The sequence below is a fragment of the Croceitalea sp. MTPC5 genome (assembly GCF_036985505.1).
Lineage (GTDB): Bacteria > Bacteroidota > Bacteroidia > Flavobacteriales > Flavobacteriaceae > Croceitalea.
Genome location: NZ_BTGQ01000002.1, coordinates 1 through 230,686, shown reverse-complemented (window position 1 = coordinate 230,686; position 230,686 = coordinate 1). Strand labels below are relative to the sequence as shown.

Sequence of the window (230,686 nt, the reverse complement as noted above, 5' to 3'; positions counted from 1 at the left end):
TTTGATACCAACTGAAACTAGAACAACAGCCTGTGTTTCAAGTCAAGTAGGTTGTAGTTTAGATTGTAAGTTCTGCGCTACGTCCAGACTTAAGCGAATGCGAAACCTAAATCCCGATGAGATTTATGATCAAGTTGTCGCAATCGATAATGAAAGTCGTCTGTATTTTGAAAGGCCATTGAGCAATATCGTTTTTATGGGTATGGGGGAACCTTTGATGAATTATAATAATGTTCTGAAATCCATAGAAAAGATTACTTCAAAAGAAGGATTGGGTATGTCCCCCAAAAGAATTACCGTTTCTACCTCAGGGGTCCCGAAGATGATAAAGAAGATGGCCGATGAACAGGTCAAATTCAATCTTGCGGTTTCATTACATTCCGCCATAGATGAGGTTCGAACCAGTATTATGCCCTTTAACGAACATTTTCCATTGAAGGATCTGAGGGATGCCTTGCAATATTGGTACGCGAAAACAAAAAATAGGATTACCTATGAATATGTAGTCTGGAATGGTATTAACGATACACAACAAGACGTTGATGCTTTGGTAAGGTTTTGCCGATTTGCACCATCAAAGGTTAACATCATCGAATACAACCCTATCGATGACGGTGAATTTCAGCAAGCCACTAGTAAGGCCATTGCCATGTATCAACAAGTTTTAGAGGCAAATGGAATAACGGTTACGGTTCGTAGATCCAGGGGGAAGGATATTGATGCGGCCTGTGGTCAATTGGCCAATAAATCGTAACAAAAAGTATTACTATTACTTTAAATCCGTGGTTTTATAACTTCTACCGAAAACTTTTGTACCACTATAATTAAGAACACCTTTTTACCTACTTTTGATATCCAAACTTAAAAAAGAAGGGTACTCTTAGTTGAAAGTTGCTGCACAAATACGCGAGCCTATTGAAAAAGAAATGGAACTTTTTGAAAATAAGTTCCGAGAATCGATGTCCTCAAAAGTGGCACTTTTCAATCGTATTACCTATTACATTGTAAATAGAAAGGGCAAACAAATGCGCCCGATGTTCGTTTTTTTAACGGCCAAGCTGTTGAATGGCGGTGAGATCAATGAGCGCACCTACACTGGTGCCTCGATAATTGAGCTCATCCATACCGCGAGTTTGGTACACGATGATGTCGTGGATGATAGTCATAAACGTCGCGGCTTTTTTTCGGTAAATGCCCTTTGGAAGAATAAGATTGCGGTCTTGGTTGGCGATTACCTTTTTTCAAAAGGACTTCTGGTTGCCTTGGAACGTGGTGATCATGATTTGCTTCAAATCATATCCGATTCCGTTAAATCAATGAGTGAAGGGGAGTTACTTCAGATAGAAAAGGCCAGAAAGCTTGATATTACCGAAGAAGTCTATTACGATATCATTAGACAAAAAACGGCTACGCTGATTGCTGCTTGTTGTGGCATGGGTGCGGCATCGGTAAAACCCGATTCTGAGGAAGTACGTATTTTCAAAAGATTTGGGGAGCTTTGCGGAATGGCCTTTCAAATTAAGGATGACCTTTTTGACTATGGTAGCGAACGTATCGGCAAACCAACAGGTATCGATATTAAAGAGCAAAAAATGACCCTACCTTTGATATACGCCCTGAATACCAGTTCAAAAGATAAAAAACGTTGGTTGATCAATTCCATTAAAAACCATAACAAAGATAAAAAGCGGGTCAAAGAGGTCATAGCCTATGTGAAGTCACAAGGCGGATTGACATATGCAGTAGATAAAATGTTAGCGTTTAAAGACGAGGCCCTTGGGTTGCTAAATACTTACCCTGATTCCCCTTATAAAGCTTCGCTTTCCCTTATGGTCAACTACGTTGTAGACCGCAAAAAATGATGTATTAGGGTGGTTTTTTGTTCGCGGATTGTATTTTCACGATAAAAAATCATGTGTGGGACAACCTTTTTGAAACTACCCTCGTCTATCTTTATAGAAGACAAACCAAAAACCATTGAAGATCATTTCGATATATCAGAATGAAAAGCAACTGCTGAAAAAGGCAATCGCGGGTAATCGACATGCGCAACGTGCAATTTATGACAGATTTGCACCTAAGATGTTAAGCGTATGCCGGCAATACATCAACGATCTGCAATTTGCCGAAGACGTTATGGTCAATGGGTTTGTGAAAGTATTCAAAAACCTGGACACTTTCGAACACAGGGGAAGTTTTGAAGGTTGGGTCCGTAGAATAATGATACGTGAAAGTATCTCATACCTGAGAAAAAAACAATTTGTCGTTTTTGATGATGAAGTCTTCGAGAAGAACGAATCAGTAGGTTCAGAAATCGAGTCGACACTTGATATTGAACATGTGCAAGAATTGATAGATAGTTTGCCAGAAGGGTATAAAATGGTTTTTGTGCTTTATGCCATTGAAGGATATAAACACCATGAAATTGCCGAGATGTTGAATATATCAGAGGGCACCTCAAAATCGCAGTTGTATAAGGCACGTAGAATGCTGCAAGCAAATTTAAAGTTGAAGGAGATGTTACCAAGAAGGGCATCTAAAGGAAATTGAGTGTTATGAATAAGTTAGAGAAATATATTAAAGAAAAGCTTCAAACGAGGGAAATACGCCCATCAGAAGAAGCTTGGAATAGAATTCAGGAAGAATTGGTTCCTACCTCAAAACCTAAGGTCATTAAATTCCATTGGCTTGCTATTGCAGCTGGTTTATTTGCGGCGTTGGTACTGTCAATTGCCTATTTTAATGAACAATCACCAAAAGAGCAATTACCGATTGATGTAGTAGAAACTAAAATTGACGAAACCTCAAAACCATTGGAAGTTGAAGGTGCATTACAGGACAAGATTTTGAAAGCGGCGGAATTGGCCGAAAAAAATGAAGAAGGAATGGCAAATACACCAATAGGCAGTCATGAAAATGACAGTAATCAAGTAGGGTCAATGGTTGCCATAGTTTTTGATAAGGAAGTCAAAAAGGAAATATCGGTACCCCAAAGTGAAAATAGACATGCAGCGAAAGAACTCATTGATAAAAAACTTAACGAAGTACTGACTGAAGTCGCTTTATTGGAAGAACGGAATATTGAGGTTACCAATACGGAAGTCGACTCCTTGCTTTTTGCTGCACAAAGGGAGTTGCTGACAAATAAGGTATTTCAAGAGAGCGGAGCTGTTGATGCTACTGCTTTATTGGCAGATGTCGAAGACGAATTAGATCGAACATTTAGAGGGCATCTGTTCGAAAAGTTAAAAGAAGGCTACTTTAAAGTGCGAACTGCGGTCGCAGATCGTAATAATTAATATTTCATCAATCAAAGTCTATTTTCATGGCTTTCCCCGTTTCGGGGAAAGCGGGAATAGGCGTAAAACCAAAATCATCATGAGAAGAATTACCAAAGTGCTTGTTGTCTTTTTATTGACGCTTTTAAGTCAAAATTTGATGGCACAAGAAGAAGTTGATTACCAGCGAAAAATAGAAAAATTAGAAAAGCAGAAAACACGTATTACCGCTCAAGAGAAGGATGCTTTGAAAATTGAGGTGAAAAGTATCAACGACAGGTTGGCGAAAGGGGCGATTACCGCAGAAGAAGCAAAAATCTTAAAAGAAGAAGCAGCCAAGAAGCGGGCCTTGAACATTGAAGACCGAATTGCCATAATTGACAATCGCATCGCCTTGCTAGAACGAAATGAAGGGCTGGTGATAAACGATTCTATGAATGATACAATTGTTGAAGATCAGATTCAAATAGGCATTGAAATCAATGGTGAACCGGCAGAGGAATTCATTTTTGGTACCAAAAGTTGGAAAAGGGAATTAAAGTATGATCGAAGAACCTATTCTGACTTTGTTTTGACCATTGGACTTAATAATGCAATTATAGAAGGAGAGTCCCTTAGTGACTCACCATACAGAATTGGAGGAAGTCGGTTTTTTGAATTAGGATGGCAATGGCGCACCCGTGTTTTCAAGAATTCCAATTTTATGAGGTTCAATTATGGCTTTTCTTTTCAGTTTAATGGATTGAAACCAGAGGGTAACCTATTTTTTGTTGAGAATGGAGATCAAACGGAACTTCAAGAATTTGCCTTTGACTTGAACAAATCAAAATTACGAATGGATAATCTGGTTTTCCCAATCCATTTTGAATTTGGGCCCTCAAGGTATCGAGAAACCGAAAAAACCTTTAGATACAACATTGATAAAAGTTTTAGGCTTGGTATTGGTGGCTATGGTGGATTCAATATTGGAACCCGTCAAAAATTAAAATATTCCGAAAATGGTAATCGCATCAAAGAAAAGTTGAAACGGGATTACAATACCGCAGATTTGATCTATGGATTAAGCGCATATGCCGGGATCGGTGGTGTTCAGTTGTATATGAAGTATGATCTAAATCCGATTTTTAGAAATGCGGCTATCGAACAACGAAATATTTCTTTGGGGCTGCGATTCGACTTGTGACCTTTTTTAAGGATGAAATGGAAATAACGATGGTCTTCGCCAAAGTAGTTGTGGTAGATACTAAGTTTTGCTTAATGCCTTTTTCATCTCAGTAGGGAATTCTTCTTTGGAATACACACGTTTACAATGGGAACATTCCGCATAGCGGGATGTTCCTATTTTGAATAAGGGTATCCAAAATAGGTGAAAATAATTCGGTTGCTCCCTGGCCGAAAGGGTATCTTGTTGATTGCAATAGCCACAACGGACACCATGCATTCTTTTCGTAATCGGTTTGCCGGGCTTTGTCCCAAAAAAAAGAATCATATTTATTGATACATTTGAAGTTCCAATTTAATTAAACTTTTCTGCAGACCAAGAAACGAAGCACATGATTTCAAAGACCACCATAGATCAAGTATATGAGGCTGCCCGTGTAGAGGAGGTCATTGGTGATTTTGTACAGCTCAAGAAATCAGGTTCCAATTTTAAGGGCTTGAGTCCTTTTTCTGATGAGCGTACCCCTAGTTTTATGGTCTCACCCGTAAAACAGATATGGAAAGATTTTAGTAGTGGTAAAGGGGGCAATGTGGTGGCCTTTTTGATGGAGCATGAGCACTTTGGCTACCCAGAGGCTATTCGATACTTAGCCAAGAAGTATAATATTGAAATTGAGGAGACCGAAAAGACCGATGAAGAAAAAGAACAGGCCAATGAGCGCGAAAGCATGTATTTGGTGTCAGAGTACGCCTCAAAATATTTTATAAAAACACTCTGGCAATCTGAGTTGGGCAAGGCCATTGGCCTTTCATATTTCAAAGAGCGTGGCTTTACCGATGAAATTATTAAAAAATTTGCTCTAGGGTATAACCCAGACCAGTGGACCGCCTTTACCGATACCGCGCTCGCTGATGGATATCAATTAGACTATTTGTCAAAGACAGGGTTGACCATTGTTAAAGAACAGAGTGGAGGTGAAGTTAGAAAATTCGACCGCTTTAAAGGTCGTGTTATGTTTCCTATACATTCCATGAGCGGTCGGGTTCTCGGTTTTGGCGGCCGAATTTTGAACAACGATAAAAAGGCGGCCAAATACCTTAACTCCCCCGAAAGCGATATTTACCATAAGAGTAAAGTACTCTATGGAATCTATTTTGCGAAACAGGCCATCGCCAAAGAAGACAATTGTTATTTGGTTGAAGGCTATACCGATGTAATTCAAATGCATCAGCGGGGTATACACAATGTAGTGGCATCGAGTGGCACGGCATTGACCCCCGAGCAGATTCGACTGATCAATAGGCTTACCAAGAACATTACCGTTCTATTCGATGGTGATGCGGCAGGGTTAAGGGCTTCACTTAGGGGTATTGATTTGATTTTGGAACAGGGAATGAACGTAAAAGTATGTTCCTTTCCTGAGGGTGATGATCCCGATAGTTTTGCGAAGAACAATACACTTGAAGATGTGGTGTCGTATTTGCAAGCGAACGCAAAAGATTTTATACAGTTCAAAACCTCACTTTTGGCCGAAGAAGCGGCCAATGACCCGATTAAAAGGGCAGATACGGTTCGAGATATCGTAAACAGTATCGCTAAAATACCAGACCGAATACAAAAAGAAATCTACATTCAAGAATGTGCAAAGATAATGCAGATTTCAGAAGAGGTCTTGTACAATACCTTGGCTCAGATAGATAAAAAAGAGGTTTACGAAGCAGCTAAAAAACAAAAGCAAGAACAGAAAGCCTTCGAAGTCGTTAAAAGCAACACCGTAATAGAAAAGGTTGATGTTCAATTCGAGCTTGAGCGAAAAATAATCGAATTGTTACTATTATACGGGAATAAAAAAGAAGAGTTCGAAGATTTGGTGTTGAAGGAAAATGAAGAAGGGGATTTGGTGCTGGAACCAGAGACCATAGAGATAAAGGTGTACGAGAAAATATACTTAGATCTTCAAGAAGATGAAGTGGAGTTGTCAAATGATGATTTTAAAACCATTTATTATAAGATCATTGAAAGATTGAATGCGTCTGATGATTTTTCCATCAATACTTTTATTGCCGACTTAGACCAAAACGTCGTACAACAAGTATCTTCGATCCTAATGGAGGAAGAACGATATATACTGCATGACTGGGAACGAAAAGATATCTACCCAAAGGATAAGGAGAATGGAATTGCGCAGCTGGTCGGTGAAACCATTTTAACCCTGCGATGTAACTTGATAAAGAACAGAATTTCATCCCTACAGGAAAAGACAAAAGAAAAAGAGGATAATTCAGAAGTGTTGGAAGAAATTGTAAACTACCTTCAATTGAACAAGCTATTGAATGCAAAATTGAACAGGGTCTTGTCTTAAATATAAAAACCCCATTATTTATGGGGTTTTTATAGTGTCTTGGGTAAAACCTTAATAAAGCTCCAATGCTTTTGCTTGTTGCAATAGGTCCACTAAGTTATCTACGTTCAATTTACGCATTAAACGCGCTTTGTACGTACTTACTGTTTTCTCGTTCAGGTTCAGGCCTTCTGCAACCTCTTTGTTTCGTTTGCCGCTCGCCAATAGCTTCAATACTTCCACCTCCCTAGTAGATAATTTTCTGAAAAACCTTCTTGGTTTTTGAGTGCCTTCATCAAAGGCAAGTCTTTGCGCTAATTCGTTCGTTATGAACATATTACCTTCAGCTACTTTGCGAATCGCAGAGATGATATAGTCAACATCGGCGGTTTTTGATAAATACCCATATGCACCGGCCCTTATCGTACTCAGTGCATATACATCTTCTGATTGCCCACTGTACATTAAAACCTTGGTGCTGGGAAAATCTTGCTTTATTTTACGGAGTGTGGCAATACCATTGATTTCTGGGATGTCCATCTCCAACATAACGACATCAGGAGAGACTTTTTCCAAAGCCTCAAAAAGCTCAGTAGTAGTTGATGCATCACCAATAACCTTAAAATCAGAGGTAGAGTCTAGAACTTGTTTGATTCCAAGCCTTACTATTGGATGACTGTCGGCAATAAAAACATTGATCATTGTGGTAGATTTTACTTTGTATTTGTTCTTTGAAATGGTTTTAGTAATTAAATGCTTACAATAGCTGCAAGGCAAGGTAACCAATTCATGGGACAAATGTGTAACTTTTTTCTTAAAACCACAGAATTTTTAGGGTTTTATTCGTTTTAACTGCTAAATTTAGCGTTGAGTGGTAACTTTTAGGTAATCAGGTATTTCACAAACGGGTATAGGAATCATCTTATGCATGTTGAGGGAATTTAGCCTTTTGTAAATTCGAAATACTTCTTTTTCTCTGTCAGAAAAATCTTCTAATGTCTTTCCTTCATCATCCATTGCCATGGCCCATTCCAATTCGGGATAACTAGCTCCGATTTGGTCTTCATCAGTTCTGCTATCACCCCATAACCCGTCTGTAGGCGCAGCTTCGATAATGTCTTGGTTGACACCCAGAACCTTGCCGATCTCATAGACTTCCGATTTCAATAGATCGGCTATCGGGCTTAAATCGACCCCTCCATCACCATATTTGGTATAGAAACCCACTCCAAAGTCTTCCACCTTGTTTCCTGTTCCTGCCACTAAATACCCCTTTAGGGCAGCAAAGTAATACAGCGTTGTCATACGAAGTCTTGCACGGGTATTGGCCAACGACATAAAACGATCTTCTTCGTTGTCGACTTTTGGCAGGGCATTCACCAAACTGTCAAATACCGGGGTGAGGTTTACAGGCTGTCTTTCCACATTCGAAAAATTGTTCTTAAGCCATGCAATGTGTCGATCGGCCCGGGTTACTTGATTTTTACCCTGGTGAATAGGCATCTCTAGGCACAATAGGTCTAGTCCAGTTCTCGCACAAAGGGTTGAGGTTACCGCAGAGTCTATTCCTCCTGAGACCCCAATCACAAATCCCTTGATGTTTGCGTTGGTCGCATAGTCTTTTAACCAGTTCACAATATGTTCAATTACCTTTTCAGTTTGCATAGCTTTCTTTTAAGTTCAAAAATTTACCTTTGTGCCTCGTAAAATTAATCCCTGTTTCATTAAAAATGAAGTTGAAGCTCAAATTCTTTTTACTTTTTGGCTTTATGGCGTTATTATTTTCATGCAATGAACAAGACGCCACGGAAAAAGCGGTTGCCAAGATACCTGTTGATTTGGATGTAATACGTTTTGATCAACTCTTCGTTAGGTCCAAAGCCGATGCGATACCCGATTTAAAGCAGAAATTTCCCTATTTGTTTCCTAGGCAATATGCCGATAGTGTTTGGATAGCCCGTTTGACAGACACCTTACAACTCGAGATATATTCTGAAATAGAACAGCGGTTCGGCGATTTTGGGGAGCAAGAGCAGCAGCTGGACTTACTTTTCAAGCACATCAAATATTATTTTCCGAAATATGTCTTGCCGAAAGTAGTTACCATCATCTCTGATGTACAATATGATAATAGGGTAGTACTTACGGATTCGCTATTACTTGTAGGCCTTGACAACTATCTCGGTAGGGAACATCGTTTTTATGCAGGGCTTCCGAACTACGTAGCAAAAAATCTGGATGCTAAATTTTTGATGTCAGATATTGCCAGTGCCTTCGCAAAGACCATAAACAGGTACCCTAGAAATCGTAGTTTTCTTTCACGAATGGTCTATTATGGTAAAGAACTATATATTAAGGAGTTGCTGATACCCTCAAATAGTGAAGCACAAAAAATTAATTACACCGAAGAGGAAATCGAATGGGCCAATACCAACGAAGAACAGATTTGGCGCTATTTTGTGGAACGTGAATTGCTTTTTAGCACGGATTCAAAACTGGACCGCAGGTTCTTAGACCCAGCTCCCTTCTCTAAATTTCAATTAGAACTGGACAGTGAATCCCCAGGGCGCCTGGGGAGGTTCATTGGTTGGAAAATCGTGAAGGCCTTCATGGAAAGAAACCCAAAAATCACCTTGATCGAACTATTGGATTTGCCTGCTGATATCATATTTAAAAAATCAAATTATAAACCTAAAAAATAATGGCGGTAGAACATACCTCAGAAATTACCCTAAGAGTTGGACTAGATGAAAATCGGGTACCCGAAGAATTGAATTGGTCGGCAGAAGATGGTGGAATCGATAATGAGGCGGCCAAAGCGATGATGCTTTCGGTATGGGACAGCAAAAACAAAGAGTCCTTAAAAATTGACTTATGGACCAAAGATATGCCCGTTGATGAAATGAAGATTTTTTTTCACCAAACCTTGGTCACCATGGCGGACACCTTTATGAAAGCCACACAAGACGAAAAGATGACCGCCACCATGAAAGATTTCTGTGACTACTTTGCCGAAAAATTAGAGTTAAAGCAATAGCAGGTTATATTCGAGGTAACCACATATCCATAGTAGCAGCAAATATGCCAGTGGCCATAATGAGGGTACAGAGCAAAAGACCAATGGCCATGGAGAGCTTGCCGAAGGTTTGTGCGTTTTTTGATTTCAGATAAAACTCATAGATCGTTAATGGAACAAGGTACTGTCCAAAGCCCAAGAATACCAAAAAAGGTCCTTGAAAGGTTTCTGGGTCGAAACCAACAGGACCGCCCATGACCATTAGCCAGAACATTAATCCTATTCTAAAGAACCAAACCCCGCTCGCCGCTAAAAATAAACGAAATGCCCATTGACCGTGTTCCACAAATTTTTTGGCGATTGCCTTGCGCCATGCCACCGTGGCAAAAATAAAGACGAGGAGTGCGTTGATGCTTATGCTGATATCACCCACAATACCACTGATAGTACCTTTGGTAATAACCATAAAAACACCGCTAAAGCTTACCAGTAGTACAGTAAAGAAATAAAGGCGTCCGTTAAAACGGTGAAATTTGCTGAATCGATTTCTAATCTTTGGGATGAACTGTAGTGGTCCACCGACTAAAATAGCAATGGCAAGGAATACGTGAATGCCCGAAGCTAAATTGCCCATGGTTTCACCTTCAACATAGCCATGGGGCAATACACGATTCCATTTCATAAAATCGCCCTGTATAGCTGCGCCGCCATAGAAAGCACCAACATAAATGGCAAAAATCCATTGACCGATTACGGCCATGATGAACCATAATATGGCCGTGTTCTTTAATAATTCGTTGAATGGGGATGTTAGGCCCGAAGCCGTTTCGATTACCTGTTTGTTTGAATTCATGATTGTTCGTTTTTTGATTGATGATTGATGACGTTCTTTAGCTATTGGTTTGCAGCTTGTTACCTTTCGAAAATCCTTTGGTCAAAAGCCAAAGCGTGAAAACCATCATATGCAGACCATTATGGAAAAAGGGATACATGCCCACATATTGTTCAAAAACGTTCAACCAACTTGCCGTGAAAACAATGACCATGGCGACCATGCCCCAAGCTGATAATAGACGCGGTACCATTTTTGTCTTGAAGAGATAATAGAAAAACAAAAAGGTTGAAGAACTATAAAGTATCAGTACCATAAAATGGGACCATAAATAGTCTTTCACTTTGGCCAAACCCAGTAATTGAAACTGTTCGATATTGTGGGTCGATGAATGCAATGCCTCTTTTGCCAATGATATCAGGGAAAGGTGACTTAGGTCTCCGAATAGGGCAATGGCAAAAGAGGTAATCCAAAATGCCAAAAAAGCCAAAGCCAATTTAGGGCTGAACTTTTTCAACAAGGGATACAATAGCCCTATGACTATGACCCAGATGACATGGGTGGTAAAGCTAAGTAGCACTACAAAACGCATTTCTAAAGCTCGTGTATTGATGGTCTGTAAAAATTCTGGTGTTCTTGCCAATGAAGATGATAGGCCTCGAAACATATTCGATGGAACCCCCGTTGCGATAATGACAAGAAAGAGAGCCCCGATAGTTCGCCCGATTTTACGGTTTGAATCCATAATTGTTCGTTTTTTGATTAACACGTAATGGTATTGGTTACGAAAGCTTAAAAAGTGTTTTTATATAGTTGCGGTACACATAGCCCCAAGGGATAACTATGATATCCAATAATGCTCCCATGCCATTGGCATTATAGAGTTCAAGGGCGGTATCGTTGAGGCTTCCTGCTGCTTTTAGCGGTAAATATGCAATAATCAACCACAGGGTTTTGTAAAACAGTTGCAACAAAAGCAGGGGTATCATCTTAAGGGGATAGCGAATACCAAACCCCATCAATGTAGCATAAGCTGCCCAAAAACTGTAAGCGACTGCTTCCAGGGGATCTAAAAGTTCGGTTTCAGTAATAATTGATGACCACATCTGATATCCGAATACTAAAAACACAAAAGCATAAAAGGTTTTCATCAGGTACCAACGCCATTTGGGCACACCCTTGAGGTCATAGAAAGATTGGGGCATAACCCCTGATTGTTCTGAATTCATGATTGTTCGTTTTTTGATTGATGCCGCCCCAACCTTGGTCAGGGCGGTGAATTGATGATTGATTGATAAATAATTACTCCAAGTTTGAAAAATCGATATTTTTTAGGGTTCCTTTAAATACTACTTCTGAATCTGGTGCTATTCTACAATGAATGCTGTCGTACGAGAGGTTCAGTTTTGCGATGCCTTTGTCTTGTACGGTCAATTGCAGGGCTTTACCTAAAAGGGTATCCATACTTTCAAAATAAGCCTCCGTACCTATCTCTAGGGTCTTAAGCTGATGGTTGTTGATATATAGAAGTATGGAGTCATTGCCAACGCGAGCCTCACCGATTGTTATGGTCAGTTCGTTATTTTCTACGTTTGTTTTTAGGGAATCCAAAAGGTGTTTGGGGGCTTCAACTTTTAGCTGTGTCAGTGTGTCTTGTGTATAATGTACCATAACCTCATCTCTCACCTTTAGTTTAGTGAACGATGTTAATGAGCGCTCTATAGAAACATATGTGCCGATTCCACTTGCCTCCCCTTTTTTTACATATGTATGAAAGGTAAGTTGAAAGGCCAAAAAGAACAGTGCCAAAACTGCGAAGGCAACAATAAGTATGCTATTACTCTTTTTCATGTTGGTCATATAGGTTTTTTACTTCTTCAAAGGTGACATCGAGCAAACGCATTTGTTTAAAAACATCGGGCAGTGTTTGTTCTTTGAATTCGTTTCTTTTAATGTCAAGTACTTTCGCATAACCATCTTTTGAGACAAAATAACCAATACCCCTTTTGTTGTAGATGACTTCCAACTCTTGCAAATGGTTAAAGGCTCGAATGGCGGTATTCGGATTTACCTCTACCATAACCGCTACTTCACGTACGGATGGAATCCGCTCTTCATCTTGCCATCTGCGCACCAGAATGTTCTCGTAGAAGAAATCCACAATCTGTAGGTAAATAGGTTTGCTATTGTCAAAATCCATTCGTTATACTTCCCTTTCCACGAGCTTAAAATAGGTTACTATTAATAGAATAGGTCCTGAGATAATCACAAACAATGATTTTCCTAGAATTGATAAATCGCTTTCGGTTTTTTCCATAGCCTGATTTCGTAAAGGGCCTCCGTCAAAAACATCATATCCGTAGTTGAGAAGACCATAGGTCATTATATTAAATAGGGCAAAACCTAAAACGGTCAAAACGATGAACAGTAAAGTTTTGCCGATACGGTTACTTTTAAATGTAAGGGCACCAAAAAGGGAAACTGGCTGTATGGTCAGGTACACTGCAACCGCTTGCCAATATCCCATTGAAAACAGTGCAGATAGGGTGAAATCAGCCCCAAAGAATAGACTGCCAAAAAAGATGGACATGCACCCAACAAGAATACCCATAATTGAAAATACAAATGTGTACAATACTGCAGTAGCCAACCATACAGCACTGATACGCTCAAATGAAGAAATGGGCAAGGTGAAATATAGCGAATTCGCCTTGGCATGATGGGCTTCCCGAAAAAATGAAAAGCTCAGCACCGAACCAGAAATAAAATAGATAAGACTAAACGCCCCCATGAATTCATCGCTGTCCAGTTTTTTATCCCATAATTGTGCAAGAACGCAGAGCATAAAGAGCAATCCTGCTGAAACCAACAAGGTCGTGCCAATGGTACTTTTGACCAATACCACATCTCTTTTGATGTGATTGATGACACGATGCATATCGAAGCCTTTAGTCATGATCGTTAGTTTTTAGTATAGTATTGATTGCCGTATTTTGCGTCAGAACTGCGCTGAAAAGCAGTTCAAGGTCTACTTCCGTCTCCTCTTTATTACCACGTGGTAAAATGCTCTTACCACCAAAACCGGCTTCGGTATATATTATGGAATCTTCGGTGCTTTTTCGTTTGCCAAACCAGAATTCGGTTGAAACCTTGGCCAAAGATGCATCAAAAACAACTTTGGCCTCATCAAGCACAAGTATATGGTTGATGAGACTATGAAGGTCACGTACCTGATGCGTTGAAATTATGATGCACTTGTTTTCGTCGGCAATGCTGGCCATAATTTTACGAAATTGACTTTTGGATGGAATATCGAGCCCGTTTGTCGGTTCGTCCATAAGCAAAATTGGCGTGTTAGTAGCGATACCAAAGGCTATCAATACTTTTTTCTTTTGACCAAAAGAGAGTCTGGCAATATGATGTTGAGGTGCTAATTTAAATTCCGCTATCAAATGGTAAAATTGCTTTTTTGAAAAGTTGGTATAGAACGGACCGTTTATTTTCTGATAGGTTGCTATGGTCACCGCGGGCAATTCAAAATCTTCGGGCACCAAGAACAACCGTTGAAGCGTGCGAGCGTTTCTGTGCAGCCCGCTTTTATGGTCAACGGTATATTCGCCAGATTTTGCGTATAGTAGCCCCGACATGATTTTGAGCAGCGTACTCTTGCCTTCACCATTTTTACCAAATAGCCCATAAATATTACCCCGTTCAAAATTGACTGAGATATCGTTCAGTACCATGCTGCTCTTCGGATAGTGATAATACAAGCTTTTTATCGATATCATATCTAGTGTATTAGATAACTAGTACACTGCAAATATAGAAAAGATTTTGAGTTCCCAAAATTTTTATGGATTTGTTGAGTGTTTTATAGTGTTCGGGTTGGCCTCTTAAGCGCGGTCATAGGCCTGTAAGCAAACATTAGACGCTTAAATTAGGGTTCATAGCGGTAGTGCCCTATGATCTTATAGTCAAAAAGGCAGTCTTGCAGTATCTGGCCGCCACCAATATTATGAATGATAAGGGGTCTTGTTCCTTGACGGTTTCTTAGTTTGGAAACCAAACCGATATGGGTGAGCCCTCCGCCCAAGCTCCAACATACGATATCACCTGCCCTGTAATCTTGGGCTTTTTGGCTGATGGGTAGGGTAGTGCCAAAGCGTTCAAAAAAAGTCATTAAATTGGGTACGCGCCGGTGATCTATGTTTTTATCCGTGCGCCGCAGACCCCATATTTTTGGATACAAATCAAAATTGCCCACCATATCTTCATGGACTTCTTTCTGTAAATCAATATTCACCTTTCGGTAGGCCCGTATGACTACATCGGTACACACGCCTTTGTTTTTGGGGACATCACCATTTGGGTAGCCGATTGAAAAATAGGCTGGGTCGTAAGTCACCTTGTCTTCGGTCAATGTAAGTGCGGAATCGGCCAATTGACGAAAAAAGTCATGTTGTGCCCGTACTTGCGAACAATGGATTAGAACTACGATAATGATAACACAGCTGAATTTACTTGACATAGATTGAAATGGTTTAGTCGAGCCTATCAAAAGCCCTTTTGTGTTCTCCTTTCAATTCGAGTTCATTTTCTATTTTGGATTTAGTGGGGCGTTGTACAAAAAGAAAGACAAGCAGCGTGCCCCCAACAGTCAAGAACAACAAGTTTCCGTTGGTGCTGAACCACATGATGTTCAATAAGGCAGGTCCTTCTAGCAATCCCCATTTTACGAATGAAGCTGTTTGATAACCTACCAATTTCTGCTGCAGGTCGTCATTCTTTTTTAAATTGTTCAATAAGATATTGTAGATATACTTGCTCGAAAAAATGCCGACCAATGCCATCAAGGGGAAAACGTACACGAAAATATCATCGCCTATGCTTCCATCCATTTTGATATCGGTATTGAGGTAAAGTATGGTACCGACCAAAAGTGGACCGGCGACCATCACGAGGTGGATTAGTGATAGGGTTTTAATCGGGTTTTTAACAAATGTTGTCATGATGGTCCTTACTGTTGAATTTTAGATTGAAAATACACTTTTATATAAAGAATATGCTAAAAAACTTTTATGCCTCGTGGTTCTTTTTTTTGGTAATACCTTTTGTGATTGCGAACATTTTTTGGGAAGCCATTGCTGTTTTTTGATGTTACCTATCGAAAAGACCTGAGGTGCCTTCAAAAATTTTAAATAATCAATCGCGGTAAGGGCATTATACTTAGATATTATTAAAAGCACCTAAATTGTTTTTGTTAGTACTGACTTCAACCGAGATAATGCTTAGTTGAAAGGGCTTTCATTATTTTGGCAGCCTGCTCTGCGGTGATATCGCGTTGGGGGTTAGCGAACATCTCGTACCCGACCATAAATTTTTTTACAGTTGCGGAACGTAAGAGTGGGGGATAGAAAGACATGTGAAAATGCCACTCTTTATGTTCCAGTCCATCGGTAGGGGATTGATGGATGCCTGCTGAATAGGGGAAAGAAACCTCAAATAGGTTATCATATTTGGTCGTTAGAACTTTGATAGCCTCTGCGAATGAGGTCTCTTCAACTTTGCTTAGCTGACCAATATGTTGGTAGTGTTTTCTGGGGATTATCATGGTTTCATAAGGCCAAGTGGCCCAAAATGGTACCAAGGCCACAAAATCATCATTTTCATAGACGATACGCTCTTTGGCTTTTAGCTCTTGGGCCAAATAAGCCTGTAAAAGACTTAGGCCCTGCTCTTCAAAATATATTTTTTGCTGGATTCCCTTTTTTCTTGGTTCTTCTGGAATAGTTGATTGCGCCCAAATCTGGCCATGCGGATGCGGATTGCTACAGCCCATTACCTCACCTTTGTTCTCAAAAATCTGTATATGGTTGATTTCCTCAAAGGCTCCCAATTCTGCGTACTCTTTTTTCCAGAGCTTGATCACTTTGACAATATCCGTTACTTTCATAAGCGGTAAGGTCAGACTGTGGTTCGGTGAAAAACAAATGACCTTACAAATACCCAATTCCGTTTCGCTCATCAACAGTCCATTTTTTTGGGTAGTTTTAGTACCATCCATTAAAATGGCCCCAAAATCATTTACAAAAGAATAGGTGTCCGTGTAGGTTTCATTGATTGCACCACCCGCACGGGTATTCCCGGGGCAGAGATAGCATTTTTCGTCATAGGTCGATTGTTTTAAAATGGTCTCGTTTTCCGTTTTACCCTGCCATGGTCTCTTGGTTCTATGCGGAGAAACCAAAATCCACTCTCCGGTCAGGATATTAAATCTTCTATGGGGTCGTTCGCCTAGTTCCATTTTACTCAAAAGTTGGATATTATTGCCGTTCCCTCACTGGGTTGGGTCTGAAAGTGGTTTAAATTGATATTAAAGCTTTTTTTGTATGCCTTGGCAGCTTTTTTTACGAAGTCATCAATTGCATCTTTGTGGATGAGGTTAAGGGTACAACCGCCAAAACCACCTCCCATCATTCGAGACCCCAATAGCTCAGGTTCGTTTTTCGAGAGTTCAACCAAAAAGTCAAGTTCATCACAACTTACCTCGTATTTTTTAGCAAGTCCTTCATGGGATTCGTACATCAGCATGCCTACGCTTTCAAGATTACCATTTTTGAGTTCCCTTGCGGCTTTTTGCACCCTTTTGATTTCTTCAATAACGTAAGAACAGCGATTGAAAAGTAACGGGCCAAGCTCGGTCTTGATGCTCAAAAGCATTTCTGAAGTTACCTTTCTGAAGGTTCTGTCAATATTAAAGCGCTTTACTAAAATATCCAATCCTTTTTCACATTGTTCCCTTCTAATATTGTATTCCCCGTCAGACAGGTTGTGCGACACATTGGTATTTAACAAAAGCATACGATAATCCCCCAGTTCCGTTGCGACATATTGGAACGCTAGGGACCTGCAATCTAAAAGCATGAAATGCCCCTCTTTGCCCATGACACTGGCAAATTGGTCCATGATTCCACATTTTGTTCCAACATAATCGTGTTCTGTTCGCTGCCCTATTTTTATCAAGTCCCATTTGGTAAGGCCCAATTTAAAAAGTTCGTTCAAACCAAAGGCTAGACCACAGGCCAATGCTGCTGATGAACTTACACCCGAACCGACCGGAACGGTACTACGCATGGTACAATCGAAGCCAGAGAGTTTATCGGTCAATTTTTGTAGTTCACCAATAACGCCGAGCACGTAGTTATGCCAACCTTCCGTGCCCTTTGCAAGATTATTTAAATCGGCGATCAGCACACTGGTAAACCCCTCACTCTTCACGGTACAGCGGTTAGAATGCCCATTAATGGTCAACCGCAGCAAAATACATTTGTCTATTGCTGCCGGTAAAACGAACCCATCGTTGTAATCGATATGTTCTCCAATCAAATTTATCCTTCCCGGTGACTTGATAATGATCTCATTTTTGGTCGTCATCTTTTAGCCCCTTTTAAATTTGATTAAAAGAAATGCCCTAGAATGGACTTTGATAGCAACAATATTAATTGCAGTATTCATATCAGCTATACTATTCGTTGTAGTTGCAATAACCCGCTTGCGGGCACATGGAATAGGTTGATGCCTTGAGTTACCTTTATAGTGTCTTTGGCTATGATGTTCCCCTTACAATCATAAATTGCATAGTCATATTCGCCAAAATCGGAAGTTGCGTCTACCAATACCTTTTCACTTGATTTGGCATTTAGCACGTCAATAGCATCCATAGTCGACTGAAGCGATATGATCTGGTCTGAGTGTAATCCAAAAATGATTTTGTCGTCTTTGGTCGCACTTTGTACAGGATAGTTCTCTAACGGAAGTTTTGGTGAAAACTCCCCGTGCAAGAGTATTTCTGAATTTTCCCTCCAGTACTTGGTGTAAAATGTTATCATGTTCAAATGGGACGTTTGGGCCTCTGATAACATAACGGAGATTTGGGGTACCCCAAAAAACGTATTGATATAGTGAAGGGCGGCGGCCTCAACGGTTTCATCAAAGTTCCATTTGACCATATCGGCATGTACTGCTGTATTGCCTGCCAACATTTTGATGTCGGCAATACGTACCCTATTCATGGTATAATCGCCGGGGCAATCAAAGGCCCGTAACATGTTACCATATTTTCGCATTGCCGGGCCGGTGTATTTTTGCCGAAATTCAATGAAGATTTCTGGATTGATTTTTTGAAGCTCGGCATGTACTTCAGTCAATAGTATGTCGACAGCTGCATTTATCGAGAGCAAGTCTTTGCCATCATTAAGATCAAAACTTGTTTCAGGATAACTCTTAAAATCATCAATAAAATCCAATTTAAAACCATCTAAGTTCCAATCCCTAGCTGCTTGCAGGTAGGTATTGACCAAGTACTCCCTAACTTCTGGGAATCTGGGGTCAAAGACCGGTGCCCAACGATGGTTTTCGGTAAGAAATTTCCCTTTGAACCTTTTGTAGGCCTCTGATTTGGTGCCACAGAAGGGTACCGAATACCAAACGCCCACTTTCAGCCCTATATCCTGTATGTTTCGTACTAACCGACCAAAGTCCTCAAAGTGTTCTGGCCGCCAATCACCGGTATAGTCGTATCCCCTATTATTATCTTTCGTCTGCCACCCATCATCAATGATAATCGCCTCAAACCCCATTTTTTTGGCAATACTGCATTCTTTGAGTAAAAGTTGCTCGTCTAAGTCTTGATGAAATTGATACCAGGTTGAATATAGGGGTTGTTTTGTGATATTGGGAACATAAGCGGGTTTCAAGAATTCATAAGATTCCCACCAAGTAGAAGTTTGTCTCAGCGCTTCAAAAAATGGCATTTTTCTAGAGTCTAATCGAATATCAATACTAAAATCCTTGATGGGATATTTGCATTCGGTAAATAGGATCACTTGGCAATAGAAGTTGTTGTCCTCTTCTCGGTATTTAGCACTCATCTCAATCCTATTGATGGCGTTGGAACAAGAAAAACAGAGTCCGTTTTCATCATTTGCACGAAAGAGGGCCAATACCGGGGCATCTATCGAAATTCGCGACTCGTGATTCCCCAACTCCCAGTCAGCCTCGATCCTTTTTGAAAAATCCGCCGTAGGCTTCCAAACCCCCAAAACACCAACTGCAGGAAACTTCCATTCTAAAATGATGGGTTTTGGAATAAATTCCGTTTCATGATGTAGGCTAAACCGATATATCGATAAACCTTCTTCGTCCAACAATCGATTCAGTCTATTCTCGACTGGATTTTGATTTTGTTTTATCGTAATATTTTGCGTTGTTTCAAACGAGTCAATCATTATTGGGTTTTGAAAGTAAATATTTTGAGCATCTATGATTGTTGATTTACGGCATCTAACTTACCTGATTTACATAAAAAAATAGGCTTTTTAGATCAACTTTGTTAAAAATATCTTAGGCGAATGCCTTTCAAGAACGTCTTTTTTATTTTGGGTTTACTAAAGCCCAATATTATTTTGAAGGCCCATACCCACATGGTCTAAGGAACCCATTTCAAATAGTCGTATTGTAGTTTTTTGAATACACCCGATGATCAAACCAAAACCGAAAAAGGAGAATAATATTCTATTCTTTTCATCAAAAGCAGTGTCATAAGTCAAAGGCCAAACAGTATCATAAATGCTCGGCCTTGACCTTCTTGAAATAAACTAACTCAAACTTAATAACCTGGATTTTGATCTAGATTGGGGTTGGCATTTAATTCTGGTACGGGAATCCAAAGTAACTCATCGCGACCAGGAGTGAAAAATGCGGATTCCCCAGCCAATGATTTAGGATGTCTACCACCAGCGATGGTGGAACCTTGTCCCATTACGTCGTCTGCTAAATTCCAACGGACCAGGTCAAGGTATCGATGACCTTCCCCTGTAAGCTCCATAATACGTTCGGCCACTATGGCATCAAAAGTTTCATCTTGCGATAGGCCTCCGACCAAATCGGCTATTTGTGCCCTTTGCCTCACTTGGTTGACCAAAGAAATGGCATCTGGGGTATTACCTAGTGCATTTTGGGCTTCCGCCAGCATCAGCAATACGTCAGCATAGCGTATTATCCTCCAATTTACACCTACGGTCTGTCCAAACCCTGGAAGTTCTTGCCGAGTGCCTGCAAAGAGCATCGCATATTTTCTCGTAAAAAGTGGGTCTACGCCAGCGACTTGGGCAGCTTCAATATCGGGTGCAAAATCTTCTAAGAACGGAACCCCTCCATACCCAGTGGCCCCTGGATAGTCAAATGCAATAGTGGCATTGCGCCTTACGGTATCTGCATTGTCTTCAAATGTTTGTAGAATATGGGGATTGATATAATGACTTCTGTCCAAGCTTACCGTTGGGGGGGAGTAATCAATATAGAAGTTGCTCTGAGAGCCGGTAAGTGGCACGTCAGATCCCCATACAAAATTGTCTTGAGGTGAAAATTGCAGCTCAAATACCGACTCTACGTTGTTTTCATTGACTACGGTGAAGTTCTCTTCATATTGCCCTGCTGGCAATAGACTGTAAATTCCACTATTCACAACAGCTTGAAAATCTGAGGCCGCCTCAGCATAATTCTGAAGGTAGAGCTGCGTTTTCCCTCGTAATGCTTGTGCAGCACCACTTGTCGGTCGCCCTAAGTCATTGTCGGACCATGTTGCCGGCAGCATGTTTATTGCCATTCCTAAATCGGCAATTACCGAATTGAAGACTTCAGTTTGTGTCGCCTGTGATGGAAAGAAATCTTCTTGGGTCTCTGGGGTATTTAAAACCAGGGGTACATTGCCCCAAAAGGCTGCCAAGTACCAGTTCGCGAAGGCACGCATGAAATAGGCCTGACCCAATATCTCATCCCTTGCACTCCCAGTGGGTAGATTTTCATCATTGGCCTCTTCGAGAATCGTATTGGCCCTAAATATCGTTTGATACAATTGTGGAAACATGTCCGTGGCCCATCTACTGACCCCAGGCACCCCTTGAAGGGTCGACATGGTGGTATTGTTCGCAAAAGGCACCACATTAAATGCGTCTGAACGTAAGAGTGGCCCCGTGTGAACCACACGCCCCCAAAAGAAGACGGCGGTGATGGGATGTACCATGCCATTTACGGCCACCCTGAAATCATCCTCGTTGTTGAAGAAGTCTAATTGCGAGACGGTATTCGGGTTCGAAATTTCGAGCTGATCTTCATTGCATCCATTAAAGGGAATCAATAAAGCGGAGAGCAAGGTCAAAATCAAAAGTTTATTCGTCCTGTTTTTCATTTTTATAATTTTCATTAATTCATAACCACTACTAAAAAGATACCTGAACCCCTAGAATAAAAGTACGGGGCCTAGGTTGCGCACGCAGGTCAATTCCCCTACCGAAAATTGGAGGGGTGTTATTGGGGTTACCAAAGAAACCACCACCCGTACCAGCCAAAGTGGAACCGATTTCAGGATCATATCCACTATAATCCGTAATGGTAAATACATTCTGCATGTTGTAAAATATTCGGGCATTGCTTACCCATTCGATATTGATAAAGTCGGTCAGGTCGTATCCCACTTCTAGGGTGCGGAGTCTTAAGTACGAACCGTCTTCAACATAAAAATCAGAGGGTAGTTGATTTCCAGCAGCATTGGGTAGGGACGCCCTCGGAATGTTAGTGTTTTCATTTTGCCCTAATACAAAGGCATCACGTACGTATCCGAATTTATTGCCATCCAAGAAAAATGTTCCTGTAAAACGGGTGGCGTTAAAGATTTCGTTTCCTTGTACCCCATTTAGGGTTAACCCAAAATCCCAATTTTTATAGGTTCCGTTGAAAGTCACACCATAGGTAAAATCGGCTACCGGTGAACCTAGGTTCACCCTATCATCATTATTGATAATACCGTTGCCATCAACATCTACCCTTCTAAAATCACCGGGTTGCAAAATGGCCCTTCGTTCAGGGTCGTTGGCAACACCTGGATCATTATCGATTTCAGCTTGACTTCTATAAATACCATCGTTTTCAAAACCAAAAAAGAAGCCCACTGGTTGCCCCACTTCGAATCGATTGGGGGTGTTGCCCTCTTCGTCAATGGATGGTCCGACCAAGGGGTTCGGAAGTTCCGTAAGCTCATTGCTTATAGTAGCAAAGGTCAACCCTACGTTGAAGTCAAAATCGCCTCCTGAATTGTGGTTGTAATTCGCTTGAAATTCAAAACCCCTATTTCGAATTGAGGCTGCATTTTGCGTTACGGCATTTGCGGATCCAGTAGTCGAGGGTACGGCCACCTGTGCCAATACGTCATTGTTGTTCCTGACAAAATAATCTGCCGCAAATGTGATGCTATTGTTCAATATGGCGCCATCAATACCGATACTGGTAGATTCGGCAGTTTCAAATGAGATATTTTCGTCTACCAATGAAGTGATCGCGAAACCACCTGCCGTAGTATTATTGAAACTGACGTTTGATGATGGGTTTAAGACGGATTGAAACAAAAAGTCACCAATATTCTGGGAAGCCAGCTCGCCATAACCAGCCCTTACTTTAAGTGTATTGAAAAGGGAATCTTCGGGCCACCAGTCTTCATTGCTAATTACCCAACCTGCCGAGAATGCCGGAAGCACGATATTATTGAAATCATCTTCAGGGGAAAACCTTGATGAGGCATCCCTACGTACAATGGCCGTGAATAGGTATTTGTTGTCAAACTTATAATTCACCCTTCCAAAAAGGGAAAACACCCGTGATAGGAACCTGCCGCCACCAGAGTTTACGATTTGGTCTGCAAAGGAAGCGATATTGGTGATGTTGTTAGATGGTAGGCCCTCTGCCAAAACTGCCAGGGAATTGTTGTCGGTCTGTTGGCGTGCACCCCCTAAGAGTACATCAATACCATGTTTTCCAAAAGTATTCTTATAATTAATGGTAGGTTCGATGTTGGTGGATAATATTTCACCTCGAACTTCGGTAAGGTCATTCAATTCATTTAGGTTCACTTGTTGGTCGGTCGGGCTTAGGTCAAATGTAGGTTGAAAGAAGTTGCCATAGGTGTTTCTATAATCCACCCCGATGTTCACCCCGATGTTAAGCCCTTCAAGTATCTTATATTTGACATTGAAATTACCTAATAGGTTTCTTTGGGTCACTTGGTCATCGACCAATTGTGCCAACGCGAAATTATTGGTTCCCCCTGAGCCATTGTATAAGTTCGAGTCAATGGCTTCGAACCCTCCCAATCTTTCAGGAGCGGATTCCCTGACTACAGGGGCGGTAAAGGTTCCATTACCAAAAAAGGTATTGTCATTGAGGTCTCTTTGATTGTAGGAGAACGATTCTTCAAACGTGAATTTACCGGTCTTGAACCTACTATTGAACCGAACGTTAAAACGTTGAAAATCAGTACTGGTTACGATACCTTCTTCATCATAATAATTGGCGGAGAAAAAATAGGAGGAATCTTCACCACCCCCAGAAATATTAAACCCATAATCTTGTATGAAACCTGAGTTGAGCGAGAGGTCTTGAAAATCGGTATTTATCCCGGGATCTGTAATATTCGCGGGTAATCCCTCATTTGCACTACGTTGGTTTAAGAATGCCACAAATTCGGGGCCGTCAAGAAAATCCAATGTTCTTCCAACGGAATTTGCCCCACTGCGAATATCAACTGAAACCTTGGGTGCCGAATCCATAGTGCCCCGGTTGGTCGATATAATGATTACCCCATTGGCGGCCCTGGTACCATAAATAGCTGCCGATGTAGCATCTTTGAGTACCTGAATATCAATGATATCCTTTGCGTTGAGAAAGGTAATGTCATCGACTATGGCGCCATCCACCACATAAAGGGGAAATGTATTGGTCAACGAACTGATACCCCGTACTATAACATTGGTCGGTGCACCTGGGCCACCACCACCACTTTCAACTTGCACACCAGCTAACCTACCTTGTAAAGCATTAGTCGGATCTGCATTGACGATTTGTTTGATTTCTTGTTGCTTGATTTGGGCAATGGCTCCGGTTACATCAACTTTTGCCTGTGAACCAAAACCGGTAATGACCACTTCATCCAAACTTTGTGCATCTACGATCATGGTTACATTTACGGTCGTTTGTCCGTTTACGGGAATTTCTTGGTTTTGATAGCCGATATAGCTAAACACCAATGTAGCTTCAGGGGCCACGGTGATACTATAGTTTCCATCAAAGTCGGTGGTCGTACCATTTACGGTACCTTTTTCTACAATATTGACCCCAGGGAGAGGTCCGGTATCATCTGAAACCGTACCGGTAATTGTAGTCTGCTGCGCAATAAGTGCACCAGAACACAAAAAGGCGAGCAAAATGGCAAACCTTTTAAAAGAGTAGTTGTTCATACGTTTTGTTTTAGGTTTTTATGCTATGATAGTCTATGCTATTGAACGAAAGTATAAAAAAAATGAATAACTATCATTTTTAATTAAAAAAAATGAGATTAATTAAATAATAGAATTGATTTTTTTATAATATTTTCTTTTTGAAGAAAACCCTTACATAGACTCACGTTCAATAAGGTCAGTAGAAATTATCCTTTTGGAAAAGCTCAATGCCCTGATGTTTTGGGCAGTTGTTACCGCCATTTGCTTAAAATCGGTTGAAATCGTAGTGATACCGCCTGAAATCAGTTCCTTTACGATATGATCGTTGAACGATAACACACCCACGTCCTTCCCTATTCTGAAATCGCGATCCTTACAGTCTTTTAAAAGCAACCATAAATCGGAATCGCTGATCACGAAATACATGACATCCTTGCTTAACGAGTTCGATTCATAATTCTTTGAGATATTCAGGGTCAATTGATTATGGGATGCAAAATTTTTTAATGATTCCAAAGTTCCCGTGGGATAGTCCATATCATCACGATAGAAAAGTACCAGACGCTTGTATTTTTTGATTTTAGGCATTAATTTTTCAAGTATGGCGTAGGTGCTTTCCTTGAATTCTTGCGTTACATAAGTGTAATCAGGGCCTAGATCTAGAAATCGATCTACGACAATCAGTTTTTCCGGACTAAGGGTCTTAAGGATTTTCTTTGACTTTTCGCCGATAATGGGTGCCACGATGTACATACCGTATTTTCCATTGATGTTGGAGAATATGGTCTCAAAGACCTCATCATTGTTATGGTGAAAGAAAACATCAATTTGTACTTTGTCTTCAAGCTCTTTTCTCAAAGCATTGTAAAACTCTTGTTGAAACCGCTGAAAGGAGTACATTATGAGCGCTATCTTTAAATAAACATCCGTTTTGTTGCTTATGACGAAATAACCCTTGGTTTTTTTAGACTCGACGAGTCCTTTATCCTTTAGCTCTTCATATGCCTTTACGATTGTTTTTCGAGCAAATCCGACCTCATCGACCATAACATTGATCGAGGGAAGTTGGGAACCGACCTTTAAGTGGCCCGAATTGATGGCATCCATGATTCCTAAAACGAGTTGTTCGTGTTTTGATAGGGCATTGACTCGTTCTAAATTCTTTATAAACTCAATTAGTCTCATAGATTGCCAAGAAGTAATTGGATACGGAATAATACGAAAAAAATTGATTGTTATCTAACCCTAACCCCATTTCATGCTTAAATGAAATCCAATATTTAGAAATCGGGACCCTAAGGTCGATGAAAGGATCAAAGACCTCAAATAGTCCATCTAGTAAGAGATCTGTTGTTGAAACAGTAGTATTTGAACGATTATGTAATGTGTAAATAGCTTTATGAATGCTTGATTTTTTAAGGCGAAATTAAAAAATCGATTTATGATTTCCCAAAAGGCCTACACGTTAAGTTTTTTATAGGTAGTGATGCAAATCATTTGATCGTCATTTCAAGTTCGCCCAACAGTTGTACTTTTAGGTCATGAAAAAGAAGACACCTCAAAAGTTGGTATTTGTCTATAATGCGAATTCAGGAAAAAGAAATGCCGTTATGGATAGTATGCATAAAGTGTTTAGCCCAACCACCTACGATTGTAAGCTCTGTGATATTACCTTTGGCGTGATTAGCGAAAATCGTACTTGGAAAAAGTTTCGAAAACAGAGTACGGATCAAATGATCTTTTTGCACAAAGATGAGTTTGCCAAGAAGTATGCCAGTAAGTTCGGTTATAAATTTGAGTTTCCGATTGTATTGATAGAAACGCATAATGGGTTGGAGGTGTTGGTGTCAACCCAAGAATTAAATGCAATGAAGACCGCACATGGGTTGGTCAGATTATTAAAGGAACGATTGTGAAAGCTTCCCAGTATAAATAATGCTGGGAAGCCGATTTTTAAACATGCCGTCAATTTACCTTTTCTGCAATCCAAACCGAAAGAAAGTTTCGGTTTAAGGCATGGGTCGTTCCGTAGAGTTTACCATTTTTAAAATAAAACGAAGTGTTGTATTCCCCAGAATTATCCCCAGAGGTCAATGCGGCATAAAGGATGCCTAGCTGGGTATTGATTTGTCCATTTTTTAGTTTGACCCCTTCTCGGTAAAACGTTCCTTGGATTTTCTTGTTTTCTACATTGGTAATACGCATCATGGCGAAATTGGTATCATTTTCGTCATCTGGGCTCATATCCAATTTCCACTCCCCTAAAAGAACGTTAGGGTCTACTTTTTCATTTTCTTGTGAAAAAGCCGAGGTCATGAACAAAGAAAAAATAAATAAGCTGAGTACTGTTTTTGTTTTCATGGAATATATTTTTTTGTTTGCCCAAACCTAAGGCATTGCCCAATTGTGGACGCTTCAATTTTAAAATTGAGACTATTTTAAAAGTCGGGGGTGGTGTCAAATTAAAAATCGGGACCTTAAAAAGAAGTTCTTAGCTCGCTGGGGGAGACCCCTAGGTGTTTTTTTACGGCCCTATTGAAAGATGATTTAGAATTGAAGCCCGCTTCAAAGGCCAAACTTAATAAGGTGTATTTTTTATTTTTGGGTTGTTGCAAAAGAGATTGTAATTCTTTTACCCGTAATTCATTGATGTAATCGGCAAACTTTTTTTGTATAACCGTGTTTAGGCACTTGGTCAATAGGTATGGTTTTATTTTCATGTTCGCTGCCAAACTGCCCAGAGTCAGCTCTGGATCTTTAAACCATTTGTTTTCTTCCATGGTTGCGTTCAAATCATTCGCAATCATCGTCAATTGTGCCAACTCATCATTAGGGATTTTTGCTCTTAAATATTTAGAGTCCTTTCTTCTATACCCTTCAATACCCAACCAATAAGTAAGACCCGAAATGCCGATGAAAAATGGATAGTAATAAAATTGTGTGAAGTAGAAATAAGAGGTAAATGCTGCCTTGTTAATGACGATTAAATCAACTATAAGAATACATAGTACGACAATAAAGTAGACTTTGAATGCAAGCAACACCTTTTTTAGCCAATTCAAACTGCCGTTCGAAATTGTTTCACCCCGATTTTTAACCTTAATTAGTCTTTGTGCCTTGGTAGCATATAGGATTATTAAAATACTGGCTACAAAATAGATGGTAGATAGGTTCATCCAAACCACATAGCCCCAATACCCCAACCAAGATAAACTTTCGCGGGTGCCTTCCCAATACAGGTTTTGCAATCGAACGAAAATGCTAAAGGCGACCTGTATGGCGAATGGAATCAAGTGCACTAGATCATTTCTTTTGAATTTAAAGTTGTTGGTCAAATGTGCCTTGACATAAAAGTAGAGCAGGGGACCGTGTATCCAACTAAAATCGAGCATAACATAGTACCAACCGTCATAACGCCCCAAGCCGAACAATCTAAGTATTTGCACTAATAAGCGATAAGAAAGAAAAAATAGGATAGTGGCCAGTATGCGGTTGGCCAATTTGTTGTTTTCTGAACTTCTTAAGAGGATACCACCATAAATCAGGCCTTGAACACAACCTACGGAAAGCAAAATGATAATGATGGTGCTTGAAACGCTCATTTGCCCCGTAAAATAAGGAATTCTAAAAAATTATAGAAGAAAAAAAAGCAATCCCAGACAAGGCGCAATATGCCTCTTTGGGATTGCTTAATTAATTTTGGGCTTTCTTTCGATTGATTTAAAGCGCCTGTAATTCCATAGGTACTTCCATCAGCAATACTTTACTATCGGTAGACGCCTTGAATTCAAAACTGTCGGTTTCCCAGATTCCATACCCATCGCGTTTGTTCAAAGTTTGCCCATTGATGGTTACTTCCCCTTCGAGAACAAAAGCATATACCCCGTCGCCCTCGTTTTTGAAATGATAGGTTTCTGTGGCATCGGCTTCAAATTTACCTAAGTGAAACCAAGCATTTTGATGCACCCATACCCCTTCATCTTCTGGGTTTGGTGAAAGCACTTGATAAAAACTGTTTTCCTTTTCAATATCCTTGGTAGAAATTTGATCATACCGAGGTGTTACGTTTCGCTTATTGGGAAATACCCAAATCTGCAAGAACCGGACTTCTTTATCGGGGTTCTTGTTGTACTCACTATGGAAAATACCCGTGCCGGCACTCATAACCTGCACATCACCTTCTTTGATAGTGGTCGTATTGCCCATGCTGTCTTTATGTTCTAGATCACCTTTCAATGGTATTGAGACGATTTCCATATTGTCATGGGGATGGGTGCCAAACCCCTTCGCCTCGGCTACCCTATCGTCATTGAGTACACGAAGTACGCCAAATTGGTTTCGTTCTGGATTATGATATCCCGCAAAACTGAACGTATGGTAACTTTCTAACCAACCATGGTCTGCATGGCCCCTTGTAGTTGCTTTATGTAATACACTTTTCATAATGTTGTTTTTTTTGTTCACTACAAAGTTGCCAAGAAACGCAGAACCTTGGAATATGTAAAAACGGCAAAGGCTTGTAAAAATCCGATATCAATGGGACGCCTTAAAAACGGATGGGGAGACCCCCGTACATTTCTTAAAGAAATTACTGAAGTTCGCTGGTTCGGAAAACCCCAAAGAATAAGCAATTTCCTTATTGGAGAGGTTGGTGAAAAAAAGCATGCGCTTGGCAGCGTTGGTAATGCGGCTCTGAAGGTGTTCTTTCGCTGTTTTGCCTGTTAACGACTTTACGACCCTATTGAGATGGTCTGGGGTTACATGCATGGCCTCGGCATAAGGTGAAGTGTGATGCCAACTCCTGTATTTTAAGTTGATAAGCGATTTGTATTTTTTAAGTAGGGTACCACCAGATTCCATAGTCTGGGTGTCCAATAGGCTTAAATCGCATAGATTATGACAGGTTATCAGCCATAATTTAAGTAAGGCCCCAATGGCCTCATATTTGAACCGTTTATTAGAATGGTAATATGTCAGCATTTGTTGTGCGTATTGGTCTACCGAAGTCAATGCTTTTTCGTCTAACTCCATTGGCGGACTTTCCCCAAATTCGTGAAATAGATTGATATCCGATATAAAGTCGACCGAAATATTATTCGCAATCAAAAACTGCTCAGAGAATAACAGCGAATATCCCTCGGGCCTTTGTTGCTCAGCCAGTTGGTGAACTTGACCGGGGCCTATGAAGTAAACCTGTTGCGGCGCTATGGTATAGCTGTTAAAATCGATTCGATGTTGCCCACTTCCTTTTTTGACCAGTAATATGGTATAGAAATCATGGCGATGGGGGGTGTCGGTCTCTCCTTTTCGCGTATCGTATATCGCTTCCATTTTGGCAATCCGAAAACTCAAATCGCTATCATCACGATCTACTTGGTGATAGGTTTTAAGGGAGTCCATATTCAATTTAGGGTACTATTGTTTTGGTTGACCTGGGTGTTGATTTTCTCGATATAGTCAAGTAACGCCTCTTTTCCTAAACGGTGGGTCGATGAGGTGATAAAGTAGGTTGGGGATTCTTCCCAGGCGGTATCGAGCAAAACCTGTATATAATTTTGCACTTGTCTGTCGGTTCCGCCAGGTTTTAGTTTATCGGCTTTGGTGAAGATAATGGCAAATGGCACACCGTTGGTACCCAACCATTCCATGAATTCTAAATCTATCGGTTGGGGTTCATGTCTTATATCGACCAATACAAAAGCACAGACCAATTGCTTTCGTTTTTGAAAATACTCGGTAATATACTTTTGAAAGGTCTTTTTGTCTTTTTTAGAAACGCGGGCGTAACCATAACCCGGTAAATCAACTAAAAACCAATTTTTATTGATTTTAAAGTGATTGATGAGTTGGGTTTTTCCAGGTCTACCTGAAGTTTTTGCCAAACTTTTTTGATTCACCAGCATATTGATTAAAGAAGATTTACCCACATTGGATCTGCCAATAAACGCATATTCGGGCAAGGCTTCTTTTGGGCATTTTGCCACACTTGAATTGCTCATCACAAATTCTGCCGAAGTGATCTTCATATGAATCGATGTTAGAATGTTAGGTGGTTGACATTAAAATTCCTTCTCATCACGATTTTTATCCTTAAAATAGAAAAATACACTATTTTCTGCTAACGTTTTGGATGTGCACTTTAATGCCGTTGTCTTAAGAAGAACTTCCTTCTAGCTATTGAAATCAAAAAAGGGCGGAATTTATTTTAGTCTACTGTCTACTGTCTATTGTCTACTGCAACTAAAACCCCCTTTTGGTCAACCAAGCATCAAGAATGGTATTGAACTCTTCAGGATGTTCCATCATTGGTGCGTGCCCACATTTTTTAATCCAAAACAATTCTGAATCGGGCAACAATTCATGAAACTCCTTCGCGACATTAGGTGGAGTGACCGAGTCGTTTTCTCCCCAAATAATGCAGGTAGGGGTATTCATATTAGGCAAATCTTTTGACATATTGTGACGAATAGCACTTTTCGCAATGGCCAATGTCTTTACCAATTTCATACGGTCGTTCACCGTAGCAAACACTTCGTCGACAATTTCTTTGGTGGCAACCTCTGGGTCATAAAAAACGTCTTGGGCCTTCTTTTTTATAAACTCATAATCGCCGCGTTTTGGGTATCCGTCGCCCATGGCACTTTCATAGAGGCCAGAACTTCCCGTAATTACCAGTGCCTTAACCAGCTCAGGGTAGAGTTTCGTGTGTAATAATCCAATATGTCCACCCAACGAGTTTCCCAAGAGAATAACATCCTCTAACCCTTTATATGCTATAAAATCAGCTAAAAACTTGGCGAAATTTTTCACCGTCGTTTTCAACATCGGCATATCATAAATGGGTAGTTCGGGTACTAAGACCTTATATCCTTTTTTCGGAAAGTGGTTCGTGACCCCCTGAAAATTACTTAAACCACCCATGAGACCATGTAATATGATGATTGGTTTTCCCTCACCTATCTCAATATACCGGTACTTTCCTTCCGTAATAACGTCCTCTCTCATTTAAGTTAGTTGGTCTAAAGTGCCAAATATAGGCATTTCAAATCATTCAAAATGACAAAATGGATGTGGTAAAAAAGTGGTGTTTTTGATTGCAATACGGCCTTTCAAGAATTGAAAAATTTGGGATTATCGGTTGAATTTGCAATTTTTGGTGGAGATTTGACGTTAAAAATATAGATTTTATTAACAATTGTGTCTTTAAGTGGAATTAAGTGGAAATAAAATCTCTATATTTGATATAAGATTCTAGAAACGAACCAATACGCTGTAGATGAACTTGATGGGTCAATTTGACTGTAAGGCCGATGCTAAGGGAAGGGTGACATTGCCCAACTCCCTGAAGAATCAGCTTATGCCCGTCATCAATCAAGATTTTGTCATTAAAAGGGCCGTGTTTCAAGATTGTCTAGAGTTATTCCCCAAAAGCGAGTTTGATGTGCTTATGAAGCAGGTCAGGGCTAAAAAGAATATTAGCAGGGATTACGATCTATTTTTCAGAAAGTTCACCGCCGGCATGAAGATAGATGTCAAGGTTGATTCAGAGACAGGTCGTTTGCAGGTACCAAAAAACCTCATCGAATTCGCGGGAATCAAAAAGGAGGTCGCACTCAATTGTGCGGATGATCGAATCGAGATTTGGGATAAGGAAAAGTATGAGGCGGTCTTGGATGAAAGTGATGCCGTTTATCCTGATGTTGCGGAAAAAATATTTACCGAAAATAGCGGAACGGTCAACGAGGGTGGTAATGGGTGAGGTGTATCATGTTCCCGTATTGCTCAAAGAATCGATTGACGGACTGCAAATTAAGAAGGATGGAGTGTATGTCGATGTCACGTTTGGTGGGGGCGGACACTCTAAAGAAATATTGAAACGACTAGGGCCTGAAGGCAAATTGTTCGCTTTTGATCAAGATGAGGATGCCTTGGCAAATGCCATTGACGATCCTCGATTTACTTTGATCAATGAGAACTTTAGGTTTTTGAGGCAGTTTTTAAAGTTCTATGGCATTTTAGAAGTTGATGGGATTTTGGCAGATTTCGGAGTCTCTTCACATCAATTCGATATGGCGGAACGTGGATTTTCGATTCGATTTGATGCTGATTTAGATATGAGGATGCGAAAGAGTGAACGGCTTTCGGCGTATCAGGTGGTCAATGCTTATTCGCAAGAAGATTTGGCAAAGGTATTATTTGAATATGGGGAACTGCGAAATGCAAATGCCATTGCCAAGGCACTAATAGATTCACGGGCAGACAAACCTATTAAGACGACCCATGACCTCAAAACGGTATTGCAGCGATTTTTGCCAAAAATGAAAGAGAATAAAATTTTGGCACAGATCTATCAGGCAATTCGTATTGAGGTGAATCAAGAGATTGCCGTTTTGAAGGCATTTTTAGAACAAGTTCCAGAAATTTTGAAAGTAGGGGGTAGGCTTAGTGTGATCAGTTATCACTCATTGGAAGATCGACTGGTGAAGCGATTTGTTCGTGCCGGAAGTTTTGAAAATGAGCCAGAGAAAGATTTTTACGGCAACATCAATGTCCCCCTTAAAAGAAAAGACAAGATGATTACCCCGTCTGCAAATGAAATAAAACAAAACAATAGGGCGCGTTCTGCAAAGCTTCGCATTGCAGAAAGAATATGATTTTCTAGACCAATAGAACGTTGCGATACTAAAATGAAAATGAAAAAAGGATTATTGGATATTTTGAAAGGTAAATTCTTAGTCAGCGGTGACGCTCCCAAGAACTGGCTTTTTTTATTGTTCGCCTCTTTTTTGGCTGCGATGATGATATCAAGTAGTCATCAAGCCGATAAAAAGGTGCATGAGATTGCAGGGCTGAATGAAGAAGTAAGGGCTCTCCGTAGTGAGTTTGTCGAAACGCGAAGGGCTTTACAGCAATTAAAACTGGAGTCCTCTTTAAAGAACGTCGTAGTTCAAAGGGGTTTGCAACCCTCTCAAGATCCCCCACAAAAAATAATCGTAAAAAAAGAACCATAAAGTGGCGATAAGTGAGAAAAATATCATGAATAGATTGTACCTGGTTGCTGGGGGGCTCTTGGTATTTGCAATCGCCGTGGTATTTCGGTTGGTCGATATTCAAATGGTGAAAGGAAGTGAATATAAGGAGCTGGCGATGCAGAAGACCGAAAGAATGTTTACCATTCAACCGAATCGTGGTAATATTTATGCAGACGATGGCAGTTTATTGGCCGCTTCGGTAGCCAAATATGAAATTCGTTTTGATGCCAATACGGTTACTGATGAAAATTGGCAAAAATATAGCGGCCCACTTTGTGACTCCTTAGGGTCCCTTTTCAACAAATCTTCATCGTATTATCGTCAAATGTTACGAAAGGCCAGGGCGAATAAGAATGGCTATAAGCTCATAGCCCGAAATGTGGGGTATTTAGAATATGTTAGAATGCGCCAGTTCCCGCTCTTTAGGCTTGGCCCCAATAAAGGGGGGTTCATAGAAAAACATCGGGTGGTGAGGGATTATCCGCTAGGTAAGATTGCGGCTAGAAGTATTGGGTATGAGCGTATTGATGAAGAAGGTCATTATACCCGGGTCGGGCTTGATGGGGCTTTCGGCACTAGCTACTTAAGAGGTAGGGAAGGAAAGCGTTTAAAACAGAAAAGTGCGGGGAGTCAGTGGAAACCCGTTGGCTTTGATAACATTATAGAGCCTCAAGATGGTCGTGACATCGTCACTACGATTAATACGAACATCCAAGATATTGCGCACCATGCACTTTTAAAACAATTGGAATATTATAAGGCGGATCACGGAACGGTAGTGGTCATGGAGACCAAAACGGGTGAAATCAAGGCAATCTCTAATCTGGGGCGCACTAAAGAAGGTAAATATTACGAAAAATTGAATTATGCCGTTGGCGAATCGCATGAACCCGGTTCTACTTTCAAGCTCATGTCTTTAATTGCAGCCCTTGAAGATAAGGTTATTGATACCAGCACCATTGTAGATACCGAAAAAGGAAGATGGCGAATCTATGATAGAACCGTTCGCGATTCAAAGTGGGGCGGTTACGGCAAGATTTCCATGGCGAAGGCGTTTGCGCTTTCCTCAAATACGGCCTTTGCCAAAACCATACATGAAAACTACAAAGAGAACCCTGAGAAATATGTAAATCGTTTGATGAACATGGGGCTCCATAAAAATTTGGACCTTCCAATAGTGGGTGAGGGGGATCCCGTATTAAGATACCCTGGTGATAAAGGTTGGTCAGGTATTTCTTTAGCTTGGATGTCTCACGGGTATGAGGTTGCGATGACCCCTATGCAAACATTGGCTTTTTATAACGCGATTGCCAATGACGGAGAGCTGGTGAGACCAAGGTTCATAAAAGAGGCAAGGGTTGGTGATAAAATCATCAAAGAATTTAAAAAAGAGGTTTTGAATCCCTCAATATGTTCTAAAGAGACCATTAAAAAAGCCCAACGCTTACTAAAAGATGTAGTTGAGAAAGATTATGGAACGGGCAACGGACTGTACTCAAAAAACTTTTCAATGGCTGGTAAAACGGGTACTTGTCAAAAGAATTATGTTGCTAAAGACCCTGATAAGTTAGCATATATCTCCTCTTTTGTGGGGTATTTTCCCGCTGATGACCCCCAATATTCTTGCATTGTAGTGATTCATGAACCTGACAAGAGTGTGGGTTACTATGGTGCTGATGTCTCGGGGCCGGTATTTAAATCCCTTGCGGAAAAAATTTACATCACTTCCCCTGTTGCGGATGAGGTTACTCCTGAGAACCCTGAGGTGGAAATGATAGAAAAATCGTATAAATCGTATTACGCCCACGCCCAAAAACAATACAAAACAGTACCCAACCTAAAGGGGATGTGCGGTATGGATGCGGTGTCCATCCTTGAGAACCTGGGGGTTCAAGTAGAAGTTCAAGGTAATGGCGGCAAAGTAGAACACCAGTCCGTTGCGGAAGGAACGAGTATCAAGGAAGTTGAAAAAATCATTTTACACCTTTCATGAAGTTATTGAAAGACATATTATATGGGGTCAGCCTTTCTGCGGTAAGTGGAGACACTTATGTTTTGGTCAACCAAATCCATTTTGACTCAAGAAAGGTGGGTATGGATGATGTTTTCGTGGCTATTAAGGGCTTACAGACCGATGGTCATAGCTACATTCAAACTGCTGTCGATGCCGGGGCCAAAGCTATTGTCTGTGAAGTCATGCCCGACTATCTCATCAATGGAATTACCTATTTGCAGGTGGATAATGGAAATCGGGCATTAGCTATAATGGCTTCCAATTTTTATGATAACCCTTCTAAAAACTTAAAACTTGTCGGTGTTACAGGTACCAATGGTAAGACTACCATTACATCCTTACTGTATAATCTTTTCAAAAATGCTGGTTATAAGGTAGGTTTGATCTCGACCATCAAGATTATGGTCGACACTAAAGAGTATCAAACAACCCACACGACACCTGATGCTTTGACCATCAATAGCAATTTGGCCTTAATGAACGAAGAAGGGGTAGAGTACTGTTTTATAGAGGTCAGTTCACATGGAATTCATCAAAAGAGGGCCGAGGGTCTCTATTTTGAAGGTGCCATATTTACCAATTTATCGCATGACCATCTAGATTATCACAAGACTTTTGCAGAGTATCGCGACACCAAGAAAAAGCTGTTCGATGGGTTGTCAAAATCTGCTTTCGCCCTTACCAATTTAGATGATAAAAATGGTATGGTCATGGTGCAAAATACCAAAGCCAGAAAGTATACCTATGCACTGAAGTCCTTTGCGGATTACCGAGGGCAAATATTGGAAAACCAGTTGAACGGACAACTACTGAAGATCGATGAGAATGAACTTTGGTCTAAACTGATAGGTGATTTCAATGCATACAATTTATTGGCCATATATGCGGCCGCGGATTTACTTGGTCTAGAAAAACTGGAGATTTTAAGGTTGATCAGTGAATTGGAAAATGTAGATGGCCGATTTCAATACTTCATTTCAAAAAATAAAATAACGGCAATAGTTGATTATGCCCATACACCGGATGCATTAAAAAATGTATTGATAACTATCAATGCATTGAGGACTGGAAATGAAAACGTCATCACCGTAGTGGGGTGTGGTGGTGACCGTGATAAGTCGAAGCGTCCGGTTATGGGTCATATCGCATCAGAAATGAGCGGTCAGGCCATATTTACCTCAGATAACCCAAGAACCGAAGATCCTGTTATCATTTTAGAAGAAATGGAAGCAGGTGTCGAACCTCAAAACAGTAAAAAAGTCTTGACCATAGAAAATAGAAAACAGGCCATAAAAACGGCCTGCAAGTTTGCTAAGGCCAATGATATCATACTCGTAGCGGGCAAAGGTCATGAGACCTACCAAGAGACTAATGGAAAACGTGTTGAATTTGATGACTTTAAAGAAGTCAAGTCGGCACTTGAACATTTAAATAAATAGGAATGCTGTACTACCTATTTGAATATTTAGAACAAGAATATCAATTTCCTGGGGCATCGTTGTTTCAATTCATAACGTTTCGTGCGGCTATGGCGGTGTTGTTGTCTTTGTTGATTGCCGTGGTCTATGGTAAACGTATCATTTTATTCTTACAGGCGAAACAAATAGGGGAAAGTGTTCGCGACCTTGGTCTTGAAGGGCAAAAACAAAAGGCCGGTACACCTACGATGGGGGGCATTATCATTATCCTTTCCACATTGATTCCAGTATTGTTGTTTTCTGAATTAAAGAATATCTACGTAATCCTTTTAATAATCACCATGCTTTGGATGGGTATTATTGGCTTCATAGATGACTATATAAAAATCTTCAAAAAAGATAAAAAAGGTCTTAAGGGCAGGTTCAAAGTGATGGGGCAGGTCGTGTTGGGGCTGTTGGTAGGTGTCGTGCTTTATTTCCACCCCGAAGTGACCATGAAAGAGAAAGATGGTACAAGAATCACCGAACAGTTCACGGTTGAACAGGTAGTTGGCAAAGAAAAAAAGGCCGTTCGCACCAATGTGCCCTTTTTCAAGAATAATGAACTTGACTATGCCGATTTTATCAAATGGGCCGGAGAAGGGATGGAAGAATATGCTTGGTTGATTTTTATACCCATCGTGATCTTGATCGTAACCGCGGTTTCAAACGGGGCAAATCTTACAGATGGTATTGATGGTCTCGCCGCAGGCTCTTCGGCAATCATCGTGCTCACCTTGGGTGTTTTTGCATGGGTTTCGGGTAATATCCAGTTTTCAGATTATCTAGATATATTCTATATCCCCAGAGTTGGTGAATTGGTGGTTTTCATAGCCGCATTTGTAGGTGGTTTGGTCGGGTTTCTCTGGTACAATGCATTTCCTGCACAAGTTTTTATGGGCGATACGGGCAGTCTCACTATTGGTGGGGTAATTGCGGTCATCGCGATCATCGTGCGAAAAGAACTGTTGATTCCCATCCTTTGCGGAATATTTTTCGCAGAATCCATTTCGGTAATGTTGCAAGTAGGGTATTTCAAACATACCAAGAAGAAGTATGGAGAGGGAAAAAGAATTTTTTTGATGGCGCCCTTGCACCATCATTACCAAAAAAAACTATACCACGAGAGTAAAATCGTCACGCGTTTTTGGATTATTGGGATTTTGCTTGCCGTGATAAGCATTGTCACCTTGAAAATACGCTGATATGAAGCGACTGGTTGTTCTTGGAGGTGGGGAGAGCGGGGTTGGAACCGCAATTTTAGGGAAGCAAAAGGGATTTGATGTTTTTGTTTCCGATAAAGGGGCGATTAAAGGGAAGTACATAAAAGTTCTTGAACATTTTGAGATTGAATGGGAACAGCACCAGCATACCGAAGCAAAGGTACTAAACGCCGATGTGGTCATGAAAAGCCCGGGTATACCTGAAAAGGTTGCATTGGTACAAATGCTTATCGCAAAACAAATTCCGGTGATTTCTGAAATTGAGTTTGCTTCGAAATACACCAATGCGACAATTATCGGTATCACGGGTAGCAATGGCAAGACTACTACAACGATGCTGACCAATCATTTGTTGAAAGAAGCTGGTTTCAACGTGGGCATGGCGGGTAATATCGGTGACAGCTATGCCAAAATGGTTGCCGGGAAGAATTTTGACCATTATGTATTGGAGATCAGTAGTTTTCAGTTGGACGGTATTGTTGATTTTAAGCCTAAAGTGGCCGTGATAACCAATATCACACCGGATCATTTGGATCGCTATGCGTATCAATTTGAGAACTATATCGCATCAAAGTTCCGTATCGCCATGAACCAAGATGAAAATGATTACCTCGTTTACGATTCAAACGATGAGGTTATTTCAGATTGGCTGCAAAAACATCCTGTTCAATCCAAATTAGTGCCCTTTTCACTTCATGAAAAATTGGAGTGGGGAGCATGGCTGAACGATAAAACAATTAATATAAACATAGAACCTAATACCTTGAAAATGAGCACAGATTTTTTATCCCTAGAGGGTCAACATAATGTAAAGAATGCCATGGCGGCAGGTATAGCCTCGCTTTTGGTCAAGGTTAGAAAAGAAACGATTTTCAATAGTATCCAATCTTTTCAAGGCGCACCACATCGACTCGAAAAAGTGTTGAAGATCAACCATGTAGAATATATCAACGATTCGAAAGCTACTAATATCAATGCAACTTACTATGCTTTGGACGGAATTAAAAAACCCATAGTATGGATTGTAGGTGGTGTGGATAAAGGCAATGACTATGGGCAATTGATGCCTATGGTGCGTGAAAAAGTGAAGGCGATTATTTGCTTAGGGGCCGACAATACCAAATTGGTCGAGGCTTTCGGCAACGTAGTGGAACCTTTGGTGGAGACTTATTCTATGGAGGAGGCAATTAAAGTCGCATATAAGGTTTCAGAAAGGGGTGACACCGTATTGTTGTCTCCAGCTTGTGCCAGTTTTGATCTTTTCGAAAATTATGAAGATCGCGGAAATCAATTTAAGGAAGCAGTTAAAAATTTATAGCTAAGAAATCATGTTGGCATTACTTAAAAACCTGAAGGGGGATAAAGCAATATGGGGTATTGTAGCCTTGTTGGCGCTATTTTCTTTTCTACCGGTGTATAGTGCCAGTACCAATTTAGTCTATGTGAAGGATACAGGTACCACAATCGGACACTTGGTAAAACATGGTGTACTTTTATTCTTGGGCTTTATGATAATCTATGCGGTACATCGCATACCCACACATTATTTCAAGGGTCTGGCACTTATCGCAATGCCGATTATTTTGATATTGTTGGGCTATACACTTACGGTTGAGACCAATATCGGCGGGGTAAACGCAAATCGATGGATAAAAATCCCCTTTGTTGGCATTCCATTTCAAACCTCAACATTGGCCTCGGTAGTCTTAATGATTTGGATAGCAAGATACCTTAGTAAAATTCGAGATGCCAAGATTACGTTTAAAGAAAGTATTTTACCGTTATGGCTCCCTGTTGGTTTGGTGGTTGGTTTGATACTACCGGCAAATTTTTCTACGGCAGCGATTGTTGGGGTGTTGGTTTTGATACTCTGTTTTTTAGGAGGATATCCATTGAAGTATTTATTGGCGATAACCGGCACGGGAATGGTGCTTGCAGGCATGTTCGTGTTTGTGCTATTCAAGGCACCAGAGGTATTGCCGGACAGGGCAGGAACCTGGAAATCGCGAATTGAGACCTTTATCCATCCTGAAAGTGCCAGTGCCGATGCTTCACGACAAGTGAATTATGCAAAGATGGCCGTTGCAGAAGGGGGGCTTTTTGGTAAAGGGGCTGGAAAAAGTGTCATGAAGAATATTTTGTCACAGAGTACCTCAGATTTCATCTTTGCCATTATCATTGAAGAATATGGATTGGTTGGTGGATTGGGGCTGTTGTTCTTTTACCTGCTACTCCTTTTTAGAATCGTGGTTGTGGCCAATTCGGCAAAAACGGTCTTTGCAAAATTGTTGGTCATTGGGGTCGGTTTGCCCATAGTTTTTCAGGCCTTTATCAATATCGGGGTAGTGGTGCAATTATTTCCGACCACGGGTCAACCCTTGCCATTGATAAGCATGGGGGGTACCGCGATATGGATGACCTGCTTGGCAATAGGGATTGTCTTAAGTGCCAGTGATAAAAAACAAGAAGAACCAAGTAGTTCGAACTTAGATGATACTAATCCTTTAGAAGTATTGAGTGGGCAACTATAGGTTCATCATATCTGGAGGAGGTACGGGCGGTCATATTTATCCGGCGATAGCCATAGCCAATGAACTGAAGCAAAGATTTGCGAATGCCGATTTTTTGTTCGTTGGGGCGAAGGATAAAATGGAGATGGAAAAAGTCCCTCAAGCAGGGTACGTCATTGAAGGCCTTTGGATAAGTGGTTTACAACGGAAACTGACATTGAAAAATCTGATGTTTCCGATAAAATTGATAAGTAGTTTGTTGAGGGCAAGAAAAATAGTGAAGAGGTTTAAACCCGATGTAGCCGTGGGTACGGGTGGCTTTGCAAGTGGTCCACTTTTGAGAATGGCTGCCAGTGCCGGGGTGCCTTGCGTGCTTCAAGAACAAAATTCATATGCGGGCATTACCAATAAACTACTCGCTGATAAAGCAGAAAAAATTTGTGTTGCCTATGATGGTATGGAGCAGTTTTTTCCTGAAGAAAAAATAGTAAAGACGGGTAACCCGGTCAGGGCAGATTTGGTCAATAATCAGATACCAAGAGAAGCCGCTTTAAAGTTCTTTGGGTTGGATATCACCAAACCGACCATACTTATTTTGGGTGGTAGCCTAGGTGCTAGAAGGATCAATCAACTTATAGAAAGTGAACTTGCCCTTTTCAAGAAAAGAGGGGTTCAACTGCTTTGGCAATGTGGTAAACTGTATTACGAAGAATACAAGAAATACGAAAGCGATGTCGTAAAAGTAAGAGCCTTCTTGAACAAAATGGATTTTGCATACAGTGCAGCCAATATCATTATCTCGAGGGCCGGGGCAGGTTCCGTTTCTGAATTGTGCCTGGTAGGCAAACCTACCATTTTTATTCCCTCGCCTAATGTTGCCGAAGACCATCAAACAAAGAATGCCCTGGCCTTGGTAAAGGAAAACGCGGCAATAATGATCAAAGAAAACGAACTCGATGAAAATTTCAAGACGGTATTCGAAGGGTTGCTGAATTCTGAAACACGGCAAGCGCAATTGTCGAACACCATTAAAAGTTTGGGGTTGCCAAAATCTACTGAATATATCGTAGACGAAATAGAAAAGTTGTTAAAATGAATTTGAAAGACGTACATAACATCTACTTTATTGGTATAGGTGGCATTGGTATGTCTGCACTTGCGCGGTATTTCAAGTTTGTCAATAAAAACGTATCTGGATATGATAAAACGGAAACCCCACTTGTCAACGAATTGATGGCATTGGGAATTCCGGTACATTTTGAAGATGATTTGAACTCAATTTCCAATGAATTCAAAAATGCGGAGCATACTTTGGTGGTCTATACACCAGCGGTACCAAAGGATTTTGGGGAGCTACGCTTTTTCTTGGATGGTGGTTTCGCTGTTAAGAAACGTTCTGAGGTTTTAGGCATGATCACCCAAGACACCTTTTGTTTTGCTGTTGCAGGTACCCATGGTAAGACCACAACGTCAAGCATTCTGGCACATTTGCTGAATGAGACCGATATGCCCTTGATTGCACTTCTTGGGGGGATATCTGAAGATCTTAATAGTAATTTTTTATTGAGGGGCACTGAATATTCCGTTGTAGAAGCTGACGAGTATGACCGCTCATTTTTACAGCTTGCGCCAGATGTGGCCTGCATAACCTCGATGGATGCCGACCATTTGGATATTTATGGCGATGCCGCCGAATTGACCAAGTCATTCAAGGCCTTTGCGGCTAAAATAAAACCCAATGGAAAGCTATTTGTGAGAAAGGGTTTGCCCTTGCTAGGAATCAGTTACGGTATAGAAGATGGTTCGGATTATTGCATCAACAACATTAGAATTGAACAGGGCAGTTACGTATTTGATTTGAAAACCCCCCAAGGGATAGTTGGTAATGTCCGCTTCAATAAACCGGGCAAGCATAATTTGCTCAATGGTTTGGCGGCTTTTGCAATGGCGGCGCAAATAGTTCCCAAACATTATCGTTTGGCAGAGGCCTTGGCATCTTTCAAAGGGGTGCAAAGAAGGTTTTCGTATCAGATCAAAGAAAAAGATTTCATTTTCATCGACGATTATGCACATCACCCAACCGAGATTGAAGCAGTATATCAGGCAGTGACCGAAATGCATCCCAACAAAAAGACCATGGTGGTTTTTCAACCTCATTTGTATTCAAGGACAAGGGATTTTATAAAAGGCTTTGCGTCGAGTCTGGCAAAGTTTGACCACATACTATTATTGGATATTTATCCCGCTAGGGAAACCCCTATCAAAGGTGTTGATTCTTCGTGGTTATTGGGAAAAATCGATAACCCTAATAAAAAATTGGTACAGCGGGAAAAAATAATCGACGAGATAAATAACTGTCAACCAGAGGTTTTGATAACTATGGGAGCAGGGGATATCGGATTGGAAGTTAAGAACCTGAAAAAACAATTGGCATATGCGGATTAATAGGAACCATATAAAATTTTCTTGCCTTTTCGTGGCAATTATAGCATTGTACGGCTTTGCCGATTATCGACACAAGGCTAAACCAGTGACGGATATTTCCATTAATTTTTTTGGGGAAAACAACTTATACCTGACCGAAGAGGCGGTTAATAAATTGTTAATACAAAATTACGGAAGCTTAAAAAACAGACCGAAAGAACAGGTAGTTTTGAATACCATAGAGCGGCTCATTGAGTCGAATGAAATGGTGAAAAATGCCCAGGTCTATCTCTCTATTAAAGGGGAGCTTATTTCTAAAATTGTTCAGAAAAAACCGATTGGAAGGGTTGAAGGCATCTCTAAGTTTTACTTGGACGATCAAGGAAAACGCATGCCTTTATCGCGCTATCATTCGGCTAGGGTGCCTATAATTACGGGTAAGATAACAGGTAAAAGCCTTGAGGACGCGTATATCATTTTGGACTATATAAATAAAGATGATTTTTTAAGAAAGAATGTAGTGGGTATTCATGTTGAGGACGAGGGTAAATATCAGTTGAAGTTGAGGATAGAAAATTTTGTAGTGAATTTGGGCGGTGTCGAGAATCTTGATGAAAAGTTTGAAAATTTCATGGCTTTTTATGTAAAGGCTTCAAAGGATAAAACTTTAGAAGATTACGTAGCAGTCAGTTTAGAATTTGATAATCAAGTCGTTTGCACCAAAATATAACATATGGAACAGGGTAATTATTCAGTCGGATTAGATATTGGAACTACTAAAATAGTAGCCATAATCGGCAGGGAAAATGAATACGGCAAGATTGAGATCTTGGGTATGGGTAAGTCAAAAAGTCTGGGTGTCCATAGAGGTGTGGTCAACAATATTACCCAAACGATATCTTCTATCCAACAGGCTGTTGAACAGGCCGAATTGGATTCAGGGCTTAAAATTGCCGATGTCGTAGTCGGTATAGCAGGGCAACATATTCGAAGTTTGCAACACAGCGATTACATCACTAGACCTGATGCCGAAGAGGTTATTCATGATGGGGATTTGGATAGGTTATGTAATCAGGTCTATAAATTGGTAATGCTTCCTGGTGAAGAGATCATCCATGTACTACCACAAGAATATAAGGTCGATGGTCAGTCAGAGATCAAACAACCGATGGGCATGTATGGTGGTCGATTAGAGGCCAATTTCCATGTGGTTGTGGGGCAGGTGCACTCCATTAAAAATATTGGCCGTTGCGTTAAAAGTGCGGGCCTTGATTTGGCAAATATCACTTTAGAACCATTGGCATCGGCCGAGGCAGTACTCAGTCAAGAAGAAAAAGAAGCTGGCGTAGCTTTAATCGATATCGGTGGTGGTACCACTGACCTTGCCATATTCAAAGACGGTATCATTCGCCATACCGCCGTTATTCCTTTTGGGGGTAATGTAATTACGGAAGATATCAAAGAAGGCTGTTCGATTATCGAGAAGCAGGCCGAGCTATTGAAAATAAAATTTGGTTCAACATGGCCAGGTGAAAACAGGGATAATGAGATAGTTTCCATCCCAGGTCTTAGAGGGCGTGAGCCTAAGGAGATTACGCTAAAGAACTTATCAAAGATCATTCATGCCAGGGTAGTTGAGATTGTAGAGCAAGTCTATGTTGAGATCAAAAACTATGGGCACGAAGAGCAAAAGAAGAAATTGATCGCCGGCATCGTATTGACCGGTGGCGGTAGTCAATTAAAACATCTAAAACAATTGGTGGAATACATCACAGGTATGGATACTCGAATAGGATATCCGAACGAACACTTGGCAGGCGATTCGGACGAGCAAATCGCCAGTCCATTATATGCCACTGCCGTAGGCCTTTTAATGAACGCCCTGAAGACCAGTTCAAAGCAAGTGACACCCGAACTAGTTGAAGAGCAGGTTCAAGAAGAGGTTTTGGTCGGTGAAGAACAAGTACAAAAACGAGCTGACGTAGGCAATCAGAAAGAACGAAAGTCCATTTTCGATAAATGGTCAGAAAAGTTGAAGGACTTTTTGGATAACGCAGAATAAAATACACCCACAATAAATAAAAGCATCATGAGTAAGAACACGGAATTTGATAATATCGCTTTTGACCTCCCGAAAAATAAGAGCAATGTCATAAAAGTCATTGGCGTTGGTGGTGGTGGAAGCAATGCCATAAACCATATGTTCCAATCTGGAATAAATGGTGTGGACTTTGTAATCTGTAATACGGATTCACAGGCTTTGGAAAATAGTTCGATCCCAAATAAAATTCAACTTGGGGTCTCGCTGACCGAAGGGCTTGGTGCAGGTGCCGATCCCTCGATAGGGGAACAGGCGGCCATGGAGAGTATGGAAGATATTAAAACGATGTTGGAACAAAATACCAAGATGGTTTTTATTACTGCTGGCATGGGTGGCGGCACAGGTACGGGAGCTGCGCCGATCATTGCCAAAACTGCAAAAGAATTGGGTGTTCTTACAGTGGGTATAGTGACTACCCCATTTCAATTTGAAGGGGCCCACCGTTGTAATCAAGCGCAACAGGGTATTTCAAAGTTGCGGGACAACGTTGATTCCTTGATTATCATCAATAACAATAAATTACGTGACATTTATGGAAACCTAGGCTATAAAGCCGGATTTTCAAAGGCTGATGAAGTATTGTCAACTGCGGCCAAAGGTATTGCAGAGGTTATTACACATCACTATACACAGAATATCGATTTACGTGATGCTAAAACGGTGTTGTCGAATAGTGGAACGGCCATAATGGGATCTTCAATCTCAGCGGGTTCAGCAAGGGCCAATGAGGCTATTACCAAAGCATTGGATTCCCCACTGCTTAATGACAATAAAATTACAGGTGCCAAGAACGTCTTGTTGTTGATCGTATCTGGCGGTCAAGAAATAACCATTGACGAAATAGGTGAGATCAATGATTTCATACAGACGGAAGCGGGACAGACCGCCAATATTATAATGGGTATTGGAGAAGACGAAAGCCTTGGTGATTCGATTGCGGTTACCGTGATTGCGACGGGGTTCAATTGTGAACAACAAGATGAGATCACCAATACCGAAACAAAGAAAATTATCCATACCCTTGAAGATGAGCAGCGAGCCGTACAGAATTTAGGGTCGCAAAACATGGCTAATACCGCTGAGGTAGAAAGACAGGTAATCGAAGTTGAGCCCGTAATCAAACACCAGTTAGAGGAAGATGATGAAATCGAGATGGTAGTATCAAATAAAAAACCAGAATCCGATTTAATTGAAACGACCAGTTATATCAGAAACTTCAATGTTTTCTATGAAGAAGTGGTTCCTGAAACAGTAAAGGAAACGATTGCTACAAATGTAGAAGAAGACTTTATTATTATTGAGGCAAAGAACATTCTTAATGATATTGAAGTCATCGATCCAGAGGTAGTATCAGCAAAACCAATTGAAGAGGATCAGTTCGCGCTTACCTTTGACATGCCCCTGAGTGATTTGAACCAAGAAGAGCCAAAGGGGAATACGATTACATTTGATTTGACCGACGAGGTTAAAGATATGGACGTAAATGAGTACGTAGAGGTGAGTCCCGTTCTAGAGTACAATAAAGAAGGGGAGACCCGATATGACCTTGAAGAATACATGGAGTTGGAGACCAAGTTGACCGGTGCTAGGTCCGTTGCGGAAACCCATGAACCAAAATTGGTCGAAGATGAATTGATTTTTGAGAAAAAAACGATTAAATCAGAGGCCGATACTTCAAATGAGGGTTCTTCGGGTAATGCAGATCCCTTCAATAGTTCCATAAATGATATATTGAAGGAAAGGGCAGATGAGAGACGTCAAAAACTGAAGAATTTCAACTATAAGTTTCAAAACAATCGAAACAGTATCGATGAAATTGAAAAACAGCCCGCTTATAAAAGACAGGGTGTTGATTTAAACGAAAAACCATTGGAACAAAAGGTGTCTAGAATGACTTTGGGCGAGGATAGTAATGACGAAATTCAATTGCGCTCAAATAATTCTTTTTTACATGACAATGTTGATTAGTAGCGTAAAGTACGTTTCTAAAGCATAGAAGCTTTTAAACCCGAAAGTGTAAACCATTTTTCGGGTTTATTTTTTATCTTCGCCAATCAAAATTTCATGGTTATGGGGTTACAAGAGAAAGTGATGACAGAGATGAAAGCGGCTATGAAAGCTAAGGACACCGTTGCCCTAGAATCATTACGTGCAATAAAATCCGCAATATTATTGGCCCAAACTGAAAAGGGCGGTGGTGATGGCCTTTCAGAAGAAGATGAGGTGAAACTAGTTCAAAAATTGGTCAAACAACGAAAAGATAGTGCGGCCATTTTCACTGAACAGGGAAGAAGTGATTTAGCAGAACCAGAGTTGGCCCAAGTTAAAGTGATATCCAAATTTTTGCCAGCGCAATTAACCGCAGAAGAAGTCGAGAAAGTTGTTGTACGAACCATTGCTGATGTTGGTGCATCTGGTATGAAAGATATGGGAAAAGTAATGGGATTGGTCTCTAAAGAATTGTCAGGACAAGCCGATGGTAAGACCATATCAACTATTGTGAAACAAAAGCTTGCCAAATAACTTATTTGGAAATATTGAAAAGATTCCGTTGCTTCGCGCGGAATACGGCCACGTAGCTCAGCTGAATAGAGCACTGGATTTCGGCTCCAGCGGTCGTAGGTTTGAATCCTACCGTGGTCACGAATAAACCAAAAAGCTGCACGTCAAATCAAGCTTGCTTGAATTTGTAAGTGCGGCTTTTTGGTTTTCAAAGCGGAGCTTTGTTAGGAAAGACGAAGTCAATCCCCTTTTTGTGGTATGTCGCTTCCCGGCATAATGGATTTGTAAGTGCGGCTTTTTGGTTTTCAAAGCGGAGCTTTGTTAGGAAAGACGAAGTCAATCCCCTTTTTGTGGAATGTCGCTTCCCGGCATAATGGATTTGTAAGTGCGGCTTTTTGGTTTTCAAAGCGGAGCTTTGTTAGGAAAGACGAAGTCAATCCCCTTTTTGTGGTATGTCGCTTCCCGGCATAATGGATTTGTAAGTGCGGCTTTTTGGTTTTCAAAGCGGAGCTTTGTTAGGAAAGACGAAGTCAATCCCCTTTTTGTGGTATGTCGCTTACCGGCATAATGGATTTGTAAGTGCGGCTTTTTGGTTTTCAAAGCGGAACTTTGTTAGGAAAGACGAAGCCAATCCCTTTTTTGTGGTATGTCGCTTACCGGCATAATGGATTTGTTAGTGTGCTTTTTGGTTTTCAAAGCGGAGCTTTGTTAGGAAAGACGAGGTCAAGACTACCGTAGTCGCTCTTTTTTAATTGGATTCAAAAATTCGTATATCAGCGATTTACGGAATTTTTCTTTTCATAAATACTTTTTAAGGCCTTTGAAGATAGTGCTCTGATATTTATTTTTTGGCGCCCTTAAGAACACCCAAACTTTATTTTGTCAAAGGGCATAATAATTTGTAAAGCATTACCGTATTTTCTTTTTGTACGTTTTCTATATGGGAAAAGAATAACCCTATCTGAATTCCCGTTTATTGTTTTACCAGGTTAAATCATCGTTTCTTCATCGTACTATCTCAAATTAAGGGTGTACCTACAAAAAAATATCGGAATAAGTAAAAAGCCGAAAAACTACCATACATAAATTCGGTATATGATGGAGGTCAAATTTTTTCAACACTTTTTGCAACTAAAAACCAGAAAAAACGACCTAATTCATTGAAACCCTAAATAGTAAAAAACTGGGGTGATACGGTCAAATTAGGGTTCGCCCCAGTTTGTTTGCTCGTGCCTGCTACATACTTGGGATTCGACCAACTAAAAACTAATTGCAACCAACAAGCGCTATTTCATTTAGATATACGAAACTTTTAAATGGATACGGTGAGTAACCTTAGCCAGGTAACTATAACGGCCATTTGACCAAAACAGATGAATTATCCTAAACCAACCACTATGAACAAAAACATCCTCCTCTACTTTGTTTTAAGTACTACATTTTGTATCGCACAGCTTAAAGACGGTCTACTGTTAAAAATTAAAAATAGTGGTGTTAGCGAGAGTACGGTCCAAGACCTTACATTTTTATCCATCAGGCATTACAAGTCGCAGCCAGACAGCGGTCTCTACTATGCGAAAAAAGCCCTTAAAATGAGTGAGGAATTAGACTATCGAGATGGGGAAATAGCCAGTAAATCGAGTATTGCCCTTGCCGATTATAGATTGGGCAATGATCTGGCCGCCGCAGATAGGATCTATGAACTATTGCGTAATAAACGATTAGGGCCTTATGCCAAGAAAACCGGTTTTTATGCCCTACATGGAATTTATTATCCGCAATACGAATTGGACTCCTGTTTAAAATACACCCGGGCGATTTTAAGGATATCCAAAGAGATAGACCCACCATATAAACAATACATATTCTACAACAAATTAGGGGTGGATTACTTGAAAAAGGGATATACCGATTTAGCAATAAAAGAAATGTTGGCATCCCTCCGTATAGCAAATACGATACCCGACAACGATTTTGATACTTATAATATTACTATGAATACCGCCATTGCATATGGTTATTTTAAAGATTATGAACAAGCGCTACATCATCAAGCCATTGCCAATGAATTGGCCAATAAAATGGAAAACCCGGCATCCATTATCTTTTCATCGCTTACAATGGCGGCAAGTTTATTGGAATTGGAGCGATACGATGAAGCAAAAGAGCGATTGGGCAAATTTGATAGGCACATGGAGAAATATCCGGATATCGCCAAGAATTTTTTAGTTACCTATCACATGAATAAGGCTAATTATAATGAATATACCGGTAATTACAAAGATGTTGTGTTGGACTATGAAAAAATATTGACCCTTTCAAAGGCCAGGGATGATATACACGGTATGATGATATTCCATTTGGATTTGGCCCATTTCTATATTGATCAAAATGAAATCGTGAATGCCCAGAATCAAATAGATAAGGCAACCAAAATTCAGTTAAAAATAAAGGATATGCTTTCAGAAAAGGATATCCATCAACTTCAGGCTAAGGTCGATTCCCTAAAAGGGGACCATGAATCTTATATCAAGAACCTTTGGGCCTATCTGAGGTTAAAAGACAGCATTGCCTCAGAGAACACCGCTAATACGATTGCCCAGTTGAACATAGCATATGAAACAGAGCGTAAAGACAATGAGATTGCCCTATTGAATACGGAAAACAGTGTTAAAGAGGCAAATAGGGCCAAAATGCGTCTAGTTCAGATAGGCTTGGGTATTCTTGCCCTATTGCTATTAGTGCTGGCCGTTGTCTATTATAAGGGTTATAAAAGTAAGAAAAAGTCGTTGGCCATAATTCAGAACAAGAATAACGAGAACAAACTTTTGGTGAAAGAGACGCATCATAGGGTAAAGAACAACCTTCAAATAATATCCAGTCTCTTGACTGCCCAAACCTCTAAATTTCCAGATGATAAAAAGGTGATGAAAGTGGTGAAAGAGAGTCAGAACCGTATTAAATCGCTTGCCATAATCCATGAGGAACTCTATCAAAACAATAAAATCACCAGCGTGAATGCACGCTATTATTTCAATAGACTTTTAGAAAATGTCAGAATATCTTATGATTCCCCAGCAAAAAATATAACGATTGACAAGAAACTACAAGACGTGGAGCTAAAGATGTCCATGGCAGTACCTTTGGGGCTGATATTGAACGAGCTATTGACCAATTCTTACAAATACGCATTTGAAAATAGAAAACAAGGACGCATACTGGTGACCTTTGAAAAAGCCGAAAATGCATATAGCCTATTTATTGCGGATAACGGAAATGGTTTTCCCGAGGTGCAAGAAGATAAATATTCTTTTGGCTTGAAATTGGTAGAGGGTTTGACGGAGCAGTTTGACGGGTACTTTTCCCGAACAGGTGATAATGGCAGTCAATTTAAGATAACCCTGCATGATGTTTACCAAAATATTGCATCGTAGTTTTCTTTGGTTTGCCAAGTCAGAAATTTTAAATGATCCTATTTAATAATTGACCTAAACCTATTTTGAAAACCTGAGTAAAGTCCATTAAGCAATGTCAGGTTAATGGTAATATGAACTCCTAAAAGATTTCATAGGGGTGCACTCATTTTTTTTTAAGGTTGATGCACACTTGGGCATTCCATGTCTTATTACTTAGTTTTTAACCCTAAACGTAATTCTTCTGTTGGTGATAACGGTACGTACCCGTACGTTTAGTATTGCTGCATCTGTTGTAATGGGTATTGCACATACATGATTCGTATTGGATATGGATACCCTATATAAATAGCTATCCATATCAGGTGCCGTTTGACTTATGACAAGGTCGGTGCTGTTGGTTCCTGAATAGATACCACCCTCGGCGATATCCGTAAAAGATCCACCACCATCGATACTCAGTTGCCATTGATAACTGTTCGCGTTGTTGGCGCTGACTGAAAACGTGGCGCTTTCACCAGCAAATACGGTACTATTGACTGGTTGTGATACAATGACCGGTGCGACGTATGCTTCTAAAAAATCAAAAGTACCATTCGAATCATTATCCACAGGGGTAGTGTAGGGAGCTCCTACTACCGACCCATCTGGGTTGGTGCTCGGGGTACCCGTGCCATAAATACCGTCATTATCAGGGTCCGCACTGGCAGAATTATAGGCCTCAATGGTATCGTTACAGGTATCGTCATCACTGTCGGGGTCAAGTCTGTTAACAATACCGTCGCCATCGGTATCACATCCGTCACCATCGGCATATAGGATTTCAAAAGGAAGTGGTGTTTTCGAAATGGTCGAACTTTGGTAACTTACGGAAAGAAATTCCCCCCCGGTACGTTCAAAAAATTCGACCGTAATGGCATGAAAGCCTATGCTCAAAGCGATGGATCCGTTTCGTTCGCGTACACTGTGCAGGCCATCATTGTCCACGACTTCAATACCATCTATGTAAAGTTTACTTCCGTCATCCGATGAGGTGAAAAACGTATACGTATCAGCGGCCTCAATCAGTATAAACCCTGAGTATCGAATGGAAAACCGTTCCCTATCCCCCGGATCCACCAGATTTTGTAAGGCATCAACATCAAAACTGGTAAAGGTTCCTGTTGAGAGGGCGCCCGTTGTCGGAATGTTGTCTACGGTATCACCTACAGGACTACTGTCATAAAACTCATAAGCTAACTGTCCGGCACATCTTGTTTCATCGGTATCCAATATACCATCGTTATCATCATCAACATCCACGGAGTCGATGACATTGTCCATGTCCGTATCCAGAGTTCGATCTCGATAATCCACTTCAGCTACCCCGGGGTTTTGTGTATTGGGCAGTGTAGATGGGGTGTCAATCGTACCATTGGCATCGTCATAATTGGGTTGCCCCCCTGGTAAGGTGCCATCGGTGGTGTCCGTAGCATCGTCCAAGCCATCCCCGTCGCTATCATTGCCCGTTAAACCCGTAGCGGCCTCATCTTGATCCAGCAAACCATCACCATCAGCGTCGAGGTTATTGAAATCAAAATTTGAAATGGGTTGGGTATTGACAGGGTATAGCCCTTCACCAGCACCTGGGGTAGATTCATAGGCGTCATCCAATCCGTTTCCATCAGAATCGATTAAAGAGGGAGCTACGTACCCAAATGTCGTTTGTGCTTCTACATTATCGGGAATGCCATCATTATCTGAATCGAGGTCCAAGTCATTGGTGAGTCCGTCACCGTCAAAATCACAAGTGGCTCCAGAAATCAATATCTGAAAAGGCAGGGCTTGTTTGGGTATCGATGCACTTTCATAGGCGACAGATAGGTTTTCCCCTCCTGTGCGTTCAAAAAACTCGACGGTAATGGCATGTATGCCTGGGTTTAACAGTATGCTGCCGCTTCTTTCGCGACTGCCATGGGCCCCGTCGTTATCGACAACCTCGATGCCATTGATATATAATTTACTTCCATCGTCAGAAGTGGTGTAAAAGGTATAGGTGTTTGATGCTACGATATTGATACTGCCCGTATAACGGATGGAAAACCTTTCGGTATCGCCCGGGTCAACCAACGCCTGCAATGCGTCCACATCAAAATCGGTTACCGTGCCGGTCGCCAGGGCGCCTGTGGTTGGAATATTATCGACCGTGTTACCGGTTGGCGAAAGATCATAGAATTCATAGCTTAAACTACCTGTACATCCCAGGATCTCATCAATATCCAATATACCATCGTTATCATCGTCAATATCACTGACATCAGGATAGGAATCATTGTCACTGTCTTGCCCTATGATCTGTTGTGAGGATAATACTAAAAAGAAAAGGCAGAATATGTAACGAATAGCAAAGCTTGGCTTCTTCACCCAGTTGAATTTAATCCTTTAAAACTATATATATTCAAAGGGATATTGAATTTTCTGTTGTGAAAAGCCTGTAATACGTTGTGTCTTCATGGTAAGGATGCGTTCTTTTTCTACATTGGAAATCCTTCTGCAACCTGGAGTCATTTTAGTAGGTTGCCTCCAAAGGAAATCTCAAGGATACGAGATGAAAAATACCTTATAGGTTCACGATATAGGGTCACCATTTTTTTAAAAAATTGGTCCTACGTTGAGGCCATGGCCATTGTGTTTTTATGGTATATCAGCAGTTGATTTCCTCAATCAGATTGGCGACTAAGGCGGTCCATCCTGTTTGATGTGCCGCGCCAACACCCCTACCATTATTCCCATCAAAATATTCAAAGAATAAAATAAGATCTTTGAAATTTTCATCGCGATACTTCTTTTGATATGGGTTATTGACAGGGCGGTCGCCGTGTTCGTCATTTTCAAAGATGCTTATCAATCGCCTGCTGATTTTATTGGCGATTTCTTTCAAATCTAGGCGGTCATTACCGTTTGATGGATAGGTGAATTTTAAATCATCCTTAAAATGGTTGTGGTATTCTTTTAACGTGTTGATGAACAGGTAGTTCATTGGCATCCAAATAGGCCCACGCCAGTTTGAGTTACCCCCGAACATATTTGTCGTTGATTCAGCGGGCTCATAATTGATACAATAGGTGGTTTCATTGATTTGTACATAATACGGATTTTCATGTCTTTTTGACAACGAACGAATACCGTAATCGCTCAAAAACTCCGATTCGTCCAATATGGTCTTGATTAAGGTATGCAGGCGTTTTCTAGGTACCAATGAAAGCAAGACATCTTTTTCTAGACTATATTCTTCAATCACGGTATACTTCAAGGTTTTGGCCCGGTATTTTCTAAACCACTCCATGCTACTTCGAAATCGAGGTAGTCTATCCAATTTTTCCTTTTTGATATTCAAAACGGCGGTTATCGATAAGAGACCTGAAATAGAGCGTACTTTTATGGGTATTGACCGACCATCAGGTAAAATGAGCGTATCATAGAAAAATCCTTCTTTCTCATCCCATGCGCTAGGGGCCCCTTCCTGTAATTTGTTCAGTGCCTCTGCAATAAAAACAAAATGACCGAAATATTTGATGGCCATATCTTCAAATGCCTCATCTTCTAAAGCGATTTCAAGGGCCATTTCAAGCATGTTCAAACAATAGAGTGCCATCCAGGAAGTTCCGTCGACCTGTTCTAAAATCCCACCACCGGGCACACCATTACTTCGATCAAAAACCCCAATATTGTCCAACCCTAAAAAACCGCCCTCAAAAATATTCTTATTGGAGCTGTCTTCCCGATTGACCCACCATGTGAAATTGAGTGCCAATTTATTGAACATCCGTTTCAAAAACTTCAGGTCCTTTTTGCCGGTCATTCGTTGTTCTATTTGATAGACTTGAATGGCGGCCCAAGCTTGAACAGGCGGGTTTACATCGCTAAAGTTCCATTCATAGGCAGGTATTTGGCCATTTGGGGCCATATACCATTCTTTGGTAAACAACAATAATTGTTGTTTGGCAAAATCAGGATCCAACATGGCGTAGGTTACACAGTGAAAAGCACTGTCCCATGCCGCAAACCACGGGTACTCCCAGGCATCGGGCATAAGCAGTATGTCATGATTACGTAAGGTGGTCCAGCCGCTATTACGCCCGTTTTTTCGGTTGCTTGGCGGAGTATGGCCATCATCTCCGTGCAACCATTGTTCCACATCATAATTATAGTATTGTTTCGACCAGAGTAAACCGGCAAAAGCTTGTCTTTGAATCTTTTGTTGTTCTTTGACTGATTTAGCCGTAATGGCCTCTAAAAATGCGTTCGATTCCTTCACTCTTTTAGAGAACAAGGTGTCAAAAGAATCATCAAATGGGGACTCTAAAATACTTTTCGCAAACCTTAGTTTAATGGTCTTGGTTTGCCCCGCGGGAATGTCCAATTCATAGAGTGGGGCGAATTTTGTTCCCTCTTTATTTTTTTCAGCCAATGAATAGTCATTGTTGATTACGGCATCGTGGAATAGGTCTTTTTTAAAGGGATGGTCATTACCAAAGTTAAATATGCGTTCGCTGTTGGTCTCATTCTCCGTAAAAAGTAGTTTGGATGGTTTTTCAAAATGAAGAAAATAGTTCCCTACATAAGTATGATCGATGGACACATATGGAGCATCGGTATCCCCATTTGATTTGATAACGGGTTTTTTGGGCATTCCCGTAAAGCTCCAAAAGTTCCGTATCCACATTGTTGGCAGTAGTACAACCGGTGCCGCTACCGAAGCGCGATTGCTTATCGTGATTTTTATTAGAAGGTCTTCAGCTTCGCCCTTGGCATATTCGGTATATACATCAAAGTATTCATTGGTATCGAAAATACCCGTATCAAGTAATTCGTATTCGCTGTCACGTTTCCCTCGTTTTCGACTTTCCTCCTCCAATTTCGTGTACGGAAATTCATTTTGTGGGTACTTGTATAAATGTTTCATATACGAGTGTGTTGGTGTATTTTCAAGATAATAGTAAAGCTCTTTAACGTCTTCACCGTGATTACCTTGGGGGCCGGTAAGCCCAAACAACCGCTCTTTTAAAATAGGATCTTTTCGGTTCCATAGTGCAATACCGAAACAAATATTACAGTAACGATCCGATATACCCGCTATTCCATCTTCACCCCATCGGTATGCACGACTTCTGGCGTGGTCGTGCGGTAAATAGTTCCACGCATCCCCATTTTCGCTATAGTCTTCCCGTACGGTTCCCCATTGACGTTCACTCAGGTAAGGGCCCCATTTTAGCCAATCTTTTTTGTTGGAATAGTGTTGTTGTAATCGGTTATGTTCTTCTGAAGGTAGGTTCATGATAGTAGTATGGAATAGCTTAAATTCTGATAGGTACTTAGTCTTTGTTTCTCGATAATCCTTTCCATGTTCAACGTATTTTACGACCTATATTTTCTTTGACTTCCTTTGATGGACATGATAAAATGAAAATAGAATCAAAGTAATTGGATTCCCATAAATTTAGACATCACGGGAATTTAGATGACCATTGCACTGATGTTACACCTTTAAATTATACTTTTCCCGTGCAATTAAAAAAAATAATTACCAGTAAGTTGGTGGCATTTATCGAAGCATCAACCTTTTCTGGTCCCTTGGGCTTAAAAATAAGTTTACCAGTGTTATTTACTATAGGTAACATTTACTTCTAGTAGAAATCAGTTTCTACTCTCGCAATAAATTGTAACTTTTGTTACTAAAACAGCGGGGGAAAACACGTTACTTTAAAAACTCAAAGACCTTATATCAAGAATGGAAAGAAGAAAGTTTATCAAAAAATCGACCTTGGCCGCTATGATAGGTATACTAGGTGCTGATATCGTTTTTGGTAATCTAATTCCGAAAGGATATCAACCACTGGCACTTCAAGACCCTGACCCTTTTAAAATGTTCGGTTTGGATGATGAAATGGCAGTGTTGAACGATAGGCCCTGGAATATTGAAGCCAAGGCCCATTTATTGGACGATAAGGTGACCACGAATAAGGCGATGTTCATTCGTAATAATGGCTTAATACCAGAAAATATTGATGCTGGAACATGGACGTTGCGCATAGATGGCGAGTCGGCAAAACAAGAAAAGACCTATACCCTTGCAGCACTGAAATCAAAGTTTCAGCAATATACCTATCAACTTACCTTAGAATGTGGTGGCAATGGTAGAAGTGAGTTCGACCCTCCGGCGAAAGGAAATCAATGGACCGTCGGGGCCGTTTCTTGTGCGACATGGACAGGTGTTCGATTGCGTGATGTCTTAGAAGATGCGGGTATTAAAGATGATGCGGTGTATATTGGGTATCACGCGGCCGATGTACACTTGAGCAGGGACCCAGAAAAGGAACCCATTTCAAGAGGGGTGCCCATGGCAAAAGCATTGCAGGATGAAACACTGTTGGCATTTCAAATGAACGGTACGGCCATTCCCCTTGCCCATGGTTACCCGTTACGGTTGGTGGCAGGGGGCTGGCCCGCTTCAGTCTCGGGTAAATGGGTGAACAGGATCAGTATTCGAAATAAGGTACATGATGGTACCAAAATGACAGGTACGGCGTATCGTGTGCCTTGTAACACCGTTGCACCCGGTGAAAAGGTAAGCGATGGGGATATGTGCATTATTGAATCCATGCCAGTAAAGTCCTTAATAACCTATCCGAAGTCTGGGGCAATACTGAAACAAGGTAGAAAACTGAATATAAGGGGACATGCCTGGGCTGGGGAATTGGAGGTCGCGCGAATGGAATACTCCATTGATTTTGGTGCTACTTGGAAAGAATGCCCAATTGAAAAGCCCGTAAATCGCCTAGCATGGCAGCATTTTTCGGCACGTATTGGTTTTCCTAAGAAAGGCTACTATGAGGTATGGGCCCGTGCCACGGATTCACAAGGGGTGGGTCAACCCATGGTATTACCGGGCTGGAATCCCAAGGGTTATTTGAATAATGCCTGTCATCGAATAGCGATAAAAGTGGTTTAGGGTTATGGACGAGCAACAAAAAATAAGACGGCAAATAAAAGCCATTCATAAGCTTTTGGTCATAGCATTCGCATTATTTGTAGTTATAGGTATTTTCATGGTATATGCGATTTACAATCATGAAACATTACTGTCAACAAAAACCTCAAGTGTAACGGAATATGCGATTATCGATAGCGAAGAAGATCTTGATAAGATTGAAAATGGAATACACGTCAGAACGGGGCTTGTGAATGCCGCAGGACTAATGGAAGTGGTCAATAATTGCACCAACTGTCATTCCGCACAATTGGTGACCCAGAATAGAATGGACAAAGAAAGTTGGCTAGCCACGATTCGGTGGATGCAAGAAACACAGAACCTATGGGATCTCGGTAAAAATGAAGAAATTATAATAGACTATTTGGTAACCAACTATCCACCCCGAAAAAAGGGGAGAAGGGCAGCATTGACCGATATTGATTGGTACGAACTAGAAGAATAAGTTATGGATAAGTATCTAAATGCCTTTGCCAATGCATTTATGGGTAGTTTGGAATGGACCTGGAAATCCATTCTGTTTGAAGTGCCTTGGTATACCAATTATTTTTGGGGCCTAACCATAATTTCATTGATTGTTTGGTTATTGGAAGTCATTTTTCCTTGGCGAAAAGAACAAGCGGTATTTAGAAAGGATTTTTGGTTGGATGCCGCTTATATGTATTTTAACTTTTTCTTGTTTTCCATTGCAATTAGTGGATTTTATAAACTGTTGGCCCTATTTTTCACAACCGTCGGCATTTCGATTGAAAGCCTCACTATTTTAGATTTATCGGCTATGCCGATGTGGGCGCAATTGGTAATCTTCTTCGTTATCTTGGATTTTGTACAATGGTTTACCCATATCATGCTGCATAAGTATAAATTTTTGTGGAACTTCCATAAAGTACATCATTCCGTAAAGGAAATGGGGTTCGCCGCCCATCTTCGTTACCATTGGATGGAGAACATTTTGTACAAACCCCTAAAGACCCTTGGTGTAATGCTTCTTGGTGGATTTGAACCTGAGCAGGCCTATATCGTACATTTCACTGCAATTACCATTGGTCACTTGAACCATGCGAATATTAAGATTACCTGGGGTCCCTTAAAGTATATATTCAACAATCCGGTAATGCACCTTTACCACCATGCGTATCAACTTCCCAAAGGTACTTATGGTGTTAATTTTGGTATTAGCTTAAGCATATGGGATTATATCTTTAAAACCAATTACATACCGGAAGATAGCGGCACGGTTGAAATTGGTTTTCCTGGGGACGATGCGTTTCCAAAAGATTTCCTGCATCAGAATAGTTACGGTTTTGGCCATTCGAAAAAGGTTAAAAGCCCATAAAAGTGCTTTTCGACCAAAAAATAATGGGTTGTCATTTAGAATAAAATGGGTATTGCGATTTGGTATTCGCTATTTTAGTAACCTTTTCATAGCAACATGATATGAAGTTCGTATTAGCACCGGATAAATACAAAGAGTCACTTTCAGGTGATGGGTTTTGCAACGCTGTGGAAAGTGGTCTGCGCAAGGTTTTTTCGAACGCTAAAATTATTAAGAAGCCCTTGGCCGATGGAGGTGACGGAACAATAGCGGTGGTCAAAGATTACTTGGACGCCTCGTTAAAAAAGCAGTTGGTAAAAAACCCACTGTTCAATACCATTGAGGCGGAATACCTTTATTCAAGAAAAAAGAAAACGGCATTCATTGAAATGTCAGAGGCATCTGGATACAAACTGTTATCCGATGATGAAAAAAATTGCAGGTTTACAACTTCGCAAGGTACCGGAGAGCTTATCGTAGCTGCTTTGGATGAAGGAGCGGAGACTATTGTTTTGGGTATTGGGGGCAGCGCCACCAATGATGGGGGAATGGGTATCGCCGTGGCTTTAGGATATCGGTTCTTGGATGAAAACGGCGAGGTGCTGAAACCAATTGGCGAAAACCTAATCAAGGTCAAGACCATACAAAGATCAAACGTACATAAACGTTTAAAAGGTACTAACTTCAAGGTGGCCTGTGACGTAAACAATCCTTTTTACGGTGAGCAAGGTGCGGCACATATTTATGCAGGCCAAAAAGGGGCCTCTAAAGAAGATATTGTCTTTTTAGATGATGGCTTGAAGCATTTTGCAGCAGTCTTAGTAAATGAATTCGGGGTTGATGTACAACGAATACCTGGTTCAGGTGCCGCGGGAGGTGTCGGGGGCGGTGCAGTTGTTTTTTTAAACGCAGTCTTAAATTCAGGCATTGATTTAATCAAGGAAATTGCCGATTTCGATTCAGCTATCAAAGGCGCGGATTGGATTATAACAGGAGAAGGAAAACTCGATAATCAAACCTTTTCAGGAAAAACAATTTCTGGGGTCGTGGCATCTGCCAAAAAGCAACGGATACCGGTTGCTGCATTTTGTGGAGCAATTGATTTGACCCCCGAAGAACAAGAGGCTATGGGGCTTACATACGCGACTTCCGTACTCAAAAATATAGGAACCTTAGACGACGCCCTTCGTTTGAGCTACGATAACCTTGAATTTGCGGCCTTTAACTTTGCCAAGATACTAGAGCGAAATATGCTATAGTTCAATAGTGATAATGGCCAATGTTAAGTTGTCTCGATTTACGATATGCTGGTTCACCATCATACACGGTTTAATGGGTATGCGAATACGTATATTGAATTATTTTGTCATTTCTGCAGATTGCTGCGTTTTCTTCTTTTTTTAAGTTAAATTACGGTGTAAAGTGGCTGGGATAATCCCGACCTAAATACAGTAACCACCAAAATAACCGACTTGATGACCCAAAAGCTGATTGAAATTGCCAAAATTTCAGAACTGCGTGAAAAAGAACCAGCGTATGCCCTGGTAAAAAATACTGATTTAGTCATTATTAAGCATGAATCGGGTATTTCAATACTTTATGGCCGGTGCCACCATCGAGGTGCGTTATTGGCCGATGGCCATATAGACGGTCAAAATTTAATCTGTGGCGTACACGGTTGGGACTACCGTTATGATACGGGAATAAGCGAGTATAACAATGACGAGCAACTTCATAAATTTCAAGAATACCTTGACGGGGATTCATTGAAAGTCGACGAAAATGAAGTGATTGCGTTTGAGACCCAACATCCACAGCCTTTCGATAGGGATGCCTATTTAGGGGCCTACCAAGATACCCATCCAGAAGACACGGAACCTTATACGGGATATATTAAGGAATTGGCGGTAAACGGATTGAAAAATCTGGGCCATCACGGCTTTTCAGATTCTATGGGGGTGGATAGAAATACCTTACCAAAATGGTCCGATATCCAATTTTTACCGGCACAACTTGCCTCACGTCCGTTATTGGATGAAGATGAGGTCGCAACAAAGGTGGTCATAGGCCCCAAAGCAAAGAAACCACTGGTATTGGACATTCCCCTTTTTGTGAGTGACATGAGTTTTGGAGCCTTATCACGTGAAGCTAAAATTGCCTTGTCAAAAGGTGCTGAGATGGTTGGTACTGGAATTTGTTCGGGGGAAGGTGGTATCTTACCAGAAGAGCAACAAAATAACTCAAAGTATTTCTACGAACTGGCATCAGCACAATTCGGATTTACATGGGATAAGTTAGACCATGTTCAAGCCTTTCATTTTAAAGGAGGTCAGGGGGCCAAGACAGGTACAGGAGGGCATTTGCCCGGAAATAAAGTGAGTAAGGAAATTGCTGAGGTTCGCGGATTGAACGAAGGGGAAACGGCCATTAGTCCGGCAACCTTTCCTGATTTTTACGGCGTAGGGGATTTTAAAGACTTTGCGGCCAAAGTTCGTGAACGTACAGGTGGTATTCCCATAGGTTTTAAAATTGCAGCAAGTCATATTGAAAAAGACATTCAATTTGCATTGGATGTAGGTGTTGACTACATCATATTGGATGGTAGGGGAGGGGGAACCGGTTCCGCACCAACAATTCTAAGGGATAACATCAATGTACCTACGATTCCAGCCTTGGCAAGGGCTCGAAAGTATTTGGATAGCGTCGGGGCAAGTGATGTTACTTTAGTCATTACCGGTGGCTTACGTATCGCGGAAGATTTTGCGAAGGCCATGATGATGGGTGCCGATGCCATTGCCGTTTCCAATGCTGCCATACAAGCGATTGGCTGTTTGGGGATGCGGGCCTGCGGTTCGAATAATTGCCCCGTAGGTATCGCAACACAAAAAGAGTCGTTGCGAAGTAGGTTGATCATCGATACCTCGGCAAAACAGTTGGCTAACTTTTTTAATGCAACCAATGATTTGATCAAGGTAATCGCTCGTTCTTGTGGGTATGATGATATTGCTAAATTCAATCATAATGACCTCTCCACTTTTAAGAAAGAAATGCATGAACTGGCAGGAATTCCTTTTGCTGGGGTAAACTAAACAACAAAAAATGAGTGAATCAAAAAAAATAGTTTGGCATAAGGTACTGGACCATAAAAAAGACTTGCCAGAAGGTAGGGTGAAAACAGTGACCGCCGCCCATAAGGGAATATGCCTGACCCATTTTGAAGGAAAATTTTCTGCCTTGGATAATAGATGCCCGCATCAAGGTGGTCCGTTGGGTGAGGGATCTATAGAAAATGGAATGCTTCGATGCCCTTGGCATGGTTGGGATTTTCATCCCTGTACCGGACTGCCCCCAGGTGGTTTCGATGATGGCATTGATACCTTTGCCGTAAAAGAGGAAGGTGATGCCGTCTATGTTGGCGTTGAAGAAGAAGAGGCACATCAAACCACCATTTCAGATATTATGGCTGAAACGATGGTCAACTGGGGCGTAACCAAGGTATTTGGAATGGTAGGGCATTCTAACCTCGGGTTTGCGGACGCTATGAAGCGTCAAGAGGAAAAAGGGAATTTGAATTTCTACGGAATTCGCCATGAAGGCGCTGCGGCCTTTGCTGCTTCCGCTTACGGCAAATTAACTGGAAAACCCGCCGCATGTTTTTCAATTGCAGGTCCGGGGGCGACCAATATGTATACCGGTATGTGGGATGCCAAAGTAGACCGAGCCCCCTTATTGGCACTGACCGGTCAAGTTGCGACACAGGTCGTAGGTACCGGAAATTTTCAAGAAGTGGATTTGGTTCGGGGGTTTAGTACTGTAGCTGAGTTCAATCAGCGCGTTCAAAGTGATAGTAAACATGCTGAATTGATGTCCTTAGCCGTGAAAACCGCCTTGTTAAAAAGGGATGTTTCACATTTGACGTTTCCTGATGAGGTGCAAGAGAAACCGGCCAAGCCCAATGAAAAAGCACAAACACCCGACAAGCGTATCACCCAAGTGGAGATTGCGCCACCACAGGAAGCAGTCAATGAGGCCATCGAACGTATTAAAAATGCCAAGCGCCCCGTTATTATTATGGGGCATGGGGCTAGGGCGCATAAAAAAGCCGTTGTCAAGTTTGCAGAAAGTTTGAATGCCGCGGTAGTGACAACATTTAAGGGAAAAGGTCTTATAGCAGACAATCACCGTTTAGGCGGGGGGGTCTTAGGCCGAAGTGGTACCCCGATTGCCTCTTGGTTCATGAATGAAGCCGACCTTTTGATCGTATTTGGGGCTTCCTTTTCGAATCATACCGGTATTACCCCTAAAAAACCGATTGTCCAGATAGATTTCGACCCAATGGCGCTGAGTAAATTCCATAAGGTGGAAGTGGCCGTTTGGGGAGAGATTTCAAGAACCTTGGGTATTTTTGAAAATGAACTTAAAGGAAAAATAAACACCGAAGATCAAACCCAAGAAATTGCGGAAAGATGGAAAATCTGGAAAGAAGAAAAAGCAAAGCGCCTTTTAGAAACTTCCGATAAAGGGGTTAGTTCCATAGCCGTTTTCGAAACCATGAACTCATTGACGCCTAAAGATGCAGTGATGTGCGTTGATGTTGGGAATAATGCCTATTCTTTTGGACGGTATTTTGAGCCGACCGATCAAGACTTTCTAATGTCAGGCTATCTAGGGTCAATTGGCTTTGCGTTACCCGCCGCAATCGGGGCATGGACTGCCGTTGGCGATTCAAGACCCGTGGTTGCCGTGGCCGGTGATGGCGGATTGTGCCAGTATTTGGCCGAAATCACAACCTTGGTAAAGTATCGAATGCCGGTTAAGTTGATTGTTTTGAATAATCATGAGCTAGGTAAAATCTCTAAAGAACAACGTGCTGGTGAGTTTGATGTTTGGAAAACTTCGCTATCCAATCCAAACTTTGCCGAATTTGCCATATCATGCGGGGCATGGGGCAAACGCGTTGAAAGCGAAGCTGCTCTAGAAGAGGGAATGAGAAATATGTTCGCTCAAGATGGCCCAGCGGTATTAGAGATTATGACAGATGTAAATCTTATATAATGGAAACAGTAATCAATATATTTATAATTGCCCTGGGGTCGTATTTTGGACTTGGGCTTTTGTTCGGGTTGTACTTTCTATTTGTGGGGGCCACTAAAATTGACCCCTTAATGAAAGAAAGTAAAAAAGTGGTACGACTCTTATTACTGCCAGGTACCATCGCCACTTGGCCTTTTCTGATAGGTAAACTTTTTCAATCAAATAAGATATGATAGCGACGCAACGAAAAGCACACAAGTTAGTTTGGTTGCTAATGGCAGTGGCGGTTCCAATTTTACTGTTCTTTGCCATAAAAGACCTTGATTTCATGGCTAATATCGAAGCAACTGAAATTGCGGAACAGTTTAAGGTGGAGTTGGCCAAAGACAGAACAGTATTGATTACATTAAGTAAGCCACTACCAAACTCCTCATCCGTATTGTATGAAATCGATGCTACCGGAAAATTGGGTAAGGTAATGGGCCAACTACAAGGCAAGGGATCCTATAAATTCCAGGTATCTGAAGCTGCCTCTGGAATTGCGATAGTGGACAAAATAAAGAATGAAAACATCTATACAACTACTTTTTAATGGGACTCGATTATAAACTGGTATTGTGGAATAAGCATAAAAAGAACTACGATAAGTTGATTGCCCTGGGCATGGTGTTATACCTAATCGTGTTTTTTGTGTTGAGTTTGGTCACCAATGCTGAGATGACCGCCGAAACGATTATTATCAGGGCCTTTGGTACATTGGCCATTATTCTGCTGCATATTATTTTGGTAATAGGTCCATTGACGAGGCTAAATACCAAGTATTTGCCCATTTTGTATAACCGCAGGCATTTAGGCGTCAGCATGTTTTTGGCCGCTTTGATTCATGGCGTTTTCTCCACTATTAATTTTCATACCCTTGGGAGTAAAAACCCGATTGAATCTATTTTTACTTCCAATATGGATTATGGGTCCTTGACCAATTTTCCTTTTCAAGTATTAGGCTTTTTGGCGTTGTTGATTCTATTTGCAATGGCTTCTACCAGTCACGATTTCTTTTTGAAAAACCTATCCCCAAAAACATGGAAAAGACTTCACATGCTAGTATACTTAGCCTATGCCCTTATTGTGTTACACGTTTTTTTGGGTGCTTTTCAACAAGAAACCTCGCCTTTCGCAATTGGTGTTTTGTGTTTGGGGTTTGTACTCATTACCGGTCTTCATTTAACGGCGGCATTTAAGGAAGGGAAAATAGATGGCTTCAAACCTTCTAAGGATGGTGATGGTTGGTTAGAAGTCTGTACTACTGGTGAAATCGAAGAAAGCAGGGCAAAGATTTTTACGGTAGAAGGAGAACGCATCGCTGTTTTTAAGAATGAAGGTAAATTATCGGCGATTCATAATGTTTGTAAGCACCAAGGTGGGCCTTTGGGAGAGGGTAAGATAGTGGATGGCTGTATCACCTGTCCGTGGCATGGATATCAGTACTTGCCGCATAATGGGCAATCACCCCCGCCTTTTACGGAGAAAGTGAAAACCTACCAACTTAAGGTAGTCAATGGTTTCGTTTATGTGAACCCCAATGCTTATGAAGAAGGCACTGAAGTAACCCCTATATCCTGTTAGACCATGAAAAAGAATGATGAATTTTATATTGGATATGTAGATGAGGTGGGTACCGAAACCAAGACCACGTTAAAGCGTTTTGTGCTGTATTCACTTATTACGTTAGTGGTAGTTGGATTTTTGTTTTCCTTCTTTCAAGAAACAGCGGTAAACAGTTCGTTTGATTTTAATGAGCCTACCAAGGTCTCGGGCATTTATCATGAAACGCCCTATCCTATGTTGCGCGTTCAATTGGCAGACGATATTTATAAGGATATACTGCTTTTAGGATTTGGCAAGTTTGGTCCCAATCAGTATCTGAATGCGATAAAAAGTGAAAACGGAAGCCTGGTCAATAAGGCATTGACCATTGAAGGCCAATTGATTTATTATAATGGGCAAACGCTTCTTGAAATCGACGATAGTCAAAAGATTACCTTGTCGGGTTCAGTAAACAGGAACGAAATCAAAAAACCTTCGTCAATTGGTCAAATTGAACTTGAGGGTGAAATCGTAGATCCCAAGTGTTATTTCGGGGTGATGAAACCCGGGTTTGGAAAAATCCACAGAAGTTGTGCGGCGCTCTGTATTTCAGGGGGTATACCCCCGGTACTGGTTGCCACCAATGAACAGGAAACGGATGACTATTTTTTGCTGACTAATTTGAAGGGGGAACCCATTCATCAAGACATACTGCCCTTTATTGGGCAACCGGCAAAGTTGTTAGGCGAGCTGAGTGAACTGGGCGATTGGAAAGTACTAAAAATTGATGTTGACCGAATAGAAAAATTAGGGAAAGCATCCTCAATCTATTGATTTACCTATTTCAAGTACTGTAAATGTTCGATTGAGAGCAGGGTTTTTAAAATGGAATCAAAAGAAAGACTTTCTGGGTTAACACCATTTGAATACCTTTACCTAGGTGCTTGGTGTGCCACATTACTTTTTTAAGACATAAAAATTGGTCCAGTATGAAAATCAAATTGGCATTTTTGATTACAGCCTTAAGTTTTATTGGGGTTTTTGCACAAAATGATAGCGATAACAGAACTGATTTAGGGCTTTCAATACAGGTTTACCCAGCAGGCCTTATACCTACACTAAATTTGGAAAAATACCTTAACGAAAACACTTCATTGCTTTTTAGGGCGGGACTCAATATTGTAGATCGGCAAGATTTTAGTGATTTTAACGATACCGAAGAGGGAACCGGTTATGGGGGCACCGTTGGGTATCGAAAACATTATCCTGCGGGTAAAGGAAAATTTATAGCCGGTCTGAACCTTGATGTTTGGAGTTTGAGTATTGATTGGACCGATACCGTTGGAGGAGATGCTTTTATTTCAGGAAGCACTTATACTTTAGTGGTTCAGCCATGGTTGGAAGGGGGCTATTTTTTGCCGATAAAAAACACAAAGTCACAAATCGGATTGACGTTGGGTTTTGGTCGCGAGATTAATGTGATCGTAAATGGTGATGAGGTTGAGCAAGGTTTTATTGCCAGTGCGTCATTGCAATGGCTATTCTCGTTGTAACAATAAGAAATGCTATCGTATGGTTACAATCGACTTAAAACCCCTTTAGTTATTCTTGATGAGGTTTCTTTTGTGGTTTTGATAGCAATACTATAGCACCTACTGTGAAGAATTCATCACTGAGTTGACTTACCACCCCTTTAAATTCAGCGAATAATAAGACCCGGTTGATACTGTAATGCGCACCAATACCATAGTTTATCCCAAGCGCATCTTCTTCTTCAATCTCTTCGGTATCTAGTAGTAGTCGTTCTTTTTCGTTGGTATAGTTGAACCCACTTAAGGGGTACACTCCGAATCGATGCGCCAATTCAAATACATAATGCGCGTTGAAATTGAGCTCGTAAAGACTTGTCTCACTTTCTTCAGTAGTACTTTGATACGGAAAAATAGAAACTTCGGGGCCAAAACAAAACGTAGGACTTGTACCCAGGTAAGCCCTGACATTACCACCTAGCAAAGAAGGGGCAGGAGCGGTTATTGGGCCCAAACCGACCATCCAGCCTTCTTGTGCATGGGTGCAAAGGCTGAAAAATAAAATGGAGGAAACAAATGCCAAGCGAATTTTAAACATATCCCAAGGTATTGAATTGTTTGCCTATTTGGTCGCCTTTGCCATAAAAAGTTGTCAGATTACCTGAATATACTGATTATTTGATGTTGTTTTGAAGAATAGCATTGATGATCATGGGTGCATGTATCCTTGAGTTTTCAATAAACCATTTATGCGTTTCCATTCCGCCACATATTACGCCAGCTAGGTAAAGTCCTTTTATATTTGACTCCATCGTTTCAGGGTTATAGGTAGGTAATAGTTTTTCATCCTTCGAAAGCGCGATACCTAGTTTTTCAAGAAATGCGAAATCGGGCATATACCCCGTAAGTGCTAAAACGAAGTCATTTTTAAGTACTCGTTCACCTTCGGGCGTATTGATAATGATATCGGTTTTAGTGATTTCCTTTACCGTTGAATTATAATAGGCTTTGATACTGCCTTCTTTGATGCGATTGATGATATCGGGTCTTACCCAATACTTAACACGTTGACCAACTTCTGGCCCTCGTATGATCAAAGTAACGGCTGACCCCTTTCGATAGCATTCAAGTGCGGCATCTATGGCCGAGTTACTGGCGCCCACTACTGCAAGTTTTTGACTGGCATAAAAATGGGGATCTTTGTAATAATGGGAAACTTTGGGTAGCTCTTCACCTAGACAACCTATTTTATTCGGAATGTCATAGAATCCGGTCGCAACAATCACATTTGACGTTTGGTAATTTGATTTGTCGGTTGCGATTGTGAAACTATTGTCAATTTTTTTTACGCTACTGACTTTTTCGAAAAGATGGACCTTAAGATTGTTTGAGGTAACTATCCTACGATAATATTCAAGGGCTTCGTTGCGTTTGGGTTTCGCTTCTTTACTTATAAATGGAATGTCATCAATCTCCAGTTTTTCTGAGGATGAAAAAAACTGCATGTTTGCAGGGTAATTGAAAAGGGAATTGACAATCGGGCCTTTTTCAATAATAAGATAAGAGAGGCCTTTCTTTTGTGCTTCCAATCCACAGGCGATGCCGATTGGGCCTCCACCAATAATAACAACATCCAATTTCTGCATTAATTGATGATTTGCTTCAAATTTTCAATGGTCTGTGTGGGGTGATCGCTTTTGAATACAAAACTACCGGCTACTAGTACGTCGGCACCTGCATTAGTAAGTTTTTTAGCATTAGCGGCATTGACGCCCCCATCAATCTCAATTAAGGTAGTTGCTTTTTTTGTCGTAATCAGGTTCTTTAATTTGGCGACCTTATCATATGTGTTTTCAATAAAGGATTGTCCGCCAAAACCAGGATTTACGCTCATGATACAGACTAGGTCAATATCTTGAATGGTGTTTTCCAATAAATCAACCGATGTGTGCGGATTCAAAGCCACACCAGCTTTCATTCCTTCTGCTTTAATGGCTTGTAATGTGCGGTGTAAATGGGTGCAAGCTTCATAGTGAACCGTGAGGGTGGCAGCTCCGAGTTCAGCAAAAGTGTTTATATAACGGTCAGGGTCAACGATCATTAGATGAACGTCCAAAGGTTTTGTTGCATGTTCTTGAATGGATTTTACCACGGGCATTCCAAATGAAATGTTAGGCACGAAAAGGCCATCCATAACATCAAGATGAAACCAATCGGCTTCACTGTTGTTGACCATTTCAATATCACGCTGTAAATTGGCAAAATCTGATGCCAAAAGGGACGGTGCCACTAGTTTTGTATTCATAAATGCAAAGGTAGTAATTACATTAAGGTCATAAAATGAAAAAACTCCGGTAATCAGCCGGAGTTTATTCATCAATCAAAAAACGAACAGTCATGATAACTGTTGTAGTATACTAAATTACAATATTCTTGCCAAAAATCAAATTTAAGCTTTATTTAACTGTAATTTTTTAGGGCTACCCTAAATAGGTCTTTAAAATCTTACTTCTAGAAGTGTGCTTTAACCTGCGAATTGCTTTTTCCTTAATTTGACGTACACGTTCCCTTGTCAAATCAAAAGTTTCACCAATTTCCTCCAAGGTCATGGAATGCTGGCCCGCAAGACCAAAATACAACCGTATGACATCTGCCTCTCGCGGGGTCAATGTCTCCAACGCGCGTTCTATTTCAGTTCGCAGAGATTCATGAAGTAGTTCCTTATCCGGATTTGGCGATTCACCACTACGCAATACATCATAAAGATTGGAATCTTCACCATCAATAAGTGGGGCATCCATAGATACGTGACGCCCTGAATTCTTTAGGGACTGTTTCACATCCTCAACGGTCATATCCAATTCTTTTGCGATTTCTTCAGCAGAAGGCATACGTTCGTGTGCCTGCTCTAAAAACGCAAAGGTCTTGTTGATTTTATTTATGGAACCAATCTTATTCAACGGCAAACGAACAATACGCGATTGTTCTGCCAAGGCCTGTAAAATAGACTGGCGAATCCACCATACGGCGTAAGAGATAAATTTAAAACCCCTTGTTTCGTCAAAACGTTGTGCGGCTTTAATCAAGCCAAGGTTGCCCTCATTGATTAAATCCGGTAAAGTGAGTCCTTGGTTTTGGTACTGTTTGGCTACGGATACCACGAATCGAAGATTGGCCTTTGTAAGTTTTTCAAGAGCGATCTGGTCGCCTGCCTTGATGCGTTGTGCCAATTCTACTTCTTCATCAGCGGTAATCAAGTCAACTTTTCCAATTTCTTGTAAGTACTTGTCCAAAGATGCGGTTTCCCTATTGGTAACCTGTTTTGTAATCTTTAACTGTCTCATCTAAATTTCTCCTTCAAATTAAGTTTACAAGCTTGCGCTCATGTACTTATACGTAAGAAAACGCAAAAAGTTACAATTTGGTAAAATTAATTTTGGGCATATGTCGGTAAAAATGCTTAAAACTTGATTGAAATACCTGAATAAACATTAAAATAATAGGGGTATGGATGTTCGATTCCATTTCTATATCCGCCTAATTGATATGTAAAAGTAGGCTCAAGTTGAATATAGATACTATTGGCAATGGGGTATTCTATACCGGCGCCAAGATGGGCTGCTAAGGACAATCGAGATAAATATGAGGCACTGCCTACTCTAAAATCATTGGAATTTGTGGTTGATAAAGTAATATCATCGTCTTGAAGGATGAAAAAATCAATTCCTGAAGTCACATATGGTGTTATTTTATTTGAATTAAGTTTGAAAACACCTTCAATGGGTAACTGAAGGTACCTGATGCGATGGTCTACTGTTATAGGATCGCCTATTTCAACGGTATTGGCAAGGTCATTGGACACCGGGTTAATCGGAGGATTTATGTTTGATGTGAGCAAACCTCCGAAAGAATTGCTATTGGATGATCGTGGTATGTAAGTGGCATTATACCTGAATTCTTGGTGACCTATTCCAAATCGTATCGCTATATTTTCATTTACGGGGGTTTTGAATAGAATTCTTAATGATGGGGAAACAACAAAATTTCCACTTTTTGAAATCATTTGTGGCAATAAGGGATTTTGTTTGGTCAGGTAGCCGCTTGTCGATACGCCCCCTTGTAAGGTGACAATCCATTTTGTCAGCGAATCTTTTTTTAGGATCTCAGGTTCTTTTGATGTGGCTTTTCTTTTGGGTCTCCTTATTTTCGTACTGTCGAGCAGTGTATCTTTGACATTGCTCGTTACACTGTCCAATTGTCTCTTTCCATTCCCTTGAATGGTCGTTGCAAGTTTTCTTTGGGTGTCATTGAATGGTTCATCAATTTGTTTTTCGTTTAGCCCCGATGGAACAGTCTCTTCGATGTAGTTTTTAGATACAGAAAAAAAATTGGAACTATTCGGGTATTTTTGGCTTTTTTGTGGAATTGTCCCTTCATTACCATTTTGCTTTTGCTTTTGCTTTTGATTTATGGTTTCATGGCCTATTGTACCTTCTTTAAAAACCTTTCTTGATTCTAGGGGTATATTTTTTTTATCTGTTCTTGAACCTTCAGGGTCATCATAAGGTGAAACGGATAGGTATATTGATGGAATTAGTAGGAATATAAATGCCAATAACCCGAAATAATACCAAAAGAACCTTCTTTTTTTTCTTTTTTGTAGTGTCTTGTTTATTTCTGTCCACAAATCGTTACGTGGCTCAAAATCAGATTTTTCAAGACCCTCTTTAAAAAAATCCCCAATTTTTTTCTTACTCGCCACGACGCTGTTTTTTTACAATAGTTATTCGATAAGCAGAAATACGCTTTTTTAAATTCACCTTGGCCCGAAAGAGATTCGATTTAGAGGTGTTTTCACTTATACCGACCTTTTTCGAAATTTCACGATGAGAATACCCATCAAGTTCATATAAATTGAAAATAAGACGGTATTGTTCGGGTAATTCTTGTATAAATACCATCAGTTTGTCAATTGGTACTTCAGGGTTCTCAAAATCTAGATAGACTTCTTCGGTCAAATTTTCTAGGGTATGATCAGCTAATCCGAATACTTTTTTCCTTTTATACTTATCTATAGCTTTATTAATTGCTATTCGTTTCATCCATCCCTCGAAAGAACCCTTGCCTTTATACTTTGATATTTTTTCAAATATTTCTATGAACGTATCATGTAAATGGTCTTCTGCTTCGGTTTCGCTAGAGGTATATTTTAAGCATATCAAGAATAGCTTTTTACGGTACTTATTGTAGAGCTCTTCTTGAGCCCTACCATCCTTCTCAATACACTTCTTAATGATTGGATCCAATAGCTATATTTGGATTTTGATTACCATACTGACCAGTTGAAATGAAAAAGTTAATTATAGTCATAAGTTGTATCGTATTTATAGGTGCGACCCATAAATAAATTCTCTTCGTAATATATTTTTCGTATTAATTTACCACTAGTATCGAATTCGTAGTCAATGGTAACGTTCTCCTTTATTTCCGTTTTTTCCGTATTCCAATAGGTATAACCGGTCAAATACTGATTGCTTAAGACTCCAAAAGTGGTATGGTATAGCACGGATCCATCATTGAGAACCATATTGTTTTTCCAATTCTCCCCAAACATCAATTTTGCTATCGGATAGACACCTACGTTAATATCCTCAGAATAGGAGTATTCTACTATTCCTTCAAAATCGGTACGCCAACCATAATATTCAAATAAGCGAGGTGATTCATTTTGATAGGTTATTTCGGCACCCCAAGGTTCTTGGAAATCATTCAATTTTTCACTTTTTGAGATTAATCCCACTGAATTTGTATTGAATGTGATGGTGTCTAAAATAACAAGATTATAATTTTGGTCGTAGAATTTTAGGTTACCTGTGATATGATCCTCGTCGTAAGAATAAGTTCTTTCAAAAGGAACGGTATTTTCAAAATCGGATATTGGTGTTGCCAATCTAGTGATCATTTTCCCTTGCGCATCATAAGTATACTCTATAATAGTCTGAAGTTCATCACCTTCTGCATAGTAATCAATTTTTTCTAGTCGACCACTATCTCCATAGGTGTAAAGGTGATAATCGCCGGAAGATGATTCAGATTTTGAAAGTTTGCCATCTACGAAGAACTGTTTTGTGGTGGTTTTCAAGATATCGTCTTGATAAAAAGTTATGGTTCTTGAGATAAGTTGTGCAACATCATCGTCAGTAATAGACTCTTCATCAATGGTATTGTCTTCTGAACAACCAGAAGCGATAAGTAGTATTAGTATGAAGTAAGTGCTTGTTTTCATAATGATATTCATTTTTAATTTGGGTCTGGATCAATACAAAATTGAATTAGATAATCAGGCTATAGTAATTTCAAGGCAAATGACCCGCCTTTCAATTTTTATACGATTTGCTTGAACACTAAGGGATTATGGAAACGTTTACTTCAAGGATATTTCAATTACTACGCTACAATCTTTCCCTGTGTCGCCATAACCTTTTACAGAACCTCCACTAAAGCCCTCTAAGACATCAAAAGTGGCCGTATTTGAATTTAGGATATTTACCAACGATAGTTCGCCAGAAACCACTTCCCAAGTGATGCTTGGGTTTTGTAAATTACTCGAATATTCAAGAGAGATGGTTTCATTGGGTGACGCTTCCAATGGTCCAGAAATACAACAAATAGTACCGGGGTGATTGTCTATTTCTTCTTGATCGCACTGATTGAAACTTACACCATTTACTTGTATTTCCGATGAAGTTGTAGATGGGGATGTTTCATTGTTTTCATCTTCACTGCAACCTAAGAGGCACAGTATGAACAAACAGATTAATTGTGTGAAATAAAATTTCAAATGGATTTTAAGCATGGTAATTGGATTGTTTATAGGGTAGTCTACCATTGCGCAGAAAAGTTGCGTTAAAAAATTCAGTTTATCGTAAGACACTCAAACATCCTGAAACAAAAGACCCAAGTATAGGACTAAAGTTTAAATCACTGATTGGAAAGAAATGTTTGATTCTTTCAGGTTTTTCAAATTCCTATAGCCTTCTTCTATCTAATTTTCTAAGGGGTTAACTGGATAATTCAGAAACTTTTTCATTTCCGATTTATAGGCTTGTTAATAGCCATTTTGTTTATTCCACCTTCAAATTTGTATGTATCAGCTTCCTATCAGTAATTTACCTTTACAGATATCATTAACTTCAAAGGTTAGCTCACCAGAGACAAAATCGCTCGCAAAACTTACTTCCACAATAGCAGTATCCTGACCACTGATAATTTCCATTCCATTGTTAGGTTGAACGGACCACACAATATTAAAGAGCTCTTGGTCTGAACTTATCGGCACTATTTCATAGGTGTAGATGTTGCCGGGCGAGGGATTTGTTTCGCCGCGATATGCAGGACAAATCGGTTCTTGATCAGTATCATTTGTTTCCAAGATTAATTCTTGTGTTTCCAAGGTCAATTCTTCAGGATCGCTTTCACAGGCTTGGAAAATCAGTAATAAAAACCCGAATAATAAAATTGAGCAAGTTCTTTTCATTTGATTTATTTTTAATTCTTTAAGTAGTCTGCGAAACTTGTAAAAGGTTGCGCATAATCGAAAATCCAGCTTGGATTTCGAAATCAGCTGTTTGATAAACCAAATGGAGCAGGGATAACTAAAAAACCCCTTCGGACTGTATGGTCACAAAGGGGTTTTCATTTTTAGTTAAAAAGGTTTAATCCCTTCTGGGCTTTCTGTCACGGTTTCCGCCACGACGGTCACCGCCCCTTCGATCACCCCTATCATTTCTTGGGGGTCGTTCTACATAACCCTCCGGTTTTGGCAATAAGGCCTTTCTCGAAACCTTTTCTTTTCTAGTCCTTGGGTCTAGTCCAAAGTACTTAACATCAAAAACATCGCCCATGTTGACTACATCGGAAACGTTTTCGGTACGTTCCCATGCCAATTCTGAAACATGTAACAATACTTCATTGCCCGGTGCCTCAACATATTCTACCACAGCACCAAAATCGAGCATTTTTATGACTTTTACCTCATAAACACTACCCACTTCAGGTTTGAACATCAGGGCGTCAATTTTGGCGATAACGGCATCGATACCCTCTTGGCCAGTACCTAAAATTTCAACAATACCTTCTTCAGTATCTGGGTCTTCATTGATAACTATGGTCGTATTGGTCTCTTTCTGTAATTCTTGGATCACCTTTCCACCAGAACCGATAACCGCACCAATATATTCACCAGGAATAATTTTGGTGACAATTTTAGGAGCATATGATTTGACATCTTCTCGAGGTGCTGCAATGGTATCAGTAAGTTTTTCAAGAATGTGCAATCTACCATCTTTGGCCTGCATTAAGGCTTTGACCAAGATTTCATAAGAAAGCCCTTTTACCTTGATATCCATTTGACAGGCAGTAATTCCATCAGCAGTACCGGTCACTTTAAAATCCATATCACCTAAGTGATCTTCATCTCCTAAAATATCAGAAAGTACGGCATACTTGCCTGATTCACCATCGGTAATCAAGCCCATTGCAATACCTGACACAGGTTTTTTCAATTGTACCCCTGCATCCATCAACGCCATCGTACCTGAGCAAACAGTGGCCATGGAAGAAGAACCATTTGATTCCAATACTTCAGATACTACTCTTACGGTATATGGACAATCTTCAGGAATCATTCCTTTTAGCGCACGTTGTGCTAGGTTACCGTGGCCTACCTCTCTACGTGAAGTACCTCGTATTGGTCTTGCTTCCCCTGTAGAAAAAGGAGGGAAGTTATAGTGCAAATAGAATGTTTCTTCTCCTTCATAAGATGGCATATCAATTTGATTCGCCTCCCTTGAGGTGCCTAAGGTTACTGTTGCTAAAGCTTGGGTTTCTCCTCTAGTAAAGATAGAGGAACCATGCACTGAGGGTAGATAATCAACCTCACACCAGATAGGTCGGATCTCATCGGTTTTTCTACCGTCTAAACGGAGTCCTTCATTTAAGGTCAGGTCCCTTACGGCAGCTTTTTCAGCTTTGTAGAAGTATTTGGAGACCAAATCCCCGAAGTCTTCCAATTCCTCTTCAGAGAACGTGGCTTTTACCTCTTCTTTGATTTCAGCAAACGCAGCACTGCGCTCATGTTTGGCAGAACCAGCTTTGGCAATGGCATAGACCTTGTCATAGGTCAAATCATGTACCTTTTTTGCTAAATCCTCATCTGCTCTTTCCGCTTCATATTCGCGTACTTCTTTCTTTCCGAAGGCTTCAGCTAACCTTAGTTGTGCGGCACATTGTACTTTAATGGCTTCGTGTGCAAATTTAATGGCCTCGGTCATTTCTTCTTCAGAAATCTCATTCATTTCCCCTTCTACCATCATGACGGAATCTGCAGAAGCACCGATCATCATGTCGATATCGGATTCTTTTAATTGTGCCCTGGTCGGATTAATGATAAATTCACCATTAATACGGCCAACCCTTGCTTCTGAGATAGCACATTCAAAAGGAAAGTCAGACAATTGAATGGCAGCAGATGCGGCAAGACCAGCCATAGCATCTGGCATAACATCTTCATCATGTGACATTAATTGGATCATCACCTGGGTTTCAGAATGATAGTCTTTTGGAAACAATGGACGTAAGACACGATCCACTAAACGCATCGTTAGTACTTCGCCATCACTTGGTCTCGCTTCCCTTTTGAAGAATCCGCCAGGGTAGCGCCCTGCAGCAGCAAATTTTTCGCGATAATCTACCGTAAGCGGCAGAAAATCCACATCTGCTTGTTTGTAATTTGAAACAACGGTGCATAAAAGCATGCACTTGCCCGATTGTACAACAACAGAACCATGGGCCTGTTTTGCCAATTTTCCGGTCTCGATAGAGATTTCCCTACCGTCACCAAGGTCTATGACCTCTTTAAAAGTTTTTGGAATCATAAAATTTTGTGTTGCCTTCCCATAAATTCAAGAAGGACTTGTTAAACATTTGGTCTACCGCCATCCGGACGGTCGGGTTGTGTTGTTGTGTAAGTGCTTGTCGCACTGGTGACCAATGAAAAACTAAAAGTAGCTTTTTGTGTTTGCCCAAAAATTACGACATATTGGGACTTTGGGTCCTTTACATATAAAAGGATAAAAATAATGGGAGCATTAATGCTCCCATTATATTATTTTCTAATACCTAATTCTTTGATCAATGAACGGTATTTTTCGATATCTTTTTTCTTCAAGTAATCTAAAAGTGATCGTCTTTTACCTACCAGACGCACTAATGAACGCTCGGTATTGTAGTCTTTGTGATTCTTTTTCAGATGGGTCGTTAGGTGGTTGATGCGATGTGTGAACAACGCTATCTGGCCCTCAGTAGAACCTGTGTTCCCTTCAGAACCGCCGTGCTTTTTGAAAATCTCGGCTTTTACTTCTTTGGTTAAATACATTCCAATATTGTTTTAAATGATTTTTATGTATCTGACTGTCTTTCAATCAGGGCGCAAAGATAATTCTTTTTTGTAAAGTAAAAAGTTTATACAAGAATTAAACCTTTTTGGTTGGTAACCGTCATAGCAATAAACGTTAAGGTTTTTTAGCGTTTGATGCATAAAGATACTACCGGTCAATGTCTTTATCATCGAATTGTCAACATTCTTGGCGTTGTATTTTATCCTAATTAACAAACATTAAAAATTACAAAGATGAAAAAGAGTCTCAAACAAGTGAACTTAAAAGTAGTATTGATTGGTCTAGTGCTTATGGTAATCTCATGTAGTAAAGAAGATGCCGAAACCGTTGAATTTGAATCAAGTGAAGCTGTGATTACGGCTACTGAATTGAAGGTCAGTGATGAATCGGAATTGATTTCAGAAGAAGTGACGGCAATTGCGGAAGACGTTTATGCCGCTGATGAAATTTCAACAACATCGAAGGCGGATTTTAGGTCTGATTATTTACCCGATTGTGTCACTATTACCACTGTAGTAACGGATACGACCAAAGAACGTACCCTTGATTTTGGTGAGGGTTGTGAGTTGCCCAATGGAAATACCTTAAGTGGAATTATCAAATTAAGTTATGTTAAGGATATGACCTTGGCCCAAAAAACGATTGCCCTAGTGCTTGAGAATTTCACGTTCAATGGCGTTAGCGTTGAGGGTGGAGCTGATATTCTTAGGGTGAGGTCCAATGAAAATGGTAATCCGCAAGGTACTGCAAACGCATCTTTCAATGCGACATGGCCTGAAGGGGAAACAGCTTCATTCACAGGTACAAGAACCCGCGAATGGATTGAAGGATATGGAAGTGGATTTTGGGGTGATAATGTGTTCTTGATCACAGGTAAAAGAACATTTGTGAATAAAGCGGGTAATACATTTGACAAAGAAGTGGTCTCACCATTGCGAAGGGAGCTTTCATGTAGATTTATCGTAAGTGGGGTTTTGGATATAACACGAAATGAAAATACCGTAAGTTTAGATTTTGGCGATGGCAGTTGTGATGCAAAAGGAATCTTGACGCTACCTGATGGTTCTAGTGAAGAAGTTTTTCTACGTAGGTTTTTAAAGAATTGAAAATAAAACTTGATTTAAAGAAAAAGAGTTGGCTAATCGGCCAACTCTTTTTCTTTTCTCACAGGTAGGTTTTGAATTAAATCGATATATAGATTCACTTTTTGCTTTAAGTCCCTACGATGGGTGATAAAGTCTAAAAACCCATGTTCTTTCACGAATTCAGAGGTTTGAAAACCTTCTGGCAGTTCTTTGCCCGTAGTATCTTTTACGACCCTAGGTCCGGCGAAGCCTATTAAAGCCCCAGGCTCTGAAATATTGATATCGCCCAACATGGCGTAAGACGCTGTCGTGCCACCTGTTGTAGGGTCGGTACATAATGATATGTATGGTATTTTTGCTTCTGCCAACTGTGCAAGCTTTGCTGAGGTCTTGGCCAATTGCATCAATGAAAGCGCAGCTTCCATCATACGGGCACCACCAGACTTTGAAATCATTAAAAATGGTGCTTTTTTCTTTTTGGCCACATCAATTGCCCGGGCTATTTTTTCACCGACTACACTTCCCATTGAACCGCCGATAAAACTAAAATCCATACAGGCTACTACGAGGTCTTTATTCATTGATTTTCCCACTGCGGTGCGCACCGCATCATTTAGCCCTGTCTTAGCTTTTGCAGCTTTCAAGCGATCTGAATACTTTTTGGTATCCTCGAACTTTAAAGGGTCTTTTGATGACAATTTCTCATCAAGTTCCTTGAATTTGTTGTCATCAAAAAGAATTTCAAAGTATTCTTTGCTTCCTATGCGAACATGATAGTCATCTTCAGGACTCACATAAAAATTCTTTGCTAAATCTTCTGATTCAACAATCTTACCTGTAGGGGATTTATACCAAAGCCCCCTAGGGGTGTCTTTTTTCTCTTCTGTAGCGGTTTGGATTCCCTTTTCTTTTCTTTTGAACCAAGCTGTCATAAAAGTGGGGGATTTTGATTAAAGTGTATTGACATTATTCAAATCTTCAAACGCTTTTTTCAAGCGTTCAATAAAGGTCTTTTCACCTTCCCTAAGCCAAACCCTGGGATCATAGAATTTCTTATTTGGGGAATCATCCCCATCAGGATTGCCGATCTGGGCTTGCAAATAGTCTTTTTTGCTTTGCATATAGTCACGAATACCTGACATAAATGCATACTGTAAATCAGTATCGATATTCATTTTAATCACTCCGTAGCCTATTGCTTCACGAATCTCTTCCAATGTAGAACCCGATCCACCGTGAAATACAAAGTCAATATGATTATTTTCAACTCCGTACTTTTTCGATACGAATTCTTGGGAGTTCTTCAATATTTTCGGGGTGAGGCTCACATTGCCAGGTTTGTATACCCCATGTACATTTCCGAAAGCAGCCGCAACGGTAAACCTAGGGCTTATTTTTGAAAGCTCTTCATAGGCATAGGCCACTTCTTCGGGTTGAGTGTATAGTTTAGAACTGTCTACATCGGTGTTGTCGACTCCATCTTCTTCACCACCAGTGACCCCTAATTCGATTTCTAGGGTCATGTCCATCTTGGCCATGCGCTCTAAATATTGTTTACATATTTCGATATTCTCTTCGATGGGTTCTTCAGAGAGGTCTATCATATGTGAACTGTAAAGCGATTTTCCGGTTGCTTTGTAATGTGCTTCACTTGCATCCAACAATCCATCAATCCAAGGTAATAGCTTTTTTGCACAGTGATCCGTATGTAAAATTACGGTAGCGCCATAAGCCTGCGCCATTTCATGAACATGCTTTGCGCCGGCAACGGCACCTAAAATTGCAGCTTGTTGATTTTCGTTCGAAAGCCCTTTGCCCGCATTGAATTGTGCCCCACCGTTCGAAAATTGGATGATGACAGGTGAATTCAAGCTAGCAGCTGTCTCTAAAACCCCATTAATGGTGTTTGACCCTATAACATTTACAGCTGGTAATGCGAATCCTTTTTCTTTTGCGTATTTGAAAATTGCTTGTACTTCATCTCCTGTGGCTACTCCAGGCTTGATATTATGAGACATAATTCGTTGGTTAAAGGTTTTAAACAAAGAACAAAAGTAAGGAACTCATTTCAACTTTTTCAAATTGATAAAACGAAATTTATATTGGAGGAAGAAATAACGAAACAGATTCAAAAAGGATAGTTGATACCGATATTCAAAACAGCTTCACTTGGTCTGAAGTTCGTAAACCACCGTTCTGATGGCGGTAAGGCCGGATTGTAGGTTTTAAAACCAGTATCCAATCGCAATACAAAATAGGTGAAGTCATATCGCAAGCCAAAACCGGTGCCTAAAGCAACATCCGCCAACGATGAGAAACCATTGAAGGTGGCATCTTCATCTTCAACATCATCAAAAACATTCCAAATATTACCACCATCGGCAAATAAGGCCCCTTTGATAGCACCTACGATTGGAAAGCGATATTCTAGGTTCAAACCGATCTTGAAGTTTGCCTCATTGAAATCATTGACATTTTGAGTGCGTCCGGGACCTAGGGTATATACGTTCCAAGCACGATTGTCATTCGAACCCCCACCAAAATAACTGCGAACAAATGGAATGTTGTTCGCATTTCCATAAGGTACCGCAAGACCTAAAAAACTTCTGAACGCGATGACATTGGTATTGCCAGACTTCCAATGCTTGACATAATCCAACTCTGTCTTGAAATATTGGGAATAGGGAACGGAATACACCAACTCTTGGCCAATGTCATCCGTTTCAAAGGGAATAATATTTGAGATAATCGATAATAGATTACCAGCACTTTCGAATCGAATGCTATAGCGATAAAAATCATTATCGTTGATATTTTCCCGGTTGTTTTTTTGGTAGGTGAAGTTTGAAGTAAATATAAGGTTGTTCTGTGTTAACCTTCTTCTACGCTCTTCAATACTGCGAACTTCTTCCACTACCTCAGCATCTGCGGGTACGATTCCCTCAAGAATGGCATTGGTAAAACCGCTCGTTCCATCAGGAGTATCCGGATTGTCAGTTGGAATGATCAATCTGGGATTGGGATCTGTTCCGTTTTGGGGTAATTCAAAAAAATCCGCTAATTCTGGAAATTGTGTATCATTATCGTCTGGATCATTGGGGTCCAAAAAACCGTCAAAGCCATTTGCTATGTTATCCAAAGTGCCAAAGGTGTTGTTGTAGACCCGAAAAAAATCGTTAGGGTCCGTATTTCTGACAAATTCGATATTCAAAAGATCTAAAATATTCTTTTGAAAGCTAGTGGGCGACCAACTGTAGCTTAAAACGGCGTTCAATGATTGCCGGTCCAATCCGATATTCTGCTGAAAATTGGTACCTATCGATAATCTGGTTTGGGGCAACATATAGTAGGGAATCACTTTTTCAGTGTCGAACGGCAGCCAAATTCTTGGGAAGGTGAGATTGATATCCCCTCCAATTTCTGAGGTAAAGTTCTCATCTGATATAGGGTCATCCAATAAACCTATGGAACCACGTGCTGAGATACTTAGCGTTTCAGCGCCACCAAAAATATTTCTTGTGATTACAGAAGCAGAGAATGCGGTACCCAACTGTTGGATGTCCGATCTTGACAGTTCTAAAGAAGTATCCAAAGAATATTTTGACCTAGGTGCAAGAAAGATATTGGCGGTCAGTGATGCGTCATCACTGTTTTCCTCAAATTTGACCGACGGATATTTAAAGGTGTTCAAGTTTGATATTTGCCTATTGGTGCGCACGTAATCTAAATCCCTATAGATGCTGTCTTTCTCAAAAAAAATCGCATCGGTAAGTGATTTGGGTCTATAGCGAAGTTGGTCTTTGAAGAAAATAGTGTAATTGTTGTAGTCAATGGAATTTAACTTGGTGGTGTCATCAGTGAAACTGTAATCGGCATAAATATTGATTTTATCAAATCTACTTATTTGATATTCTTTAGTTGCAAGGCTATCGTCGGCCACGTTCAGGTTGTTGATATCCAAGATCACGTCCATCATTTGATTGTCATTGCTTATCGAAGTATCCCTAACGATATTGTAGCGTATGGAGCTTTCTTGAAAATTGTAAACGCCCGAGTTTCGAAAAAGGGTGGTCAATCGTTGTCTTTCATTAGTGAAATTTTTTAAGTCAAATTGTTCACCTTCCTTGACCAATGATTTGTCAATGTTGGTGCGATAGAGGGAATCTAATGGTTTGGAGGCAATGTTTTCTGAAATGGAATCAATACAATAGGGTTTACCCAAATTAACATTGTAATCCATTTCGGCCCTTTTTTTACGTTTGGTTTCATTGATACGGTAACTGGCACTATTGTTGAAATATCCTTTGCTACCATAATATGCCTCTAATCGCTCAAGGGTTTTTTTAGTTCTCGTACTATCGATAATCGCAGGGGCTTCACCAATTCTCTTAAAGAGGTTATTATATCCTTTGACAACAAAAGATTCCCCCAATCTATTTACTTGCTTTTTTGATAAAAGGCGATTTAGTCGTTTCTCTCGATTTTCTTTCTTGGTAAGCCAAACTTGATATAGGGAGTCCGGGTTTTCTTTTACAAGGTTGTATAGGTTTAAACGTAATGGATAACCCAATAACGTACTATTGGGTTTTTGGGCCATAAGCCCCTTGATATCCTCATTAACCACTTTCGTTCCATCGGTATAGACCGTATTCTTGGTGAGCAACAATTCATCTTCACCAACTTTTTTTACCGCATTACACGAGGCAAGGACAACTACCAATGATAATAAACCTATTTTTGTCCTAAATTTTCTGGGCACTAAGCGTTGCTTTATAAAGTTCAAAATTACATGATTTCGTATGGTTAGCAAAAACCAACTAAAACTGATAAAAAACCTACATCAAAAAAAATACCGAAATCAGTATCAGCTTTTTTTTGTGGAGGGAATAAAGACCGTCAATGAGTTGTTGAAATCAGACTTTGAAGTCGATGGCTTATATGTGGTTGGGGATAGTGCCGCACAATTTTCAAGTTTGGCGACATCGATCATTTCAGAAAAAGATCTCAAAAAGATAAGCGCCCTTCGCAGCCCCAGCGGTGTGCTTGGGGTATTTAAAATGCCCAAACCAAAGAAAGTGCTTGCCCAAGATTGGATTGTCGCGCTAGATGAGGTGAGGGATCCCGGAAATTTGGGGACGGTGATAAGATTATGTGATTGGTTTGGTATCGAACATCTGATATGTTCAAAAGGGACGGTCGATTGCTATAATCCGAAAGTCTTGCAGGCAACAATGGGTTCCATAGCTCGGGTAAATATAGTATATGAAGATTTGGGTGCACTGATTGAAGGGACGGAACTGCCTGTTTTCGGGGCTTTCATGGATGGGGCTAATGTCCATCATGAAAAATTACCTGAGGCGGGTATATTGATTATGGGTAATGAGGCTAATGGAATTTCAGATGCCGTTGCACAGAATATCCAAAAAAAAATCGGCATTCCCCAATTCGGTGATCCATTAGCCGAAAGCTTGAATATTGCAACGGCAACAGCAATTCTTTTAAATGAGATTAGAAAAGGGTGAGATGAAGGGAATACTTAAAGGTGGTTCTTACTCAAACGTGAAATTTATAAAAATGCCCCTGGTCCTCATCGCTGCTATATTTCCAGTCCATGGGCTATTGGGATCTTCATCCCTTACTAATTCATCGGTTAGTGCGAACACACCGCGTATAGATGGGGTAAATTTGAAAAATTCGGTGTAGAAGTCAATACCAAAACCAAGTTCGTAGCCGTATACATTTGACGTCATTCTAAACTCGCCACTAAAATTGTCTGCTAAACTATCTTCGTTTGCACCGAGGTTTATTGACGTATAGCCCCCACCGATAATAAAGGGTTTCATATTATTGAAACGTCTGGTACTGACCTTTAAAAGCAACGGGAATCGAATATAGGTCGATCTAACCTCCCTTAGGGCATCAACTTCATTGTCAAACCCAGGAAACCCTAATAACCTAGAGGTGTACAAAAGTCCAGGTTCAAATCTAAGGTCTAAAAATTCATTGAATCGCAACTCGCCCAAGACCCCGACATTGAATCCCAAACTTTTATCGACCAAAATATCTTCGCCGACATCTTCCCGATACTCAAATTGAAAGTCATATTGATTAAAGCCAAGGTAATAACCGAAGTTTATCAGCTTTTTATCCTCATTCTGAATATTGATAATGGGGTCTTTTCTAAACTGGGCCGACGCAGTGCTGCTGGTCAAAACAACCAGGGCAATCAGAAACAGGGCATTTTTCATTTAATTATTTTGAAGCTACATATATTGTCGCTACCCCTAATGTTTGGGGCCTATGTTCTAAAGCTATAAACCCGATTTTTGCCAAAATATTGTTGAACTGTTCACCATATGGGAATACGGAGGCTGATTCTGATAGATACCTATATGCAGATTGGTCTTTGGAAAACAATTTACCTATCACCGGTAGTACGAATCTAGAATAGAGGTGATACCCTTGTTTAAAAGGCGTTTTGGTGGGTATCGAGGTTTCCAGAACGGCAAAAGTACCTTTAGGTTTTAGAACGCGATAAATTTCTGCTAGCCCTTTTTCGAGATTTTCAAAATTTCGAACGCCAAAAGCAACCGTAATCGCATCAAACGAATTATCTTCAAAAGGGAGGTTCTCGCTATCACCCACGATCATGGTAATCGTATCGTCAAGGTTTTTTTGAACGATCTTGTTTTTGCCGACCTCCAACATTCCGGTAGAGATATCAAGACCTATGATTTTTTTGGCCCCGGTATTTGCCATTGCTATTGCCAAATCTCCAGTACCTGTTGCAATATCTAAGATGGATTCTGGTTTTGAGGCACCTATTAGCCTTACCACGCGATTACGCCATTTAATATCAATGCCTAATGAGATGACCCTGTTGAGCTTGTCATAACTTCCTGAAATGGTATCGAACATTTTGGTTACCTGTGCTTTTTTACCAAGCTCAGAATCTTTGTAGGGCCTTACGTTTTTAGACATTCAAACAATTTTTTCGCAAAGATACGATAAGCCAAAAAAGGGCATTGGGCATTAAGAATAAAATAATATGTAATTTTACGCGATAAATACAAGTAGCAGTATGGGATATGGCCAAGCGCAAACAAGCCCAAAGATTCTTTCCGAAGACATTTTTAGTTTAAAATTATATTTTAGGTAATGAAAATAATCATTGCAGGAGCGGGTGAGGTAGGTTTTCATTTAGCTAAATTATTATCGTATGAAGCCCAAGAGATAACACTGATCGACACCGACAAAGAGAGTCTTTCATATGCTGACAATCATTTAGATATAAGGGTTTTGAAAGGTGATGCCACAAGTGTGGAGGTCCTTCAGGATGCCAATGTCGAAAGTTCAGATCTGGTCATCGGTGTTACGGCATCAGAAACCACTAACTTGACCTTGTGCTTGTTGGCGAAACAATTGGGGAGTAAAAAAACCATTGCTAGAATTTCAAATACCGAGTTTATCGATAATAAAGAGCTGATCAAGTTCGAACAGCTCGGTATCGATGAATTGATCTCACCGGAAGAATTGGCTGCAACGGAAATTCAATTGCTATTACACCAATCTGCATTTAACGACACCTATGAGTTTGAGGGTGGACTGTTGACCATGGTTGGCATGTTCTTGCCAAAGTCAGCACCTTTTGTGGGTAAAATGGTGAAAGAAGCCGCGAATATCTTTCCAGAATTGCATTTTATGCCCATTGCATTGCAGCGAATGGGTACCCAATATACCTTGATACCTCGTGGAGATACCGTTTTTAAAGAAGGCGACCAAGTCTATTTTATTACATCGGCAGGTGGTGTTGATGAACTTCATAAACTTACTGGTGTTCAGAAAAAGCAAATAAAGAATGTGATGATATTGGGGGGCAGTAAGGTCGGTTTTAAAACGGCACGCGACCTATGCGCAAATCGATTTAATGTCAAATTGATAGAAAAGAGCAAAGAGAAATCATTTGATATTGCCGATAACCTTCCCAATGCCTTGGTGATCAATGGAGATGGCCGTAACGTTGAGTTACTTGATGAAGAGAGTCTTGAGTCTATGGATGCTTTTATCGCCGTTACCGGGAATTCAGAAACGAATATCATGTCATGTCTGGTGGCAAAATCAAAGAAGATAAAGAAAACCATTGCGCTCGTTGAGAATATGGATTATTTCGAACTTTCACAATCCATAGGTATCGATACCCTTATCAACAAAAAACTGTTGGCCGCAAATAATATTTTTAGGTACATCAGAAGGGGTGAGGTTTTGGCATTGACGCGATTGAACAATTTAAATGCCGAGATATTGGAGTTTGAGGTAAAAGCCAGCTCAGCTGTAAACGGCGAGTTGATAAAAGAACTTGATTTTCCAAGAGAGGCGATTATTGGCGGCGTTATCAGGGATGGTGAGGGCATAATAGCCTTAGGTGATTTTAGGATAACCCAAGGTGATAAAGTAGTGGTATGTTGTCTGCCTAAAGCAATACCAAGAATAGAAAAGCTCTTCTTATAATGCGGTTTAATTTCAGGATCATCATACATATTATGGGGCTTTTAATGCTCTGTAATGGTGCTTTTATGCTTCTATCGGCATTTGTAAGTGGGTTTTATAAAGATGGCGCTACAATGGATATCAGTATGGCCGCCATCGTGACCCTGCTCGTCGGGGTCATGGCAATGTTTTATACCAGGGGTCATCGCAAAGAGGTGAATCGAAAAGAGGGATACCTCATAGTCACTTTTGGTTGGTTGATCATGTCGCTGTCAGGGGTCTTACCCTATATTTTTTCGGGGGCAATACCTTCGGTCACGGATGCGTTCTTTGAAACGATATCGGGTTATACTACGACAGGTGCATCTATTTTAAACGATATAGAATCATTACCTCAAGGTATTTTGTTTTGGCGTAGCCTTACCCATTGGATCGGTGGCATGGGAATCATTGTTTTGGCAATCGCAATCCTTCCCTTGTTGGGAATCGGTGGAATGCAGCTGTTCGCAGCAGAAGCCCCCGGCCCGGGCGGTGATAAGCTACATCCAAGAATTACCGACACGGCTAAAAGGCTTTGGCTGATTTATGTAGGCTATACCGTGGCAGAAACGGTATTGCTGAAATTGGCCGGAATGTCATTTTTTGATGCAGCAAATCATGCCTTGGCAACCTTATCCACTGGTGGATTCTCAACAAAAAATTCGAGTGTCGCTTTTTGGAACAATGAACCGCTCATTCAGTACATTATCATTGTTTTTATGTTTTTGGCAGGGACCAACTTTGTAATGAGTTATTTTGCCTTTACCGGTAAAATACAGCGTGTTCTGAAGGATGAGGAATTTAGGGTCTATTCTTTCTTTATAGTCGGCTTTACGATTATTGCGGCCCTAATCGTTTGGTTTCAAGCTGACGTGCCGGTCTCTGACTATTATCCACAAGTATTGGGAAAGGCTGAAAGTGCCTTTAGGCATGGCCTATTTCAAGTATTGGCAATTATCACGACCACCGGTTTTGTTACGGCCGATTTTACCAATTGGACCCCTTTTTTGACTGTTTTCTTTTTTGGTTTGATGTTTTTAGGGGGATGTGCAGGTTCCACATCGGGGGGTATAAAGGTAATGCGCCATTTGTTGATTATAAAAAATGGGTTGTTGGAGTTTAAAAGAACCCTGCATACCAATGCAATAATTCCGGTACGCTACAACCAAAAGACCGTGACCGAACATATTGTTTATAACATCATCGCTTTTTTTGTCTTATACATGCTTTTGTTCATAATAGGGGCATTGGTTTTAGGGTATTTGGGCCTTGATTTCGAATCTGCAATAGGGGGCGCGGCATCGTCATTAGGTAATGTAGGGCCGGCTTTGGGTGATTTAAATCCGGTAGTGAATTTTAGTGAATTACCCGCATTCGGTAAATGGTGGTGTGGCTTTTTAATGCTTTTGGGAAGATTGGAACTTTTTACCGTACTCATTATCATGACCCCTTATTTCTGGAAACGGATTTAGGGAGTACCAAGAAATCAATCTAAGCTGTAGTTCGTATTGGCAGCGAAATTAATATAAGGAATATGGGGAAAAAGTATTCAAGCATAATAACTATGGTGGGTATGTTACTGTTTCAAGTTGGCTTGTTGTCATGTGGATCTAGTACTACCGAAATTGCAATTGTTTCGAATGATGAAGAAAAAGAAAATCCGGATATCGAGCCAATCGCTGAAACATTTTCGGGTACAATACGTGATATCAGCTCTTCTGAATTGGTAGCCGAAATGGGGATAGGCTGGAATTTGGGAAATAGCTTTGATGTAATTTCAAAAGATAAGACCGATTGGGGTAATCCGTTACCAAATGGAAACATTATAAAAACGGTTCATGAAATTGGCTTTAAAACCTTGCGTGTGCCAATAACGTGGCGATTTAACCAAGAAGATATAGCACCATACATTATTGAAGAAGCTTATTTGAACAGGGTGCAACAGGTCGTGAACTACGGTTTAAAAAACAAGATGCATGTTATCATCAACGTACATCATGATGAAGAATGGGCCAAACCAACCTTTGACAATGAAGAAATGGCTAAAGAGCGGTTGCGGAGTTTATGGACACAAGTCGCGGAAAAGTTCAAACCGTATGGCGACTCCTTAGTATTCGAAATATTGAATGAACCACGTCTCATTGGTTCTGACAACGAATGGTCTGGTGGCACCCAAGAAGGCAGACAAGTTTTGAATGCCCTGAACAAGACAGGTGTCGATGCTATAAGGTCAACGGGCGGCAATAATGAAAAAAGACATTTGATGATTCCCACGTACGCCGCTAGTACCTTACTGATTGCCATGGATGATTTGGTTATCCCCAATGATGATGCCAATATTATCATTTCGCTTCATAGTTATTTTCCATGGTCTTTTGCAGGCTTGGCCCAAGATCGATGGGGTTCTGATAGCGATAAAACCCAGTTACGGCAAGAATTTGACAGAATAAGGGATAAATGGATGGTACAAGAACAACGTGCCGTGATTTTGGGCGAGTGGGGCAGTATTGTTGATAACGCTAAGGACGATAGATTGGACTATGCAGGGTTCTATGTGAAAGAGGCCACTTCAAGGGGCTTGCTGACAATAGTTTGGGACGATGGGGGAAACTTTCAACTGTTGGATAGAAATAGTTTAACCTGGGTACACGGTGAAATAGCTGAAATGATTATACAATCCGCCAAATAGCAATAAAGCCGTCTTGAATTCCACTTGGTTTTAAACGTAGGTCACTTCTGCTAGAGTACCGATTTTATTCTCGAAACGGCTTCTGTAATCTCTTCTTGTGAAGCGGCATAAGAAATTCGAATACATTTCGGATTGCCAAAAGCGTCACCAGTTACCGTAGCTACATTCGCATGCTCAAGAATATACATCGCAAAATCTGAGGCATTGTTGATTTTGGCACCGTTTAATGTCTTCCCAAAATAAGCGGACACATCTGGAAACACGTAAAAAGCACCCTCGGGCTCATTACATTGAAAACCATCGATTTCGTTCAGTAGACCCAAAATTAATTTTCTCCGCTCTTTGAACTCATCGACCATATATCGAACACGATCGGGCGACTCTAACAAAGCGGTTATGACGGCGCGTTGTGCAATACAATTGGCACCACTGGTCACTTGCCCCTGCAGTTTGTTGCAAGCCCTGGCAATGTAAGTTGGCCCTCCGATGAAGCCAATTCGCCATCCTGTCATGGCGAAGGCTTTTGCAACACCATTAACAGTAACCGTTCTATCGTACATATCATCAAATGCCGCCATTGAGGCATGGGACGTTACGCCATAATTGATATGTTCATAGATTTCATCACTGACTACGATAATCTGCGTATGTTTTTGTAAAACATCTGCCAATGCCCGCAACTCTTTCTCACTATAAATCGAACCACTCGGATTACATGGCGAACTGTACCAAAGCATTTTGGTCTTTGGGGTAATCGCCGTTTCCAATTGTTCGGCGGTCATTTTGAAATCGGTTTCAATGGAAGTCGGTACCTCTACCGGAACACCGTCCGCCAGTTTTACTATATCGCTGTAGCTCACCCAATACGGACAGGGTAGAATTACCTCGTCACCTTTATTCAAACAAACTTGGGCGACATTGTAGAGTGCTTGTTTTGCTCCTGTTGAAACCACAATTTGAGAGGCTTCATAGTCTAAACCGTTATCCCTTTTGAATTTTGTTATTACGGCTTCTTTAAGCTCACCATACCCATCAACCGGGGTGTATGAATTATACCCATCATTTACTGCCTGTATGGCGGCTTCGCGAATATAATCCGGTACTTTAAAATCTGGTTCACCTAGGCTTAATCCAATGATATCTTTGCCTGAAGCTCTTAATTCCCGTGCCTTAGCGGCCATTTCAAGGGTTGCGGAAGGGGTAACACTGTTAATCCTATCCGATAGTTGGTTGCTCATTTTCAATTGAAATTTCTAATACTGTAATGCAGGTTGCCTGCCCAATTCCTTTAAGTGTTGAAAATGTGAAATTATGGCTTTTCTAGTGGTTTTATATTCATTGTAGGGCAAATTGAACTCCTTGGCCGTTTGTTTCACAATTTTCGAGATTTTTGTGTAATGGACGTGACTGATATTTGGAAAAATATGATGTTCCACTTGATGGTTCAAACCACCTGTGAACCAATTTACGATTCTATTTTTTGTGCCAAAATTCACCGTTGTGAATAATTGGTGAATGGCCCAAGTGTTTTTCATGGTGCCGGTAGCATCAGGTAAAGGTGTCTGGGCATCATCTACAATGTGCGCCAATTGAAAGACGACGCTCAAAATAACCCCTGCCACATAGTGCATGATAAAAAAGCCAAGTAATATTTGCCACCAGGCAATATCGACCAACACCAATGGTAACACAATCCAAATAGTGATATACAATGCTTTTGTGACGACCAAAGTGCTCCAATTGATAACAGGGCTAGGTAGTTTACCATAAGAAAGTTTTCGTTTCATATAGCGATACATTTGCTGAAAATCAGTGGTAATGGCCCAATTGAACGTAAGTAACCCATATAAAAAAATGGAGTAAAAATGTTGGAATTTATGGTGTTTCTTCCACTCGGCATGTTTTGAGAAGCGAAGGATACGGCCTGCCTCCATATCCTCATCATGTTCATGGATATTGGTATAGGTATGGTGCAGTACATTATGTTGCACTTGCCAATTATATACATTCCCCGCTAAAATATAAATACTACTTCCCATTAATTTATTGACCCATTTTTTATTGGAGTATGCGCCATGGTTTCCATCATGCATAACGTTCATACCAACACCGGCCATACCGACGCCCATTAACATGGATAACAGTACATAAGCCCAAAAAGGAAGGTTCAAGGTCAATATTAAGAAATAAGGGGTCAAAAACAAGGCAAACATGATAATGGTCTTTAAATGAAGCTTCCAATTACCTGTTTTTTTGATTTTATTTTCAGCGAAATACTGATTGACGCGTTTATTTAGAGTCCTAAAAAATTGTGCTGAATCTTTTCTAGAAAAACGAATGGTCTCTTTAGTCATAAAAAAAATTTATACAAAGGTACTAATTTGAATTCCCGCATAAGTTATGGTTTACTTAAAACCGGTACACGGGTCTAAAAACATTATTTTTATCCAAAATAAGGCAATGTCAATGAATGTTGAAATAATTTTTAAATATTTTAGGACACTCAACGAAGACCAAAGGGCGCATTTTTCGGGGTTGGGGTCACTTTATCAGGATTGGAATCAAAAAATAAATGTTGTCTCTAGAAAAGATATCGATGAATTGTATCTGCGTCACGTTCTGCATTCCCTCGGGATTGCGAAAATTCAACAATTCAACGAAGGTGCCCATATTTTGGATGTTGGTACAGGGGGCGGTTTCCCTGGCATACCCTTAGCCATTCTTTTTCCGCAGACCAAGTTCACTTTGGTCGATGCCATCGGTAAAAAAATCAAGGTAGTACAAGAGGTAATCGACGGATTACAATTGGATAATATTTCGGCGCACCATACGCGTGTCGAAGATCTAGGGGGCCAGTTTGATTTTATCGTGAGCAGGGCCGTTGCCGCCATGCCAACATTCGTGCACTGGACAAGAGGAAAAATAAAGAAAGATTCTGCCCATGAGCGCAGAAACGGAATTCTATACCTAAAAGGCGGCGATTTGACAGATGAGCTGAAAGATTATAAAACGGCACAAATATTCGAGTTGAAAAATCATTTTGAAGAAGATTTTTTTGATACCAAGAAAGTAGTGTACCTACCCCAAAAATTTAAGAAGTAAAAAAGGCGCAAAAAGCGCCTTTTCCATACTTTAAAATGAATCACTTATTTGCTCCATGGTGGTACGACCCCATTAGAACGTGCGTAGGCAATAAGTTGTCCTTTATGCTCACCATTATGTTCCATCATGGCCAAAAGTCCACCCATTTTGTTCATTTTGGCAAAGCCAAAATCAACTTCCGTATCCAAGTCCTCATTTTCGACCTTCATAATCGTGCCTAGCACGAATTCATTTGATTTTTTAAGAGCGGCAATAATATTATCCTTGCCGGTGATTTTTCCGATAGCCATCATATCGACATCCTCTGGTGGGGGAAATCCCATTTTCATGGCAAGGTAGTAATTGGCCCCAGCAACATGCAAAAGTGCTTCGCCAACTGAATTCACCCCTTCTGATGGTCGCCAGTCGTATTGATCTTCAGAAAAGGCTTCGGCCAATTGTACGACCTGAGCCTGATTGCCCGTTAGAACACCTTTAATGGTAGTTTGGGCTAAATTGTCTTGTGCATGCGTCAAAACGACGGTCATGAGCATGCATAATGCAGTTAATTTCTTCATTGTGATCTTGATTAAGGTTGTTGTATATTAAAAGAGGTATAAATTTAATCAAAAACTACTTAAGTATGAGGGGTCTAGAAATTTGGTTGGCAAACAAAGTTGTCGGGCTGCCAGACAATTTTCATATTTTCCAAATCCTCAAATTTTATGTTGTCATTACCCAAATACCCTATAATACTCCCGACACAGTCGTAAACGAGAATAACTTTATTTACAAGCGGATTACAGTCCCAGTATAGAAAAACAGGTTCATCTTGAATCTCAGCTTGGGCTATATAACAATACTTCATATCTTCCGTGGGGTTAAGTTCCCTTTGATTGATTTCAAAGCGCAGCCAATCAAGATCTTCGACAGCATTATCAAAACTACAGGTCACCGCTACTTTGGAAATTACGCGAACAAGTTCATATCTCAAAGAGGAACCGTCTGCCGGTGGGTTGTCTATAGTGGTTCTGTTCACTTCGAGATTATAGACAAAACCGGGTTCAAATTCAAATCCATCGATTTCTGAATAGAAGAAATTCCAGTCATCAGAACCTAACCTGTCACCCTCTTGCACAAGTAAGCATTCTTGCGTAAAAAGACCCTCACATATGCTGGTAAAATAATTGACCCTGTGGTTGGTGCCTAAAGGTATTTCTTCGATCAAGACAGTGTTGTCGTCATTTTCTGAACAAGAGGTAAAAGCAACCAAAAGTGTTGCAAAAAGTAGGATTCGTTTTTTCATGATGAGTATTTTTATTTAAGATGGGTATTTAAAAAAGGGTTGCGGCCTGTAATGTTATGATTTTGGTTGCACCATTAGGATCTTGGCGTCTACCAAAAGCTATCTCAATAAAAAAACCGCTCAAATTACTTTGGCGGTTTATATTTTCGATTCAAAATGTGTCTAGCCTAAAAAAGGATAACGGTAATCTTCAGGGGTAACAAAGGTTTCTTTGATCAAACGCGGGGATACCCAACGTAATAAGTTTTGTGCGGAACCCGCTTTGTCGTTGGTGCCCGATGCCCTTGCACCACCAAAAGGTTGTTGCCCTACGACAGCACCGGTAGGTTTGTCGTTAATGTAAAAGTTGCCGGCACAGTTTTGAAGTGCTTTGGTAGCCTCATCAATGGCGTATCTATCTTGGGCAAGGACCGCACCCGTTAATGCATATTCAGAAGTACCATCTACGAGTTCTAAAGTTTTCGACCAAGCACTATCCTCATAAACGTAAACGGTTACTACAGGTCCGAAAAGTTCAGTTTCCATCGTGGTATAGCTTGGGTCTTTGGTCACGATTACCGTGGGTTCAATAAAATACCCTTTTGATTTGTCATAACCACCCCCAGCAAAAATTTCCGCATTATTGTCCGCCTTTGCCTGGTCAATGTAGTTTACCAGTTTGTCAAAAGAGCTTTCGTGGATTACAGCAGTGATAAAGTTGCCCATATCTTCAGGTGACCCCGGTTTATTAAAACTTTCGATATCCGTTTTCACCAGACCTAAGATTTCATCAGCAGTGGATTTTGGTAGATATACCCTAGACGCGGCACTACATTTTTGTCCTTGAAACTCAAAAGCACCCCTTACAATAGCTGTGGCCACCTGTGCAGGTTTCGCCGTTGGATGTGCAATAATAAAATCCTTGCCCCCTGTTTCCCCTACGATTCTCGGATAGGTCTTGTATTTGTGGATGTTTGTTCCGATTTGTTTCCACAATTCCTTAAATACATGTGTGGATCCCGTAAAGTGGATTCCTGAAAAATCAGGACTTGCCAAAACGGTCTCGGTAATCATAATGGGGTCACCCATGACCATATTGATGACGCCATCGGGCAGCCCTGCTTCTTTAAAAACATCCATAATGACTTTTGCGGAATAGACTTGACTATCGCTAGGCTTCCAGACGACAACATTGCCCATCATAGCGGCACTTGCGGGTAAGTTACCTGCAATGGCCGTAAAGTTAAAAGGGGTTATGGCATAAACAAAACCTTCTAGCGGACGATACTCCACACGATTCCAAATTCCCTCGGCAGAATCAGGCTGTTCTTCGTAAATGTTCGACATATATTCTACATTGAAGCGTAGAAAATCAATAAACTCACAAGCCGCGTCAATTTCAGCTTGGTGTATGGTCTTAGATTGTGCCATCATCGTGGCAGCGTTTATTTTGGCGCGGTAAGGCCCGGCAACAAGCTCTGCTGCTTTTAAAAAGATAGCTGCGCGTTGTTCCCAAGTCAGGTTTGCCCAAGCATCCCTTGAGCTCAAACAGCTTGAAATGGCTTTTTCGATATGGCCCTTTTCGGCAGTGTGGTACTGACCCACCACATGTTGGTGTTCATGCGGAGGGGACATTGGTCTTGTGTTTCCGGTTTTAATTTCTTCGGAACCTATGTATAAAGGCACTTCTACTTGACCGTTATAATAGGCTTTATATTGCTTGAGTACGGCCTCACGTTCTGGAGTACCAGGAGCGTAACTTTTGATAGGTTCATTGAACGCTGTTGGAACTTGAAAAAAACCTTTGCCCATGTCGGAATATTTTATGTGTTAAATTCCGGCAAAGGTAGTGAAAGCAAAATCGAGAATAAAATGAAAATGCTTAGTTCATAGCAAACGGAGCGGCAAATTTGAAGGTAGGCACCTCGACTTCGAATTCTTCGGTAGAAGCCAAATCCACCATTCGATAATGACCCCGCATTGCGCCGATCGGCGATGCCAATAAACATCCAGAACTGTAGGTATGTGATTTGCCCGACCGTATAACGGGTTTTTTACCTATGACACCCTCACCATCAATGGTTTCCATTTCTTTTAGGGAATCAAAAATATCCCAATGCCGTGCAGTCAACTGAACGGTTTCCTTGCTTTGATTTTCAATGGTAATCGTATAGCCGAATGCATAGTGCATTTTATAGTTTTTAAAGAAGGTGCCCTCAAAACTGGTCTGTACCGATACCTTGATTCCTTTAGTGACTTGAGTTATCATATTCAATAGGTAAAAACGCTTCCTGTAAACAGTAAGATTATCGTTATAATCGCTAAAAAAGCAAAAACTGAGTTCAAGAACAAATATTTAACAATCGTTTTAAAAAGACCTTGGCCGTAAAACTTTCGCATTGCCTGAAACAGGTATATCGAAAATATGGTTCCAAAAATCCCCGTGGTCTCCCAGCCGAACAATGTGTCAATCATCAGGCTAAGGATGAGCAAGATAAATAATAACGATTGGGTATGGAAACTAAAGATCAAATGATCGGTATAGGTGTATTTTTTACGGATGTATACCACATAAAGAAAAATGGTGAAGATGGGTAGAAAGAAGAAAATCACAAAGGGTAGCTTTGCCAAGGTGTCATTCAACCATGTGCCTGGTTGTGCCAATGCCTTTAACGAGCTTTTTGATCCATTAAAAGCCATTTTGGTGCCCCAGTTATCATCAACTGCGTATTTTTCCCGGGCTTCTTCAAAAGTGGCAATGGAGTCCCGCTGTAGCATTTTCCAGAAGAATTCCATTTTGGCAAAAAAGGTATCCTCCCCAGATTGCTTGAGTTGGGTGATGTATGCTTTCGGATTTGCCAATAGTAGTGAATCGGCCTTTTGTTTCTTTCGAATACCTTCTTTCATAAAATACTCCAAAGAGTCCAGCCCTTTCATACCTTTCCGTATTTCGGGGTCAATGTTCTGAAGGGAATCGAGTCCACGAAAAGCGACGTTCAAGGGATCTGTGCGTTGAATACTATCGGTATTTCCTGAAATCGAATCATTGGTATCGATCGTAAATGAGAAAGGCCCGGTCTGTCTCATCCTTTCATTGAGTTTGAGATTATCAAGATTTGATGAAACACTATTATTATAAGTGGCCATAAGAAAGTAAAGAAAGGCTAAACTGAGCAGAAACCGAAACGGGTTGGTGTAAGAGACGCGCTTACCATTGATATAGTCTTTGGTAATGGTGCCGGGTTTTACCAACATGGTATAGAGCGTTTTCAAGAGTTTTGAGTCATAGTTGACCAAACTCGAGAAAAACTCGTCAAAAAAGTCTTTGAGCACCAGTTTTTTGGTGCTGTTGGCTTGAGAGCAGTTGGGGCAATACTTGTCACTCACATCTAAAACATGACCGCAATTCAGGCATTCGGTCCCTCGAAATTTGAGTTCGTAGCGTCCTTTTGATATTATGGATTTCGATTCCTTTTCCTTCTCGGCCAAGTTATCCATGGGCAATACCTGTGGTTAATTACTGATTGTTTCTGAATTTACTGATCCAATCCCGATAATACCGTCAAAGAACTCGCCAAAGTCACGGTAATAAATCAAAATTAAATAATTGTTTTCCGTGAAATGAAAGTCCCCACTGATGGCATTGCGCTCTAAAGTGCCATCTTCGCGCTCTACCACGTATTTGTAATTGTAAAAACCTTGCTTGATGGGGTAGGTAAGCTCGAGATTTCCGGTGTCTGGATTATACGTCATCAGGTTTTCCTCACTCAAATCATAGTTGTTGAACTTGCCATAGACATAGACTTGGTCCAAGCCTAATTTGGGGTCATAAGGCAAGAAAAAATGAACCTTGGTATATTCTGCCTCCCTCGATATGTCTTCACCTTGCAACGTTCGTACTACAAAATCCCCGTTGATATCAGGAAAAAATGTGTAGGGTTTTTCATTTCTAAATTCATTGGGAAACAAATAATGATGATACACTTCTTTAAAATCAATACTTGATATTGCGAAAGTCGGGGTCCTTAAATCTTTGGTGTCAAAATTCAGAAATTCATTACCTCCATAAAAACTGGTTTCCTTATCATATCTGTAGACCAACTCATTACCCACGGTGAATTGTGGTTTTACATTATACAGGGCGGTTGGCCAATAGTGATTTTGAATTACCGCCACTTTCACCTCTTTTTTAGGATTTACCACAGGAAAACCAGCAGTATTGACGGTAAATTGAACTACCTGTTTTTCATTTAAAAACTCAAAATCCCTTGAACGTCTTACCACGCCTCCGACGGTTACCAAATCTTTATAAACTACAAAGCGCCTTGTGAATTGCAGCTCTTGATAGGTATTGTAGATCTCAAGTACGTAATTTCCGGTGACTTTGAGTTGCACCTCGTTATTCGGTATCGTCAAACGATAATTGGAATAGGGTTGTAGGGTGTTGTAGCTATTTTCATAATCTATGATCCGTTGATTGTCCATGCCGACAATATATTGTGATTTTAATAATTGCGAGGGTGTCCAATCGTAATCACAATGTATGATCTTGTAGTAATAATCCTGCTCACTGGCAGTTAGGTCATCAAATTCCAAATACATGGTCTCGCCCAGCTTGATAACCGGAAATTGATCTTCGGTAGGACCTTTGAAAATGATGGTCTTGATATTTGGTGGGGGATTGATTTCTTCCTGAACTTGCCCAAAAACACAGAATGATGTTAACAAGTATGGAAAATGTTTAAGTAAAAAACGCATTTACGACCAAGTTTTGGGGTAAAGGTAAACAAAAAGTATGCCTAACAAACGAAGCTCGTTATAATCCCAAATTTCTAGATAATTATTATACTTTTTAGCGTTTTAGTAGTAAATTTGCATCCAATTTTGTTAACAAAAGGTCTACACTAATATGTCCAAAGACATCCGAATTAAGAAAGGGTTGAACATCAATCTTGTCGGGGCTGCTGAACAGAATACCTCCAAAGCCGTTTTGAGTAATGTATACGCATTGAATCTTGATGATTTTCATGGAATAACCCCTAAGTTATTGTTGAAAGAAGGTAGTGAGGTTAAAGCGGGAGAACCCATTTTTTACAACAAGAACATCGAGGAAATGCAATTTGTCTCTCCGGTTAGTGGAGAGATAGTTGAGGTTATAAGAGGCGCGAGAAGACGTATTCTGACCATTAAGATTTTAGCGGACAAAGAACAAGGTTTCCATGTTTCAAAAACATTGGATTTGGATAGCGTCGACGCCGAAACGGTTCGAAAGACCCTTTTGCAATCGGGTTGTTGGCCTTTTATAAAGCAACGGCCATACGATATTATCGCAAATCCCGATGCCACGCCCAAAGCCATATTCGTCTCTGCACATGCTACAGCGCCTTTGGCTGCTAATGTGGACTATGCATTAAAGGGAAAAGAGGCGGAGTTACAAGCTGCTATAACGGCATTGGGTAAATTGACCCCAGGTAAGATCCATGTGTCGGTAGGGGATACTTCGAGTTCTATTTTTACCGCCATCAATGGAGTGACCTTGCATAAAGTTTCAGGTCCGCATCCTTCTGGTTTGGTCGGCACGCAGATCAATAAAATCGATCCTATAAATAAAGGGGAAATGGTTTGGACCATCTCACCCCAAGACCTTGTCATAATGGGTGAATTTTTATTGACCGGTAAATTTAATGCGGAACGGGTCGTTGCGTTGGCAGGTTCGGCGGTGAAATCCCCAAAATATTACACTACCAAAATCGGTGCGGAGATCTCTACCTTCTTGTACGCCAGTGGGGTCAATGATGAAAAATTTAGATTGATCAACGGTGATGTGCTGACCGGACATAAGACCGCGCCAGATGGTCACTTAGGATTCTACAATAACACGGTTACGGCGATTCCTGAAGGGGATGATTACGAGTTTTTCGGATGGAACAAACCGGTCTTCAATAAAATCTCGTCTACTAGGGCACTTACGTTTTCTTGGTTGAACAAAAACAAGAAATATGATCTAGACACCAACACCAACGGTGAACATCGTGCATTTGTGGTTACCGGTAAGTACGAAGAGGTCTTTCCCTTGGATATCTATCCATTACAGCTTTTAAAGGCATGTATGGTCAAAGACTTGGATGAGATGGAACAACTCGGTCTATATGAGGTTGCTCCTGAAGATTTCTCATTGACTGAATTCATTTGTATTTCGAAACAACCCCACCAACAAATAATCAGGGAAGGACTCGACTTAATGTATCAAGAAATCGGATAAAAATGGGCATGAAAGAAAAATTACATCAGTTAAAGCTAAAGTATCAGGGTAAAAAAATGGCACCTGCATTCAATGCATTGCATACATTTTTATATACCCCAAACGAAACTACCCACTCAGGTGGGCATGTTCGTGCAGTAGACGATTTAAAGCGTACCATGAATACCGTTATTTTGGCATTGGTACCGTGTTTGTTGTTCGGTATTTTTAATGCAGGCTACCAACACTATTCAGCCATAAATGGTTTTCCTTCCGATTTTTCGGTGATGGAGCATTTTATTACTTGGGATAATTTTTGGTTAGGCGCGATTACCGTATTGCCATTGGTAATAGTTTCTTACGGGGTAGGCTTGCTCATAGAATTTATCTTTGCGGTCATCAAAGGGCATGAAGTGGAAGAAGGTTACCTGGTTACGGGTATGTTGGTACCCTTGATAATACCTGTTGATACCCCACTTTGGATGTTGGCCGTAGCAGTAGCTTTTGGGGTAATCATCGGTAAAGAGGTTTTTGGCGGTACGGGTATGAATATCTTGAACCCTGCACTGACCATTCGCGCATTTTTATTCTTTGCATACCCAACTTGGATGAGTGGTGATAAGGTCTGGGTCCATGGCGCAAAAGAAGGGATGACCCAAGCTGGTTCGACCGATGCCATCTCTGGTGAAACGATTTTGGGTTATTTGGCCCAAGGTAATGCGAGCGAATTTTCATATTCGCTTTCCGACATGTTCTTTGGCTTCATTCCTGGTTCCGTAGGGGAGACATCAACTTTTTTGATTCTGCTTGGTGGGTTGTTTTTGATTTTTTCCAAAATAGCCAGTTGGAGGATTATGGTCAGTGCGGTCTTAGGTTCTTTGGCCATGGGGCTGATTTTTAATGGCGTTGTGGATGCAGGTTGGATTCCTGATTACAGCAAGTTTTACGGATTAATGCAATTCGATTTTTGGAAACACCTTATCGTTGGAGGCTTGGCATTCGGAATCGTATATATGGCAACAGACCCGGTAACGGGTTCGCAGACCAATAAGGGAAAATGGGTATATGGGTTTTTAATAGGCTTCATATCAGTCATGATACGGGTTTTCAATCCGGGGTATCCAGAAGGTGTTTTCTTGGCGATACTTTTAATGAACGTATTCGCGCCGACCATTGACCATTATGTGGTTCAGGGTAACGTACGAAAAAGAATGAAGCGATTGAAAAATGCAACCATCTTTCCAAAGCCCTCAGATGGCAAAGCGGAAGAACTTAAAGCAGAAACTGTTTAAATATGGCTATCAATACGGATAAAAACGGGTACACGGTCGTTTTTGCGATTATCATGGTTATCGTAGTGGGTTCATTGCTGGCTTTTTTGGCCTCAGGACTTAGTGAACGCATCAAAGAGAACGAACGATTTGAGAAACAACAGAATATTCTTTACGCCATGGGGGTAAATGAAAATACCCCAGATAGTGGTGTAAATTTCATTCCCACGGATGTCGTCGAAGAAAAGTTCAATGAAAACATAACGGAACAATATGTACTGATCGATGGTGAAATCAAAAAAGATGATGATGCCTTTTCTTTAGACGTCAAGAAGCAAATTGACGCTTTCAAAAAAGGTGAAGAGGCCAAACTTCCCATATTTGTTGGTGAAAAAGATGGCGAGAAGATTTATGTGCTTCCAATGTACGGTAAAGGTCTTTGGGATGCCATTTGGGGTTATATCTCCGTAGACAAGAACATGGTCGTTCAAGGAGTGTATTTTGATCACAAGGGTGAAACAGCTGGTTTAGGGGCGAATATCAAATTGCGGTTCTTTATGGATGATTTTATTGGGGAGTCCCTTCTGGATGATGGTAGTTACTCTGGTATAACGGTTTCAAAGACCAATAACGACCCCTTGAACAACGACAAAGAAGATAATGAAGTGGATGCCATAGCGGGATCTACGATTACAGGAAATGGGGTTACCGCTATGATAAAGGAGACCTTAAAAGCCTACAAACCTTATTTAGAAACAATCAGAACAAATTAAGATGGCACTACTATCAAAGAAAGATGCAAATCTAATTCTAGACCCACTAGCGGATAATAATCCTATTACCATACAGGTATTGGGTATTTGTTCTGCCTTGGCGATTACCGCCGAATTAAAAGCCTCATTGGTGATGTCCATCTCAGTGATTTTTGTGATGGGCGTTGGTAACGTGGTCATCTCCCTAATGCGAAACCTTATTCCCTCAAAAATCAGGATCATTGCGCAATTAATCGTTGTGGCCACACTGGTAATTGTGGTAGATCAAGTTTTAAAGGCTTTCGCTTACGAACTTAGTAAAACACTGTCGGTATTCGTTGGTCTTATCATAACCAACTGTATCATCATGGGTAGGTTTGAAGCCTTTGCCTTGGGTAATGGTGTATGGCGCTCGTTTTTAGATGGAGTCGGTAATGCCTTGGGATACGGCTTAATTTTGGTTATGGTAGGATTCTTTAGGGAACTTCTAGGCGCGGGAACCTTGTTTGGAATTCCGGTTTTGGGTGATCCAATTGCGAAGACCGGCCTATATGCCATTGGTTATGAGAACAATGGATTTATGATTATACCTCCTGCGGCACTTATTGTGGTGGGGGTCATCATTTGGGTACAGCGTTCTAGAAATAGGGCATTAATTGAAGAAGCATAAATAGAAGAAGATTATGTTAGAGCATATAGAATTATTTTTCAAGTCCATTTTTATAGATAACATGGTATTTGCTGTGTTTTTAGGAATGTGTTCTTATTTAGCGGTTTCTAAAAAAGTAGCCACTGCGGTAGGGCTCGGGGCGGCCGTTATATTTGTTTTAGCGGTAACCGTGCCCCTAAACTGGTTATTGGATCAATATTTGCTTCGTGATGGGGCATTGGCATGGTTGGGTCCCGAATATGCGGATTATAACCTGAGTTTTCTTTCCTTCATTATGTTTATTGCTACTATCGCGACGATGGTGCAGTTGGTAGAAATCGTGGTCGAGAAGTTCTCACCATCCCTATACAACTCCTTAGGTATCTTTTTGCCGTTGATAGCAGTAAACTGTGCTATTTTAGGTGGGTCCCTATTCATGCAGGCAAGGGACATCCCTTCATTGGGGCTTGCCTTAAACTACGGCATTAGTTCTGGTATTGGATGGTTTTTGGCGATTTTGGCGATTGCCGCCATTCGCGAGAAAATTAGATATTCCAATGTTCCGCCGCCACTGCGTGGTTTAGGAATTACCTTTATAATCACAGGCTTAATGGGTATTGGTTTTCAAAGCTTTGGTGGTATGTTGACAGGTGATAATGATCCACCTGAAACTACGGAGCAGACCACCGCTGAAAAAATTGAGGAAGAGAAAATAATTAAAGAAGAGATTGATGACAAAAAAGCGGTCTCTTATAACGATGTAATAAACGAATAAAATGATATTAGCTACAAGTACCGGTGGTACCATTCTGATAACCGTAGTTGCATTTTTGATATTGTTATTGCTTTTGGTAGCACTTTTATTGTTCACCAAAGAAAAGCTTTCACCTTCTGGTCCGGTAACGTTGACCATTAATGGTGAAAAGAAAATTGAAGTGGCCTCAGGGGGTACCTTACTGTCGACCTTGGGCAATCAAAAAGTATTCTTACCATCGGCTTGTGGTGGTGGCGGTACCTGCATTCAGTGCGAATGTCACGTGTTGTCAGGCGGTGGGGAGGCTTTGCCTACGGAAACACCCCATTTTTCAAGAAAAGAATTGCAACATGGCGCTAGGTTGGCTTGTCAGGTTAAGGTAAAGCAAGATATGGATATCACGATACCCGAAGAAGTATTCGGTATCAAAAAATGGCCGGCCAAAGTAGTCCGTAACTATAATGTAGCTTCCTTTATCAAAGAATTTGTTGTTGAAATTCCAGAGGATATGGGCTATAAAGCTGGTGGTTACATTCAGATTGAGGTTCCAAAATGTGAGGTGAAGTTTGCTGATATGGATATTACCGCACATCCTGAAGAGCACGATACCCCAGATAAATTTCAAGCTGAATGGGATAAGTTCAATCTTTGGCCCCTTGTGATGAAAAATCCTGAAATGGTAGAAAGGGCCTATTCAATGGCCTCTTTCCCGGCTGAAGGAAGGGAGATTATGTTGAATGTGCGTATTGCCACGCCGCCATGGGATCGTTCTAAGAATGGATGGATGGATGTCAACCCTGGTGTAGCTTCATCGTATATCTTTGGCTTAAAACCTGGGGATGATGTCGTTATCTCCGGACCTTACGGTGAGTTCTTCATCAACGAATCGGACTCTGAGATGTTATACGTTGGTGGTGGTGCTGGTATGGCTCCGATGCGTTCACATTTGTACCATCTCTTTAAAACCTTGAAGACCGACCGAAAAGTTACCTATTGGTATGGTGGTCGTTCGAAACGTGAGTTGTTTTATTTGGATCATTTTTACAAATTGGAAAAGGAGTTTCCGAATTTTAAATTTTACTTGGCCCTTTCAGAGCCTCTAGAGGAGGATAATTGGAAGGTAAAAGAGGATATAGACGCTCCAGGTGACGGTTTTGTTGGTTTTATACATAATTGTGTGATTGATAATTATCTGAACCATCACGAATCCCCTGAAGATATTGAGCTTTATTTCTGTGGCCCCCCGCTAATGAACAAAGCTGTCCAAAAAATGGGTGAAGACTTCGGAATACCTGATGAACATATTAGATTTGACGATTTTGGAGGATAGGCCCGAAGACATATGGTTACTCATAATACTATAAAATACAAGCCGATACCTTTCCGTATCGGCTTTTTCAATTAAATGGAACAACGTAAACTTACAGCACAAGAATTGCATAACCTGGCCATGAATATTGTGGGGAAGGAGCTCGAAAAGAATGGCTACGAATTTTTGGCAGTGAATAGCGAGCTAAAGAAGAATCCACAATTCGTATGCACCAAGAATAAAGAAATGAGTTTTGTGGTTGTAAAAAGCATTGAATATCCTGGCGACCCAAAGGATATGGAATTTTTTAAGGCAGACCTGCATAAAATGCGTGACCATGCCTTAAAGTTTGAGGCGCGTACATTCTATGCTGCGGTCGGCTTGGTCAATTCCAAAGATTATAATTTACCGGTATATCTGAACGAAGCGTATGTGGTGGACTATGATGGGCTGGTCGAGATTAAATAATGTGGCATGAAGAAAATAGCAGTGTTTTTCGTTTTTATGGTATATAGCTGTAGCCCTCCAAAAAATTGGGTGAAAAACCGGAATATGGGCAATGCCTTCGGAACCACCTATTCCATAACATATCTTACGGCTAGTACGGTGGATTTTCAGAAAGAGATCGATTCCGTTATCAACGTGGTTAACCAATCGATGTCGACCTACATGTCCGATTCTGATATCTCAAGGATAAATGAGGGAAATTCAACGGTGATTGTGGATGATATGTTTAAAGAGGTTTTTGCGATTTCTTCCGAAGTGTATACCACTTCTAAAGGCTATTTTGATCCTACCATCGGAATTCTGGCGGATGCATGGGGTTTTGGTCCGGGAGAACAAATAAAACTTGACAGTGTCAAAGTGGATAGCCTACTTAATTATGTGGGATGGGACAAAGTTACGTTACGGGAGGACGGAACTATAAAAAAGCAAGACCCTGAGATTAGATTTGACTTTAACGCCGTCGCAAAAGGATATGCCATAGACAGGTTGGGGGCGATGTTAGCTACAAAAGGAGTTTCCAATTACTTGGTAGAAGTAGGGGGTGAGGTATTGGCAAAAGGCACCAATACTTTAAAACAAAAGCCGTGGGCAGTAGGCATTGATAGCCCTAATAATTTACTGAAGCGTGGTACTGCAGCAATTATCAATCTAAAAGATAAAGCGTTGGCTTCTTCTGGTAACTATCGAAAATTTCGGTTCGATGAAGAAACTGGCGAAAAGTATGTGCACACGATAAACCCGTTAACCGGTTTCACAAAAAATTCAAAAGTCCTTGCAGCGAGTGTTATTGCCGATGATTGTGCCACCGCTGATGCCTATGCCACTGCTTTTATGGCTATGGATTTAGAAGATTCCATTAGCTTATTGCAAAAAAGCCCCCACTTACAAGCTTATATCATCTATTTGGATGAAGATGATACGTTACAAACCTATTTGACCGATGGTTTTCAAAAACTTCTGGTAAAGTAGTTCATTTACGCACCAAAGGAATGATTTCCCCTTTTGCCAGTCGGTAACGGTCCACTTCCTCAGTGGTCAGTTTTGAGGTATAATCGACTTGTTCTACTTTGAATCCGGCATTTTTCAACTTGTCAAAATAATCTTTGCCGTAAATGCGAACATGGTCATATTGTCCAAAAATTCGTGCGCGTTCTTTTCTATCAGTGATGCTATCATCTTCAAAGGTAGTCTCGCGGCTTATGTCTTGCGGAATTTGAAAAATGCCCCAACCCCCTGGTTTGAGTACCCGGTAGAGTTCTTTCATCGCTTTGGCGTCATCGGGTATGTGCTCTAATACATGGTTACATAGAATAACATCGTAAGCGTTACTGTCAAAAGGAAGGTTGCAAATATCCGCTTTGACATCGGCTAGGGGGGAATTTAGATCCGTGGTCTGGTATGTTATGTTATCGAGCTTTCGAAAACGCTTGTAGAATGCCTGTTCAGGCGCAAAATGAAGCACTTTAAGTTCGTCTTTAAAAAAATTGGTCTCGTTTTTTAAGTATAGCCAAAGTAGTCGATGCCTTTCCAGTGATAAGGTAGATGGTGATAGTACCCCTTCCCTAGGGTTTTCATATCCGTAAGGCAAAAACTTACGAAAACCTTTGTTGTCGATGGGATCGACATACTTCTTGCCCTTTAGATAAAGGGCCAACAGTGGCCTTACCCAATAGCTTATTTTAATAAGCCAAGGCCGCGGAACAAGGTTCAGAAAGTATTTAAAGACTCTGGACACGTTTGAATGATTTAGTGTCTAAATTCTTCTTCCTCATTGGAAGTAACCCCCAAGGCATCATAGATATACTTAAAAGTGGATAGTAATTGTGGTTTTCCATCCACTAAGGCAACATCATGCTCAAAATGTGCGCTAGGTTTGCCATCAGCCGTCAAGATGGTCCATCCATCCCTAAGCTGCTTGATTCTTTTGGTGCCCATATTGATCATGGGTTCAATGGCGACGACCATTCCGTTTGCGAATTTTTTACCACGCCCCCTTTTTCCATAATTGGGCATTTGAGGGTCTTCATGGAGTTTTGTGCCCAGCCCATGGCCTACTAGTTCACGAACTACACCATAACCATGGCTTTCACAATAGTTTTGAATGGCAAAACCTACATCACCAACGCGATTGCCTAGTTTGAATTCCCGTATTCCAATATATAGCGATTCTTTGGTGACCCGCAATAGTTTTTTGGTTTCTTCAGCTACTTCCCCAACTTCAAAAGTATAGGCGTGATCACCATAATACCCATTTTTGAGCGCACCACAATCAACGGAAACCACATCCCCTTCTTTCAATTCTTCGTTATTGGGTATGCCATGTACTACTTGGGCATTCGGACTCCAGTTTAGGGTGTTGGGAAAATCGTACATGCCCAAAAAACCTGGTTTGGCCCCTTGTTCACGTATGAATGCTTCGGCCATTTTATCCAACTTTAACGGATTGGCTCCCGGTTTGATTTCAGAAGCCAGCATACCCAACGTTTTCGATACGACCAATGCGCTTTCACGCATTAATTCAATTTCTTCAGCTGTTTTGATTTTGACCATAGCCGCAAAGATACGTGGAATTGAAAAATCTCAGGTAATACTTGGCATTTCGATTTACAGGCCTACAATCGTTTTAAGCCCTTTAGCTGACTGCTGTCCGTAACCTCAAGAATACTAATGGCATAACCGCCGCCTGGGGCACAATACTGCGATAACTTTGAAGAGCTGCTTACACGATACTTTTTGATATCGTATGCTTTTGGATTCTTTTTGTAATGCGCATCCTTAGCGTCGCTATAGATGGTGGCAATATATTTTTTGTCATCATCCAAAAAGTCGAAAGCTATTTTAGAGGTTCTTGGTTCCTCATCGTTGGTACGACCTATGAACCAATTATTGCTTCCTTTCTCTTTTCGTGCGTAAGTGACAAAATCACCGGGTTCCGCTTCCAATACCAATGATGCTTCCCAATCCAATGCGACATCTTTGATAAACTGAAAGGCATCAAGATGTTTGTTATAGGTTTCTGGTAGGTCTGCCGCCATTTGAAGGGGGCTGTATAGGGTTACGTATAAAGCCAATTGCCGCGCAATGGTAGTATTTACCCAAGAGTTGTTCTGCGGATTGTATTTGCTGACGTCAGGCTCAAAGATACCTGGGGTATAATCCATGGGGCCACCAATCAACCGTGTAAACGGAAGTATGGTCGTATGATCCGGATTACTGCCCCCAAAGGCCTCATATTCCGTACCGCGGGCAGACTCATTACCGATTAAGTTGGGATAGGTCCTGCTCAGTCCTGTTGGGCGAACCGCCTCATGTGCGTTGACCATGATTTTGTAATCAGCGGCTTTCTTGAGTGCATATAAGTAATGGTTGACCGCCCATTGCCCATAATGATATTCCCCCCTAGGGATAATATCGCCTACGTAACCGCTTTTGACCGAATTATAGTTATTGTTAACCATGAATTGATACGCTTTGTCCATATGGCGCTCATAATTTCGTATGGAACCAGAGGTTTCATGGTGCATCATGAGCTTAACGTTTTTTGATTTTGCGTAATCTCGCAATTCAACTACATCAAAATCTGGATAAGGTGTTATAAAATCAAATACATAGTCTTTTGACTTTCCGAACCAATCTTCCCACCCCTCGTTCCATCCTTCGACCAAAACTTGGTCGAAACCGTGTTCGGCCGCAAAGTCAATGTATTCTTTTACATGTTGGTTGTTGGCAGCATGTTTTCCGTTTGGTTTCGTATCTGAAAAATTGGTTTTTCCCAGCTTTACACTTGGTATATCGGTATAGGCCCAAGAACTTTTACCGGTAATCATTTCCCACCATACCCCAATATATTTTACCGGCTTGATCCATGAAACATCTTGATAATCGGTTGGTTCGTTTAGATTTAAGGTGATATTCGATAATAAGATGTCGCCGGCATTTTTACTGGCAATAACCGTACGCCATGGGGTGTTTCTTGGGGCTTGCATATAGCCTTTATTTCCTACGGCATCAGGGGTCAAATGTGATGTTAAGGTGAAGTTTGTCTCATTGACGTCTAAATGCATACAAGAATATGCAATTAATGCAGCCTCATGGATATTGATAAAAGTACCGCTATCGGTCTTCATCATTAAGGCAGTTTGTACCCCCGTTTTGGAAAAGGGTGTCTGAGAGGCATTTGGTGTCACTGCCTTTTGCATTAGACTGGATACCTCAGAGAGCTTAGAAGTGGTATAATCGTACTCTTGCGTATCGTAGTCCCCGGGAATCCAAAAGGTTTTATGGTCACCGGTCATTGCAAATTCGGTTTGCTCTTCTTTGATTACAAAATGAGTAAGATTAGGTTGCTCAGGAAACTCATATCGAAAACCCAAGCCGTCATCGAACAAGCGAAAACGGATGTTCAGTAGGCGTTTTGTAGTCGGTTGTTCTAATTGGACAAGAAGCTCGTTATATGTGTTCTTTATGGTTTTTGTTTCACCCCAAACAGGTTCCCATGTTTCATCAAAAGAACGGGTACCTTCTTCCTTTAAGATAAAGCCTGACCGCAACGATTGCATGTCTTTCAGCTCAAAACCCAACTTACTTTTGGCAACGATGGTTTCTTCATTCAGATTCAATTGATAGGTCGGGGAACCATTGTCAAGTTGAAATTGAAGTTCAAAACTTCCGTTCGGGGATTGCAGTTGTTGGGCTATTGCCAACACAGGAGCCAAAATAAGTAGAAGCACCGGAATTCTTTTCATAAGGCTGGTTTTATACAAGCGATTCTTGGGTCATGGCTTTTGGCTGTTCAACACCCATCAGTTTCAAGATGGTAGGTGCAATATCACCCAAAACCCCATCCTTTATAACTTTAATATCGTTGTCAATCAAGATAAGCGGTACGGGATTGGTGGTGTGCGCAGTATTCGGACTCCCATCTGGGTTGATCATCGTATCACAATTGCCATGGTCTGCTATTAGTATTGTAGTATATCCATTTTCCAAACCTGTTGTAATAACAGCCTCTGCGCATTCATCTACAACCTCACAAGCTCGAATGGCCGCTGGCATACTTCCCGTATGACCAACCATATCAGGATTTGCAAAGTTCAAACAAACAAAATCAACTTCCCCTTTTTGCAATTCGGGTACGATGGCATCCCTGATATCATAAGCACTCATTTCAGGTTGCAAGTCATAAGTGGCCACTTTGGGTGATGGGCATAAAATTCGTTCCTCTCCTTCAAAAGGTTCTTCACGACCACCATTAAAAAAAAAGGTCACGTGTGGATACTTTTCGGTCTCCGCAATACGTATTTGTTTTTTCTGGGCTTTGGCCAAGGTGGCACCGAGGGTGTCTTGAATATTATCTTTGTCATAAATGACCTTGATGCCCTTGAAAGATTCGTCATAATTGGTCATGGTCACGTAATACAGATCACGTTTTTCCATAGCGAAGTCGACCAGATCTTGCTGGTGCAGTACTTGGGTAAGTTCACGGCCGCGATCTGTTCTGAAATTGAAGAAGATGACCACGTCACCATCTTTAATAAGACCATCTTCGTTTAATAGAATGGGTTCTATGAACTCATCAGTGGTTCCGTTATCGTAGCTAGCTTGAATAGCGGTCGAAACCGTATCATATCTATCGCCCTTACCTTCGGTTAAAAGGTCATAGGCTTTTTTGACACGTTCCCAGCGTTTGTCGCGATCCATGGCAAAATACCGACCTATTACCGATGCTAACTTGGTATTCTTATCGGCACAGAAATCTACCAAATCTTCTAAAAAGCCTTTTCCGCTTTTTGGGTCAACATCGCGACCATCGGTAAAAGCGTGTACAAATGACTTTTGAACGCCACTTGCATGCCCCGCTTTTATAAGCGCTTTCAAATGATTGATATGACTGTGTACCCCACCATCACTCACCAACCCCAGAAAGTGCACCGATTTGTTTTCTTTAATGGCATGCGCAAACGCCGCCTTTAAAACTTCTTCGTCTTTCAAGGTGTTTTCTTGCACCGCCTTATTGATTTTTGCAAAATCTTGATAAACGATACGCCCTGCACCCAGGTTCATATGGCCCACTTCACTGTTGCCCATTTGGCCTTCAGGGAGCCCAACATTCATTCCGTCGGTTCTTAAATCGGCATTTGCATATTTTGAATAAAGGGAATCGACAAAAGGGGTCTTTGCCCGTTCAATAGCTGAAACCTTGGGGTCTGGCGATTTGCCCCAACCGTCTAAAATCATCAATAGTACTTTCTTGTTCATTGCCTAAAGTTATACCTATCAAAAATAGGGGGTTTTGTGTTTTGCCCCTAGCATAAAAATGCTTTTTAATCAATGAATTTGTTAAAAAATTTAAGTTAAAACATTAGGGCGTGTTAAAGTTTACATATTTAACTGTTAAGTCTGTAACAATGAACTATTTAGAAAGTCTATATTAATATCAATTATATCTATAATTCAAAAATTATTCATCATGAGAAAAACAATCCTAATTGTAGGCATGGGCTTTATGTTCTTGTTTACCGGCTTTATGGGCCACGCAACTGAAAACGAACCCGAACTTTATCGTAACCTAAAAGTGGTTTCCGCTTTTGAAATCAACTCTTTCTGTAAAGCTATTATGAAAGGGGATATTGATATCGTAAAAAAAATGATTGCCCTCGGTGAGGATGTCAACCAAAAATCCCTAGGGAAAACACCATCACATTATGCCGCTCGTTACAACAAACCGGAAATACTGAAACTCTTAATAGCCAATGGGGCTAATTTGAAAGCCAGGTGTGATAAGGGGTACACGGTAAAGAAACATGCCGAACTTTCTGGTGCCCAAGAAGCCCTTGAGGTCATCAATACTGCTATGAAAAGATAAGTTGAAGTTTATTCATCCATCAAAAAACCCATTGTGGCTACAATGGGTTTTTTAGTGCTCTTATAGTGTTCAGGTAAAAGAGTCTATCATTAAAATTCAAATCCGGTAAAGGCCCGATACATGAAGGCATAAATAGCCATCGTCAACATAAAGGCACAAAAAACGGAATATATTTTTAAAAAGGTGACCAGATATTTCGGTTCACAATCGTCAAATGCCCTAAAATAGATATTCTTAAAATTCAATAGCGTTCCCATGCTGTCTATATTTAGATAGCAATAAGCGATTACATAAGGGTAATAAATCTGGGAGCAATAAAGTTAGAAAAATTAGTCGGGATACCCTAATATATCGTTGAAAGGTACTTATTTATCGACCTTGATACTTTATTATTGCTTCCTTGATTTTTTGAATGCGATTTTCTGGATCGGGATGTGTGCTTTGAAATTCTGGGGCACGATTGGGGCCAGCTGCCGCCTTTAGTATTTTCATGACCTCGATCATTTGATAGGGATCGTAACCTGATTGGATCATAAGAAGTACGCCAAGCTCATCACTTTCGAGCTCATCGCCACGGCCATTGGTCAAAAGTGTATTTTGACCGATACCCTGCACAACACCCCCCATATCGGCACCAACCGTGGCACCCATGGTCAATGTCTGCCAGAAACTACTGTCAGCAATTCGTTCAGCGGAATGCCTACCGATCACATGGCCTATTTCATGGCCTAAAACCCCTGCTAATTGTGATTCATTAAGCTGTTTGAACAAGGCATAAGTGATGAAGCACTGTCCACCGGGCAATGCAAAGGCATTTATGGTTCGATCATCGGCCAATAAGTGAAAATCATATTGGTACGGTGTTTCCCTAGCGATACTATTGTTGACCAACTTTTTGCCCACTGCATCGATTAGGGCTTGCATACGTTCATCTGGGTAAAGGCCGCCATGCTGCTGCGCCATTTCAGGGGCGCTTTGAAGGCCGATGGCTATTTCTTGATCAGCCGACATGTTGATATTCTGAACACGACCCGTATACGGATTTTCCTCTTTGTTATTACATCGTTGAATAAAGGCAAATGCGACTATGGCCAAGCCAATAAAGATTCTGATTTTCCAGCTTCCCCTACTTCTCATGGTCTTGCGTTCTTAAGGTCGTTCAATATACAAAAAAGAGCACTATAGCAAATCTGGGTTAATGTCTAAAATATTGTTGTGGATGTAATTCTTTAAAAAACTCGTGGTAAAATGTTCTGCGCCCTCAAACGTTTCATTTTGAATCATTCGAAAAATGTTCTTTTTTCGAAATTGGGTCAGCATTGGTTTCGATAATGGTGCATAGCTGTAATGCCAAGGTTCGTACTTAAATCCTTTTCTGAAATAGTCATCGGTATAGACCAGATAGAATCCAAATTTTTCAGCATTTTTATCCAACCAATTTTTAAAGGGTTCAAATGGACCCCCCTCTTCAAATTTTTCAGGCACCAAAACGTCGCCATTGACCTTTGGATATCCGTCAATAATATCGATATCCGTTCCCCAATGGTGTCTACTGGTACCGGGTATGGTCGAGTATTCAATGATTTTGGCAATAGCATCTATGGGTAACATACCCTCTTCTTCGGTGTAGCTGATGTATTTTCGTTCCCAAATGGCTTCTTGTCTATAAAAGTCACGGTAACTTGAAATCATCTTAATGTCAAAACCAGCACTATAGGCTGCTTTTTTCATTAATACGAAGGCGTCATGGGCCTCTTTTCGAAGGTTTATTCCTTCTCCGTATAAATCAATGGTTGCCTTGCCTGTCAGTTCTACGATGGAGTATTCTGGGTCATTATGGATTGTGGTCAAGGGAAAAGTGGTCATTGCCAAACTACCGATACCCACCTTTTTGATAAAACTTCTTCTTTGCATTACTATTAATTGTACTATAACTGCATTATCACAACGCTTTATGAAGTGGTAATCGTATATAAAAGTACTAAGTAAATTGAAGAATCAACGGTCTAAGAAAAGAAAGCCCTGATAGTCCAGTCCTTCGTCAAAAAGTGTGACGGTATAAAAATAGATTCCCTCAGGTAATCCATCATCTCGGCTTAAAACAAGATTGTCGATGTTTGAAACACCCCCGAACTCATTCACATAGTTGGCCATTGCAAATACTTTCTGACCAAAACGATTATAAATGAACACCTGATTTGCACCGACATCCTCGATTTCATCAAAGACCAAAAAGTCGTTGGTACCATCACCATTGGGTGAAAGAAAATAATTGCCCAAGGTAGGGTTGTTTACGGCGAAGGTATCGGTGGGTAAAGGTGTGGTACCAAAGGTTATCGCTGCATAATCACTTGGTACAAATTTTTCGGAAACCAAAAACCCCTGGTTTAAATCACCACTAATAGCCGAATTGCCAATAGCAATCCATCGGTCGGAAGATTTTGACCAACCAACAAGAATGATTTCCTCGACGGAGGTGGCCAAATTATCAAGGGCGCTTCTGGGGTTCCAGCTTACCGTTACCACTGATGGCTGATTTGCTTGAATAATCCAAAATTCCTGGTCACTTACAAAACCGATATCCCTAACGATATTATCGGTATCAAAACGTTCTGGTATGGATGTCGGGTTTGACGGATTCTCAAATAGGTAGGCACATAAGGCAAAATCGTTTGTATTATCCGATTCCAGCAATAAGGGCCTTAACAGGGTCTCGTCCCCTACCGGAAAAGAAAAAAAACGCTTATCGGTAATCGCCGCAAACCCAGTTACTTTCGAGGTGTCGTTTTCGCCCGTAAAAAAGGCATTTTCCTCAAAATTCAAATACACGGTTTCGTTACTAAGAAGGCTCTCGACATTACCGCCTATAAAATTAAAATTGTTGGTGACATTCAATTGGTTTTCCAACAAAAGATTGTTGGGTAAGAAAATTTCGGCATCATAAATAGTTGGTGCTATGATGCCTTGTAGTGTTATGGGATTGTCACCATAAAAACCAATCAGACCATCAGTTGTAGTAAACTCACTGTCATTGATAAAATTGGTATGAAAACCAATCTGGGTATTACTATGTAGCTGTAGCCCTCCGCTATTGTAAAAGGCGGTTTGCCCCCATATCAATGGACTTACCAATAAAAGAATACTTATAAGTATGTTTTTCATCTTAATTGGATTGCTCATTTTTCAAAAGCATTGCTTTTATCAATGCCATATCTTTTTTTAGGGCTTCCAATTCGCTATTCAAAGCGGTATTTTTTGATTGTAAGGCTTTAATTTTCTTTTCTTGCTCAATGGTATGGAGAAACAACTCTTCTATTTTTTCGAGGTTTTGCAAGTTGGACTTGCTTAAATTCCAATGTCCCTCTTTTTTTGCTTTTGCTGCTGAAGTTACCCCTGGTAAGTGTTTGTTCTTTTGAAGGAAATGCTCGATTTCTGACAAACTTTTGAATTTATAGTCTTCATTTAAATTAGAAAAGCCATCAAAATAGTTTTGGAAGACATAATCGGGAACTACCATATTTCCATTCAGAATTATATCTGCCTGCACACTTAAGCCGCCTGTAGTTGTAATTCCTTGAGTAAAATCTGGAATTATTTTAAAGCCATCAATTGCCGCTGTAGCCGCTATGTCTTCGTTTAGAATAGAAGCATCTTCAATTTCATCAGAAGAAACAGCATCCGATTGAATTTCGCCAGCACCAATAGCGTTAAGTCCAATATCCCCTTGTGTAATTGAATTTGGGTTAATAATTCCTGTTGGCCCGCCAGAAACTGTGAAGGCATTAAATGCTGTTGTCACTTCTAAATCTGTTGCAAACGTAACATCAATTGAAGCATTATCTAAAAAAGCACCACCATCACCACCTACAGAAATTATTTGGTCAGTATCAGTACTTACAATAGTTCCACCTCCCGTTGGGTCTATCCAGTCAGTTCCAGTCCCAGTTGAGGAAAGTATTTGTCCAGAAGTTCCAGATTCATTATTACTATCATAAAATTGACCTTCAACTCGTATATTGTTTGTCACGTGAAGTTGCTGGGTGGGTTCCGTAATTCCGATACCAACATCTCCATTGTTTTTAATGGTCATAACGGCATCACTAATTTCTGGATTGTCAAAATTAGGTGAAGTATTTTGTAGGAAATGAAAATCCCCACGTGCGAAATTTTGTGCTGCTGTGTTATTTCTTTGGTAAACCAAAGCCCCTTTTCCAAAACCATCATTTTTTATTTCGGTAGAAAATAAGATTCCTGTAGAATGTTCGTTACCGTCATCTGCACTATAATTTGACAATTGCAAGGCATATCCTAAACCAGGAAAATTATCTGCTATTTGTACTTTGGCTTGAGAAGTTTGTGTATTTCCATCAACACCGATATACAAAGCTCCGAATGCACCTAGTCTTCCATTGGGATCCCAGTAAAATTCATTGCCGACTCCGGTCGGTGCAAAATCGGTATCATTAGCAAAAAACACTTCTCCCGCGCTAGACCCAACAAATGTTTCGGTGTTGATGTCCGCCAGCGGCACGGTAACGGTACCCCCCTCTGAGTCTGTTAGCGTCAGGGTATCATCAGTTCCATCGGCGTCGGTATCGGTGGTCGCCAGAGTGGCGTTGGTGGTATTCTCGTCGACCCCGGTATTGATATCCGCCAATGCAACGGTAACGGTTCCCCCTTCGGAGTCGGTGAGCGTCAGGGTATCGTCGGTTCCGTCCGCGTCGGTATCGGTGGTCGCCAAAGTGGCGTTGGTGGTGTTCTCGTCGACCCCGGTATTGATGTCCGCCAATGCAACGGTAACGGTGCCCCCTTCGGAGTCGGTGAGCGTCAGGGTATCATCAGTTCCATCGGCGTCGGTATCGGTGGTCGCCAAAGTGGCGTTGGTGGTGTTCTCGTCGACCCCGGTATTGATGTCCGCCAATGCAACGGTAACGGTGCCCCCCTCGGAGTCGGTCAAGGTCAGGGTATCATCGGTTCCATCGGCGTCGGTATCGGTGGTCGCCAAAGTGGCGTTGGTGGTATTCTCGTCGACCCCTGTATTGATGTCCGTCAATGCAACGGTAACTGTGCCCCCCTCGGAGTCGGTAAGCGTCAGGGTATCATCGGTTCCATCGGCGTCGGTATCGGTGGTCGCCAGAGTGGCGTTTGTAGTGTCCTGGTCCGCGCCCGTATTGATATCCGCCAATGCAACGGTAACGGTACCTCCATCTGAGTCGGTGAGCGTCAGGGTATCATCGGTTCCATCGGCATCGGTATCGGTGGTCGCCAAAGTGGCGTTGGTGGTATTCTCGTCGACCCCTGTATTGATGTCCGTCAATGCAACGGTAACTGTGCCCCCTTCGGAGTCGGTAAGCGTCAGGGTATCATCGGTTCCATCGGCGTCGGTATCGGTGGTCGCCAGAGTGGCGTTTGTAGTGTCCTGGTCCGCGCCCGTATTGATATCCGCCAATGCAACGGTAACGGTACCTCCATCTGAGTCGGTGAGCGTCAGGGTATCATCGGTTCCATCGGCATCGGTATCGGTGGTCGCCAGAGTGGCGTTTGTGGTGTCCTGGTCCGCGCCCGTATTGATATCCGCCAATGCAACGGTAACGGTTCCCCCTTCGGAGTCGGTGAGCGTCAGGGTATCATCTGTTCCGTCGGCGTCGGTATCGGTGGTTGCCAAAGTGGCGTTTGTGGTGTTTTCGTCAGTAGCCGTGTTGATAACATCGATGTCATTTTGTAGTTCCTCCAATGCCAATTGCACATTATCCCCTGTAATCCCAGTTATGGGGTTTATATCAACTTCAATGGCATCTTGAATTTCGTTTTCATCATCGAAATCCCCATCTTGAATGTTGACCAAGGTATTATTCCCATTTGTAATCGTAACTTCAACACTTTCACCAGGAGTTCCGCCAGTTCCAATACCAAGATCCTGTTCATCGGTATTACCTCCACCGGCATTCAAGGCAGCTATATCAGTCTGTAGTTCTTCCAATGCCAATTGCACATTATCCCCTGTAATGCCGGTAATAGGGTTAATATCAACTTCAACGGCATCTTGAATTTCGTTTTCATCATCGAAATCCCCATCTTGAATATTGACTATGGCGTTATTTCCATTCGTAATCGTCACTTCAACACTTTCGCCAGGAGTTCCGCCAGTTCCAATACCAAGATCCTGCTCGTCCGTATTAGCTCCTCCTGCATTAATGTTATCGATATCGCCCTGTAATTCTTCCAATGCCAATTGCACATTATCACTGCTAATATTTCCGGTTGGAATAACCCCAACGTTATTGGCTACCAGCAAAGGCTCTAAATCCACACCATTACCATTATCTATTTCAATACGATTGCCATTCAATGACAGGTTTTGTTCATCCGTTCCCGTATTGTTAAAAGGTGCTAAATCCACCCTGGTTTCAACCCCACTTTCGGTCAGCACCAGTTCATCACCCTGTACTTCCGCATTCGTCAATCGTTCATTTTGGTCGCTCAAGTCATTGTCCAAGGCCAGATGGTCCGTAATTCTTTGGTCGTTGTTGGCAATATTGGTTACCAATTGGGAGTCATCGTAAAAAGCCCCATCAACGTCAGTGATGGCATTGTTGGGATTTGGACTGATCAACTCTACCGAGGTAATGAAGCCCGCATCATTGGTGAAATCATTTAAGGTTACCTGACTATAATCCAATTGAAAATCCGCAACGGCATTTTCCTGCAGTTTTCCCTGGCTTACCGAGAGCGGTGCCAATTTGTCTTCGGTAATGGAATTTGGTGCAAAATCAACCCCTTGAATTGTACTATCGGCAATATTCTCACCCGTAATTTGACTCACCTCGAAGTTGAAATTGTTTCCGGTTTGGGTAATGGTGATCGTTTCGTTGAAGTTGATCATGGGATCTGTGGTAAAGGTTTGTTCCCCAATGCCTTCTAAAGGGACGCTAACGGAATTTCCATCACTGTCAGTAAGCACCAATGCCTCATCGATTAACTCAAGACTGACATTTGTGGTGTTTGCCTCGCTACAAAGGTTGACCCATTGTACCCCATCATAGTAAAAAACACATTGTTCATCAGTGTTGTAAACAATAGCCCCATTGAGCGGGGTAATGTTTTGCATTTGCGCATCGTTGACCCTCGAAATGACAAAGACCCTATTGTTGCTCTCTAGTTCGAGCAACGAAGAGGCATCTATGTTTTGTGGGTTGTCACCAACTTTTACCTGTGCTTTTAGAATATGACCGGTGGATAAGCATAGCAGTATGCAGAATAAATATTTTTTCATGATTAAGGTTCTTAATAAAAATTGGGGTGCTCAAAAGCATGACAAAAATAACAGATCGACCGATTGTAGCTAATTTTATAGGTCAAAGTATAAAAGTGTTCGCTGAATGGAATTCGAAAATAGATTCAAGGCTCCTTCCCAAGAATTAACAAAAGTTTACAGTGCCAATTTTTTTTATCACAAAATGTATAATTTTCTTTATCAAATTGAATTCGAAAACCACCACATGAAAATCCGATTTTTAGCAATTTTTTTGTTTTCTTGCCTGATTAGCGCCTATGCCCAAGATGATGGTCGTCAACCCCTTAGGGGAAAGGTTTTATATCGTGGGAATAATGTCGTGAACGAGAACGTCATCAACTCTACTTCTGAAACGGCAACAATTACCAATGAACAGGGGCAATTCATGATTCGTGTAAAAGAAGGCGATCAGTTGGTATTTACCGCAGTCAACTATGAATTGGAAGTTGTGGTCATCACCAAAGCTATTTTGGAGAACAATCGCTTGGTGGTCGAGGTTACCGAAAAAGTGACCGAATTGGATGAGGTCGTCGTAGGGCCAGAGAACCAACAGAAATTCATAGAGGTTAAGAATGAGGACCTCAAAGAGTTTGAATATGAGATCGATCGTTCCACCGAGGTTGAAAATATAGCATACCAATCACAAAATGATAGAATTCAAGGACGATTGAATTTCGTAAATATCTTTAAGGCCATTTTCAAATCCCGTAATGAAAACGGTACTGAACGCGAACCATTAAAGGTCAGTGAGGTTTTGCGTCAGGTATATGACGATGAATTTTTTGTGGTAGACCTGAAGTTGCCCCAAGATAAAATAGATGCATTTTTATTGTACTGCGATGATAAGATGGGTGCCCAGTCCCTGTTGAAAAAGGAGAATGAGTTTCAATTGATCGATTTCTTGGTGACCCATAGCAAGACCTACCTCGCTGAGTTGAATGAAGAATAGTCTCTTTCTTTTTTTTTTAAGTTTGGGTTTTTTGACTTCGGCCCAGACTTTTGGCCCCAAAATGGTGAAAGGGGTGGTTACGGCTAAAGATAAAGACGTCACAGGGGTGGTAATTCAAAATATCTCTACAGAGAAGGCGACAATTACGGATTTTGAGGGAAATTTTTCAATTCTTGCCAAACTCAATGATACCCTGGTTTTTTCGGCAATTCAATTCAAACGAAAAATAATACCCATAAGCCAAGAGTTGCTTCAAAGTACGACAATAACGATTCCGATGGAAGAATTCGTTAATGAGCTTCGCGAGGTAGTGGTCAATCCCTATAACTTATCGGGGCGTCTTGATGCAGACCTGAACGTACTAAAATTGGAAAAAGATGTCAGTGCCGAAGCCTTAGGCCTGCCTAACGCCCATCAAAAGATACCGACCCAAAGTGAACGTCGCCTACAACAGGCTACTTACGGGAAGTTTAATTTAGGCATGATCCTGACCCCACCCTTAGATCCTATAATCAATGCGATTACAGGAAGGACCAAGATGTTAAAGAATCGTGTAAAAATTGAGAAAACCTATGCAAGAACCCAGCAGGTACAAAATTTGTACGTAGATTCCCTTTTTGTGACGGAATTGAAAATTCCGTTTGAAAAAATTGATGATTTTATGTATTTCTGCGAAGTTGACCCCAGTTTTCAAAAAATGGTTGCTACTAAAGACGAACTGAGGATATGGGAATTCTTGATGCAAAAAAGTAGTGCCTACCGTGAAAATAATGACTTGGATTAGGTTATCGCCCTTCACACGGAAGGTTTGGGACTATAATTATCTAAAATGGCACGTATATTGCTAAAATGAATATGCAAATTAGTCGAATGAAAAATTTTTTTTTACTCTTTTTGATCGTACCACTTTTGAGTTTCAACATTCATAAGTTTTATGTGAGTGTTACCAATATCACATACAATGAGAAGGATGAAAGTTTTCAAATTACCTCGCGTATTTTCATTGACGATTTAGAGGCCTTATTACTTGAACGTTATGGTATTAAAGGCAATCTCGGCACAGATGGCGAACCCCCATTGGTAGATGACTATATAGAAAAGTATCTCAACGCTAAATTATTGTTGACCCTAAACGGGGAAAATAAGGGCTATACCTTTTTAGGCAAAAAGTATGAGAATGACCTTGTGATATGTTATTTGGAAGTTGAAAATGTGGATTTGGCTGCCTTGAAATCAGTGACCGTACAAAACGAATTGTTGACCGATTTGTACGAAGAACAAAAAAATTTGGTACACCTAAAAATTAAGGGTAAAAAAAAGAGTTTTGTATTAATAAAAGAGAATAATAAAGGAATGTTAAACTTCTAGGCATTCCTTAATGAATCGTTAAAAAAGAAGTATTTTTCGCTACTTAAAATCAATAGAAAATGAATAAAATCAAGTATTGTTTCGCTTCATTTTTCTTCTTGTTCGCCGCAATGGTATTCGCACAGGAAACGGAAGAAAAAGAAGGGCGCGAACCGGGTCATGTAAACCAAAGTAGATTCAAGCAGTTGTATGAGGAGTTTTCTACGCCGAATACATACAGATCGGCATCAGGTGCCCCCGGACCTGATTACTACCAACAGCAGGCCGATTATAAAATGGATATCACCCTTGATGATAAGAATGCCAAAATCTATGGGGAAGAAACCATCACATATACCAACAACTCACCCGATGACCTTGAGTTTTTATGGGTGCAACTAGATCAAAACGTACGGGCAAAAGATTCAAAATCGCCATTGCGAAATGGTAATGGGGTCAATATAGCGTACACCGCAGGTAATTTTGCGCAAACCTATGTGACCGAGCCATTTGATGGGGGTTTCAACATTGACTGGGTAAAAGATGCTTCAGGCAAACCACTTTCGTTCACGATCAATCAGACCATGATGCGCATCAATATTCCGCAAGCATTGAAGAGTGGTGCTTCTACCTCTTTTTCGATAAAATGGTGGTACAATATACCTGATCATACGGTCAATAGGGCCCGTTCGGGCTTTGAATATTTTCCAAAAGATGGTAACCGTGCCTATGTTATTGCACAGTTTTTCCCAAGAATGGCGGTTTATTCTGATGTTGAGGGATGGCAAAACCACCAATTTTGGGGCAGTGGGGAGTTCGCTTTGCCCTTTGGAAATTATGAGGTCGATATAACGGTGCCCGCAGATCATGTTGTAGACGCCACTGGTGTACTTCAAAATAGGAAAGAAGTGTTCACTAAAGAGATGATGAAACGCTATGACCAAGCTAAAAAATCATACGATAAACCCGTTGTAATCGTCACACAGGCTGAAGTAGAGGCCAAAGAAGGTTCTTTTTCAGAAAAAACGAATACCTGGAAGTTCAAGACCGAGCCAGGCCAAATGGTCCGTGATTTCGGTTTCGCAACCTCGCGTAAGTTTATTTGGGACATGCAAGCCGTTAAAATTGGAAACAGGGATGTAATGGCGGTTTCCATGTATCCTAAAGAGGGTAATCCATTGTGGGAAGAGCAATCTACCAAGGCAGTGGTACAAACCTTGAAGACCTACTCAAAGTTTACCTTCGATTATCCTTATCACAAGGCTATATCGGTGCATGCTAAAAATCAAGGTATGGAATATCCGATGATATGTTGGAACTACGGACGGCCAAATGAGGATGGCACGTATTCAGACCGTACCAAATATGGTATGATCAGTGTGATCATTCATGAAGTAGGTCATAACTTTTTTCCGATGATCGTGAATTCAGACGAACGTCAATGGGGTTGGATGGATGAAGGATTGGACACTTTTATGCAATATCTCGCTGAGCAGGAATTTGGCGAGAACTATCCTGATGTAATCGCTCCAAACGACAAATACCCCTCAAGAAGGGGGGAAGCGGCGAAAATAGTACCTTATATGGCCGGCGACCAGAGCTATATTTCACCAATTATGTCAAACCCTGAGAACGTCTATCAACTAGGGCCGAATGCTTACGGAAAACCTGCAACCGCCTTGAATATATTGCGTGAAACCGTTATGGGCAAAGAGTTGTTTGACCATGCTTTCAAGACGTATTCAAAACGTTGGATGTTCAAACATCCGACCCCTGAAGATTTCTTCAGGACCATGGAAGACGCTTCTGCCGTAGATTTGGACTGGTATTGGAGAGGTTGGTTCTATACCACTGATTACGTCGACATTGGTGTAAAAGAGGTCAAGAAATACTACGTAACCAATGAGATCACTAAAGAAATGAAAGAGTATATGGCTGCCCGTAACCTAACGGCAGCTGATCTACCACCATTGGTTTATCTTGCCGAAGAGCGTAGTGAGGATTTCAATGAGGATTTAAAAGGAAAAGCACCTTCTGAAGTTTCCCAAAACCTGAATGAATTCATGATGGATAACTTGACAGCCGAAGAAAGGGCACAAGTACAAGAACCCAAATATTTTTATGAGGTCACTTTTGATAAGCCAGGGGGTATTCCGATGCCATTGATCGTGGAATATACGTATGCGGACGGAACAAAAGAGAACATTACCTATCCTGCAGAGATATGGAGAAAGAATGATGCCGAGGTGAAAAGGGTGATTTCATCACAAAAAGAGTTAGTGGGTATTGTAGTCGATCCAAAATTGGAAACGGCCGATATCGACACGACAAATAATGCTTGGCCCATTAAAGAAGAGAAATCTGACTTTGACCAATTTAAGGAAAAGGTCAAGGGCAAATAAGACCAAGTAGAATTAGTTACGGCCCCAACCCTCTCGGTTGGGGCTTTTTTTTAGCCCTTTTATTTGTATCTTGGTGATATGAAAAAGAATGCCATTGCCCTATTTATACTGTATTTCATACTCACTATTTTATCTTGCAGTGATGATGGGGAAACGGATGATTTTGAGTGTAATTGTAGTTCAGATATAACCAATTTATCATTTACGGGGTTGGAAGCGGAGACCTTCAAATTGCCACCGCAGTCTGATGATATGCCAATTCGGATTTTGGATAGTATTGCCAAAGCGGATTTTTTACTAAGGGTTTCCTTCCCGTTCGAACAAAGACAAGTTGGGTTGAAAAACTTACCTACCCAGGGCTCTTTTGGTTTCTCATCGGCCTATGCCTGTAGTTGTGTCTTATTTGTCAACATCAATAATAAGGTCGAGAATATCCAAATTTTACAGAAAATCGATGAAGAAGTAGGCTTTATTCCCATAACGTCTGCTTTTCGTGTAGAAAATTTTATGGAGTTCGAGGGGGACTTATTGACTATTGATGAAGCGTTGGAGGCTACTCGACTGCTAGAGGATAATCTAAGCTTTATCAATCAATATGATTTTAGGATCGGTGATAGTGGGATGGTATCTGAAAGCGCCGCTTTTAAAATTGTCGTGGGGTTTGATGATGGAACTTCGCTAGAAAGGGAAACATCAATAATAAACTTCTTTCAATCCTAATCAAATACTATCTTTGCCCTATGCAATTTTTGTTTATAAGTGGAGGTGAAATTTTCTTTATCATGTTTGTCGTGGTCATGGTATTTGGTGCTGATAAGATTCCTGGTATTGCCAAAGGCCTTGGCAAGGGTATGCGCCAGTTACGTGATGCTACCGATGATATCAAACGTGAGATTCAGAAGAGTGCCGAAAAACAAGGTATGGATACCGATTTTGCCAAAGATATCAAGAAAGAGCTCGATGAGGTAAAGAAAAATGTAGAAGACGTAACAGGAGCCGTAAAAAGAAGTTCCAAGTAAGATGTTGGAAGCGTTGCTCAAATGGGACCGCGAAACCTTTGTGTACCTCAATAGCCTAGGCCTCGAAGAGTATGATATATTTTGGTCTACGGTGACCAGTATAACCACTTGGACCCCCTTATTTTTTATTTTTATTTTATTGTTCTTTTTAAAATATCCTAGAAAGGATGCCTTTATCAAATTGACTACGGTATTGTCACTCGTCTTTTTCGTGATAGTGATTACCAATCTCACTAAGATTGGGGTTGCCAGGTTACGACCAAATAATGACGTAGAGATCAATACCTTGATTCGTATTTTAAAAAGCCCGACGGATTATAGTTTTTTTTCGGGCCATGCATCCAGTTCATTTTCAATAACAACCCTAATGGTACTTCTACTTTGGAAGAAGGCAAAATGGTCCCTACTGTTTTTTATTTGGCCCCTCTTGTTTTGTATGAGTAGGATTTATGTGGGGGTACATTTTCCGTTGGATATTATTGCAGGGGCCGTTATCGGCACCTTGTCGGGAATTTTATTTTACAGAATTTACCGACACTTCTTTAAAAAACATGAATTGTTGTCTTAGACCACCCGGCTAAGTGTAAGACCATCCCTTATAGGTAAGATTACGGTCTCTACGCGAGGGTCATTTTTAAGTTTCGCATTGTAATTCAAAAGTGCTTCGGTTGTTTTATCAGATTTTTTTAAGGGTTCTATGACCTTTCCTGACCAAAGTACGTTATCCGATAGTATGACACTTCCGCTCTTAGTTTTCTTGATAACCGTTTCAAAATAACCCTCGTAATTTTTTTTATTGGCATCAATAAATATCAAATCAAAGGTTACATCCATCTCGGGTACGACTTGAAGCGCATCACCTATGTGTTGAACGATTTGGTTTCCAAAACCACTTCTGTCGAAATAATCGCGTTGTATGGGGTATAATTCCTCATTGACATCAACGGTATGCAAGACGCCGTTTTCTTGTAGGCCTTCTGCCAAGCAGATTGCCGAATAACCCGTATACGTACCAATTTCCAAAATAGCTTTCGGCGCTATAATCTTTGATAATAAACTGAGTACCCTTCCCTGAAAATGGCCGGTTATCATGCGCGGTTGAACCACTTTTAGATGGGTCTCACGAGTGAGCTCTTGTAATAACCCCGGCTCAGGTTCGGTGTGATCATCAATATATTTTTCAAGTAGTTGTGATAAGAAATGCATGAAAAACTTTCGGTAAAAATAATCAAATATGCCTTATTTTAGATTCATGAAAAAGCTTGTTATTCGTGATGCCCAAAGTGCCGATTTAACCACCTTGCTGCGCTTTGAACAAGAACTGATCAAGGCTGAGCGTCCTTTTGACCCTACAATCGCAAAAGATCCTGTAAGTTATTATGATATTGAAGAGTATGTCAATAGGGACGATGTGAAAATCGTCATCGGTGAAGTTGATGGAACCTTGGTAAGTTCAGGTTATGCCTTAAAGAAAGAAGCACGACCTTATTTAGATCACAAGTATTACGGTTACCTAGGTTTTATGTATACCATACCGGCCTACCGCGGTAAGGGCATCAATCAAAAGATCATTGCCGAATTGGTATCATGGTGTCATGGTCAAGGATTGATGGAAATCAGATTGACGGTTTATGATGAAAACTTGCCGGCTTTAAGGGCGTATGAAAAAGTAGGATTCAAAAAACATATCTGCGAAATGCGGATAGTTTAATTTGGTAACCGTAATTTTAACAAAAATTGAGCTATGCAATTCGAGAATTCATTGGCTTTTGCACAAAAACTTGATAAGGAGGATCCTTTGGCGTCATATAGGGGCCAGTTCCATTATCCACAAGTAAACCATAAAGATGTTATCTATTTCACTGGTAATTCACTTGGCCTACAACCTAAAAATGTCAAGGATTATATAGATAACGTTATGAAAGATTGGGCAGAAATGGCCGTGGAAGGGCATTTTTATGCCGATAAACCTTGGTGGGACTATCATGAACGTTTGGCAGCACCATTGGCGAAAGTAGTTGGGGCAAAGAAGGAAGAGGTCACCGTTATGAACACGCTTACCGTCAATCTACATTTGTTATTGGTGTCTTTTTACAGACCTACAAAAAAGCGGTTTAAGATATTGTGCGAAGAAAAAGCTTTTCCCTCTGATCAGTACATGCTTCAAAGTCAAGTTCGTTTTCATGGCTTAAATCCAGAAGAGGCCATTGTTGAAGTCAAAAAAAGGGATGGGGAACACCATTGGCGAACCGAAGATATTGTCTCTAAAATAAAAGAACTCGATGATGGATTGGCATTGGTATTGATTGGGGGTGTAAATTATTATAACGGACAAGTTTTTGATATGGGTACCATTACAGCTTCAGCTAAGGGCGTAGGTGCCTTTGTCGGATGGGATCTCGCCCATGCAGCAGGTAATATTGAACTGGACCTGCATAATTGGGACGTGGATTTTGCCGCTTGGTGTAGCTATAAGTATATGAATAGCGGACCCGGTAATGCAAGTGGTGTTTTTATACACGAACGGCATTTGAATCGAAAAGATATTCCCCGTTTTGAAGGTTGGTGGGGTACAAAAAAAGAAACAAGGTTTTTGATGAAACCCGAATTTGAGCCAATGGAAAATGCGGATGCTTGGCAATTGAGCAATGCACCCATTCTGGCCGTAGCCCCTTATTTAGCTTCTCTGGCGCTATTTGAAGAGGTAGGTATGCCAGCTTTGCTCAAAAAACAAAAGTTGCTCACCGCATATTTAGAGTTTATTTTAAATGAGGTGGATAAACAGGTCGAAAGTACTTTTGAGATCATCACCCCCAAAGAGCGGGGCTGTCAACTTTCCGTCTTTTTGCATGGTCAGGGCAAATCTTTATTTGACTATCTAATGAAAAATGGGGTTATTACCGATTGGCGTGAACCCAATGTTATACGATTGGCACCTGCCCCTTTCTATTGTTCTTTCGAAGATATGTATCGGTTTGGTGAAGTTTTGAAAGCGGGAATTCAATCAAAATAAATTAACCTTTGTGTTTGCCGATTTATGAAGTCACTCCAGCTCATACTATCAAACCCCAAATATTTTGCCCCAGCTTTTGTTTTTACCAGTTTGAATATCTGGTTTGGGACATGGGCAATATATATTCCATCTGTGAAGGAGAAATTACAGATTGATAAGGCAGATTTGGGTATTGCCATTTTCTTTTTGTCCTTAGGGGTATTCGCTATTTTTCCATTGGCCTCAAAAATCATCAATAGGTTGGGGGTTGGTAGGGCTACCTGGCTGGGCGTTGTTCTTAATAGTATTACGGCCCTTTTGCCCCTACTGGCGCCGAACTACTATTTACTTTGTGCTTCATTGTTTCTTTTTGGTACCTCAAATGGATTGACCGATATCGCGATGAATACCTTGGTTACCGAGATTGAAAAAGAAGATAAAAAGAACTTCATGTCGGCCGCACATGGTTTTTTTAGTTTAGGCGGGGTTTTAGTAGGGCTTGGCAGCTTATTGATACCAGTGATCAACAACCCATTCCTTCATATGCTGTTCACCGTAATTTTGGTGTTATTGGTCAATTTCACGCTTAAGAAAAAGTACTATTCCATAGAGGCGGCCCCTATTCAAAAAGAACCCCTTAGTTTGAATCTTTTTAAACCATTATTCGTATTGGGTATCATTGGCTTTGTAAGTATGGGCAGTGAAGGGGCCATTGTAGATTGGAGTGCCCTTTACCTAAAGGAAATAACCCTGGCTCCAGAAGCGCTCATTGGAGCAGGATTTTTGGCCTTTTCTGCTATGATGACCTTGGGGCGTTTTCTGGGGGATGGAATTAGCCAACGCATAGGTTCTGTTAAATTGGTGGCCCTGGGTGCGTTGATCGCTATTTTAGGATTCATCATGGTGTTGTCAACAAATACGGTTCTGGCAATATTTGGCTTTGCCCTAAATGGTTTGGGTTTTTCCGTTATGGTACCTGAATTGTTCAGAATTGGGGGTAATGTAAAAGGCGTTGAATCATCACAAGGTGTTGCTTTTATTGCTGGTACGGGATATTCTGGGTTTCTGCTTGGCCCCGTCATTCTAGGTTTTTTAGCCGAGGGTATATCTTTGAAAGCAAGCTTTTGGGCATTATTGATATGCTCACTTATCATACTATTGGCAACTTTTAGGCTATATCGAAGAGGTTGATTACTCTTTCATGGTTACGGCTACATTGTCGAAGAAAAGGTTGAAGTTTTCATTGGCTTTCTTATGGTCTAAAGCAAATTTGAATCCATCTTCCATCCTATAATTCTCCCAAGTGGTAGTCATTGAAGGATCTGATTGGTTACTTTCCCTAAATACCCATTCGCGTATTAAAAAATCATCCTCAAAATAAAAATCATAGGCATCACCCGGTGTATAGCCCCCTTCAGTGCCATAGACGATAGTGAGTTTTTGCATTGGTTTTTTGCTAATGGGGGCGGTATCGCTTTTGATATGGGTGTATTCAAAATTAGATGCATCCCAAATCAAGTTAAATGGTGCCAATAACCAATACCGGTCATTGATAAAACCTGCATTGGCCTTCAATGCCATACTATCCATGTTCCTGCGATTGTAAACTAAGCTATCATTACCAGAGATGTAGGTTACTTCATTACGTTTTGGTTTCCATACCCAAGAACGTTCAAAATGGGTAGAATCCCTATCTACATTAAAGGTAAAGGCTATTTCTGAAACACTTTTCCAGTTTTCATAACCATGGGCACTTGCTATTTTTTCAAGTACCGTAGGTACCATCATTTCTTTTGGCTTTTCTTCTTTTCTATCGGTTTTACAGCCTGAAATTAGAAGTAGCCCCAAAATAAAAAACGGATATAAATCTTTCATGTCTCGGTTTTGTTCAAATATACCCTGATTTCAATTATCTTGAAGACCATATAAAAACAAAATAGGTGACTTTTTTAAAGCGTTTGTTTCTAATTCTTATAAATCAAGATAAGAATTCATTGAAAACGGACGATCCTTATCATCAACTTACCGATGAGGTGTTGGTAGCGAAAATCGTAGCAAAGAACGATACCTTGCTTTTCGGTGTTTTATACGACCGTTATGCCAAAATGGTATATAATAAATGCTACGGTTTTTCTAGGTCTCAAGATGAGGCTGAAGACTTGACCCAAGATGTTTTTTTGATGTTGTTCGTGAAGTTGGCCTCTTTCAAGGAAAAATCCAAATTTTCTACTTGGTTGTATTCATTTACCTATAATTTTTGTGTGAATTATGTCAATCGAAATAAACAGCGAAAGATGAGTGATAAGTCCATACCAATGGATGATGCCGAATATAAACTGGCTGATGAGGTGCCCGATGAGAGTATTTATGAGATGAAGGCCTACAAACTGGAAAGCGCTCTGAATCTTATTAGTGCAGAAGATAAATCAATTCTTTTGCTAAAGTACCAAGATGGGGCATCGATAAAAGAATTGAGTACACTATTTGAGATAGGGGAGAGTGCCGTTAAAATGCGTTTAAAGCGCGCGAAAGCAAAACTATTGGAAACCTATAATACGCTAGGGGATGACAAATGAATTTGACAATCCGTTCAGTCAACTGAACAGAAACCTACGGGAAGTACCGCCAGAGATGCGGCAAAAGGTAATGAACGACATTGCAATTGCAAAGCTTATATTGGATATGGCCGTATTGGTAACATCCAATTACTCGTCTATAATTTCCGGAATGTTTAAAACCAACAAAAGAAAATAACCAAATAAAAACAAACAAAAATGGAAAAATATAAAAAAGTACTATCAGACAGTCTCGGTGATATGTTGGAAAACGTCGTGCAGCTTTTGCCCCAATTGATTATTGGCGTCTTGGGCTTAGTGGTTGCATGGTTACTTCTAAAAATCATATTGTTCGTGTCAAAACGTATTTTAAAGGCAGCTAAAATAGATGCACTTTCCAATAAAGTGACCGAAGCGAAGTTGTTTGGTGAAAAAGAAATAAAAATAGATTTATTGAAAATTACCTTGTCGACGGTCAAGATTCTTTTGATCTTATTTTTCACTATTGTCATTGCAGAGGTTATTGGACTTACCGCAATATCTGAGGGTATTATTTCGATTTTAGGTTATTTACCCACTTTGCTTAGCGCTATATTGATTTTTGCAGGAGGTTTTTATTTGGCTACAGTAGTTAAAAAAGCAGTTTTGGCACTTTTTGATTCAATGGGTATTAGTGGTTCCAAGATTATTAGTGGCATACTGTTCTATATGATTACCTTTTTTGTTTCGATTACGGCATTAAATCAAGCGGGTATTGATACCGCTATCATTACCAGCAATTTCACCATGATCTTGGGTGCTTTTTTGTTTGCCATAGCCCTTGGTTTTGGGCTAGGTTCAAGGGAGGTTTTTGCCGATGTCCTGAAAATGTTCTATACCCGAAAGAACTATATGGTGGGCGATAAAATTAGTATCGGTGACTTAGAGGGAACCATTGAGGCTATTGATAACATGACGATGACCTTAATGACCAAAAAGGGTAAAATAGTGATCCCCATCAACGAGATCGTATCGAATAGGATCCATATAAAGAATTGAAAAGAGTGCATTTTAACGTCATCTAGAACCTGCCTTTCCGGCAGACAGGCTCAGTCGAGAATATCGACTTTTCGATTCTGAACGCATCTTGACTGTGCTTGATGTGACAAAAGGTTTGATAAAAATCCTTACGGATACACTTTTTGACCATTATTTTGACACGTTGTTCTTGGTAACTAGTGTTCCTTTGAGTTGAACTACCGGAAATTCCGTTCTACGGTTCAATTCCAATTCTTCTGGAGGACAATCCGTTTTGCTATTACACTCATTTACCGGCATTCGTTTGCCAAAACCTTTATATGATAGAATACGATGTTTTGCAATTCCATTACCTACAAGGTATTCGTAAGTTGATTTTGCCCTTCTTTCCGATAGTTCATCATTATAAGAATGACTACCTACTGGATCGGTATGCGATTCTAATTTTATGACCATTTCTGGGTAGGTCTCTTTCATTAGTTTTATGACCTTATTAAGCTCAAGGGCTGCATCAGGTCTAATGGCTGCGTTATTAAAATCAAAATAGATCTTTTTGAGACCGGCCAATAATTTTACATCGAGAACAGGCTCCAATTGAATATCCTGTTTGATAAGTTTGGTGGCCCTGTCAATTGTTTTAGTACTGAAGTAGACACTTTTATGTGGATGTGTACGCCGAACTGCCTCGATTCTATAGTTTTTGTTTCGATTGATCAATAATTGGTATTCACCGTTTTTATCAGTAGTGGTTTTTGACATTAATTCACCGGTTGCTTGATCATAAATCGAGATTTCAACACTATCGAGTGGTTTTAAATTAACCGCATCGGTAACAACACCCTCAACAGTTAAAGAAGGTATGAACCTAAATTTGTAAATATCATCGCTACCTTTTCCACCTTTTCGGTTCGAACTTACATAACCATCTATTCCATTATCTAAGGCATAATACCCGAAATCATCTTTTTCACTATTCAATGGTTTACCAAGGTTAACCACTTCTTTTATTTGCCCAGTAGAATCTGCCACAGTGGCAAAGACGTCCAATTGTCCGAACCCCAAGTGTCCATCTGAAGAGAAAAATAATTGTCCTTCATTATTGACATAAGGAAACATCTCATTTCCGGAAGTGTTGACTATCGGACCTGCATTAACAGGTTGCCCAATACCACCCCTAGGGTGTATTTTGCTATAATAAATGTCAGTCCCCCCATAACCTCCTGGGCGATCGGATGCAAAAAACAATAGGGTTCTTTCTGTATTTATTGAAGGGTGGCCCGTAGAATAGTGATCTGCATTGGTCTTTAAATTACGCGTAACCTTCCATTCGCCATTTATTCTTTCTGCTTTGTAAATCTTCAGATTGTTGAGGTTTTCAACTTCTTTGTCCTCTTTTTTCTTGGTATGGAATCCTTCTTTATTCTGAAAATAATTATTTCTGGTAAAATAGATTACAGTATCATTTTTATAATCGGTCGAGAAAACCAAGGAGCTTTCATGATATTTCGAATTTACTTCCCCTTCAAATTTTTTTGGTGTTGCGATTGTGTTTCCTTCGGGTACGTAGTAAATATCTAACCAAGGTTCATTGTTCCAGTCATACAACTTGTCATTTTTACCGTTTTTTCTACTTGAACTGAAATAAAGCTTACCCTCATGTAGAAAAGTGCCGAATTCGCTGTATTCCGTATTGAAGCTTACTGGTTCGACCTCATAACGTTCCCTACTATTGAATACAATGGAAGCTAAGTTTCCATCTTTTAAAAACTGTTTTATCCTCGAGTCATTTTTATGGTACTTTTTGTATTTCTTTAACCATTTTAATGCCTCTTTTTCTTCACCAGAGCTTTTAAGGGCCATGGCATATTTAAAATAAAAGTTGGTAGGGGTATCGCTATGCTCAATAAACCTTTTGAAGTACGGTATTGATTTTTCAAAATCCCTCAATAACAGGTAGCACTCTGCCAATCGCTGAAATGCATGACTTTCATTGTGCCCATCAACCACCATTTGCTCGTACTTCGGAATCGCTTTGGCGTAGGCAAATTTATTAAAGAGTTCATCGGCTTCTTGATGCCTATCTGATTGCGCCAAAGCAACGGCATGAGATAGTACTAAGGTCAATGTGGCAAGGAAGATATTCTTTGATTTCATAATGTCGTTTTAAAAATATCTAGGTGATTTATATAAATCGGTCTTTTTGACCATTCTTGGTTCAAAAATCAAGATGACCTCGTGGGTTCCCCCGGTGTAGGGCCTTATATTCCCGGTTGGTAAATCATAGGCGTATCCTAATCTGATGTCTTTGGTTACTTGATAATCTAGATAAGCGCCAAAATTAGAGGCATCGTTAAAACGGTATGAGGTTCCGGCCCAGAATTTTTCATAGAATAAAAAGCCAGCGGTCACATCGTAAGTAGCTGGGGCCCCATTGGTGAACTTGGTAATAATGGAGGGGCGAAACTTGATATCCAATGATAAATCGAGTACCAGACCACCGATACCATAATAACTTATTCTTTCGAGTGCTTGAAACTCTCCCTCGTTCAAATCTGCGTTTACTATTCTCGGTGAAGAGATACCGGCATACCATCTATTCGTAGTTACATATACCCCTGCTCCAAAATTTGGTCTCCAATTGTTAAAGTTGGCATTGAAGAAAGGGTCGTTTACATCGGGGTTTTCAAGATTGTAATTCGTAAAACCTCCTTTTAATCCAAAAGATAACTTTGCTTCAAAGGAAATGGGAACGGTATAAGAAAAATCACCATATACATAATTAGTGCTTTCAAAACCCAATTGGTCGGTAATGTAAGAAAGGCCCAATCCGATTTTTTCATTGTTTAAAGGGGTGTGGAATGAAAATGTACTTGTTACGGGATTGCCATCCAAACCTGCCCACTGGTTTCGGTGTAAGGCAGTAAGGTTTATGGTTTCCCTGCTACCCGCATAAGCTGGATTAATAGCAATCGTATTGAACATGTACTGCGTAAACTGCGGTAATTGTTGTGCACCCAGAAGGGATGTTATAAGCATTGCCGCCACTAGCGCATAAGTATTTAAAGCTTTCATGACTTTAAGGTTAAGTTTCATTTCGCTGATGGTATTGCAACTTGGGGAAACAATACCTAAACAAAGGAAGCAATACTTTGTGGATGCCAATAATTTAGACGTTTAATAACTCCTTTATTCGTTCTACTAATTTCCAATCGTTGAAGTGTTTTTTTTGGAAGATGAATGAATTGTCGCACGTCATTTGGCGTGAGACAATTCATTTATAATTACTCCGTTCCGAGGTAAATATATCCGTTAAGTGGTTTAAAATCAGAACCGTTTATATTTAGAACGTAATAGTAGGTTCCAGATGGTAGAAGTCCTGAGTTACCGACTGCATTGCTAGGGGCAAAACCTCCCCAATCATTTTGGTAATCTTTTGCTTCAAACACCTTATCACCCCATCGATTGAATATCATAACATCAAAAGTAAAGCCACAATATTCCACTCCCTTGATTTCAAAAAAGTCATTGATGCCATCACCATTTACGGTTACGGCTTCCGATACCTTGATTTCATCGCGATTACAGGGTACACAATCTTTATTTACGGTAATATAGAAATCCACATAGTATTTACAAGAACCTTCCGTTGAAGAATACATGACCTTGTACTCACCTGTTTCAAGACCATAAGGCACGAAAGTAGTATGATTTAGAAAAATAGTATCAAGTTCTGATTCGAATGTACCATTACGGTCAAATCCCACAGGAAGGTAATTGAGTAGGTCAATAGGTTCATCTTCTACACAGATATCAATGAACACCTCCTTCAATTGTGGTTGTAACACAAAAATAATTTGTTGGAAAGAAGCAGTATTTCCACATGAATCCGTAACATCCCAAGTGCGGATTACCATATAGTCATCGGTATCATTAGAGAACTCCGTTTCTTCATTGAATACAACATCGTAATTACCACACCCCCCCGTGAATGTCAAATCTGGAACTTCTGGGAGTTCATCATCACAAAGTATGGTGACCTCTTCTTCAAACGGACTTGCCATAATAGGACCTGTAGGCTTTATGGTGATTATTTGTGTATGTGAAACGGTATTGCCCGCACAATCAGACGTTGACCAAGTACGGGTAATGGTATAGCCGTCAATACAATTGGTGTCATTGGTAATTACCTCATCAAAGACCACCTCGATGTTGGGGTCACAATTATCAACAGCAGTCAAAGTAACGGCATCAGGTACTTCGTTACACAGTACGGTCATGCTTTCTGGAAGTTCTTCAACAAAAATCGGTGCTTCGGTATCCTCAACGATTATGGTTTGGGTATGTGAAGTGGAGTTGCCCGCGCAATCAGATACCGTCCATGTTCTTACGATGGTATATTCATTCGGACAGGAGCCATCTTGACCTGTAATGGTTTCTTCAAAATCGACTACCATGTCTGGTTCACAACTATCAACCGCAGTTAGTACATTGGCTTCGGGTACATTGTCGCATGAAACGGTTACATCGACCGGTAAGGTTTCTACAAAGGTTGGGGCAATGGTATCTTCGATAGTGATTACTTGAGTATGTGTACGCACATTACCCACACAATCGGTAATTGTCCAAACCCGTGTGATCGTATATTCCGTAGCACATTCGTCATCTTGACCTTCAATGATTTCATTGAGGTCAACTGCAATCGCACAGGTACTGGTTGATGTAATATTTGCGGGAGAAGGAATGGTATCACATGCTTCGAGGGTCATGTCGTCAGGCCATCCTTCGTTACCATCGTTATCATTGATGGTGCCGTTTGCATTTGCATCTATTATGGTTACGGTATTGGAAGCGTCAACAATGGTCACCGCAAATGTTTCAGTTGGTTCTATTAGGGAATCATCTATGGCTCGTACATCAAAGCTTACGGAAGAAGCGTTTGCAGGTAAGATTACATTTGAAGGACCGCTATAATCGGAATTAGTGGTGGAGTTGTTGGTATACGTGATGTCAAATGCCACATCTTCGTTTATAGGGTCATTGATACTAATGGTATAGGTTAAATCATCTCCTTCACCGGCAATGGAATCATCAATAACAACGCCCGATTTTACGTTTAGGGTAACTATTGAGGTATCGCAGACCCTTTGATTGGGTGCTGGAAGACAAACCTGTATTTCAAAAGAATCGGTTCCGGTAAATCCAGGATTTGGGGTATACGTAAATGTTCCATCCGTATTAACGACCACAGTTCCGTTTAATGGATTGGCACTTGTGTAATAGCTGTACGTAGAACCGACTGGTACGTTGTCATTCGCACCAGCATTCCCATTAAACACTTCGTTAAAATCAGGATTGAAAGAATCGTCTTGCGCATAGGTTTGCATCAAAAAGAATTTTCCATCCCCATTGTCATTCGTTGCGGCATAGTACCTTATTGATGTAATTGTCGAACCGACTGGTGCAAGCTCTGAAAGTTGATAAAGTGCTACACCGATTATTTGTCCACTATCATTGTTCCTGCCACTACTCCAATAATCGGAATTCGCAGTTGGCGGAGCAGGAGGGAGCACCCCAACAAGGTTTGTCTCATTTCTAACAAAAGTTTGACCCAACTGTTGTTCCGGACCACCTCCAACAGGAATACCCCAAACCTCGATATAAAAACAGTTGTTCCCACCTCTTTCGGTGACCGCAAGAATTCCATCTGGATTGGAAGGAATTCCCGGAGCATATGTTATGGTTTGAATTTGTGTATTTGTAGTTGTAATCGCCCCATAGTTATTGCAAAAATTATCACCATTACTTTGTGATTCGAAATAATGGTTCAGATTGAGGGATTGGTAGGCATCAATTGCAAGGGTGTTCCAAGAAGGATCATTACTACTTCCTATGATTTGTGAACCGTTTTGTAAAATGTGATTCCCATCATGTCCTCCTGGTCCTAACCGTGTTAATTCATAAGTCGTCGGAACAACAAATGTACTGTATACGTCACCATTAATTTCAACAGATCGTATCGTAGCGGGATCATTTATGGTTGCTTGCGTATCTGACCAAGTAAAGGTAACCCCGGTTCTAACCGAGTTTGCTTGAGAAAATGTTTGATTGCCACTTAAAAGAGCACCGATACATAAGATAACTAGGAAAGCTTTTTTAAAAGCAGAAGTAATTACTAGCTTCATAGGTCAAGATTTTGATATTCAATTAATCTTTTCTGACCTAGTCAAATCAACATCACTACCGATGATAAGAAGGGTTAGGCCAAGTTTGGATTTCGTGTTGAATTGATTTGGGTTCAATTACAGGGTAAAAGTACCGTCAATCGCCCAACAGGCTAAAATTTTACGTTGTTAGTGTTGTTTTAATCGATTATTAACCTTGAAATGGATGAACGCACATCTTTTGTCGATATATGTAACCTATTGTAAAACAGTACGTTTTGTAAATTAAATGAACGGATTTTGTAATCTTGTAACGATTGGATCATGGAACGGGAACTGTTTTGTTCCACATCCTTTATCAGGGATATCATTCAAGCGAATATTTGATTAATTTTGTATACTATCATAAAAAGAAACAATGAGCTCAAAAAAAGGAAAAGTACAAGAGGTAATACAAGAAAAGCTACTTGAAGAGAGAAAGGTTTTTTTATGGGGTATGGTAAATGATGAATCTGCCAAACATGTAATTGACCGATTGATGTACCTTGATCTGCAAAACGATAAAGAGATCCAATTGATCATTAATAGCCCCGGGGGTTATGTGACTTCAGGTTTTGCGATATATGATACGATAAAACAAATAAAAAGCCCGGTTTCAACGGTATGTTCCGGTTTGGCCGCCTCCATGGGATCGATTTTATTGTCTGTTGGTGAAAAAGGAAGACGTTTTATACAACCCCACGCCAGGGTTATGATCCATCAACCTAGTGGTGGTGCCCAAGGTCAAGCTTCAAATATTGAAATTCAAGCAAAAGAAATCATTAAAACAAAAGAATTGGGTGCCCGAATCTTGGCAGATAATTGTGGGCAGGATTTTGAAAAGGTCATGAAGGATTTTGACCGTGATTACTGGATGGGGGCCGAGGAATCCCTTGAATATGGAATTGTCGATGGCATATTGAAATAATAACACTAATGGCTTAAAATCAAAAGTCCTTCGCAATTGCTTGTGAAGGACTTTTTATATATAGGCGCTCTCGCGGAATAGTTCTTTTTATATACGGTCAAAAAGGCTTTTTTGGATTTTCTGGTTTAAAGTTTAAAACATGTCTGGATTGGAAATGACCATCTGTGCCCTTTCTTTTAATTCATGAAGTTCTTTTGCATCTTTTTTACCTAGAAGGTTTAGCATCATTGACATGCGTTGGTTATTTTTAAAATAGTCTTTTTTGTCATCTAAAAAATTCCAGTAAAGGGCATTGAAGGGACAGGCATCTTCCCCGGTTTTTTTGGCATGTTTGTAATGGCATTCCTTACAATAATTGCCCATTTTATTGATATAGTTGGCACTACTGACATAAGGTTTGGTGGCTACGATCCCACCATCGGCAAATTGGCTCATACCTCTGGTATTGGTGATTTCTACCCATTCTATGGCATCAATATATACCCCTAGGTACCACTCGTCTACCTCATCGGGATGTAATTGCGTCAATAGGGCGTAGTTGCCAATGATCATCAGACGTTGTATATGGTGGGCATAAGATTCTTCTAAACTTTGATTTAGGGCATGTTTCAAACAATTCATTTTTGTTTCCCCTGTCCAAAAGAAATTCGGTATTGAATTCGTGTTATCCAGTTTATTGAGTTTTTTGTATTCCGGCATTTCTTTCCAATAGACACCCCTCATATACTCACGCCATCCTAAAATCTGTCGTATAAACCCCTCTACTTGCGAGATGGCAATGTCATCACTATGTTCGTAGTAATACTCCAATACGGTATCGACCACTTCTTTCGGGGTAAGTATTTTGCTGTTCATGGCAAAAGAAAGTCGTGAATGGAACAAGAACTTTTGGTCGGTATGAAGCGCATCTTGAAAATCCCCAAAATGGAGCAATAATTTCTCGCAAAAAAAGCGCAATACCTTTAGGCATTCTTCTCGGGTAGTTGGCCAATTGAACTTTTCTTGATTTACCTTTCCGAAGGTCTTGATACCAGCGCTTTCTATTTCAGAAATCAGTTCAGATATGTCTTTTTCAAAATTGAGCTCGTTTGGAATTTCAGGATTTCCAGTCCATTTTTTACGATTGCTATGGTCGTAGTTCCATTTTCCGCCATCAGGTTGACCATTGACCATCATGATGTCATGTTTTTTTCGCATCATACGGTAAAAACTTTCCATGATAAGTTGTTTTTTACCTTTGAAGAAATCCCTAAGCTCATACCTTTCGGTGTAAAAGTGCTCGGTGTCAACAGCGGCGGTTTCTATGGAAAGCTTAGCACAGATACGTTTCAATTGTTCATCCAATCGGTATTCATCAGGTAGTTGGTATTCGAATTTCTTAGCGCCGACCTGAGTGACATGTGTTTCAATCAGTTTTTCCAAATCCTGCGGATTTTCATTGTCGGTTATCCGCATGTAAATGAATTGATGCCCTTCGTTTGATAGCGTTTCACAAAAAGCCCTCATCGCGGTAAAAAAACAAACGACTTTTTGAATGTGATGTTTAACGTAATCCGTTTCTTGACGCATTTCGGCCATAAGATATATGGTGTCATCATTCACATTTTTAAACCAACTGTGCTGTTGGTTCAATTGGTCACCTAATACTAATCTTAGTTTTTTCATATTTTGGTTCTCATATGCCGGCAATAGATCCGTGTGTCATTAAAACAGCGTGTCTTGTAGCCATAGTTTTTGAAATTTTCCACTACCGTCGTACCGCTGGGCTTGTAGCTGAATATTGAATTTTCTATCTCGGGGATCGTTGCCCACACCGCTATTGTACATCCAATTGCCCCAATTGCTATGTACATCGTAATCGAGTAGCATACTTTCAAAATAGGCTGCCCCAATGCGCCAGTCTTGATTCAATTCCTTTGCCCAATAGCTGGCCACGTTTTGTCGCCCTCTATTACTCATCCAACCTGTTCGTTCAAGCTCTTTCATATTGGCATTGATGAAAGGTTCAGGGGTGGTTCCGGTAATCCATTTTTCAAGTTCCTCAGAAGTATTTTTCCATTGATACTTTTTACCCAGAATTCCATGTATCTTGAATATATTACTGCCATGTTTTAACGATACATACTTAAAATAATCCCGCCATAACAATTCAAAAACCAACCAATAGGTATCCTGATTCTTTACGATTTCCTTTTCAAAACGTTTTACTTCCCAATAAACCGTTCTTGGTGAAATACTTCCGTTGGCCAACCAAGGTGCTAATTTTGAGCTGTAGTCCATACCTACCAGACCGTTTCTCGTTCTTTTATAAAAGCTGAGCTTTTTGGTTTGCCAGAAATAGTCTTGTACTCTCTTTAGGGCCTCTTTTTCACCACCTTTAAAGGGAAACGCGGTACGTGAATCCTTTTGAAAATCAGAGAGTCCCAGATCCTTCAACGAGGGAATATAGGTATCATTTGAAATAAGGTTTCGTTGATCGCGCTTCAAGGGTATTTTGCTACAATCCCTTACAGTACTATACTTTTCACATTTTTTGCGAAAGTCGGTGAAAACTTCAGGTAGTTTTTGAAAATCAGGAAAGGGAATATCATCTGGATGAAAAAGAAATTGGTCATATACTTCTTCAAAAACCACTGTTTTAGGGCTATTCCGTTTTGTGGCGTTCAAAACATACGTCTCTTCAGTGGTCCACTCCTTCTGTAAGTATACGGTAGTTATATCATGGGTTTCAATAAATTTTGGTAGTACCTTTTCTGGTTTTCCATGAAATACAAAGAGGGGGATGTTCAATTCGGTTAAATTGGCCTTTAGTTCGGTGATGGTTTCAATAAGAAATTTTGCCCTAAAGTTTTGGGTCTTTTTGAATCCGAATTCCCCGATTTCATAATGTCTTGGATCAAAACAGTATACGGCCATTACATTATCTTGCTGACAGGCCTTATACAACGAGTTGTTATCGTTTATCCTCAAATCATTACGGAACCATACTAAATTCATTATATGTATACTGTTTAGGGGTTTAAAGGGTGGTTAGGTCTGTCGAAATACTATCTTCGGTCTTCATTTACTATTTTTGTTTCTTCTGCAGCGTTCGCTACAATATTTGACCATATCCCAATTCTTTTCCCATTTCTTTCGCCATGAGAAGGGTTTGCCGCATACGCAACATGGTTTGCTCGGTAGGTTTCTTTTGTGATGCATTATTTTGTTCAATAAAAATACAATAATATTAAACAAAATTGCTATTTTTCGTGTCTTCTTTTCTGATGGGCAGTACTATCTAAATTGTTATTATTTTTATGGTTCGATGTGCCCGTAAACTAGCGTCAACATGAAGCAAAAACCCAAAAATATTGCGATAATAGGTTCTGGACTAGTTGGTTCATTATTAGCTATTTACCTTAAAAGGTATAGTCATGCGATAACGGTCTTTGATCGTAGGCCGGATATTCGCACCATTGAATTTTCAGGTCGATCCATCAATTTGGCCATGAGCAATCGTGGTTGGCGCGCCCTTGAAGAGGTAGGTATTGCGGAAGAAATCAAGAAAATCGCAATTCCCTTGGATAAAAGGGCTATGCACGTACATGATAGGCCGGTCTATTTTCAGCGATATGGTAAAGAGGGTGAAGCCATTTGGTCCATCTCTAGGGGTATCTTGAATCGTAAGATGATCGACCTAGCAGAGCAAACGGGGGTTACTTTCAAGTTTAATGAAAAAGTATGGGATGTCAGTTTACCAGACGCGAAGGTCTACACCGGTGAATCGGAGAAAAGCGAGTGGAAAGCGTATCAATTTGATTTGATTTTTGGTTGTGACGGTGCGTTTTCAAGGGTGCGACATAAAATGCAACGAAGAAGCCGGTTTGATTACTCGCAAGATTTTATTGATGTGGGCTATAAAGAGCTGACCATTCCGCCCAATGCGGATGGTACCCATAAACTTGACAAAAATTCATTTCATATCTGGCCTCGGGGTAAGTTTATGTTGATTGCCATGCCCAATATTGACGGTAGTTTTACCTGTACCTTGTTCTTACCATTCGAGGGGGACGTGTCTTTTGAGAAACTGACGACAAAAAATGAGGCAAAGGCATTTTTCAAGACTTACTTTCCGAATGTTCGGAAAGAGATTGAAAACCTCACAAAAGATTTTTTCGACAACCCTACCAGTGCTATGGTCACTATGAAATGCTATCCATGGACCTATTGGGACAAAGTAGCCCTGGTCGGTGATTCAGCCCATGCCATAGTACCTTTTTATGGTCAAGGCATGAATGCTGGCTTTGAGGATATCTTTGAACTTGATAAGCTTATAAAAACACATCAAAACGATTGGGAAACTATTTTCGCGACATATCAAGAGATTAGGAAACCAAATGCCGACGCCATTGCAACATTGAGCTATCGCAACTTCATTGAAATGAGCAGTAAAACCGCTGATGCCAAGTTTTTACTTCAAAAGAAGATCGAAAAACGTTTTTCAGACAAGCATCCTGATAAGTGGATACCTGTTTATAGTCGGGTGACTTTTTCAGAAAGGCCCTATGCTGAAGCCTTGGCCATCGGAGACCGACAAGAGGCGATAATGCACGAAATCATGCAAGTTGCCAATATTGCCGATAAATGGGATTCCCCTGAAATAGAACGAAAAATATTAGCACTTTTAAAGCCTTAACCTTTATCCCTTTTGATTTCTGCCTTTCGCATGGGCATGTTATCAATGATTTCGAATAGTTCCGTCATGGCAACTGGAAATGCTCTTTTGAGTTTTACCCCACCGTCCTTACCAATTAATAGGAGACCCTTAAAATTCGCTTCTAGGTCAATCTGAAAATTTTCCGTATTTGCAATTGGTAAAATCAATATATCCCGCTCCACTAATTCAGTTTTGCGGTTTTGCAGTACTGATTTTTGTTCTTTCAATTTGACATCGGTAGTATCACCGACCAAGATTACAAGTCGGTTCTTCCATTGATATGTGCTGAGGTCTTGCCCTTGAAGCGGATGGTATAAAAGTAACAGTAAGATGGTCGCGACTAATTTCATTTTGTAAAATTACAAACAAAAAAACCACCTTGTTTCCAAGATGGTTTTAAACTGTAACGCCGTAAAAAAATTATAATTTTTTAAAAAGTTTTTGCATTTTTTCAAGTTCCTCTTCCGCAAGGGTTGGGTCAACCAGTATTCTGCCACTGTGTTCGTCAGTGATTATTTTTTTTCTAGAGGCTATCTCTACCTGCACCTGGGGTGGTATGGTGAAAAAGGAACCACCTGATGCCCCACGTTCAATCGGTACGACCGCCAATCCGTTTTTGACATTATTGCGAATACGTTTATACGCTTTGGTCAAACGCTCATCGATTTTTGCCTCAAATTCCTCAGACTTTTTCAAAAGGGCGGATTCTTCCTTTTCGGTTTCAGCCAAAATGGCATCTAACTCCCCTTTTTTGTGCTTTAAGTGGGTCTCGCGCTCAGAAAGAACTTCTTTGGTCGACGCGATTACCTCTTTCTTTTGTTCTATTTGTGCTTTGAACTCTTTTATGTTCTTCTCGGCCAATTGAATTTCCAATTCTTGAAATTCAACTTCTTTGCTTAAAGAATTAAATTCCCTACTGTTACGAACATTTTTTTGCTGCTCTGCATACTTTTTGATGAGCACCTTTGATTCTTCAATGAGATTCTTTTTGGCAGTGATTTCATAATTCACCGTCTCCACATCAGATTTAAGTTTGTCCATTCTGGTTTTGAGCCCTAAGACCTCATCTTCCAAGTCTTCAACTTCTAAGGGTAATTCACCACGTACATTACGGATTTCATCTACTCTTGAGTCAATCAATTGTAAATCGTACAGTGCTCGTAATTTCTCTTCTACGCTTCCTTCAGGTTTTGCAGCCATATATTAAAAATACTTGATGGGATTAGTTATACTTTCCGATAAAGTGACCGCAAAATTAGGAATTTTTTTTGTAAGAAAGTCAACCAATAAATTTTTTGTAAACTGCTCTGTTTCAAAGTGGCCGATATCAGCAATAAGTATGCGTCCTTCAGCCTCATAAAATTGATGGTATTTAAGATCGGCCGTAATGAACACATCTGCCCTTGCATGCAAAGCGGCACCGATGGCAAAAGCACCGCTACCACCCAATACGGCAACTCTTTTGATGGGTTTGTTCAGAAATCTTGAATGTCTTATCCCCTTGGCATGCATCACTTCTTTGACATGATTTAAAAACGCGATTTCGGTTGTGGGGGATTTGAGTTCCCCGATCATTCCCATACCAAGGTTTTGATTTTTATTTTCAAGTGTAATAACCTCATAGGCAACTTCTTCGTAAGGATGGTGCTCAAACAATGTATCGAGAACGTTTTTCTCGAAGGCCATATCAAAGGTTATGTTCAGTTGTGTCTCTTCTTCAGTATATGAAACACCTTTCGTACCTATTTTCGGTTTTGCGTTTTCCCCTGCGCGAAAGGTGCCGAAGCCATCAACATTAAAGCTACAGTCACTATAATTGCCAACAGTGCCTGCGCCAGCCTCAAACAATTTTTCCCTTAAGGTCTTCGCATCCTTTTTAGGAACATATGTAATCAATTTTTTTATCGTGTTTCTTTTTGGAATGAGGATTTTTGGTTTTTCGACTCCCAAGACTTCACAGATTTTTGCATTTACCCCTACAGGACTATTATCCAATGCCGTATGCATGCTGTAAATCGCAATGTCATTGCGAATCGCTTTTAAGATGACCCTTTCCACGTAGGTTTCCCCTGTGATTTTCTTCATTCCCTTGAATAGGATCGGATGAAAACTGACCACAAGATTACATTTTTTTTGTACGGCTTCATCAATGACGGTTTCTAGGGTATCCAACGTTACAAGAATTCCCTTTACCTTTTGATTGTTGTTGCCAACCAAAAGTCCGACATTGTCAAAGTCTTCGGCATGGGCCAATGGTGCAATTTCTTCTAGTAGTGCAGTGACATCCTTTACGGTCATTTCGTTCTTTTTAAGCCTGATAAAGATAAAATATTATAAATTCGCCCCAATGCATTGGCTTCGTAAAATAGCGTATCCCGTATCATTGGTTTATGGTCTCGTAGTACATATTCGCAACTTGCTGTATGATATTGGATTTTTCGAATCAAGGTCATTTAGAACCCCTACCATATGTATTGGTAATCTCAGTGTCGGCGGAACGGGGAAGACACCGATGATCGAATACTTTATACGTGAATTGCAACATGACCATAAGTTAGCGGTTCTTAGTCGAGGATATAAGAGAAAATCAAAAGGTTTTCAACTGGCCAATGAAACATCAAGTGTCGAGGATCTTGGTGATGAACCTTTTCAATTGTTCTCAAAACATAATATCTCTCTGGCCGTGGATGCAGATCGGCGCAATGGAATTAAAAATTTGGAAGAACAATTGGCACCTGAGTTGATACTTTTAGATGATGCTTTTCAACATCGAAAGATCAAACCTAGCTTCAATGTCCTTTTGACTGCCTATGGCAAATTATATGTTGATGACACCTTTTTACCTACGGGGAATCTAAGGGATTCTAAGAATCAAGTGAAACGGGCCGATGTTGTTGTGGTAACCAAGTGCCCACGTACAATCGATGAGAAAAAGATGGACGAGGTGAAAACACACCTCAACTGCGGGAAACCGGTATTGTTCGCTTCTTTGAGCTATGATGGGGTTTTAAAATCGGAAACCGGTGAACTGGGCTTTTCAGATGTTTCTGGTAATAGGGTTGCCCTTGTAACAGCTATTGCCGACCCCCAACCCTTAGTACATCATTTAGAATCGTTGAACGTTGATTTTAAGCACTTTGATTTCAGTGACCATCATTTCTTCTCTGAGAAAGAACTACAATCATTTCGTAAATACGATTATATCATTACTACGGAAAAAGATCATACCCGTTTGAATGGAAAAGTTGAGGGGCTCTATTATTTAGGAATAAAACATGAATTTCTCGACGGCGGCTCCAATAAGTTGCTAAAAGCCTTGGAACATACCCTTAAACACCGTCATTAACATTGGTCTTGAAGACATTCTCCCCGATTTTTTGATAGAACACTTCTGGTTTAAATGGTTTGGTGACCACAGCATTGCAGCCTGCTGCATAAAATTCATCTAGGCTATCGTCCATTGAAATAGCCGTCAAGGCTATAATTGGAATATCAGGATTGAATTTACGTATCTGAACAGTAGCTTCCGTTCCGCTGATACCGGGCATGTGAATATCCATTAAAATGGCATCGTAAGCATTGGCCTGAGCGGCATCAATGGCTTCATTCCCGTTATTTGCGATGTCACAGGTGATGCCCTTTTTACTCAACATCTTTTTGGTAATGACCTGATTGATTTTGTTGTCCTCAACGATTAAGATATGCAATCCGTCAAAATCAAAATCCTCTACGGTAAGCTCAAACGGCACCTCATCAAGCGAATTTTCATCTGATTTAAGGTCAAGTTCAAAGAAAAAGGAACTTCCTTTACCAAGTTGACTTCTGAGGTGTATCTTACTTTCAAAGAGGCCCAACAGGCTTTTGACAATGGTAAGTCCTAATCCTGTACCACCGTATTCCCTATTGATTTGTACGGAACCTTGTTCAAAACTGTCAAAAATGTTCTTCTGTTGTTCTTCTGAAATTCCAATACCGGTATCGGTAATCTCAAAATACACCCTCAGGTTGTCATCGTTCTTTTCTTTTAACCTTGCGATGACCTCCACTTTTCCATCTTTAGTGAATTTCAGGGCGTTACCCACTAGATTCATGATTATTTGAGAGAGTTTTAGGGGGTCTCCCAATAAATTTAGGGGGATGTTGTTATCGTAGTCCAAAACGATAACGGTATTGTTATCTTTCGCATTTTGCTGTAAAGAGTCTACGACATCGGCCAGCACTTTTTTCAGTTTGAACTCAATGCTCAGGGGTTCTAGTTTGTCGGCATCAATTTTATTGATCTGCAAAATATCATTGATAAAATTCAAGAGGTAGTCCCCAGAGAATTTTAAAGACTTCAAATGCTCTTTTTGGTGCTCTTCAGGATTTTCCTCTAAAAGTAAATGGGTAAGTCCCGTGACCGCGTATAAAGGCGTTCGCAGTTCATGTGTAACCGTAGATAGGAAATTGGTTTTGGCTTCCATAGCCATCACCGCGGCATCACGTGCGGTCTCCAGCTCGCTATTTTTGGTTTGCAATAAATCGTTGGTTTTTAATTTTATTTGGTTGTTACGGAATAGGGAGACCGCCAAAATCGAAATTATCGTCAAAAATGCAGAAGCTAAAATGGCCGTTATTTCCGATCTGTTTGCAGATTGGTTGAGTTCTTCAATTTTTGCCTCTTGCTCTTTAATGGTCTTCGATTGTTGGCTGAATTTTATTTTCTCTGCGGTCCTATTCTCCAATTTCACCTTTTCAATATTAAAAAGCGAATCTTTTAGAAACGTCATGTTTTTATTGTAGGTCAGTGATTTCTGGTATTCGCCTAAGTTCTCATAGACCTTAGTTAAAAAGTTGTTGGCCCCTAAAATTTCCCGATAGTAACCATGCTTGTTCGAAAGTTCAAGTGCCGCCTCGGCATGTTTCGTACTTTCAATGGGGTTGTCTTGTTGTAGGTAAAGATTGGCTAGACCCAAATTGGCCTTTGTAGCCAAAAAAGCGCGCTCTTTTTCATCTGAATTAACGAGCAAGGCATTGTAATTGATTGTTGCTTCGTCATAATTTTCGAGTACGGCAAAAATATCAGCCTCCAATAAAAGAATGTTGTTCAATAAATTTTTGTCATTATTGAGTTTTCTCGCTTCTTCTAATTTTTGCCTGGCTTGAAATTTGTTTTCTGCCTTGAAGAGCAGTCTGGCCTCAATAAATTTATGGACTGCATCCGCATAGGGGTATTCGATTTCCTTTAATAATACTGAAGCACGGTCCCAATAGAATTCAGTGGTTTCAGGTTGGTCCAACTCTAGGTACAGTAATGCAAATCTGTGGTGTGTATCTAAAAGGTTTTTGAAGTTTTCTTTTTCCTCAGCAATTTGCGCAGCTTTTTTTAAAACTTTTAATGCGTCATCTATCTTGTTTTGATGTTGATAGGTGAGGGCTTTATCAAAATATTGTTCAAAAGGGCTATTTGAATTAAGGTCTTGCGCGGTTAACCTTAAAGTAGAAACTAAAAGGATGATCATAACCACGAAACGACTTTTAAGCCTCGTATGTAAATCTTTTAAACTCAAATGTAGTTTTTGTTTATAAGCAACTTGATTAAATCGATTATCCTTGAACAATACCCCGTTTCATTATCATACCACCCGATGACCTTTACCATCTTACCAATAACCGAAGTCATCTGAGAATCAAACGTACAAGAATAACAACTATTGTTTATATCTATGGATACTATGGGATCTTCGGTATAGTAAAGTACATGATTCAACTCATTTTCTGAAATTGCTTTAAATGCATTGTTCACTTCATCAATGGTGACTTTCTTTTGTACATTGAAGGTAATATCGGTCAACGATCCATTCGGAACGGGAACACGAATACCACAACCACCTATAACATCGCCCAAATCTGGAAAAATCTTTGTTAAAGCTTTTGCCGCGCCCGTGGTAGTCGGAATGATCGATTGACTTGCGGCCCGTGCACGCCGTAGGTCACGATGTGGCTTGTCATGAAGACTTTGGTCAGAAGTGTAAGAGTGTATGGTGGTAATATAGGCTTGGTCTATTCCACAAAGTTCGTTGACGACTCTTATCATGGGTGCCGCATTGTTCGTCGTACAAGAAGCGTTAGAGATGATATCGTCGCTTGAGTCAATACTGGATTCGTTTACCCCGTATACGATCATTTTTATATCCTCATCCTCTGGTGGTACGCTTAAAATGACTTTTTTGGCCCCATTTTTTAAGTGGTGTACCAAATCAGTTCGTTTCTTGAATTTACCTGAAGCTTCGACTACGAGGTCTACTTCATAATCACCCCACTTTATTCCCTTAGGGTCTGGTTCATTGATTACTGTGATTTTGGCACCTTGAAAAAACAATTTGTTATCCTTGGCTTCAATAGGTTCGTTTAAGACCCCATGAATACTATCATATTTGAGCAAATGGGCAAGTGTTTTGGCATCGGCGATATCATTTATGGCCACAACATTAAGTTCGGGGTGTTTTGACAACAAGCGGAATAGCGTTCTCCCAATTCTTCCAAAACCATTGATGCCAATGTTCAATTGCCCCATGTTAAGCATTTTTTTAAAAGCCGCAACAGGCTTTGGTACGGCTTAATGAATATGTTTGTGTGCTTTGTATGAGGATCTTACCAAAGCGCCACTTTCAACATGTCTAAAACCCATTTCGAGTCCGATTTCCTCGTATTTCTTGAATTGTTCGGGTACTATGAATTGTTTGACAGGAAGGTGTTTTTTAGAGGGTTGTAGGTATTGCCCTATGGTAACGACATCTACCTCGGCTTCCCTAAGGTCTTTCATGGTCTGTATTACTTCTTCTTCAAGCTCACCTAGGCCAAGCATGATTCCAGACTTGGTTCTATTGGCGCCATGCTCTTTTAAGTAACGTAAAACCTCTAGGCTGCGCTCATATTTTGCTTGAATACGAACTTCCCTGGTCAAACGTTTTACCGTTTCCATATTATGCGAAATGACTTCCGGATGTACCGATAATATACGGTCAAGATGGCTTTCGATTCCTTGAAAATCAGGTATCAAGGTCTCTAGGGTCGTTTCTGGATTCATTCTTCTTACGGCTTTAACCGTCTCAGCCCATATGATGGACCCCATGTCTTTCAAATCATCACGATCCACCGAAGTCAATACCGCGTGTTTGATTTGCATTATTTTGATGGAACGGGCAACCTTCTCAGGTTCGGCCCAATCAACACTCTCAGGTCTTCCTGTCTTTACACCGCAAAAACCACACGAACGGGTACAGATATTACCCAAAATCATAAAAGTAGCAGTGCCTTCTCCCCAGCATTCACCCATGTTTGGACAGCTGCCTGAAGTACAGATCGTATGCAGTTCATATTTATCTACCAGATTGCGTAATTGGGTATACTTTTTTCCGGTAGGTAGTTTTACCCTCAACCATTTTGGTTTTCCTTTTTTTGGTGGTATTACATGTTCAGCAACCTCGGTACCCATAGTCAATTTTTAAGTTGTAAATATACGAATTGCCCATTGGTAATAAAAAATCGATAAGGTAGGGTGTTCGTATTGAACCTATTTCCATATCTAGCGCTATTGCTGTGTAGTTCTTATTTGGTTTTGATAATTTCAGCCAACAGTTTTTTTGCCCTTAGTAGTTTTACTTTAATATTATTCACGGGCTCGTTAAGTTCATTGGCAATTTCGGCATAGCTCATTTCGTTGAAGAACCTCAGGTTGATGACTTTTTGATAATGTGGTTTTAACTTTTTGATATGTGCCAATAGGGTAGCGAGATTTTGCTCTATGATCAAATTATCCTCTGCTGATGGACTTTCATCAAGAATCTTATGGACTTCATCGTTTTTTGAATGTTTGCTATCGGTAAGCACATTTTTTTTTCGCTTGCGGATTAAATCTACGTGTATGTTTTTGGAGATGGCAATCAACCAAGTTCCAAATTCGTAGGCTTCGTCAAATGTATTTATCTTATCAAAAGCCTTCGAGAATGTTTGAACGGTTATATCTTCGGCATCATTCTCATTTTTGGTACGTCGCAACTGAAAACCATAGACCTCGTTCCAAAAACGATCTAATAACCAACTGAAGGCAATTTGGTTTCCCGTTTTCGCCCTTGCGATGACGTCCTTTAAATTTTCTTCAGCCTTGTTCAAATGAGGGGGATTTTTTGAAAAGTGCGTGGGTACTTACTGCAGTTCTGGTAAAGTATCTTTTTTGCAATCTTGTTCATCCGGTAATTTGCCGCAAAAACCACATGCTTCCCCTTCTTTATTCAAAAATGGATTTTGACTTGCACAAGTACCTGCAAATTTACCGTCTTTTTTTGACCAGATTTTTATTGCTATTCCTGCAAAAGCCAAAGCTAGAAGACCCACTGTTAATAGAACTAATTTCATAACCCGGAAATTTTGGTAAAAATACGAAATAGTGTGCTAAGCAAGTAAAGTTTGTGACTACTTTAAGTACCGTTAGTAATTGATGTTCGCCACGATATTCTGAACGGTTGGGGTAGAATTTCCTCCTTGCGGTTCTATCGTGATATAACCAATTGCGTTATCGGCATATGGCAGGGCGAACAATTTGTCTTTATTGTCAAGAGCCCTGATGATCCCAAGATTCACCATTTCCCCATTGACCTCTGCCCACATCTGAAAGCATTTGTCTTCTGGCAACTGCGGTAAGTTACTCACGTTGATATACGATAACTTCTTTACAGGGTTAATATAGGCGACCGCTTTGAGTTCTTTCGCTTTTTTATTACCCATGACCGAGTACTTTTTCGTATTCGGATTGTTAAGCACGATATATTGGTTTCGAATATCCTCCAATTGCACTTTCATATCCATTTCAAGATCTTTGATCTTATTGGTGACGAGGGTATTCTCTTGTTGCAAACTCTTATTCTGATTGTAAAAGAAAAAAGCCGATCCAGCAAAGATACATGCGGCTATGCTCGCTGCGACGGCGTATCTGAAGAATTTACTTTTACCTCGTTTTTCTTGACGTATTTTAGAAATGATTTTTTCCTTTAATCCTTCAGGGGCCTTTAGCTTATGGATTTTCGCAAAGGTCTCAAGATTTTCTTGAAGCTCATTATAGGTTTTGCGAACTTCTGGGTACATCGCGATATAACGTTCGACCTGAAGTGATTCTTCCGTCGTGGTTGTGCCCAGTAGATACTTTTCCAACAAATCGGTATCTAAAAATAGTTTAATCTTTTCTGTCATTTTAAGAGACTTAACATCCATAAAAGCACCATTGAGGCGCCGTAAATCTTGCGTAATTCCCTAAGGCCTATCTTCAAACGTGATTTTATGGTTCCTAACGGAATATCCAGTTCATCACTAGCTTCTTGTTGTGTCATACCTTCAAAAAATAAGGCATCCAGAACAACTTTGTACTTAGGTTCAATTTTTTCAAGGTGTTCTTTGACATCCATAAACTCTGGTCTAGTAGTGTCAACACCTAGATTATATACGTCTGAAACATCGATTTGGATTTCCTTATCTGATTTTGTATTGATACTTCGCAACTTATCAATAGCGGTATTTCTGGTTATGCGAAATAACCAAGTGAACAGCTTCGCCTTAGAAGCGTCGTAAGAATCTGATTTCTTCCAGATTTTCACAAAACTTTCTTGAACCACATCTTGGGCCAAATCTTCATCTTTCACTACTTTATAGGCAACACCGTACAAGGTGTCCGCATAATTATCATAAAGTAATGAAATTGCTTTTTCATCACGTTCTTGAAGTAGTTCAACAATATGCTTCTCTAATAGTGTGCTCATAAAAAATTATGATGAAAAAGGGACCTTAAAAAATCCAAATGCCTTTTCTATCCGTAAATAGGATAACGCTAAAGTATAAAATTGATTATTTACAAGAGCGAATATATAAGAGATTAGTTATCGTATATAAATTTTTGGTTAGTTTGGTTTGGTATAACCCCGGTTCGCTGCTCAGTGGCCGGGGTTATTTTATGACATTCACTTCAGGTGAAATCTCGATTTGAAATGTATTCCTTACTTCGCTTTGTATTTTCAAGGCCAGTTCCCAAATTTCCTTCCCCGTGGCACTTCCGTAGTTGACCAGCACCAACGCCTGTTTTTCGTGAACTCCCGCATCCCCGATTCGTTCTCCCTTAAAACCACACTGTTCAATTAACCATCCTGCCGGAATTTTGTAGTTTCCGTCTTCCAGTTCATAAAAAGGGGCTTCAGGGTTTTTCTTTTGAAATACCTTAAAGGTCTTTTTTGAGATTATGGGATTTTTGAAAAAACTTCCGCTGTTACCCAGTTCTTTGGGGTCAGGTAGTTTGCTTTTGCGAATCGCAATGACAGCATCTGAAATATCCGTTATGGTCGGATAAACAATTTCTTTTCTTTGGAGTTGGCTTTCAATGGCACCATAAAAAGTCAACAGCTTATGGTCTCGTTTGGTCAGTTTTAAGGCAACCGAGGTAATGATATACTTACCTTTCACCTCTTTTTTAAAGATGGAGTCACGGTAACCGAATTTGCAATCTTCCTTTGAAAATTCACTGAGTTCCAAGCTTTCTACATCCATGGCCTCGCAGGCGATGAAAACATCTTTGATCTCTACGCCATAGGCACCGATGTTTTGTATGGGGGCCGTACCCGTATTTCCCGGAATCAGGGATAGGTTTTCAAGCCCACCATAACCGCGTTCTAAACACCAGAGCACCAATTCATGCCAGTTTTCACCAGCCATGACCTTTATTATGATGGAATTTTCATCTTCTTCAACTATTGAGATTCCCTTCAAGTTGATATACATGACCAGGGCATCAATGTCTTTCGTCAAGAGCATGTTACTTCCTCCACTGATAACAAATCGTTCAGGGTATGCCGATAATTGCAAGGCTTTTTGAAGTTGAAGAAGACTTGTGATTTCGACAAAAGACTTTGCCTTCACGTCTATACCAAAGGTATTGTAGGCTTTAAGCGATATGTTCTCAAGTATATTCACGATTTTAGATAGGCTTCCAATCCTTTCTTCAGAATGAGTACCGCCCTTTTAAGCTGCTCTTTATCTAAAACATAGGCGATTCGTATTTGGTTCGAACCACTATGTGGAGTGGCATAAAAGCCACCGGCCGGAGCGACCATTACCGTGTCGCCGTCTATGTCGAAATGCTCAAGAAGCCATTGTGCAAAATCATCGGCGTCGTTGATGGGTAGTTCAACCACGCAATAAAATGCGCCACTAGGCTTGGCAATTTTTATATTTTCGATTTTTTGTAGCTCTCGCAGCAGCAAATCCCGTCTTGAGACATATTCTTCAATAACGGCATCGAAATAGCTTTGGGGTGTTTCAAGTGCTGCCTCGGCAGCGATTTGTGCCAAGGTCGGAGGTGACAAACGGGCTTGGGCAAATTTCATGGCCGTTTGCACGACTTCCTTGTTTTTCGAAACAATGCAACCGATTCTAGCACCACACATGCTGTAGCGTTTAGAAACAGAGTCGACCACTATGGCATGGTCCGTAATATCAGGTTCACTAAGTATCGAAAAATGTTTCTTGCCGTCATAGGTAAATTCACGATAGACTTCATCGGCAATCAAAAAGAGGTCGTGTTTTTTGACCAATGCTACCAGTTGAAGTATTTCGTCGTGATTATATAAATATCCGGTTGGGTTACCAGGGTTACAAATTAGTATTCCCTTCGTATTTGAAGTTATCTTTTTTTCAAATTCAGTTACAGGGGGTAAGGCAAAATTGTTTTCTATGGTCGCCATTATCGGTACCACTTTAACGCCATTGGCCGTTGCGAATCCGTTGTAATTGGCATAAAAGGGTTCGGGTATGATAATTTCATCCCCTTCGTCTAAAATAGAGCCCATGGTAAATGCCAAGGCTTCCGATCCCCCTGTGGTCACAATAATATCGTCTGCGGTAACCTTGATATTATGTTTATCATAATAGTCTGCAATTTTTTCCCGATAGTTATCAGAGCCTTCTGTCCGGCTGTATGCCAAAACCTCAATATCATGATTTTTGATGGCATCCAAGGCGATTTTTGGTGTTTTGATATCAGGTTGGCCAATATTCAGGTGAATTACATGTATTCCCCTTTTTTTTGCCTTTTCTGCAAAGGGAACCAACTTACGGATAGGGGAGGGCGGCATTAAAGATCCTTTTTTCGATATCTGTGGCATGGCAAGCTTAAATTTTCAGCAAAAATGCGGAAACATCGTTTGCAAAACAATTAATAGCACCATTTATTTGAATCCATTACATAGTGTTAAATTTAAGTGTTACTATTTTTTATTTGCTATCTTTAAGTAAGGTAATCCCTTAAAAATTAGGTGGTTTGAATAGAAAGCATATATATCTTTTACTTTTTTTATTGCTTTTTGGTTTTATAGGCTTCGCACAGAAATTCCATATTTCAACACAAAAGAAGTTTGAAAAAGTCAGGTTTGAATTGGTGAACAACCTTATGATAGTGCCTGTTGAATTGAATGGGGCAAAACTTTCCTTTATTTTAGATACCGGGGTCAGTAGCCCTATCCTTTTTAATTTGACAGACCAAGATTCCGTTCAAATAAATAATGTTTCTGAGATTTCGCTGCGCGGATTGGGGGAGGGAGAACCTATCAAAGCTTTAAAATCTGAAGGAAATACCTTTAAGATTGGCAGTGCCAAAAGTTTTAATCAATCGCTATATGTGGTTTTGGACAAGGATATCAATTTTTCGGCATCATTGGGCGTCCCCGTTCATGGTATTATAGGTTATGATGTGTTTAAAAGCTTCGTCGTTGATATTAATTATCAAAAACGCTCTTTAAAACTTTTTAATCCAGAATCTTATCAATATCAGACCTCGAAAAAGAAACAGACTTTACCACTGACGATTATTGATAAAAAAGCGTATGTAGATGGCGCAGTAGCCCTTTCAGATGATGAGGAAGTGCCCGTGAAGCTTCTCGTTGATACTGGAAGTAGTGATGCACTTTGGCTTTTTCATGACCCTGAAAAAGGGTTAGAGGTGCCAGATTCCAACTACGAGGATTTTTTAGGAAAAGGATTGAGCGGTAATATTTTTGGAAAACGCACAAAACTGAACGGCATTCGCATAGGAAACTTTCGATTGAACGAAGCTAAAGTAGCGTTTCCCCATAAAGAATCATTAAATGCGATTATAAACTTAGGTGATAGAAATGGAAGTGTCGGTGGTGAGGTCTTGAAAAGGTTTCATATTATTTTCGATTATATGAACAACAAGATCACGCTTTCGAAAAATGCAAGTTTCAATGCTCCTTTTCATTATAACTTGGCGGGTATTGATCTACAGCATAATGGTGTTCGCTATATAGCCGAACAAATCGCTGATGTTAACGGTGTGGTGACCGGCGACAATAAGACTTTTGGTAACGTCCAGTTATTATTGGAGAATCGAACGAGGTTAAGCCTTGTGCCTGAAATAGTTGTTTCCGGTATTCGTGCGGGTAGTCCGGCTGAAGAGGCGGGTTTGCGAGAGGGGGATATCATTTTAGCCGTGAATGGGAGAAAGGTTTACGGATACAAACTTCAAGAAATTTTACAAATGATGAACCGTAAAGAAGGTAAGCGTATTCGAATCTTGATTGAACGATATAATAAAGACTTACTTTTCTCTTTTGTGCTCAAAGACCTCTTTAAAACAAAAAAGCCCTGACAAATGTCAAGGCTTTATTAATTTGTTTCTTTTTTCTATTTGGCACCGTCACTTTTGACCATACCTTTAATTTTAATCACCTTTGTCGGCGTATTTGCATTAGAGGTTACCGTGATGGCCTTTCTTATTGGCCCAACACGCTTAGTGTCATATTTAACTTGAATTTCTCCGGTTTCACCTGGCATGATAGGCGCATCAGGTTTTTTAGGAATCGTACAACCACAGCTTGATTTCACATCACTGATCACCAAGGGTGCATCGCCTGTATTGGTAAATTCGAATACACGTACACCATCACTACCTTTTGCAATTTCGCCGTAATCAACGGTTTCCGTCTTGAACTCGATTTTGGCGGTCTTTTCCTGTGCTTTTACGCTTACGGCCAAAAGACCTACAAATAATAAAAGTACTAGCTTTTTCATTTTTTCTTCATTTTGAGGAACTTCAAAAGTAGTGGATTTCAACCTACCTCCAAAATTCTTTTGTCTTCTAATAACGTTACTTATTTTTGTTTCGTATTTCGCGGATTGGTCAATCGTTGAAGAATAGCGTAATTTTAACATAGCGCAATTTTCATTTCGATTGCCCAATCCACTTTTATTTAGACAAAAACTATACCGAAAAATGGAGATTCCTTCAAAATACGATTCCAGTAAAGTAGAACAACGTTGGTATGACTACTGGATGGAACATGGGTTTTTTAATTCAAAACCTGATGATAGGGAGCCTTATACCATTGTAATTCCGCCCCCTAATGTGACCGGGGTTTTGCATATGGGGCATATGCTCAATAACACCATACAAGACGTTTTGATACGAAAGGCGCGATTAGAAGGTAAAAACGCTTGTTGGGTGCCTGGTACCGACCATGCTTCCATCGCTACGGAGGCAAAAGTCGTCGCTAAATTGAAGGAAGAGGGTATCAACAAGGCCGATTTGACTCGGGAAGAGTTTCTTAAGCATGCTTGGGATTGGACCGATGAATATGGCGGGGTAATTCTACAACAACTCAAAAAACTTGGATGTTCTTGTGATTGGGATCGTACCAAGTTCACCATGGATGACGATATGTCAGCATCTGTAATCAAGGTTTTTGTTGATTTATACGCTAAAGGCCTTATTTATAGAGGGTATCGGATGGTAAATTGGGATCCAGAGGCCAAAACTACCCTATCTGATGAAGAAGTACATTATGAAGAAAGACAAGGATTACTGTACTATTTGTCTTATGAAATTGAAGGTTCTGATGAAAAGGTAACCATTGCGACAACGAGACCTGAGACTATTTTAGGTGATACGGCCATTTGCATCAATCCGAACGATGATAGGTATGCCCATTTGAAAGGCAAAAAAGCAATTGTGCCGATTTGTAACAGGGTTATTCCAATTATAGAAGACGACTATGTAGATATGGAATTTGGTACAGGTTGTTTAAAGGTGACCCCTGCCCATGACGAAAATGATAAGGCCCTGGGGGAGAAACACCATCTAGAGATTATCGATATTTTCAATGACGATGCGAGTCTAAATTCCTTCGGAATGCACTATGAGGGCAAAGACCGTTTTGTAGTGCGCAAAGAAATCGCCGAAGAGTTGAAAGAAAAGGGTTTTCTGGTAAAAACAGAGCAACATACCAACAAGGTCGGTACCTCAGAGCGTACCAAGGCGGTTATTGAGCCAAGATTATCGGACCAATGGTTTTTAAAAATGGAAGATTTGGCCAAACCTGCCATAGATGCTGTGCTAAAAACGGGCGAGGTGAAGTTGTTTCCAAAAAAGTTCGAGAGTACTTACCGCCATTGGATGGAAAACATCCGCGATTGGAATATCTCACGCCAATTGTGGTGGGGACAGCAAATACCCGCATATTACTATGGCGATGGAGAAGAAGATTTTGTTGTAGCTGAATCAAAGGAAAAGGCGCTTGAACTTGCACAACAAGCTGTCATCTCGAGCGGAGTCGAGAGGTCTCTGACTACAGATGATTTACGTCAAGATTCAGACGTTTTAGATACTTGGTTTTCTTCGTGGCTATGGCCCATCAGTGTTTTTGGTGGAATTTTAGATCCCGATAATGAAGAGGTCAATTATTATTATCCTACCAATGATCTGGTAACCGGCCCCGATATCTTATTTTTCTGGGTAGCGCGCATGATTGTTGCTGGTTATGAGTTCAGAAACGAACGGCCCTATGAGAATGTATATTTAACAGGACTGGTACGTGATAAACAACGCCGTAAAATGTCCAAGCAATTGGGCAATTCTCCAGATGCCTTAAAGTTGATTGAGGAATATGGTGCAGATGGGGTGCGTGTAGGGTTGTTATTAAGCTCTGCAGCGGGTAACGATTTGATGTTCGACGAGGCGCTGTGCCAACAAGGAAAGAATTTTGCCAATAAAATATGGAATGCCTTTAGACTGGTAAAAGGATGGGAGGTGGCTGATATTGAACAACCACAGGCCGCTCAGCTGGGTATTGAATGGTATAGGGCGAAGTTCAATCAAACCTTGGCGGAGATAGAAGATCATTACAGTAAATATCGAATATCTGATGCTTTGATGGCCATTTACAAATTGGTTTGGGACGATTTTTGCTCTTGGTTTTTAGAGATTGTAAAGCCAGAATATCAAAAACCAATTGATAAGAAAACCTTAGTTGAGATAGTACACTTATTTGAAGAAAATTTGAAACTGTTGCATCCATTTATGCCCTTTTTAAGTGAAGAAGTTTGGCAGCATATGGCTGAACGTACCCCTGAACAGGCGCTTTGTATTGCAGATTGGCCAAAGGTCGGTGCGACGGATAGCGGTCTACTAAATGATTTTGAATTTGCTACTGAAATAATTTCTGGGGTTCGGAATATCCGAAAAGAAAAAAACATTGCCAATAAAGAAGTTTTAGAGCTAATGGAACTAAATGGTGAAGATTCAGGTTCTAAAATGGACGCCATTATTACGAAATTGGGGAATCTTTCTACCATTGAAACTGTGGATACTGCTGTTGATGGAGCTTTGAGTTTTAGGGTAAAAAGCAACGAATATTTTATACCTATAGCGGGAGCAATTGATGTGGATGCCGAGATTCAGAAAATCAATGAAGAACTTAAGTATACCAAAGGTTTCTTACAGTCGGTTCAAAAGAAACTTTCGAATGAGCGTTTTGTAAACAATGCACCACCAAAAGTGGTCGAAATGGAACGTAAAAAAGTCGCTGATGCAGAGGCTAAGATTCAGACTTTAGAGAAAAGTTTAGCAAGTTTGGGATGAAAAATTTAAATATTACATTTCAAATAAACTTTATAGTTCTTGGAATGTTCTTTTATTCAGGACTCGCTCAAGAAGTAAAATATGAACAAGGTGGTATAGGCTATTCCAAATCATTTATTGATAGTGAATTTAGTTATGATAAGGTATACGACAAGCATAGTGGCAGAAAGCTAGAAGGCAATGAAGTTAATAGTCTGATTAAAAAAAATCCTAGATTCCTATTAGAAAAGGTGTATGATGAAGAAGGTAGAGTGGTTAAATATCTTTATGATAAAACAGCACAGGCATTCGGTCCTCAGAATATTAGTATATCAAAAAGTAGTTTTGACAAATTTACTTTTGCTACAATTGATGACAGAAAGATAAGTTTACATGAATTGACAGGTAAATTGGTGCTAATTTGATTTGCGGTTTTTCCAGATATGTTTCATCACAAAGAACATGAAATTAAAGCCTTGGATGAAATGATTGATTCATCTAAAAACAAAGAGCACATTCGAGCCTTTATATTGTTTGACGGTAGCAAACAAATGATCAATACCATTTTTAATTATAAGGAATCCAATTTTATGCCGGTGGCAAATGCTCGAAACTTTGTCGAAAAGTTTGGGATTAGAAGATTTCCTAAAACCTTGGTGGTCAGTCAAAAAGGTGAGCTTTTGGAAAGCTTCTCTTACTCAGAAGACATCAATTTGGATGATTATTTTGAAAATGACTAGTTCTTCTTAACCAAAGTATTTGCTACCAAGCCTCCAATAATTAAAAAGAGCCCGAGAAAACTGAGTAGGGTATAAGTATCACCAAACCAAAAAATGCCAATACCAATGGTGAAAACGACTTCAGTATATTTTATGGGGGCGACCACATTGGTTGGCGCCGATTGAAAAGCCTTGGTCATATACACCTGACCAAAATAGCCAAATACGCCTAGGCTTAAGAGTAATAACCAATCCCATTCTTTGGGTTGTACCCATATAAAAATACTGATGATACCGCCTACAAGGGTTGATAAGAACATGAAGTAATTGACCACGACTACCGGGTGGTCGCCTTTTCCGATTTTTCGGATCAGTACATAAACCAGTCCGGTAAAGACCGATGCCATAAGCACCAATGTCATTCCATTATTATCGATAGTGTCATCAAAGCCCTTTAACATGATAACTCCAGAAAAGGCTACCAAAAAGAAGGGCACCTGTATGGGTTTAAGTCTTTCTTTGAGTAAAAAAACGGCAAAAATGGCCCCGAAGATAGGAGCGATATACCTGAGGGAGACTGCGGTACCGATAGACAAATACTTAAAAGAAATGAAAAAGAGGCTCATTGAGATCAATCCGGCCACCGCTCTTAATGATAAAAGCCTTCGCTGGTTTCCCATCAATTTTATGTTGTTCTTTATGAGGTATGAAGTAGCGAAAAAAAACGAAGTTACCGATCTGAAAAAAACCAATTGAAACCCGGGTATGTGTTCCAAATATTTGATGAAGGCATTCATCAATGAGAAAGATGCCGTACTGATAAGCATAAATAGAAGCGCTTTTCTCACCTAATCGTTTTCAAGCAACAAAACTACATCAAATTAAATCGGAATTTATAGATAGTTTTTAGGCAAAAACTAGGATGTAAAATGGATATTACTTTTCTTTGTTTGAAATCAATCTAAATAATGTCAAAGCAGAGGGAAGTGTCCAATAAAATGCGAATCTATCACAGGTATTTAGGTTTCTTTTTAGCGGGGATTATGGCAGTTTATGCCCTAAGTGGTGTCGTTTTGATTTTTCGCGATACCGATTTTTTGAAAAAGGAGATTCTGAATGAAAAACAAGTTGCCGCCAATTTAAATGCGGAACAACTTGGTAAGGAAATCAAGATAAAGCGCTTAAAATTCAGTGAGGTATCCGATGGTATTGCCACTTTTAAAGGAGGCTCCTACAATACCCAAACAGGAGAGGTCAGTTACACCACTAAACGCTTACCCCTTGTTTTAGATAAGATGACCCATTTGCACAAGGCCAAATCTTCAGACCCATTATATTTTCTGAATATGTTCTTTGGTGGCGCCCTTTTATTCTTCGTGATATCTTCGTTTTGGATGTTTTTACCAAATACGACAATCTTCAAAAAGGGAATGTATTTTGCCGCGGCCGGAGTAGTATTGACACTTATTTTACTTTTGGTTTGAAATAAACTCGAAATCCGTAACTTACTGGGGTAGAACTTTTAACTATAGAAATGAAAAAGTTAATCCCATTAGTCATCGCATTTGTTGGCTTCAGCTCATTCTCACAAAGAGATTGGAGTACTGTCGAAATTACTTCTGAGAAGTTATCTGAAAATATTTATGTGCTTTTCGGGGCAGGCGGTAATATGGGCCTAGCCATTGGTGCTGAAAATGCCTATTTGATTGATGATCAGTTTGGTCCGCTATCAGAGAAAATAGTTTCCCATATCCAAACCCTTACCGACAAACCTATCAAATGGGTTTTGAACACACATTGGCATGGCGATCATACTGGTGGTAATGAAAACATGGCAAAACAGGGGGCGATTATCATTGCCCATGAAAATGTGCGCAAGCGCATGTCTACAAAACAAGACCGCGGTGGTGGACGGATCGCTGAGCCGTCTCCAGGTTCAGCATGGCCAGTAATCACCTTCAACGAAAAAATGACCTTGTATTTAGATAATGGTAACACCATGCATGCCATGCATGTAAACGATGCCCATACCGATGGGGATTCCTATTATTATTTTCTTGAAGACAATGTGCTCCACATGGGTGATAATTTTTTTGTAGGTCGTTACCCTTATATCGATTTGAACTCGGGTGGTGATATCGATGGTCTTATCAGTAATGTAACTATGGCATTGGGTATGGTCGATGACAATACTAAGATAATTCCAGGTCATGGTCGGTTGGCCTCTAAAGATGATTTGAAAAGCTATGCTGCGATAATAACTACACTGCGCGAACGGGTAAAGAAAGCTAGGGATGAAGGAAATTCTTTAGAACAGGTGCAAAAACTGGGGCTTTCAAAAGAATGGGATGCCACCCACGGTCAGGGATTTATCAATGCCGATCGAATCATCGAGTTTATTTACAAATCTGCAGACTAAATCCTTTATCATGAAGCAATTGAAAAAAGAAGACATCCCACAAGAGGTATTTGACCTCTATGATGATTATGCCCATAATAAAATTCAACGAAGGGAATTTATAGAAAAACTGTCCTTATATACCATAGGTGGCTTTACCTTACCAAGTTTATTGAGCTTTATGATGCCCAACTACACCAATACCATGTTGGTGGATCCAAAAGATCCTAAACTTGATTCAGAATTTATCACCTATAATTCAGGGAAAGGGGGAGGTGAAATCAAAGCACTACTATCAAAACCAAAAACGTTCGAAGATAAACTAGGGGGTATTGTAGTGGTACATGAGAACAGGGGTTTAAATCCATATATTGAAGATACTGCAAGAAGGGCTGCTTTAGAAGGTTTTATTACTATAGCCCCCGATGCGTTGACCCCATTAGGGGGCTATCCCGGCACTGATGATGAAGGACGGGCGATGCAAAGAAAACGTAATCGTAATAAGATGCTTGAAGATTTTATTGCTGCTTTTGGGTATCTAAAGAATCATGAAGATTGTAACGGTAAAATTGGGGTAGTAGGTTTTTGTTTTGGGGGATGGATTGCCAATATGATGGCGACACAAGTTGAAGATTTAAAGGCAGCAGTTCCTTTTTATGGAGGGCAACCCAAAGAAAACATTGCCAAGATAAAAGCACCGTTACTGCTTCAATTTGCAGGTTTGGATAAACGCGTGAACGCAGGATGGCCAGCTTATGAGGAAAGTCTTAAGGCTGAGGGTAAAGAATACCAAGTATTCGTATACCCTGAGGTGAACCACGGGTTTCATAATAATACTACTGCACGATACAACAAAGAAGCTGCCGAACTTGCCTGGAAGCGTACCATTGAATTTTTTAAAAAAAAATTGGTTTAATTTTTAGGTAGAACTAAGGTTACAGTCATTTTGTATAGCTATGGAAAAAAAAACTAGACGTACTATTTCAACTACGGGTACTATTCAATTTGCCAACTTGAAAGTTACGGAGCCGGCTGAATATGCAGCTGGTGCAACAGCTATTAAAAAAACAATTGCACATTTAAACAAAGAAACGGGATTGTTCAAATCTTTGGTTACCCTTAGTGCAATGAATCAAAAAGAAGGTTTTGATTGCCCGGGCTGCGCTTGGCCCGATCCTGAAACCCCTTCTAAATTAGGTGAATATTGTGAGAATGGTGCAAAGGCTATTGCAGAAGAAACAAGCCCTGAACGAGCTGACGCGGCATTCTTTGAGCGACACTCCGTAGAAGAATTATCTCGATGGTCTGATTTCGAAATCGGTAAGAGCGGTCGATTGACCGAACCGATGCTTCTTAGATCAGATTCCGTTCACTATAAACCCATTACATGGTCCAATGCTTTTAAGTTAATAGCAGAAGAACTACGTAAACTAAATTCACCAGATGAAGCCGTGTTTTACACCTCAGGCCGTTCAAGTAATGAAGCCGCTTTTTTGTACGGGCTTTTTGTACGCGCTTTTGGCACCAATAACATGCCCGATTGCTCTAATATGTGTCATGAGTCTAGCGGGGTAGGACTGAGTGAGACTTTGGGAATTGGCAAAGGATCGGTGACTTTAGATGATTTGCACGAGGCCGAAGTGGTCATGGTAATTGGACAAAACCCGGGTACCAATCACCCTCGAATGCTTTCGGCCTTGGAACGGTGTAAAAAGAACGGCGGGAAAATTATAACCGTAAACCCCTTAGAGGAAGCTGGTTTGGTACGATTTAAAAATCCACAAAAAATTGATGGAATCATCGGAACCGGTACCGTCTTGACCGACATTTTCCTTCAAGTCAAGATCAATCAAGATGTCGCCTTATTAAAACTGTTGATAAAACGATTATTAGAGAAAGAGCGTAACGGATTTGCTGTATTTGATCAAGATTTTATACAAAATAAAACAGCAGGATATGAGGCATTACTCGATGATTTAGACAGCCATACTGATGAAGGATTATTGGCACTGTCTGGAGTAGCCTCTGAAAAAGTCGACGAAGCTGTTGAACTACTGGCTACCAAAAATAGGATTATCATTTGCTGGGCAATGGGCTTGACCCAGCATAAGAACGGAGTGGATAACATCAAGGAATGCGTCAATTTACTATTGTTAAAAGGTAGTATCGGCAAAAAAGGGGCCGGCACGTGTCCGGTACGTGGGCATAGTAACGTTCAAGGTGATAGAAGCGTCGGTATCATGCATCATGTGTCCAAACCTTTGAACAACGCTTTGAAAAAGGTTTTTGATTTTGATGCACCAGAAAAAGAAGGTCTTGATACCGTGCATTGTATAAAAGCAATGTATGAGGGTAAAGCCAAGGTGTTTATAGCTCTAGGTGGCAATTTTGTTTCCGCCGCATCAGATACCAATTATACGGCTAAGGCATTACAGAACTGCGATTTGACCGTAGCTATAAGTACCAAATTGAATAGAGGGCATTTAATTACGGGTAAAACAGCACTTATTCTTCCTACTTTAGGTAGAACGGAATTGGACGGGATAAATGGTAAACGTAGGTTCGTAACCGTTGAGAATAGTATGGGCAAAGTTCACCAGAGCTCTGGGGGTAGGGTCCCTATCAGCGCATCATTAAAAAGTGAACCAAGCATTGTAGGTGAAATGGCCAACGCCTATTTTAAAGGTAAGCATAATGTGAATTGGTTATCATTAGGGGAAGATTATGACCTAATTCGAAGTAAGATCTCAGAGGTCTATGAGGGCTATGAAAATTATTCAAAACGTTCAAAAGGGTCGGGCTTTTATTTACCCAATAACGCTCGGGAAGCTGATTTTTCAAAACTGCCAAATGGTCGTGCGCAATTCTCCGTTTGTAAATTAGCGGAGCATAGCCCCGAAGCAGATGAATTCGTCTTAATGACCATTCGAAGTCATGATCAGTTCAATACGACTATCTATGATATGAACGATAGGTATAGGGGTATTTATGGGGAAAGACGGATTGTTTTTATGAATCCTGATGATATGAGGGTAAAGGGCATCAAGAACCAACAGGTCATGGATTTGGTTTCAAATTATCATGGCGTTGTGCGTAGAGCGGAGAAATTTAAGGTGATTCCTTATAATATCCCTTCAGGAAATTTGGCAGCCTATTTCCCTGAAACCAATGTTTTAGTGCCGATTGATGAGTTTGCTCGAAAAAGCAACACGCCTGTTAGTAAATCCATTATCGTAAAGGTTATTCCCCATCGTTAAATTAGAAGGATACCACCTTTTTTAAAACTACACCATGAAAAAATTAAATCGACGTAACTTTTTAAAAAAGACCTCGCTTTCAGCGGCAGCGGTTTCCATAGTGCCGAATTATATGAGTGCCAGAAAAGAACGTTCTTTCAATGCCAGATACATGGGTGATTATGCAGCACCCAAATTGGAGCAGGTAAGGGCGGCTTTTATTGGTGTAGGGGCTAGGGGCGGAGATCATCTGAAGTTTTTGGCAGCTTTGCCGAATACCGAAGTGGTGGCGATTTGTGACGTATATGAAGATTTGGTGAGACAAAAAGCGGGCTGGGTCCGTGAAGTTTCCGATGAAAACAGGCATCAGAATATTGCGCTATACTTTGGTGATGAGCATCAATGGCGAAAGATGCTCAAAGAAGTAAAGCCCCAAGTTGTTTTTATTGCTACCAATTGGAATGATCATGCACCTATGGCCATTGAGGCCATGAAACAAGGTGCCCATGCTTTTGTCGAAGTGCCCATTGCGGTAACCCTATCTGAAATGTGGGAAATCGTTGATACCAGCGAACGTACGCAAAAGCATTGCATGATGTTGGAGAACGTGAACTATAGCCGTGACGAACTCATGTTCTTGAACATGTGTAGGCAGGGGGTAATAGGGGAGCCACTTCATGCAGAGGCCGCTTATATTCATGAGTTGCGTTGGCAGATGGAAGAACAGCAGCGAGGAACAGGTTCTTGGCGAACACACCACTATGCGAAGCGAAACGGTAATCTATATCCCACCCATGGTTTAGGGCCAGTAGCGCAATATATGAACTTGGGTAGGGGTGACGACACCTTTGGGAGTCTGGTTTCATTTTCAACGCCATCCAGAGGAAGGGCCGCATATGCAAAGAAAAACTATTCAGAAGATCACAAATGGAATGAATTGGATTTTAAGGGCGGTGATTTAAATACATCCATTATCAAAACGCGAATTGGTAGAACCATAATGGTACAATGGGACGAGACCAGCCCAAGACCTTATTCTAGACTAAATCTGATACAAGGCACCAAAGGTGTCTTGGCAGGTTTTCCGACTAGGGTTGCTTTAGAAGGTGGGGTTGAAGGTATTACCAAAGATCACCATTCTTGGGTACAAGGAGAAAAATTGCAAAAACTATACGAAAAATACGATCATCCTTTATATAAACGATTGAATAAAGCTGCTAAGGGAAGTGGTCATGGCGGTATGGATGGTATTATGGTCTATCGCATTGTAGAATGCCTGCAGCAAGGCCTACCCTTAGATCAAAACGTTTACGAAGGTTGTTTTTGGAGTGCGGTAGCCCCCTTGAGCGAGCGTTCTGTTGCCAGTGGGGGTGCCCCGCAACCTTTTCCTGATTTTACAAGGGGAAATTGGAAAGGGACAGCACCATTGCAAATTATTGAGTAATTTTTTGTTCTATGGAAACCTATGCTAAAGCCCTTGTTTATGCCATTCCTTTCTTTACCGGTCTAGTACTGCTAGAAGTGCTATATGGTCATTTTGTCAAAGACCAGAAACATAACGTTATGGATACCGTTAGCAGCCTAAGTTCAGGTTTAACGAATATTATCAAAGATTCATTGGGATTGGTTTTGGTTTTGGTCAGTTATCCAGTTTTATTGGGGGTTTTCTCCATTTTTGAGTTGAAAGCGACCTGGCCAGTCTGGATATTGGCCTTCTTAGCCATTGATTTTGCCGGATATTGGAACCATAGGCTAAATCATCACGTCAATATTTTTTGGAACCAACATGTAATTCACCACAGTAGTGAAGAATTTAATTTAGCCTGTGCTTTACGACAATCCATCTCGAATGTGGTGGGTTATTTTGCCCTGTTATTGTTACCTGCCGCAATTTTAGGAGTGCCAAATGAAGTAATCGCTATTTTGGCCCCAATACATTTATTTGCCCAATTTTGGTACCATACCCAACATATTGGTAAGATGGGTTGGCTGGAGTATATCATTGTTACGCCCTCGCAACATCGGGTTCATCATGCCATCAATCCCGAGTATATTGATAAGAACTTAGGCCAGATTTTATGTGTTTGGGATAGGATGTTCGGAACGTTTCAAGAAGAATTACCGACAGTTCCGCCAAGATATGGGGTGCTGAAACCCGCCAACACGTGGAATCCTATTCTAATTAATTTTCAGCATGTATGGCGGCTTTGTAAGGATGCTTGGCGTACAACCAGTTGGTATGATAAATTACGAATATGGTTTATGCCCACCGGTTGGCGTCCGCAAGATGTTGTAAAGAAGTATCCAGTTCACGGTATTGATAATGTGTATCATTTTAAAAAATATAGGCCAGAAGCATCTTTTGCCTTAAAAGTATATGCTGTTTTTCAACTTTTATTCAATACGTTCTTGATGCTTTACATGTTTTATAATTATTCAGAAATCGGTCTTGCCGGGCTATTGCAATTTGGAGCTTTTGTGTTTGTAGGGATTTATGGCTACACCACCTTAATGGATAAAAAAGGGTATGCCGTCGGGATTGAGGTTTTTCGAGGTATTCTAGGTATTGCCTTGATTCTTGGTACTGGCGATTGGTTCGGTATAAATGGACTTTGGTCTTTTGGAAGTATCATGGTTTCGTGCTACTTTATAATCACTATTCTTGGTGGCATTTATTTTACGATGAAAGAGGATAAGGAATCGCCAGATACCACAATTAATCGGATTCCTTGATTTCTTTAGCGACCAATTCAATATACTTTTTCATTGCCTGTTTTCTACCAATATGCTGCGCTTGAATAAGGGCATTTGCCTTAAAGGCATTGATCAATGGGGTTTTACTGCCGGGATTGCTGTAGTTTTTATTTGCAATTTTATAATAAGCATATAGTTTTAAAAGAAGGTCGGCGGGCAGTGGTTCGGTAAAATCATTTACAAGTTTCACTGCTTCCTCAAATTTATTATGTAAATCCTTATCAGTCATTTTTTTTGCCAAGCATAGCGATACAGGTTTTGGCCCCGGTCACTTTTTGGTTTAACGACACACAGACCTTACTCTCTAATGGGAGGAACAAATCAACTCGAGATCCAAATTTTATAAATCCGGCGTCTTCCCCTTGTACGACTTGTTCACCTTCTTCGGCATAGTTGACAATCCTGCGCGCCATTGCCCCTGCGATTTGCCGGTATAAGATCTCACCGAACTTCGGGGTATGTATGACAACGGTAGTTCGTTCATTTTCAGTACTCGATTTTGGGTGCCAAGCAACCAAGTATTTACCAGGGTGATATTTTGAATAGGTAATGGTTCCACTTGCCGCATAGCGGGTTACATGAACATTTATCGGTGACATAAAAATAGATACCTGTCTTCTTTTTTCTTTAAAGTACTCTGTTTCCTCCACTTCTTCTATGACAACTACCTTGCCATCGACGGGTGCAAGGATCTCGTCAAAATGGGGGGTAACAGGTCGCTTGGGATTTCTGAAAAATTGTAGGATAAGGACCAAAATAAGAAGGGCCAGAATCTGAAGTCCCAATCTCAGCCATTCCAATTCAATATAAAACTGGGCCCCGATAATTATGGCTACTACTATGAAAAAAGTGGTAAGAATTATATGTTGTCCTTCTCTATGAAACATAAAAAAATAATTTTAAAGTAAAATAGGCAAACGGTGCCGCAAAGATCAAGCTGTCCAATCTATCCCAGATTCCGCCATGGCCAGGCAGTATTGCCCCGCTATCCTTTACCCCGGCTATTCTTTTGAATTTAGACTGTAATAAGTCTCCCAACGCTCCGAAAAAAACGATTACCAAGGCGAGTATGAGCCATTGGGTCAAATCGATCCTAGGTTCATATTTTGCCAAAAAGTATGCTGTCAATAATGCAAAAATAAGACCTCCTACCGAACCTTCAACGGTTTTTTTAGGTGAAATGGACGGAAATAGTTTGGTTTTGCCAATAGACTTGCCAACCAAATAGGCAAAGCTGTCACTAACCCATATCAAAATAAAAATTCCCATGATCAAAAACTTGGCAAACTCATTATCGTTGTAGGGTATCATCGTCAAAAAAATGAATCCACCCGAAATATAAAAAATACCGGTTAGGTATAATTGAATTTTAGAAAGGCCTTGCTTTAGTTTTAAGAAAAGGAAAAGCAATAAAACAAGGTCGATTACTAAGGTAATACCCAATAATATCAGTACGGGAAGTTCTGTACGTATAAGATAGATATAGGCCCACCATAAGGCGAGGTAAGCTATAAAAATATAATAGCCCTTGATACCAACGATACGCTTGTATTCATAAAGGCAGCCCAAACCAAAGGCCATGAACAAAAAATCGAACGCGTCAGAATTCAAATAGGCGGTAGACAACAATAATACTACGTATACAATGCCTGTAAGTGAACGCTTCAAGAGTTCTTTCATGGGATCAGTAGTCTTCTAGCAACAAAAGATATACATTTTTTGATGCACTACCGTATGAAAGAAAGTCATTTTTATTTTCGTTGGTCAATTCAAAATGTTTCAACGTTGTAATATTATCAGGAATTTCCCTTGGATATTTTTTCTTGATAATTTTTAAAGCCTCACTAATGGATTCCACCAATTGACTTGTAGTGGCAAACACGATTAGATTCGAAGGAAGGTCATTGAGCTTCCGTTCCTTTATTTGATGCGAACAAACCAAGATAGAACCATTGTGTGCAATTAGATGTTCGCATGTGGTGAAAAAGATATCACTATCCTTTACCTTATCGGTAAATGCGATTTTTTCCGTCGCGAACTTTTCATTGATACGTTTATCAAGGGTGTAGAATGCTTGGTTTTGCCAGTTATTCTCTGAAATAATATTTTGAAGCGCCTGTGAAACCTCATTGAAGTCTTCGCAATAGATGAATTTACCGCCATTCTTTTTGAAGTAAATCGTGAACTTCTCGTCTACCGGAATTTTCAAGTCGGGCATATGCTCCCCACGAGTTTCGGAAGTTTCCTTCGAAACCTTTTTACCGCCACCGAAAAGTTTACCAAATACACCCATAAACCATAACCATCGAAAATAAGACCATTTATCCCATTCTTAAGAAAAATACCTATTTGCTTTCCCCTTCTTCATTTTCAGAAGCTACGGTTGCCGTGGCCTCCTGTTCTTCTTCTTCATTGTCTTTTGCAAATGGGCGTTTGCCAAAAATTTTCTCCAGATCATCTTTGAAGATAACTTCTTTGTCGAGTAGCCTTTCTGCTAAAGAAGTCAGTTTATCCTTATTTTCTTCCAGTAAGCTAATAGCCCGTAGATATTGTTTTTCAATGATCTTAGAAATTTCCTCATCGATTTTCTGAGCGGTTTCCTCGCTATAGGGTTTTGAAAAACCGTACTCGTTTTGTCCTGAAGAATCATAATAGGTAATGTTGCCCAATTCTTCGTTCAAACCGTAAATGGTAACCATGGCACGGGCTTGCTTGGTAACCTTTTCGAGGTCGCTCAGGGCACCCGTCGATATTTTGTCGAATATGACTTTTTCAGCTGCCCTACCACCCATAGTGGCACACATCTCGTCTAACATTTGATCCGGGCGTACAATTAATCGTTCTTCGGGTAAATACCAAGCAGCACCTAGTGATTGCCCTCTTGGCACAATCGTTACTTTTACTAAAGGAGCGGCATGTTCCAACATCCAACTTACCGTTGCGTGCCCAGCCTCATGAAAGGCGATGGTCTTTTTCTCCTCTTGGGTTATGATCTTATTTTTCTTCTCAAGTCCACCAACAATTCGATCTACGGCATCTAAAAAATCTTGCTTGCTTACCGCTTTCTTTTCTTTTCTGGCTGCTATCAAGGCTGCCTCATTACACACGTTGGCGATATCGGCACCTGAGAAGCCTGGGGTTTGTTTGGCGAGAAAATCCAAATCTAGGGTCTCAGAGGTCTTAATAGGTCTTAGGTGAACCTCGAAAATCTCTTTTCGTTCCCTTATGTCAGGTAGGTCAACATAAATTTGTCTATCAAAACGACCGGCCCTCATTAAAGCTTTATCCAAAACGTCTGCTCGGTTGGTGGCTGCCAAAACAATGACATTGGTATTCGTTCCAAAACCATCCATTTCGGTCAACAGCTGGTTCAAGGTATTCTCACGTTCATCGTTCGACCCGGTAAAATTATTTTTACCCCTGGCCCTACCGATTGCATCAATTTCATCGATAAAAATAATGGCAGGTGATTTATCCTTGGCCTGTTTGAATAGGTCACGTACCCTAGAGGCACCGACCCCAACGAACATTTCTACAAAGTCAGAGCCCGAAAGTGAAAAGAAAGGTACTTTTGCTTCACCGGCCACGGCTTTCGCCAACAAGGTTTTACCTGTTCCTGGGGGGCCGACCAATAAGGCACCTTTGGGTATTTTACCCCCGAGGGAGGTATATTTATCAGGATTTTTAAGGAATTCCACGATTTCTTGGATCTCTTCCTTCGCACCTTCCAAACCGGCCACATCTTTGAAAGAAGTTCTGGTATCGGTTTTCTCATCGAACAGCTTTGCCTTTGATTTCCCAATGTTGAAAATTTGCCCACCAGCACCACCACCGGCGCCACCGGACATTCTTCTCATTAAATAAATCCAAATACCTATGATTAAGGCAAATGGTAGAAGGGAGAGCAATAAATCACCAAGTACATTGGATTCCGTATCAAAATCAACAATCGTATCTAGGTTATTGTCTTTCTTGATATTCTTTATCTCGTCTTCAAAATTCTGTAGATCGCCGAAGTCTAAAATATATTGCGGTACCATTCCCGTAGAAGGGATCAACGGTTTGTCGGCTACTTCACGATGCACATCTTTTTGCAGGGCCTCATTGGTCAAAAAGACTTTTGCCTGTCGTACATTGGTATAGATCAATATTTTTGCGATATCCCCATTTCTAAGGTATTCTTGAAGTTCGGAAGTCGTTGTTTTCTTTGTGCTTGAAAAACTACTGCTCCCAAAAAATTGGAATCCTAAGATCAAAGCGATGATAATGCCGTAAATCCACCATGAATTAAAACGTGGTTTCTTGGGGGTATTTGAATTGTTTTCTTTTGCCATTTTTTAGTTGTTATAACTGCTCTCTACCATAGTTACTTTGGCATCTCCCCAAAGTCCTTCGATATCGTAGAACTCCCTAATATGTTTTTGAAATACATGAACGACTACATTGACATAATCCATCAAGACCCATTCTGCGTTTTCTGAGCCTTCTACATGCCAAGGTTTGTCTTTGATTGCTTTACTTACGGTTTTTTGAATGGAAGATACAATTGCATTGACGTGTGTATTCGACGTACCGTTACAGATGATGAAGTAGTCACAGACGGTATTCTCTATTTCCCTTAAATCAAGTAGATTGATATCTACACCTTTTACTTCTTCTATTCCCGATAATATTAAGGTTATAAGCTCATCTGCGCTAGCTTTGTTTTTCTGCATTCAAAAATTTTAGGTTTCTGCAAAGTTATTACTTTTTTGTTTTGTTGCGCCCAGTATTTAACATTACATTCAATGTGTTTTTCACGCCATACCATGCATATAATCAAACTTGATGCCACGGAGTCTACCAATACCTATTTAAAGGCACTATTGTCAAAAGATGATATGTCCGATTATACGATAGTCAGCGCCAAAGCACAACTCAAGGGTAGGGGGCAAATGGGCACCGAATGGACTTCTGAAAAAGGTAAAAATTTGACATTCAGTATTTTGAGGGTTTTCGAAGGTTTTGACCCTACTCAACAAGTCTTTCTGAATTGTTTGGTTTCATTGGCAATATACAAGACATTAAAAGTATTGAAAGTACCAGGGTTAAGCATTAAATGGCCTAACGACATTATGTCAGGTAATCAAAAAATTTGTGGGATTCTCATAGAAAATATAGTACAGGGTGCCACCATTAAAAATACGATAATAGGCATCGGTTTAAATGTAAACCAGACCGATTTTGGTAAATTAAAAAAAGTGAGCTCGTTAAAACTACTTTTGGGCAATGATAGTGACCTTGACGGGCTTTTGATTCAAATCGTGGCAAAGATTAAAAAAGAGTTGCACCGTCTTGATGATATCTCATGGAGTACCCTAAAAAATGAGTATGGCGAAGTTTTGTTCAGAAAAGACGAGCTTTCCACTTTCACGCGAAATGACGGCACCTCCTTTTCAGGTTATATTAGGGATATAAACAAAGCGGGAAAACTTATTGTTCAGTCGAGGCTTTCAGGTTTTGAAGAATTCGCACAGAAGGAAATAGGCATGTTGTACTAAGCAATCTTATCCATGTTCCTGCTCAAGGTTTCCATGAAATTGGTTATCGGGCTTTTGATCATCATAGCCATCATGGCATTGAATTCCCCTTCGAAACTCAGACCGACTTCAGACTGTTTTCCTGTTACGGGTGTGATGTTGGCGGTCAAGGTAAAAGGAAGCTTGTCACTTGCCGCGCCCAGTACGATTTTATCATACTCATGTTGTTCTTTGAGCCTCAAAACAATCTCGGGCATACCTTTCAATGCAAATTTAAACGTGTTCTCGTCGAGAACTTCAAATTTATCGATGTTCTCAGGCATTAATACCTCAAAGTTTTTGATATCGATTAAAAAATCAAAAACTTCTTTATCACTTTTTTCCACTATCTTTTTGGCAACTTCAATATGCATATTATTCAGGTTTCCATTGCTGGGGGGCTTCCCTCCACTGCAATAAGGTTTGTTGTTGGGTTTCTTTGATATAATTTGTTTGTGAGGCCTGTGCTATAAGATGCCTATAATCACTTAGGGTGTGCAACGGAATACCATTGGCTTCGAAATTTTGTGAGGCCACGGTAAAACCATAGGTGAAAATGGCTATCATTCCTTTTACATCGGCACCTGCTTCACTTAACGCTTGAACGGCGTTAAGGCTGCTCTTTCCCGTACTTATCAAGTCTTCTATGACTACCACGGTCTTGCCTGCCTCCAAATGGCCTTCAATTTGATTTTTTCTACCATGCGATTTAGGCTCGGGCCTGACATAAACAAAAGGTAGGCCCAATACCTCGGCAACTAAAATACCTATACCTATCGCCCCAGTTGCAACACCGGCGATAATATCAGGTTTGCCATACAATCGTTCAACTTGTTTGGCCATGGCCTCCCTAACATAATTTCTAATCGTAGGATACGAAAGGATAATCCTGTTGTCACAATAAATCGGTGATTTCCATCCAGACGCCCATGTGAAGGGATTTTCAGGATTCAACTTAATTGCATTAATTTGCAGCAATAGCTCCGCAGTTTTATTGGCGCTGTTCGTGTCTAAAATCATTGCGCAAATGTATAAAGTTTTTGTTAATGAATCACCGCTGATATTGACAAATGAAAAACCCGATAACAGCGTTGGCAATGTCTTTTTAATGGATGATAATGCCATTGATTATGCCATAACATCGCTTTCAAAAAACCTTCTCTCAGAAGCTTACATTTACGACCCTAGTGAACAAATTCTTGAAAAGTTCAGTAGTAAAATACCAATAGTCGTTGCTGCTGGTGGCTTAGTTAGAAATAAAAAGGGGAAAGTACTGTTCATTTTTCGAAATAAGAAATGGGACCTTCCAAAAGGTAAGTTGGACAAAGGGGAATCCATTGAGGATGCAGCTATTCGCGAAGTAGAGGAAGAGACAGGGGTGAAAGGCCTTGTAATCGATAAATATTTGAGAACCACTTATCATATCTTTAAAAGAGGGGGCAAATACAAATTGAAAAAGGTGTTTTGGTTTACCATGGATACCTCATACAATGGTGCATTGGTCGCACAAGAGGATGAAGGTATAACCAAAGTAAAGTGGAAGGGCCCTAAGAAAATAAAGAAAGCCCTAAAAAAATCGTATTTCAATATCAAAATCTTGTTTGAAGACGATTCAGTTTTCAACCATTGAAGCCGCTTCGCTTCCTTTTAAAATCCTATAAACGGGATATTGCAAATGTGCAGCTTCGTAATGGGGAGAGTTTTGATATATCCAATTCAACTGGGCGTACCAATTTTCGGCAAACTTTTGCTCTTCTTGTTTTTTTAATAAAAAACGATTTCTTAACGGTTCGTTTTCTTCCAGTAATTTCAAGGCGATATCCTCAAAAACGTAAGGGGAAAAACCTTCTTTCTGCTGTAAAATGGTGTCGAAGAAATTCCAATTGAAGAACGAATCAGGTGCCTGTGGTTCCAACGTTTCCAATATGTAACGCATACCAGGTTGATTGGTAGGGATGATATAGTCCCCTTTATCAAAATGAACCTGCCTTAAATTGTTATCAACGCTGGTATCATAATGCAGGTAATGCCCTTCATAAGCGTTTGACCTTGTTGAATATGTTGCAATTCGGTATGCTTCAACGGTTAAAACGGTGTCCGTTTCAAGTTCGTAAAAGGCAATGTTGTTCATAGCCATTCGTTCTGCAATTTCTATCCAGGCCTTTTTTAAGAGGTACGCTTCGGGTATGGTAACGGTATCTTTGGGTAAAAAGTAATTGTTATAAATGGTTTCTTTTTCGAAAGGTCGCGAAGTATCATATTGTAATCGCGGAAAGCCTGTTACCCCACTCACAAGGGTATCAACCTTAAAGCCTTTAAATCTAAGGGTAGCGTTTTTAGTGGTATCTACCGCCCAGTTCAGGTTATAGGTTCGCCTATTTGCAATTGCTTCGGCAGCCTTTGTTCTAAGTTGTTTGATTTTATGATGGTCTTTTTCGGCTATAAACAGTAGTTGTTTCATAAGTTCATAGGTGCCATGTACCCGTTTTTCGTATGGTTTCAACATGTGGGTTTCGACCATCATTCCTAAGGTGTTCCATAGTGTGGTGTACCCAGTAGAGTACCTTGGGTGGTCAAGGAATTGGGTAAAACCTGTCTCAGGTGGCCGATTGAACACATTGACATAGGGGGTTATATCCCAATTTGCTTTTGAAAGATTTTGCTCCAGCTTGGGCATCATTTCAGTATGTAGGTAATGCCCTAAATCCCCACCAAGTTTGTTATGTTGCGTAAAAAGATGTGTTAAGGTGTATTGATAATCGGCACCATTACTTACATGATTGTCAATAAAGATATCTGGAGAGACCAAATGAAAGATCTCAGCGAATGTTCGTGCATTTTTGGTATCAGCCTTGATAAAATCCCGATTGAGGTCATAGTTCTTTGCATTCCCCCTAAAACCATACGCCTCTGGACCATTTTGATTGGTTCTTGTTGTTGAATTTCTGTTCAACATACCCCCAATGTTATAAACGGGAATCGTCACAAGTACCACGTTTTTTTGCGCACTTATTTTCTGTTCCACCAAATCGCGGAACAAAAGCATCGTTGCATCTATTCCATCACTTTCACCGGGATGGATGCCATTGTTTACAAGAACAATGGTCTTGCTTTTCGTGAGCTTTTGAAAATTAAAATCGCTTTCAGGATTGAACGTCACCAAATGTAATGGATGTCCGCTGTCGGTACTGCCCAACGTTTGCACGTTGATTTCGGGGTGATTTTTAGCCAAACGCAAGTAAAAATCAATGACTTCCTCGTAAGTGGCCGTCTTTGTACCATCAGATTTTTCAAAGGCAATTTGAAAATCATCCTGTTTTGTATCAATGGCCGTTTCGCAGGATATCAAGAATATAAAGGCAAAAAAGCTAAGGAAAAATCGCATGACCGGTATCGATGTCTATTAATTACTTTCAAAACAATGTCCCAAAAATAAAGTAATTAACGTTCAAGATGCCATATGGGTCCGCAGAATATCACACAAATCAATCGAAAAAATAGGTTTGTTCTTGAAAATGACCAAGTGATCTGTGCGGTCTTTGTAATAATGCCATCTTCTCAAATCAGAAGGGTCAATAGACGAGGTCAATATATTGATAATGATTTTTTTATCTATCGGAAGTCGCAAAAATTCCTCTAAAAACTCCCAGCCATCCATAATGGGCATATTGATGTCCAGAAAAATAAGATCAGGTACTTCAAAACCATTTTCCATGGCATGTATCAAGGCGTTCAGTGCGGTTTGTCCGTTATGGAATTCAGAAACGGAATCGCAATCAACGGTTTTGGCCAAAATCTTTTTTACACCAAAAAGTGTGATGGCATCATCGTCTATAACGTATATGGAATTAATCTTTGTCATTAAAATACACACTAAATGTAGAACCTTTTTCTACTTCGCTTTTAACGGTTATGTTACCACCCATGGCCTCGATTTGGTTTTTTACGATATAAAGACCTATGCCCCTGGCATCTTTATTATTATGAAAGGTCTTGTACATACCGAATAGTTTTTGGCCGTACTTATCCAAATCAATACCCAGGCCATTGTCTTGAATACAGAAGATGGTAATATCTTCTTTCTTTTTAGCGGACAGTACGATACTTGGGTTGCGGTCGGGGTGTCTGTACTTTACGGCATTGGTGACCAAGTTCAAAATAATACTTTCCATGTATGCGGGTACGGCCTTTACATTGACCGTATCAGCAATGTTGTTGTTGATCTGAACGTTATTCTGATGTAGGAATGCAGATAGGTTCTGCTGTACTTTAGTAATGTTTTCATTGAGATTGAGTGATTTTTTCTCAAGATTTACGTCGGTACTGATATCGACTACCTCATTTAAATTCTCTAAGGTATCCATCAGATTGTCAGAAGCATGCAAGAGCATATCCATAATTCGTTTTCGTTCTGATGCTTCTTTTTCGTTTACTAAAAAGTCTAATAGCATCGAAAAATTCGCGGTATGTGACCTTAGGTTATGTGACACGATATGTGCGAAATTGATAAGCTTCTTATTTTGTATTGCCGTTACATTGATCAGGTTTCTGAGTTGATCCTCTTTTTGAATGACATCAGAAATGTCCATACTGATACCTATGACTCCCTTGCTTCGTCCGTCAGCGTTTACAAAAGGTATCTTAGAAGTTAGAAAAGATGTTGAACTACCATCTTTTTTGACATTGATGGTTCGTTTTTTTAGAATTGGTTTCTGGGTTTTCATGACATGAACGTCTTCATGCCTTGAAATATCCGCCACATCTTTATCATAGAGGTCGTAATCGGTTTTCCCGATGATTTCTTGCGGATTGGAAACTCCCAGGTAATCACATTCGGCCTTGTTGACCAAGACCTTTTTAGAATCTTTGTCCTTTATGAAAATGTTCAGGGGAATGTTGTCTATGAGTGTCCTTAATAATTTCTCATTTTCAATTATTTTATTTTCAGCCTCGACATCTTCGGTTATATCTTGAAAAGTACCGATCAGCCTTGAGATCTTACCGTCTTTGTAGAACGGTTTTCCTGCTGCTAAGACCCAACGCTCGTTTGCTTTGGCGGTCACTATTTTTAGTTTGGTGTTCCATGTCTCCCCTTTTTCAATACAATTGTGCACCAACATCGATATGGTATTGCGGTCATGCCCCTGTTTGTAAAAGTTGATTGCCTTATCAATACTGGGCTGGTAATCATGGGGAACCTCATGTATTTTTTTGGTCATGGCCGACCATTCTATTCGTTCGGAGTCTAGATCATACTCCCAAGTGCCTACTTTTGATATTTCAGATTGATCTCTTAGAAGGTTTTCAAGTTTTTGAAATTTGAGGTCCATAAGAACGCGGTTTGACACATCTTCCATTTGAATAATGGCACCAATAATATTTTCTTCTTCACTATACCAAGGCTTGGTGCTCAACTCAAACCATTTTTCTATGCCGTTACCAGTTAACTTTGTTTGAAGAAAGCATTCCGTATTTCCTTCCAAAGTACTTACTAAAGGATCACGCCAGCTGTAGTTTGATTCATCAATAACATCAAATAACTGTTTACCAATAGCCATATGATAATCAAGGTTGAAAAAGGCGGCCCACTCATCTGAGGCGCAGTTCAATTTTAAGTTTCTGTCTACAAATGCAATGGCACTGGGCAACTGTTTAATGGTGTAGGCGTTGGCGTTGAGGATGTTCGTTTTCAAAATCAGTTTAAGATTTGGGGTTCTTAAATAAATAATTTCTAACAAAAATGTAAGTATATAACTACAAAAAAAAGTATATGTTGTGAATTCCCCAAAAAATGTGGTTTTTATTTGATCTGGGGTTTTGGATGGCTATTTACGATTGGTCCATACCCCGTTTTAGGGTGAAAATAGTACCTGATTACCTACTTACCTTAACGGTTTCAGGTACCAAGCCGGTATAATCCCCCCCGTTTCTGATAACATCGCGTACGATTGACGAACTTATGTATGATTTGCCTGAGGATGTGAGCAAAAACACCGTTTCGATTTCTGAAAGCTTTCGATTGGTATGTGCGATGGCCTTCTCGAATTCAAAATCCCCCGGGTTTCGAAGCCCCCTTAAGATAAAGTCTGCATTTATCTCTTTACAAAAATCAACTGTCAACCCCTTATAGGTAACCACTTTTATCTTTGGTTCGTTGGCAAAGGCCCGTTCGATGAATTTTGTTCGTTCTTCTAAAGGGAACATATACTTTTTTTCGGCGTTTATGCCGATGGCGATAACCAGCTCATCGAATAGAGTGATTCCTCTTTCGATAATATCGTAATGTCCGAGGGTAAGGGGATCAAAAGAACCTGGAAAAATAGCACGTCTCATCAAATCGTTTGGCTTTGTTTAAAAATAAGCATAATTATTTGTTGAGGGCTTCTTCAATCGCACTTTCAAATAGTTGTCGCATATCGAGCCCATAAGATTTTGCCTGTTGCGGCAAAATGCTTTCTTCGGTTAAGCCGGGGGTGGTATTCATTTCAAGAATATAGGGTTCATCTTCAACGAGTATGAACTCGCTGCGGGTAAATCCCTTCATTTTAAGTTTTTTGTAAATATTCTTGGCGATTGTGGCTACCTTTTGTTCTTGGGCGCTTGTAATACGAGCTGGAGTGATTTCTTGTGACTTACCTTGATATTTTGCCTCATAATCGAAAAAATCATTCTCACTTACAATCTCGGTCATCGGCAATACCGTAATGTTACCTTTATACCTAATAACACCAACGGAGACTTCCGTTCCGTCCAAAAAAGATTCTATAATAATCTCATCATCCTCTGCGAATGCCTTGTCAATCGCATCTTTCAAGTCTTGCTGTTGGTAGACCTTTGAGATTCCGAAACTACTACCCGCCCTATTGGCCTTTACAAAACAAGGTAGACCTACGGTATCGATAATTTCATCATTATCAATTTTATCACCATAATTTAGAAAGTAGGAAGTAGCGGATTTGATTCCATATGGTTTGATGGCACTGAGAAAATCCCTTTTATTGAACGTAAGTGCTGCCTGATAGTGATCACATGAGGTTTGCGGAATATTCAATAACCCAAAATAGGCCTGCAAAAGCCCGTCTTCCCCTGGCGTACCATGAATCGCGTTAAAAACGCAATCAAAGACTATTTTTTGACCTTTAACGGTAATGCTAAAATCATGTTTATCGACAGGGTAGCGTTCGCCGTCGTCATTTGAATGTACCCATTCTTTTTCGCTTATTACGATACCGTAACAATGATACCTACTATCTTTCAAATGCTTTTTGACTACGGCCCCACTTTTTAATGAAATAGCATACTCGCTTGAGTAACCACCCATGATAATGGCAACATTTTTTTTCATTGACTTCAAATCAGTTGATGGCAAAGTAACTAAAAAAGGGCCGTTTTTCTATATTTGTCGAGATAACTACTAGTGATGAGAGATTTTTTTGATTTTTTAAAAAGTAAAACCTTTTTAGTGCAGTTGGGCCTAGCCTTGGTTGTCGTTATTGTGTTGTGTATAATTACATTGCAATGGCTAAAGAGCACTACGAATCATGGTGAGTTCGTTGAGGTACCTGATTTTTCGAAACTATCGGTTCAAGAAATGCGTAAGATCGCCGAAGAAACGGGATTGCGATATGAGGTCTTGGATTCTACGAATTATAATCCAGATTATCCGAGGTTCTCGATTCTGGATCAAAATCCCGTTGCCGGTACAAAGGTCAAAGACAATAGAAAGATTTATTTTACGGTAAATCCTTCTGGATACAAGAAAATTACGGTACCCGATATCATTCAAGTCACCCAGCGTAATGCTTCTTCCATGCTGAGGGCGGTCGGTTTAGACGTGCAAAGAGTGACTTATATCGATGAGATCGGTAAAGACATGGTATACCAAATGAAATTTAAGGGCAAATACGTAAAACCAGGGGACAAACTTCCAAAGACCTCAAAGGTGGAACTTATTTGTGGCAATGGAAAAATACCCAATAGTGCGCGCATTAAAGCGGATTCTAACTAATGGATAACCCCGAGAACTCAGACTTTTCACAAGACGACCTTTTTGAACATTACAGATTTGTGGCCTCAAAAGGACAAGAACCACTTAGGGTAGACAAGTTTTTAATGAATTTTATTGAGAATGCCACACGCAATAAAATTCAAAAAGCAGCAAAAGATGGCAATATCTGGGTCAATGATCAAATTGTAAAACAGAACTACAAGGTCAAGGCCGGTGATGAGGTTAAGGTTCTTTTCGAACACCCCCCTTATGAGTTTTTATTGACCCCTGAAGACATACCCTTAAATATCGTTTATGAAGATGAGGTATTATTGGTGGTGAACAAACCTGCCGGAATGGTCGTGCACCCCGGTCATGGTAATTACTCAGGCACATTGATAAATGCATTGGTCTACCATTTTGATAATTTGCCGAATAACAGCTCTATGCGACCAGGTTTGGTACACCGTATCGATAAGGATACCTCAGGATTACTGGTTGTCGCCAAAACCGAGGCAGCCATGACCTACTTGGCCAAACAGTTTTTTGAAAAGACCAGTGAACGCGAATATGTAGCTTTGGTCTGGGGAAATATGGAACTTGATCAAGGTACCATAGCGGGCAATTTGGCCAGACATCCTAAAAATAGGCTGCAAATGGCCGTTTTTGAAGAAGAGGGGGTAGGTAAGGAGGCAATAACACATTATAAGGTTATAGAGCGCTTGGGTTATGTTACCTTGGTATCCTGTAAATTAGAGACCGGCCGTACACACCAAATACGGGTTCATATGAAACATATCGGACATACCTTGTTCAATGATGAACGTTACGGAGGTGATAAAATATTGAAGGGAACTACCTTTACTAAGTATAAACAATTTGTGGACAATGCCTTTAAGATACTGCCAAGACAGGCGTTACATGCCAAAACATTAGGCTTTAAGCATCCTCTGACAGGGCAATCGATGCGATTTGATTCTGAGTTGCCGAACGACATGGCCGCGGGTATTGAAAAATGGCGAAGTTATGCCAGACATTCCAACTAGTATAAGTTTTACCAATGCCCAGATTGATGAACTTCATTTGAAACTGCTACGGTCTTATCAAAATTGGTCTTATTTTTGGATAAAACTTGTAAGCAATGAAAATTGTTATTTCCCCTGCTAAATCACTTGACTTTGAAAGCAAACTACCTACGGATAGATTTACCCAACCGTATTTTTTGGAAGCTGCTGAAAAATTAAATAAGGTCTTGGCGAAAAAAAAACCCAAGGCGCTGTCTGAATTGATGTCCATTTCCGACAACCTAGCACAGTTAAACTGGGAACGTAACCAACAATTTTCAACTCCTTTTCATCCAGAAAATGCACGTCAGGCGGTTTATGCCTTCAACGGTGACGTATATCAAGGGTTGGATGCGTATACCCTACCTGAAGAACGCCTAGGGCATCTCGAAGATACTTTACGGATCTTATCGGGATTGTACGGTGTGCTAAAGCCCTTTGACTTAATGCAACCCTATCGTTTAGAGATGGGTACACAACTGAAGGTGGGCCGCAAGAAAAACCTTTATGAGTTTTGGAAAAAAGAGGTCACCACTTTTTTGAACAATGAACTTGAAGAAGGGGAACCCTTTCTAAATTTGGCAAGCAATGAATATTTTGGGGTCATTGATGAAAAAGCATTGAAAGTCCCAGTAATTACACCAATATTCAAAGACTGGAAAAACGATAAGCTCAAAATCATAAGTTTCTTTGCAAAGAAAGCACGAGGTTCGATGGTGCGCTATATTCTTGACACCGATGCCCAGAATTTAGATGATATCAAGGGCTTTGATTACGATGATTATGTTTTCAGCCAAGAACATACCCTGAAAGAACATCAACCCGTATTTATTAGATAGAATAAACTGCGCTTAATCACGTTCTTTTATAAAGAACTCTTTTCAAGTGCGTGAACTATGAAAAAAACAATGCTGTCTTTGGCCTTTATTTTTGCAGCCGTATGGGCATGTACGGATAGGGACGACGATTTGACAACTGCAAATATCAGGATCAAAAACAATAGTAACCTTAATCTTAACCTGGTCGAAGTAATTGCGGATAGTTTGTTCTACGAAAACGTTGATGTTGACGGTTTCTCAGAATATCTTGAATATGAAGAAGCCTTTCAGGCCATGCCTTTTCGGGTTGAGACCGATTCGGCAAATTTTGATTTTACCCCAGAGCAACAAGATTTAGACCCTTTGCCTATAGGGTTGTATACCTATGAGATCAGTATAAACGAAGAAGGTGCGATAGAATTGGACTTTAAGATAGACTAGGCCTTTTTTACTTTTTCAATTGCAATTTTATCCTCTACGGCGATGCGCTTTTTTATTTTACGCTTTCTTCTGGCACCGTATGACTTATTGGCGATCTTGCCCCGTTTTGTTTTGATATCCCCTCTACCCATAATCTGTAATTTTTCTTTAGCCTCAAGATACGAAAGTGCTTTGAATTGCTTAAAGATTTCATCATGATTAAACTGGATTATGCTATTTTGGGGGCATGTTCTATTATTTGAGCATTGCCCTACAGGCCTATTGTGTATATCATTGCTATTCAAACAGAAACAACCATTACTGGATATTGGCAATTATTTTTTTGCCTTTTATTGGTTCACTGCTGTATCTTTTTGTTGATGTGATTCAAAAAAGGGATGTTGAAAAAGTGCAAGAAGAACTCCTATCCGTCATCAGCCCTTCGCAAAAGGTCAAAGATTTGGAAAAACAGTTGCGATTTTCAGAATCCTTTGAAAATAGGGTTAAATTGGCAGATGCGTATTTAGATGAAAAAATCTATGAAAAAGCTATTGAACACTATGACATCGCACTAAGGGATAATTTCAAAGATGATTTTATGTAATTTCAAAATTGCAGGAAGCCGATTATTTTTCCTCAAATTTGAGGAGTCGATCAGGTATGCAAATAAGATAAAAATAGCTTACGCTTTAAAAAAATCAAGGGCCTCTCTTTTGTACGGAATGGTTTTGGAGAAACGAGAAAGGGCAGATGATGCCGAAAATGAGTTAAGGGCCTTCGATGCGCCTTACAATTATTTTATGGAAAGACTTGAGCTAGCCAGATTTTTAAATCATAACGAAAAGAAAGAGGCCGCAATGTTGGTCTATCAAGAACTTATTAAGGAATTTGAAAGTATGTCAAAACAGAGTTTAAGTACGCATCTTCATATTATAAAAAAGGCTAAAGAAGAATTAGCAGTGCAGGTATAATGTTTTTACACCAACATCCCTATCCCCCCTTTTTGTTTGAGGGGGTCAAAAAGCTCATTGTGGGTACCTTGCCACCACCTAGATTTACGACCGGTGCGTTCAAGGATGGCGATGTGGATTTTTGTTATGGTAGCCGTGATGGACAGCTCTGGAAAATTTTGGATGAAATATTTGGTTTAGACTTGACTTACACCACCACCGAGAAAGCCATTCAAGAACGAAAGGCCTTTTTGAAGGATCAAGGTATCGGTATTTGTGATATCGTTGAACGTGCCCAACGTGACAAAATAGACGCTTCTGACCTGGGCATGCAACACGTTGAACTTCGCGATATTCTAGCTTACCTAGCCCAATATGACACTGTAGACACCTTGCTTTTCACCGGGGGAAACAGTAAAAATGGCCCAGAGTATTTTTTTAGGAAACAATTGAGGACAAAAGACATACATTTCGGTGTGCTTTCAGATGAAGTGCCTAGAATCCATCAATTCAAACACCCAGAAACCGGCCGGTATATCAAAACGGTCTCCCTTACGGCACCTTCAGGAGCCGCGAACAGGGCAGTAGGTAGCTTACCACGCTATAAAGAACTGAAAAGTAAGAATGCGGCTTTCAATACCTTTGATTTTAGGGTGTTGCAATACCGTCAACATTTTATGGAATAAAGGTTACACTTGTTATGTTTTCGTAATAGGTTTTAGAAATATGTGATTTGACCTAAATTTCATATTTGATTTCTTTTTTATGACCATCTTTGTATTCACTCGAATTTTAATGCACTATTCAACAGGTAAATTTTTCAGATGCAGCAGTCAAAACGTTTAACGGAATTCAAAAAGTCGGTTACCAATAAGTTCAATATTTACAACAGCTTGTTTTTGAGCTTGCCCTATGCCGATATGGAAAATGTCGGTATGTTGGTGCCATTGCTTTTCGACCATTGTGAAAAGGGCTTACAACAAGGTAAAAAGCCCCAAGAAATCTTGGATACCTTTTTTGCCAATTTCACTGAAATGAATGCTGAAAGTGAACGGCTAGATTTCATGTTTCGAATAATCCAGTATGTCGAACGTCAGGTAGTACTTTACGATAGTGTCGAAGATGCTGCTTTTCCTAAACTACAGGAGTATACCAATTCATTATCGATCAATGATTATTTTGAATTGGTAAACCGAAGCAAAAATTGGGATAAGATCGCGAAAAAGCTTTCTACCTTTAGTGCCCGAATCGTACTTACTGCCCACCCTACCCAGTTTTATACACCAGCGGTATTGGATATCATCGCTGAACTAAGGGCATTAATAGATGAAAACCGTATTGATGATATTGATTTGACCATGCAACAATTGGGACTGACCTCTTTGATCAACGCGAAGAAACCGACCCCATTGGATGAAGCAAAGAATATCATCCACATACTCCGTAACACCTATTACAATGCTATTGGGGAATTATTTCAATATGTCAAAAAGAATATCCGTGATGCCAATTTCGATAACTATAATATCATCAAACTTGGTTTTTGGCCAGGAGGCGATCGAGATGGAAACCCATTTGTTACGGCAAACATCACGAATCAAGTAGCCGATGAATTGCGATTGACCTTGATGAAGTGCTATTATAATGAACTTAAGGTTTTGCGAAAAAAGTTGACGTTTAAAGGGCTACAGTCTCCCATCAATGAGCTGAACATCAAGCTCTATAAGGCCATGTTTCAAGAAAACTTTGTAATAGGCTATGATGAGATTATTGAAAAATTGGAAGAGGCGAAGGCCATTTTGGTCTCTGAATACCACTCCCTATACCTTGACGATTTGAACCAGCTAATTGACAAGGTGCATATTTTTAAGACGCACTTTGCGGCTCTGGATATACGCCAAGACCATAGTAAGCATCATTTAGTAGTTGAGACGATATTGAGGCAAAAAGGAATCATCAAGGGCGACCTTTCAGAACTTAGCGATGACGAATTGTTGGACAACCTTTTGAATAAGGATTTCAATTTGCAAGACGATGAATTCGATATTGATATTGTAAGAGATACGATAAAGAATATCAAACAATTAAAGGATATTCAAGCCAAGAATGGGGAACAGGGCTGTAATCGATATATCATAAGTAATTCAGAAGATATTTATTCCGTTTTATTCGTCTTTGGATTATTTCGTTGGTGTGGATGGAAAGAAGAGGAAATTACGTTTGATATTATTCCATTATTCGAGACCATGAAGGGTATGGATGCTTCAGAAGAAGTAATGCAGACCCTGTTTGATACACCTAAATATCGTGCACATCTAAGGCGTAGGGCCGATGCCCATACCATTATGCTGGGCTTTTCAGATGGTACGAAGGACGGAGGCTATCTGAAAGCCAATTGGTCTATTCTAAAAACCAAGGAAACCCTTAGCGGGGTTTGTGAAAAAAACGGTATAAAAGTGATGTTCTTTGACGGTAGGGGAGGCCCACCGGCACGGGGCGGGGGAAAAACACATCGTTTTTACGCAGCGCAGACCAAAGATGTTGCCAATCACGAAATTCAATTGACCATACAGGGGCAAACGATTACAAGTACCTATGGTACTAAAGAGCAGTTTATCCATAATGCCGAACAATTGTTGACCGCCGGTTTGAGCAATAACCTTTTTGGAGAAGAACATACGATTTCAAAAATACAACGAGATCTTATAGAAGAATTGTCAGAGTTGAGTTTTGCGAAGTACGATTCTTTAAAACAGCATGATAAGTTTATCCCTTATTTAGAGCATCGTAGTACCTTAAAATACTATGCCCAAGCCAATATTGGTAGTCGCCCTGGAAAAAGGGGGAATAAGGCCCAATTGACCTTATCTGATTTACGGGCCATTTCTTTCGTCGGTTCGTGGAGTCAGCTAAAGCAGAATGTACCAGGTTATTTTGGTCTCGGTAGTGCCATTCAAAAATTTAAAATTGAAGGACGTATAAGTGAAGTGGAAAGTTTGTATAAAGAAGTACCTTTCTTTAGGGCTTTGATGCACAATAGCATGATGTCGCTAGCCAAAACCAATTTTAATTTGACCGGCTATTTAAAAGAAGACCAAGAGTTCGGTGGGTTTTGGAATATCCTTCATGATGAATGCCTGCTTTCTGAAAAGATGTTGCTTGAGATATCAGGTCATAAGATTTTAATGGAAAATGAAGAAGTCTCCCGAGAGTCGATCAAAATAAGGGAGAAAATCGTATTGCCCCTATTGGTCATACAGCAGAACGCCTTATACCATATAACACAAGAGTCTAAATACAAAGCGTTGTATGAGAAAATCGTAACAAGATCTTTATATGGCAATATCAATGCCAGTAGAAACTCAGCGTAAAACTATGGAAATTCAGATAGCGCTTCAGAAAACGGAAAGGTTTTAATAGGTCTTTCGGCATTTTTTTTCAGTTCTAATCTTTCAATGATTTTTGCAACTGATTGCTCAAAGCGCTTTTTTGATATGGGTTTTGTCAAAAAATCGTTGATTCCGTAATCGTAAGCCGGCATTGCGAATTTAGACCAAGTGGAGTTCATGATAATGGCTGCATTGACTTCTATACTATCCAAAATTTCAAAGGCATCAACCTTATCCATTAGCACGTCTAGAAAAACAATTTCCGCTTTATGGTCGTAGATGGCCTTGACACCCTCGAACGGATTGTCGAAAGCACCGATCAAATCTAATTTGGGATGATTTTTTACCAAAAAGGTAGTCGCCAAGCGTTGAATTGACGAATCGTCAATGATAATAGTAGGGTATTTCATGATTTGGGTAACATTTGGTACCATAAAATTACCACCGTCAGGTATCCCTTTAAATCAAAATAGGGTAAAGTGGTTTTTTAATCGTTCATTGGGCGAAAAACCTGAAAACCAAAGGTGAAGTGAAAATTTAAATCGATAATTTTCACCGTTTATCGTGCTTCTTGTTTGAGATAATCCAATTCAGAATGGTCTTATTCGACCCAGATGCCACTGTTGTCCAGTGCTGCTTACTTTTCCGTTTTTAAAATCTGATAAAAGGCCTTGATTCCGTAAGCCAGCTGTCCGATCTTTAAATTCTCGTTCGGGCTGTGTTGATTATTGTCAGGGTTGACCATGGGCACTACGAATGCCGGTATTTTTAGTTCGTTGATAAAAGGGGCTATTGGCACGGTACCTCCCATGATTCGAATTTGTACTACGTCATCGTTGAATGCCTTTTGTAAGGTGTTGACCAAAAAAGTACCGTATTCGTTGTCTAGATTGGTTCTGAAAGCATCCGTGACGCTTCCCTCGGTAAGGGTTATAATGTTATCGTATCGTAAGCGTTCTTCTTTTGAAGGTATATCTTCGAGAACCGTAAAACCTTGTTTTACGATATGATCTTTAACTAATTTTTTCAATCGTGTGCCATCTGATTCCGGTACTAAACGTAAATCCAATTCAGCTGTGGCACTTTCAGGCACAATGGTTCGGGCTTTTTTACCAATCCATCCGGATCCTAGACCACGTATGTTTAAACTTGGGTACTGCAGTGACTCTTGATAGAAGGCACCTACTTTTTCAGCGGTTTTGAATTGCAATTTTTCCGCAATGGACACGGCGTCATCCGGGACACTTCTTAAGATATTTTGAACGGGTTCACCCAAACTGATACCATCATAATACCCTTTTATCAATACACGACCCTCTTTGTCTTTCATGGTTGCCAATAGTTGTGCCAATTGAAATCCTGGATTTGGTGCGTAATTACCGTAATGACCACTATGCTGTGGTTTGGCAGGGCCATGTGTCGTTATTGAGAGGGTGGTGATGCCACGACAGCCATAGACAACAGTTGGCTTTTCAGAAGAATGTATGGGGCCATCGGCAATCAACAAAAAATCCGCCTCAAGAAGTTCTCTATACTGTTTTACCGCCTTGGGCAGTGGTTTACTACTTTTCTCCTCTTCACCATCTAATATGACCTTTACGTTAAAGGGCAATTTTATTTCCTCCTTTTGTAAAAGATCGATAGCGTTCAAAAACATGATGATGGGTCCCTTATCATCAGATGTAGAACGACCAAAAAGCCTCCAGTTGTAATCAATGTCATCATTCAAAGCTTCAAAATCCATGGTTTCATAGCCACCATCAACGGGTTTTTTCAATACGGTTTGATACGGGTTTTCTTGGTTCCATTTGCTTGAATCTACGGATTGGCCATCAAAATGCATATAGAAAAGTATGGTAGGTTTCGTGTCTTCCATAGGAAGCGCAGCAAAGAACAAGGGGTGGTTTTCAGTTTCCAGTTCCGTAGTATTAAATCCCCTGGCATTAAAATTTTTCTTGAGCCAAATCAAGTTGTCCGCGATAGCATCACCGTTCAAGGCATCATTGGGAATGGCAACAAAATCACGAAGCTCTGTTATTGATTTCGCCACTTGTGATTTTAGCAATGTAGAATCTTGCGAAAGGGCAAGGTGAAAGGTAAGGAATAGTGGAATATAGAAAAGTTTGTTTTTCATCTTTAGAGCTTTTTCAGGGGATGGAAAGTATTATTTATAGTTGATTTTTACAACTTGGACCGTATTATTTTTCAAACAAGGATGAGGTATAATTTAGGGCCTAATTGTTTTTATAAAATCGTTTATTCCGTTTATTCCGTTTTGCGTCAAATATTTAATAAAAGCAGAACCAATAATAGCCCCTTTTGTCATTTTGGTGGCCTGTTGAAAGGTTTCTTGGTCTTTGATGCCAAAACCTACGATCTGTGGGTTGCTTAAACCCATTTTGGCAATGCGCTCAAAATAGGTTGTTTGCTCATTTCCAAAACCTGATTTCGATCCCGTTACGCTAGCCGTACTTACCATATAAATGAAACCTTTAGAGGCTGCGTCAATTTGTCGGATGCGTTCTTCATCGGTTTGAGGAGTGATTAAAAATATATTGATAAGCCCATTTTTTTCAAAAATGGCTTGGTAGTGTTCTTGATAAATAGCTAATGGAAGATCAGGCATAATAATACCATCAATACCGATTTCATGGCATTTGGCGCAAAATGCTTCCACACCATATTGCAACATCGGATTAAAATAGCCCATAACGATCAAAGGAATGGAAACCGTTTTGCGGATATCTTTTAATTGTTCAAAGAGCTTTTCTGTGGTCATTCCATTTTTTAGGGCAGCTGTAGAGCTGTCTTGTATGGTCGGCCCGTCTGCTAAAGGATCACTAAAAGGTAACCCGATTTCAATCATATCAACGCCGTTTTTTTCTAAATCTTGAATGATTTTTACCGTGTCGTTTAGTTTTGGATATCCAGCAGTGAAATATATGGAGAGGAGTTTTTTGTCCTCTTGTAATTTTTGGTTAATTCTGTTCATTATATTATCTGTCATTCCCGCGTAGGCGGGAATCTTTTTAATGTGTTCTTATGATTTTTTAAAATTTAAGGCCCTTCTTCCAACATCTAAGAAAGATTTTCCCAGTCCGGATTCATATCATTAATTAAATTCTCTTTCCATTGCCGATTCCAGTGTTTTATTTGCTTTTCTCTTTTGATGGCATTGTTCACATATGTTATTTTTTCAAAGTATACCAATTTATGAACATTATATTTTTTTGTAAATCCTTTGTTTTGTTTTGTTTTGATTGGTGTTGTTGTAATCTCAGCTTTAGATTATTTGTCATTCCAACATACAATACTGTATGATTTTTGTTGGTCAGTATGTATAATAATTTTCCATTTAATTGGAATCGCAATCATTTTATAGGATTCCCGCCTACGCGGGAATGACAAAAACAATCTAAAGTTTAAAATAATCAATATACGTCTGCAAATCTTTATCACCACGACCTGATAAGCTGATCACGACGACATCATCCGGTTTGAATTTTTTATGCTGAAAAATAGCGAAGGCATGGCCAGTTTCAATGGCCGGAATAATACCCTCCAATTGTGAAAGTTCCAATCCGGCGGTCATCGCCTCATCATCGGTAGCGGAGTAAAACTCGGCACGGCCAGATTTATATAAATGCGAATGCATAGGCCCCACCCCCGGATAGTCCAACCCAGCAGAAATGGAATACGGCTCGGTTATTTGTCCGTCTGGCGTTTGCATCAACATGGTCTTACAACCATGGATGATACCAACTTTACCAAGGGCAGAAGTAGCTGCGCTTTCACCGGTTTCCACACCTTTTCCTGCAGCTTCGACGGCGATAATACCTACGTTGGGTTCCTCTAAAAAATGATGGTACGTTCCAGCAGCATTGCTACCACCACCAATACAGGCGACCACATAATCAGGGTTCTCACGACCTTCTTTCCCTTTTAACTGCCATTTGATTTCTTCAGAGATGACCGACTGAAATCGAGTGACCATATCGGGGTAGGGGTGTGGGCCAATGGCCGAACCGATAATATAGTGGGTGTCGACCGGATTGTTTATCCAATCCCGTATGGCTTCGTTGGTCGCATCTTTTAAGGTTCGGCTACCCGAAAGTGCGGGTCGAACCGAAGCCCCCAACATTTTCATACGTGCAACGTTTGGTGCCTGACGGGCGATATCGATTTCACCCATATATACAATGCATTCCATACCCATAAGGGCGCAGACCGTTGCAGTCGCCACACCATGTTGACCTGCCCCGGTCTCGGCGATAATGCGGGTCTTGCCCAATCTTTTTGCCATCAATATTTGCCCAATGGTATTATTGACCTTGTGGGCCCCAGTATGATTTAAGTCCTCTCGTTTGAGATAAACTTTCGTGCCATGCTTTTCAGAGAGGCGCTTGGCGAAATAAAGTGGGGAAGGCCTGCCGACATAGTCTTTAAGTAAACCATGGAATTCTTTTTGAAAAGAATCCTCATACATAATATCCAAATAGTTACGTCGTAACTCTTCTACGTTGGGATACAGCATTTCAGGAATAAATGCACCCCCGAATTCACCATAATACCCTTTTTCGTTTGCGTGATAGGTCATTCTTTGTCAGTTAATAAATTTTTAAACTTTTCCAATTCATCAATTTTTTTGAATCCCGGTCTTGATTCAAAACCACTATTTACATCAATGGCATGGCAATACCGTGATTCCGGTCTTTTTGAGAACTCATGAATGGCATCGGCTTCGTTCAGCCCAATACCGCCACTTAAAAAGTAAGGTTTTGTAGAAGGATAATCCTTTAAAACGGACCAATCAAAAGTATAGCCATTTCCACCAGGAAGTTTTCCTTTGGTATCAAATAAATAATAATCACAAACCTCTTCATAAGGCTCGAGCACGTTAAAATCAAACGTATCTTTTATAGAAAAGACTTTGATGATTATGAGGTCGAGTGTAGTCGAGACTTCTTCAATCAAAGCTTTTTTTAAGTTTTTGCAATATTCCGGACTTTCTTGACCGTGTAGTTGTACCCCATCTAAATGATACTTTTTGACTTTTTCCAAAACCTCCGTTAACGAAGCATTGACAACGACTCCTATTTTTTTCGTTCCAAATGGAAGCGGAGGAATCTGACCGTCAAAATAGCGAGCTGATTTTTCCCAGAATATAAAACCCAAATAATCAGGCTGCAAGGTAGCAACCGCCTTGGGATTGTATTTCATTCCGCATACCTTTAATTTCATAGCCTTATTGCCAACATCGTGAAGCAATCTTTTCCTCAAAGTAAAATCAATACTTCCGGTTACTCATTTTAGGTTATTTATAAACGCTTTGGCGCTTTTTCCTGGATTTTCAGTTTTCATAAAATTCTCTCCAATCAAAAAACCTTGGTATCCATACCCTTTTAAATCTTTGATAGCTTCCACAGCGCTAATGCCACTCTCTGAAACTTTTACGAAATCTTCAGGAATCAAGCTTGCCAGCTTCTTGCTGGTTTCTAAGTTAACTTCGAAGGTTTTAAGATCTCGATTATTGACCCCTAACATATCTAAACTAGGCATCAGGGATTTTTGCAACTCTTCTTCATTATGAACCTCTAACAAAACATCTAAGCCCAGACTTTTTGCCAGTTCTGAAAATGTTTTGATTTTCTCTTTTGTCAATACCGCGGCAATCAACAAAATCACGTCAGCACCATATGCTTTTGCCTCTATCAATTGGTATTCGTCAATAATGAATTCTTTGCGTAGTAAGGGCATGCTTACTGAAGCCCTTGCCAATACGAGATCTTCAATTGATCCACCAAAATATTTGATGTCGGTCAGAACGCTCATGCCACAAACCCCTGCATTTTGATACCCTTTGGCTACTTGCCCAACGTTGGTATTTTGATTAATGGTCTTTTTAGATGGGGAGCAACGTTTGTGTTCGGCAATAATACCCGTTGAACTTTCCTTCAATAGTTGGGCCAAGGAAGCTCCTTTTCTATCAAAAAGGGAAAAGTTTTCAAATTGCGAAATAGGGAGGATGGACTTTTTTAAATCCACCTCCTTAAGCTTGTCAGCTACTATTTTATCTAGTATGTTCATTTTATTCGATATTGAGAATGACGTGAAGGAATCTATTGAATTCGTGTTCTATTGCCTTCAACTGCACTCAGAATGATGTTTCATTATTAGTTCCTACTCAATTCCTGCAATTTTTTCAATGCTATCAATCCTTTTCCACCTAACAAAGATTCCTTTGCCAGTTCAAATCCTGCTTTTGGGGTGGTATTTTTAACTGTTGCAATGGCAACACCAGCATTCGCACAGACCACGTTATTTTGTGCTTCCGAACCTTTTCCATTCAGTACATTCATAAATATTTGGGCCGAATCAGCGACATCGTCCCCACCAATAATCTCATTTTCAGATATGGGATCAATTCCAAAATCGGAGGGCTTGATAATACCTTCAGAACCATTTGAAATGGTCTTGGTGTCGCCTGTTAGGCTGATTTCATCATACCCATCCAATGCATGTAGTACTGTAAAGTTTTTATCCGTGTTTTGATAGAGGTAACCATACATCCGTGCCAATTCCAAATTAAACACCCCGACCATTTGATTTTTTGGAAACGCGGGATTCACCATGGGTCCCAACATATTGAAGAAGGTTTTAACCGCTAATTCCCTTCGGATGGGGGCAACATTTTTCATAGCAGGATGGAACAAGGGGGCGTGTAAAACACAAATACCGGTTTCATCAATTGACTTTTTGAGGAAGTCAGCTTCATTACTGAATTTGATTCCCAAAAATTCCATCACATTGCTACTACCGCATTTTGAAGAGACCCCATAATTACCATGTTTGGTCACTTTTACACCCGCACCTGCGGTCACAAAAGAGGCCAAAGTAGAAATATTGAAAGTATCTTTTCCATCCCCACCGGTACCACAGAGATCAACAGGGTTATATTCTGAAAGATCAACGGCCAAACAGAGTTTTAAAAGCGCGTCTCGAAAACCCTCGAGCTCTTCAATGGTGATGCTGCGCATCATGTATACCGTTAAAAATGCAGCGATTTGACTCGTGTTGTAATCCCCTTTGGCAATATTGACCAGAATTTGTTTGGCATCCTCTTTTTCAAGGATTTCGTGATTAATAAGCCTGTTTAGTATTTCTTTCATTGTAAAATAGTCTTTAGTTGTTAGTAATGAGTAGTTAGATGTTATTAATTACCCCTTACCAATCACTCTTGGGTTTAGCCTCCAGCCAGTTTTTAAGTATTTGTTTCCCTTCTGGGGTTAAAACCGATTCTGGGTGAAACTGTACCGCCCTAATATCAAATTCTTTGTGGCGTAACGACATTACTTGCCCGTTTCCATCAAAGGAGGTTGCCTCTAAGGCTTCTGGTAAATGCGAATTTACCACCCAAGAATGGTATCGACCTACTTCGATTTTCTTGGGCAATCCTTGAAAAATATAATCTTCAATCTCAATAGTTATGGAAGTAGCCACTCCGTGATACACCTGATCCAGGTTAATCAAGCTACCGCCATATACTTCTCCAATAGCTTGTTGCCCAAGGCATACCCCAAAAATTCGTTTGGTGGGCCCATAGGTTTTAATGATCTCTTTTAACAACCCTGCCTCATTGGGTATCCCCGGTCCTGGGGAAAGCACAATTTCGTCATAGGCATCGGCCTCTTCTACGGTTAATTGGTCGTTACGTTTGACAATAACTTCACGATCAAGATCTTCTAAATAGTGCACTAGGTTAAAAGTGAAACTATCGTAATTGTCTATCATTAATATGGCCCCACCTGGCCTCCCCAATGGGGAGGAATTTTCGGTAGATCTGGTTTCTTCTTTCTTCATAATTTATCTTTTACCCCTATTGGAGGTAAGGAGGCTTTAGATGGTTTCTGCAATTTCAAGTGCTTTGTTCAAAGCGCCAAGTTTGTTGTAGGTTTCTTGTAATTCATCATTGGCATTTGAAGCGGCTACTAGCCCTGCTCCAGCTTGAAAATGAAGTTCATGGTTTTTGCTCAAAAACGTTCGGATCATAATGGCATGGTTGAAATTGCCTTTAAAATCCATAAAGCCAATAGCTCCACCATAATATCCACGACTGGTTTTTTCATACTTTTCTATAAGTTGCATGGCCATATGCTTGGGGGCACCGCTTAATGTGCCTGCCGGAAACGTATCCGCTACAATTTTTAAAGTGGAAATGTCCGGTTTTTTCATTCCGGTAACCTTTGAGACCAAATGAATCACATGCGAGAAGTATTGTACTTCTCGATAGGTTTCCACATTGACCAAGTTTCCATTTCTACTAAGGTCATTACGCGCCAGATCGACCAGCATGACATGTTCGCTGTTCTCCTTCTCGTCTTCGGCCAATTTTATGGCCAGTTCAGCATCTTTTTCATCATTTCCAGTACGCTTATAGGTGCCAGCGATCGGGTGGATCTCTGCCTTACCATCTTTGACGACAAGCTGTGCCTCTGGGGAGCTTCCAAAAATCTTAAAATCACCATAATCGAAGAAAAAGAGATAGGGAGAAGGGTTTATAGAGCGTAAGGCGCGATACACATTAAATTCATCACCTTTAAATCGTTGTGAAAACCTTCTCGAGAGTACCAATTGAAACACGTCACCGCGCTGGCAATGTTTTTTGGCCAAGGCCACGTGTTCTTTAAACGCCTCATCTTCTAAATTCGTTTTTACGGTTCCGTCTTTTGAGAAATTATAAGAGGCGAAACTTCGAACGTTCAAAACCTGTTCCAGTTGCGGAATATTATTTTCACTTTCAAAACAATGGGCGAAAATATAAGCTTCATTCTTAAAATGATTTATAGCAATGATGTTCTGATAAACTGCATAGAACATATCGGGTATGGTAAGGGAATTTTCTTTTTTCGAAATAGATACATCTTCGAAATACCGCACGGCATCATAGGCCATAAAGCCGAAAAGACCGTTGGTAATGAATTTGAATTCTTGATCTTCCACTGAAAATTGTTTTCTGAACGCATCCATTTCTTGAATTACATCGACAGTGTCGGTAATTTCGATTTCTTGCTTGATACCATCCGGAAATTCTTTGGTAATTATCTCATTCTCAACTTTAATTGAAGCAATAGGATTGCAGCAGATGTATGAAAAACTATTGTCATTGGCATGGTAATCACTACTCTCCAATAAAATGCTATTAGGATACTTATCCCTTATCTTGAGATAGACACTGACCGGTGTAATGGTGTCGGCAAGTATCTTTTTGTAGTGTGTTTCTAATTGATATGTCATTTCAAATTGATTCAAAAAATTAAGGCTTGTCGTGATGACAAGCCTTTTATATGAATTGGTAATAGTAGGACTAGCTCACGAATTTCGACGTAAGTTGTTCCACCACCAAGTTTTGTTCATTGTTTTCATTAGTTCAAATATAGAAATCAAATCGAAACTTTCAAATTAAAGATTGATAATAAAAAAATATCCTGCTTAAATAGCAGGATATTCCCATTTTCTTTTTCACTATGTAGTTGGATTAGAATTCTAAATCGACCACTAGATCAAACTCGTCGTATATCGTTTTGTCCCCCAAATTGTCGAAGAAGCTTCCTGAACCATATTTTACATCGTAGTTGGTTCTGTCCACCTTCAACGTTGCAGTTGCCTTGCTACCATAAACCGAAACATCAAAAGTCACTGGTTTAGTGATTCCCTTAATGGTCAAATCCCCGGTTACTTCATATGAATTCTTACTAGAAGACTTAACATTGGTAAAAACCAAATTTGAAGTAGGGTTTGAAGCTGTTGAAAAGAAATCATCAGAATGTAAATGGCCATCTAGATCACTTTTGGATTTTCCAGAAAGGTCAGTTGTGTTGATGGTTGTCATATCTACCACAAACTCACCACCGGTCAATTTGTCGCCATCGAACATAAGGGCACCTGATTTCAAATTGATCGTACCTGTATGTGAACCGGTTACTTTGTACGCCTTCCAAGTTACGGAGCTAGCATCGGTTTTTACTTCTTTTTTGTCATCGTCGACTGTCTTTGCCGTTGCTGCGAATCCGACTACCAAGGCCAATGCTAAACTTAAAATGTTCTTTTTCATGATTTTAAAATTGTTTTCTGTTTGTAATTGTTTAATGATTTATATATGTGTAAATAATTCTTCTTTTGACTGACGAACTTTTGCATAATGTTGCGTATCGTCTTCAGCAGAGCGGTATCCGATAGGCAATACCACCGATACGCTAAGATTTTTTTCAGACAATTCAAGGATTTCGTTGTATTTCTCGGCCTCAAAGCCTTCCATAGGGCAGGTGTCGATTTTTAGTTCAGCCGCCGCCTGCATTACATTACCTAGAGCGAGATAGGTCTGTTTTGCGGTCCAATTTGCCTTACTATCGGTCGAAAGGTCCAATAATTTTGATTTCATAAAATCCCCATATCCTTTTAGGCTTTCGGCCGGAATGTTTCTAGTTTCAGAAACATTTTCCAGATACGTATCTATTAATTCCGGACCAAAATCGGTTTTATGGGCAAAAACGATGATATGGGAAGCATCGGTAATTTGCGATTGCCCCCAAGATACCCCACGAAGTCGCTCCTTTAAAGCTTGGTCTGTAACCACAAATACGTGATAGGGTTGCAATCCGTATGATGATGCACTTAACCTGGTCGCTTCAAGAAGTGATTCTAAATCTTCAGCGGAAACCTTCTTGGTACTATCGAACTTTTTAGTTGCATATCGCCAAGTTCTGTTTTCTAGGATGTTGTTCATATTAAAATTTATCTAATAATTGGTTTAATTCATTGAGTTCTTTTGTCGAAAAATTTTGTGTCACCTGTTGTTCTGCATTTTTTATCGCATCATCCATCAAGGTCAAAGCTCTTTCCCCTTCAGGTGTGATGAATATTTCGATTTTTCTTCGATTGGTTTCACATATTTCGCGTTTCACGAATTCTTTAAGAAGCAATTTGTCGACCAAACGAGTAGTATTGCTCATTTTTGCGACCATTCGTTCATTTAAAGTTGATAAATTTGCTGGTTCCCCTCTTAGGCCCCTTAAAATTCGAAGTACGTTAAACTGTTGCAATGAAACTTCAAATGGTTTAAGCGCGTTTCCCATGGCCTCGTTCAGTTTACTATTGACCAAAGACAAATGAATAATCGTTCTGGTCGCCAACGGAATGGGTTTTGTGGTTTTTATAATTTGCTCAACATTCATGTTATTACAACAATTGTATATACAAATATATTGGATACCTTCTTCTTTAAACCAGTTACAACCGCTAATTTTTTGTTAAAACCAAATTCAAGGATACCACATTGGTTAATTTTAACTGCTAATTCGATACCATGAAGCGTTTGTTGCCTCTTATCATTGTGATGATATCAATCTACAGTTGTGGACCAAACGGTAAAAAAGCCGAGGAGTTCGATGAAAAGGTTACCCCTGCCGAGGTTGCTGTGAACTCAAAAAGCGAAGTACCCTTTACGATATATGATTATGAAGGGTTAAAGCCATTATTGCATCAACAAGATGATAAGACTTACATTGTGAATTTTTGGGCTACATGGTGCAAACCTTGTATTGAAGAGCTTCCTGCTTTTGAGAAAACCTTTGCAGAACAAAAATCAAATAATGTCGAAATGATTTTGGTGAGCCTTGATATGCCATCAATGTGGGAGAAAAGATTGGTTCCCTTTGTTAAAGAAAAAAAATTAAAGGGACAGGTCGTGATTTTAGACGATCCAAAGATGAACGATTGGATTCCTCAAATCGACAAGGACTGGGAAGGGGGCATACCAGCTACCTTAATATATAACAAAGGTAAAAGAGCTTTTTATCCGCACGGTTTTACCTACGACGAATTGAATAAGGAATTGTTGAAGTTCATTAAATAATACTACTATGGGAATTGGAAAAGTAATGGGTGCATTTATACTTATCTTAAGCTTGACAGCTTTCACATCAATTGAAAATAATACTATAAAAGGCTATGGAATCGGTGCTATTGCCGATGATTTTTCATTGAAAAACACTGATGGGAAAATGGTTTCTTTAGCGGACTACGATAACGCCAAAGGATTTCTGGTAATTTTCACTTGCAATACCTGCCCGTATGCCATAGCTTATGAGGATAGGATAATTGCTTTGGATAAGAAATACAAAGCCAAGGGTGTTCCGGTTATAGCCATAAACCCGAATAACCCAAGTGTTAAACCCGGGGATAGCTTTGATGCCATGAAAATCAGGGCTAAGGAAAAAGGGTTCACATTTCCCTACCTACTAGATGAAGGTCAAAAGGTCTATCCCAAATATGGGGCCACCAGAACGCCCCATGTGTATTTGTTGCAGCGCACGGATAAAGGTAACATAGTGCGTTATATCGGGGCCATTGATGATAACTATCAAGATGCATCACAAGTGGAGGATAAATATGTGGAGAGCGCCGTTGATGCCATGTTGGCCGGAGAGGAAATTGAGCTGACCTTGACAAAAGCAATCGGGTGCTCTATAAAAGTTTAAAGCGAAAAATTTATAGTTTTAAGTCCGGAGTATTGCTTCGGACTTTTATTTTTGACAAACTTAATTTGATAACCAAGATGGATTTAAGCCAAGAAGAGTGGACCGAACAACTTCATAAAGATGATAACGCCGTTGTTTTGGACGTCAGAACGCCCGAAGAAGTGGAAGAGGGTTATATACCCAATGCAACCCACATAGACATTTATCTGGGCCAAGGTTTTATTGATGAAATCGAAAAATTGGATAAGACCAAAAATTATTACGTTTACTGCCGCTCTGGTAATAGAAGTGGTCAAGCTTGTGCAATACTGAACAGTATAGGTATAGAAAATGCATTTAATCTTGAAGGCGGTTTCATGAACTGGCAAGGTGAAACAACCAATTAATGGGTTTTTCAGACGTCATCGTAAAAGAGCTCAGCACGAATGCCTTGGTTTTTGAGTCGCTGTTGGCCAGCGTTCCCTTAGAACTGTCAAATCATAAAGAAGACCCGAAAAAATGGAGCCTTCTTGAAATTGCCTGCCATTTGGCCGATGAAGAGGTAGAAGATTTTAGAACAAGGGTAAAACATACCTTAGAAACCCCAGACCTTCCACTAAAGTCGATTAGCCCTCAACTATGGCCGATATCGCGCAAATATTCCCAACAGAATTACCATGAAGCCGTTAATCGATTTTTAACCGAAAGACGTATTTCCATTAACTGGTTAAAAGGTTTGATAGACCCGCAATGGAGCAATACCATCGATAATAAAGACTTGGGTAACTTAAGTGCCCAAGATTTTCTAGAAAATTGGCTTGCCCACGATTACCTGCATATTCGTCAAATAAATCAAGTCAAGCGTAGTTTTCTGGCACGTAATTCCCATGGCGATTTAGGTTATGCCGGAAATTGGTGATCATTTCTTTACCTTAGTGAAATGCGTGAAGACCTATTGCATTTTATTTGGAAGACCAATAAATTACAACACAAAGAATTAACCACTACATCGGGCGAATCAATAGTAATTCAGAACCTTGGGTTGCATAATCAAAATACCGGCCCAGACTTTTTTAACGCAAAGCTAGTTATTGCCGGTCAAGTTTGGGCCGGTAATGTAGAGATGCATTTAAAATCTTCAGATTGGTATGCACACGGCCATGAAACGGATTCCAATTATGATAATGTCATTCTTCACGTGGTTTGGGAAGATGACGTAGCCGTTTTTCGAAAAGACAAAACTGAAATCCCCACCCTGACGCTAAAGAACCTAATAACAACATCATTTCTAGACCACTATCGCAAACTACTTTACAATTCAAAAAGAACGTTTGTCAATTGCGAGAAAGACCTTGCTTCGGTAGATGGTTTTTTAAGGACCAATTGGGCTGAGCGACTTTACATAGAACGTCTCGAACAAAAATCCAAGTTGATTTTTGATTTGTTGAAAGCATCTAAAAATGATTGGGAAGCGGTGTTGTTCAAGCTATTATTGAAGAATTTTGGTTTGAAGGTCAATGGAGAAGCCTTTAAGGGTATTGCCGAAGCAACTGATTTTAGCGTCATCAGAAAACTGGGGAACGATGTTTTTGCTTTAGAGAGTGTTATACTAGGTCAAGCACGATTGTTCGATATCAAGCATGACGGGGATGCTTATTATGCTAAACTTCAAAAAGAATATGCTTTTCAAAAGGCGAAGTTTCTACTACGAAACGAAAGCGTGCAAAAACCCGATTTCTTTGGTTTACGACCTAACAATTTTCCTACTATACGGTTGTCACAATTTGCAAATTTGTATGCATCCAATGAAAGCCTTTTCAGCAAGGTGGTACAAGTAGATGACTTAGGGGCCATGTACACTATTTTTCACGCTGAGACCAGTGATTATTGGAGAGATCATTACACCTTTGGAAAAGTATCCAAATCCTCAAAAAAGCGATTGACAAAAAGCTTTATTGATTTATTGCTCATCAATACCATAATACCCCTAAAGTTTGCCTACCAAAAGATACATGGAAAAATGGAAGAGGGATTGTTATTGGGTCTGGCCATGGCGTTAGGTCCTGAGAAGAATAACATCATATCAAAGTTTGATGAAATTGATACAACAACGAAAAACGCTTTCGAAAGCCAGTCAAGATTACAGCTATACAACGAATATTGTTCAAAGAACCAATGTTTGCGCTGTAAGATTGGTACCGCACTATTGAATAAGAATGGCTAATTTTGAATATGCGCTGGATTTACGATTTACTGTATTATTTTCAAAAGAGGGGTTTTGAGGTATGCCGCCGAATTGCAGAACGTTTGGGTATTAGGGCCAGGGTAGTACGAACTACATTTATCTATTTAACCTTTGCGACTTTGGGTTTCGGGTTTGCACTGTACCTTTTTATCGCTTTCTGGTTAAAAATCAAAGATTTGGTGTATACCAAACGAACTTCAGTATTTGATTTGTGATTTATGTATAAACTCTTTCGTTCAAAAATTGCAATTGCACTTACCTTAATGTTCATTGTGTTTTTGGTTGGTGTATTTGGTTACCGCTTGATTGCCAATTTTTCGTGGGTGGAGTCCGTTTACATGACAATCATTACGGTAACAACCGTAGGTTTCGCCGAAGTTCGCCCATTGGACTCGAATGCACAGATTTTTACCGTATTTTTAATTATTAGTAGTGTATTCATATTCGGTTTTGCCATTTCGGTCATATCAGAATATATTTTGAGTAAGAATTCGTTGCAGCTTCTAAAGAAAAAAAGGGTGAGGAATAAGGTCAAAAATCTGGCAAATCATGTAATAGTCTGTGGTTATGGAAGAAATGGCCAACAAGCCACAGAACGATTAAGGGCCTATAAAAAACCTTTCGTGGTTATTGAAAAAGACAAAGAACTGATTGAATCGCATGAAGGTAATGTGCTGTTTATAGAGGGCGACGTCAATGAGGATGACGTCTTGTTGGAAGCAGGTATAGAAAATGCACAATACTTGGTGACCGCACTACCAGATGATGCCGTCAACCTTTTCGTAGTACTTTCGGCAAGACAATTGAATGACAAACTGTTCATCATAAGCAGGGCGTCACAGGCGACCTCGGTTAAAAAGCTGCAATTTGCCGGTGCCAATAAGGTCATTATGCCTGATAAAATCGGGGGCGATCATATGGCTTCACTGGTCGTAATGCCAGATTTAATCACATTCATGGATAAATTATCCATGGAAGGCAAGCATACCACGAATCTCGAAGAAGTCGAAATTGAAGATTTTAAAGGGGCCCTTAATTATAAATCCATTCGGGATTTGGATTTAAGGCGAAAAACCGGTTGTACCATTATAGGTTATATTGAGCCTAATGGAAATTACATCATTAATCCCGAAGCTGATCTTGAACTGCAGCCTAAGGGGAAGGTCATTGTTTTGGGTAGACCAGAACAGATCGATAAGCTCAATCAAATGTTTCAACTAGATTAGTTAACCACCAATAAATTTGATTGCATTAATTTTTTTTAGGATATTGTCAGCTTTACATCAAATTAACAAAACCAAACAATAAGTTATGAAGTATAGACTTCTTACGTTTTTATCTTTTTTGATTCCGATATTTTCATTTGCCCAAGACACCACGGAATTGGGTCTGGACCAAAAGATAGATCGAGCCTTTCAGCCTATTTCCTCTTTCTTTGAAAGCGTCATTTTTTTCGAGATTGCAGGTACGCCCTTCGTGCTTATTTTGTTGGTGGGAAGTGCACTGTTCTTCACGCTTTATTTTGGATTTCCGAACATTAGGCATTTTTGGACTGCAATCAACGTGGTTCGCGGAAAGTATGAGGAAGTAGAGAAATATGGTTTGGAAAAAGTTGAGCTTCATATGACTGATGACGGTGATATCCCAGATACGATCCGTGATGAAAGTGAAGAAGGGGAGGTCAGTCATTTTCAGGCATTGGCAACTGCAGTATCCGGAACGGTTGGTAATGGTAATATAGCAGGGGTTGCCTTGGCCATAGCCCTAGGGGGACCCGGTGCGACGTTTTGGATGATTGTTTGTGGATTGCTAGGAATGTCTACCAAATTTGTGGAATGTACCTTAGGTGTACAATATCGTGATGTCGGTGAAGATGGTACGGTTTATGGTGGACCAATGTATTACATAAGCAAAGGTCTTAAATCAAAAGGCTTTAAAAACTTGGGCAAAGTCGCTGCCGCCTTATTTGCCTTCTTTTGCATAGGGGGGTCTTTCGGTGGTGGTAACGCCGCACAATCCAATCAGGCGACCATTGTCATAAAAGAGCTATTCGGATGGGAAAGTACCGCAGCAGGTGCCATTGTAGGCTTGGTCTTGGCTATCGTCGTCGGAATCATCATTATTGGGGGAATAAAGAGGATTGCTTCGGTTACTGAAAAGGTCGTCCCTTTTATGGCATTGATATATATATTATGTTGCTTATATATCATTTTCAGTAATTTTTCTTTAATAGATGATGCAATAGGTTTAATAGTATCTGAGGCATTTAATCCTACTGCAATAGGGGTCGGTGGCGTAATAGGGGTATTATTGGTAGGCTTTAGAAGGGCTGCATTTTCAAATGAGGCTGGGGCAGGTTCTGCTTCAATCGCACATTCGGCGGTAAAAACAAAGTATTCTGCTTCAGAAGGTTTGGTTGCACTCTTAGAACCGTTTATAGATACCGTGGTGATCTGTACCATGACGGCTTTGGTAATTGTAATATTCAATTTTGGTGGTTTCTTTGAGTACGGGGGTGATGGTTCTGGGGTTGTCTTTATTAATGGAGAGGCCTTCGAGGGAGCAGGCATTACTTCAAAAGCATTCGCAGAGTATATTCCTTATTCCAAAATATTCTTAACCGTGGCTGTAGTGTTATTCGCGGTTTCTACTATGATATCATGGTCATACTACGGTCTACAGTCATGGAAATATCTTTTTGGCCGTGGAAAGAAAACGGATTTGGCCTACAAAATGCTTTTCTTGACCTTTGTTGTAATAGGAGCTGCGGCAAGCATGGATTCTATTTGGGCGTTTTCAGATGCCATGATTTTTGCCATGGTATTTCCTAATATGATAGGACTATACTTTTTATTCCCAGAGGTTAAAAAACAGCTTAAAAGGTATTTGGATGCGATAAAGAAAGCTTATTCCTAATCAATATACAGATTTGCTTAAAAAAATTAAATCCCACTTCAAGTTCAATAAAAGGGAACGGAGTGGGATTTTCTTTTTATTACTGACCATCATCGTGCTTCAGGTCATTTATTTTACTGTCAAATACCAGACACCATATGAAAATGGGGGTATTGTTTTTGTTGACAGTATTCAACAAGCGACAATCGATAGTCTGAAGCTAGTATCAGTCCAAGAGGATTCCATTAAAATTTATCCCTTCAACCCTAATTTTATTACAGATTATAGAGGCTATACCCTAGGAATGGCCCCAATTGAAATTGATCGGCTACACGTTTTTCGAGAAACAGGTTCGTATGTCAATTCGGCCATACAGTTTCAAGGGGTAACTAAAATATCAGATTCCCTTTTAAAGGTTTTGTCTCCGTTTTTTAGATTTCCGGAATGGACCCAAAACCAAGGTAACACTCCGAAAGCCAATCAAAATTCCGTGGCTTATGCCAAAATTGCAACGGTTCGTGACCTGAATTCGATTTCGGCCGAAGACCTGAAGATCATCAACGGCATTGGTGATAAGCTCTCTACAAGAATTATAAAATTCAGGGATAGGTTAGGTGGTTTTTTAATCAACGAACAACTTTATGATGTTTATGGATTGAAGGTGGAAGTGGCGGATAGGGCCTTAAAAAGGTTTCAAGTGTTGAACCGACCTCAAATCAAAACAATCGATATCAATGCGGCGAGCATATCCGAAATTTCGGAATTGGTATATATTCCCTACAAAGTTGCCGATAAGATAATTGAATTTAGGGAGCATAACGGTAGAATCAATTCCATTGACGAATTGAAGCTGATTGAAGGTTTTCCAACTGACAAACTAGACAGAATAGCCCTATATTTGTCATTTTAATAAAGTAGCTATGATTGGCATGTACTTCACTGAAGAACATCATCTTTTTAGGGAAAGCCTAAAAGATTTTTTACAAAAAGAAGTTGTCCCCCATATTGAAAAATGGGAAGAAACAGGTACTATTGAACGGTTTATTTGGACAAAGTTCGCCGAGATGGGTTATTTCGGTTTGGCTACTCCAGAGTCCCATGATGGATTGGGGCTTGATCTTTTCTACACGGCCATATTTCTAGAGGAACTCCAGAAAATAAATTCAGGAGGTTTCGCTGCCGCAATTTGGGCCCACGTCTATTTGGCCATGACCCATTTGAACAAGAATGCCAGCGCGCAACAGAAAGAAGCTTATCTCATACCAAGTGTACATGGCGAGAAAATAGGTTGTCTTGGGGTAACGGAGCCGTTTGGTGGAAGTGACGTCGCCGGTATGCGAACTACAGCCGTGCGTAAAGGTGATTTCTATATCGTTAATGGTTCGAAGACTTTTATCACGAATGGCGTTTATGGTGACTATATCATCTTGGCAGCTAAAACAGATCCTACGGTAGGTAATAAAGGCATCAGTTTGTTTATTGTAGACCGAAATAGTAAAGGAGTTTCAGCCAATAAATTGAACAAGCTGGGTTGGCGGGCTTCAGATACGGCAGAACTTGCCTTTGATAACGTAGAGGTACCAGTAGCCAATCTAATGGGCAGTGAAGGAAGCGGTTTTGGGTTTATCATGGAAGCATTTGCCCTCGAGCGCTTGGTGATGGGCATTAATGCGCATGCCAGGGCAGAGTATGCCTTGGAATATACCTTGCAATATATGTCAGAAAGGGAGGCTTTCGGAAAATCGATAGATCAATATCAGGCTTTAAGACATCGTCTGGTCGACTTATATGCTGAAATGGAACTTTGTAAACACTACAATTACGGCGTTGTCGCAAAACTCGATAAAGGAGCGTATGCCGTAAAAGAAGCAACGATATCAAAGTTGAAGTCAACTAAAATGGCCGATGAGGTAATTTACCACTGCTTACAGTTTTTAGGGGGCTACGGGTACATCGAAGATTATCCGATGGCGCGTCTGCTGAGGGATAGTAGATTAGGTCCGATAGGTGGCGGTACTTCAGAGATTTTAAGGGAGATAGTCGCCAAAATAGTAATCGATAAGAAAGAATACAAGGCCCCAAAAAAGTAAATCCTTTATTCGAACATAAAAATAAATTGAATTTTCCCTTTTCTAGCGAAAATTCATTTGTATATTTGCACGCCTGTATAAAACAGGTAGTTAATTTTAAAGAGAGGAGGTTGTAGCCAATGTTAATAATACCAGTAAAAGAAGGAGAAAACATCGATAGGGCTTTAAAGCGTTTTAAGCGAAAGTTTGATAAAACGGGTACAATGCGTCAATTACGCAAACGCCAACAGTTTACAAAACCTTCAGTAAAGCGTAGGGCTGAAATTCAAAAGGCACAGTATATCCAAGGCCTAAGAGACCAAGAAGAACTTTAGGGTCCTAAAGATTCAAGATATATACAAATCCTACCCGCTTCGGGTAGGATTTTTTTATTCTCATAGCTTTGACGTATTTGTAGCTTCCATAGTAAGGTACCTTCCAGCTACTTCATATTGGTCCATATAAAAATGGAATCACCATTACTTTGTAACTTTGGGCCATGTCATTAAATGCATTTATATCGTATTTGTCTTTAGAGAAAAATTATTCAAGGCACACTGTTAATGCCTATAAAAACGATATTCTTGGGTTTAGTTCATTTTGCTCTTCCGAATATCAAATAAAAACCATCGATGCCGTTGATTATACCATTATACGGAGTTGGATAGTTGCACTGGTAAATAAGAAGGTATCCAATAGAACCATCAATAGAAAAATAGCTTCGTTAAAAGCCTATTATAAGTTTTTACAGAAGAGCGGTGTGCGGGCAACCAATCCTTTGGTAAAACACAAAGCTCTAAAAACACAAAAAAAGATAGAAGTTCCTTTTTCAGAACAAGAAATGGAAAAAGTTTTGCAACAAATTCCCTTCGAACAGGATTTTGAAGGTGTAAGGGATAAACTGCTGATCGAACTTTTGTACGCTACGGGCATGCGAAGGGCAGAATTGGTGAACTTGACGCTAGAAGGTGTTAGTTTAAATCGAGCATCGCTAAAAGTATTGGGAAAGCGTAATAAAGAACGAATAATTCCCGTCTTGCCCATCACTATCGAAGCGATAAAAAAATATTTGCAGTTTCGTTCAGACCTACCTAGTATACAAGACAATACGTTTCTTTTTCTTACAAAATCTGGACACAAAATATACGAAACCCTTGTATATAGGGTTATAAATAAGTACCTTAGTATGGTGTCCTTTAAAATCAAAAAGAGTCCACATATTTTGAGGCATACTTTTGCGACGCATTTATTGAATAAGGGGGCAGACTTAAATGCCGTAAAAGAATTATTAGGTCATTCTAGTTTGGCATCTACACAAGTATACACACATAATAGTATTGCTGAACTAAAAAAGGTACACCATAATGCCCACCCAAGAAACAAAGATTGAAAATCTTTGTATTGTTTAATCCGTTCGTGTATTCGAACCCAAAAAAGGTATTATATGAAGGTAAATGCACAATCTGTTAATTTTGTTGCTGACGGAAAACTCATCGATTTTATTCAAAATCGAATGGATAAATTAGAAACCTTTTATGATAAGGTCATCAGTTCAGACGTTTATCTTAAGGTAGAGAACACCAGTGAGAAGGAGAATAAGATAGTAGAGATCAAAGTGCAGGTTCCACGGGATAAATTTATTGTAAAAAAACAATGTAAGTCATTTGAAGAAGCAGTCGATTCTGCCTGTAGTTCTTTAGAAAGGCAGTTAGTGAAAAAGAAGGAAAAAATGAGGGCGCATGCTTGATTAAAATTTTTCACAATTTGTTTTGAATAAATAAATAAATATATACATTTGCAGTCCGTTAGAAATAACGGGCTTTTTTTTGTGTAAAAAGTAGGTAAATGCCGATGTAGCTCAGCTGGCTAGAGCAGCTGATTTGTAATCAGCAGGTCGTGGGTTCGAGTCCCTCCATCGGCTCATAATTTACTGAAAATCAAGGAAGGGGAGATACTCAAGCGGCCAACGAGGGCAGACTGTAAATCTGCTGACTATGTCTTCGCAGGTTCGAATCCTGCTCTCCCCACACAGTAAAAAGGAAAACGTTCTGGGTTTTTGAGGTTTTTAACCTTTTTGGAACCCTAGTTGAAATTTTGATGTTAAAATTGCGGGAGTAGCTCAGTTGGTAGAGCGTCAGCCTTCCAAGCTGAATGTCGCCGGTTCGAACCCGGTCTCCCGCTCAAATGATAAGCACCGAATCCGGTTTCCGGGTGAGAAGTTTATCTTGAGCGAAGTCGAGGGAAACCCTGGTCTCCCGCTCAAAACTTGAAGTTTAAGGTTTCAAGAAAAAGGTTGAAAGTTTAGTGAGCTAAAACTGGCAACTTTAAAACTCTAAACCTGGAACACAATACGCCGGTGTAGCTCAGGGGTAGAGCGTTTCCTTGGTAAGGAAGAGGTCACGAGTTCAAATCTCGTCATTGGCTCAAAAACGATTTGTACACTAATATAAACTAAGATTAAATTATTTTAACATGGCAAAGGAAACTTTCGATCGTTCCAAACCGCACTTAAATATTGGTACCATTGGACACGTGGATCACGGTAAAACTACATTGACTGCTGCTATTACTACAGTATTGGCTAACGCAGGTTTGTCTGAGTTGAGAAGCTTTGACTCAATTGATAATGCCCCTGAAGAAAAAGAAAGAGGTATTACTATTAACACATCACACGTAGAGTATCAAACCGCTAATCGTCACTATGCACACGTTGACTGTCCTGGTCACGCGGATTATGTGAAGAACATGGTTACTGGTGCTGCCCAAATGGACGGTGCTATTTTAGTTGTTGCTGCGACTGATGGTCCAATGCCCCAAACTCGTGAGCACATCTTATTAGGTCGTCAGGTCGGTATTCCAAGAATTGTTGTTTTCTTGAATAAAGTCGACATGGTTGACGATGAAGAGCTTTTAGAGCTTGTTGAAATGGAAGTAAGGGAATTGCTTTCTTTCTATGAGTATGATGGTGATAATGGACCTGTAATCTCTGGTTCTGCACTTGGTGCTTTGAACGGGGAGCAAAAATGGGTTGACACCGTTATGGAGTTGATGACAGCTGTTGATGAGTGGATCGAGCTTCCTAAAAGGGATGTTGATAAAGACTTCTTAATGCCAGTTGAAGATGTATTTACGATTACCGGTCGTGGTACTGTTGCGACAGGTCGTATTGAAACAGGTGTTGCCAATACAGGTGATGCCGTTGATATTATCGGTATGGGTGCTGAAAAATTGGCGTCTACGATTACTGGTGTTGAGATGTTCCGTAAGATATTGGACAGGGGTGAAGCCGGTGATAACGTTGGTATCCTTTTAAGAGGTATCGAAAAGAGCGATATCAAAAGGGGTATGGTTATCTGTAAGCCAGGTTCTGTTAAGCCACATGCTAAGTTTAAAGCTGAGGTTTATATCTTGAAAAAAGAAGAAGGTGGTCGTCATACACCATTCCACAACAACTATCGTCCTCAGTTCTATGTTAGAACAACTGACGTAACTGGTAATATTGGTTTGCCTGACGGAGTTGAAATGGTGATGCCAGGTGATAACTTGACGATCAATGTTGATTTGATCCAGCCTATTGCATTGAGTGTAGGTCTTCGTTTTGCAATCCGTGAGGGTGGTAGAACAGTTGGAGCTGGTCAGGTTACCGAGATTTTAGATTAATCCTATTTGTAATCATAGTTTACGCTAAAGGGTGTCCGTCTGTTTACGGATACCTTTCAGTGTAAATAGTGGCGAGGTAGCTTATCTTAATTTGATTTTGGGATACTGGCGCCAAATAAACGGGCGTAGCTCAGTTGGTAGAGCACTGGTCTCCAAAACCAGGTGTCGGGAGTTCGAGCCTCTCCGCCCGTGCGAAGCACAAGAAGAGTGCGAGAAGTTTATCCTGAGCGAAAAGCCTATGCTGAGCGCAGTCGAAGTAAAGGAAGCCTCTCCGCCCTTGTAGAAAAAGAATAGATAAAAGAGTAGTTTACAGTTTAAGATTTGGACTGATTTTAAAACTAGGCTAAGAGTTAAAATTGATTTTATGTTGACATACGTTAAAGAATCTTGGGAAGAACTTAAGAATAATGTGACCTGGTTGAGCAGGGAGCAGGCTTCAAACCTTATGGTAATCGTCGCTGTTTTCTCAATTTTATTTGCTTTGGCAACATGGGGTGTTGATTCCGCTTTTAGCAAGTTGATTCAATTGTACTTTGATAATTTAATAGGTTAAGAGCGATGTCAGAGGTATTGGAGAAGAAATGGTATGTAGTTAGGGCCGTAAGTGGTCAAGAAAACAAGATCAAGGGCTACATCGAGAGTGAGGTTGATAGACATGGTTTTGGCGATTATCTTGAAGACGTTTTGGTGCCGACTGAAAAGGTGATTCAAATTAGAAACGGCAAAAAAATCAGTAAAGAACGAACGTATTTCCCCGGCTATATTATGATCAAGGCCAATCTTGGTGGTGAAATGGTTCATATTATACGTTCCATAACTAATGTAATCGGTTTTTTAGGGGAGACCAAAGGTGGGGATCCCGTTCCATTACGAAAGGCTGAGGTCAACAGAATGTTGGGTAAAGTAGACGAATTGGCCGTAAATACCGATAGTGTCGCAATACCTTTTGTGCTTGGTGAAACGGTAAAGGTAATTGATGGGCCTTTTAATGGTTTCAACGGTACGGTTGAAAAAATAAATGAGGAAAAGCGTAAGCTTGAAGTAATGGTTAAGATTTTCGGAAGAAAGACCCCATTGGAGTTAAGCTATATGCAAGTGGAAAAAGTATAAGTGAGATATAAGATGTTGGATATAAGGGCCAAGACAACCTTTTGCTTAACAATGGCAAAGTCTGAAGTCTTGAATCTAACATCTTCAATCTGAAAAATGAGAGCTGTTACATATATCGAAATTGTGTTGCTTCCAATTAGCACATTTTCATCTAAACAAAAACAATGGCAAAAGAAGTAGATAAGGTAGTTAAATTACAAGTTAGGGGAGGTGCTGCGAATCCGTCGCCACCGGTTGGACCCGCCTTAGGTGCTGCCGGTGTTAACATCATGGAGTTCTGTAAGCAGTTCAATGCGCGTACACAGGACAAACAAGGCAAGGTTTTGCCTGTTGTTATCACGGTATATAAAGACAAATCTTTCGAGTTTGTCGTTAAAACACCTCCAGCGGCAGTTCAATTGTTGGAAGCAGCGAAGATTAAAAAAGGATCAGGCGAACCTAACAGAGTTAAGAATGGATCTGTTTCCTGGGATCAAGTAAAGCAAATCGCTGAAGACAAAATGGTCGATTTGAATGCTTTTACGGTGGAATCTGCAATGAGTATGGTTGCAGGTACTGCTAGATCAATGGGATTAAAGGTCGCGGGAAAAAGACCTTTTTAAAATCTAAAAGCAATTTCAAATGGCAAGATTGACTAAAAATCAAAAAGCGGCACACGCTAAAATCGATGGTAACAAATTGTATACTATTGATGAAGCCTCCGCTTTGGTAAAAGAGATAACCAATGTGAAATTTGATGCATCAATTGATTTGGCTGTTCGTTTGGGTGTAGACCCTAGAAAAGCGAATCAAATGGTACGTGGTGTGGTAACGTTGCCACATGGTACTGGTAAAGATGTAAAAGTTTTGGCATTGGTGACACCAGACAAAGAAGGTGAGGCTAAAGAAGCTGGAGCCGATTTTGTGGGGTTGGATGAATATTTGGATAAAATAAAAGGCGGTTGGACCGATGTTGATGTCATCATCACGATGCCAAGCGTAATGGGTAAATTAGGACCGTTGGGTAGAATTTTAGGACCAAGGGGTTTAATGCCAAATCCAAAAACAGGTACAGTTACAATGGACGTCGCGAAAGCAGTGTCTGATGTGAAGGCTGGTAAGATAGATTTTAAGGTTGATAAGACCGGAATCGTGCATGCGGCTATTGGTAAAGCGTCATTTTCCGCCGATAAAATTGCGGGTAATGCAAAAGAGCTTTTAGAAACTTTGAATAAGTTGAAGCCAACCGCTGCTAAGGGTGTTTACATGAAAAGTGTTCATATGTCAAGCACGATGAGTCCTAGTATTCAACTTGACCCTAAAGCAGTTTAATTACTGAGTAGTCTAAAATTATAACAATGACAAGAGAAGAAAAAGCAACTGTAATTGAAGATTTGACTGCACAGTTGGCCGATAACCCAAACATATATCTTGCAGATATTTCAGGGTTGGATGCATTGACCACTTCAAATTTAAGAAGGGCATGCTTCAAGGCAAATATTAAGCTTGCAGTTGTCAAAAATACATTGCTAGCGAAAGCAATGGAAGCTTCTGATAAGGAGTTTGGAGAACTTCCTGAAGTATTGAAGGGTAATACCTCTTTAATGCTTTCTGAAACGGGTAATGCTCCTGCAAAACTTATCAAGAACTTTAGAAAGAAATCAGATAAACCCTTATTAAAGGGTGCCTTTATTGAAGAGGCAGTTTATATCGGTGATGAGAACTTGGATGCTTTGGTGAATATCAAATCAAAAGAAGAGGTTATCGGAGATATTATCGGATTGTTACAATCACCGGCCAAGAACGTTATTTCTGGTCTTAAATCAGGTGGTGGTAAGTTAGCCGGTATCCTTAAGACATTGTCTGAAAGATAAAACGCACGCACTAAAACAATTATATTTTAAAAATTTTATTTAAACGATAGAAAAATGGCAGATTTAAAAGATTTTGCAGAACAGTTGGTCAACCTTACCGTAAAAGAGGTAAATGAATTGGCTGATATTTTAAAAGAAGAGTATGGTATCGAACCTGCTGCCGCTGCTGTGGCAGTTGCTGCTGGTGGTGGAGCTGCCGGTGGTGAAGAGGCCGCTGAAGAGAAATCAGAATTTGATGTAATCTTAACAGCAGCTGGTGGTTCTAAATTGGCAGTAGTAAAATTGGTGAAAGAATTGACAGGTCTTGGCTTGAAAGATGCCAAAGAGATTGTTGATAGCGCACCAAAAGCTGTTAAAGAAGCTGTCTCTAAAGATGAGGCAGAAGGTATCAAAAAATCTTTGGAAGAAGCAGGAGCGGAAGTTGAGCTTAAATAAGAGCTTCCACATAGATACTATGGTTAAGGTCTTTCCGTAAAAACGGTCAGACCTTAGCCTGTTTTTATAGCAGCATGTGATGGCACATGCATACCCTAAGAGAATTCACTATCAAAATTTGTCCATAGATGTTCACAAATCAGACTGAAAGAGTAAATTTTGCATCCGCTAAGAACATACCGGAATACCCGGATTTCTTGGACATTCAGATTAAATCTTTTCAAGACTTTTTTCAGCTTGAAACCAAATCTGACGAAAGAGGCAACGAAGGTTTGTACAATACCTTCATGGAAAACTTTCCAATAACGGATACCAGAAACCAATTTGTACTAGAGTTCCTAGATTACTTTATAGATCCACCAAGATATTCCATACAAGAATGTATAGAACGTGGTTTGACATATAGTGTTCCACTAAAGGCACGTTTAAAATTATATTGTACAGATCCTGAGCACGAAGATTTTGAGACCATCGTACAAGATGTGTACTTGGGTACCATTCCCTACATGACCCCAAGTGGAACTTTTGTTATTAACGGTGCAGAGCGTGTGGTAGTTTCACAATTGCATCGTTCACCAGGTGTTTTCTTTGGTCAATCCTTTCATGCCAATGGAACCAAGCTATACTCTGCTAGGGTAATACCCTTCAAAGGCTCTTGGATTGAGTTCGCAACTGATATCAATGGGGTGATGTACGCTTATATTGATAGAAAGAAAAAATTACCGGTAACCACGCTTTTCCGTGCCATCGGATTTGAGCGTGATAAAGATATTTTAGAAATTTTTGACCTTTCTGAAGAAGTTAAAGTTTCTAAGGCCGCACTTAAGAAAGTGATGGGCCGCAAGTTGGCCGCCAGGGTTTTGAACACTTGGCATGAAGATTTCGTAGATGAGGATACGGGCGAGGTAGTATCGATTGAAAGAAATGAAATCGTTCTGGATCGTGATACCATTCTTGAGAAAGAGCATGTTGATGAAATCATCGATGCCGATGTGAAGACGATTCTCTTGCATAAAGAGAACAATGCACAATCCGACTATGCCATTATTCACAATACCCTACAAAAAGACCCAACGAATTCTGAAAAGGAAGCGGTAGAGCATATTTACCGCCAGTTGCGTAATGCAGAACCGCCAGATGAGGAAACTGCACGAGGTATTATCGATAAATTGTTCTTCTCAGATCAACGTTACAACCTAGGTGAGGTTGGTCGTTACAGAATGAACAAGAAGTTAGGACTTGATATCGGAATGGATAAACAGGTCTTGACCAAAGAAGATATCATTACCATCATCAAGTATTTGATTGAATTGATCAATTCAAAAGCAGAGATTGATGATATCGATCACTTGTCGAACCGTCGCGTTAGAACGGTTGGTGAACAATTATCACAGCAATTCGGTGTTGGTTTGGCGCGTATGGCCAGAACAATTCGTGAGCGTATGAACGTTAGGGATAATGAGGTATTTACACCTATTGATTTGATCAATGCGAAAACCTTATCTTCCGTAATCAACTCTTTCTTTGGTACCAACCAGTTATCACAATTTATGGATCAAACGAATCCATTGGCTGAGATAACGCATAAGAGAAGACTCTCGGCACTTGGCCCAGGTGGTCTTTCACGTGAAAGGGCTGGTTTTGAGGTTCGTGATGTTCACTATACCCACTACGGACGCCTATGTCCGATAGAAACACCTGAAGGTCCGAACATTGGTTTGATTTCTTCTTTATCGGTATTTGCGAAAGTAAATCCGATGGGCTTCTTGGAAACACCTTATCGCAAGGTTGAAAATGGGGTTGTAGATACTAAAGAGTTCAGATACTTAAGTGCTGAAGAAGAGGAAGGAATGAAGATTTCCCAAGCAAACATCCCTATGGATGGGAAAGGAAAGATTCAAGATGATAAAGTCATTGCACGTGAAGAAGGTGATTTTCCGGTAGTGGACCCTTCCGAAGTAAATTATACCGATGTAGCTCCTAATCAAATTGCATCTATTTCGGCATCCTTGATTCCTTTCTTGGAACATGATGATGCGAACAGGGCTTTGATGGGATCGAACATGATGCGTCAGGCTGTTCCATTATTACGTCCGCAGTCCCCAATTGTGGGTACCGGATTGGAGCGTCAGGTGGCAACGGATTCAAGGGTGTTGATCAATGCCGAGGAGAACGGGGTCATCGACTATGTTGACGCCCATAAAATAACCGTAAAGTACAGTAGGACGGAAGAGGAAAAGTTGGTGAGTTTTGAAGAGGATTTCAAGACCTATAACTTGATAAAATTCCGTAAAACGAACCAAGGTACCAGTATCAACCTAAAGCCAATTGTTAAAAAAGGCGATAAGGTTAAGAAGGGACAGGTACTTTGTGAAGGTTACGCCACCGAGAAAGGGGAACTGGCCTTAGGTCGAAACATGAAGGTTGCTTTCATGCCTTGGAAAGGGTATAACTTTGAAGATGCCATCGTAATCTCTGAGAAGGTAGTTCGCGAAGATATCTTTACATCAATTCACATTGATGAATACGCACTAGAGGTTAGGGACACCAAACTGGGTGCTGAAGAGTTGACCAATGACATTCCTAATGTATCGGAGGAAGCCACCAAGGATTTGGATGAAAACGGAATGATCCGTATTGGTGCAGAAGTGAAACCTGGCGATATCTTAATTGGTAAGATTACTCCAAAAGGGGAATCGGATCCAACACCAGAAGAAAAATTACTTCGTGCTATTTTCGGTGATAAGGCAGGTGATGTGAAAGATGCTTCATTAAAAGCCTCTCCATCATTGCGTGGTGTTGTCATCGATAAAAAGTTGTTCTCTCGTTCTATCAAAGATAAGCGCAAGCGTTCAGAGGATAAAGAGGCTATCTCAAAGCTGGAGTTGGAATATGAAGTGAAATTCCAACAGTTAAAAGATGTCTTGGTTGAAAAACTTTTTACGCTGGTTAATGGAAAAACCTCACAAGGCGTCATGAACGACTTAGGGGAAGAAGTACTTCCAAAAGGTAAGAAGTATACTATTAAGATGTTGAATTCAGTTGACGATTTTGCACATTTGGTAAGTGGAAGTTGGACAACCGATGACAAGACAAACCAGCAGGTTGCTGATTTGTTGCACAATTATAAAATTAAATTGAACGACCTTCAAGGAAGCTTGAGAAGGGACAAGTTCACAATTTCAGTAGGTGATGAATTACCAGCTGGAATCATGAAATTGGCTAAAGTCTATATCGCCAAAAAACGAAAGTTGAAGGTAGGTGATAAAATGGCAGGTCGTCACGGTAACAAAGGTATCGTGGCACGTATTGTACGTCAAGAAGATATGCCTTTCTTAGAAGATGGAACCCCCGTGGATATCGTATTGAATCCATTAGGTGTACCATCTCGTATGAACATCGGTCAGATTTATGAGACCGTTCTTGGATGGGCTGGTGAAAAATTAGGTCGCAAGTATGGAACACCAATTTTTGATGGTGCAACATTAGACCAAATCAACGCCTTGACCGACGAAGCAGGAGTGCCAAGATTTGGACATACCCATCTTTACGATGGTGGAACAGGAGAACGTTTTGATCAAGCGGCAACGGTAGGTATTATCTACATGTTGAAATTAGGCCACATGGTTGATGATAAGATGCATGCACGTTCTATCGGACCTTACTCATTGATTACGCAACAACCATTAGGTGGTAAAGCACAATTCGGTGGTCAGCGATTTGGTGAGATGGAGGTTTGGGCCTTGGAAGCATACGGAGCATCATCTACCCTTCGCGAAATCTTGACCGTAAAATCAGATGACGTAATCGGTAGGGCCAAGACCTACGAGTCCATCGTAAAAGGTGAGACCATGCCAGAACCTGGATTGCCAGAATCTTTCAACGTATTGATGCACGAACTTAAAGGTTTGGGCTTGGATATTAGATTGGAAGAATAGTATGATAGTTGCGAAACTATATTAAAGAGAATATTTTTAACATTTACATCTTTATAGCATTATGGCTAGAATAAAAGATAATAACGCACCAAAAAGGTTTAATAAAATTTCAATCGGTCTTGCTTCGCCAGAGTCTATCTTGGCTGAATCAAGGGGTGAGGTTTTGAAACCGGAAACCATTAATTATAGAACCCACAAACCAGAGCGTGATGGATTGTTCTGTGAGCGTATTTTCGGTCCTGTGAAGGATTATGAATGTGCCTGCGGAAAATACAAGCGTATTCGCTATCGCGGTATCGTTTGTGATCGCTGTGGTGTTGAGGTAACCGAAAAGAAAGTTCGTCGTGATAGGGTAGGCCATATCAACTTGGTCGTACCCGTTGCACATATTTGGTATTTCCGTTCGCTTCCAAATAAGATTGGGTATTTATTGGGTCTTCCTTCCAAAAAACTGGATATGATCATTTACTACGAGCGTTACGTAGTAATCCAACCAGGTGTCGCAAAAGGACCGGAAGGGGAAGAAATCAATAAAATGGATTTCTTGACCGAGGAGGAATACTTGAATATTTTAGAATCAATACCTGCTGAAAATCAATATTTAGAAGATTCAGACCCTAATAAGTTTATCGCTAAAATGGGTGCGGAATGTTTGATTGATTTATTGGGTAGGATTGATTTGGAGCAATTGTCTTACGAATTGAGGCATAAAGCAAATACAGAGACTTCAAAGCAGCGTAAAACCGAAGCCTTGAAAAGACTTCAGGTAGTAGAAGCATTACGTGAATCACAAGATAATAGGGAAAACCGTCCAGAATGGATGATTATGAAGGTGGTGCCTGTGATTCCACCAGAACTGCGTCCGTTGGTTCCGTTGGATGGGGGTCGTTTTGCTACTTCCGATTTGAACGATTTATACCGTAGGGTAATCATTCGTAACAATCGTTTAAAGCGATTGATGGAAATCAAGGCACCGGAAGTTATCCTTCGAAATGAAAAAAGGATGCTTCAAGAATCGGTCGATTCCTTGTTCGATAATACAAGAAAAGCTTCTGCCGTTAAGACGGAGTCAAATAGGCCTTTAAAATCACTTTCAGATTCATTGAAAGGTAAGCAAGGTCGTTTTCGTCAAAACCTTTTAGGTAAACGGGTCGATTATTCGGCACGTTCGGTAATCGTTGTGGGTCCTGAAATGAACCTATACGAGTGTGGACTTCCAAAAGATATGGCCGCTGAACTGTACAAGCCTTTTATCATCAGAAAGCTGATAGAAAGAGGTATTGTGAAAACGGTAAAATCAGCTAAAAAGATAATTGATAAAAAAGAGCCGGTCGTTTGGGATATTCTTGAAAACGTTTTGAAGGGGCACCCTGTACTATTGAATAGGGCTCCAACACTTCACCGTTTGGGTATTCAAGCGTTCCAGCCAAAATTGATAGAAGGCAAGGCGATTCGTCTACACCCTTTAGCATGTACGGCTTTTAATGCTGACTTTGATGGTGACCAGATGGCAGTTCACTTACCATTGGGTCCAGAGGCTATTCTTGAGGCCCAATTACTGATGTTGGCATCTCAAAATATCTTGAACCCAGCTAATGGTTCCCCGATAACGGTACCTTCACAAGATATGGTCTTGGGGCTATATTATATGACCAAAGAACGGAAATCTACAAAAGAAGTTCCTGTAAAAGGAGAAGGACTTACATTTTACTCGGCAGAAGAAGTTGAAATCGCTTTCAATGAAAAGAAAGTTGATTTGAATGCAAGTATCAAAGTACGGGCAAAAGATTTTAATGATGACGGTGAGCTGGTAAACAAAATTATCCAAACTACCGTTGGTAGGGTATTGTTCAATAGCCATGTACCTGAAGAAGCCGGATTTATCAATCAAGTATTGAACAAGAAGGCACTTCGTAATATTATCGGTGATATCCTTGCAGTTACCGATGTGCCTAGAACTGCTGAGTTCTTAGACAAGATTAAGACCATGGGATATCAATTTGCCTTTAAAGGCGGATTGTCTTTCAGTTTAGGTGATATTATTATTCCTAAAGAGAAAATAGAGATGATTGACGATGCCAACGGACAAGTTGATGGTATTATGGCCAATTATAATATGGGTCTTATTACCAACAACGAACGTTACAATCAAGTTATTGACGTCTGGACGTCAACGAACGCGATGTTGACGGAATTGGCTATGAAACGTATACGGGAAGATCAACAAGGATTTAACTCGGTATACATGATGTTGGATTCAGGCGCAAGGGGTTCTAAAGAACAAATTCGTCAGCTTACCGGTATGCGTGGATTGATGGCGAAACCAAAAAAATCAACTGCCGGGGGTGGTGAAATCATTGAAAACCCGATTCTTTCCAACTTTAAGGAAGGGCTTTCGATTCTTGAGTATTTTATTTCTACCCACGGTGCGCGTAAAGGTCTTGCCGATACAGCATTAAAAACTGCGGATGCAGGATATTTGACTAGACGTTTGGTTGATGTTTCACAAGACGTCATCATCAATATTGAAGATTGTGAGACCTTACGTGGTATTGAGGTTCAAGCATTGAAGAAGAATGAGGAAATCGTAGAAACACTGGGCGAACGTATTGTTGGCCGTGTTTCGTTGCATGATGTCTACAATCCAGTAACAGAAGAGCTTTTAGTAGCAGCTGGCCAACAGATTACGGAAGTCGAGGTTAAAAAGATTGAAGCTTCGCCAATTGATAAGGTTGAAGTTCGCTCCCCATTGACTTGTGAGGCCCCTAAGGGAATTTGCTCGAAATGTTACGGACGTAATCTCGCAACCAATAAAATGGTACAACGAGGCGAAGCCGTTGGTGTGGTTGCCGCGCAATCCATTGGTGAGCCAGGTACACAGTTGACACTTCGTACCTTCCACGTGGGTGGTATCGCGGGCAACATTTCTGAAGAGAGTAAGTTAGAGGCCAAATTTGATGGCGTAGCTGAAATTGAGGATCTGAGAACAGTAGTAGGTGAGAATAGTGAAGGTGACAAATCAACTATTGTCATTTCTAGGACTTCTGAGATTAAGATTGTTGATGAGAAAACGGGTATTACCTTAAGTACCAATAACATTCCATATGGTTCGCAACTGTTCATCAAAAATGGGGCGAAAATCAAAAAAGGGGCGGTAATCTGCTCTTGGGATCCATACAATGGTGTTATCGTTTCAGAGTTCACAGGTAAGATCGCCTATGAAAATATAGAACAAGGTATTACATATCAAGTCGAAATTGACGAGCAGACCGGTTTTCAAGAAAAAGTAATTTCAGAATCCAGGAATAAGAAGTTGATACCGACTTTATTGATCCAAGATGCTAAGGGTGAAACTTTACGTTCATATAATTTACCCGTTGGTTCGCACATCATGGTAGATGATGGTGAAAAAATCAAAGAGGGAAAAACCTTGGTCAAAATTCCACGTAAGTCGGCAAAAGCAGGTGATATTACGGGAGGTCTTCCAAGGGTTACCGAATTATTTGAGGCACGTAATCCTTCGAACCCAGCGGTAGTATCTGAAATCGATGGAGTAGTTTCTTTTGGAAAGATCAAAAGGGGTAACCGAGAGATCATCATTGAATCTAAATTAGGTGAGATCAAGAAGTACTTAGTGAAACTTTCGAATCAAATTCTGGTTCAAGAGAATGACTATGTAAGGGCAGGAATGCCCCTTTCAGATGGATCCATTACCCCAGAGGATATTTTGGCGATCAAGGGACCATCCGCTGTGCAGCAGTATTTGGTCAATGAGGTACAAGAAGTATACCGTTTACAGGGAGTGAAGATCAATGATAAGCACTTTGAGGTCGTGGTTAGGCAGATGATGCGTAAAGTACGTATTCAAGATGCCGGAGATACGATTTTCTTGGAAAACCAATTGGTGCATAAAGATGATTTCATTCGGGAAAATGATGAAATCTTTGGCAAGAAAGTAGTTGAAGATGCTGGAGATTCTGAAAACTTGAAAGCAGGACAGATAATTACTGCTAGGGAGTTGCGGGATGAAAACTCATTGCTGAAACGTGCCGACAAGAACGTAGTGACTGCTAGGGATGCTGTTGCAGCTACCGCTACACCTATTCTTCAAGGTATTACGAGAGCTTCTTTGCAGACAAAATCATTTATCTCTGCGGCCTCTTTCCAAGAGACGACAAAAGTATTGAACGAAGCTGCCGTAAGCGGTAAAGTAGATACTTTAGAAGGTCTGAAAGAGAACGTTATTGTAGGTCATAAGATTCCAGCCGGTACTGGTATGAGGGATTATGACAGCATTATCGTTGGCTCTAAAGAAGAATATGATGAGATTATGGCTCGTAAAGAGGAGTTTAAGTTTTAAACAAAAATTCTTTTAAATATAGAGGGTCAAAACCATAGCTCGGGTATGCCGAACGGGTTTTGGCCCTTTTTCATATAAAATCGTAAGTTATGTCTGAACAAGATAAAAAGCAGAAGCAAATCAATATCGAATTGGATGAAAAAACCGCTGAGGGCATTTATTCCAATTTGGCGATTATCAACCATTCTGTATCTGAATTTGTAGTCGACTTTATTAGTATGATGCCTGGGTCGCCCAAAGCAAAGGTGAAAAGTAGAATTGTTTTGACGCCTCAACATGCGAAGAAGTTTTTAAAAGCATTGAGCGATAATGTGAATAGGTTCGAAAAGGCCCATGGTACCATAAAGGACTATGAGCAGCCTCCGATACCTTTGAATTTTGGTCCTACGGGAGAAGCGTAAGTAAAAAACCCTGATTCTCATCAGGGCTTTTTTGTGCCTTCACGCTGCGGCCATTAGCGTAACCAACCTTTTTGAATTGCTTTATTGCAGAAGAAAATGAGCAATACTCCAACGATGACAACCGCTACAGGCATGGTGTACGAATTTGGGAAAACCTCCGGGGCTTTTTGAATGAAAAGCCAATTCACAAACTGGACCACCATCGCTATCAGTGAAATTACGAAGAGTTGCTTGGCCCATTTCCTTCGTATAAAGAGGCCGAGAGTAGCTATGACTCCTCCAATGGTGGCAATGCCAAAAGCCACAGTGGCCCATATGGGCATCGCTTCAAAAAGTTCACGTTGTTCTTGATTTAAAGTTTCTAGAATAGTGACCTGATCGAATGTTGAAATGTAAAAGTTGAATAGGCCGAACAAATTCCATAAAAGCGCAATCCCGGCTACTACCCAAAACCATACTGGTGGCTTGCTTGACGAATAAGCTGTCATATTTTTCATATTAATTGGTTATGAACCAGTAATTTACAAAAAAAATAACTATGAAATGGTTGACTAATCCAGTCAGCGACAAACGGAATATTAACGGGACTCAACAACTTATTCAAATTCTGAGGTAAAATGAAGTTTTACAGAAGGATATTTTTGTTGAGTCATTTGAAGTGAGAATGCGGAATCCGCCAGAAAAACAAGTTGTCCCCTTTTGTCAATAGCTAAAAATTTTTGCTTTATCCGCTTAAATTCTTTGAATTCATCATTGTTCTGTTCGGCTTGTACCCAACAGGCCTTGTGAACGGGAAAATTCTCATAGGTACATTTGGCCCCGTATTCGTGTTCCAATCGATACTGAATCACTTCGTACTGCAATGCCCCTACTGTTCCGATTACTTTTCTTCCATTAAGTTCCAAGGTGAACAACTGTGCAACACCTTCATCCATTAACTGATCAATTCCCTTATACAATTGTTTGGCCTTCATGGGATCGGCATTGTTGATATACCTGAAGTGTTCAGGGGAGAAACTGGGTATGCCTTTATAGTTCAGTTTTTCCCCACCCGTCAGGGTATCCCCGATTTTAAAATTTCCCGTATCATGCAGGCCAACAATGTCTCCAGGGTATGATATATCAACGATTTCTTTTTTTTCCGCGAAGAATGCATTCGGGCTAGAGAATTTTAACTTCTTATCGTGTCTAACATGCAGATAAGGGGTATTTCGTTCAAAAGTACCGGAGACTATTTTTATAAAGGCCAAACGATCTCGATGTTTGGGGTCCATATTGGCATGGATTTTAAAAACAAAACCTGAAAAATCTTTTTCATTTGACTTTACCTCCCGTTCCTCTGCCATCTTAGACTTTGGGGTAGGGGCGATTTCGACAAAACAATCGAGCAACTCCCTTACGCCAAAGTTGTTCAAGGCAGATCCAAAAAAGACGGGCTGTTGTTTGCCCTCTAAATAAGCCTCCTTGTCAAAAGAGGGATATACGCCATTTACCAACTCTAAATTGTCCCTTAGATCTTGAGCCGCTTTTTCTCCTATGATTTTTTCTAAATCAGGATTCGCGATATCATTAAAGGCTATGGTCTCTTCAATATTCTGTTTGCTATTTCCACTGAATAAATTGATGTTTTTCTCATAGATATTGTAAATACCCTTAAAGTCATATCCCATACCTATAGGAAAACTCAATGGTGTGACCGTTAATCCTAATTTTTGCTCAACTTCATCCAAAAGGTCAAAAGCATCTTTTCCTTCCCGGTCTAATTTGTTAATGAACACGATTATAGGAATGTTTCGCATTCGACATACTTCGACCAATTTCTCCGTCTGCTCTTCAACGCCTTTCGCAACATCGATAACCACGATTACACTATCTACTGCGGTTAAGGTTCTAAAAGTATCCTCTGCGAAATCTTTGTGACCTGGTGTATCAAGAATATTGATTTTTTTATCCTTATAAATAAAGGCAAGTACGGAAGTGGCTACAGAGATTCCGCGCTGACGTTCAATCTCCATGAAATCACTGGTTGCCGATTTTTTTATCTTATTGTTCTTTACCGCTCCGGCTTCTTGAATTGCCCCACCGAACAGTAGAAGTTTTTCGGTTAATGTGGTTTTACCCGCATCAGGATGGGAAATAATTCCGAATGTTCTCCTGCGAGCGATTTCCTTTTCAAAATTCATTTTCAAAATTTCGGCAAAAATAGGTTAAAAATATGGAGTGCGCCTAGATGGCCTAAGGTTTCTAATAGTAAAATTAATATAACAAAATCATTGAAAATTAAGAGTTATTTTGAATGAAATGACAAATTTTTATCTTTAATTTCGTTAAGTTTTTTTTAACCTACCGTAGTCTATAGATGATAGATTAACGTATATTAGAAAGCTGAATAGTTGACCATTTGTCGAGTAAAATAGGTGTTTGTCTAGATAAGAAGTATCTATGCAAAATAATCTACCGATTTTCAATAAATATGTAGACTAAAGTTGATTATTGCCCAAAATCTGTTCGAAAAGCCTACTTCGCCATGGTGATTAGTTTAAAAGAGAAAACTATCATTTATGGAAAAATTTACTTTATCAAATCTCCTACTAAGGAGATTTGTGGGCTGCATTTTTATATTCAGTTTTGCACTCTTCTTATTAACTTCCTTTGACCATCCTGAATCGATTACGTTAAATAGTACTATCGACACTGACGGCGATGGTGTCGCTGACAATATTGATATTGATGACGATGGTGATGGTATTTTGGATACTATCGAAGACGATAATTCCGATGGGGATAATGATCCCACTACGAACCCTACCGATACCGATAGCGATGGGCTACCCAATTATTTGGATAGGGATTCTGACAATGACGGTATTTTCGATGATATTGAGGCTCAGAGTGCCTTGAATATTATCACGCCATCCGATATGGACCAAGATCGTAATGGATTGGACGATGCATTTGAAAGTACCCCGGGGGGAGGCGAAGGATTAACTCCTGTAGATACTGAAGGGGATTTGGTTGCGGACTATTTGGACATCGACTCCGATAATGATGGTATTCTAGATCAAACGGAATCAAGCTCGCAAAGTGCTGGAGTGGATTGTGCCAACGTGCCCAATCTAGATTTTAGTACCCCGCCAGTTTTAGAATCAGGAGATGGTTTTACAGAAGGTTCCGTATTTAGAATAACAAATGTTGGTGCCGGAATTGATGCCTTGATTAGCATCGAGACTATTCAAAACGGTAGAATAGATGTATTGGACCAAAACAATGTGGATCCAGAATTTTTCAAACCTGAAATTCAATTTGAGTTCACTGATGACGTCAGAAGACCATTTGTGGATTTAAGGATTTCGTTGGTTGACGCTGGAACAATAAACCCAAGGGTTTTAGAACAATTGGTGGCTGGTTTTATAGATGTTGATGGTAATGGACGTTTTCAAGAGTTCAATAGATTCGATACCCCTGTCAGTTTTACCATTGATAACCCAACGGATGTTTCGGTAAGTAATACTTCTGGAGGCCTTTTAATAAACGGGGGAACGCAAGAGTTCAATGGAATTTCAAGTGCTAATCCATCCGTAAATGTATTAGTGGAGTTTGTTGACATTTCCACCTTTGTTTTTAGATTCGGTGTGCAGACATCGACCAATGACAATTTTCAAACTATAGTCAGGCAATCAGGTATTCAGTTTGCTTGTTTAGAAAACTTTCTCGACCCGCAGACGACGACTTTTAGTGATGACGTAGATTCAGATAATGACGGATTTCCAGATAGGGTAGACATCGACTCAGACAACGACGGCATCCCCGACAACGTAGAGGGGCAGCCTACCGAGGGCTATATCCCCCCAACTGGTGAGGATTCAGATGGAGATGGTTTGGATGATGCCTATGATAATGGTGATTTTGAAGGATTAAACCCTGACAATACTGATGGTATTGACAATCCTGACTACCTTGATGATGACAGTGACAACGATCTGGT

219 protein-coding genes, 6 tRNA genes and 1 pseudogene (1 of these 226 cut by a window edge) are annotated in these 230,686 nt (G+C 40.3%); 116 read left to right on the top strand and 110 right to left on the bottom strand.

The features are described 5' to 3' along the window. From rlmN to AACM45_RS06195, 5 genes are all read left to right on the top strand, one after another. On the top strand, positions 1 to 754 hold the 3' portion of the coding sequence (gene rlmN / locus AACM45_RS06215) for a 23S rRNA (adenine(2503)-C(2))-methyltransferase RlmN (RefSeq protein WP_339141455.1). The gene continues 287 nt to the left of window position 1, outside the view; the window shows 754 of its 1,041 coding nt (coding positions 288–1,041); its start codon lies beyond the left edge, outside the window; it ends in the stop codon at positions 752 to 754. Between the two features lie 130 nt (positions 755 to 884). Then, a complete protein-coding gene (locus AACM45_RS06210) occupies positions 885 to 1,862 on the top strand; it encodes a polyprenyl synthetase family protein (protein ID WP_339141453.1) in 978 nt (325 codons plus the stop codon). A gap of 115 nt (positions 1,863 to 1,977) precedes the next feature. Beyond that, positions 1,978 to 2,550 carry an RNA polymerase sigma factor gene (locus tag AACM45_RS06205; RefSeq protein ID WP_339141451.1) on the top strand — a complete coding sequence of 191 codons (573 nt, stop codon included), beginning with the start codon at positions 1,978 to 1,980 and terminating at the stop codon, positions 2,548 to 2,550. A gap of 5 nt (positions 2,551 to 2,555) precedes the next feature. Then, a complete protein-coding gene (locus AACM45_RS06200) occupies positions 2,556 to 3,299 on the top strand; it encodes a hypothetical protein (protein WP_339141449.1) in 744 nt (247 codons plus the stop codon). A gap of 79 nt (positions 3,300 to 3,378) precedes the next feature. After that, positions 3,379 to 4,461, top strand: coding sequence for a hypothetical protein (locus AACM45_RS06195; RefSeq protein ID WP_339141447.1), 1,083 nt, complete (start codon positions 3,379 to 3,381; stop codon positions 4,459 to 4,461). 60 nt (positions 4,462 to 4,521) lie between these two features. Here the strand turns inward: AACM45_RS06195 and AACM45_RS06190 are convergent, their stop codons facing one another. Further along, on the bottom strand, positions 4,522 to 4,719 hold the full coding sequence (locus AACM45_RS06190; protein WP_339142379.1) for a zinc-ribbon domain-containing protein: 198 nt from the start codon (positions 4,717 to 4,719) through the stop codon (positions 4,522 to 4,524). Positions 4,720 to 4,831: 112 nt separating this feature from the next. On the opposite strand from AACM45_RS06190, the gene dnaG reads away from it, so the two are divergent. Further along, a complete protein-coding gene (dnaG, locus tag AACM45_RS06185) occupies positions 4,832 to 6,802 on the top strand; it encodes a DNA primase (RefSeq protein WP_339141445.1) in 1,971 nt (656 codons plus the stop codon). A 51-nt stretch (positions 6,803 to 6,853) separates the two neighbouring features. Here dnaG and AACM45_RS06180 read toward each other — a convergent pair whose 3' ends face one another. Both AACM45_RS06180 and nadE read right to left on the bottom strand, forming a co-directional pair. Next, positions 6,854 to 7,483, bottom strand: a complete 630-nt coding sequence (locus AACM45_RS06180) for a response regulator transcription factor (RefSeq protein ID WP_339141444.1) — start codon at positions 7,481 to 7,483, stop codon at positions 6,854 to 6,856. Positions 7,484 to 7,642: 159 nt separating this feature from the next. Beyond that, positions 7,643 to 8,446, bottom strand: coding sequence for an NAD(+) synthase (nadE, locus tag AACM45_RS06175; protein WP_339141442.1), 804 nt, complete (start codon positions 8,444 to 8,446; stop codon positions 7,643 to 7,645). 65 nt (positions 8,447 to 8,511) lie between these two features. Between nadE and gldB the strand changes: the two genes are divergently transcribed. Continuing rightward, entirely contained in the window at positions 8,512 to 9,483 is a 972-nt protein-coding gene (gldB, locus tag AACM45_RS06170) for a gliding motility lipoprotein GldB (protein ID WP_339141441.1), read from the top strand. Continuing rightward, positions 9,483 to 9,818 (top strand): gliding motility protein GldC, encoded by a 336-nt coding sequence (gene gldC / locus AACM45_RS06165; protein WP_339141440.1) that lies wholly within the window; start codon positions 9,483 to 9,485, stop codon positions 9,816 to 9,818. The genes gldB and gldC overlap by 1 nt, the downstream gene beginning before the upstream one ends. 4 nt (positions 9,819 to 9,822) lie before the next feature. On the opposite strand, the gene AACM45_RS06160 is transcribed toward gldC, so the two are convergent. The 15 genes from AACM45_RS06160 to AACM45_RS06090 form a co-directional block, all read right to left on the bottom strand. After that, complete coding sequence (locus AACM45_RS06160; RefSeq protein WP_339141439.1) at positions 9,823 to 10,650, bottom strand: DUF2306 domain-containing protein; 828 nt, start codon at positions 10,648 to 10,650, stop codon at positions 9,823 to 9,825. A 37-nt stretch (positions 10,651 to 10,687) separates the two neighbouring features. Beyond that, positions 10,688 to 11,374, bottom strand: a complete 687-nt coding sequence (locus AACM45_RS06155; RefSeq protein ID WP_339141438.1) for a DUF4386 domain-containing protein — start codon at positions 11,372 to 11,374, stop codon at positions 10,688 to 10,690. A 37-nt stretch (positions 11,375 to 11,411) separates the two neighbouring features. After that, positions 11,412 to 11,858 (bottom strand): hypothetical protein, encoded by a 447-nt coding sequence (locus AACM45_RS06150; RefSeq protein WP_339141437.1) that lies wholly within the window; start codon positions 11,856 to 11,858, stop codon positions 11,412 to 11,414. Positions 11,859 to 11,931: 73 nt separating this feature from the next. Next, the gene (locus AACM45_RS06145; RefSeq protein ID WP_339141436.1) at positions 11,932 to 12,480 is read right to left on the bottom strand and encodes a GIN domain-containing protein; all 549 of its coding nucleotides are present in this window, start codon (positions 12,478 to 12,480) and stop codon (positions 11,932 to 11,934) included. After that, the gene (locus AACM45_RS06140; RefSeq protein ID WP_339141435.1) at positions 12,467 to 12,829 is read right to left on the bottom strand and encodes a GntR family transcriptional regulator; all 363 of its coding nucleotides are present in this window, start codon (positions 12,827 to 12,829) and stop codon (positions 12,467 to 12,469) included. The genes AACM45_RS06145 and AACM45_RS06140 overlap by 14 nt, the downstream gene beginning before the upstream one ends. A 3-nt stretch (positions 12,830 to 12,832) precedes the next feature. After that, positions 12,833 to 13,585, bottom strand: coding sequence for a hypothetical protein (locus tag AACM45_RS06135; protein WP_339141434.1), 753 nt, complete (start codon positions 13,583 to 13,585; stop codon positions 12,833 to 12,835). After that, the gene (locus AACM45_RS06130) at positions 13,578 to 14,417 is read right to left on the bottom strand and encodes an ABC transporter ATP-binding protein (protein WP_339141433.1); all 840 of its coding nucleotides are present in this window, start codon (positions 14,415 to 14,417) and stop codon (positions 13,578 to 13,580) included. Before AACM45_RS06130 ends, AACM45_RS06135 begins: the two co-directional genes overlap by 8 nt. Positions 14,418 to 14,566: 149 nt before the next feature. Further along, the gene (locus AACM45_RS06125; protein WP_339141432.1) at positions 14,567 to 15,157 is read right to left on the bottom strand and encodes a DUF1287 domain-containing protein; all 591 of its coding nucleotides are present in this window, start codon (positions 15,155 to 15,157) and stop codon (positions 14,567 to 14,569) included. A gap of 13 nt (positions 15,158 to 15,170) precedes the next feature. Continuing rightward, positions 15,171 to 15,638 carry a hypothetical protein gene (locus AACM45_RS06120; RefSeq protein ID WP_339141431.1) on the bottom strand — a complete coding sequence of 156 codons (468 nt, stop codon included), beginning with the start codon at positions 15,636 to 15,638 and terminating at the stop codon, positions 15,171 to 15,173. A gap of 263 nt (positions 15,639 to 15,901) precedes the next feature. Then, positions 15,902 to 16,933 (bottom strand): UDP-glucose--hexose-1-phosphate uridylyltransferase, encoded by a 1,032-nt coding sequence (locus AACM45_RS06115; protein WP_339141430.1) that lies wholly within the window; start codon positions 16,931 to 16,933, stop codon positions 15,902 to 15,904. Between the two features lie 5 nt (positions 16,934 to 16,938). Further along, positions 16,939 to 18,063: a galactokinase gene (gene galK, locus AACM45_RS06110; RefSeq protein ID WP_339141429.1), complete on the bottom strand. Its 1,125-nt coding sequence runs from the start codon at positions 18,061 to 18,063 to the stop codon at positions 16,939 to 16,941. Between the two features lie 86 nt (positions 18,064 to 18,149). Beyond that, a complete protein-coding gene (locus AACM45_RS06105) occupies positions 18,150 to 19,916 on the bottom strand; it encodes a glycoside hydrolase family 36 protein (protein ID WP_339141428.1) in 1,767 nt (588 codons plus the stop codon). Between the two features lie 380 nt (positions 19,917 to 20,296). Next, positions 20,297 to 21,877: a RagB/SusD family nutrient uptake outer membrane protein gene (locus AACM45_RS06100; RefSeq protein ID WP_339141427.1), complete on the bottom strand. Its 1,581-nt coding sequence runs from the start codon at positions 21,875 to 21,877 to the stop codon at positions 20,297 to 20,299. 31 nt (positions 21,878 to 21,908) lie between these two features. Next, a complete protein-coding gene (locus tag AACM45_RS06095; protein ID WP_339141426.1) occupies positions 21,909 to 24,974 on the bottom strand; it encodes a SusC/RagA family TonB-linked outer membrane protein in 3,066 nt (1,021 codons plus the stop codon). Positions 24,975 to 25,127: 153 nt separating this feature from the next. Continuing rightward, on the bottom strand, positions 25,128 to 26,141 hold the full coding sequence (locus AACM45_RS06090) for a GntR family transcriptional regulator (RefSeq protein WP_339141425.1): 1,014 nt from the start codon (positions 26,139 to 26,141) through the stop codon (positions 25,128 to 25,130). Between the two features lie 356 nt (positions 26,142 to 26,497). Between AACM45_RS06090 and AACM45_RS06085 the strand changes: the two genes are divergently transcribed. Next, positions 26,498 to 26,872, top strand: coding sequence for a GTPase (locus AACM45_RS06085; protein ID WP_339141424.1), 375 nt, complete (start codon positions 26,498 to 26,500; stop codon positions 26,870 to 26,872). Between the two features lie 49 nt (positions 26,873 to 26,921). On the opposite strand, the gene AACM45_RS06080 is transcribed toward AACM45_RS06085, so the two are convergent. The 6 genes from AACM45_RS06080 to AACM45_RS06055 all read right to left on the bottom strand — a co-directional run bounded on the left by AACM45_RS06080 (position 26,922) and on the right by AACM45_RS06055 (position 31,961). Further along, the gene (locus AACM45_RS06080) at positions 26,922 to 27,317 is read right to left on the bottom strand and encodes a hypothetical protein (RefSeq protein WP_339141423.1); all 396 of its coding nucleotides are present in this window, start codon (positions 27,315 to 27,317) and stop codon (positions 26,922 to 26,924) included. A 116-nt stretch (positions 27,318 to 27,433) separates the two neighbouring features. Next, entirely contained in the window at positions 27,434 to 28,558 is a 1,125-nt protein-coding gene (locus AACM45_RS06075; protein ID WP_339141422.1) for a helix-turn-helix domain-containing protein, read from the bottom strand. A gap of 118 nt (positions 28,559 to 28,676) precedes the next feature. After that, on the bottom strand, positions 28,677 to 29,399 hold the full coding sequence (locus AACM45_RS06070; protein ID WP_339141421.1) for a pirin family protein: 723 nt from the start codon (positions 29,397 to 29,399) through the stop codon (positions 28,677 to 28,679). A gap of 90 nt (positions 29,400 to 29,489) precedes the next feature. Beyond that, positions 29,490 to 30,356, bottom strand: a complete 867-nt coding sequence (locus AACM45_RS06065) for an AraC family transcriptional regulator (protein WP_339141420.1) — start codon at positions 30,354 to 30,356, stop codon at positions 29,490 to 29,492. Positions 30,357 to 30,358: 2 nt separating this feature from the next. Then, positions 30,359 to 30,982 carry a ribosome biogenesis GTP-binding protein YihA/YsxC gene (yihA, locus tag AACM45_RS06060; RefSeq protein ID WP_339141418.1) on the bottom strand — a complete coding sequence of 208 codons (624 nt, stop codon included), beginning with the start codon at positions 30,980 to 30,982 and terminating at the stop codon, positions 30,359 to 30,361. A 214-nt stretch (positions 30,983 to 31,196) separates the two neighbouring features. Beyond that, positions 31,197 to 31,961 (bottom strand): alpha/beta fold hydrolase, encoded by a 765-nt coding sequence (locus tag AACM45_RS06055; protein WP_339141417.1) that lies wholly within the window; start codon positions 31,959 to 31,961, stop codon positions 31,197 to 31,199. Between the two features lie 271 nt (positions 31,962 to 32,232). Here AACM45_RS06055 and AACM45_RS06050 point away from each other — a divergent pair, with 271 nt between their 5' ends. The 16 genes from AACM45_RS06050 (at position 32,233) to AACM45_RS05975 (ending at position 51,653) form a co-directional block, all read left to right on the top strand. Then, entirely contained in the window at positions 32,233 to 32,715 is a 483-nt protein-coding gene (locus AACM45_RS06050; protein ID WP_339141415.1) for a division/cell wall cluster transcriptional repressor MraZ, read from the top strand. Beyond that, on the top strand, positions 32,708 to 33,610 hold the full coding sequence (gene rsmH / locus AACM45_RS06045; RefSeq protein WP_339141414.1) for a 16S rRNA (cytosine(1402)-N(4))-methyltransferase RsmH: 903 nt from the start codon (positions 32,708 to 32,710) through the stop codon (positions 33,608 to 33,610). Before AACM45_RS06050 ends, rsmH begins: the two co-directional genes overlap by 8 nt. A gap of 39 nt (positions 33,611 to 33,649) precedes the next feature. Beyond that, a complete protein-coding gene (locus AACM45_RS06040; protein WP_339141413.1) occupies positions 33,650 to 33,967 on the top strand; it encodes an FtsL-like putative cell division protein in 318 nt (105 codons plus the stop codon). Position 33,968: 1 nt separating this feature from the next. Then, entirely contained in the window at positions 33,969 to 35,981 is a 2,013-nt protein-coding gene (locus tag AACM45_RS06035; protein WP_339141412.1) for a penicillin-binding protein, read from the top strand. Continuing rightward, positions 35,978 to 37,441, top strand: coding sequence for a UDP-N-acetylmuramoyl-L-alanyl-D-glutamate--2,6-diaminopimelate ligase (locus AACM45_RS06030; RefSeq protein WP_339141411.1), 1,464 nt, complete (start codon positions 35,978 to 35,980; stop codon positions 37,439 to 37,441). Before AACM45_RS06035 ends, AACM45_RS06030 begins: the two co-directional genes overlap by 4 nt. Before the next feature lie 2 nt (positions 37,442 to 37,443). Next, entirely contained in the window at positions 37,444 to 38,664 is a 1,221-nt protein-coding gene (mraY, locus tag AACM45_RS06025) for a phospho-N-acetylmuramoyl-pentapeptide-transferase (RefSeq protein ID WP_339141410.1), read from the top strand. A 1-nt stretch (position 38,665) separates the two neighbouring features. Then, on the top strand, positions 38,666 to 40,000 hold the full coding sequence (gene murD, locus AACM45_RS06020) for a UDP-N-acetylmuramoyl-L-alanine--D-glutamate ligase (RefSeq protein ID WP_339141409.1): 1,335 nt from the start codon (positions 38,666 to 38,668) through the stop codon (positions 39,998 to 40,000). A 10-nt stretch (positions 40,001 to 40,010) separates the two neighbouring features. Further along, positions 40,011 to 41,213 carry an FtsW/RodA/SpoVE family cell cycle protein gene (locus AACM45_RS06015; RefSeq protein ID WP_339141408.1) on the top strand — a complete coding sequence of 401 codons (1,203 nt, stop codon included), beginning with the start codon at positions 40,011 to 40,013 and terminating at the stop codon, positions 41,211 to 41,213. After that, on the top strand, positions 41,200 to 42,288 hold the full coding sequence (gene murG, locus AACM45_RS06010; protein ID WP_339141407.1) for an undecaprenyldiphospho-muramoylpentapeptide beta-N-acetylglucosaminyltransferase: 1,089 nt from the start codon (positions 41,200 to 41,202) through the stop codon (positions 42,286 to 42,288). The genes AACM45_RS06015 and murG overlap by 14 nt, the downstream gene beginning before the upstream one ends. Beyond that, complete coding sequence (gene murC / locus AACM45_RS06005) at positions 42,285 to 43,637, top strand: UDP-N-acetylmuramate--L-alanine ligase (protein WP_339141405.1); 1,353 nt, start codon at positions 42,285 to 42,287, stop codon at positions 43,635 to 43,637. The genes murG and murC overlap by 4 nt, the downstream gene beginning before the upstream one ends. A 31-nt stretch (positions 43,638 to 43,668) precedes the next feature. Next, complete coding sequence (locus AACM45_RS06000; protein ID WP_339141403.1) at positions 43,669 to 44,346, top strand: cell division protein FtsQ/DivIB; 678 nt, start codon at positions 43,669 to 43,671, stop codon at positions 44,344 to 44,346. A gap of 3 nt (positions 44,347 to 44,349) precedes the next feature. Then, complete coding sequence (ftsA, locus tag AACM45_RS05995; protein WP_339141402.1) at positions 44,350 to 45,678, top strand: cell division protein FtsA; 1,329 nt, start codon at positions 44,350 to 44,352, stop codon at positions 45,676 to 45,678. A gap of 27 nt (positions 45,679 to 45,705) precedes the next feature. After that, the gene (gene ftsZ / locus AACM45_RS05990; protein ID WP_339141401.1) at positions 45,706 to 47,685 is read left to right on the top strand and encodes a cell division protein FtsZ; all 1,980 of its coding nucleotides are present in this window, start codon (positions 45,706 to 45,708) and stop codon (positions 47,683 to 47,685) included. Positions 47,686 to 47,787: 102 nt separating this feature from the next. Beyond that, the gene (locus tag AACM45_RS05985) at positions 47,788 to 48,240 is read left to right on the top strand and encodes a GatB/YqeY domain-containing protein (protein WP_339141400.1); all 453 of its coding nucleotides are present in this window, start codon (positions 47,788 to 47,790) and stop codon (positions 48,238 to 48,240) included. A gap of 46 nt (positions 48,241 to 48,286) precedes the next feature. After that, positions 48,287 to 48,360 (top strand) — tRNA-Arg (locus AACM45_RS05980). A gap of 1,256 nt (positions 48,361 to 49,616) precedes the next feature. Beyond that, positions 49,617 to 51,653: a sensor histidine kinase gene (locus AACM45_RS05975; RefSeq protein ID WP_339141398.1), complete on the top strand. Its 2,037-nt coding sequence runs from the start codon at positions 49,617 to 49,619 to the stop codon at positions 51,651 to 51,653. 195 nt (positions 51,654 to 51,848) lie between these two features. Here AACM45_RS05975 and AACM45_RS05970 read toward each other — a convergent pair whose 3' ends face one another. Together AACM45_RS05970 and AACM45_RS05965 are read right to left on the bottom strand one after the other, a co-directional pair. After that, positions 51,849 to 54,035 (bottom strand): PA14 domain-containing protein, encoded by a 2,187-nt coding sequence (locus tag AACM45_RS05970; RefSeq protein ID WP_339141396.1) that lies wholly within the window; start codon positions 54,033 to 54,035, stop codon positions 51,849 to 51,851. A 280-nt stretch (positions 54,036 to 54,315) separates the two neighbouring features. Then, positions 54,316 to 56,949, bottom strand: coding sequence for an MGH1-like glycoside hydrolase domain-containing protein (locus tag AACM45_RS05965; RefSeq protein WP_339141394.1), 2,634 nt, complete (start codon positions 56,947 to 56,949; stop codon positions 54,316 to 54,318). Between the two features lie 453 nt (positions 56,950 to 57,402). On the opposite strand from AACM45_RS05965, the gene AACM45_RS05960 reads away from it, so the two are divergent. The 11 genes from AACM45_RS05960 (at position 57,403) to AACM45_RS05910 (ending at position 68,148) form a co-directional block, all read left to right on the top strand. Next, positions 57,403 to 58,623 carry a sulfite oxidase gene (locus AACM45_RS05960; protein ID WP_339141393.1) on the top strand — a complete coding sequence of 407 codons (1,221 nt, stop codon included), beginning with the start codon at positions 57,403 to 57,405 and terminating at the stop codon, positions 58,621 to 58,623. A 4-nt stretch (positions 58,624 to 58,627) separates the two neighbouring features. Continuing rightward, the gene (locus tag AACM45_RS05955; protein WP_339141392.1) at positions 58,628 to 59,107 is read left to right on the top strand and encodes a monoheme cytochrome C; all 480 of its coding nucleotides are present in this window, start codon (positions 58,628 to 58,630) and stop codon (positions 59,105 to 59,107) included. A gap of 3 nt (positions 59,108 to 59,110) precedes the next feature. Next, positions 59,111 to 59,998: a sterol desaturase family protein gene (locus AACM45_RS05950; protein WP_339141391.1), complete on the top strand. Its 888-nt coding sequence runs from the start codon at positions 59,111 to 59,113 to the stop codon at positions 59,996 to 59,998. A 101-nt stretch (positions 59,999 to 60,099) separates the two neighbouring features. Further along, entirely contained in the window at positions 60,100 to 61,236 is a 1,137-nt protein-coding gene (locus tag AACM45_RS05945) for a glycerate kinase (RefSeq protein ID WP_339141389.1), read from the top strand. 216 nt (positions 61,237 to 61,452) lie between these two features. Next, the gene (locus tag AACM45_RS05940; protein ID WP_339141388.1) at positions 61,453 to 63,066 is read left to right on the top strand and encodes a glutamate synthase-related protein; all 1,614 of its coding nucleotides are present in this window, start codon (positions 61,453 to 61,455) and stop codon (positions 63,064 to 63,066) included. A gap of 10 nt (positions 63,067 to 63,076) precedes the next feature. After that, positions 63,077 to 65,032: a thiamine pyrophosphate-binding protein gene (locus AACM45_RS05935; RefSeq protein ID WP_339141387.1), complete on the top strand. Its 1,956-nt coding sequence runs from the start codon at positions 63,077 to 63,079 to the stop codon at positions 65,030 to 65,032. Then, the gene (locus AACM45_RS05930; RefSeq protein WP_339141386.1) at positions 65,032 to 65,244 is read left to right on the top strand and encodes a hypothetical protein; all 213 of its coding nucleotides are present in this window, start codon (positions 65,032 to 65,034) and stop codon (positions 65,242 to 65,244) included. Before AACM45_RS05935 ends, AACM45_RS05930 begins: the two co-directional genes overlap by 1 nt. Continuing rightward, complete coding sequence (locus AACM45_RS05925) at positions 65,241 to 65,603, top strand: hypothetical protein (protein ID WP_339141385.1); 363 nt, start codon at positions 65,241 to 65,243, stop codon at positions 65,601 to 65,603. Before AACM45_RS05930 ends, AACM45_RS05925 begins: the two co-directional genes overlap by 4 nt. Then, on the top strand, positions 65,603 to 66,634 hold the full coding sequence (locus AACM45_RS05920; protein ID WP_339141384.1) for a Rieske 2Fe-2S domain-containing protein: 1,032 nt from the start codon (positions 65,603 to 65,605) through the stop codon (positions 66,632 to 66,634). The genes AACM45_RS05925 and AACM45_RS05920 overlap by 1 nt, the downstream gene beginning before the upstream one ends. A gap of 3 nt (positions 66,635 to 66,637) precedes the next feature. Next, positions 66,638 to 67,429 (top strand): hypothetical protein, encoded by a 792-nt coding sequence (locus AACM45_RS05915; protein WP_339141383.1) that lies wholly within the window; start codon positions 66,638 to 66,640, stop codon positions 67,427 to 67,429. A 155-nt stretch (positions 67,430 to 67,584) separates the two neighbouring features. Then, the gene (locus AACM45_RS05910; protein ID WP_339141382.1) at positions 67,585 to 68,148 is read left to right on the top strand and encodes a hypothetical protein; all 564 of its coding nucleotides are present in this window, start codon (positions 67,585 to 67,587) and stop codon (positions 68,146 to 68,148) included. Between the two features lie 49 nt (positions 68,149 to 68,197). Here AACM45_RS05910 and AACM45_RS05905 read toward each other — a convergent pair whose 3' ends face one another. The 11 genes from AACM45_RS05905 to rpsO form a co-directional block, all read right to left on the bottom strand. Next, complete coding sequence (locus tag AACM45_RS05905; RefSeq protein ID WP_339141381.1) at positions 68,198 to 68,722, bottom strand: hypothetical protein; 525 nt, start codon at positions 68,720 to 68,722, stop codon at positions 68,198 to 68,200. A 76-nt stretch (positions 68,723 to 68,798) separates the two neighbouring features. Then, complete coding sequence (locus AACM45_RS05900) at positions 68,799 to 69,770, bottom strand: YpdA family putative bacillithiol disulfide reductase (protein WP_339141380.1); 972 nt, start codon at positions 69,768 to 69,770, stop codon at positions 68,799 to 68,801. Beyond that, positions 69,770 to 70,429, bottom strand: a complete 660-nt coding sequence (gene rpe, locus AACM45_RS05895) for a ribulose-phosphate 3-epimerase (RefSeq protein WP_339141379.1) — start codon at positions 70,427 to 70,429, stop codon at positions 69,770 to 69,772. The genes AACM45_RS05900 and rpe overlap by 1 nt, the downstream gene beginning before the upstream one ends. 175 nt (positions 70,430 to 70,604) lie before the next feature. Next, positions 70,605 to 71,468 carry a sigma-70 family RNA polymerase sigma factor gene (locus tag AACM45_RS05890; protein ID WP_149277351.1) on the bottom strand — a complete coding sequence of 288 codons (864 nt, stop codon included), beginning with the start codon at positions 71,466 to 71,468 and terminating at the stop codon, positions 70,605 to 70,607. A 116-nt stretch (positions 71,469 to 71,584) separates the two neighbouring features. Next, a complete protein-coding gene (locus AACM45_RS05885; RefSeq protein WP_339141378.1) occupies positions 71,585 to 72,886 on the bottom strand; it encodes a hypothetical protein in 1,302 nt (433 codons plus the stop codon). Continuing rightward, positions 72,876 to 73,430: an RNA polymerase sigma factor gene (locus AACM45_RS05880; RefSeq protein WP_339141377.1), complete on the bottom strand. Its 555-nt coding sequence runs from the start codon at positions 73,428 to 73,430 to the stop codon at positions 72,876 to 72,878. Before AACM45_RS05880 ends, AACM45_RS05885 begins: the two co-directional genes overlap by 11 nt. 50 nt (positions 73,431 to 73,480) lie before the next feature. After that, on the bottom strand, positions 73,481 to 74,410 hold the full coding sequence (locus AACM45_RS05875; RefSeq protein WP_339141376.1) for a hypothetical protein: 930 nt from the start codon (positions 74,408 to 74,410) through the stop codon (positions 73,481 to 73,483). 138 nt (positions 74,411 to 74,548) lie between these two features. Then, positions 74,549 to 74,980, bottom strand: coding sequence for a hypothetical protein (locus AACM45_RS05870; protein ID WP_339141375.1), 432 nt, complete (start codon positions 74,978 to 74,980; stop codon positions 74,549 to 74,551). 294 nt (positions 74,981 to 75,274) lie between these two features. Next, positions 75,275 to 75,661 carry a hypothetical protein gene (locus AACM45_RS05865; protein ID WP_339141373.1) on the bottom strand — a complete coding sequence of 129 codons (387 nt, stop codon included), beginning with the start codon at positions 75,659 to 75,661 and terminating at the stop codon, positions 75,275 to 75,277. 178 nt (positions 75,662 to 75,839) lie between these two features. Further along, positions 75,840 to 78,059, bottom strand: a complete 2,220-nt coding sequence (locus AACM45_RS05860; RefSeq protein WP_339141372.1) for a polyribonucleotide nucleotidyltransferase — start codon at positions 78,057 to 78,059, stop codon at positions 75,840 to 75,842. A 230-nt stretch (positions 78,060 to 78,289) separates the two neighbouring features. Beyond that, entirely contained in the window at positions 78,290 to 78,559 is a 270-nt protein-coding gene (rpsO, locus tag AACM45_RS05855; RefSeq protein WP_339141371.1) for a 30S ribosomal protein S15, read from the bottom strand. 255 nt (positions 78,560 to 78,814) lie between these two features. Between rpsO and AACM45_RS05850 the strand changes: the two genes are divergently transcribed. Further along, the gene (locus AACM45_RS05850; protein WP_339141370.1) at positions 78,815 to 79,687 is read left to right on the top strand and encodes a hypothetical protein; all 873 of its coding nucleotides are present in this window, start codon (positions 78,815 to 78,817) and stop codon (positions 79,685 to 79,687) included. Between the two features lie 32 nt (positions 79,688 to 79,719). On the opposite strand, the gene accD is transcribed toward AACM45_RS05850, so the two are convergent. From accD to tamL, 3 genes are all read right to left on the bottom strand, one after another. Then, a complete protein-coding gene (gene accD, locus AACM45_RS05845) occupies positions 79,720 to 80,598 on the bottom strand; it encodes an acetyl-CoA carboxylase, carboxyltransferase subunit beta (RefSeq protein ID WP_339141369.1) in 879 nt (292 codons plus the stop codon). Between the two features lie 18 nt (positions 80,599 to 80,616). After that, on the bottom strand, positions 80,617 to 81,684 hold the full coding sequence (fbaA, locus tag AACM45_RS05840) for a class II fructose-bisphosphate aldolase (protein ID WP_339141368.1): 1,068 nt from the start codon (positions 81,682 to 81,684) through the stop codon (positions 80,617 to 80,619). A gap of 110 nt (positions 81,685 to 81,794) precedes the next feature. Next, on the bottom strand, positions 81,795 to 84,449 hold the full coding sequence (gene tamL / locus AACM45_RS05835) for a translocation and assembly module lipoprotein TamL (protein WP_339141367.1): 2,655 nt from the start codon (positions 84,447 to 84,449) through the stop codon (positions 81,795 to 81,797). A gap of 16 nt (positions 84,450 to 84,465) precedes the next feature. Between tamL and AACM45_RS05830 the strand changes: the two genes are divergently transcribed. After that, a complete protein-coding gene (locus AACM45_RS05830) occupies positions 84,466 to 85,188 on the top strand; it encodes a TrmH family RNA methyltransferase (RefSeq protein ID WP_339141366.1) in 723 nt (240 codons plus the stop codon). 27 nt (positions 85,189 to 85,215) lie between these two features. On the opposite strand, the gene porT is transcribed toward AACM45_RS05830, so the two are convergent. Continuing rightward, on the bottom strand, positions 85,216 to 85,914 hold the full coding sequence (gene porT, locus AACM45_RS05825) for a type IX secretion/gliding motility protein PorT/SprT (protein WP_339141365.1): 699 nt from the start codon (positions 85,912 to 85,914) through the stop codon (positions 85,216 to 85,218). Between the two features lie 4 nt (positions 85,915 to 85,918). Further along, positions 85,919 to 86,647, bottom strand: a complete 729-nt coding sequence (ubiE, locus tag AACM45_RS05820; RefSeq protein WP_339141364.1) for a bifunctional demethylmenaquinone methyltransferase/2-methoxy-6-polyprenyl-1,4-benzoquinol methylase UbiE — start codon at positions 86,645 to 86,647, stop codon at positions 85,919 to 85,921. Positions 86,648 to 86,824: 177 nt separating this feature from the next. Between ubiE and trkA the strand changes: the two genes are divergently transcribed. The 3 genes from trkA (at position 86,825) to AACM45_RS05805 (ending at position 90,881) form a co-directional block, all read left to right on the top strand. Next, complete coding sequence (gene trkA, locus AACM45_RS05815; RefSeq protein ID WP_339141363.1) at positions 86,825 to 88,174, top strand: Trk system potassium transporter TrkA; 1,350 nt, start codon at positions 86,825 to 86,827, stop codon at positions 88,172 to 88,174. Beyond that, positions 88,174 to 89,664: a TrkH family potassium uptake protein gene (locus AACM45_RS05810; RefSeq protein WP_339141362.1), complete on the top strand. Its 1,491-nt coding sequence runs from the start codon at positions 88,174 to 88,176 to the stop codon at positions 89,662 to 89,664. Before trkA ends, AACM45_RS05810 begins: the two co-directional genes overlap by 1 nt. 62 nt (positions 89,665 to 89,726) lie before the next feature. Next, on the top strand, positions 89,727 to 90,881 hold the full coding sequence (locus AACM45_RS05805) for a glycoside hydrolase family 5 protein (protein ID WP_339141361.1): 1,155 nt from the start codon (positions 89,727 to 89,729) through the stop codon (positions 90,879 to 90,881). A 50-nt stretch (positions 90,882 to 90,931) separates the two neighbouring features. On the opposite strand, the gene AACM45_RS05800 is transcribed toward AACM45_RS05805, so the two are convergent. Next, positions 90,932 to 92,119, bottom strand: coding sequence for a pyridoxal phosphate-dependent aminotransferase (locus tag AACM45_RS05800; protein WP_339141360.1), 1,188 nt, complete (start codon positions 92,117 to 92,119; stop codon positions 90,932 to 90,934). A 15-nt stretch (positions 92,120 to 92,134) separates the two neighbouring features. Continuing rightward, entirely contained in the window at positions 92,135 to 93,235 is a 1,101-nt protein-coding gene (locus tag AACM45_RS05795; RefSeq protein ID WP_339141359.1) for a fatty acid desaturase family protein, read from the bottom strand. Positions 93,236 to 93,347: 112 nt separating this feature from the next. Between AACM45_RS05795 and rsmG the strand changes: the two genes are divergently transcribed. Further along, complete coding sequence (gene rsmG / locus AACM45_RS05790; RefSeq protein ID WP_339141358.1) at positions 93,348 to 93,983, top strand: 16S rRNA (guanine(527)-N(7))-methyltransferase RsmG; 636 nt, start codon at positions 93,348 to 93,350, stop codon at positions 93,981 to 93,983. Between the two features lie 44 nt (positions 93,984 to 94,027). Here rsmG and AACM45_RS05785 read toward each other — a convergent pair whose 3' ends face one another. The 6 genes from AACM45_RS05785 to AACM45_RS05760 all read right to left on the bottom strand — a co-directional run bounded on the left by AACM45_RS05785 (position 94,028) and on the right by AACM45_RS05760 (position 100,005). Then, a complete protein-coding gene (locus AACM45_RS05785) occupies positions 94,028 to 94,540 on the bottom strand; it encodes a DinB family protein (RefSeq protein WP_339141357.1) in 513 nt (170 codons plus the stop codon). A gap of 74 nt (positions 94,541 to 94,614) precedes the next feature. Further along, on the bottom strand, positions 94,615 to 95,268 hold the full coding sequence (locus AACM45_RS05780) for a DUF4377 domain-containing protein (protein ID WP_339141356.1): 654 nt from the start codon (positions 95,266 to 95,268) through the stop codon (positions 94,615 to 94,617). Between the two features lie 162 nt (positions 95,269 to 95,430). Continuing rightward, positions 95,431 to 97,059 (bottom strand): L-glutamate gamma-semialdehyde dehydrogenase, encoded by a 1,629-nt coding sequence (pruA, locus tag AACM45_RS05775; protein WP_339141355.1) that lies wholly within the window; start codon positions 97,057 to 97,059, stop codon positions 95,431 to 95,433. A gap of 70 nt (positions 97,060 to 97,129) precedes the next feature. Continuing rightward, positions 97,130 to 97,516: a Co2+/Mg2+ efflux protein ApaG gene (gene apaG, locus AACM45_RS05770; RefSeq protein WP_339141354.1), complete on the bottom strand. Its 387-nt coding sequence runs from the start codon at positions 97,514 to 97,516 to the stop codon at positions 97,130 to 97,132. Between the two features lie 2 nt (positions 97,517 to 97,518). Then, positions 97,519 to 98,745, bottom strand: coding sequence for a DUF3667 domain-containing protein (locus tag AACM45_RS05765; RefSeq protein WP_339141353.1), 1,227 nt, complete (start codon positions 98,743 to 98,745; stop codon positions 97,519 to 97,521). A 15-nt stretch (positions 98,746 to 98,760) separates the two neighbouring features. Beyond that, positions 98,761 to 100,005, bottom strand: a complete 1,245-nt coding sequence (locus AACM45_RS05760; protein ID WP_339141352.1) for a type IX secretion system plug protein — start codon at positions 100,003 to 100,005, stop codon at positions 98,761 to 98,763. Positions 100,006 to 100,156: 151 nt separating this feature from the next. Here AACM45_RS05760 and AACM45_RS05755 point away from each other — a divergent pair, with 151 nt between their 5' ends. The 8 genes from AACM45_RS05755 to AACM45_RS05720 all read left to right on the top strand — a co-directional run bounded on the left by AACM45_RS05755 (position 100,157) and on the right by AACM45_RS05720 (position 107,699). Continuing rightward, on the top strand, positions 100,157 to 101,509 hold the full coding sequence (locus tag AACM45_RS05755; protein ID WP_339141351.1) for a Na(+)-translocating NADH-quinone reductase subunit A: 1,353 nt from the start codon (positions 100,157 to 100,159) through the stop codon (positions 101,507 to 101,509). Between the two features lie 2 nt (positions 101,510 to 101,511). Further along, positions 101,512 to 102,780, top strand: coding sequence for an NADH:ubiquinone reductase (Na(+)-transporting) subunit B (locus tag AACM45_RS05750; protein WP_339141350.1), 1,269 nt, complete (start codon positions 101,512 to 101,514; stop codon positions 102,778 to 102,780). Positions 102,781 to 102,782: 2 nt separating this feature from the next. Beyond that, on the top strand, positions 102,783 to 103,532 hold the full coding sequence (locus tag AACM45_RS05745; RefSeq protein ID WP_339141349.1) for a Na(+)-translocating NADH-quinone reductase subunit C: 750 nt from the start codon (positions 102,783 to 102,785) through the stop codon (positions 103,530 to 103,532). A 1-nt stretch (position 103,533) separates the two neighbouring features. Next, entirely contained in the window at positions 103,534 to 104,181 is a 648-nt protein-coding gene (locus AACM45_RS05740) for an NADH:ubiquinone reductase (Na(+)-transporting) subunit D (protein WP_339141347.1), read from the top strand. Between the two features lie 13 nt (positions 104,182 to 104,194). Further along, positions 104,195 to 104,935: an NADH:ubiquinone reductase (Na(+)-transporting) subunit E gene (nqrE, locus tag AACM45_RS05735; protein WP_339141346.1), complete on the top strand. Its 741-nt coding sequence runs from the start codon at positions 104,195 to 104,197 to the stop codon at positions 104,933 to 104,935. A 1-nt stretch (position 104,936) separates the two neighbouring features. Continuing rightward, on the top strand, positions 104,937 to 106,244 hold the full coding sequence (nqrF, locus tag AACM45_RS05730) for an NADH:ubiquinone reductase (Na(+)-transporting) subunit F (protein ID WP_339141345.1): 1,308 nt from the start codon (positions 104,937 to 104,939) through the stop codon (positions 106,242 to 106,244). Positions 106,245 to 106,319: 75 nt separating this feature from the next. Further along, entirely contained in the window at positions 106,320 to 106,691 is a 372-nt protein-coding gene (locus tag AACM45_RS05725; RefSeq protein WP_339141344.1) for a Na(+)-translocating NADH-quinone reductase subunit F, read from the top strand. Positions 106,692 to 106,697: 6 nt separating this feature from the next. Next, positions 106,698 to 107,699: an FAD:protein FMN transferase gene (locus AACM45_RS05720; RefSeq protein WP_339141343.1), complete on the top strand. Its 1,002-nt coding sequence runs from the start codon at positions 106,698 to 106,700 to the stop codon at positions 107,697 to 107,699. Position 107,700: 1 nt separating this feature from the next. On the opposite strand, the gene AACM45_RS05715 is transcribed toward AACM45_RS05720, so the two are convergent. The 4 genes from AACM45_RS05715 to gpmI all read right to left on the bottom strand — a co-directional run bounded on the left by AACM45_RS05715 (position 107,701) and on the right by gpmI (position 112,988). Beyond that, positions 107,701 to 108,465, bottom strand: a complete 765-nt coding sequence (locus tag AACM45_RS05715) for a class I SAM-dependent methyltransferase (protein ID WP_339141342.1) — start codon at positions 108,463 to 108,465, stop codon at positions 107,701 to 107,703. Positions 108,466 to 108,476: 11 nt separating this feature from the next. Beyond that, entirely contained in the window at positions 108,477 to 109,280 is an 804-nt protein-coding gene (gene map, locus AACM45_RS05710; protein WP_339141340.1) for a type I methionyl aminopeptidase, read from the bottom strand. A gap of 62 nt (positions 109,281 to 109,342) precedes the next feature. Then, positions 109,343 to 111,475: a glycoside hydrolase family 97 protein gene (locus tag AACM45_RS05705; protein WP_339141338.1), complete on the bottom strand. Its 2,133-nt coding sequence runs from the start codon at positions 111,473 to 111,475 to the stop codon at positions 109,343 to 109,345. Positions 111,476 to 111,485: 10 nt separating this feature from the next. Continuing rightward, positions 111,486 to 112,988, bottom strand: a complete 1,503-nt coding sequence (gene gpmI / locus AACM45_RS05700; RefSeq protein ID WP_339141337.1) for a 2,3-bisphosphoglycerate-independent phosphoglycerate mutase — start codon at positions 112,986 to 112,988, stop codon at positions 111,486 to 111,488. Positions 112,989 to 113,199: 211 nt separating this feature from the next. On the opposite strand from gpmI, the gene AACM45_RS05695 reads away from it, so the two are divergent. Beyond that, a complete protein-coding gene (locus tag AACM45_RS05695; protein WP_339141336.1) occupies positions 113,200 to 113,595 on the top strand; it encodes an ankyrin repeat domain-containing protein in 396 nt (131 codons plus the stop codon). Between the two features lie 89 nt (positions 113,596 to 113,684). Here the strand turns inward: AACM45_RS05695 and AACM45_RS05690 are convergent, their stop codons facing one another. From AACM45_RS05690 to AACM45_RS05670, 5 genes are all read right to left on the bottom strand, one after another. Further along, complete coding sequence (locus AACM45_RS05690) at positions 113,685 to 113,852, bottom strand: DUF6747 family protein (protein WP_339141335.1); 168 nt, start codon at positions 113,850 to 113,852, stop codon at positions 113,685 to 113,687. Positions 113,853 to 113,964: 112 nt separating this feature from the next. Further along, on the bottom strand, positions 113,965 to 114,732 hold the full coding sequence (locus tag AACM45_RS05685; RefSeq protein ID WP_339141334.1) for a M48 family metalloprotease: 768 nt from the start codon (positions 114,730 to 114,732) through the stop codon (positions 113,965 to 113,967). Between the two features lie 42 nt (positions 114,733 to 114,774). After that, complete coding sequence (locus AACM45_RS05680) at positions 114,775 to 115,509, bottom strand: M15 family metallopeptidase (RefSeq protein WP_339141333.1); 735 nt, start codon at positions 115,507 to 115,509, stop codon at positions 114,775 to 114,777. 84 nt (positions 115,510 to 115,593) lie between these two features. After that, a complete protein-coding gene (locus tag AACM45_RS05675) occupies positions 115,594 to 116,757 on the bottom strand; it encodes a gliding motility-associated C-terminal domain-containing protein (RefSeq protein WP_339141332.1) in 1,164 nt (387 codons plus the stop codon). A 1-nt stretch (position 116,758) separates the two neighbouring features. After that, positions 116,759 to 120,868, bottom strand: a complete 4,110-nt coding sequence (locus AACM45_RS05670) for a beta strand repeat-containing protein (protein WP_339141331.1) — start codon at positions 120,866 to 120,868, stop codon at positions 116,759 to 116,761. A 226-nt stretch (positions 120,869 to 121,094) separates the two neighbouring features. Between AACM45_RS05670 and AACM45_RS05665 the strand changes: the two genes are divergently transcribed. The 7 genes from AACM45_RS05665 to AACM45_RS05635 all read left to right on the top strand — a co-directional run bounded on the left by AACM45_RS05665 (position 121,095) and on the right by AACM45_RS05635 (position 127,174). Next, positions 121,095 to 121,838, top strand: a complete 744-nt coding sequence (locus AACM45_RS05665) for a hypothetical protein (protein ID WP_339141330.1) — start codon at positions 121,095 to 121,097, stop codon at positions 121,836 to 121,838. Then, complete coding sequence (locus tag AACM45_RS05660; protein ID WP_339141329.1) at positions 121,828 to 122,622, top strand: carboxypeptidase-like regulatory domain-containing protein; 795 nt, start codon at positions 121,828 to 121,830, stop codon at positions 122,620 to 122,622. The genes AACM45_RS05665 and AACM45_RS05660 overlap by 11 nt, the downstream gene beginning before the upstream one ends. 86 nt (positions 122,623 to 122,708) lie before the next feature. After that, positions 122,709 to 123,206: a DUF6702 family protein gene (locus AACM45_RS05655; protein WP_339141327.1), complete on the top strand. Its 498-nt coding sequence runs from the start codon at positions 122,709 to 122,711 to the stop codon at positions 123,204 to 123,206. A gap of 59 nt (positions 123,207 to 123,265) precedes the next feature. Beyond that, entirely contained in the window at positions 123,266 to 125,587 is a 2,322-nt protein-coding gene (locus tag AACM45_RS05650; protein ID WP_339141326.1) for a M1 family metallopeptidase, read from the top strand. 78 nt (positions 125,588 to 125,665) lie between these two features. Further along, complete coding sequence (locus tag AACM45_RS05645; RefSeq protein WP_339141325.1) at positions 125,666 to 126,307, top strand: hypothetical protein; 642 nt, start codon at positions 125,666 to 125,668, stop codon at positions 126,305 to 126,307. Positions 126,308 to 126,327: 20 nt separating this feature from the next. After that, positions 126,328 to 126,606, top strand: coding sequence for a Sec-independent protein translocase subunit TatA/TatB (locus AACM45_RS05640; RefSeq protein WP_339141324.1), 279 nt, complete (start codon positions 126,328 to 126,330; stop codon positions 126,604 to 126,606). A gap of 1 nt (position 126,607) precedes the next feature. After that, positions 126,608 to 127,174, top strand: coding sequence for a phosphatase PAP2 family protein (locus AACM45_RS05635; RefSeq protein ID WP_339141323.1), 567 nt, complete (start codon positions 126,608 to 126,610; stop codon positions 127,172 to 127,174). Here the strand turns inward: AACM45_RS05635 and AACM45_RS05630 are convergent. After that, entirely contained in the window at positions 127,171 to 127,812 is a 642-nt protein-coding gene (locus AACM45_RS05630) for an O-methyltransferase (protein ID WP_339141322.1), read from the bottom strand. The two genes, AACM45_RS05635 and AACM45_RS05630, sit on opposite strands and share 4 nt — an antisense overlap. A 46-nt stretch (positions 127,813 to 127,858) precedes the next feature. Between AACM45_RS05630 and AACM45_RS05625 the strand changes: the two genes are divergently transcribed. Genes AACM45_RS05625 through AACM45_RS05615 form a run of 3 tightly spaced genes read left to right on the top strand, consistent with a single transcriptional unit; the run spans position 127,859 to position 130,789 of the window. Continuing rightward, complete coding sequence (locus tag AACM45_RS05625; RefSeq protein WP_339141321.1) at positions 127,859 to 128,317, top strand: GNAT family N-acetyltransferase; 459 nt, start codon at positions 127,859 to 127,861, stop codon at positions 128,315 to 128,317. Between the two features lie 33 nt (positions 128,318 to 128,350). Next, a complete protein-coding gene (kynU, locus tag AACM45_RS05620) occupies positions 128,351 to 129,619 on the top strand; it encodes a kynureninase (RefSeq protein ID WP_339141320.1) in 1,269 nt (422 codons plus the stop codon). A gap of 24 nt (positions 129,620 to 129,643) precedes the next feature. Continuing rightward, a complete protein-coding gene (locus AACM45_RS05615) occupies positions 129,644 to 130,789 on the top strand; it encodes an MFS transporter (RefSeq protein WP_339141319.1) in 1,146 nt (381 codons plus the stop codon). Here the strand turns inward: AACM45_RS05615 and AACM45_RS05610 are convergent, their stop codons facing one another. Further along, positions 130,790 to 131,473: a hypothetical protein gene (locus AACM45_RS05610; RefSeq protein ID WP_339141318.1), complete on the bottom strand. Its 684-nt coding sequence runs from the start codon at positions 131,471 to 131,473 to the stop codon at positions 130,790 to 130,792. It lies immediately after the preceding gene. 65 nt (positions 131,474 to 131,538) lie between these two features. Here AACM45_RS05610 and AACM45_RS05605 point away from each other — a divergent pair, with 65 nt between their 5' ends. From AACM45_RS05605 to AACM45_RS05595, 3 genes are read left to right on the top strand one after another with little or no spacing between them, the layout of a single operon-like run. Continuing rightward, on the top strand, positions 131,539 to 132,174 hold the full coding sequence (locus tag AACM45_RS05605; protein ID WP_339141317.1) for an RNA polymerase sigma factor: 636 nt from the start codon (positions 131,539 to 131,541) through the stop codon (positions 132,172 to 132,174). After that, the gene (locus AACM45_RS05600; protein WP_339141316.1) at positions 132,164 to 132,352 is read left to right on the top strand and encodes a hypothetical protein; all 189 of its coding nucleotides are present in this window, start codon (positions 132,164 to 132,166) and stop codon (positions 132,350 to 132,352) included. The genes AACM45_RS05605 and AACM45_RS05600 overlap by 11 nt, the downstream gene beginning before the upstream one ends. A 20-nt stretch (positions 132,353 to 132,372) precedes the next feature. Beyond that, positions 132,373 to 133,191 (top strand): mechanosensitive ion channel family protein, encoded by an 819-nt coding sequence (locus AACM45_RS05595; RefSeq protein WP_339141315.1) that lies wholly within the window; start codon positions 132,373 to 132,375, stop codon positions 133,189 to 133,191. A gap of 150 nt (positions 133,192 to 133,341) precedes the next feature. On the opposite strand, the gene AACM45_RS05590 is transcribed toward AACM45_RS05595, so the two are convergent. The 3 genes from AACM45_RS05590 to AACM45_RS05580 all read right to left on the bottom strand — a co-directional run bounded on the left by AACM45_RS05590 (position 133,342) and on the right by AACM45_RS05580 (position 139,352). After that, positions 133,342 to 135,324, bottom strand: coding sequence for an OmpA family protein (locus AACM45_RS05590; RefSeq protein WP_339141314.1), 1,983 nt, complete (start codon positions 135,322 to 135,324; stop codon positions 133,342 to 133,344). A 9-nt stretch (positions 135,325 to 135,333) separates the two neighbouring features. After that, positions 135,334 to 136,242 carry a PorP/SprF family type IX secretion system membrane protein gene (locus tag AACM45_RS05585; protein ID WP_339141313.1) on the bottom strand — a complete coding sequence of 303 codons (909 nt, stop codon included), beginning with the start codon at positions 136,240 to 136,242 and terminating at the stop codon, positions 135,334 to 135,336. A 209-nt stretch (positions 136,243 to 136,451) separates the two neighbouring features. Further along, positions 136,452 to 139,352: a T9SS type B sorting domain-containing protein gene (locus AACM45_RS05580; RefSeq protein WP_339141311.1), complete on the bottom strand. Its 2,901-nt coding sequence runs from the start codon at positions 139,350 to 139,352 to the stop codon at positions 136,452 to 136,454. 397 nt (positions 139,353 to 139,749) lie between these two features. Between AACM45_RS05580 and AACM45_RS05575 the strand changes: the two genes are divergently transcribed. Beyond that, complete coding sequence (locus AACM45_RS05575; RefSeq protein WP_339141309.1) at positions 139,750 to 140,298, top strand: ClpP family protease; 549 nt, start codon at positions 139,750 to 139,752, stop codon at positions 140,296 to 140,298. Between the two features lie 132 nt (positions 140,299 to 140,430). On the opposite strand, the gene AACM45_RS05570 is transcribed toward AACM45_RS05575, so the two are convergent. The 3 genes from AACM45_RS05570 to AACM45_RS05560 all read right to left on the bottom strand — a co-directional run bounded on the left by AACM45_RS05570 (position 140,431) and on the right by AACM45_RS05560 (position 143,499). After that, positions 140,431 to 141,963: a cryptochrome/photolyase family protein gene (locus tag AACM45_RS05570; RefSeq protein WP_339141307.1), complete on the bottom strand. Its 1,533-nt coding sequence runs from the start codon at positions 141,961 to 141,963 to the stop codon at positions 140,431 to 140,433. Positions 141,964 to 142,002: 39 nt separating this feature from the next. Beyond that, a complete protein-coding gene (locus tag AACM45_RS05565) occupies positions 142,003 to 143,295 on the bottom strand; it encodes a DASH family cryptochrome (RefSeq protein ID WP_339141306.1) in 1,293 nt (430 codons plus the stop codon). Between the two features lie 63 nt (positions 143,296 to 143,358). Further along, positions 143,359 to 143,499 (bottom strand): DUF2256 domain-containing protein, encoded by a 141-nt coding sequence (locus tag AACM45_RS05560; RefSeq protein WP_339141305.1) that lies wholly within the window; start codon positions 143,497 to 143,499, stop codon positions 143,359 to 143,361. Positions 143,500 to 143,629: 130 nt separating this feature from the next. Between AACM45_RS05560 and AACM45_RS05555 the strand changes: the two genes are divergently transcribed. After that, on the top strand, positions 143,630 to 144,976 hold the full coding sequence (locus AACM45_RS05555; RefSeq protein ID WP_339141304.1) for an FAD-dependent oxidoreductase: 1,347 nt from the start codon (positions 143,630 to 143,632) through the stop codon (positions 144,974 to 144,976). Here AACM45_RS05555 and AACM45_RS05550 read toward each other — a convergent pair. From AACM45_RS05550 to AACM45_RS05540, 3 genes are all read right to left on the bottom strand, one after another. Then, positions 144,973 to 145,347: a DUF4174 domain-containing protein gene (locus AACM45_RS05550; RefSeq protein ID WP_339141303.1), complete on the bottom strand. Its 375-nt coding sequence runs from the start codon at positions 145,345 to 145,347 to the stop codon at positions 144,973 to 144,975. The two genes, AACM45_RS05555 and AACM45_RS05550, sit on opposite strands and share 4 nt — an antisense overlap. A 70-nt stretch (positions 145,348 to 145,417) precedes the next feature. Next, the gene (locus AACM45_RS05545; RefSeq protein WP_339141302.1) at positions 145,418 to 146,197 is read right to left on the bottom strand and encodes a zinc ribbon domain-containing protein; all 780 of its coding nucleotides are present in this window, start codon (positions 146,195 to 146,197) and stop codon (positions 145,418 to 145,420) included. Positions 146,198 to 146,200: 3 nt separating this feature from the next. Continuing rightward, positions 146,201 to 147,295 (bottom strand): Nif3-like dinuclear metal center hexameric protein, encoded by a 1,095-nt coding sequence (locus AACM45_RS05540; protein WP_339141301.1) that lies wholly within the window; start codon positions 147,293 to 147,295, stop codon positions 146,201 to 146,203. Positions 147,296 to 147,344: 49 nt separating this feature from the next. Between AACM45_RS05540 and lpxK the strand changes: the two genes are divergently transcribed. Further along, positions 147,345 to 148,343, top strand: coding sequence for a tetraacyldisaccharide 4'-kinase (gene lpxK / locus AACM45_RS05535; protein WP_339141300.1), 999 nt, complete (start codon positions 147,345 to 147,347; stop codon positions 148,341 to 148,343). Here the strand turns inward: lpxK and AACM45_RS05530 are convergent. From AACM45_RS05530 to AACM45_RS05490, 9 genes are all read right to left on the bottom strand, one after another. Further along, entirely contained in the window at positions 148,327 to 150,498 is a 2,172-nt protein-coding gene (locus tag AACM45_RS05530) for a hybrid sensor histidine kinase/response regulator (protein ID WP_339141299.1), read from the bottom strand. The two genes, lpxK and AACM45_RS05530, sit on opposite strands and share 17 nt — an antisense overlap. A gap of 44 nt (positions 150,499 to 150,542) precedes the next feature. Continuing rightward, entirely contained in the window at positions 150,543 to 151,553 is a 1,011-nt protein-coding gene (gap, locus tag AACM45_RS05525; protein WP_339141298.1) for a type I glyceraldehyde-3-phosphate dehydrogenase, read from the bottom strand. A gap of 42 nt (positions 151,554 to 151,595) precedes the next feature. Then, positions 151,596 to 152,474 carry a lipoyl synthase gene (gene lipA / locus AACM45_RS05520; RefSeq protein WP_339141297.1) on the bottom strand — a complete coding sequence of 293 codons (879 nt, stop codon included), beginning with the start codon at positions 152,472 to 152,474 and terminating at the stop codon, positions 151,596 to 151,598. A gap of 113 nt (positions 152,475 to 152,587) precedes the next feature. After that, positions 152,588 to 153,151, bottom strand: a complete 564-nt coding sequence (locus AACM45_RS05515; RefSeq protein ID WP_339141296.1) for an RNA polymerase sigma factor — start codon at positions 153,149 to 153,151, stop codon at positions 152,588 to 152,590. 33 nt (positions 153,152 to 153,184) lie between these two features. Further along, positions 153,185 to 153,394, bottom strand: coding sequence for a membrane or secreted protein (locus AACM45_RS05510; protein ID WP_339141295.1), 210 nt, complete (start codon positions 153,392 to 153,394; stop codon positions 153,185 to 153,187). Between the two features lie 72 nt (positions 153,395 to 153,466). Next, positions 153,467 to 154,225: an anti-sigma factor gene (locus AACM45_RS05505; protein ID WP_339141294.1), complete on the bottom strand. Its 759-nt coding sequence runs from the start codon at positions 154,223 to 154,225 to the stop codon at positions 153,467 to 153,469. Then, the gene (locus AACM45_RS05500; protein ID WP_339141293.1) at positions 154,222 to 154,788 is read right to left on the bottom strand and encodes an RNA polymerase sigma factor; all 567 of its coding nucleotides are present in this window, start codon (positions 154,786 to 154,788) and stop codon (positions 154,222 to 154,224) included. The genes AACM45_RS05505 and AACM45_RS05500 overlap by 4 nt, the downstream gene beginning before the upstream one ends. A gap of 184 nt (positions 154,789 to 154,972) precedes the next feature. Next, the gene (gene murB / locus AACM45_RS05495; RefSeq protein ID WP_339141292.1) at positions 154,973 to 155,989 is read right to left on the bottom strand and encodes a UDP-N-acetylmuramate dehydrogenase; all 1,017 of its coding nucleotides are present in this window, start codon (positions 155,987 to 155,989) and stop codon (positions 154,973 to 154,975) included. After that, positions 155,986 to 157,179, bottom strand: a complete 1,194-nt coding sequence (locus AACM45_RS05490) for a pyridoxal phosphate-dependent aminotransferase (protein WP_339141291.1) — start codon at positions 157,177 to 157,179, stop codon at positions 155,986 to 155,988. Before AACM45_RS05490 ends, murB begins: the two co-directional genes overlap by 4 nt. A 155-nt stretch (positions 157,180 to 157,334) precedes the next feature. Here AACM45_RS05490 and AACM45_RS05485 point away from each other — a divergent pair, with 155 nt between their 5' ends. Next, on the top strand, positions 157,335 to 158,681 hold the full coding sequence (locus tag AACM45_RS05485; RefSeq protein ID WP_339141289.1) for an aspartyl protease family protein: 1,347 nt from the start codon (positions 157,335 to 157,337) through the stop codon (positions 158,679 to 158,681). 35 nt (positions 158,682 to 158,716) lie between these two features. Here the strand turns inward: AACM45_RS05485 and AACM45_RS05480 are convergent, their stop codons facing one another. Continuing rightward, complete coding sequence (locus AACM45_RS05480) at positions 158,717 to 159,103, bottom strand: DUF1573 domain-containing protein (protein ID WP_339141288.1); 387 nt, start codon at positions 159,101 to 159,103, stop codon at positions 158,717 to 158,719. A gap of 202 nt (positions 159,104 to 159,305) precedes the next feature. Between AACM45_RS05480 and AACM45_RS05475 the strand changes: the two genes are divergently transcribed. Genes AACM45_RS05475 through AACM45_RS05465 form a run of 3 tightly spaced genes read left to right on the top strand, consistent with a single transcriptional unit; the run spans position 159,306 to position 162,667 of the window. Further along, a complete protein-coding gene (locus tag AACM45_RS05475; RefSeq protein WP_339141287.1) occupies positions 159,306 to 161,948 on the top strand; it encodes a valine--tRNA ligase in 2,643 nt (880 codons plus the stop codon). Next, positions 161,945 to 162,352, top strand: coding sequence for a hypothetical protein (locus AACM45_RS05470; protein WP_339141286.1), 408 nt, complete (start codon positions 161,945 to 161,947; stop codon positions 162,350 to 162,352). The genes AACM45_RS05475 and AACM45_RS05470 overlap by 4 nt, the downstream gene beginning before the upstream one ends. A gap of 18 nt (positions 162,353 to 162,370) precedes the next feature. Continuing rightward, complete coding sequence (locus AACM45_RS05465) at positions 162,371 to 162,667, top strand: hypothetical protein (RefSeq protein WP_339141285.1); 297 nt, start codon at positions 162,371 to 162,373, stop codon at positions 162,665 to 162,667. Here AACM45_RS05465 and AACM45_RS05460 read toward each other — a convergent pair. Next, entirely contained in the window at positions 162,664 to 163,494 is an 831-nt protein-coding gene (locus tag AACM45_RS05460; RefSeq protein ID WP_339141284.1) for a DMT family transporter, read from the bottom strand. The two genes, AACM45_RS05465 and AACM45_RS05460, sit on opposite strands and share 4 nt — an antisense overlap. Before the next feature lie 120 nt (positions 163,495 to 163,614). On the opposite strand from AACM45_RS05460, the gene AACM45_RS05455 reads away from it, so the two are divergent. From AACM45_RS05455 to AACM45_RS05430, 6 genes are read left to right on the top strand one after another with little or no spacing between them, the layout of a single operon-like run. Then, on the top strand, positions 163,615 to 164,130 hold the full coding sequence (locus AACM45_RS05455) for a hypothetical protein (protein WP_339141283.1): 516 nt from the start codon (positions 163,615 to 163,617) through the stop codon (positions 164,128 to 164,130). A 50-nt stretch (positions 164,131 to 164,180) separates the two neighbouring features. Next, entirely contained in the window at positions 164,181 to 165,065 is an 885-nt protein-coding gene (locus tag AACM45_RS05450) for an MBL fold metallo-hydrolase (protein WP_339141281.1), read from the top strand. 10 nt (positions 165,066 to 165,075) lie between these two features. After that, complete coding sequence (locus AACM45_RS05445; RefSeq protein WP_339141280.1) at positions 165,076 to 165,960, top strand: dienelactone hydrolase family protein; 885 nt, start codon at positions 165,076 to 165,078, stop codon at positions 165,958 to 165,960. A 40-nt stretch (positions 165,961 to 166,000) separates the two neighbouring features. Beyond that, positions 166,001 to 168,301 (top strand): FdhF/YdeP family oxidoreductase, encoded by a 2,301-nt coding sequence (locus AACM45_RS05440; RefSeq protein WP_339141279.1) that lies wholly within the window; start codon positions 166,001 to 166,003, stop codon positions 168,299 to 168,301. Positions 168,302 to 168,335: 34 nt separating this feature from the next. Next, the gene (locus AACM45_RS05435) at positions 168,336 to 169,724 is read left to right on the top strand and encodes a Gfo/Idh/MocA family protein (protein WP_339141278.1); all 1,389 of its coding nucleotides are present in this window, start codon (positions 168,336 to 168,338) and stop codon (positions 169,722 to 169,724) included. Positions 169,725 to 169,735: 11 nt separating this feature from the next. Then, positions 169,736 to 171,013 carry a sterol desaturase family protein gene (locus AACM45_RS05430; RefSeq protein ID WP_339141277.1) on the top strand — a complete coding sequence of 426 codons (1,278 nt, stop codon included), beginning with the start codon at positions 169,736 to 169,738 and terminating at the stop codon, positions 171,011 to 171,013. Here the strand turns inward: AACM45_RS05430 and AACM45_RS05425 are convergent. Genes AACM45_RS05425 through rsfS form a run of 6 tightly spaced genes read right to left on the bottom strand, consistent with a single transcriptional unit; the run spans position 170,997 to position 175,749 of the window. After that, positions 170,997 to 171,263 (bottom strand): acyl-CoA-binding protein, encoded by a 267-nt coding sequence (locus AACM45_RS05425; protein WP_339141276.1) that lies wholly within the window; start codon positions 171,261 to 171,263, stop codon positions 170,997 to 170,999. The two genes, AACM45_RS05430 and AACM45_RS05425, sit on opposite strands and share 17 nt — an antisense overlap. After that, positions 171,256 to 171,921, bottom strand: coding sequence for a phosphatidylserine decarboxylase family protein (locus AACM45_RS05420; RefSeq protein WP_339141275.1), 666 nt, complete (start codon positions 171,919 to 171,921; stop codon positions 171,256 to 171,258). The genes AACM45_RS05425 and AACM45_RS05420 overlap by 8 nt, the downstream gene beginning before the upstream one ends. Continuing rightward, positions 171,911 to 172,714: a phosphatidate cytidylyltransferase gene (locus AACM45_RS05415; protein ID WP_339141274.1), complete on the bottom strand. Its 804-nt coding sequence runs from the start codon at positions 172,712 to 172,714 to the stop codon at positions 171,911 to 171,913. The genes AACM45_RS05420 and AACM45_RS05415 overlap by 11 nt, the downstream gene beginning before the upstream one ends. 4 nt (positions 172,715 to 172,718) lie before the next feature. After that, positions 172,719 to 173,327, bottom strand: coding sequence for an LUD domain-containing protein (locus tag AACM45_RS05410; protein ID WP_339141273.1), 609 nt, complete (start codon positions 173,325 to 173,327; stop codon positions 172,719 to 172,721). A 52-nt stretch (positions 173,328 to 173,379) separates the two neighbouring features. Continuing rightward, the gene (gene ftsH / locus AACM45_RS05405) at positions 173,380 to 175,368 is read right to left on the bottom strand and encodes an ATP-dependent zinc metalloprotease FtsH (RefSeq protein WP_339141272.1); all 1,989 of its coding nucleotides are present in this window, start codon (positions 175,366 to 175,368) and stop codon (positions 173,380 to 173,382) included. 3 nt (positions 175,369 to 175,371) lie between these two features. Then, complete coding sequence (gene rsfS / locus AACM45_RS05400; RefSeq protein ID WP_339141270.1) at positions 175,372 to 175,749, bottom strand: ribosome silencing factor; 378 nt, start codon at positions 175,747 to 175,749, stop codon at positions 175,372 to 175,374. 93 nt (positions 175,750 to 175,842) lie between these two features. On the opposite strand from rsfS, the gene AACM45_RS05395 reads away from it, so the two are divergent. Next, positions 175,843 to 176,574: a biotin--[acetyl-CoA-carboxylase] ligase gene (locus AACM45_RS05395; protein ID WP_339141269.1), complete on the top strand. Its 732-nt coding sequence runs from the start codon at positions 175,843 to 175,845 to the stop codon at positions 176,572 to 176,574. Here the strand turns inward: AACM45_RS05395 and AACM45_RS05390 are convergent. Continuing rightward, the gene (locus tag AACM45_RS05390; protein ID WP_339141268.1) at positions 176,571 to 176,966 is read right to left on the bottom strand and encodes an SRPBCC family protein; all 396 of its coding nucleotides are present in this window, start codon (positions 176,964 to 176,966) and stop codon (positions 176,571 to 176,573) included. The two genes, AACM45_RS05395 and AACM45_RS05390, sit on opposite strands and share 4 nt — an antisense overlap. A 1-nt stretch (position 176,967) precedes the next feature. Next, complete coding sequence (gene pyrE, locus AACM45_RS05385; protein WP_339141267.1) at positions 176,968 to 177,612, bottom strand: orotate phosphoribosyltransferase; 645 nt, start codon at positions 177,610 to 177,612, stop codon at positions 176,968 to 176,970. Between the two features lie 7 nt (positions 177,613 to 177,619). On the opposite strand from pyrE, the gene AACM45_RS05380 reads away from it, so the two are divergent. Further along, a complete protein-coding gene (locus tag AACM45_RS05380) occupies positions 177,620 to 178,222 on the top strand; it encodes an NUDIX hydrolase (RefSeq protein WP_339141266.1) in 603 nt (200 codons plus the stop codon). On the opposite strand, the gene AACM45_RS05375 is transcribed toward AACM45_RS05380, so the two are convergent. The 5 genes from AACM45_RS05375 to AACM45_RS05355 all read right to left on the bottom strand — a co-directional run bounded on the left by AACM45_RS05375 (position 178,205) and on the right by AACM45_RS05355 (position 183,937). Continuing rightward, positions 178,205 to 179,977, bottom strand: coding sequence for a M14 family metallopeptidase (locus tag AACM45_RS05375; RefSeq protein ID WP_339141265.1), 1,773 nt, complete (start codon positions 179,975 to 179,977; stop codon positions 178,205 to 178,207). The two genes, AACM45_RS05380 and AACM45_RS05375, sit on opposite strands and share 18 nt — an antisense overlap. A gap of 63 nt (positions 179,978 to 180,040) precedes the next feature. Then, on the bottom strand, positions 180,041 to 180,454 hold the full coding sequence (locus AACM45_RS05370) for a response regulator (RefSeq protein ID WP_339141264.1): 414 nt from the start codon (positions 180,452 to 180,454) through the stop codon (positions 180,041 to 180,043). Beyond that, positions 180,441 to 182,285, bottom strand: coding sequence for a PAS domain-containing sensor histidine kinase (locus tag AACM45_RS05365; RefSeq protein ID WP_339141263.1), 1,845 nt, complete (start codon positions 182,283 to 182,285; stop codon positions 180,441 to 180,443). Before AACM45_RS05365 ends, AACM45_RS05370 begins: the two co-directional genes overlap by 14 nt. Before the next feature lie 181 nt (positions 182,286 to 182,466). Beyond that, positions 182,467 to 182,925, bottom strand: a complete 459-nt coding sequence (gene coaD, locus AACM45_RS05360; RefSeq protein WP_339141262.1) for a pantetheine-phosphate adenylyltransferase — start codon at positions 182,923 to 182,925, stop codon at positions 182,467 to 182,469. Between the two features lie 34 nt (positions 182,926 to 182,959). Beyond that, positions 182,960 to 183,937, bottom strand: coding sequence for a D-alanine--D-alanine ligase (locus tag AACM45_RS05355; RefSeq protein WP_339141260.1), 978 nt, complete (start codon positions 183,935 to 183,937; stop codon positions 182,960 to 182,962). Between the two features lie 75 nt (positions 183,938 to 184,012). Here AACM45_RS05355 and AACM45_RS05350 point away from each other — a divergent pair, with 75 nt between their 5' ends. The 4 genes from AACM45_RS05350 (at position 184,013) to AACM45_RS05335 (ending at position 186,902) form a co-directional block, all read left to right on the top strand. Further along, the gene (locus AACM45_RS05350) at positions 184,013 to 184,600 is read left to right on the top strand and encodes a PASTA domain-containing protein (RefSeq protein WP_339141259.1); all 588 of its coding nucleotides are present in this window, start codon (positions 184,013 to 184,015) and stop codon (positions 184,598 to 184,600) included. Then, a complete protein-coding gene (locus AACM45_RS05345; protein ID WP_339141257.1) occupies positions 184,600 to 185,625 on the top strand; it encodes an RluA family pseudouridine synthase in 1,026 nt (341 codons plus the stop codon). Before AACM45_RS05350 ends, AACM45_RS05345 begins: the two co-directional genes overlap by 1 nt. Positions 185,626 to 185,720: 95 nt before the next feature. Then, positions 185,721 to 186,482 carry a peroxide stress protein YaaA gene (gene yaaA, locus AACM45_RS05340; protein ID WP_339141255.1) on the top strand — a complete coding sequence of 254 codons (762 nt, stop codon included), beginning with the start codon at positions 185,721 to 185,723 and terminating at the stop codon, positions 186,480 to 186,482. A gap of 57 nt (positions 186,483 to 186,539) precedes the next feature. Beyond that, the gene (locus tag AACM45_RS05335; protein ID WP_339141254.1) at positions 186,540 to 186,902 is read left to right on the top strand and encodes a hypothetical protein; all 363 of its coding nucleotides are present in this window, start codon (positions 186,540 to 186,542) and stop codon (positions 186,900 to 186,902) included. Here the strand turns inward: AACM45_RS05335 and AACM45_RS05330 are convergent. Continuing rightward, complete coding sequence (locus tag AACM45_RS05330; protein ID WP_339141253.1) at positions 186,899 to 187,033, bottom strand: 30S ribosomal protein THX; 135 nt, start codon at positions 187,031 to 187,033, stop codon at positions 186,899 to 186,901. The two genes, AACM45_RS05335 and AACM45_RS05330, sit on opposite strands and share 4 nt — an antisense overlap. Positions 187,034 to 187,128: 95 nt before the next feature. Here AACM45_RS05330 and AACM45_RS05325 point away from each other — a divergent pair, with 95 nt between their 5' ends. The 4 genes from AACM45_RS05325 (at position 187,129) to AACM45_RS05310 (ending at position 191,202) form a co-directional block, all read left to right on the top strand. Then, positions 187,129 to 187,485 carry a hypothetical protein gene (locus tag AACM45_RS05325; RefSeq protein ID WP_339141252.1) on the top strand — a complete coding sequence of 119 codons (357 nt, stop codon included), beginning with the start codon at positions 187,129 to 187,131 and terminating at the stop codon, positions 187,483 to 187,485. After that, positions 187,472 to 187,852, top strand: a complete 381-nt coding sequence (locus tag AACM45_RS05320) for a hypothetical protein (protein WP_339141251.1) — start codon at positions 187,472 to 187,474, stop codon at positions 187,850 to 187,852. The genes AACM45_RS05325 and AACM45_RS05320 overlap by 14 nt, the downstream gene beginning before the upstream one ends. Next, positions 187,852 to 188,517: a uracil-DNA glycosylase family protein gene (locus AACM45_RS05315; RefSeq protein WP_339141250.1), complete on the top strand. Its 666-nt coding sequence runs from the start codon at positions 187,852 to 187,854 to the stop codon at positions 188,515 to 188,517. Before AACM45_RS05320 ends, AACM45_RS05315 begins: the two co-directional genes overlap by 1 nt. A gap of 138 nt (positions 188,518 to 188,655) precedes the next feature. Further along, positions 188,656 to 191,202, top strand: a complete 2,547-nt coding sequence (locus tag AACM45_RS05310) for a phosphoenolpyruvate carboxylase (protein ID WP_339141248.1) — start codon at positions 188,656 to 188,658, stop codon at positions 191,200 to 191,202. Positions 191,203 to 191,204: 2 nt separating this feature from the next. Here the strand turns inward: AACM45_RS05310 and AACM45_RS05305 are convergent, their stop codons facing one another. From AACM45_RS05305 to AACM45_RS05245, 13 genes are all read right to left on the bottom strand, one after another. Further along, the gene (locus AACM45_RS05305; RefSeq protein ID WP_339141247.1) at positions 191,205 to 191,630 is read right to left on the bottom strand and encodes a LytR/AlgR family response regulator transcription factor; all 426 of its coding nucleotides are present in this window, start codon (positions 191,628 to 191,630) and stop codon (positions 191,205 to 191,207) included. A 227-nt stretch (positions 191,631 to 191,857) separates the two neighbouring features. Continuing rightward, positions 191,858 to 193,354: a M20/M25/M40 family metallo-hydrolase gene (locus AACM45_RS05300; protein ID WP_339141245.1), complete on the bottom strand. Its 1,497-nt coding sequence runs from the start codon at positions 193,352 to 193,354 to the stop codon at positions 191,858 to 191,860. A gap of 93 nt (positions 193,355 to 193,447) precedes the next feature. Further along, a complete protein-coding gene (trpA, locus tag AACM45_RS05295) occupies positions 193,448 to 194,212 on the bottom strand; it encodes a tryptophan synthase subunit alpha (protein WP_339141243.1) in 765 nt (254 codons plus the stop codon). A gap of 196 nt (positions 194,213 to 194,408) precedes the next feature. Further along, positions 194,409 to 194,531 carry a GIY-YIG nuclease family protein gene (locus AACM45_RS05290; protein WP_445227724.1) on the bottom strand — a complete coding sequence of 41 codons (123 nt, stop codon included), beginning with the start codon at positions 194,529 to 194,531 and terminating at the stop codon, positions 194,409 to 194,411. Between the two features lie 104 nt (positions 194,532 to 194,635). Next, positions 194,636 to 195,817, bottom strand: coding sequence for a tryptophan synthase subunit beta (gene trpB, locus AACM45_RS05285; RefSeq protein WP_339141241.1), 1,182 nt, complete (start codon positions 195,815 to 195,817; stop codon positions 194,636 to 194,638). Beyond that, entirely contained in the window at positions 195,814 to 196,461 is a 648-nt protein-coding gene (locus tag AACM45_RS05280; RefSeq protein WP_445227721.1) for a phosphoribosylanthranilate isomerase, read from the bottom strand. The genes trpB and AACM45_RS05280 overlap by 4 nt, the downstream gene beginning before the upstream one ends. Positions 196,462 to 196,524: 63 nt before the next feature. Further along, positions 196,525 to 197,307, bottom strand: a complete 783-nt coding sequence (gene trpC, locus AACM45_RS05275) for an indole-3-glycerol phosphate synthase TrpC (RefSeq protein ID WP_339141237.1) — start codon at positions 197,305 to 197,307, stop codon at positions 196,525 to 196,527. 86 nt (positions 197,308 to 197,393) lie between these two features. Continuing rightward, entirely contained in the window at positions 197,394 to 198,389 is a 996-nt protein-coding gene (gene trpD, locus AACM45_RS05270) for an anthranilate phosphoribosyltransferase (RefSeq protein ID WP_339141235.1), read from the bottom strand. A gap of 55 nt (positions 198,390 to 198,444) precedes the next feature. Continuing rightward, entirely contained in the window at positions 198,445 to 199,011 is a 567-nt protein-coding gene (locus AACM45_RS05265) for an anthranilate synthase component II (protein WP_339142376.1), read from the bottom strand. Positions 199,012 to 199,116: 105 nt separating this feature from the next. After that, complete coding sequence (locus tag AACM45_RS05260) at positions 199,117 to 200,514, bottom strand: anthranilate synthase component I family protein (RefSeq protein WP_339141233.1); 1,398 nt, start codon at positions 200,512 to 200,514, stop codon at positions 199,117 to 199,119. A 241-nt stretch (positions 200,515 to 200,755) separates the two neighbouring features. Beyond that, positions 200,756 to 201,331: a YceI family protein gene (locus tag AACM45_RS05255; protein WP_339141232.1), complete on the bottom strand. Its 576-nt coding sequence runs from the start codon at positions 201,329 to 201,331 to the stop codon at positions 200,756 to 200,758. 39 nt (positions 201,332 to 201,370) lie between these two features. Next, on the bottom strand, positions 201,371 to 202,003 hold the full coding sequence (locus tag AACM45_RS05250) for an NAD(P)H-dependent oxidoreductase (RefSeq protein WP_339141231.1): 633 nt from the start codon (positions 202,001 to 202,003) through the stop codon (positions 201,371 to 201,373). Between the two features lies 1 nt (position 202,004). Beyond that, the gene (locus AACM45_RS05245) at positions 202,005 to 202,451 is read right to left on the bottom strand and encodes a MarR family winged helix-turn-helix transcriptional regulator (protein ID WP_339141230.1); all 447 of its coding nucleotides are present in this window, start codon (positions 202,449 to 202,451) and stop codon (positions 202,005 to 202,007) included. Between the two features lie 131 nt (positions 202,452 to 202,582). Between AACM45_RS05245 and AACM45_RS05240 the strand changes: the two genes are divergently transcribed. The 28 genes from AACM45_RS05240 to AACM45_RS05105 all read left to right on the top strand — a co-directional run bounded on the left by AACM45_RS05240 (position 202,583) and on the right by AACM45_RS05105 (position 226,701). After that, positions 202,583 to 203,131 (top strand): TlpA disulfide reductase family protein, encoded by a 549-nt coding sequence (locus AACM45_RS05240; RefSeq protein ID WP_339141228.1) that lies wholly within the window; start codon positions 202,583 to 202,585, stop codon positions 203,129 to 203,131. Between the two features lie 7 nt (positions 203,132 to 203,138). Next, the gene (locus AACM45_RS05235) at positions 203,139 to 203,756 is read left to right on the top strand and encodes a thioredoxin family protein (RefSeq protein ID WP_339141227.1); all 618 of its coding nucleotides are present in this window, start codon (positions 203,139 to 203,141) and stop codon (positions 203,754 to 203,756) included. Positions 203,757 to 203,833: 77 nt separating this feature from the next. Further along, a complete protein-coding gene (locus AACM45_RS05230; RefSeq protein ID WP_339141225.1) occupies positions 203,834 to 204,142 on the top strand; it encodes a rhodanese-like domain-containing protein in 309 nt (102 codons plus the stop codon). Further along, positions 204,142 to 204,654 carry a DinB family protein gene (locus tag AACM45_RS05225; protein ID WP_339141223.1) on the top strand — a complete coding sequence of 171 codons (513 nt, stop codon included), beginning with the start codon at positions 204,142 to 204,144 and terminating at the stop codon, positions 204,652 to 204,654. Before AACM45_RS05230 ends, AACM45_RS05225 begins: the two co-directional genes overlap by 1 nt. Positions 204,655 to 204,675: 21 nt before the next feature. After that, positions 204,676 to 205,959, top strand: a complete 1,284-nt coding sequence (locus AACM45_RS05220; protein WP_339141221.1) for a DUF2851 family protein — start codon at positions 204,676 to 204,678, stop codon at positions 205,957 to 205,959. An 8-nt stretch (positions 205,960 to 205,967) separates the two neighbouring features. After that, positions 205,968 to 206,195, top strand: a complete 228-nt coding sequence (locus AACM45_RS05215) for a PspC domain-containing protein (protein WP_339141219.1) — start codon at positions 205,968 to 205,970, stop codon at positions 206,193 to 206,195. A 3-nt stretch (positions 206,196 to 206,198) separates the two neighbouring features. Beyond that, complete coding sequence (locus tag AACM45_RS05210) at positions 206,199 to 207,206, top strand: potassium channel family protein (protein WP_339141217.1); 1,008 nt, start codon at positions 206,199 to 206,201, stop codon at positions 207,204 to 207,206. Positions 207,207 to 207,291: 85 nt separating this feature from the next. Then, entirely contained in the window at positions 207,292 to 208,896 is a 1,605-nt protein-coding gene (locus AACM45_RS05205) for an alanine/glycine:cation symporter family protein (protein ID WP_339141215.1), read from the top strand. Between the two features lie 13 nt (positions 208,897 to 208,909). After that, positions 208,910 to 209,785 carry a ComEA family DNA-binding protein gene (locus tag AACM45_RS05200; protein WP_339141213.1) on the top strand — a complete coding sequence of 292 codons (876 nt, stop codon included), beginning with the start codon at positions 208,910 to 208,912 and terminating at the stop codon, positions 209,783 to 209,785. Between the two features lie 10 nt (positions 209,786 to 209,795). Beyond that, on the top strand, positions 209,796 to 210,965 hold the full coding sequence (locus AACM45_RS05195) for an acyl-CoA dehydrogenase family protein (RefSeq protein WP_339141211.1): 1,170 nt from the start codon (positions 209,796 to 209,798) through the stop codon (positions 210,963 to 210,965). Between the two features lie 119 nt (positions 210,966 to 211,084). Beyond that, positions 211,085 to 211,279 (top strand): 30S ribosomal protein S21, encoded by a 195-nt coding sequence (gene rpsU, locus AACM45_RS05190; RefSeq protein WP_339141209.1) that lies wholly within the window; start codon positions 211,085 to 211,087, stop codon positions 211,277 to 211,279. 164 nt (positions 211,280 to 211,443) lie between these two features. Further along, positions 211,444 to 212,334, top strand: a complete 891-nt coding sequence (locus tag AACM45_RS05185) for a tyrosine-type recombinase/integrase (protein WP_339141207.1) — start codon at positions 211,444 to 211,446, stop codon at positions 212,332 to 212,334. A gap of 54 nt (positions 212,335 to 212,388) precedes the next feature. After that, positions 212,389 to 212,691 carry a ribosome hibernation-promoting factor, HPF/YfiA family gene (gene hpf, locus AACM45_RS05180; RefSeq protein ID WP_339141205.1) on the top strand — a complete coding sequence of 101 codons (303 nt, stop codon included), beginning with the start codon at positions 212,389 to 212,391 and terminating at the stop codon, positions 212,689 to 212,691. A gap of 100 nt (positions 212,692 to 212,791) precedes the next feature. After that, positions 212,792 to 212,865 (top strand) — tRNA-Thr (locus AACM45_RS05175). Between the two features lie 24 nt (positions 212,866 to 212,889). Then, positions 212,890 to 212,971, top strand: a tRNA-Tyr gene (locus AACM45_RS05170). A gap of 81 nt (positions 212,972 to 213,052) precedes the next feature. Further along, positions 213,053 to 213,125 (top strand) — tRNA-Gly (locus AACM45_RS05165). A gap of 171 nt (positions 213,126 to 213,296) precedes the next feature. Next, positions 213,297 to 213,368 (top strand) — tRNA-Thr (locus AACM45_RS05160). 48 nt (positions 213,369 to 213,416) lie between these two features. Next, positions 213,417 to 214,604 carry an elongation factor Tu gene (tuf, locus tag AACM45_RS05155; RefSeq protein WP_136466279.1) on the top strand — a complete coding sequence of 396 codons (1,188 nt, stop codon included), beginning with the start codon at positions 213,417 to 213,419 and terminating at the stop codon, positions 214,602 to 214,604. A gap of 119 nt (positions 214,605 to 214,723) precedes the next feature. Further along, positions 214,724 to 214,796 (top strand) — tRNA-Trp (locus AACM45_RS05150). A 172-nt stretch (positions 214,797 to 214,968) separates the two neighbouring features. Continuing rightward, positions 214,969 to 215,157 carry a preprotein translocase subunit SecE gene (secE, locus tag AACM45_RS05145; protein ID WP_339141204.1) on the top strand — a complete coding sequence of 63 codons (189 nt, stop codon included), beginning with the start codon at positions 214,969 to 214,971 and terminating at the stop codon, positions 215,155 to 215,157. Between the two features lie 5 nt (positions 215,158 to 215,162). Beyond that, positions 215,163 to 215,714: a transcription termination/antitermination protein NusG gene (gene nusG / locus AACM45_RS05140; RefSeq protein WP_339141203.1), complete on the top strand. Its 552-nt coding sequence runs from the start codon at positions 215,163 to 215,165 to the stop codon at positions 215,712 to 215,714. Between the two features lie 164 nt (positions 215,715 to 215,878). Further along, the gene (rplK, locus tag AACM45_RS05135; RefSeq protein WP_339141202.1) at positions 215,879 to 216,316 is read left to right on the top strand and encodes a 50S ribosomal protein L11; all 438 of its coding nucleotides are present in this window, start codon (positions 215,879 to 215,881) and stop codon (positions 216,314 to 216,316) included. A gap of 19 nt (positions 216,317 to 216,335) precedes the next feature. Further along, entirely contained in the window at positions 216,336 to 217,025 is a 690-nt protein-coding gene (rplA, locus tag AACM45_RS05130; RefSeq protein WP_339141201.1) for a 50S ribosomal protein L1, read from the top strand. A gap of 26 nt (positions 217,026 to 217,051) precedes the next feature. After that, the gene (rplJ, locus tag AACM45_RS05125) at positions 217,052 to 217,567 is read left to right on the top strand and encodes a 50S ribosomal protein L10 (protein WP_339141200.1); all 516 of its coding nucleotides are present in this window, start codon (positions 217,052 to 217,054) and stop codon (positions 217,565 to 217,567) included. Positions 217,568 to 217,621: 54 nt separating this feature from the next. Further along, positions 217,622 to 218,002, top strand: a complete 381-nt coding sequence (rplL, locus tag AACM45_RS05120) for a 50S ribosomal protein L7/L12 (RefSeq protein WP_339141198.1) — start codon at positions 217,622 to 217,624, stop codon at positions 218,000 to 218,002. A gap of 128 nt (positions 218,003 to 218,130) precedes the next feature. After that, the gene (gene rpoB / locus AACM45_RS05115; protein WP_339141196.1) at positions 218,131 to 221,940 is read left to right on the top strand and encodes a DNA-directed RNA polymerase subunit beta; all 3,810 of its coding nucleotides are present in this window, start codon (positions 218,131 to 218,133) and stop codon (positions 221,938 to 221,940) included. 61 nt (positions 221,941 to 222,001) lie between these two features. Further along, positions 222,002 to 226,300 carry a DNA-directed RNA polymerase subunit beta' gene (gene rpoC / locus AACM45_RS05110; RefSeq protein ID WP_339141194.1) on the top strand — a complete coding sequence of 1,433 codons (4,299 nt, stop codon included), beginning with the start codon at positions 222,002 to 222,004 and terminating at the stop codon, positions 226,298 to 226,300. A gap of 89 nt (positions 226,301 to 226,389) precedes the next feature. Then, complete coding sequence (locus AACM45_RS05105; protein ID WP_339141193.1) at positions 226,390 to 226,701, top strand: DUF3467 domain-containing protein; 312 nt, start codon at positions 226,390 to 226,392, stop codon at positions 226,699 to 226,701. Positions 226,702 to 226,754: 53 nt separating this feature from the next. Here AACM45_RS05105 and AACM45_RS05100 read toward each other — a convergent pair whose 3' ends face one another. Both AACM45_RS05100 and AACM45_RS05095 read right to left on the bottom strand, forming a co-directional pair. Continuing rightward, positions 226,755 to 227,198, bottom strand: coding sequence for a hypothetical protein (locus AACM45_RS05100; RefSeq protein WP_339141192.1), 444 nt, complete (start codon positions 227,196 to 227,198; stop codon positions 226,755 to 226,757). 99 nt (positions 227,199 to 227,297) lie between these two features. Then, positions 227,298 to 228,884 (bottom strand): peptide chain release factor 3, encoded by a 1,587-nt coding sequence (locus tag AACM45_RS05095; RefSeq protein ID WP_339141191.1) that lies wholly within the window; start codon positions 228,882 to 228,884, stop codon positions 227,298 to 227,300. A 378-nt stretch (positions 228,885 to 229,262) separates the two neighbouring features. On the opposite strand from AACM45_RS05095, the pseudogene AACM45_RS05090 reads away from it, so the two are divergent. After that, positions 229,263 to 230,686 (top strand): annotated as a pseudogene (locus AACM45_RS05090) (gliding motility-associated C-terminal domain-containing protein); the annotation flags it as partial.

Coding starts and splice junctions, on each gene's coding strand:
- AACM45_RS06200 (WP_339141449.1), top strand. CDS start 2,556: ATGAATAAGTTAGAGAAATATATTAAAGAAAAGCTTCAAACGAGGGAA.
- AACM45_RS06195 (WP_339141447.1), top strand. CDS start 3,379: ATGAGAAGAATTACCAAAGTGCTTGTTGTCTTTTTATTGACGCTTTTA.
- AACM45_RS06190 (WP_339142379.1), bottom strand. CDS start 4,719: ATGCATGGTGTCCGTTGTGGCTATTGCAATCAACAAGATACCCTTTCG.
- dnaG (WP_339141445.1), top strand. CDS start 4,832: ATGATTTCAAAGACCACCATAGATCAAGTATATGAGGCTGCCCGTGTA.
- AACM45_RS06180 (WP_339141444.1), bottom strand. CDS start 7,483: ATGATCAATGTTTTTATTGCCGACAGTCATCCAATAGTAAGGCTTGGA.
- nadE (WP_339141442.1), bottom strand. CDS start 8,446: ATGCAAACTGAAAAGGTAATTGAACATATTGTGAACTGGTTAAAAGAC.
- gldB (WP_339141441.1), top strand. CDS start 8,512: ATGAAGTTGAAGCTCAAATTCTTTTTACTTTTTGGCTTTATGGCGTTA.
- gldC (WP_339141440.1), top strand. CDS start 9,483: ATGGCGGTAGAACATACCTCAGAAATTACCCTAAGAGTTGGACTAGAT.
- AACM45_RS06160 (WP_339141439.1), bottom strand. CDS start 10,650: ATGAATTCAAACAAACAGGTAATCGAAACGGCTTCGGGCCTAACATCC.
- AACM45_RS06155 (WP_339141438.1), bottom strand. CDS start 11,374: ATGGATTCAAACCGTAAAATCGGGCGAACTATCGGGGCTCTCTTTCTT.
- AACM45_RS06150 (WP_339141437.1), bottom strand. CDS start 11,858: ATGAATTCAGAACAATCAGGGGTTATGCCCCAATCTTTCTATGACCTC.
- AACM45_RS06145 (WP_339141436.1), bottom strand. CDS start 12,480: ATGAAAAAGAGTAATAGCATACTTATTGTTGCCTTCGCAGTTTTGGCA.
- AACM45_RS06140 (WP_339141435.1), bottom strand. CDS start 12,829: ATGGATTTTGACAATAGCAAACCTATTTACCTACAGATTGTGGATTTC.
- AACM45_RS06135 (WP_339141434.1), bottom strand. CDS start 13,585: ATGACTAAAGGCTTCGATATGCATCGTGTCATCAATCACATCAAAAGA.
- AACM45_RS06130 (WP_339141433.1), bottom strand. CDS start 14,417: ATGATATCGATAAAAAGCTTGTATTATCACTATCCGAAGAGCAGCATG.
- AACM45_RS06125 (WP_339141432.1), bottom strand. CDS start 15,157: ATGTCAAGTAAATTCAGCTGTGTTATCATTATCGTAGTTCTAATCCAT.
- AACM45_RS06120 (WP_339141431.1), bottom strand. CDS start 15,638: ATGACAACATTTGTTAAAAACCCGATTAAAACCCTATCACTAATCCAC.
- AACM45_RS06115 (WP_339141430.1), bottom strand. CDS start 16,933: ATGGAACTAGGCGAACGACCCCATAGAAGATTTAATATCCTGACCGGA.
- galK (WP_339141429.1), bottom strand. CDS start 18,063: ATGACGACCAAAAATGAGATCATTATCAAGTCACCGGGAAGGATAAAT.
- AACM45_RS06105 (WP_339141428.1), bottom strand. CDS start 19,916: ATGATTGACTCGTTTGAAACAACGCAAAATATTACGATAAAACAAAAT.
- AACM45_RS06100 (WP_339141427.1), bottom strand. CDS start 21,877: ATGAAAAACAGGACGAATAAACTTTTGATTTTGACCTTGCTCTCCGCT.
- AACM45_RS06095 (WP_339141426.1), bottom strand. CDS start 24,974: ATGAACAACTACTCTTTTAAAAGGTTTGCCATTTTGCTCGCCTTTTTG.
- AACM45_RS06090 (WP_339141425.1), bottom strand. CDS start 26,141: ATGAGACTAATTGAGTTTATAAAGAATTTAGAACGAGTCAATGCCCTA.
- AACM45_RS06085 (WP_339141424.1), top strand. CDS start 26,498: ATGAAAAAGAAGACACCTCAAAAGTTGGTATTTGTCTATAATGCGAAT.
- AACM45_RS06080 (WP_339141423.1), bottom strand. CDS start 27,317: ATGAAAACAAAAACAGTACTCAGCTTATTTATTTTTTCTTTGTTCATG.
- AACM45_RS06075 (WP_339141422.1), bottom strand. CDS start 28,558: ATGAGCGTTTCAAGCACCATCATTATCATTTTGCTTTCCGTAGGTTGT.
- AACM45_RS06070 (WP_339141421.1), bottom strand. CDS start 29,399: ATGAAAAGTGTATTACATAAAGCAACTACAAGGGGCCATGCAGACCAT.
- AACM45_RS06065 (WP_339141420.1), bottom strand. CDS start 30,356: ATGGACTCCCTTAAAACCTATCACCAAGTAGATCGTGATGATAGCGAT.
- yihA (WP_339141418.1), bottom strand. CDS start 30,982: ATGAAGATCACTTCGGCAGAATTTGTGATGAGCAATTCAAGTGTGGCA.
- AACM45_RS06055 (WP_339141417.1), bottom strand. CDS start 31,961: ATGAGAGAGGACGTTATTACGGAAGGAAAGTACCGGTATATTGAGATA.
- AACM45_RS06050 (WP_339141415.1), top strand. CDS start 32,233: ATGAACTTGATGGGTCAATTTGACTGTAAGGCCGATGCTAAGGGAAGG.
- rsmH (WP_339141414.1), top strand. CDS start 32,708: ATGGGTGAGGTGTATCATGTTCCCGTATTGCTCAAAGAATCGATTGAC.
- AACM45_RS06040 (WP_339141413.1), top strand. CDS start 33,650: ATGAAAAAAGGATTATTGGATATTTTGAAAGGTAAATTCTTAGTCAGC.
- AACM45_RS06030 (WP_339141411.1), top strand. CDS start 35,978: ATGAAGTTATTGAAAGACATATTATATGGGGTCAGCCTTTCTGCGGTA.
- mraY (WP_339141410.1), top strand. CDS start 37,444: ATGCTGTACTACCTATTTGAATATTTAGAACAAGAATATCAATTTCCT.
- murD (WP_339141409.1), top strand. CDS start 38,666: ATGAAGCGACTGGTTGTTCTTGGAGGTGGGGAGAGCGGGGTTGGAACC.
- AACM45_RS06015 (WP_339141408.1), top strand. CDS start 40,011: ATGTTGGCATTACTTAAAAACCTGAAGGGGGATAAAGCAATATGGGGT.
- murC (WP_339141405.1), top strand. CDS start 42,285: ATGAATTTGAAAGACGTACATAACATCTACTTTATTGGTATAGGTGGC.
- ftsA (WP_339141402.1), top strand. CDS start 44,350: ATGGAACAGGGTAATTATTCAGTCGGATTAGATATTGGAACTACTAAA.
- ftsZ (WP_339141401.1), top strand. CDS start 45,706: ATGAGTAAGAACACGGAATTTGATAATATCGCTTTTGACCTCCCGAAA.
- AACM45_RS05985 (WP_339141400.1), top strand. CDS start 47,788: ATGGGGTTACAAGAGAAAGTGATGACAGAGATGAAAGCGGCTATGAAA.
- AACM45_RS05975 (WP_339141398.1), top strand. CDS start 49,617: ATGAACAAAAACATCCTCCTCTACTTTGTTTTAAGTACTACATTTTGT.
- AACM45_RS05965 (WP_339141394.1), bottom strand. CDS start 56,949: ATGAACCTACCTTCAGAAGAACATAACCGATTACAACAACACTATTCC.
- AACM45_RS05960 (WP_339141393.1), top strand. CDS start 57,403: ATGGAAAGAAGAAAGTTTATCAAAAAATCGACCTTGGCCGCTATGATA.
- AACM45_RS05955 (WP_339141392.1), top strand. CDS start 58,628: ATGGACGAGCAACAAAAAATAAGACGGCAAATAAAAGCCATTCATAAG.
- AACM45_RS05950 (WP_339141391.1), top strand. CDS start 59,111: ATGGATAAGTATCTAAATGCCTTTGCCAATGCATTTATGGGTAGTTTG.
- AACM45_RS05945 (WP_339141389.1), top strand. CDS start 60,100: ATGAAGTTCGTATTAGCACCGGATAAATACAAAGAGTCACTTTCAGGT.
- AACM45_RS05940 (WP_339141388.1), top strand. CDS start 61,453: ATGACCCAAAAGCTGATTGAAATTGCCAAAATTTCAGAACTGCGTGAA.
- AACM45_RS05935 (WP_339141387.1), top strand. CDS start 63,077: ATGAGTGAATCAAAAAAAATAGTTTGGCATAAGGTACTGGACCATAAA.
- AACM45_RS05930 (WP_339141386.1), top strand. CDS start 65,032: ATGGAAACAGTAATCAATATATTTATAATTGCCCTGGGGTCGTATTTT.
- AACM45_RS05925 (WP_339141385.1), top strand. CDS start 65,241: ATGATAGCGACGCAACGAAAAGCACACAAGTTAGTTTGGTTGCTAATG.
- AACM45_RS05920 (WP_339141384.1), top strand. CDS start 65,603: ATGGGACTCGATTATAAACTGGTATTGTGGAATAAGCATAAAAAGAAC.
- AACM45_RS05915 (WP_339141383.1), top strand. CDS start 66,638: ATGAAAAAGAATGATGAATTTTATATTGGATATGTAGATGAGGTGGGT.
- AACM45_RS05910 (WP_339141382.1), top strand. CDS start 67,585: ATGAAAATCAAATTGGCATTTTTGATTACAGCCTTAAGTTTTATTGGG.
- AACM45_RS05905 (WP_339141381.1), bottom strand. CDS start 68,722: ATGTTTAAAATTCGCTTGGCATTTGTTTCCTCCATTTTATTTTTCAGC.
- AACM45_RS05900 (WP_339141380.1), bottom strand. CDS start 69,770: ATGCAGAAATTGGATGTTGTTATTATTGGTGGAGGCCCAATCGGCATC.
- rpe (WP_339141379.1), bottom strand. CDS start 70,429: ATGAATACAAAACTAGTGGCACCGTCCCTTTTGGCATCAGATTTTGCC.
- AACM45_RS05890 (WP_149277351.1), bottom strand. CDS start 71,468: ATGAGACAGTTAAAGATTACAAAACAGGTTACCAATAGGGAAACCGCA.
- AACM45_RS05875 (WP_339141376.1), bottom strand. CDS start 74,410: ATGAAAACAAGCACTTACTTCATACTAATACTACTTATCGCTTCTGGT.
- AACM45_RS05870 (WP_339141375.1), bottom strand. CDS start 74,980: ATGCTTAAAATCCATTTGAAATTTTATTTCACACAATTAATCTGTTTG.
- AACM45_RS05865 (WP_339141373.1), bottom strand. CDS start 75,661: ATGAAAAGAACTTGCTCAATTTTATTATTCGGGTTTTTATTACTGATT.
- AACM45_RS05860 (WP_339141372.1), bottom strand. CDS start 78,059: ATGATTCCAAAAACTTTTAAAGAGGTCATAGACCTTGGTGACGGTAGG.
- rpsO (WP_339141371.1), bottom strand. CDS start 78,559: ATGTATTTAACCAAAGAAGTAAAAGCCGAGATTTTCAAAAAGCACGGC.
- AACM45_RS05850 (WP_339141370.1), top strand. CDS start 78,815: ATGAAAAAGAGTCTCAAACAAGTGAACTTAAAAGTAGTATTGATTGGT.
- accD (WP_339141369.1), bottom strand. CDS start 80,598: ATGACAGCTTGGTTCAAAAGAAAAGAAAAGGGAATCCAAACCGCTACA.
- fbaA (WP_339141368.1), bottom strand. CDS start 81,684: ATGTCTCATAATATCAAGCCTGGAGTAGCCACAGGAGATGAAGTACAA.
- AACM45_RS05830 (WP_339141366.1), top strand. CDS start 84,466: ATGGTTAGCAAAAACCAACTAAAACTGATAAAAAACCTACATCAAAAA.
- porT (WP_339141365.1), bottom strand. CDS start 85,914: ATGAAAAATGCCCTGTTTCTGATTGCCCTGGTTGTTTTGACCAGCAGC.
- ubiE (WP_339141364.1), bottom strand. CDS start 86,647: ATGTCTAAAAACGTAAGGCCCTACAAAGATTCTGAGCTTGGTAAAAAA.
- trkA (WP_339141363.1), top strand. CDS start 86,825: ATGAAAATAATCATTGCAGGAGCGGGTGAGGTAGGTTTTCATTTAGCT.
- AACM45_RS05810 (WP_339141362.1), top strand. CDS start 88,174: ATGCGGTTTAATTTCAGGATCATCATACATATTATGGGGCTTTTAATG.
- AACM45_RS05805 (WP_339141361.1), top strand. CDS start 89,727: ATGGGGAAAAAGTATTCAAGCATAATAACTATGGTGGGTATGTTACTG.
- AACM45_RS05800 (WP_339141360.1), bottom strand. CDS start 92,119: ATGAGCAACCAACTATCGGATAGGATTAACAGTGTTACCCCTTCCGCA.
- AACM45_RS05795 (WP_339141359.1), bottom strand. CDS start 93,235: ATGACTAAAGAGACCATTCGTTTTTCTAGAAAAGATTCAGCACAATTT.
- rsmG (WP_339141358.1), top strand. CDS start 93,348: ATGAATGTTGAAATAATTTTTAAATATTTTAGGACACTCAACGAAGAC.
- AACM45_RS05785 (WP_339141357.1), bottom strand. CDS start 94,540: ATGAAGAAATTAACTGCATTATGCATGCTCATGACCGTCGTTTTGACG.
- AACM45_RS05780 (WP_339141356.1), bottom strand. CDS start 95,268: ATGAAAAAACGAATCCTACTTTTTGCAACACTTTTGGTTGCTTTTACC.
- pruA (WP_339141355.1), bottom strand. CDS start 97,059: ATGGGCAAAGGTTTTTTTCAAGTTCCAACAGCGTTCAATGAACCTATC.
- apaG (WP_339141354.1), bottom strand. CDS start 97,516: ATGATAACTCAAGTCACTAAAGGAATCAAGGTATCGGTACAGACCAGT.
- AACM45_RS05765 (WP_339141353.1), bottom strand. CDS start 98,745: ATGGATAACTTGGCCGAGAAGGAAAAGGAATCGAAATCCATAATATCA.
- AACM45_RS05760 (WP_339141352.1), bottom strand. CDS start 100,005: ATGCGTTTTTTACTTAAACATTTTCCATACTTGTTAACATCATTCTGT.
- AACM45_RS05755 (WP_339141351.1), top strand. CDS start 100,157: ATGTCCAAAGACATCCGAATTAAGAAAGGGTTGAACATCAATCTTGTC.
- AACM45_RS05750 (WP_339141350.1), top strand. CDS start 101,512: ATGGGCATGAAAGAAAAATTACATCAGTTAAAGCTAAAGTATCAGGGT.
- AACM45_RS05745 (WP_339141349.1), top strand. CDS start 102,783: ATGGCTATCAATACGGATAAAAACGGGTACACGGTCGTTTTTGCGATT.
- AACM45_RS05740 (WP_339141347.1), top strand. CDS start 103,534: ATGGCACTACTATCAAAGAAAGATGCAAATCTAATTCTAGACCCACTA.
- nqrE (WP_339141346.1), top strand. CDS start 104,195: ATGTTAGAGCATATAGAATTATTTTTCAAGTCCATTTTTATAGATAAC.
- nqrF (WP_339141345.1), top strand. CDS start 104,937: ATGATATTAGCTACAAGTACCGGTGGTACCATTCTGATAACCGTAGTT.
- AACM45_RS05725 (WP_339141344.1), top strand. CDS start 106,320: ATGGAACAACGTAAACTTACAGCACAAGAATTGCATAACCTGGCCATG.
- AACM45_RS05720 (WP_339141343.1), top strand. CDS start 106,698: ATGAAGAAAATAGCAGTGTTTTTCGTTTTTATGGTATATAGCTGTAGC.
- map (WP_339141340.1), bottom strand. CDS start 109,280: ATGGTCAAAATCAAAACAGCTGAAGAAATTGAATTAATGCGTGAAAGC.
- AACM45_RS05705 (WP_339141338.1), bottom strand. CDS start 111,475: ATGAAAAGAATTCCGGTGCTTCTACTTATTTTGGCTCCTGTGTTGGCA.
- gpmI (WP_339141337.1), bottom strand. CDS start 112,988: ATGAACAAGAAAGTACTATTGATGATTTTAGACGGTTGGGGCAAATCG.
- AACM45_RS05695 (WP_339141336.1), top strand. CDS start 113,200: ATGAGAAAAACAATCCTAATTGTAGGCATGGGCTTTATGTTCTTGTTT.
- AACM45_RS05690 (WP_339141335.1), bottom strand. CDS start 113,852: ATGGGAACGCTATTGAATTTTAAGAATATCTATTTTAGGGCATTTGAC.
- AACM45_RS05685 (WP_339141334.1), bottom strand. CDS start 114,732: ATGAGAAGTAGGGGAAGCTGGAAAATCAGAATCTTTATTGGCTTGGCC.
- AACM45_RS05680 (WP_339141333.1), bottom strand. CDS start 115,509: ATGCAAAGAAGAAGTTTTATCAAAAAGGTGGGTATCGGTAGTTTGGCA.
- AACM45_RS05675 (WP_339141332.1), bottom strand. CDS start 116,757: ATGAAAAACATACTTATAAGTATTCTTTTATTGGTAAGTCCATTGATA.
- AACM45_RS05670 (WP_339141331.1), bottom strand. CDS start 120,868: ATGAAAAAATATTTATTCTGCATACTGCTATGCTTATCCACCGGTCAT.
- AACM45_RS05665 (WP_339141330.1), top strand. CDS start 121,095: ATGAAAATCCGATTTTTAGCAATTTTTTTGTTTTCTTGCCTGATTAGC.
- AACM45_RS05660 (WP_339141329.1), top strand. CDS start 121,828: ATGAAGAATAGTCTCTTTCTTTTTTTTTTAAGTTTGGGTTTTTTGACT.
- AACM45_RS05655 (WP_339141327.1), top strand. CDS start 122,709: ATGAAAAATTTTTTTTTACTCTTTTTGATCGTACCACTTTTGAGTTTC.
- AACM45_RS05650 (WP_339141326.1), top strand. CDS start 123,266: ATGAATAAAATCAAGTATTGTTTCGCTTCATTTTTCTTCTTGTTCGCC.
- AACM45_RS05645 (WP_339141325.1), top strand. CDS start 125,666: ATGAAAAAGAATGCCATTGCCCTATTTATACTGTATTTCATACTCACT.
- AACM45_RS05640 (WP_339141324.1), top strand. CDS start 126,328: ATGCAATTTTTGTTTATAAGTGGAGGTGAAATTTTCTTTATCATGTTT.
- AACM45_RS05635 (WP_339141323.1), top strand. CDS start 126,608: ATGTTGGAAGCGTTGCTCAAATGGGACCGCGAAACCTTTGTGTACCTC.
- AACM45_RS05630 (WP_339141322.1), bottom strand. CDS start 127,812: ATGCATTTCTTATCACAACTACTTGAAAAATATATTGATGATCACACC.
- AACM45_RS05625 (WP_339141321.1), top strand. CDS start 127,859: ATGAAAAAGCTTGTTATTCGTGATGCCCAAAGTGCCGATTTAACCACC.
- kynU (WP_339141320.1), top strand. CDS start 128,351: ATGCAATTCGAGAATTCATTGGCTTTTGCACAAAAACTTGATAAGGAG.
- AACM45_RS05615 (WP_339141319.1), top strand. CDS start 129,644: ATGAAGTCACTCCAGCTCATACTATCAAACCCCAAATATTTTGCCCCA.
- AACM45_RS05610 (WP_339141318.1), bottom strand. CDS start 131,473: ATGAAAGATTTATATCCGTTTTTTATTTTGGGGCTACTTCTAATTTCA.
- AACM45_RS05600 (WP_339141316.1), top strand. CDS start 132,164: ATGACAAATGAATTTGACAATCCGTTCAGTCAACTGAACAGAAACCTA.
- AACM45_RS05595 (WP_339141315.1), top strand. CDS start 132,373: ATGGAAAAATATAAAAAAGTACTATCAGACAGTCTCGGTGATATGTTG.
- AACM45_RS05590 (WP_339141314.1), bottom strand. CDS start 135,324: ATGAAATCAAAGAATATCTTCCTTGCCACATTGACCTTAGTACTATCT.
- AACM45_RS05585 (WP_339141313.1), bottom strand. CDS start 136,242: ATGAAAGCTTTAAATACTTATGCGCTAGTGGCGGCAATGCTTATAACA.
- AACM45_RS05580 (WP_339141311.1), bottom strand. CDS start 139,352: ATGAAGCTAGTAATTACTTCTGCTTTTAAAAAAGCTTTCCTAGTTATC.
- AACM45_RS05575 (WP_339141309.1), top strand. CDS start 139,750: ATGAGCTCAAAAAAAGGAAAAGTACAAGAGGTAATACAAGAAAAGCTA.
- AACM45_RS05570 (WP_339141307.1), bottom strand. CDS start 141,963: ATGAAAAAACTAAGATTAGTATTAGGTGACCAATTGAACCAACAGCAC.
- AACM45_RS05565 (WP_339141306.1), bottom strand. CDS start 143,295: ATGAATTTAGTATGGTTCCGTAATGATTTGAGGATAAACGATAACAAC.
- AACM45_RS05560 (WP_339141305.1), bottom strand. CDS start 143,499: ATGCATCACAAAAGAAACCTACCGAGCAAACCATGTTGCGTATGCGGC.
- AACM45_RS05555 (WP_339141304.1), top strand. CDS start 143,630: ATGAAGCAAAAACCCAAAAATATTGCGATAATAGGTTCTGGACTAGTT.
- AACM45_RS05550 (WP_339141303.1), bottom strand. CDS start 145,347: ATGAAATTAGTCGCGACCATCTTACTGTTACTTTTATACCATCCGCTT.
- AACM45_RS05545 (WP_339141302.1), bottom strand. CDS start 146,197: ATGGCTGCAAAACCTGAAGGAAGCGTAGAAGAGAAATTACGAGCACTG.
- AACM45_RS05540 (WP_339141301.1), bottom strand. CDS start 147,295: ATGACCGTAAAGGATGTCACTGCACTACTAGAAGAAATTGCACCATTG.
- lpxK (WP_339141300.1), top strand. CDS start 147,345: ATGCATTGGCTTCGTAAAATAGCGTATCCCGTATCATTGGTTTATGGT.
- AACM45_RS05530 (WP_339141299.1), bottom strand. CDS start 150,498: ATGATCATCCTTTTAGTTTCTACTTTAAGGTTAACCGCGCAAGACCTT.
- gap (WP_339141298.1), bottom strand. CDS start 151,553: ATGGGGCAATTGAACATTGGCATCAATGGTTTTGGAAGAATTGGGAGA.
- lipA (WP_339141297.1), bottom strand. CDS start 152,474: ATGGGTACCGAGGTTGCTGAACATGTAATACCACCAAAAAAAGGAAAA.
- AACM45_RS05510 (WP_339141295.1), bottom strand. CDS start 153,394: ATGAAATTAGTTCTATTAACAGTGGGTCTTCTAGCTTTGGCTTTTGCA.
- AACM45_RS05505 (WP_339141294.1), bottom strand. CDS start 154,225: ATGACAGAAAAGATTAAACTATTTTTAGATACCGATTTGTTGGAAAAG.
- AACM45_RS05500 (WP_339141293.1), bottom strand. CDS start 154,788: ATGAGCACACTATTAGAGAAGCATATTGTTGAACTACTTCAAGAACGT.
- AACM45_RS05490 (WP_339141291.1), bottom strand. CDS start 157,179: ATGCCACAGATATCGAAAAAAGGATCTTTAATGCCGCCCTCCCCTATC.
- AACM45_RS05480 (WP_339141288.1), bottom strand. CDS start 159,103: ATGAAAAAGCTAGTACTTTTATTATTTGTAGGTCTTTTGGCCGTAAGC.
- AACM45_RS05475 (WP_339141287.1), top strand. CDS start 159,306: ATGGAGATTCCTTCAAAATACGATTCCAGTAAAGTAGAACAACGTTGG.
- AACM45_RS05470 (WP_339141286.1), top strand. CDS start 161,945: ATGAAAAATTTAAATATTACATTTCAAATAAACTTTATAGTTCTTGGA.
- AACM45_RS05465 (WP_339141285.1), top strand. CDS start 162,371: ATGTTTCATCACAAAGAACATGAAATTAAAGCCTTGGATGAAATGATT.
- AACM45_RS05455 (WP_339141283.1), top strand. CDS start 163,615: ATGTCAAAGCAGAGGGAAGTGTCCAATAAAATGCGAATCTATCACAGG.
- AACM45_RS05450 (WP_339141281.1), top strand. CDS start 164,181: ATGAAAAAGTTAATCCCATTAGTCATCGCATTTGTTGGCTTCAGCTCA.
- AACM45_RS05445 (WP_339141280.1), top strand. CDS start 165,076: ATGAAGCAATTGAAAAAAGAAGACATCCCACAAGAGGTATTTGACCTC.
- AACM45_RS05440 (WP_339141279.1), top strand. CDS start 166,001: ATGGAAAAAAAAACTAGACGTACTATTTCAACTACGGGTACTATTCAA.
- AACM45_RS05435 (WP_339141278.1), top strand. CDS start 168,336: ATGAAAAAATTAAATCGACGTAACTTTTTAAAAAAGACCTCGCTTTCA.
- AACM45_RS05430 (WP_339141277.1), top strand. CDS start 169,736: ATGGAAACCTATGCTAAAGCCCTTGTTTATGCCATTCCTTTCTTTACC.
- AACM45_RS05425 (WP_339141276.1), bottom strand. CDS start 171,263: ATGACTGATAAGGATTTACATAATAAATTTGAGGAAGCAGTGAAACTT.
- AACM45_RS05420 (WP_339141275.1), bottom strand. CDS start 171,921: ATGTTTCATAGAGAAGGACAACATATAATTCTTACCACTTTTTTCATA.
- AACM45_RS05415 (WP_339141274.1), bottom strand. CDS start 172,714: ATGAAAGAACTCTTGAAGCGTTCACTTACAGGCATTGTATACGTAGTA.
- AACM45_RS05410 (WP_339141273.1), bottom strand. CDS start 173,327: ATGGGTGTATTTGGTAAACTTTTCGGTGGCGGTAAAAAGGTTTCGAAG.
- ftsH (WP_339141272.1), bottom strand. CDS start 175,368: ATGGCAAAAGAAAACAATTCAAATACCCCCAAGAAACCACGTTTTAAT.
- rsfS (WP_339141270.1), bottom strand. CDS start 175,749: ATGCAGAAAAACAAAGCTAGCGCAGATGAGCTTATAACCTTAATATTA.
- AACM45_RS05395 (WP_339141269.1), top strand. CDS start 175,843: ATGCATATAATCAAACTTGATGCCACGGAGTCTACCAATACCTATTTA.
- AACM45_RS05390 (WP_339141268.1), bottom strand. CDS start 176,966: ATGCATATTGAAGTTGCCAAAAAGATAGTGGAAAAAAGTGATAAAGAA.
- pyrE (WP_339141267.1), bottom strand. CDS start 177,612: ATGATTTTAGACACGAACAGCGCCAATAAAACTGCGGAGCTATTGCTG.
- AACM45_RS05380 (WP_339141266.1), top strand. CDS start 177,620: ATGTATAAAGTTTTTGTTAATGAATCACCGCTGATATTGACAAATGAA.
- AACM45_RS05375 (WP_339141265.1), bottom strand. CDS start 179,977: ATGCGATTTTTCCTTAGCTTTTTTGCCTTTATATTCTTGATATCCTGC.
- AACM45_RS05370 (WP_339141264.1), bottom strand. CDS start 180,454: ATGACAAAGATTAATTCCATATACGTTATAGACGATGATGCCATCACA.
- coaD (WP_339141262.1), bottom strand. CDS start 182,925: ATGAGACGTGCTATTTTTCCAGGTTCTTTTGATCCCCTTACCCTCGGA.
- AACM45_RS05355 (WP_339141260.1), bottom strand. CDS start 183,937: ATGAAAAAAAATGTTGCCATTATCATGGGTGGTTACTCAAGCGAGTAT.
- AACM45_RS05350 (WP_339141259.1), top strand. CDS start 184,013: ATGAGAGATTTTTTTGATTTTTTAAAAAGTAAAACCTTTTTAGTGCAG.
- AACM45_RS05345 (WP_339141257.1), top strand. CDS start 184,600: ATGGATAACCCCGAGAACTCAGACTTTTCACAAGACGACCTTTTTGAA.
- yaaA (WP_339141255.1), top strand. CDS start 185,721: ATGAAAATTGTTATTTCCCCTGCTAAATCACTTGACTTTGAAAGCAAA.
- AACM45_RS05335 (WP_339141254.1), top strand. CDS start 186,540: ATGAAAAAAACAATGCTGTCTTTGGCCTTTATTTTTGCAGCCGTATGG.
- AACM45_RS05330 (WP_339141253.1), bottom strand. CDS start 187,033: ATGGGTAGAGGGGATATCAAAACAAAACGGGGCAAGATCGCCAATAAG.
- AACM45_RS05325 (WP_339141252.1), top strand. CDS start 187,129: ATGTTCTATTATTTGAGCATTGCCCTACAGGCCTATTGTGTATATCAT.
- AACM45_RS05320 (WP_339141251.1), top strand. CDS start 187,472: ATGATTTTATGTAATTTCAAAATTGCAGGAAGCCGATTATTTTTCCTC.
- AACM45_RS05315 (WP_339141250.1), top strand. CDS start 187,852: ATGTTTTTACACCAACATCCCTATCCCCCCTTTTTGTTTGAGGGGGTC.
- AACM45_RS05310 (WP_339141248.1), top strand. CDS start 188,656: ATGCAGCAGTCAAAACGTTTAACGGAATTCAAAAAGTCGGTTACCAAT.
- AACM45_RS05305 (WP_339141247.1), bottom strand. CDS start 191,630: ATGAAATACCCTACTATTATCATTGACGATTCGTCAATTCAACGCTTG.
- AACM45_RS05300 (WP_339141245.1), bottom strand. CDS start 193,354: ATGAAAAACAAACTTTTCTATATTCCACTATTCCTTACCTTTCACCTT.
- trpA (WP_339141243.1), bottom strand. CDS start 194,212: ATGAACAGAATTAACCAAAAATTACAAGAGGACAAAAAACTCCTCTCC.
- trpB (WP_339141241.1), bottom strand. CDS start 195,817: ATGACCTATCACGCAAACGAAAAAGGGTATTATGGTGAATTCGGGGGT.
- AACM45_RS05280 (WP_445227721.1), bottom strand. CDS start 196,461: ATGAAATTAAAGGTATGCGGAATGAAATACAATCCCAAGGCGGTTGCT.
- trpC (WP_339141237.1), bottom strand. CDS start 197,307: ATGAACATACTAGATAAAATAGTAGCTGACAAGCTTAAGGAGGTGGAT.
- trpD (WP_339141235.1), bottom strand. CDS start 198,389: ATGAAAGAAATACTAAACAGGCTTATTAATCACGAAATCCTTGAAAAA.
- AACM45_RS05265 (WP_339142376.1), bottom strand. CDS start 199,011: ATGATAGACAATTACGATAGTTTCACTTTTAACCTAGTGCACTATTTA.
- AACM45_RS05260 (WP_339141233.1), bottom strand. CDS start 200,514: ATGACATATCAATTAGAAACACACTACAAAAAGATACTTGCCGACACC.
- AACM45_RS05255 (WP_339141232.1), bottom strand. CDS start 201,331: ATGAAAAAGAACATTTTAAGTTTAGCATTGGCCTTGGTAGTCGGATTC.
- AACM45_RS05250 (WP_339141231.1), bottom strand. CDS start 202,003: ATGAACAACATCCTAGAAAACAGAACTTGGCGATATGCAACTAAAAAG.
- AACM45_RS05245 (WP_339141230.1), bottom strand. CDS start 202,451: ATGAATGTTGAGCAAATTATAAAAACCACAAAACCCATTCCGTTGGCG.
- AACM45_RS05240 (WP_339141228.1), top strand. CDS start 202,583: ATGAAGCGTTTGTTGCCTCTTATCATTGTGATGATATCAATCTACAGT.
- AACM45_RS05235 (WP_339141227.1), top strand. CDS start 203,139: ATGGGAATTGGAAAAGTAATGGGTGCATTTATACTTATCTTAAGCTTG.
- AACM45_RS05230 (WP_339141225.1), top strand. CDS start 203,834: ATGGATTTAAGCCAAGAAGAGTGGACCGAACAACTTCATAAAGATGAT.
- AACM45_RS05225 (WP_339141223.1), top strand. CDS start 204,142: ATGGGTTTTTCAGACGTCATCGTAAAAGAGCTCAGCACGAATGCCTTG.
- AACM45_RS05220 (WP_339141221.1), top strand. CDS start 204,676: ATGCGTGAAGACCTATTGCATTTTATTTGGAAGACCAATAAATTACAA.
- AACM45_RS05215 (WP_339141219.1), top strand. CDS start 205,968: ATGCGCTGGATTTACGATTTACTGTATTATTTTCAAAAGAGGGGTTTT.
- AACM45_RS05210 (WP_339141217.1), top strand. CDS start 206,199: ATGTATAAACTCTTTCGTTCAAAAATTGCAATTGCACTTACCTTAATG.
- AACM45_RS05205 (WP_339141215.1), top strand. CDS start 207,292: ATGAAGTATAGACTTCTTACGTTTTTATCTTTTTTGATTCCGATATTT.
- AACM45_RS05195 (WP_339141211.1), top strand. CDS start 209,796: ATGATTGGCATGTACTTCACTGAAGAACATCATCTTTTTAGGGAAAGC.
- rpsU (WP_339141209.1), top strand. CDS start 211,085: ATGTTAATAATACCAGTAAAAGAAGGAGAAAACATCGATAGGGCTTTA.
- AACM45_RS05185 (WP_339141207.1), top strand. CDS start 211,444: ATGTCATTAAATGCATTTATATCGTATTTGTCTTTAGAGAAAAATTAT.
- hpf (WP_339141205.1), top strand. CDS start 212,389: ATGAAGGTAAATGCACAATCTGTTAATTTTGTTGCTGACGGAAAACTC.
- tuf (WP_136466279.1), top strand. CDS start 213,417: ATGGCAAAGGAAACTTTCGATCGTTCCAAACCGCACTTAAATATTGGT.
- secE (WP_339141204.1), top strand. CDS start 214,969: ATGTTGACATACGTTAAAGAATCTTGGGAAGAACTTAAGAATAATGTG.
- nusG (WP_339141203.1), top strand. CDS start 215,163: ATGTCAGAGGTATTGGAGAAGAAATGGTATGTAGTTAGGGCCGTAAGT.
- rplK (WP_339141202.1), top strand. CDS start 215,879: ATGGCAAAAGAAGTAGATAAGGTAGTTAAATTACAAGTTAGGGGAGGT.
- rplA (WP_339141201.1), top strand. CDS start 216,336: ATGGCAAGATTGACTAAAAATCAAAAAGCGGCACACGCTAAAATCGAT.
- rplJ (WP_339141200.1), top strand. CDS start 217,052: ATGACAAGAGAAGAAAAAGCAACTGTAATTGAAGATTTGACTGCACAG.
- rplL (WP_339141198.1), top strand. CDS start 217,622: ATGGCAGATTTAAAAGATTTTGCAGAACAGTTGGTCAACCTTACCGTA.
- rpoB (WP_339141196.1), top strand. CDS start 218,131: ATGTTCACAAATCAGACTGAAAGAGTAAATTTTGCATCCGCTAAGAAC.
- rpoC (WP_339141194.1), top strand. CDS start 222,002: ATGGCTAGAATAAAAGATAATAACGCACCAAAAAGGTTTAATAAAATT.
- AACM45_RS05105 (WP_339141193.1), top strand. CDS start 226,390: ATGTCTGAACAAGATAAAAAGCAGAAGCAAATCAATATCGAATTGGAT.
- AACM45_RS05100 (WP_339141192.1), bottom strand. CDS start 227,198: ATGAAAAATATGACAGCTTATTCGTCAAGCAAGCCACCAGTATGGTTT.
- AACM45_RS05095 (WP_339141191.1), bottom strand. CDS start 228,884: ATGAATTTTGAAAAGGAAATCGCTCGCAGGAGAACATTCGGAATTATT.